General features: G+C 43.3%; 235 protein-coding genes, 5 tRNA genes, 1 other RNA gene, 2 riboswitches and 2 other annotated features (1 of these 245 cut by a window edge). Of the genes, 33 read left to right on the top strand and 208 right to left on the bottom strand.

What is annotated here, in order from left to right:
* The 28 genes from qcrB to prsW form a co-directional block, all read right to left on the bottom strand.
* A protein-coding gene (qcrB, locus tag BW944_RS01230; RefSeq protein WP_076556516.1) for a menaquinol-cytochrome c reductase cytochrome b subunit crosses the window boundary here: on the bottom strand, window positions 1-258 show its 5' end (the start). 417 nt of this gene lie to the left of the window's left edge; only the first 258 of its 675 coding nucleotides appear in the window; it begins with the start codon at window positions 256-258; the stop codon falls past the left edge of the window.
* A 14-nt stretch (window positions 259-272) separates the two neighbouring features.
* Window positions 273-770 carry a QcrA and Rieske domain-containing protein gene (locus tag BW944_RS01225; protein ID WP_076556515.1) on the bottom strand — a complete coding sequence of 166 codons (498 nt, stop codon included), beginning with the start codon at window positions 768-770 and terminating at the stop codon, window positions 273-275.
* Window positions 771-894: 124 nt separating this feature from the next.
* Window positions 895-1,353, bottom strand: a complete 459-nt coding sequence (locus BW944_RS01220; RefSeq protein ID WP_076556514.1) for a DUF2487 family protein — start codon at window positions 1,351-1,353, stop codon at window positions 895-897.
* A gap of 70 nt (window positions 1,354-1,423) precedes the next feature.
* Window positions 1,424-1,990 (bottom strand): ReoY family proteolytic degradation factor, encoded by a 567-nt coding sequence (locus BW944_RS01215; protein ID WP_076556513.1) that lies wholly within the window; start codon window positions 1,988-1,990, stop codon window positions 1,424-1,426.
* Between the two features lie 26 nt (window positions 1,991-2,016).
* On the bottom strand, window positions 2,017-3,267 hold the full coding sequence (locus BW944_RS01210) for a tetratricopeptide repeat protein (protein WP_076556512.1): 1,251 nt from the start codon (window positions 3,265-3,267) through the stop codon (window positions 2,017-2,019).
* A 155-nt stretch (window positions 3,268-3,422) separates the two neighbouring features.
* Window positions 3,423-4,706 (bottom strand): 3-phosphoshikimate 1-carboxyvinyltransferase, encoded by a 1,284-nt coding sequence (aroA, locus tag BW944_RS01205; RefSeq protein ID WP_076556511.1) that lies wholly within the window; start codon window positions 4,704-4,706, stop codon window positions 3,423-3,425.
* 28 nt (window positions 4,707-4,734) lie between these two features.
* Entirely contained in the window at window positions 4,735-5,838 is a 1,104-nt protein-coding gene (locus BW944_RS01200; protein WP_076556510.1) for a prephenate dehydrogenase, read from the bottom strand.
* A gap of 2 nt (window positions 5,839-5,840) precedes the next feature.
* On the bottom strand, window positions 5,841-6,935 hold the full coding sequence (gene hisC / locus BW944_RS01195; RefSeq protein WP_076556509.1) for a histidinol-phosphate transaminase: 1,095 nt from the start codon (window positions 6,933-6,935) through the stop codon (window positions 5,841-5,843).
* Window positions 6,925-7,308: a chorismate mutase gene (gene aroH, locus BW944_RS01190; RefSeq protein ID WP_076556508.1), complete on the bottom strand. Its 384-nt coding sequence runs from the start codon at window positions 7,306-7,308 to the stop codon at window positions 6,925-6,927. Before aroH ends, hisC begins: the two co-directional genes overlap by 11 nt.
* Window positions 7,305-8,369: a 3-dehydroquinate synthase gene (aroB, locus tag BW944_RS01185; protein ID WP_076556507.1), complete on the bottom strand. Its 1,065-nt coding sequence runs from the start codon at window positions 8,367-8,369 to the stop codon at window positions 7,305-7,307. The genes aroH and aroB overlap by 4 nt, the downstream gene beginning before the upstream one ends.
* Before the next feature lies 1 nt (window position 8,370).
* A complete protein-coding gene (aroC, locus tag BW944_RS01180; RefSeq protein WP_076556506.1) occupies window positions 8,371-9,537 on the bottom strand; it encodes a chorismate synthase in 1,167 nt (388 codons plus the stop codon).
* A gap of 94 nt (window positions 9,538-9,631) precedes the next feature.
* Entirely contained in the window at window positions 9,632-10,411 is a 780-nt protein-coding gene (locus BW944_RS01175; RefSeq protein ID WP_076556505.1) for a CheR family methyltransferase, read from the bottom strand.
* 128 nt (window positions 10,412-10,539) lie between these two features.
* Window positions 10,540-10,986 carry a nucleoside-diphosphate kinase gene (gene ndk / locus BW944_RS01170; RefSeq protein ID WP_076556504.1) on the bottom strand — a complete coding sequence of 149 codons (447 nt, stop codon included), beginning with the start codon at window positions 10,984-10,986 and terminating at the stop codon, window positions 10,540-10,542.
* Window positions 10,987-11,145: 159 nt separating this feature from the next.
* Entirely contained in the window at window positions 11,146-12,120 is a 975-nt protein-coding gene (gene hepT, locus BW944_RS01165; protein ID WP_076556503.1) for a heptaprenyl diphosphate synthase component II, read from the bottom strand.
* A 24-nt stretch (window positions 12,121-12,144) separates the two neighbouring features.
* Window positions 12,145-12,849 (bottom strand): demethylmenaquinone methyltransferase, encoded by a 705-nt coding sequence (locus tag BW944_RS01160; RefSeq protein ID WP_076556502.1) that lies wholly within the window; start codon window positions 12,847-12,849, stop codon window positions 12,145-12,147.
* Between the two features lie 14 nt (window positions 12,850-12,863).
* On the bottom strand, window positions 12,864-13,613 hold the full coding sequence (locus BW944_RS01155; RefSeq protein ID WP_076556501.1) for a heptaprenyl diphosphate synthase component 1: 750 nt from the start codon (window positions 13,611-13,613) through the stop codon (window positions 12,864-12,866).
* Window positions 13,614-13,671: 58 nt separating this feature from the next.
* On the bottom strand, window positions 13,672-13,902 hold the full coding sequence (gene mtrB, locus BW944_RS01150; protein WP_076556500.1) for a trp RNA-binding attenuation protein MtrB: 231 nt from the start codon (window positions 13,900-13,902) through the stop codon (window positions 13,672-13,674).
* A 118-nt stretch (window positions 13,903-14,020) separates the two neighbouring features.
* Complete coding sequence (locus BW944_RS01145; protein ID WP_076556499.1) at window positions 14,021-14,293, bottom strand: HU family DNA-binding protein; 273 nt, start codon at window positions 14,291-14,293, stop codon at window positions 14,021-14,023.
* 472 nt (window positions 14,294-14,765) lie between these two features.
* A complete protein-coding gene (locus BW944_RS01140; protein ID WP_076556498.1) occupies window positions 14,766-15,491 on the bottom strand; it encodes a hypothetical protein in 726 nt (241 codons plus the stop codon).
* A 13-nt stretch (window positions 15,492-15,504) separates the two neighbouring features.
* Window positions 15,505-15,702 (bottom strand): DUF2768 domain-containing protein, encoded by a 198-nt coding sequence (locus BW944_RS01135; RefSeq protein WP_076556497.1) that lies wholly within the window; start codon window positions 15,700-15,702, stop codon window positions 15,505-15,507.
* 168 nt (window positions 15,703-15,870) lie between these two features.
* Window positions 15,871-16,911: an NAD(P)H-dependent glycerol-3-phosphate dehydrogenase gene (locus BW944_RS01130; RefSeq protein WP_076556496.1), complete on the bottom strand. Its 1,041-nt coding sequence runs from the start codon at window positions 16,909-16,911 to the stop codon at window positions 15,871-15,873.
* A gap of 18 nt (window positions 16,912-16,929) precedes the next feature.
* Entirely contained in the window at window positions 16,930-18,240 is a 1,311-nt protein-coding gene (der, locus tag BW944_RS01125; protein ID WP_076556495.1) for a ribosome biogenesis GTPase Der, read from the bottom strand.
* A 297-nt stretch (window positions 18,241-18,537) separates the two neighbouring features.
* On the bottom strand, window positions 18,538-19,551 hold the full coding sequence (gene fni / locus BW944_RS01120; protein ID WP_076556494.1) for a type 2 isopentenyl-diphosphate Delta-isomerase: 1,014 nt from the start codon (window positions 19,549-19,551) through the stop codon (window positions 18,538-18,540).
* A gap of 95 nt (window positions 19,552-19,646) precedes the next feature.
* Window positions 19,647-20,789: a 30S ribosomal protein S1 gene (rpsA, locus tag BW944_RS01115; protein WP_076556493.1), complete on the bottom strand. Its 1,143-nt coding sequence runs from the start codon at window positions 20,787-20,789 to the stop codon at window positions 19,647-19,649.
* 109 nt (window positions 20,790-20,898) lie between these two features.
* On the bottom strand, window positions 20,899-21,480 hold the full coding sequence (locus BW944_RS01110) for a lysophospholipid acyltransferase family protein (protein ID WP_076556492.1): 582 nt from the start codon (window positions 21,478-21,480) through the stop codon (window positions 20,899-20,901).
* Window positions 21,480-22,157 (bottom strand): (d)CMP kinase, encoded by a 678-nt coding sequence (cmk, locus tag BW944_RS01105; RefSeq protein WP_076556491.1) that lies wholly within the window; start codon window positions 22,155-22,157, stop codon window positions 21,480-21,482. The genes BW944_RS01110 and cmk overlap by 1 nt, the downstream gene beginning before the upstream one ends.
* A 67-nt stretch (window positions 22,158-22,224) precedes the next feature.
* Window positions 22,225-22,866: a flagellar brake protein gene (locus BW944_RS01100; RefSeq protein ID WP_076556490.1), complete on the bottom strand. Its 642-nt coding sequence runs from the start codon at window positions 22,864-22,866 to the stop codon at window positions 22,225-22,227.
* Between the two features lie 108 nt (window positions 22,867-22,974).
* On the bottom strand, window positions 22,975-23,628 hold the full coding sequence (gene prsW, locus BW944_RS01095) for a glutamic-type intramembrane protease PrsW (RefSeq protein WP_268794072.1): 654 nt from the start codon (window positions 23,626-23,628) through the stop codon (window positions 22,975-22,977).
* Window positions 23,629-23,718: 90 nt separating this feature from the next.
* On the opposite strand from prsW, the gene BW944_RS01090 reads away from it, so the two are divergent.
* On the top strand, window positions 23,719-24,687 hold the full coding sequence (locus tag BW944_RS01090; protein ID WP_076556488.1) for an asparaginase: 969 nt from the start codon (window positions 23,719-23,721) through the stop codon (window positions 24,685-24,687).
* An 8-nt stretch (window positions 24,688-24,695) separates the two neighbouring features.
* Here the strand turns inward: BW944_RS01090 and BW944_RS01085 are convergent, their stop codons facing one another.
* The 7 genes from BW944_RS01085 to BW944_RS01055 all read right to left on the bottom strand — a co-directional run bounded on the left by BW944_RS01085 (window position 24,696) and on the right by BW944_RS01055 (window position 32,017).
* Window positions 24,696-25,688, bottom strand: coding sequence for a YpdA family putative bacillithiol disulfide reductase (locus BW944_RS01085; RefSeq protein ID WP_076556487.1), 993 nt, complete (start codon window positions 25,686-25,688; stop codon window positions 24,696-24,698).
* A gap of 136 nt (window positions 25,689-25,824) precedes the next feature.
* On the bottom strand, window positions 25,825-27,090 hold the full coding sequence (locus BW944_RS01080; protein ID WP_076556486.1) for a Glu/Leu/Phe/Val family dehydrogenase: 1,266 nt from the start codon (window positions 27,088-27,090) through the stop codon (window positions 25,825-25,827).
* A gap of 147 nt (window positions 27,091-27,237) precedes the next feature.
* Window positions 27,238-27,813 carry a genetic competence negative regulator gene (locus BW944_RS01075; protein WP_076556485.1) on the bottom strand — a complete coding sequence of 192 codons (576 nt, stop codon included), beginning with the start codon at window positions 27,811-27,813 and terminating at the stop codon, window positions 27,238-27,240.
* 212 nt (window positions 27,814-28,025) lie between these two features.
* Window positions 28,026-28,748 (bottom strand): metallophosphoesterase, encoded by a 723-nt coding sequence (locus tag BW944_RS01070; protein WP_076556484.1) that lies wholly within the window; start codon window positions 28,746-28,748, stop codon window positions 28,026-28,028.
* A gap of 178 nt (window positions 28,749-28,926) precedes the next feature.
* A complete protein-coding gene (locus BW944_RS01065) occupies window positions 28,927-29,496 on the bottom strand; it encodes a CPBP family intramembrane glutamic endopeptidase (protein ID WP_076556483.1) in 570 nt (189 codons plus the stop codon).
* Window positions 29,486-30,985 (bottom strand): RecQ family ATP-dependent DNA helicase, encoded by a 1,500-nt coding sequence (locus BW944_RS01060; RefSeq protein ID WP_076556482.1) that lies wholly within the window; start codon window positions 30,983-30,985, stop codon window positions 29,486-29,488. Before BW944_RS01060 ends, BW944_RS01065 begins: the two co-directional genes overlap by 11 nt.
* Before the next feature lie 3 nt (window positions 30,986-30,988).
* Window positions 30,989-32,017, bottom strand: a complete 1,029-nt coding sequence (locus BW944_RS01055) for a YpbB family protein (protein WP_076556481.1) — start codon at window positions 32,015-32,017, stop codon at window positions 30,989-30,991.
* A 93-nt stretch (window positions 32,018-32,110) separates the two neighbouring features.
* Between BW944_RS01055 and BW944_RS01050 the strand changes: the two genes are divergently transcribed.
* A complete protein-coding gene (locus BW944_RS01050; protein WP_076556480.1) occupies window positions 32,111-32,359 on the top strand; it encodes a ferredoxin in 249 nt (82 codons plus the stop codon).
* 50 nt (window positions 32,360-32,409) lie between these two features.
* Here BW944_RS01050 and BW944_RS01045 read toward each other — a convergent pair whose 3' ends face one another.
* The 19 genes from BW944_RS01045 to BW944_RS00950 form a co-directional block, all read right to left on the bottom strand.
* The gene (locus tag BW944_RS01045; RefSeq protein WP_076556479.1) at window positions 32,410-32,922 is read right to left on the bottom strand and encodes an ECF transporter S component; all 513 of its coding nucleotides are present in this window, start codon (window positions 32,920-32,922) and stop codon (window positions 32,410-32,412) included.
* Between the two features lie 6 nt (window positions 32,923-32,928).
* The gene (locus BW944_RS01040; RefSeq protein ID WP_076556478.1) at window positions 32,929-33,333 is read right to left on the bottom strand and encodes a DUF4430 domain-containing protein; all 405 of its coding nucleotides are present in this window, start codon (window positions 33,331-33,333) and stop codon (window positions 32,929-32,931) included.
* 134 nt (window positions 33,334-33,467) lie between these two features.
* A riboswitch (cobalamin riboswitch) is annotated at window positions 33,468-33,636 on the bottom strand.
* Between the two features lie 24 nt (window positions 33,637-33,660).
* The gene (locus BW944_RS01035) at window positions 33,661-35,424 is read right to left on the bottom strand and encodes an ATP-binding protein (RefSeq protein WP_076556477.1); all 1,764 of its coding nucleotides are present in this window, start codon (window positions 35,422-35,424) and stop codon (window positions 33,661-33,663) included.
* Entirely contained in the window at window positions 35,424-36,140 is a 717-nt protein-coding gene (locus tag BW944_RS01030; protein ID WP_076556476.1) for a response regulator transcription factor, read from the bottom strand. Before BW944_RS01030 ends, BW944_RS01035 begins: the two co-directional genes overlap by 1 nt.
* A gap of 51 nt (window positions 36,141-36,191) precedes the next feature.
* Window positions 36,192-37,376, bottom strand: a complete 1,185-nt coding sequence (gene ccsB / locus BW944_RS01025) for a c-type cytochrome biogenesis protein CcsB (protein ID WP_076556475.1) — start codon at window positions 37,374-37,376, stop codon at window positions 36,192-36,194.
* A complete protein-coding gene (resB, locus tag BW944_RS01020) occupies window positions 37,351-39,033 on the bottom strand; it encodes a cytochrome c biogenesis protein ResB (RefSeq protein WP_076556474.1) in 1,683 nt (560 codons plus the stop codon). Before resB ends, ccsB begins: the two co-directional genes overlap by 26 nt.
* A 27-nt stretch (window positions 39,034-39,060) precedes the next feature.
* Window positions 39,061-39,612, bottom strand: coding sequence for a thiol-disulfide oxidoreductase ResA (gene resA / locus BW944_RS01015; protein WP_076556473.1), 552 nt, complete (start codon window positions 39,610-39,612; stop codon window positions 39,061-39,063).
* Between the two features lie 53 nt (window positions 39,613-39,665).
* Window positions 39,666-40,394 (bottom strand): pseudouridine synthase, encoded by a 729-nt coding sequence (locus BW944_RS01010; RefSeq protein ID WP_076556472.1) that lies wholly within the window; start codon window positions 40,392-40,394, stop codon window positions 39,666-39,668.
* A gap of 660 nt (window positions 40,395-41,054) precedes the next feature.
* Entirely contained in the window at window positions 41,055-41,621 is a 567-nt protein-coding gene (gene scpB / locus BW944_RS01000; RefSeq protein WP_084193577.1) for an SMC-Scp complex subunit ScpB, read from the bottom strand.
* A complete protein-coding gene (locus BW944_RS00995; RefSeq protein ID WP_234983087.1) occupies window positions 41,614-42,351 on the bottom strand; it encodes a segregation and condensation protein A in 738 nt (245 codons plus the stop codon). The genes scpB and BW944_RS00995 overlap by 8 nt, the downstream gene beginning before the upstream one ends.
* Window positions 42,352-42,464: 113 nt before the next feature.
* The gene (locus tag BW944_RS00990) at window positions 42,465-42,818 is read right to left on the bottom strand and encodes a GNAT family N-acetyltransferase (RefSeq protein ID WP_076556469.1); all 354 of its coding nucleotides are present in this window, start codon (window positions 42,816-42,818) and stop codon (window positions 42,465-42,467) included.
* A 212-nt stretch (window positions 42,819-43,030) separates the two neighbouring features.
* The gene (locus BW944_RS00985) at window positions 43,031-43,462 is read right to left on the bottom strand and encodes a peptidylprolyl isomerase (RefSeq protein ID WP_076556468.1); all 432 of its coding nucleotides are present in this window, start codon (window positions 43,460-43,462) and stop codon (window positions 43,031-43,033) included.
* Window positions 43,463-43,474: 12 nt separating this feature from the next.
* Window positions 43,475-44,767 (bottom strand): diaminopimelate decarboxylase, encoded by a 1,293-nt coding sequence (gene lysA, locus BW944_RS00980; RefSeq protein ID WP_076556467.1) that lies wholly within the window; start codon window positions 44,765-44,767, stop codon window positions 43,475-43,477.
* An 896-nt stretch (window positions 44,768-45,663) separates the two neighbouring features.
* Window positions 45,664-46,965 (bottom strand): pyrimidine-nucleoside phosphorylase, encoded by a 1,302-nt coding sequence (locus BW944_RS00975; RefSeq protein ID WP_076556899.1) that lies wholly within the window; start codon window positions 46,963-46,965, stop codon window positions 45,664-45,666.
* A gap of 78 nt (window positions 46,966-47,043) precedes the next feature.
* Window positions 47,044-47,859, bottom strand: a complete 816-nt coding sequence (locus BW944_RS00970) for a purine-nucleoside phosphorylase (protein ID WP_076556466.1) — start codon at window positions 47,857-47,859, stop codon at window positions 47,044-47,046.
* Window positions 47,860-47,876: 17 nt separating this feature from the next.
* Window positions 47,877-49,055, bottom strand: coding sequence for a phosphopentomutase (gene deoB, locus BW944_RS00965; RefSeq protein ID WP_076556465.1), 1,179 nt, complete (start codon window positions 49,053-49,055; stop codon window positions 47,877-47,879).
* A 104-nt stretch (window positions 49,056-49,159) separates the two neighbouring features.
* Window positions 49,160-50,047, bottom strand: a complete 888-nt coding sequence (xerD, locus tag BW944_RS00960) for a site-specific tyrosine recombinase XerD (RefSeq protein WP_076556464.1) — start codon at window positions 50,045-50,047, stop codon at window positions 49,160-49,162.
* A gap of 75 nt (window positions 50,048-50,122) precedes the next feature.
* Window positions 50,123-50,587: a ferric iron uptake transcriptional regulator gene (gene fur / locus BW944_RS00955; protein WP_076556463.1), complete on the bottom strand. Its 465-nt coding sequence runs from the start codon at window positions 50,585-50,587 to the stop codon at window positions 50,123-50,125.
* 228 nt (window positions 50,588-50,815) lie between these two features.
* Window positions 50,816-51,367: an NUDIX hydrolase gene (locus BW944_RS00950; RefSeq protein WP_076556462.1), complete on the bottom strand. Its 552-nt coding sequence runs from the start codon at window positions 51,365-51,367 to the stop codon at window positions 50,816-50,818.
* Window positions 51,368-51,450: 83 nt separating this feature from the next.
* Here BW944_RS00950 and BW944_RS00945 point away from each other — a divergent pair, with 83 nt between their 5' ends.
* Window positions 51,451-52,365, top strand: a complete 915-nt coding sequence (locus tag BW944_RS00945) for an aldo/keto reductase (RefSeq protein ID WP_076556461.1) — start codon at window positions 51,451-51,453, stop codon at window positions 52,363-52,365.
* A 210-nt stretch (window positions 52,366-52,575) separates the two neighbouring features.
* Here the strand turns inward: BW944_RS00945 and BW944_RS00940 are convergent, their stop codons facing one another.
* The 4 genes from BW944_RS00940 to BW944_RS00925 are packed head-to-tail and all read right to left on the bottom strand — an operon-like array spanning window position 52,576 to window position 54,920.
* Window positions 52,576-52,788, bottom strand: a complete 213-nt coding sequence (locus BW944_RS00940) for a DUF3886 domain-containing protein (protein WP_076556460.1) — start codon at window positions 52,786-52,788, stop codon at window positions 52,576-52,578.
* Window positions 52,785-53,123 (bottom strand): iron-sulfur cluster biosynthesis family protein, encoded by a 339-nt coding sequence (locus BW944_RS00935; RefSeq protein WP_076556459.1) that lies wholly within the window; start codon window positions 53,121-53,123, stop codon window positions 52,785-52,787. Before BW944_RS00935 ends, BW944_RS00940 begins: the two co-directional genes overlap by 4 nt.
* 59 nt (window positions 53,124-53,182) lie before the next feature.
* A complete protein-coding gene (locus tag BW944_RS00930) occupies window positions 53,183-53,971 on the bottom strand; it encodes an SDR family NAD(P)-dependent oxidoreductase (RefSeq protein ID WP_076556458.1) in 789 nt (262 codons plus the stop codon).
* Window positions 53,961-54,920 (bottom strand): MBL fold metallo-hydrolase, encoded by a 960-nt coding sequence (locus BW944_RS00925; RefSeq protein ID WP_084193575.1) that lies wholly within the window; start codon window positions 54,918-54,920, stop codon window positions 53,961-53,963. Before BW944_RS00925 ends, BW944_RS00930 begins: the two co-directional genes overlap by 11 nt.
* Window positions 54,921-55,113: 193 nt before the next feature.
* Between BW944_RS00925 and BW944_RS00920 the strand changes: the two genes are divergently transcribed.
* From BW944_RS00920 to BW944_RS00905, 4 genes are all read left to right on the top strand, one after another.
* On the top strand, window positions 55,114-56,631 hold the full coding sequence (locus BW944_RS00920) for an AbgT family transporter (RefSeq protein ID WP_076556457.1): 1,518 nt from the start codon (window positions 55,114-55,116) through the stop codon (window positions 56,629-56,631).
* 108 nt (window positions 56,632-56,739) lie between these two features.
* Window positions 56,740-57,480 (top strand): glycerophosphodiester phosphodiesterase, encoded by a 741-nt coding sequence (locus tag BW944_RS00915; RefSeq protein ID WP_076556456.1) that lies wholly within the window; start codon window positions 56,740-56,742, stop codon window positions 57,478-57,480.
* Between the two features lies 1 nt (window position 57,481).
* Entirely contained in the window at window positions 57,482-58,420 is a 939-nt protein-coding gene (rnz, locus tag BW944_RS00910) for a ribonuclease Z (RefSeq protein ID WP_076556455.1), read from the top strand.
* Between the two features lie 55 nt (window positions 58,421-58,475).
* On the top strand, window positions 58,476-59,831 hold the full coding sequence (locus BW944_RS00905; protein ID WP_076556454.1) for an aldehyde dehydrogenase: 1,356 nt from the start codon (window positions 58,476-58,478) through the stop codon (window positions 59,829-59,831).
* Here BW944_RS00905 and BW944_RS00900 read toward each other — a convergent pair.
* The 5 genes from BW944_RS00900 to BW944_RS00880 all read right to left on the bottom strand — a co-directional run bounded on the left by BW944_RS00900 (window position 59,828) and on the right by BW944_RS00880 (window position 66,414).
* Window positions 59,828-61,057 carry a DNA polymerase IV gene (locus BW944_RS00900; RefSeq protein WP_076556453.1) on the bottom strand — a complete coding sequence of 410 codons (1,230 nt, stop codon included), beginning with the start codon at window positions 61,055-61,057 and terminating at the stop codon, window positions 59,828-59,830. The two genes, BW944_RS00905 and BW944_RS00900, sit on opposite strands and share 4 nt — an antisense overlap.
* An 82-nt stretch (window positions 61,058-61,139) precedes the next feature.
* Entirely contained in the window at window positions 61,140-62,258 is a 1,119-nt protein-coding gene (locus tag BW944_RS00895) for a M20/M25/M40 family metallo-hydrolase (RefSeq protein ID WP_076556452.1), read from the bottom strand.
* Window positions 62,259-62,389: 131 nt separating this feature from the next.
* Window positions 62,390-63,931 carry an acyl-CoA carboxylase subunit beta gene (locus BW944_RS00890; protein ID WP_076556451.1) on the bottom strand — a complete coding sequence of 514 codons (1,542 nt, stop codon included), beginning with the start codon at window positions 63,929-63,931 and terminating at the stop codon, window positions 62,390-62,392.
* Window positions 63,932-63,936: 5 nt separating this feature from the next.
* A complete protein-coding gene (gene mce, locus BW944_RS00885) occupies window positions 63,937-64,749 on the bottom strand; it encodes a methylmalonyl-CoA epimerase (RefSeq protein ID WP_076556450.1) in 813 nt (270 codons plus the stop codon).
* A 15-nt stretch (window positions 64,750-64,764) separates the two neighbouring features.
* On the bottom strand, window positions 64,765-66,414 hold the full coding sequence (locus BW944_RS00880; protein ID WP_076556449.1) for an acyl-CoA mutase large subunit family protein: 1,650 nt from the start codon (window positions 66,412-66,414) through the stop codon (window positions 64,765-64,767).
* A gap of 194 nt (window positions 66,415-66,608) precedes the next feature.
* On the opposite strand from BW944_RS00880, the gene prli42 reads away from it, so the two are divergent.
* Entirely contained in the window at window positions 66,609-66,686 is a 78-nt protein-coding gene (gene prli42 / locus BW944_RS15430; protein ID WP_407690076.1) for a stressosome-associated protein Prli42, read from the top strand.
* 41 nt (window positions 66,687-66,727) lie between these two features.
* On the opposite strand, the gene BW944_RS00875 is transcribed toward prli42, so the two are convergent.
* The 10 genes from BW944_RS00875 to BW944_RS00830 all read right to left on the bottom strand — a co-directional run bounded on the left by BW944_RS00875 (window position 66,728) and on the right by BW944_RS00830 (window position 78,121).
* Window positions 66,728-67,681, bottom strand: a complete 954-nt coding sequence (locus BW944_RS00875; RefSeq protein ID WP_076556448.1) for an aromatic acid exporter family protein — start codon at window positions 67,679-67,681, stop codon at window positions 66,728-66,730.
* 63 nt (window positions 67,682-67,744) lie between these two features.
* Window positions 67,745-68,176: a BrxA/BrxB family bacilliredoxin gene (locus tag BW944_RS00870; protein ID WP_076556447.1), complete on the bottom strand. Its 432-nt coding sequence runs from the start codon at window positions 68,174-68,176 to the stop codon at window positions 67,745-67,747.
* 91 nt (window positions 68,177-68,267) lie between these two features.
* The gene (locus BW944_RS00865) at window positions 68,268-69,530 is read right to left on the bottom strand and encodes a dihydrolipoamide acetyltransferase family protein (protein WP_076556446.1); all 1,263 of its coding nucleotides are present in this window, start codon (window positions 69,528-69,530) and stop codon (window positions 68,268-68,270) included.
* 14 nt (window positions 69,531-69,544) lie between these two features.
* Window positions 69,545-70,528 (bottom strand): alpha-ketoacid dehydrogenase subunit beta, encoded by a 984-nt coding sequence (locus BW944_RS00860; RefSeq protein WP_076556445.1) that lies wholly within the window; start codon window positions 70,526-70,528, stop codon window positions 69,545-69,547.
* Between the two features lie 12 nt (window positions 70,529-70,540).
* The gene (locus tag BW944_RS00855) at window positions 70,541-71,557 is read right to left on the bottom strand and encodes a thiamine pyrophosphate-dependent dehydrogenase E1 component subunit alpha (RefSeq protein ID WP_327290567.1); all 1,017 of its coding nucleotides are present in this window, start codon (window positions 71,555-71,557) and stop codon (window positions 70,541-70,543) included.
* Window positions 71,550-72,971 carry a dihydrolipoyl dehydrogenase gene (lpdA, locus tag BW944_RS00850; RefSeq protein ID WP_076556443.1) on the bottom strand — a complete coding sequence of 474 codons (1,422 nt, stop codon included), beginning with the start codon at window positions 72,969-72,971 and terminating at the stop codon, window positions 71,550-71,552. Before lpdA ends, BW944_RS00855 begins: the two co-directional genes overlap by 8 nt.
* 17 nt (window positions 72,972-72,988) lie before the next feature.
* The gene (buk, locus tag BW944_RS00845; protein WP_076556442.1) at window positions 72,989-74,059 is read right to left on the bottom strand and encodes a butyrate kinase; all 1,071 of its coding nucleotides are present in this window, start codon (window positions 74,057-74,059) and stop codon (window positions 72,989-72,991) included.
* 13 nt (window positions 74,060-74,072) lie between these two features.
* Entirely contained in the window at window positions 74,073-75,170 is a 1,098-nt protein-coding gene (locus tag BW944_RS00840; RefSeq protein ID WP_076556441.1) for a Leu/Phe/Val dehydrogenase, read from the bottom strand.
* On the bottom strand, window positions 75,170-76,066 hold the full coding sequence (locus BW944_RS00835; protein WP_076556440.1) for a bifunctional enoyl-CoA hydratase/phosphate acetyltransferase: 897 nt from the start codon (window positions 76,064-76,066) through the stop codon (window positions 75,170-75,172). Before BW944_RS00835 ends, BW944_RS00840 begins: the two co-directional genes overlap by 1 nt.
* Window positions 76,067-76,078: 12 nt before the next feature.
* Window positions 76,079-78,121, bottom strand: a complete 2,043-nt coding sequence (locus tag BW944_RS00830) for a sigma 54-interacting transcriptional regulator (RefSeq protein WP_076556439.1) — start codon at window positions 78,119-78,121, stop codon at window positions 76,079-76,081.
* A 141-nt stretch (window positions 78,122-78,262) separates the two neighbouring features.
* On the opposite strand from BW944_RS00830, the gene BW944_RS00825 reads away from it, so the two are divergent.
* The 3 genes from BW944_RS00825 to BW944_RS00815 all read left to right on the top strand — a co-directional run bounded on the left by BW944_RS00825 (window position 78,263) and on the right by BW944_RS00815 (window position 81,209).
* Complete coding sequence (locus BW944_RS00825; RefSeq protein ID WP_076556438.1) at window positions 78,263-78,496, top strand: DUF2627 domain-containing protein; 234 nt, start codon at window positions 78,263-78,265, stop codon at window positions 78,494-78,496.
* An 83-nt stretch (window positions 78,497-78,579) separates the two neighbouring features.
* On the top strand, window positions 78,580-80,484 hold the full coding sequence (locus BW944_RS00820; RefSeq protein ID WP_076556437.1) for a DUF294 nucleotidyltransferase-like domain-containing protein: 1,905 nt from the start codon (window positions 78,580-78,582) through the stop codon (window positions 80,482-80,484).
* A complete protein-coding gene (locus BW944_RS00815) occupies window positions 80,484-81,209 on the top strand; it encodes a 3'-5' exonuclease (RefSeq protein WP_076556436.1) in 726 nt (241 codons plus the stop codon). Before BW944_RS00820 ends, BW944_RS00815 begins: the two co-directional genes overlap by 1 nt.
* Window positions 81,210-81,420: 211 nt before the next feature.
* Here the strand turns inward: BW944_RS00815 and BW944_RS00810 are convergent, their stop codons facing one another.
* The 16 genes from BW944_RS00810 to BW944_RS00730 all read right to left on the bottom strand — a co-directional run bounded on the left by BW944_RS00810 (window position 81,421) and on the right by BW944_RS00730 (window position 97,430).
* Entirely contained in the window at window positions 81,421-82,770 is a 1,350-nt protein-coding gene (locus BW944_RS00810; RefSeq protein WP_076556435.1) for an aspartate kinase, read from the bottom strand.
* 397 nt (window positions 82,771-83,167) lie between these two features.
* Window positions 83,168-84,895 carry a DNA repair protein RecN gene (gene recN / locus BW944_RS00805; protein ID WP_076556434.1) on the bottom strand — a complete coding sequence of 576 codons (1,728 nt, stop codon included), beginning with the start codon at window positions 84,893-84,895 and terminating at the stop codon, window positions 83,168-83,170.
* Window positions 84,896-84,912: 17 nt separating this feature from the next.
* Window positions 84,913-85,368 (bottom strand): transcriptional regulator AhrC/ArgR, encoded by a 456-nt coding sequence (ahrC, locus tag BW944_RS00800; protein WP_076556433.1) that lies wholly within the window; start codon window positions 85,366-85,368, stop codon window positions 84,913-84,915.
* A 28-nt stretch (window positions 85,369-85,396) separates the two neighbouring features.
* Window positions 85,397-86,215 carry a TlyA family RNA methyltransferase gene (locus BW944_RS00795; protein WP_076556432.1) on the bottom strand — a complete coding sequence of 273 codons (819 nt, stop codon included), beginning with the start codon at window positions 86,213-86,215 and terminating at the stop codon, window positions 85,397-85,399.
* 4 nt (window positions 86,216-86,219) lie between these two features.
* Window positions 86,220-88,112, bottom strand: coding sequence for a 1-deoxy-D-xylulose-5-phosphate synthase (gene dxs, locus BW944_RS00790; RefSeq protein ID WP_076556431.1), 1,893 nt, complete (start codon window positions 88,110-88,112; stop codon window positions 86,220-86,222).
* A gap of 37 nt (window positions 88,113-88,149) precedes the next feature.
* Entirely contained in the window at window positions 88,150-88,722 is a 573-nt protein-coding gene (locus tag BW944_RS00785) for a hypothetical protein (protein ID WP_076556430.1), read from the bottom strand.
* Between the two features lie 694 nt (window positions 88,723-89,416).
* Window positions 89,417-90,289: a polyprenyl synthetase family protein gene (locus tag BW944_RS00780; RefSeq protein ID WP_076556429.1), complete on the bottom strand. Its 873-nt coding sequence runs from the start codon at window positions 90,287-90,289 to the stop codon at window positions 89,417-89,419.
* Entirely contained in the window at window positions 90,289-90,522 is a 234-nt protein-coding gene (gene xseB / locus BW944_RS00775; RefSeq protein ID WP_076556428.1) for an exodeoxyribonuclease VII small subunit, read from the bottom strand. The genes BW944_RS00780 and xseB overlap by 1 nt, the downstream gene beginning before the upstream one ends.
* Entirely contained in the window at window positions 90,512-91,864 is a 1,353-nt protein-coding gene (xseA, locus tag BW944_RS00770) for an exodeoxyribonuclease VII large subunit (RefSeq protein WP_076556427.1), read from the bottom strand. The genes xseB and xseA overlap by 11 nt, the downstream gene beginning before the upstream one ends.
* A 17-nt stretch (window positions 91,865-91,881) precedes the next feature.
* Window positions 91,882-92,730: a bifunctional methylenetetrahydrofolate dehydrogenase/methenyltetrahydrofolate cyclohydrolase FolD gene (folD, locus tag BW944_RS00765; protein WP_076556426.1), complete on the bottom strand. Its 849-nt coding sequence runs from the start codon at window positions 92,728-92,730 to the stop codon at window positions 91,882-91,884.
* Window positions 92,731-92,757: 27 nt separating this feature from the next.
* On the bottom strand, window positions 92,758-93,135 hold the full coding sequence (gene nusB, locus BW944_RS00760) for a transcription antitermination factor NusB (protein WP_076556425.1): 378 nt from the start codon (window positions 93,133-93,135) through the stop codon (window positions 92,758-92,760).
* Between the two features lie 165 nt (window positions 93,136-93,300).
* Window positions 93,301-93,690, bottom strand: a complete 390-nt coding sequence (locus BW944_RS00755; protein WP_076556424.1) for an Asp23/Gls24 family envelope stress response protein — start codon at window positions 93,688-93,690, stop codon at window positions 93,301-93,303.
* The gene (gene accC / locus BW944_RS00750; protein WP_076556423.1) at window positions 93,690-95,057 is read right to left on the bottom strand and encodes an acetyl-CoA carboxylase biotin carboxylase subunit; all 1,368 of its coding nucleotides are present in this window, start codon (window positions 95,055-95,057) and stop codon (window positions 93,690-93,692) included. Before accC ends, BW944_RS00755 begins: the two co-directional genes overlap by 1 nt.
* Before the next feature lie 16 nt (window positions 95,058-95,073).
* Complete coding sequence (gene accB, locus BW944_RS00745; protein WP_076556422.1) at window positions 95,074-95,583, bottom strand: acetyl-CoA carboxylase biotin carboxyl carrier protein; 510 nt, start codon at window positions 95,581-95,583, stop codon at window positions 95,074-95,076.
* Between the two features lie 210 nt (window positions 95,584-95,793).
* The gene (gene efp / locus BW944_RS00735) at window positions 95,794-96,351 is read right to left on the bottom strand and encodes an elongation factor P (RefSeq protein WP_076556420.1); all 558 of its coding nucleotides are present in this window, start codon (window positions 96,349-96,351) and stop codon (window positions 95,794-95,796) included.
* 17 nt (window positions 96,352-96,368) lie between these two features.
* Window positions 96,369-97,430, bottom strand: a complete 1,062-nt coding sequence (locus BW944_RS00730) for a M24 family metallopeptidase (RefSeq protein WP_076556419.1) — start codon at window positions 97,428-97,430, stop codon at window positions 96,369-96,371.
* Between the two features lie 216 nt (window positions 97,431-97,646).
* On the opposite strand from BW944_RS00730, the gene BW944_RS00725 reads away from it, so the two are divergent.
* Window positions 97,647-98,042 carry an SA1362 family protein gene (locus BW944_RS00725; RefSeq protein WP_076556418.1) on the top strand — a complete coding sequence of 132 codons (396 nt, stop codon included), beginning with the start codon at window positions 97,647-97,649 and terminating at the stop codon, window positions 98,040-98,042.
* A 328-nt stretch (window positions 98,043-98,370) separates the two neighbouring features.
* Here BW944_RS00725 and mntR read toward each other — a convergent pair whose 3' ends face one another.
* Both mntR and BW944_RS00715 read right to left on the bottom strand, forming a co-directional pair.
* Window positions 98,371-98,796 (bottom strand): transcriptional regulator MntR, encoded by a 426-nt coding sequence (mntR, locus tag BW944_RS00720; RefSeq protein ID WP_076556417.1) that lies wholly within the window; start codon window positions 98,794-98,796, stop codon window positions 98,371-98,373.
* A gap of 385 nt (window positions 98,797-99,181) precedes the next feature.
* Window positions 99,182-101,746: a vitamin B12-dependent ribonucleotide reductase gene (locus BW944_RS00715; protein ID WP_076556416.1), complete on the bottom strand. Its 2,565-nt coding sequence runs from the start codon at window positions 101,744-101,746 to the stop codon at window positions 99,182-99,184.
* 369 nt (window positions 101,747-102,115) lie between these two features.
* Between BW944_RS00715 and BW944_RS00710 the strand changes: the two genes are divergently transcribed.
* Window positions 102,116-102,496: a rhodanese-like domain-containing protein gene (locus tag BW944_RS00710; RefSeq protein ID WP_076556415.1), complete on the top strand. Its 381-nt coding sequence runs from the start codon at window positions 102,116-102,118 to the stop codon at window positions 102,494-102,496.
* 83 nt (window positions 102,497-102,579) lie between these two features.
* Here BW944_RS00710 and gcvPB read toward each other — a convergent pair whose 3' ends face one another.
* Genes gcvPB through gcvT form a run of 3 tightly spaced genes read right to left on the bottom strand, consistent with a single transcriptional unit; the run spans window position 102,580 to window position 106,501 of the window.
* On the bottom strand, window positions 102,580-104,040 hold the full coding sequence (gcvPB, locus tag BW944_RS00705) for an aminomethyl-transferring glycine dehydrogenase subunit GcvPB (RefSeq protein WP_076556414.1): 1,461 nt from the start codon (window positions 104,038-104,040) through the stop codon (window positions 102,580-102,582).
* On the bottom strand, window positions 104,033-105,385 hold the full coding sequence (gcvPA, locus tag BW944_RS00700) for an aminomethyl-transferring glycine dehydrogenase subunit GcvPA (protein WP_076556413.1): 1,353 nt from the start codon (window positions 105,383-105,385) through the stop codon (window positions 104,033-104,035). Before gcvPA ends, gcvPB begins: the two co-directional genes overlap by 8 nt.
* Window positions 105,386-105,397: 12 nt before the next feature.
* Complete coding sequence (gene gcvT, locus BW944_RS00695; RefSeq protein WP_076556412.1) at window positions 105,398-106,501, bottom strand: glycine cleavage system aminomethyltransferase GcvT; 1,104 nt, start codon at window positions 106,499-106,501, stop codon at window positions 105,398-105,400.
* Between the two features lie 139 nt (window positions 106,502-106,640).
* A riboswitch (glycine riboswitch) is annotated at window positions 106,641-106,742 on the bottom strand.
* Between the two features lie 197 nt (window positions 106,743-106,939).
* Between gcvT and comGA the strand changes: the two genes are divergently transcribed.
* The 6 genes from comGA to BW944_RS00660 all read left to right on the top strand — a co-directional run bounded on the left by comGA (window position 106,940) and on the right by BW944_RS00660 (window position 111,057).
* The gene (comGA, locus tag BW944_RS00690) at window positions 106,940-107,911 is read left to right on the top strand and encodes a competence type IV pilus ATPase ComGA (RefSeq protein WP_076556411.1); all 972 of its coding nucleotides are present in this window, start codon (window positions 106,940-106,942) and stop codon (window positions 107,909-107,911) included.
* Window positions 107,892-108,920: a type II secretion system F family protein gene (locus BW944_RS00685; RefSeq protein ID WP_076556410.1), complete on the top strand. Its 1,029-nt coding sequence runs from the start codon at window positions 107,892-107,894 to the stop codon at window positions 108,918-108,920. The genes comGA and BW944_RS00685 overlap by 20 nt, the downstream gene beginning before the upstream one ends.
* Before the next feature lie 68 nt (window positions 108,921-108,988).
* Window positions 108,989-109,300, top strand: coding sequence for a competence type IV pilus major pilin ComGC (comGC, locus tag BW944_RS00680; RefSeq protein WP_076556409.1), 312 nt, complete (start codon window positions 108,989-108,991; stop codon window positions 109,298-109,300).
* 10 nt (window positions 109,301-109,310) lie between these two features.
* The gene (locus tag BW944_RS00675; protein WP_143525628.1) at window positions 109,311-109,724 is read left to right on the top strand and encodes a hypothetical protein; all 414 of its coding nucleotides are present in this window, start codon (window positions 109,311-109,313) and stop codon (window positions 109,722-109,724) included.
* Between the two features lie 248 nt (window positions 109,725-109,972).
* A complete protein-coding gene (gene comGF, locus BW944_RS00670) occupies window positions 109,973-110,401 on the top strand; it encodes a competence type IV pilus minor pilin ComGF (RefSeq protein WP_076556407.1) in 429 nt (142 codons plus the stop codon).
* Between the two features lie 413 nt (window positions 110,402-110,814).
* Window positions 110,815-111,057: a DUF2626 domain-containing protein gene (locus BW944_RS00660; RefSeq protein ID WP_076556405.1), complete on the top strand. Its 243-nt coding sequence runs from the start codon at window positions 110,815-110,817 to the stop codon at window positions 111,055-111,057.
* A 43-nt stretch (window positions 111,058-111,100) separates the two neighbouring features.
* Here BW944_RS00660 and BW944_RS00655 read toward each other — a convergent pair whose 3' ends face one another.
* A complete protein-coding gene (locus BW944_RS00655) occupies window positions 111,101-111,724 on the bottom strand; it encodes an MBL fold metallo-hydrolase (protein ID WP_084193574.1) in 624 nt (207 codons plus the stop codon).
* 149 nt (window positions 111,725-111,873) lie between these two features.
* Between BW944_RS00655 and BW944_RS00650 the strand changes: the two genes are divergently transcribed.
* Window positions 111,874-112,038, top strand: coding sequence for a DUF2759 domain-containing protein (locus tag BW944_RS00650; protein WP_076556404.1), 165 nt, complete (start codon window positions 111,874-111,876; stop codon window positions 112,036-112,038).
* A gap of 59 nt (window positions 112,039-112,097) precedes the next feature.
* Here the strand turns inward: BW944_RS00650 and BW944_RS00645 are convergent, their stop codons facing one another.
* The 9 genes from BW944_RS00645 to rpmG all read right to left on the bottom strand — a co-directional run bounded on the left by BW944_RS00645 (window position 112,098) and on the right by rpmG (window position 120,318).
* Entirely contained in the window at window positions 112,098-112,898 is an 801-nt protein-coding gene (locus tag BW944_RS00645; RefSeq protein WP_076556403.1) for an ABC transporter permease, read from the bottom strand.
* 12 nt (window positions 112,899-112,910) lie between these two features.
* Window positions 112,911-113,597 carry an ABC transporter ATP-binding protein gene (locus BW944_RS00640; RefSeq protein ID WP_076556402.1) on the bottom strand — a complete coding sequence of 229 codons (687 nt, stop codon included), beginning with the start codon at window positions 113,595-113,597 and terminating at the stop codon, window positions 112,911-112,913.
* A gap of 64 nt (window positions 113,598-113,661) precedes the next feature.
* Window positions 113,662-115,527 (bottom strand): LTA synthase family protein, encoded by a 1,866-nt coding sequence (locus BW944_RS00635; protein WP_076556401.1) that lies wholly within the window; start codon window positions 115,525-115,527, stop codon window positions 113,662-113,664.
* A 176-nt stretch (window positions 115,528-115,703) separates the two neighbouring features.
* Complete coding sequence (locus tag BW944_RS00630) at window positions 115,704-116,660, bottom strand: ROK family glucokinase (protein ID WP_076556400.1); 957 nt, start codon at window positions 116,658-116,660, stop codon at window positions 115,704-115,706.
* A 7-nt stretch (window positions 116,661-116,667) separates the two neighbouring features.
* Window positions 116,668-116,880, bottom strand: a complete 213-nt coding sequence (locus tag BW944_RS00625) for a YqgQ family protein (RefSeq protein ID WP_076556399.1) — start codon at window positions 116,878-116,880, stop codon at window positions 116,668-116,670.
* An 81-nt stretch (window positions 116,881-116,961) separates the two neighbouring features.
* On the bottom strand, window positions 116,962-118,491 hold the full coding sequence (locus BW944_RS00620) for a rhomboid family protein (RefSeq protein WP_159438112.1): 1,530 nt from the start codon (window positions 118,489-118,491) through the stop codon (window positions 116,962-116,964).
* Between the two features lie 53 nt (window positions 118,492-118,544).
* Window positions 118,545-119,495, bottom strand: a complete 951-nt coding sequence (locus tag BW944_RS00615; protein WP_076556397.1) for an L-lactate dehydrogenase — start codon at window positions 119,493-119,495, stop codon at window positions 118,545-118,547.
* A 4-nt stretch (window positions 119,496-119,499) separates the two neighbouring features.
* Entirely contained in the window at window positions 119,500-120,072 is a 573-nt protein-coding gene (locus tag BW944_RS00610; RefSeq protein ID WP_076556396.1) for a 5-formyltetrahydrofolate cyclo-ligase, read from the bottom strand.
* A gap of 96 nt (window positions 120,073-120,168) precedes the next feature.
* Window positions 120,169-120,318 (bottom strand): 50S ribosomal protein L33, encoded by a 150-nt coding sequence (gene rpmG, locus BW944_RS00605; protein WP_076556395.1) that lies wholly within the window; start codon window positions 120,316-120,318, stop codon window positions 120,169-120,171.
* 163 nt (window positions 120,319-120,481) lie between these two features.
* Between rpmG and BW944_RS00600 the strand changes: the two genes are divergently transcribed.
* Both BW944_RS00600 and BW944_RS15195 read left to right on the top strand, forming a co-directional pair.
* On the top strand, window positions 120,482-120,832 hold the full coding sequence (locus tag BW944_RS00600) for a hypothetical protein (RefSeq protein WP_076556394.1): 351 nt from the start codon (window positions 120,482-120,484) through the stop codon (window positions 120,830-120,832).
* A complete protein-coding gene (locus tag BW944_RS15195; RefSeq protein WP_076556393.1) occupies window positions 120,829-121,278 on the top strand; it encodes a hypothetical protein in 450 nt (149 codons plus the stop codon). The genes BW944_RS00600 and BW944_RS15195 overlap by 4 nt, the downstream gene beginning before the upstream one ends.
* Window positions 121,279-121,513: 235 nt before the next feature.
* On the opposite strand, the gene phoU is transcribed toward BW944_RS15195, so the two are convergent.
* From phoU to BW944_RS00530, 13 genes are all read right to left on the bottom strand, one after another.
* A complete protein-coding gene (gene phoU, locus BW944_RS00590) occupies window positions 121,514-122,167 on the bottom strand; it encodes a phosphate signaling complex protein PhoU (protein WP_076556392.1) in 654 nt (217 codons plus the stop codon).
* A gap of 18 nt (window positions 122,168-122,185) precedes the next feature.
* The gene (gene pstB / locus BW944_RS00585) at window positions 122,186-122,995 is read right to left on the bottom strand and encodes a phosphate ABC transporter ATP-binding protein PstB (RefSeq protein ID WP_076556391.1); all 810 of its coding nucleotides are present in this window, start codon (window positions 122,993-122,995) and stop codon (window positions 122,186-122,188) included.
* 12 nt (window positions 122,996-123,007) lie between these two features.
* Window positions 123,008-123,865 (bottom strand): phosphate ABC transporter permease PstA, encoded by an 858-nt coding sequence (gene pstA, locus BW944_RS00580; protein ID WP_076556390.1) that lies wholly within the window; start codon window positions 123,863-123,865, stop codon window positions 123,008-123,010.
* Window positions 123,865-124,812, bottom strand: a complete 948-nt coding sequence (pstC, locus tag BW944_RS00575; RefSeq protein WP_084193573.1) for a phosphate ABC transporter permease subunit PstC — start codon at window positions 124,810-124,812, stop codon at window positions 123,865-123,867. The genes pstA and pstC overlap by 1 nt, the downstream gene beginning before the upstream one ends.
* A 68-nt stretch (window positions 124,813-124,880) precedes the next feature.
* Window positions 124,881-125,846, bottom strand: a complete 966-nt coding sequence (locus BW944_RS00570; protein ID WP_076556388.1) for a PstS family phosphate ABC transporter substrate-binding protein — start codon at window positions 125,844-125,846, stop codon at window positions 124,881-124,883.
* A gap of 296 nt (window positions 125,847-126,142) precedes the next feature.
* Window positions 126,143-126,757, bottom strand: a complete 615-nt coding sequence (locus tag BW944_RS00565; RefSeq protein ID WP_076556387.1) for a superoxide dismutase — start codon at window positions 126,755-126,757, stop codon at window positions 126,143-126,145.
* Between the two features lie 195 nt (window positions 126,758-126,952).
* Window positions 126,953-127,025: transfer RNA gene (locus BW944_RS00560), tRNA-Phe, on the bottom strand.
* A 13-nt stretch (window positions 127,026-127,038) separates the two neighbouring features.
* A tRNA-Ser gene (locus BW944_RS00555) sits at window positions 127,039-127,133 on the bottom strand.
* A 10-nt stretch (window positions 127,134-127,143) separates the two neighbouring features.
* A tRNA-Ile gene (locus BW944_RS00550) sits at window positions 127,144-127,217 on the bottom strand.
* Window positions 127,218-127,220: 3 nt separating this feature from the next.
* Window positions 127,221-127,296, bottom strand: a tRNA-His gene (locus BW944_RS00545).
* A 16-nt stretch (window positions 127,297-127,312) separates the two neighbouring features.
* Window positions 127,313-127,386: transfer RNA gene (locus BW944_RS00540), tRNA-Met, on the bottom strand.
* A 124-nt stretch (window positions 127,387-127,510) separates the two neighbouring features.
* Window positions 127,511-129,148 (bottom strand): Na/Pi cotransporter family protein, encoded by a 1,638-nt coding sequence (locus BW944_RS00535; protein WP_076556896.1) that lies wholly within the window; start codon window positions 129,146-129,148, stop codon window positions 127,511-127,513.
* Between the two features lie 158 nt (window positions 129,149-129,306).
* Complete coding sequence (locus BW944_RS00530) at window positions 129,307-129,987, bottom strand: NfeD family protein (RefSeq protein WP_407690074.1); 681 nt, start codon at window positions 129,985-129,987, stop codon at window positions 129,307-129,309.
* Window positions 129,988-130,128: 141 nt separating this feature from the next.
* Here BW944_RS00530 and ispG point away from each other — a divergent pair, with 141 nt between their 5' ends.
* Window positions 130,129-131,232 carry a flavodoxin-dependent (E)-4-hydroxy-3-methylbut-2-enyl-diphosphate synthase gene (gene ispG, locus BW944_RS00525; RefSeq protein ID WP_076556386.1) on the top strand — a complete coding sequence of 368 codons (1,104 nt, stop codon included), beginning with the start codon at window positions 130,129-130,131 and terminating at the stop codon, window positions 131,230-131,232.
* Window positions 131,233-131,606: 374 nt separating this feature from the next.
* Here the strand turns inward: ispG and BW944_RS00520 are convergent, their stop codons facing one another.
* From BW944_RS00520 to BW944_RS00510, 3 genes are all read right to left on the bottom strand, one after another.
* The gene (locus tag BW944_RS00520; RefSeq protein WP_076556385.1) at window positions 131,607-132,320 is read right to left on the bottom strand and encodes a lytic transglycosylase domain-containing protein; all 714 of its coding nucleotides are present in this window, start codon (window positions 132,318-132,320) and stop codon (window positions 131,607-131,609) included.
* Window positions 132,321-132,566: 246 nt separating this feature from the next.
* Window positions 132,567-133,463 (bottom strand): deoxyribonuclease IV, encoded by an 897-nt coding sequence (locus BW944_RS00515; RefSeq protein WP_076556384.1) that lies wholly within the window; start codon window positions 133,461-133,463, stop codon window positions 132,567-132,569.
* Window positions 133,464-133,481: 18 nt separating this feature from the next.
* The gene (locus BW944_RS00510) at window positions 133,482-134,804 is read right to left on the bottom strand and encodes a DEAD/DEAH box helicase (protein WP_076556383.1); all 1,323 of its coding nucleotides are present in this window, start codon (window positions 134,802-134,804) and stop codon (window positions 133,482-133,484) included.
* A gap of 137 nt (window positions 134,805-134,941) precedes the next feature.
* Between BW944_RS00510 and BW944_RS00505 the strand changes: the two genes are divergently transcribed.
* Window positions 134,942-135,913: a 4-hydroxy-3-methylbut-2-enyl diphosphate reductase gene (locus BW944_RS00505; RefSeq protein WP_076556382.1), complete on the top strand. Its 972-nt coding sequence runs from the start codon at window positions 134,942-134,944 to the stop codon at window positions 135,911-135,913.
* Between the two features lie 350 nt (window positions 135,914-136,263).
* Here the strand turns inward: BW944_RS00505 and BW944_RS00500 are convergent, their stop codons facing one another.
* The 29 genes from BW944_RS00500 to lepA form a co-directional block, all read right to left on the bottom strand.
* Window positions 136,264-137,367: a Nif3-like dinuclear metal center hexameric protein gene (locus tag BW944_RS00500; RefSeq protein WP_076556381.1), complete on the bottom strand. Its 1,104-nt coding sequence runs from the start codon at window positions 137,365-137,367 to the stop codon at window positions 136,264-136,266.
* Window positions 137,354-138,061 carry a tRNA (adenine(22)-N(1))-methyltransferase gene (locus tag BW944_RS00495; RefSeq protein ID WP_084193572.1) on the bottom strand — a complete coding sequence of 236 codons (708 nt, stop codon included), beginning with the start codon at window positions 138,059-138,061 and terminating at the stop codon, window positions 137,354-137,356. Before BW944_RS00495 ends, BW944_RS00500 begins: the two co-directional genes overlap by 14 nt.
* A 64-nt stretch (window positions 138,062-138,125) precedes the next feature.
* Window positions 138,126-138,479, bottom strand: coding sequence for a cytochrome c550 (cccA, locus tag BW944_RS00490; RefSeq protein WP_076556379.1), 354 nt, complete (start codon window positions 138,477-138,479; stop codon window positions 138,126-138,128).
* A gap of 708 nt (window positions 138,480-139,187) precedes the next feature.
* Complete coding sequence (gene rpoD / locus BW944_RS00480; protein WP_076556377.1) at window positions 139,188-140,315, bottom strand: RNA polymerase sigma factor RpoD; 1,128 nt, start codon at window positions 140,313-140,315, stop codon at window positions 139,188-139,190.
* A 30-nt stretch (window positions 140,316-140,345) separates the two neighbouring features.
* Window positions 140,346-142,160 (bottom strand): DNA primase, encoded by a 1,815-nt coding sequence (dnaG, locus tag BW944_RS00475; RefSeq protein ID WP_076556376.1) that lies wholly within the window; start codon window positions 142,158-142,160, stop codon window positions 140,346-140,348.
* Between the two features lie 28 nt (window positions 142,161-142,188).
* Complete coding sequence (locus BW944_RS00470) at window positions 142,189-142,644, bottom strand: YaiI/YqxD family protein (protein WP_076556375.1); 456 nt, start codon at window positions 142,642-142,644, stop codon at window positions 142,189-142,191.
* Between the two features lie 167 nt (window positions 142,645-142,811).
* Window positions 142,812-143,624 carry a pyruvate, water dikinase regulatory protein gene (locus tag BW944_RS00465; protein ID WP_076556374.1) on the bottom strand — a complete coding sequence of 271 codons (813 nt, stop codon included), beginning with the start codon at window positions 143,622-143,624 and terminating at the stop codon, window positions 142,812-142,814.
* A 26-nt stretch (window positions 143,625-143,650) separates the two neighbouring features.
* Window positions 143,651-144,280, bottom strand: a complete 630-nt coding sequence (locus BW944_RS00460) for a transcriptional regulator CcpN (RefSeq protein WP_076556373.1) — start codon at window positions 144,278-144,280, stop codon at window positions 143,651-143,653.
* An 84-nt stretch (window positions 144,281-144,364) separates the two neighbouring features.
* On the bottom strand, window positions 144,365-146,446 hold the full coding sequence (glyS, locus tag BW944_RS00455; protein ID WP_076556372.1) for a glycine--tRNA ligase subunit beta: 2,082 nt from the start codon (window positions 146,444-146,446) through the stop codon (window positions 144,365-144,367).
* On the bottom strand, window positions 146,439-147,323 hold the full coding sequence (gene glyQ, locus BW944_RS00450; protein ID WP_076556371.1) for a glycine--tRNA ligase subunit alpha: 885 nt from the start codon (window positions 147,321-147,323) through the stop codon (window positions 146,439-146,441). Before glyQ ends, glyS begins: the two co-directional genes overlap by 8 nt.
* Window positions 147,324-147,675: 352 nt before the next feature.
* Window positions 147,676-148,419, bottom strand: a complete 744-nt coding sequence (gene recO, locus BW944_RS00445; RefSeq protein ID WP_076556370.1) for a DNA repair protein RecO — start codon at window positions 148,417-148,419, stop codon at window positions 147,676-147,678.
* Between the two features lie 189 nt (window positions 148,420-148,608).
* Window positions 148,609-149,511 (bottom strand): GTPase Era, encoded by a 903-nt coding sequence (gene era / locus BW944_RS00440; RefSeq protein ID WP_076556369.1) that lies wholly within the window; start codon window positions 149,509-149,511, stop codon window positions 148,609-148,611.
* A 16-nt stretch (window positions 149,512-149,527) separates the two neighbouring features.
* Window positions 149,528-149,896 carry a diacylglycerol kinase family protein gene (locus BW944_RS00435; RefSeq protein ID WP_076556368.1) on the bottom strand — a complete coding sequence of 123 codons (369 nt, stop codon included), beginning with the start codon at window positions 149,894-149,896 and terminating at the stop codon, window positions 149,528-149,530.
* Complete coding sequence (gene ybeY, locus BW944_RS00430; RefSeq protein WP_076556894.1) at window positions 149,871-150,338, bottom strand: rRNA maturation RNase YbeY; 468 nt, start codon at window positions 150,336-150,338, stop codon at window positions 149,871-149,873. Before ybeY ends, BW944_RS00435 begins: the two co-directional genes overlap by 26 nt.
* Window positions 150,339-150,356: 18 nt before the next feature.
* Entirely contained in the window at window positions 150,357-151,316 is a 960-nt protein-coding gene (locus BW944_RS00425) for a PhoH family protein (RefSeq protein ID WP_076556367.1), read from the bottom strand.
* Window positions 151,317-151,752: 436 nt separating this feature from the next.
* Window positions 151,753-152,190 (bottom strand): hypothetical protein, encoded by a 438-nt coding sequence (locus BW944_RS00415; RefSeq protein WP_076556365.1) that lies wholly within the window; start codon window positions 152,188-152,190, stop codon window positions 151,753-151,755.
* Window positions 152,191-152,235: 45 nt separating this feature from the next.
* Window positions 152,236-153,222 carry a flotillin-like protein FloA gene (gene floA / locus BW944_RS00410; RefSeq protein ID WP_076556364.1) on the bottom strand — a complete coding sequence of 329 codons (987 nt, stop codon included), beginning with the start codon at window positions 153,220-153,222 and terminating at the stop codon, window positions 152,236-152,238.
* Window positions 153,223-153,224: 2 nt separating this feature from the next.
* Window positions 153,225-154,547, bottom strand: a complete 1,323-nt coding sequence (locus tag BW944_RS00405; protein WP_076556893.1) for an NfeD family protein — start codon at window positions 154,545-154,547, stop codon at window positions 153,225-153,227.
* A 118-nt stretch (window positions 154,548-154,665) separates the two neighbouring features.
* Window positions 154,666-155,112 (bottom strand): GatB/YqeY domain-containing protein, encoded by a 447-nt coding sequence (locus BW944_RS00400; RefSeq protein WP_076556363.1) that lies wholly within the window; start codon window positions 155,110-155,112, stop codon window positions 154,666-154,668.
* A gap of 29 nt (window positions 155,113-155,141) precedes the next feature.
* Entirely contained in the window at window positions 155,142-155,315 is a 174-nt protein-coding gene (gene rpsU / locus BW944_RS00395) for a 30S ribosomal protein S21 (RefSeq protein WP_076556362.1), read from the bottom strand.
* 109 nt (window positions 155,316-155,424) lie between these two features.
* Window positions 155,425-156,096 (bottom strand): deoxyribose-phosphate aldolase, encoded by a 672-nt coding sequence (gene deoC / locus BW944_RS00390; protein WP_076556361.1) that lies wholly within the window; start codon window positions 156,094-156,096, stop codon window positions 155,425-155,427.
* Window positions 156,097-156,170: 74 nt separating this feature from the next.
* Window positions 156,171-156,914, bottom strand: coding sequence for a 16S rRNA (uracil(1498)-N(3))-methyltransferase (locus BW944_RS00385; RefSeq protein WP_076556360.1), 744 nt, complete (start codon window positions 156,912-156,914; stop codon window positions 156,171-156,173).
* Between the two features lie 6 nt (window positions 156,915-156,920).
* Complete coding sequence (gene prmA / locus BW944_RS00380; RefSeq protein ID WP_076556359.1) at window positions 156,921-157,865, bottom strand: 50S ribosomal protein L11 methyltransferase; 945 nt, start codon at window positions 157,863-157,865, stop codon at window positions 156,921-156,923.
* Window positions 157,866-158,038: 173 nt separating this feature from the next.
* A complete protein-coding gene (gene dnaJ, locus BW944_RS00375; protein WP_076556358.1) occupies window positions 158,039-159,160 on the bottom strand; it encodes a molecular chaperone DnaJ in 1,122 nt (373 codons plus the stop codon).
* A gap of 192 nt (window positions 159,161-159,352) precedes the next feature.
* Window positions 159,353-161,173 (bottom strand): molecular chaperone DnaK, encoded by a 1,821-nt coding sequence (gene dnaK, locus BW944_RS00370; RefSeq protein WP_076556357.1) that lies wholly within the window; start codon window positions 161,171-161,173, stop codon window positions 159,353-159,355.
* Between the two features lie 27 nt (window positions 161,174-161,200).
* Window positions 161,201-161,746: a nucleotide exchange factor GrpE gene (gene grpE / locus BW944_RS00365; RefSeq protein WP_076556356.1), complete on the bottom strand. Its 546-nt coding sequence runs from the start codon at window positions 161,744-161,746 to the stop codon at window positions 161,201-161,203.
* Window positions 161,747-161,843: 97 nt separating this feature from the next.
* Window positions 161,844-162,866: a heat-inducible transcriptional repressor HrcA gene (hrcA, locus tag BW944_RS00360; RefSeq protein WP_076556355.1), complete on the bottom strand. Its 1,023-nt coding sequence runs from the start codon at window positions 162,864-162,866 to the stop codon at window positions 161,844-161,846.
* Window positions 162,867-162,965: 99 nt separating this feature from the next.
* Window positions 162,966-164,105 carry a radical SAM family heme chaperone HemW gene (gene hemW / locus BW944_RS00355; RefSeq protein WP_076556354.1) on the bottom strand — a complete coding sequence of 380 codons (1,140 nt, stop codon included), beginning with the start codon at window positions 164,103-164,105 and terminating at the stop codon, window positions 162,966-162,968.
* A gap of 57 nt (window positions 164,106-164,162) precedes the next feature.
* The gene (gene lepA / locus BW944_RS00350; protein ID WP_076556353.1) at window positions 164,163-165,971 is read right to left on the bottom strand and encodes a translation elongation factor 4; all 1,809 of its coding nucleotides are present in this window, start codon (window positions 165,969-165,971) and stop codon (window positions 164,163-164,165) included.
* Between the two features lie 244 nt (window positions 165,972-166,215).
* On the opposite strand from lepA, the gene rpsT reads away from it, so the two are divergent.
* Window positions 166,216-166,473 carry a 30S ribosomal protein S20 gene (rpsT, locus tag BW944_RS00345; RefSeq protein ID WP_076556352.1) on the top strand — a complete coding sequence of 86 codons (258 nt, stop codon included), beginning with the start codon at window positions 166,216-166,218 and terminating at the stop codon, window positions 166,471-166,473.
* A 90-nt stretch (window positions 166,474-166,563) separates the two neighbouring features.
* On the opposite strand, the gene holA is transcribed toward rpsT, so the two are convergent.
* The gene (gene holA, locus BW944_RS00340; RefSeq protein WP_076556351.1) at window positions 166,564-167,565 is read right to left on the bottom strand and encodes a DNA polymerase III subunit delta; all 1,002 of its coding nucleotides are present in this window, start codon (window positions 167,563-167,565) and stop codon (window positions 166,564-166,566) included.
* A gap of 256 nt (window positions 167,566-167,821) precedes the next feature.
* Here holA and BW944_RS00335 point away from each other — a divergent pair, with 256 nt between their 5' ends.
* On the top strand, window positions 167,822-167,956 hold the full coding sequence (locus BW944_RS00335) for a YqzM family protein (RefSeq protein ID WP_076556350.1): 135 nt from the start codon (window positions 167,822-167,824) through the stop codon (window positions 167,954-167,956).
* A 122-nt stretch (window positions 167,957-168,078) separates the two neighbouring features.
* On the opposite strand, the gene BW944_RS00330 is transcribed toward BW944_RS00335, so the two are convergent.
* The 11 genes from BW944_RS00330 to BW944_RS00280 all read right to left on the bottom strand — a co-directional run bounded on the left by BW944_RS00330 (window position 168,079) and on the right by BW944_RS00280 (window position 177,122).
* A complete protein-coding gene (locus BW944_RS00330) occupies window positions 168,079-170,274 on the bottom strand; it encodes a DNA internalization-related competence protein ComEC/Rec2 (RefSeq protein WP_268794076.1) in 2,196 nt (731 codons plus the stop codon).
* Window positions 170,275-170,318: 44 nt separating this feature from the next.
* Complete coding sequence (locus tag BW944_RS00325) at window positions 170,319-170,888, bottom strand: ComE operon protein 2 (RefSeq protein WP_076556348.1); 570 nt, start codon at window positions 170,886-170,888, stop codon at window positions 170,319-170,321.
* A gap of 57 nt (window positions 170,889-170,945) precedes the next feature.
* Complete coding sequence (locus BW944_RS00320) at window positions 170,946-171,533, bottom strand: helix-hairpin-helix domain-containing protein (protein ID WP_076556347.1); 588 nt, start codon at window positions 171,531-171,533, stop codon at window positions 170,946-170,948.
* A 601-nt stretch (window positions 171,534-172,134) separates the two neighbouring features.
* Entirely contained in the window at window positions 172,135-172,857 is a 723-nt protein-coding gene (locus BW944_RS00315) for a class I SAM-dependent DNA methyltransferase (RefSeq protein ID WP_076556346.1), read from the bottom strand.
* Window positions 172,854-173,210: a ribosome silencing factor gene (rsfS, locus tag BW944_RS00310; RefSeq protein WP_076556345.1), complete on the bottom strand. Its 357-nt coding sequence runs from the start codon at window positions 173,208-173,210 to the stop codon at window positions 172,854-172,856. Before rsfS ends, BW944_RS00315 begins: the two co-directional genes overlap by 4 nt.
* Window positions 173,203-173,787 (bottom strand): bis(5'-nucleosyl)-tetraphosphatase (symmetrical) YqeK, encoded by a 585-nt coding sequence (yqeK, locus tag BW944_RS00305; protein ID WP_076556344.1) that lies wholly within the window; start codon window positions 173,785-173,787, stop codon window positions 173,203-173,205. Before yqeK ends, rsfS begins: the two co-directional genes overlap by 8 nt.
* Window positions 173,774-174,343, bottom strand: a complete 570-nt coding sequence (locus BW944_RS00300) for a nicotinate-nucleotide adenylyltransferase (RefSeq protein WP_076556343.1) — start codon at window positions 174,341-174,343, stop codon at window positions 173,774-173,776. The genes yqeK and BW944_RS00300 overlap by 14 nt, the downstream gene beginning before the upstream one ends.
* Before the next feature lie 14 nt (window positions 174,344-174,357).
* Window positions 174,358-174,648: a ribosome assembly RNA-binding protein YhbY gene (yhbY, locus tag BW944_RS00295; RefSeq protein ID WP_076556342.1), complete on the bottom strand. Its 291-nt coding sequence runs from the start codon at window positions 174,646-174,648 to the stop codon at window positions 174,358-174,360.
* 4 nt (window positions 174,649-174,652) lie between these two features.
* A complete protein-coding gene (gene aroE / locus BW944_RS00290; protein ID WP_076556341.1) occupies window positions 174,653-175,483 on the bottom strand; it encodes a shikimate dehydrogenase in 831 nt (276 codons plus the stop codon).
* Window positions 175,484-175,499: 16 nt separating this feature from the next.
* Complete coding sequence (yqeH, locus tag BW944_RS00285) at window positions 175,500-176,600, bottom strand: ribosome biogenesis GTPase YqeH (RefSeq protein WP_076556340.1); 1,101 nt, start codon at window positions 176,598-176,600, stop codon at window positions 175,500-175,502.
* 18 nt (window positions 176,601-176,618) lie between these two features.
* Window positions 176,619-177,122, bottom strand: a complete 504-nt coding sequence (locus BW944_RS00280; RefSeq protein WP_076556339.1) for a YqeG family HAD IIIA-type phosphatase — start codon at window positions 177,120-177,122, stop codon at window positions 176,619-176,621.
* 501 nt (window positions 177,123-177,623) lie between these two features.
* On the opposite strand from BW944_RS00280, the gene mbhE reads away from it, so the two are divergent.
* From mbhE to mnhG, 6 genes are read left to right on the top strand one after another with little or no spacing between them, the layout of a single operon-like run.
* Window positions 177,624-179,951 (top strand): hydrogen gas-evolving membrane-bound hydrogenase subunit E, encoded by a 2,328-nt coding sequence (gene mbhE / locus BW944_RS00275; protein WP_076556338.1) that lies wholly within the window; start codon window positions 177,624-177,626, stop codon window positions 179,949-179,951.
* A gap of 2 nt (window positions 179,952-179,953) precedes the next feature.
* Window positions 179,954-180,292 carry a Na(+)/H(+) antiporter subunit C gene (locus tag BW944_RS00270; RefSeq protein ID WP_076556337.1) on the top strand — a complete coding sequence of 113 codons (339 nt, stop codon included), beginning with the start codon at window positions 179,954-179,956 and terminating at the stop codon, window positions 180,290-180,292.
* Window positions 180,285-181,769 (top strand): Na+/H+ antiporter subunit D, encoded by a 1,485-nt coding sequence (locus BW944_RS00265; protein ID WP_076556336.1) that lies wholly within the window; start codon window positions 180,285-180,287, stop codon window positions 181,767-181,769. Before BW944_RS00270 ends, BW944_RS00265 begins: the two co-directional genes overlap by 8 nt.
* Before the next feature lie 6 nt (window positions 181,770-181,775).
* Entirely contained in the window at window positions 181,776-182,252 is a 477-nt protein-coding gene (locus tag BW944_RS00260) for a Na+/H+ antiporter subunit E (protein WP_076556335.1), read from the top strand.
* Window positions 182,252-182,563, top strand: a complete 312-nt coding sequence (locus BW944_RS00255) for a monovalent cation/H+ antiporter complex subunit F (RefSeq protein WP_076556334.1) — start codon at window positions 182,252-182,254, stop codon at window positions 182,561-182,563. The genes BW944_RS00260 and BW944_RS00255 overlap by 1 nt, the downstream gene beginning before the upstream one ends.
* Window positions 182,544-182,903 carry a monovalent cation/H(+) antiporter subunit G gene (gene mnhG / locus BW944_RS00250; RefSeq protein ID WP_076556333.1) on the top strand — a complete coding sequence of 120 codons (360 nt, stop codon included), beginning with the start codon at window positions 182,544-182,546 and terminating at the stop codon, window positions 182,901-182,903. The genes BW944_RS00255 and mnhG overlap by 20 nt, the downstream gene beginning before the upstream one ends.
* A 202-nt stretch (window positions 182,904-183,105) precedes the next feature.
* Here mnhG and BW944_RS15305 read toward each other — a convergent pair whose 3' ends face one another.
* The 17 genes from BW944_RS15305 to BW944_RS00170 all read right to left on the bottom strand — a co-directional run bounded on the left by BW944_RS15305 (window position 183,106) and on the right by BW944_RS00170 (window position 198,668).
* Entirely contained in the window at window positions 183,106-183,231 is a 126-nt protein-coding gene (locus BW944_RS15305; RefSeq protein WP_268794069.1) for a hypothetical protein, read from the bottom strand.
* Between the two features lie 234 nt (window positions 183,232-183,465).
* Entirely contained in the window at window positions 183,466-184,146 is a 681-nt protein-coding gene (locus BW944_RS00245) for a 5'-methylthioadenosine/adenosylhomocysteine nucleosidase (protein WP_076556332.1), read from the bottom strand.
* Window positions 184,147-184,167: 21 nt separating this feature from the next.
* The gene (locus tag BW944_RS00240; protein ID WP_076556331.1) at window positions 184,168-184,806 is read right to left on the bottom strand and encodes a YrrS family protein; all 639 of its coding nucleotides are present in this window, start codon (window positions 184,804-184,806) and stop codon (window positions 184,168-184,170) included.
* Window positions 184,807-184,889: 83 nt separating this feature from the next.
* Window positions 184,890-185,366, bottom strand: a complete 477-nt coding sequence (gene greA, locus BW944_RS00235) for a transcription elongation factor GreA (protein ID WP_076556330.1) — start codon at window positions 185,364-185,366, stop codon at window positions 184,890-184,892.
* 94 nt (window positions 185,367-185,460) lie between these two features.
* A complete protein-coding gene (gene udk / locus BW944_RS00230) occupies window positions 185,461-186,105 on the bottom strand; it encodes a uridine kinase (RefSeq protein WP_076556892.1) in 645 nt (214 codons plus the stop codon).
* A 25-nt stretch (window positions 186,106-186,130) separates the two neighbouring features.
* Window positions 186,131-186,766 carry an O-methyltransferase gene (locus BW944_RS00225; RefSeq protein ID WP_143525627.1) on the bottom strand — a complete coding sequence of 212 codons (636 nt, stop codon included), beginning with the start codon at window positions 186,764-186,766 and terminating at the stop codon, window positions 186,131-186,133.
* 91 nt (window positions 186,767-186,857) lie between these two features.
* Window positions 186,858-187,982, bottom strand: a complete 1,125-nt coding sequence (gene mltG, locus BW944_RS00220; RefSeq protein WP_076556328.1) for an endolytic transglycosylase MltG — start codon at window positions 187,980-187,982, stop codon at window positions 186,858-186,860.
* A gap of 181 nt (window positions 187,983-188,163) precedes the next feature.
* Window positions 188,164-188,448, bottom strand: coding sequence for a DUF1292 domain-containing protein (locus BW944_RS00215; protein ID WP_076556327.1), 285 nt, complete (start codon window positions 188,446-188,448; stop codon window positions 188,164-188,166).
* Window positions 188,449-188,462: 14 nt separating this feature from the next.
* The gene (gene ruvX / locus BW944_RS00210) at window positions 188,463-188,879 is read right to left on the bottom strand and encodes a Holliday junction resolvase RuvX (RefSeq protein WP_076556326.1); all 417 of its coding nucleotides are present in this window, start codon (window positions 188,877-188,879) and stop codon (window positions 188,463-188,465) included.
* Window positions 188,879-189,148 (bottom strand): IreB family regulatory phosphoprotein, encoded by a 270-nt coding sequence (locus tag BW944_RS00205; protein ID WP_076556325.1) that lies wholly within the window; start codon window positions 189,146-189,148, stop codon window positions 188,879-188,881. The genes ruvX and BW944_RS00205 overlap by 1 nt, the downstream gene beginning before the upstream one ends.
* Before the next feature lie 61 nt (window positions 189,149-189,209).
* The gene (alaS, locus tag BW944_RS00200; protein ID WP_076556324.1) at window positions 189,210-191,846 is read right to left on the bottom strand and encodes an alanine--tRNA ligase; all 2,637 of its coding nucleotides are present in this window, start codon (window positions 191,844-191,846) and stop codon (window positions 189,210-189,212) included.
* A gap of 435 nt (window positions 191,847-192,281) precedes the next feature.
* Entirely contained in the window at window positions 192,282-194,606 is a 2,325-nt protein-coding gene (gene recD2, locus BW944_RS00195) for an SF1B family DNA helicase RecD2 (RefSeq protein WP_076556323.1), read from the bottom strand.
* 15 nt (window positions 194,607-194,621) lie between these two features.
* Window positions 194,622-195,281: a tetratricopeptide repeat protein gene (locus tag BW944_RS00190; RefSeq protein ID WP_076556322.1), complete on the bottom strand. Its 660-nt coding sequence runs from the start codon at window positions 195,279-195,281 to the stop codon at window positions 194,622-194,624.
* Window positions 195,282-195,347: 66 nt separating this feature from the next.
* Window positions 195,348-196,460, bottom strand: coding sequence for a tRNA 2-thiouridine(34) synthase MnmA (gene mnmA, locus BW944_RS00185; protein ID WP_076556321.1), 1,113 nt, complete (start codon window positions 196,458-196,460; stop codon window positions 195,348-195,350).
* Window positions 196,461-196,471: 11 nt separating this feature from the next.
* A complete protein-coding gene (locus BW944_RS00180; protein WP_076556320.1) occupies window positions 196,472-197,602 on the bottom strand; it encodes a cysteine desulfurase family protein in 1,131 nt (376 codons plus the stop codon).
* A gap of 18 nt (window positions 197,603-197,620) precedes the next feature.
* Window positions 197,621-198,040 (bottom strand): cysteine metabolism transcriptional regulator CymR, encoded by a 420-nt coding sequence (gene cymR, locus BW944_RS00175; RefSeq protein WP_076556319.1) that lies wholly within the window; start codon window positions 198,038-198,040, stop codon window positions 197,621-197,623.
* Window positions 197,994-198,668, bottom strand: a complete 675-nt coding sequence (locus BW944_RS00170; RefSeq protein ID WP_076556318.1) for a YczE/YyaS/YitT family protein — start codon at window positions 198,666-198,668, stop codon at window positions 197,994-197,996. The genes cymR and BW944_RS00170 overlap by 47 nt, the downstream gene beginning before the upstream one ends.
* A gap of 117 nt (window positions 198,669-198,785) precedes the next feature.
* On the opposite strand from BW944_RS00170, the gene BW944_RS00165 reads away from it, so the two are divergent.
* Window positions 198,786-200,060, top strand: a complete 1,275-nt coding sequence (locus BW944_RS00165) for a replication-associated recombination protein A (RefSeq protein WP_076556317.1) — start codon at window positions 198,786-198,788, stop codon at window positions 200,058-200,060.
* Between the two features lie 133 nt (window positions 200,061-200,193).
* Here BW944_RS00165 and ssrS read toward each other — a convergent pair.
* From ssrS to ltrA, 30 genes are all read right to left on the bottom strand, one after another.
* A non-coding RNA gene (ssrS, locus tag BW944_RS00160) (6S RNA) lies at window positions 200,194-200,386 on the bottom strand.
* A 56-nt stretch (window positions 200,387-200,442) separates the two neighbouring features.
* A complete protein-coding gene (aspS, locus tag BW944_RS00155) occupies window positions 200,443-202,206 on the bottom strand; it encodes an aspartate--tRNA ligase (RefSeq protein WP_076556316.1) in 1,764 nt (587 codons plus the stop codon).
* Between the two features lie 2 nt (window positions 202,207-202,208).
* Window positions 202,209-203,483: a histidine--tRNA ligase gene (gene hisS / locus BW944_RS00150; protein ID WP_076556315.1), complete on the bottom strand. Its 1,275-nt coding sequence runs from the start codon at window positions 203,481-203,483 to the stop codon at window positions 202,209-202,211.
* A gap of 185 nt (window positions 203,484-203,668) precedes the next feature.
* Window positions 203,669-203,890, bottom strand: a binding site (T-box leader).
* Between the two features lie 51 nt (window positions 203,891-203,941).
* The gene (gene dtd / locus BW944_RS00140) at window positions 203,942-204,388 is read right to left on the bottom strand and encodes a D-aminoacyl-tRNA deacylase (RefSeq protein ID WP_076556313.1); all 447 of its coding nucleotides are present in this window, start codon (window positions 204,386-204,388) and stop codon (window positions 203,942-203,944) included.
* Window positions 204,389-204,401: 13 nt separating this feature from the next.
* Window positions 204,402-206,603: a RelA/SpoT family protein gene (locus BW944_RS00135; protein WP_076556312.1), complete on the bottom strand. Its 2,202-nt coding sequence runs from the start codon at window positions 206,601-206,603 to the stop codon at window positions 204,402-204,404.
* 112 nt (window positions 206,604-206,715) lie between these two features.
* Window positions 206,716-207,231 carry an adenine phosphoribosyltransferase gene (locus tag BW944_RS00130; protein ID WP_076556311.1) on the bottom strand — a complete coding sequence of 172 codons (516 nt, stop codon included), beginning with the start codon at window positions 207,229-207,231 and terminating at the stop codon, window positions 206,716-206,718.
* Entirely contained in the window at window positions 207,221-209,521 is a 2,301-nt protein-coding gene (gene recJ, locus BW944_RS00125; protein ID WP_076556310.1) for a single-stranded-DNA-specific exonuclease RecJ, read from the bottom strand. The genes BW944_RS00130 and recJ overlap by 11 nt, the downstream gene beginning before the upstream one ends.
* A gap of 53 nt (window positions 209,522-209,574) precedes the next feature.
* Entirely contained in the window at window positions 209,575-209,898 is a 324-nt protein-coding gene (locus BW944_RS00120; protein WP_076556309.1) for a LapA family protein, read from the bottom strand.
* 85 nt (window positions 209,899-209,983) lie between these two features.
* Complete coding sequence (gene secDF, locus BW944_RS00115) at window positions 209,984-212,269, bottom strand: protein translocase subunit SecDF (RefSeq protein WP_076556308.1); 2,286 nt, start codon at window positions 212,267-212,269, stop codon at window positions 209,984-209,986.
* 39 nt (window positions 212,270-212,308) lie between these two features.
* The gene (locus BW944_RS00110) at window positions 212,309-212,584 is read right to left on the bottom strand and encodes a post-transcriptional regulator (RefSeq protein ID WP_076556307.1); all 276 of its coding nucleotides are present in this window, start codon (window positions 212,582-212,584) and stop codon (window positions 212,309-212,311) included.
* A 424-nt stretch (window positions 212,585-213,008) separates the two neighbouring features.
* The gene (gene yajC / locus BW944_RS00105; RefSeq protein ID WP_076556306.1) at window positions 213,009-213,269 is read right to left on the bottom strand and encodes a preprotein translocase subunit YajC; all 261 of its coding nucleotides are present in this window, start codon (window positions 213,267-213,269) and stop codon (window positions 213,009-213,011) included.
* A gap of 15 nt (window positions 213,270-213,284) precedes the next feature.
* Entirely contained in the window at window positions 213,285-214,421 is a 1,137-nt protein-coding gene (gene tgt / locus BW944_RS00100; protein ID WP_076556305.1) for a tRNA guanosine(34) transglycosylase Tgt, read from the bottom strand.
* Window positions 214,422-214,436: 15 nt separating this feature from the next.
* Window positions 214,437-215,471, bottom strand: a complete 1,035-nt coding sequence (gene queA, locus BW944_RS00095) for a tRNA preQ1(34) S-adenosylmethionine ribosyltransferase-isomerase QueA (protein ID WP_076556304.1) — start codon at window positions 215,469-215,471, stop codon at window positions 214,437-214,439.
* Window positions 215,472-215,483: 12 nt separating this feature from the next.
* Complete coding sequence (locus tag BW944_RS00090; protein WP_076556303.1) at window positions 215,484-215,684, bottom strand: DUF2905 domain-containing protein; 201 nt, start codon at window positions 215,682-215,684, stop codon at window positions 215,484-215,486.
* Window positions 215,681-216,682, bottom strand: a complete 1,002-nt coding sequence (ruvB, locus tag BW944_RS00085) for a Holliday junction branch migration DNA helicase RuvB (RefSeq protein WP_076556302.1) — start codon at window positions 216,680-216,682, stop codon at window positions 215,681-215,683. Before ruvB ends, BW944_RS00090 begins: the two co-directional genes overlap by 4 nt.
* A gap of 15 nt (window positions 216,683-216,697) precedes the next feature.
* Complete coding sequence (gene ruvA / locus BW944_RS00080) at window positions 216,698-217,306, bottom strand: Holliday junction branch migration protein RuvA (protein ID WP_076556301.1); 609 nt, start codon at window positions 217,304-217,306, stop codon at window positions 216,698-216,700.
* Between the two features lie 383 nt (window positions 217,307-217,689).
* Window positions 217,690-218,436, bottom strand: coding sequence for a YebC/PmpR family DNA-binding transcriptional regulator (locus BW944_RS00075; protein WP_076556300.1), 747 nt, complete (start codon window positions 218,434-218,436; stop codon window positions 217,690-217,692).
* Between the two features lie 462 nt (window positions 218,437-218,898).
* Window positions 218,899-219,642, bottom strand: a complete 744-nt coding sequence (gene nadE, locus BW944_RS00065) for an NAD(+) synthase (protein ID WP_076556298.1) — start codon at window positions 219,640-219,642, stop codon at window positions 218,899-218,901.
* Between the two features lie 485 nt (window positions 219,643-220,127).
* Entirely contained in the window at window positions 220,128-221,000 is an 873-nt protein-coding gene (gene pheA, locus BW944_RS00060) for a prephenate dehydratase (RefSeq protein ID WP_076556297.1), read from the bottom strand.
* Window positions 221,001-221,016: 16 nt separating this feature from the next.
* Window positions 221,017-221,466 (bottom strand): ACT domain-containing protein, encoded by a 450-nt coding sequence (locus tag BW944_RS00055; protein WP_076556296.1) that lies wholly within the window; start codon window positions 221,464-221,466, stop codon window positions 221,017-221,019.
* Window positions 221,467-221,481: 15 nt separating this feature from the next.
* On the bottom strand, window positions 221,482-222,768 hold the full coding sequence (gene obgE, locus BW944_RS00050) for a GTPase ObgE (protein WP_076556295.1): 1,287 nt from the start codon (window positions 222,766-222,768) through the stop codon (window positions 221,482-221,484).
* Between the two features lie 643 nt (window positions 222,769-223,411).
* Window positions 223,412-223,702, bottom strand: a complete 291-nt coding sequence (gene rpmA, locus BW944_RS00045) for a 50S ribosomal protein L27 (RefSeq protein ID WP_076556294.1) — start codon at window positions 223,700-223,702, stop codon at window positions 223,412-223,414.
* A gap of 14 nt (window positions 223,703-223,716) precedes the next feature.
* Window positions 223,717-224,037 (bottom strand): ribosomal-processing cysteine protease Prp, encoded by a 321-nt coding sequence (locus BW944_RS00040; RefSeq protein ID WP_076556293.1) that lies wholly within the window; start codon window positions 224,035-224,037, stop codon window positions 223,717-223,719.
* Between the two features lie 11 nt (window positions 224,038-224,048).
* Entirely contained in the window at window positions 224,049-224,357 is a 309-nt protein-coding gene (gene rplU / locus BW944_RS00035; protein ID WP_076556292.1) for a 50S ribosomal protein L21, read from the bottom strand.
* A gap of 13 nt (window positions 224,358-224,370) precedes the next feature.
* Window positions 224,371-224,443, bottom strand: a sequence feature (ribosomal protein L21 leader region).
* A 209-nt stretch (window positions 224,444-224,652) separates the two neighbouring features.
* Window positions 224,653-225,453 (bottom strand): septum site-determining protein MinD, encoded by an 801-nt coding sequence (minD, locus tag BW944_RS00030; protein ID WP_076556291.1) that lies wholly within the window; start codon window positions 225,451-225,453, stop codon window positions 224,653-224,655.
* Window positions 225,446-226,132, bottom strand: a complete 687-nt coding sequence (gene minC, locus BW944_RS00025; protein ID WP_076556290.1) for a septum site-determining protein MinC — start codon at window positions 226,130-226,132, stop codon at window positions 225,446-225,448. Before minC ends, minD begins: the two co-directional genes overlap by 8 nt.
* Before the next feature lie 26 nt (window positions 226,133-226,158).
* The gene (gene mreD / locus BW944_RS00020; protein WP_076556289.1) at window positions 226,159-226,677 is read right to left on the bottom strand and encodes a rod shape-determining protein MreD; all 519 of its coding nucleotides are present in this window, start codon (window positions 226,675-226,677) and stop codon (window positions 226,159-226,161) included.
* Entirely contained in the window at window positions 226,674-227,549 is an 876-nt protein-coding gene (gene mreC, locus BW944_RS00015; RefSeq protein WP_076556288.1) for a rod shape-determining protein MreC, read from the bottom strand. The genes mreD and mreC overlap by 4 nt, the downstream gene beginning before the upstream one ends.
* A 9-nt stretch (window positions 227,550-227,558) precedes the next feature.
* Window positions 227,559-228,599, bottom strand: coding sequence for a rod shape-determining protein (locus BW944_RS00010; RefSeq protein ID WP_076556287.1), 1,041 nt, complete (start codon window positions 228,597-228,599; stop codon window positions 227,559-227,561).
* A gap of 244 nt (window positions 228,600-228,843) precedes the next feature.
* Entirely contained in the window at window positions 228,844-230,646 is a 1,803-nt protein-coding gene (gene ltrA, locus BW944_RS00005) for a group II intron reverse transcriptase/maturase (RefSeq protein ID WP_076556286.1), read from the bottom strand.
* Window positions 230,647-230,686: the final 40 nt, after the last annotated feature.

The following is a 230,686-nucleotide window of genomic DNA, read 5'->3' as shown; positions in this document are numbered from 1 at the left end:
GTGAGCTACTTCCATCTGTAAATAATAAACTGAATTCCATGCATTCTCAATATCAGGCACATAATACATCGTTAAGAACATACCTGATAAAATTTGAATTACCGTAACGAAGAATGTAAGTCCACCGAAACAGTAAACAAAAGCTGAAAAGTGATATGCAGGATTCACGTGTTCCGGTACTTCGTGATCAGCAATGTCACGCCATATCGGGTTGACGTCTACACGCTCATCGACCCAATCATATAATTTTTGCAGCATGAACTACGCCCCCCTTATCTCGCAATTTCTTGACCTAAGTACAACATGCCTTCTTCCACTTTTGATTCATAAACCGGAAGCGGTGCAGTCGGTGGTGTACCAGGTATGTTGACACCGTCTTTTGTGTAACGACCTGCGTGACATGGACAGAAGAATTGATTCGGATATTCTTCGTTAGATGCCCAGTCCACAGTGCAACCCAAGTGGGTACAAACCGGCGACAAAGCCACTATTTCATCATCTTCATTTCTGTACACCCAAGCTGATTTTTGGACTTTAGATTCATACCAGCCATCCACCTGTTCAATCTCCCACTCAAAACGCTGCGGTTCATTCGTAAGCTCCTCCACATCAGCTACGGATGTGAATTCACCTGCCGCGGAGGGTTTGAATACGGGGTCAATGGCAAATCTGACCATTGGAGCCATCATTCCTGCAGCCATAAAACCGCCAAGCCCGGTTAGTGTGTAGTTTAAAAATTGACGACGGGATACTTTTTTTGGTTCGCTCATTCTTTTCCCCCCTCTATACTGACCCGATGTTCATGGATAGTTTACAAATATTTTACTAGGACATTACCATGATAGCGCAAACAGCCTGTCCGGTCAATGAATTATCCATGAAAAGGAGTAATATTCACTCCCAGGTCTCTTTTATGATTTCGACTATTTCTCTAGCTTGTTCTTTAACGAACGACTGCGTTTCCGTAGATTGCAGATCACCCTTTCGAAGGCCCGGGAACCATAACAATTCTCCTTTGAGTTCTTTCTCTTCTTTTCTCCAATTTCTGTCAAAGCTGAAGAGGAAAATGTACTTAAAGGATTGCTCTGAAAACGAATCGATCCATTGATTCAGCCTTTCTTTTTCATTTTCCACGTTTTCACCTATATAGTTATAAGTCGGAGCAAGAACTATCCGTCCTTTGAATTGTTCCTCAATAATTTTTGAGAACAGGTTATTCAACTCATGTTGAAAAGCAGAACTTACCATTTTATCATCACCTGAAGTATGTATCGGTATCAAGGGGATGAATAGAGTGTCTATGTATTGTTTTTCATCAACGAATTGGTCAAGATCATTTTGTGACCATCTCATGTTACCGTCCTCCTCTAGAGTAAGTTTACAAAAGGAAGCCTTCGCAAGCAAGATAAAAAAGCAGAGGCAATTATTCCATCCCCTGCTTTTTCATTCTGTTTTTCAAATCTGTATATTGCTCAGATAACTGTTTGAAAAGCACTTCATCTTTCGTGTCCAGGGCCTTGTCGATGTTACTGAGCAGAGTTTCTTTCTGGTTCAGTATCAGCTGATGGTCGAGCCACTCACCGGCAAGGTTCTTTTCCCTTTCATTACTATGGAAATCTTCCGGTAAGAAAGGGTTTTCTTCTTCCACTAGCGCTAGCATACTGCATTGCTCATTACTTTCGTAATCCAATTCGACATACATGGTCTCAAAATTATTCATCCGGATATCATGGAAAGGTTTGCTACCGTCTATCGTAGATATTTTACCTTTATAAAACATCAGTGGGGAGCCGTTTTCGCTCTTGCTTGACAGGTAGAGACCGCGCGGACAAAATTCTGCATGCTGAATGAATTTAACATTCGTCAAGGCGTGTTCTTCATTAAGTAGATAATTTAATATCCATCGCCCTTCCCAATTCTTCAGAAAATGATTGTTTAAAAACCAGCGCAAAAACTGTTTTTTTTCCGCAAGTGATACTGACACTTTCACTTACTGTACCTCCCCAGGAAAGGATTTCATGCTTCTAACCTCTCTAAGAACTCTTCGATTTCTGTATTGGATGGTTCAAATGTAAGATATTCTTTGAATACGGAAGCTGCTTTTTCGTTTTGACCATCTTCCACTAAGAAATATCCATAATCTTCCAGGAATTCTGTATCTTCCTTGAAGGAAGTATAGGCGTTTTCATAGTAATCGGAAGCTTTCTCGAAGTTCTCTTCTTCCCTATGAGCCTGAGCCAGTTCCCAGTCATATAAGGGATCTACTTCTCCCATATTCTGAATATCCTCAAGCAATCCAATCACATTATCATAATTTTCTTCCTGCTTATAATTTTCGAGAAGAAACAGTACCGCTTCCTTGTAACCCGGATCCAAAGAAACCGCTTCTTTCATAGCCTGATATCCGGCTTCTTTATCTCCTTGCTTGTGGGCGAGGAACCCTGCCATATAATACAAATCCTTGTTGAATTCATCTTTTTTCAGGCCTTCTCTCGCCTTTTCCAGCGCTTCCTGAGCCATCCCTTCTTCCTCATATACCCTTGCCAATAATGGATAAACTGATTGATAATATGGATCTTTCTTCAGAAGGTCTTCCCATACCTGGATAGTTATATCATTCCTACCGGCTTTATTTGCAATAAAGCCATAGCGGAACTGAACGTCAGGATTTTCTTCTTCAACCTCCTGAAAGTATTCAAGAGCAGTTTCAAATCCACCTGTCGCGGCATGTGCTTCCCCGAGTCTGGTAGCAACTTCAATGTCTCCGATGACCCGGGAGTGTTCCAGTGCGTTTTCATAAAAAGGGATACTTTTGTTGTATTCACCATTGGAGAAAGCAAGCTCTCCGAGGGCAAAATCTATGACCGGTTCATTAGGATCGTAATATTTTGCGGTCAGCAACTTACTTTCAGCTACTTCGAAGAGACCTTGTGTCTGATATAAATCTGCCACTTGCATCAACGCTTGCAAATACATCTCATCTTCGGGCTCTATTTTATTGAGCAGATCGATCGCTTCCATATCCTCCTCAAGGTCAACGTGGAGTTCGGCAAGCATCACGATTATCTCTTGTTCTTTCGGATACTGTTGCAAAAATTCTTTTAAAATCATCTTCGCTTCTTCCAGCATCCCCCATTGCATATAGAGTTCTGCTATGGTAAATTTCTCTTCTTCATCAGCTTCAGGTAAATACTCCTGTAACGTCTGAAGCGCAGCTTCCGTTTGATTTTCTTCCATTTGATGGACGGCCTTTTGAATTTCCTCCATATATTACACCCTTCCTACAAACATGGGTCGTATTTGTTCATAACAGAACTATGATAAACGAATATGCTTCAGCATTCAAGGATACTGATTGTGCATCAAAGAAAAACGCCTTCATGATAATAATATCATAAGAAGACGTTAGCAACAGGATTCACTTATTTTTCCAGCAAGAAATCCAAATCGGAAAAGAATCCTGGGTAAGAAATGTTGATCGATTCCGGGCGATGGATGACTACTTCCCCATCAGTGATTAATGAAGCGATCGCTTCCATCATTCCGATTCGATGATCACCTACAGACGTCACCTCTCCTCCGCAAAGAGGTGTAGGTCCTTGAATGATCATACCGTCTTCTGTCGGGGTGATTTCAGCCCCCATCACTCTGAGGTTATCGCATACAGCTATAATTCTATCAGTTTCTTTCACTTTCAATTCTTTGGCATCTTTAATGACCGTCTCCCCTTCAGCCTGGGTCGCAGCTAAAGCGAGGATAGGTATTTCATCAATCAGATTAGCGATGATTTCACCTTCAAAGACACACCCCTTTAAGGAACTGCTTTGTACGTTTACGTCCCCGACAGGTTCTTTTCCAATATATTCAGTGATTGTTACTGATATTGATGCACCCATTCTTTCCAGAACCTGGATAACCCCGTTTCTCGTTTCATTGAGCCCCACTTGCTTTATTGTGACATTGCTACCTGGCACAATAGCAGCGGCTACTATAAAGAAAGCCGCTGAAGAAATATCTCCAGGTACATTAATATCCGAGGCTCTTAACCTCTGTCCCCCTTCGATGCTCACTTCGAGACCGGTTTTATTCACTTCAACTCCAAACTCAGGGAGCATCGTTTCCGTGTGATTACGAGTGGGCCCCTTTTCGATAACTGTAGTCTTCCCTTCTGCGAGCATCCCACCCAAAAGCACAGCGGATTTTACCTGGGCACTCTTCACAGGAAGTTCATAGGTTATTCCTTGTAATGCGGAATTATCGAACGCGAGTGGAAGCTTCTTCCCATCTTCTCTTCCATAAATGGACGCGCCCATCTGACGAAGAGGCTGAACTACTCGGTCCATCGGTCGATTACTGAGGGAATCATCTCCATAAGCAGTCGTGAAAAACGGTAGACCAGCCAATATTCCGCTCATGAGTCGTGCGGTAGTTCCAGAATTACCGAAATACAAAGGTACCACCGGTTCTTCGAGAGCATTCACACCTCTTCCATGAATCGTCAACTCCGTTCCTTCCCGGTCGATTCGCACTCCCATGTTTCTGAAGACCTCAACAGTTCTCAGGCAATCTTCGCCATCCAGAAACCCTCTGATCATTGATTTTCCTTCTGCCAGAGAGGCGAATATCACGGATCTGTGGGAAATCGATTTATCGCCCGGGACACGCAAATTCCCTGTAAGTCCATTTGATACCGGCTTTCTTCTCATATTTCTTCACTCCCCTCTGTTGATCCGTTCATTGTTCTATAACGACTTCGTAATTTTTGCTTCGTAGCAGATTAGCGCTTTCTTCCTGTTCTCTTCCGGAAGGGAAACTTATTCGAAGCACACCGGTGATCCCTTCACGTATTTCCAGGATCTCAATATTTTTAATATTAATATCAGCCGTAGCCAATATTTCTATCACTTTATGAATAGCTCCGGGTTGGTCATAGATATCTACAAAAATATCATAAAAAGCAGGTATCGCTCCTTTTTCTTTAACAGGCAATCCATCCCTATACACCTTCGCCTCTGTGACGTATTTGAGTGTCTCCTCCTTCGATCCCATCTCCAAATATCTTTTCAGTTGGGACATCTCCTCAATCCAGTCCTCTAACATCGGTAACAACTGATGTTTATTCTGAAAAAAAATATCCTGCCATAAGGGAGGATTACTTGAAGCAATTCTCGTAATATCACGAAAGCCTCCTGCAGCTAAATTTCTGAGTTCAGGATGGGTATCTTCCCACTTTCTTGCCTGATGTACTAAAGAAGTAGCGATCAAATGAGGGAAATGAGAAATGACTGCAGTCATTTCGTCATGTTCTTTTGGAGACAGCGTGATGAAACGCGCCTTCGACTCACTTAACAACTGTTTTATGCAAGCGACCCCCTCTCCCTCGTTATTATCAGAAGCAGGTGTAAGAACATAAATCGCATTTTCAAACAAATGGGGCTTAGCTGCCGTAAAGCCATTCTTGTGAGAACCCGACATAGGGTGCCCGCCTACAAATGTGATATATTCATTTGAAAGTTCGGCCGCCTCTGCCATTACGCCATTTTTCACTGAAGAAACATCAGTGACCAAAAGATTTTTATGTAGAGCGACATTCTGGAGCTCTTCAATCACTTTGATGGTGGGAGCTATCGGCAGTGCCAGAAACAACACATCGGCTCTCGGAAGCATATCAAAAAGATCGCTTGCGATTTCGTCGATTACTCCCTGTCTGTAGGCAAGCTCCAGGCTTTGCCGGTCTTCATCGTACCCGATAACTTTGAAACCATCATTTTTCTTTATATTCATAGCAATAGAGCCGCCGATCAACCCCAGACCGGCGACTATAACAGTCTTTTCCATGGTTACCCCTCCTGCATCAACTTCTCCTTCATGTAATACTGAACACTTTGCATATCTTCTTTGCTGCCGATTGTAAGACGAATGGAGTTCGGTAAACCAAGGGCTTCCCCGGAACGGACGATAAAACCTTTCGTCAGAAGATATTCAAACATCTCATCCCCGCTAATAGGCAGATGTATTAATAAGAAGTTCGCTTCTGATTGGTCATATCGAAGCCCGGCATCATCACAAAACTTCATGAAATCTTTCTTGTTCTGCTGTGTTTCCGCAACTGTTTGAGTGAGAAAATGCTGATCATCCAAAGCGATGACAGCTGCTTTTTGAGCAATCACAGATGTATTGAAAGGCTCGCGTGCAGGTTCCATAGCAGCTACTAGTCGGGCGTCTGCAATACCATAGCCGATCCTGAGACCCGCAAGCCCATAGGCTTTAGAAAACGTACGCAGCACCACGATATTATTATGCTGTTGCACCGCTTCTATTGAAGGGTAGCGTTTAGCCGTATCAGCATATTCGAAATATGCCTCATCCATAACGATGAGTACATGCTCCGGTGTTCTCTCAATGATGTCATCAACCGTTTCCTGGTCCAATAGAACGCCAGTAGGATTGTTAGGACTGCACAGCCACAACACTCGTGTTGATTCATCAATTTCTTGAAGCATCGCCTCTATGTCATGATGACCATCCTCTGTAAGGGGAATTTCTCTCGCTTCCGCTCCCTCGATCAGCGCGTTATGTTTATACTGAGGGAACGTCGGAGTAGCCATAATGGTATTCGTTCCTTTTTCCAGAAAAGCTCTGCAAAGGATTTGCACGATTTCATCGGAGCCATTTCCGAAAATCAGCTGATTCTCATCAACATTGTAAAATGATGCAACCGCTTCTCTGATTTCCCTTGCATAACCGTCGGGATAGAATTCCAGTTGATCCAGCAGTGCTGGAAGTTTTCTTTTCACCTCTTCAGAAAAGCCGAATGGATTCTCATTAGAAGCCAATTTCACTATTTTTTCAAGGTTATATTCCTTTTTCACATCTTCTATCTGTTTTCCAGGTTTATAAGGAGCCATTTCCGTTAATATGGACTTAGTTTTCATTGTCATCACCCTCTTTTTTCAAATCCGGACGAAGCTTCACTGCATCGTAATGATAGATATGGTTTATTTCTTTTTGAGAGATCGACGTATTGACAGTAACCATCACCCGAATACATCGCTCCAGCCCCTCAGGAACTTCAATTTCCTGCATGCACATGACAGGCACATACTTCCACCCTTCGAGATTTCTTAAAGCTTTAGCAGGGAAGGTGGAATTAAGATCTGTGGTGGCACTGAAAAGCACTTGGGTTACATCATCAGCCCGCAAATCATTCTTTTTCACAATATCTTCCATCATTTCAGAAGCACGTCCAATTATCTCAGACGTTTCATTTTTTCTGACAGTCGTAGCACCACGAATTCCCCGAATCATTCCCTCACCTCACTTTTAAAATGCTTCAATGACTGAACCAACCGCTTTTCATCTAGTCGAGTTACGTAAGGAAGCCCAACACCTTCCATAAGCACATAATTAATTTGACCTTTTTCCGCTTTCTTATCCATTTTCATTCGATCTACTAGGGCATGTACATCCATATCAGCCATGACATCAAGAGGATAATCATTGTCTTTCGCCCACTCCAGAAGCTTTTGATAACTATCGTTCAGACCACTCACATGTAATGCGAAAAGAGTACCGATAACCACCGCTTCTCCATGGGTCAGAGAATGATAATGAAGTTCCGCTTCTATAGCATGAGCAAGCGTATGGCCCAGATTCAGATGTTTACGCACATCGCTTTCTTTCTCGTCGCGTTCCACAATAGATGCTTTCAGCTCGATGCCACGAATCAGGTCCGCCCTCACTTCCTCTGAGGAAAGAGAATCCAATCTACGAGTAACTACTTCACTGAACCATCCCTCATCACTGAGGAGTGCATGTTTCACCACTTCTCCGTATCCGGATCGTTTCTCTTTCAGGGGCAAGGTTCTTATCGTCTCCGTATCATACAGCACTTTATCAGGGTGGTAAAAAGCCCCGATGAGATTCTTTCCTTCTTCGTGGTTGATGGCCACCTTACCCCCCACACTGCTGTCATGAGCAAGAATACTCGTAGGTAGCTGAATGAACGAAACCCCGCGCAAGTATGAAGCAGCAACAAAGCCGGCGAGATCCCCAATCATTCCTCCACCCAAGGCAATAATCAAAGATTTTCTGTCTAATCTGCATTCGACACAGTAGTCGAGAAGTTTCTTATACCATTCGAAACTTTTCGATGATTCCCCGGCAGGGATAACTTTCTGAAATACTTGTTCACGATCCTTCAAACTATTAGTGATATCATTCAAATACAAATCAGCCACCTGTTGATCTGCAATGATGAGCACACTACTATATGCCTTCTCGATATAGTCGTCCAACTGATGCCTCAAACCATCAGATAAGATGACTTCATACGTCTTCCCCGGTACATGCACCTGCAAGCGATCCATACTAAAAATTCCTCACTTCTTCCCTGTAGTTATCGACAGCTTCCTTAAGGCGTGGAAAGTAATCAGACGGAAATTCTTCTGTAATGGCTTGAGCTACTTCGAACGCCACCACATGTTCCATCACAACAGAAGCGGCAGGTACTGCACAGGAATCGGAGCGTTCAATACTGGCTGAAAAAGGTTCTTTCGACTCTATATCGATACTCTGTAAAGGTTTATACAGGGTTGGAATAGGTTTCATTACACCTTTGACCACAATCGGCATCCCGGTAGTCATGCCACCCTCGAATCCTCCGAGTCGATTCGTTTTTCTATAATATCCTCTATCTTCGTCCCAGGCAATTTCATCATGAACTTCGCTTCCGTTTCTTCTGGCAGCTTCAAAACCTATACCGAACTCCACACCTTTGAATGCATTTATACTCATCACGCTGAAACCGATTTTCGCATCGAGTTTTTTGTCATATTGCACATAAGAACCTATCCCCGGAGGCATACCTTCCACATAGACTTCTGCTATCCCGCCGATGGAATCTCCGTCTTTTTTTGCATCATCAATGGCTTTTTTCATCTCTTCCGTCGTTTCATCATCCAAAGTATTCACCGGGGAGTCCTCTGCCTTCTTGATTCTTTCCTCTATGGACATGGATTCGTCGAAAGGACTGACGATTCCTGCAATCTCGCGAACATACCCTGCGACTTTAATCCCCAGTTCTTCAAGGAGCACTTTCGCTACAGCTCCTGCCGCTACACGGGCGGCAGTTTCTCGGGCTGAAGACCGCTCCAGAACATTCCTCAAATCACGATGACCATACTTCATACCACCATTCAGATCCGCATGACCCGGGCGAGGTCTTGTGACGGTACGTCTAATGTTTTTACCTTCTGGAAAGGGGTCCTCTCCCATAATATCCGTCCAATGCTTAAAATCATCGTTATGTATTACGAGAGAGATAGGCGACCCGAGTGTATATCCATGACGTATCCCAGAAGTCATATCAACCGTATCTTTTTCAATCTGCATACGTTTCCCACGTCCGTGGCCTCCCTGACGTCTACGCAACGATCCATTGATCTGTTCCTGCGTTATCGGTAAATGAGAAGGAACTCCTTCGATAATAGTAGTCAGTTGTTTCCCGTGTGATTCTCCAGCAGTTAAGTAGCGCATATTCACCACACCTTTCTCGAATTTTACGTATTACTATATCATATACTTTCACGTTTGTATTCTTTAAAATTTCAAAACATTTCAAAAGCTGAAATTATTCAGCTTTTTTCTGATAGAAGAATGTGTCGAAAATGTCGAAATTGTACTGATGTGGAGAAAATATTTGTTCTGTACTTCCTACGAACAATATTCCTCTATTTTGCAATGAGCGATTAAAACCATTATAAACTACCTTTTTCGTTTCTTCCGTAAAGTAAATAAGCACATTACGACACACTATCAAATGGCACCCTGAAGGGTAAGGATCTACGAGCAGATTGTGATGAACAAATGAAACTTTCCTTTTGATTTCCGGAGTCACTTCAAACATGTCACCTTTGTTGACAAAATATTTTTTCTTCAGCTTCTCTGGCATTTCCCGTAGCGCACGCTCAGGGTAAACCCCGCGTTCAGCTTTCTCCAATGCCTTCTTATCAATATCACTGGCAATAACTTCAAAATCCCTAACTCCTGATTCTTCAAGAAGAATCGCCAATGTATATGGTTCCTCTCCGGTTGAACAAGCCGCGCTCCAAACCTTGGGCTTTTCCAAGGATGCTTTTTTCATCACTGGAAATACTTTTTGTTTCAAAATATCCCATCGTTTCGCATTACGATAAAATTCAGATACATTGATAGTCATGCGATCCAGCAATTCATTCAGAAGGGCCTCATCTTTGTCCAAAGCTCTGAAGTATTCTTTGAAGGTTTGATATCCACGCTTATCTCTCAAGGTGGTAAGTCTTCTTTTCATCTGAGCCTCTTTATATTTAGACAAATCTATGCCGGTTTTGCGGTCCAATGCTTCAATGAAAACGGCAAAGTCATTTTTCATTACCATAACTCCTTACTAAAAACCTCATATATTATATACAATAATCAAATATTTTTCCGCTGTAAAGTGTAGAAGTGAATGAACCATAAATTAAACCGCCTTCATTATAAATGAAAGCGGTTTACAAGTTAGTACACCCACTGATTCACTTCTTTTTCGTAGTCGTTAAAGGAGTCTGCGTTAACAAACAGACCGATTTCACGTTTTGCACTTTCTTCACTGTCTGAACCATGTATGATATTCTTTCCTACCGTGAGCCCGTAATCTCCTCTGATCGTTCCAGGCTGAGAATCCTCAGGGTTGGTAGCACCCATCATCTTTCTGCTGATTGCTATAGCATTTTCACCTTCCCATACCATTGCGAAAACAGGACCAGAAGTGATGAATGAAACGAGTTCATTGAAAAACGGCTTATCCTGGTGTTCTTCATAATGTTCTTCTGCAAGCTGTTTCGTCACCTGCTTCAATTCGGCGTGTACCAGCTTCAGTCCCTTGTTCTCAAAACGGGAGATGATATCTCCGATCAGATTTCTCTGCACTCCATCCGGTTTGATCATAATAAACGTCTTTTCCATTTTCGACCACCTCAATATGTATGATGTAAGCGTTTTAGCGCCATTAAAAAGTGTAACAAATTTAGTGGGGGCTGGCAATCTTTATGAGAGAAGAAGGCGTTGATGAACTCATCGAGAGAGGTAATAATAAGCACTCGCTTCTTTCACGGGCAAAACAGATTAAGAATTTCTCTTCCCTATATATTTCGCAATAGCTTTCAGAGCCTGTTTTGGTCTCCCTGTAGGCAAGTGCTGCAACGACTGAAAAGATTTTTGGAGATAGCGCTCACTTAGTTCCAGAGATTTTTCGATATAATCCCCTTCTTTTATCGCTTTTATGAATGGTTCCGCCTCTTCCTTTGTCAATGTGGAAGAGCGTGAAAAAGCGAGGCGAAGGTTCTCTCTGAACTCATCGTCCTCCTGAATCGCATAAAGAACAGGAAGAGTGATATTTCCCTGCATCAGATCACTCCCCGCAGGCTTACCGAGTTCTTCTTCCGAGGACGTGAAATCAAGAACATCGTCTATGATCTGGTAGCTCATCCCGACATTGTATCCATAACTGTACAGCGCCTGTTCTTTCTTCAGTGGAACATCCCCGGCAATAGCACCCAAGCGACAACTCTCCGCAATCAGAATAGCAGTTTTCCGTTTAATTCTGCGTAAATATACACGAAGATTCTGATCCACATTCCCCTTATCCTTTATCTGTTCTATTTCCCCTACACACAACTCCATCATCGTCTTAGATAATACCTGGTGGGCACGCATATTATCGATGCTACCCATAGATTCAAGAGCCAACGCGAACATATAATCCCCTGTATACATCGCTACGTGATTGTCAAATTGTTCTTTAACAGTAAGATCGCCACGGCGTAGCTTCGCATCATCTATCACGTCATCATGGACCAGAGAACCGGTATGGATCAGTTCCAATGATTTCGCACAATTTTTCATCTTTTCAAAATCATATTTCCCGAACTTCCCCGAAAGCAGAACAAATACAGGCCTTATCCGTTTACCTCCAGCTTCCAAAAGCTGGTTCGAAGCCATCTTCAGGACTTCTTCTTCGGTAGTTACGGAGGTGAGTACCTCATGTTCCACTGCATCCAGATCTTTATTTAAAAATGAATAAAGCTTGGTTAATTTCATATACCTTCATCCTTGATGTATAAATTACTTTCTACCCATATGCATAGCTGCTACCCCTGCCGAATAAGGTTTCATTTGCACTTCCCTGAAACCTGCCTTTTCAAAAAGAGTTTTCAACTCCATCTTCCCGGGGAATGTTTTGGCTGATTCGTGAAGCCACTGATATTCTTTCAAGCTTTTCGCGAACCATTTACCGAATAAAGGCATGACCCTTTCGAAATAAGCGTAATAAACCCTGCGGAAAAAAGTGTTTTCTGGCTGGCTCGTTTCCAGACAGACTAAGAGTCCTCCCGGTTTCAGCACTCGGTTCATCTCGATGAGAGCCTGGAAATAATCAGGGACGTTTCTTAGACCGAAGCCGATCGTCACGTAATCAAACGTGTTGTCATCGAAAGGTAAATCCATAGCATTACCGTGCTGATATTCTATATTTGCCAACGATTTGTGAGCCAGTTTTTTCTTGACCGCCTCAGAAAGCATATTGTAACTGAAATCTACACCGATTACATGTCCTTCAGGTCCTACAGCCTCTCCCATTGCCATCGTCCAGTCACCGGTACCACAGCAGACGTCAAGTGCCATCGTCCCTTTTTCCACATCCATATGCTTCATGACATCGCGCCGCCACAGCTTGTGCTGTTGGAAAGAAATAATAGAGTTCATTTTATCATAACGAGTTGAAATGTTTTCAAAAACACGATGTACCCGTTCTTCTTTTTTTTCATCCATTGCATCCTCATCCTTCAACTGAATTCTTGTGCTATCTCCCCTTCAAGCCGGGCGCATAACGCTTTTGAAATATTTCCCTTGTTACATTGCATGATAAAGGAATCATAAGCATTGTTCATCAGTTCATTCACCGCCGCTCCCATCTCTTCCTCGTATTCCTGGGATTGATGAGGTTTTGGAAATGACTGTTTATTATAAGTATTCCAATTGCTTAAGCTTTTAATATAAATGTTCTCTACGATAATCGAACATTCTTCCGGAGGCATAAAGTGACACCACACGTTAAATGCAAGAAGTGTCTCCACATCTTTGTAAGCTTTAATATACGAAGAAAGAGATCCATGCTTTCCATAGTAAAGTCTTACCTTCTGCTCGTTCACTTCTCTTATGGTCTTTGCCAGAACCTGGATGAAGGGCAGATCATCAATCAATGAAAGCAGGTGATAATACAGGCCGCTGTAAAAATCACCAGCGAGTACCGTGAGTTGCCTTCTTCTCACTTCATTGACTTCCTGCTCCCTGTTATCAACCGCCACATAATCATGAGTGTCTAGAGCCATCTGTACGAACATCACTGACAGCAAATAATTGTCATGGATATGTTTACGTTCTGATAGGTGGTCAAACAAATGTATGTAGGAAATAAGTTTATCCTCGTCTATCACCGGTTCTTTAATATACCTACTTAAATAAGGATGATAGGCATAAGCGGAAATTTGCTCTTTATAGTAGGTGATGCGACTTTTCAAGTCATTTACTTCCATCAGGTATCCCTTTCTTTCCGGTACATCATAACATGGATAGCTTACCCTGGTACCATAGTTATAAACCCAACTCACCTTCATTCGATATTTCACCGTGGCTCGTTTGGATTGTAGCTTTCCCACGAATCTTCACAGCTGAAGTGTGCTCAGTGAACTGGGCTATCATCACTTCTCCTTCATCCAATTTCTCGGAATGATGAAACCTGGTATCACTGCCTCTTGTAAGACCGATCACATTTACTCCATCTTCCATAGCCTTAATTACAAAAAAGTCATTGGCTCCAGTCATTGTGTTACCACCTTTCCTTCTTATAGATACTATCTCTTATATAATGTGGCTTGTCAAAAAATATTGTTCATAGAAAAAGGGTGCACATATGGCACCCTTTTTTCAAGCCCTATGTAGCTTATTTTACAGCATCTTTAAGGGCTTTTCCTGGTTTGAATGCAGGAACTTTACTTGCTGGAATTTCGATCTCTTCTCCAGTTTGCGGATTGCGTCCTTTACGTGCAGAACGTTCGCGTACTTCAAAGTTCCCGAATCCAATCAGTTGAACTTTTTCTTCATCTTTTAGTGAATCCATGATAGATTCGAATACAGAGTCTACTGCTTTTGTAGCGTCTTTCTTAGAAAGGTCCGCCTGCTCAGAAACTGCATTGATTAGATCTGTTTTGTTCATGATATTCACCTCCTCTCAAAGAAGGTTGTCTTCTTCTTTAAAATCCCTTCAAACAAGGGATGACATGCTTAATATTAAACGACTTCTATTAGTTTTTCAATAGATAACCACACGATAACCCTTGATATTACAGGGTTTTTTCTTAATTCATGACTTTTGAATCATATAAATTTACTTTTATTTACAATAATTCAATTAAATGCGCGGCTGTTTTTCAGGGTTTTCGCCTCCTCTACTCTTTACACCTTTCTGATTCAAGGATTGTGTAGAGTGAGGATATGCCAATTTATTAGAAATTCTCGCTACCTTTCAACCCGGGTATTTATAGCCAAAAAAATTCAAGAACATACTACCATTTATTAATTCACATCTTTCCTGCACAATAAATCAACCCGATAAAAAATCTCATAAGATTGCAGTAGTCGGTTGCATGGAGCCATCATGACTCATCGTAAAGAAAAAGCATCTGAATTCATTCAGATGCTTTTTGCATAAACACAGGATCTCCATCCTTTATAGTATACGGAGGACTGTAAGCCGGAGCAATAGGTGACTGGTCTGTAAGCAAATACCTTATGTCATCCCCGGGCTGATAAGAATGATCCGTTTCTTTCAGGAAATGGTTCAAGTCTTTCCGGTAATCGATTACTACATCTCCGCTACCGTTTGCATAGAGGGGCAGTAAATTACCGGTATAAGGACTTTCCAGGGTCGGAGGTTCATCAAGACCAAGTTTTTCATGATCGAGACTATAAACTCCTGGTACAATTTGTTCCTTATAAGGGGTGAACTCGTTCTCCTGTTCATAAAAATGTAAAGTCGTCTCCAGTTCTCTGACTTTGTCAGTGACCCTCAAATCAATCACTTTAACCTCAGCCTCGGTTTCCGGCCTGATAATAATATATTGATAATACCCGCCATTCTCAAAAGCGGTACCTGGAATAGTCGCCAACAGACCCGTCTCTTTCAATCGAGTGAAATCTATCTGATACTTTTGAAAGACCGGAGTCTCATTGGGTTTCGTTCTAATAGGCAACAACCCGTTCTGTTGTGATTTGTATTGGTTGACCGCACTTTGTACCTGCGCTAACTGAGCATCATTCGGCAAATTATTGGCAGCTCGCTCGGATTGAGGGAACATACAGCCACTCAGAAACACGAATATCAATAACACCGCCGGATACTTGATTGTTCTCATTTGTTATTCTCCTTTACGAAGTGGGCCCACTTAGTACTATATATATTATGATAATCCCACCGACTATCATACAGGCATAAGCTATAAAGGCTGTAATGAGTGATAAGGCACCTTTCAGTTTATGACGGCTCAACAATATGAGCCCTACAGCCATAAACATTAAAATAATTCCTGCAAAAGAGATCCACATTTTCAATAATGATAATGACATATCGTCCAACTCCTACGTAACTTGTCAAAAAAATCTTAGCATAAGCAACGGGTCTGGTCAAAACAAAAAAGCCGGGACATCAAAACAGTCCCGGACGAGTGATTCTATCTGTATGTGACACCCATCACCCCGGATACTCTTAACCGAGCACAAGAAAAAGGATGCCTATCAATCCTTCATCTTTTGATCAAGTACATCAACCAGATCTTCCATTTCATGGCGGCGCACCCTTGTCATGAGTTGCTCCACTACTTCTCTTGGATTAGCTTCCTCAAAAAGAATATGATAAATACCCGAAGTGATCGGCATATCTATCTCCTGTTCTTCAGCCATCTGAAAAGCAGCCTCCGTAGTTCGAACACCTTCGACGACCATTCCCATATCATCCAACACTTTTTGAAGATCCTCACCCTTACCCAGTTTATAACCGGCTCTCCAGTTTCTGCTGTGGGTACTCGTGCATGTGACGATCAAATCCCCGATTCCTGCAAGACCTGAAAAGGTTAAAGGATTGGCTCCCATAGATGTTCCAAGCCTTGCTACTTCCGCAAGCCCCCGGGTGATCAGAGCAGCTTTAGCATTATCTCCATAACCCAGACCATCCGAAATACCTGCACCGAGAGCAATTATATTTTTAAGCGAACCGCCTAGTTCAACCCCTACCAGATCAGGCGAAGTGTATACTCTAAATTGCTTGTTTATGAATAGCTCCTGAACCTCTTCAGCAGCTTCTAACTTTTCAGAAGAGACCGTTACGGTAGTAGGTTGCCTCATCGCTACTTCCTCAGCATGAGAAGGGCCGGATAGGACAACAATCGATTTATACTTCTCCTCCGGCAGTTCTTCCTTTATAATCTCTGAAACCCTTTTGTAAGTTCTTGGCTCAATGCCTTTTGCAGCATGGATGATTGTAACAGGTTGATCTAAATGGGCTTTCAATGATTGACATACATCACGAACCGCTTTAGTGGGTACTGCAAGAAGTAGATATTCTACACCGTCGATGCTTTCCTCGAGGTTGTCAGTAATGTGAATGTTATCAGGCAGACGTACATCTTGCAGATATTTTTCGTTTTCTCTCGTTTCTTTCATCTTTTCCGCGTGTTCCCGTCTATGAGCCCATAGCCTGACCTCATGAGAATTATCAGCCAATACCATAGCAAGTGCCGTGCCCCAGCTACCCGCTCCTAACACTGTAATTTTCGCCATCGTTATCCCTCCCGTTACTCAGGTTCTTTTTCTTGCGTTAATATGAATCGGTGTCCCTACAAAACCGAAGGACTCTCTGATACGATTCTCAAGAAAACGTTCGTATGTGAAGTGCATCAGGTCCGGATCATTAACAAATACCACAAACGTCGGTGGTTTCACTGCTACCTGGGTACTATAGAATATTTTCAACGTCTGCCCTTTAATCGAAGGGGACGGGTTCATAGCGAGAGCATCTACGATCACTTCATTCAGTAAATTCGTCGGTACACGCTTGGAATGATTCTCGCTTGCCTGGACTACGGCTGGCAAAAGTGTGTGTATTCTTTTATTCGTTTTTGCAGAAAGAAAAACGATAGGAGCGTAATCGAGATATCTGAAAGCAGATCGCACTTCATCTTCAAATTCTTTCATGGAAGTCTCATCATTATCGATCGTATCCCATTTGTTCACGACTATAATGACAGATTTACCAGCTTCATGCGCATACCCTGCAATTTTTTTATCCTGTTCTTGAATCCCTGCTTCAGCATCGATGAGAGTCAATACAACATCCGAGCGTTCGATAGCCTTAAGTGCACGCATTACGCTGTATTTTTCAGTAGATTCATAGATTTTCCCACGTTTCCTCATGCCGGCGGTATCAATTATGACAAAGTCACGTTCATCTCTCGTAAATTCAGTGTCCACTGCGTCTCTAGTCGTTCCGGCGAGTTCACTTACGATCACCCGCTCCTGTCCTAAGAGACTGTTGATCAAAGACGATTTCCCTACGTTCGGACGACCTATCACACTGAATCTGATCTTTTCATCATCTTCTTCCCGTTCAGGACGATCAGGAAAATGTTTCACTGTCTCATCCAGCATATCTCCAAGGCCCAATCCGTGCGTTCCGGAAATAGGATGAGGGTCGCCGAATCCGAGCGAATAGAATTCATAAATTGATTGCCTCATTTCCGGGTTATCCACTTTGTTTACCGCAAGGACGACCGGCTTATTGGATTTGAAGAGAAGTTTTGCTACCTCTTCATCCGCTGCAGTAATACCATCTCTGCCGTTCACCATGAAAATGATAACATCCGACTCTTCAATCGCGATCTCCGCCTGAGCTCTCATCTGTACAAGCAACGGTTCATCCCCGAGTTCGATACCTCCCGTATCTATGACATGAAACGTATGGTTCAACCATTCCGCCTCTGCATAAATTCGATCCCTGGTTACTCCCGGCGTATCTTCGACAATCGATATACGTTCCCCTACGAGCCGGTTAAATATTGTTGACTTTCCTACGTTCGGTCTTCCTACAATTGCTACACTTGATTTTCTCATGAAAGGTACATCCCTTCTCTATTTCTCAAAATTACTTTTTCATCGTCTTAACCTTATCATTTTAGCAGAAGGCTCGTTTCCTGACAATCAGAAGTGGCATCTAAAGAGGAAGTGCAAACGGCTTCATTGTTCCTCGTGTCAAGAACTCCTTAGTCAGTCACTATTGATATATTTCCTTTTTTATCCGGATATAAAACAATCAAAGGGGGAGGTACCCTCCATCGCTTCTATGCTGCTCGTTGATCTCAGTTCAATCGAGTGGATGTTCAAATTCTCAACACTTTAAAAGAGCCCTGTTCAGGCTCTTAGCTGGACGGCCCAGTTATTCGTTTCTCCGTGCAAAACATAGGGCTTTCCCTTAAGTTCTTCGATCTCCTTGCACCCCATTACCATCATCACAGACTTCAATTCATGATGGATGTGGTCAATTCTCCTGTTCAACACCGACTCTCCACCCTCGATTAACGTTTTCAGCATTGGACCTGCCATTCCGAAAGCTTCTGCACCAAGAATCAACGCTTTCGCACCATCCACCCCTGAGCGTATACCTCCAGAAGCGATTACGTAGTCCATGGATCGACTTTCCATGATAGAGATGGGCGTTGGTATTCCCCAGGAATTGAAACCTTCCATACGGTCTTCTCGCCTTTCATTTTCCACCTTAGAAAAATTGGTTCCACCTTTACCACCTACATCAACGTATCTACACCCAAGTGATTTAAGTTCTTTGATTGTTTCAGAGGACATACCGAACCCAACTTCTTTAACAATCACCGGTATATGTGCTTTCAAAATAATTTCTTTTATGTTTTCCAAACGATTCGAAAAATCCCTGTCTCCTTCAGGCATGACAAGTTCCTGTACGGTATTGAGATGGATTTGAAGAGCGTCCGCTTCGAGCATATCTATCGCAATCTCGGCTTCTTTCCAGCCGGCTTCACTTCCGACGTTAGCGAATACGACACCGTCCGGGTTTTCTTTTCTCACAATTTCATAAGTCTCGCGTTCTTCTTTGTTCCGAATTGCAGCCATCTGTGATCCGACAGCCATACTGATCCCTGCAGCCCTAGCGACTTTAGCCAATCTTCCATTGATTTCTTTCGTCTTTTCACCGCCGCCACCTGTCATCGCATTCACAAAAAGAGGAGAACTTGCTGAAAGTTCCCCTAGTTTTATAGAAATATCTATTTGATTCCAGTCCAACTTCCCAAGACTCTGATGGACGATATCTACTTCATCAAAGTAATGAATAGGACTCTCTGAATGACTTAGCGCATGACGGATGTGATCCAGTTTCCTTTCTGACCTCATCCCTTCACTCCTCATCTAATAACCAAGAGAAAACATAGGAAAAGAGCAGCACAGAATCGTCTGCGCATGCCCTTTTCCCGTTTTTCTTAAATTACTCATTTTTTGTATTTATCTAATTGATCACCAATCATATCACTTAAGGAAAAACCGTTCGAATCTTCTTCTTTTTGATAAGATTCAACTTCTTTTTTCTCTTTATCTTCATCCAGTTCTTTAATACTCAAGGATAAACGCTTCTGTTTCTCATCCACATCGAGCACTTTAACACTCACGGTCTGTCCTTCTTCGAGAACTTCCTGAGGGTTGGCAATGTGTCTTGTGGAGATTTGAGAAATATGAACAAGCCCTTCAACTCCAGGGAAGACTTCAACAAAAGCACCAAAGTTAACCAGACGTTGAACTGTTCCTTCAAGAACATCCCCCTGGCTGACTTTTCCACTAATCCCTTCCCAAGGACCTGGCTGCGTTTCTTTTAATGAAAGAGAGATTCGTTCATTATCACGATCAACCGAAAGAACTTTCACATTGATTTTTTGTCCTTCTTCCACAACATCCGAAGCTTTGTTCACGTGTTCGTGAGAAAGTTGTGAAATGTGCACAAGTCCGTCAATACCTCCGAGATTTACAAATGCCCCGAAGTCCGTCAAGCGTTGAACCGTTCCTTCGACTACTTCTCCTTCTTCAAGAGACTGAAGCACACTCTGTTTCTGTACCTTTTCTTCATCTTCAATAACAGCCCGATGAGATAAAATGACACGATTTTGTTCTCGGTCCAATTCCACTACTTTCAGACTGAGTTCTTTTCCTTTGTATTCTTCAAAATCTTCTACATAGTACGTTTCAACTAATGAGGCAGGAATAAATCCCCGGAGTCCGATATCAACGACCAGACCGCCTTTGACGACATCCTTGACCTCTGCGTTGAACACTTCCTCGTTGTCGTATTTGGTTTCCAGTTCATCCCACGCCTTGTCAGCATCTACTGCTCTTTTTGAAAGAACGATCTCATCATCTTCCACTTTCTTAACTTTCAAAGTGATGTCGTCTCCTTCTTTCGCAACATCTGATGCTGTTTCAATGTGAAGACTCGAAAGTTCACTGATAGGAACGATACCTTCCACTTTATATCCCACGTCAACAAGGACTTGTTTATCCTCTACTTTGACGACTTTACCAGTTACGATATCTCCTTCGTTGAATTCCTTCATACCTGAAACTTCCTGATTCATTTCATCCATACTACGACTACCTCCTTCAATTTCCGACACTACTTAATCTTTCTAATTATAAATATCCTTTCATCTAACTTCTAATATTTGCGAGCTTTTGTCAAGTAATACCCACCTATTATTCATGAAATTTATGCAATTGTCTGATTCTTTCCATGATATAATCGGTGACCTCTTTCGCAGATGCCTTGTTTTCCCGGAATTCTGTAAGATCGATTGGATCACCATAGGCGACTTTGAGTTTTTTTCCTGCTTTGTAAGGACCTATAATAGCACAGGGAACGACAACAGCTTCCGAACGGAGAGCAAAGAAACCGGCACCGGTCAACCCTTCCCCGATTTCTCCGGTTTTTTGCCTCGATCCTTCAGGGAAAAGACCAAGAACCTCGCCCTCTTTCAGTATATTCAGCCCGTTTCTTAAGGCATTCCTGTCTCTCATTCCTCTTTTGATAGGGAAAGCCTGGATATTCTTCAATAACGTTCCTACACCTTTTTTTTCGAACAATTCTTCTTTAGCCATGAAGTGGATGGTCCGAGGGGACGTTATCCCTACTACAGGAGGGTCGAAATTAGATATGTGGTTCGAACAGATAATGACCGGCCCTTCTTCCGGAATATTCTCTTTTCCCTTAACTTCGATTCTGTACAAGGGATACATAACGACAGAAACGAGTGACCTGGCCAATTTGTATAAATTCATTATTGTCCCCCCTTTTCCTTCGCAAGGTCCATAATAACTTTCACCACATCCTCTATGGACATATCTGTCGTATCGATTTCCACACCATCTTTGGCTTTGACCAGAGGAGAGGCTTGGCGATTGGAGTCGATATCGTCTCGTCTTTTAATATCTTCTTTCAACTCTTCTATATCGCTCGGATACCCGGAGCGCACATTCTCTTCGTGTCTGCGTCTGGCTCTTTCTTCTACGGATGCTACCATGAAAATCTTCAAATCCGCATCCGGAATCACCTTAGTTCCAATATCTCTTCCGTCCATGACTACGTTTCTTCCGTGAATCATTTTTTGTTGACGATTCACCATCTCTTTTCGGACGCTCGGGTAACTTGAAACTGCAGAAACGTGGTTGGTGACTTCCTGGGTTCGAATATCTTTCGTCACTTCCTCTTCATTTACATATACAAGTTGACCGTCCTTCGATTGCTCAAATTGTATATCACAGTTCATCAAAACCTTATGGACTTCTTCCTCAGAAGAAAGATCAACCTTATCCTTTATCGCTTTGAAAGTAAGGGCTCTGTACATCGCGCCTGTATCCACGTATATATAAGTCAGTTCGTGAGCTACTTTCTTTGCAACAGTGCTCTTCCCAGCCGCTGCGGGCCCGTCAATCGCTATTGATATCGTCTCAGGCATAAACTCTTCCTCCGTTCACTTTTGTTTATCCGTGCAAGAATAACACATTCAAGGACGGCTCTGCTATTCAACTGTACTCTCTTTTTTTCATGGATCTTTGTTGTTCAAAACCATATTTAATGATATGTTGTCTATTTTTCTCGGCTAAGCCTTCGAACTTCACTGAGACAGTTGCAGGCTTTTGCTTGTTTTTCTCAGTTGTTCTGACTATAGAAGCTTCTGATTCTATATAGTGATAGACCCCGGAATTCATTGGTAATACAATCGTCAACTGAACAAGCTGACCTTCGATCAATGTACAATGAGCAGGTTTCACGAGCAAGGCCCCTCCCCCGCTCACATCCAGACTCACCGTGTGATAGGCGGTTTTTTTCGTCTTTATGGCTACATCCACAGATGCTTCAACCCTTACGTATCTCCGCCGTTGGATCCTCGTCAAAAATTCTTCTCCCGGGTATGTCAGAACGAGTACCGGAATAGTCATTTTCTTTCTGGAAACGACTTCCGACTCAAATTGATAAACCGCTCCGTCTTTCCCTACGTAACTGATTTTGAATTCCGTACCATCAAGAAAAAAAGAGGTTTTTCTTGTTTCTTTATGTATAGGATAATCTATGTATACTGATTCATCATTAATATCGTGTACCTTACAATAAAAAGACTCGTTCGTATCTGTAGTTAATGTCAATTCCTTACCTATATCAATCATTTAATCATCCTTCCGTAAGACTATCTGACTATCATTATCGCAAATACGAAAATAAAAGAGAAGGAAAAATTTGAAAAAGAAATGATTTACAGTAACTGAAATAGAGAGTCACCCTCCACTTATTCTTGTGTGGTGACTATTCGCTACCCGGATTAATTGAATACTGAATACCCACAAAAGAATCATGAACGGGAGGAGGTTGTATAGCCAGGAAGGGAGGTTTACCATATATCCGTAGATACCGTGCAATAGTACGGGTAATACGAGAGCAAGAAAAATATTCCACCTTTTTCTCTTCGTCCTGAATTTCGCTTTGCCCATATAAAAGCCCATAATCAATCCGAACAGTGCATGAGAGGAGACGGGGAAGATCGCACGTAAAAAAGCGATCTCTATTCCATTGGAAAAAAGGTAGATGATATTTTCAACGGTAGCAAAACCGAGACTGAGGGAAACTCCATATATGATACCATCATAATGATGATCAAAATTTTCATGTTTATAAACGATGAATAAGAAAAAAAACCATTTGAAGAACTCCTCAAAAAAACCGGCCGATATAAAGGGCTTCCACTGGTTTCCTTCAAGAACCCCTTCTTGTTCGAGACCGTATTGCACGAACATTATCGGAAATACCAATAGACTGCCTACGATAAAAATACGAACAATAAGGTGAAGCGGTTCTAACTCAACTTTTTTGTTCAGATATATGTATGTCATCAACGCAACTATCGGCGCTATTGCCGTAATTAATATAGCCACTTTTAAAAGCCCCACTTTCCTTTCCATCTATTCCATATTATCATGAGAGAGCAGGAAAAGGTAGAGACCTCAGAAAATGGAGTGATACTAATGAAAAACATATTGATAATACATACAGGCGGCACTATTTCCATGCAGGAAGATACATCTACCGGAGAGGTGAATACGACCCCATCCCATCCTCTTTCAACTGCTGCTAAGCATATAGAACATATAGCAAATATTTCAGATGAGGCAGCCTTTCATATTCCTTCTCCGCACATGAAGCCTGAAGATATGTTGACACTTGGACAACTTATTCACGAACGGTTCAGCGAAAAGATCTATGATGGCATCGTGGTTACACACGGAACGGATACGTTAGAAGAAACGGCATATTTCCTGGACCTTTTTCTGCAGACGAGAAAACCGGTGATCGTAACTGGAGCCATGCGAAGTGCCAATGAAATCGGTGCAGATGGGTTGTATAATCTGATTACAGCCGTAAGGACCGCCAGCAGTGATGAAGCCCAGGAAAAAGGTGTGCTCGTAGTCATGAACGATGAAATCCATACTGCAAAAAATGTGACAAAAACATCTACGAGTAACGTAGCAACGTTCCAAAGCCCCCAGTATGGTCCTATTGGTATCACAACGAAACAACAGGTTTTCTTTCACCACAAAATGACTTACAGAGAGTCTTATCCAGTACAGCAACTGTCAAAAGATATCGTTCTCCTGAAAGTTTTCGCTGGCATGGATGGCAGCCTCATCGATTCTCTTCTTGCCAATAGTGTAGACGGAATCGTTATAGAAGCATTAGGACAAGGAAATGTCCCTCCTGCAATGATTCCTTCATTGAAGAACGCAGTAGACAAAGACGTACCAGTCCTCGTAGTATCAAGATGCTACCAGGGTTTTGTCCAGCCCACTTACGCCTATGAAGGTGGAGGAAAGCATCTGGAAGACATCGGCCTCATTTTCGCTAACGGTCTCAATGGACCCAAAGCACGACTGAAACTGATGATCGCTCTTGAAATGACCAGCAATCGGCCTGAAATCATATCCATGTTCCAATAAAAAGAGCCTTACTTGGAAGGCTCTTTTTCTTTGCATATATCCGCAGCTATTTTTTCTCCATGCCATCTCCCGTTTTCAATGAAAATTTCGTTATTGTTATAACCGGCAGCTATCACTCCGGCTACGTATACTCCCGGCACGTTGGTTTCCATCGTATCTTCACTGAAAACAGGTCTTCCTGTTTCCTCATCAATCTGTACTCCGATATTTTTTATGAAGGGATGATCAGGTTTATAACCGGTCATGGCAAAAGTGAAATCATTCGGAGCCCGTTTCTGGACACCGTTCACTTCATAGACTATTTCGTTACCCGTAATTTCTTTTACTTCCGCTTCAAATTCCATTTTCACTATTCCTTTATCAACCAGTGCAGAAAACTGAGGGAGAATCCACGGTTTTATACTTTTCGAATAGTCACTGCCCCGGTAAAGGACGGTTACATGAGCTCCAGCTTTCACCAGTTCCAGTGCAGCATCCGCAGCTGAATTCTTCCCACCTATAACGGCGACTTCCTTATCAAAGAATGGGTGGGCTTCCTTGAAGTAGTGACTCACCTTTTCTCTTTCTTCACCGGGAACGTCCATGAAATTCGGCTGATCATAATAACCGGTAGCCACGACCAGATAATCAGCTCTGTATTTTTCATTTTCATTATTCATCTCTTTGTGAGTATCCAGCAGAAATCCGTCCCCATCCTTCGTTACCTGAAGGACTTTTTCAAACGTATTCACTCGTAACTGCTTTCGTTTCGAAACGCCCCGGTAATACGTCAGAGCTTCGTTCCGTACTGGCTTCTGTCGCTCAGATATAAACGGAACATCCCCGATCTCCAGCTTTTCGCTGGAACTGAAAAATGTCTGATGAGTCGGGTAATGATAAATCGAATTGACAATATTACCTTTTTCAATGATCAGAGGATCGATTCCCTGTTTCTGCATTTCTATTGCAGCGCTCATGCCACAAGGCCCGCCTCCAATGATAATTACTTGCTCTCTTTGCACTTTTGTCACTCCCTATCTGTAAAAAACCGTCTCCTCGTTATGGAGCCGAAAATGCTTATAGTTTTTATCTCTGAATAATAAACACAAAAAATCTCCTATCAAAGTAATGATAGGAGATTTTACTGTCATTAGCAACTTATACCCATCCACGGAACCGAGCCGCTTCGGCCATTTTTCGCACGCCGACCATATAAGCTGCCAGACGCATATCCACTCTACGTGTTTCAGCGGTCGAATAGACATTGTTGAATCCTTTGATTATCACTTTATGCAATTTCTCTTCTACTTCTTCTTCCGACCAGTAATACCCCTGGTTATTCTGGACCCATTCAAAATAAGATACGGTCACGCCACCAGCAGATGCCAGCACATCAGGAACGAGGAGCACGCCACGTTCGGATAGGATTTTCGTCCCTTCAAGCGTCGTCGGCCCATTGGCCGCTTCCACTACTATGCTCGCCTTAATATTATGGGCATTCTCTTCTGTGATTTGATTTTCGATGGCAGCTGGCACCAAAATATCACAATCAAGTTCAAGCAACTCTTGATTTGTAATCGTTTCATCAAAAAGATTCGTAACCGTACCGAAACTGTCCCGGCGGTCAAGAAGATAATCGATGTCTAATCCATCCGGATCGTGGAGACCGCCCAGAGCATCAGAAATTCCGACAATTTTTGCGCCTTTATCATGCATGAATTTTGCCAGGAAGCTTCCTGCGTTACCGAAGCCCTGAACAACTACTCTGGCTCCTTCAATATCTATGTTCTTTTTCTTGGCAGCCTCATCTATACAGATCGTTACACCTTTTGCCGTCGCTGTTTCTCTACCGTGAGAACCACCAAGAACTATCGGTTTTCCTGTAATGAAACCGGGATTGTTGAATTCGTCAATTCTTGAGTACTCATCCATCATCCAGGCCATAATCTGGGAATTGGTGAATACGTCTGGAGCAGGAATATCTTTTGTTGGACCTACAATTTGACTGATAGCCCGGACATATCCTCTGCTTATCCCTTCCAATTCACGGAAGGACATCTCCCGCGGGTCGCAGATGATACCTCCTTTACCGCCACCGTATGGTAAATCCACGATTCCCGCTTTAAGACTCATCCAGATGGAAAGAGCTTTCACTTCTGTTTCTGAAACATTGGGATGAAATCGCACTCCACCTTTGGTCGGACCAATAGCATCGTTGTGCTGGGAACGAAAACCGGTGAAAATTTTTATCGAGCCGTCATCCATACGTACCGGCATACGCACAGTCATCATCCGCACAGGTTCCTTCAGTAATTCATATACTTCATCTGGATACCCCAGTTTATCGAGAGCGGTACGAATAACTGTTCTAGTAGACGTTAATACGTTCATTTTATCATTTTTTTCTGGTTGGTCGGCTACCATCTCATAAACCTCCTATAGGAAAATCGCGCCTTCTTCAGTGATTAGTATACACTTATTCAAGAGGATTGAAAAGCCATCTTTTCTCCCCTGGATATCTAATAATCGAGAATGAAGGTAAGCGTTTTCATTCATTTCCAGGAAACGTTCTCAAAAATGAGAATAGAACGTTTCCACTGCTTCTCTCAATGCTATTCTCGCTCCGTATTCCTGGAGCCATACAGAGGTCATTGTAGAAGCACCTCCGTACTCGGATAGAATAGCAATTATATTATCCTTATCAAGGGAAGCAAGCTCAAAATCCTCAAAAATGAGATAATAGGAATCTTCGAATGCGTATAATGTTCCTCCCGTGATTCCTAAATTTCTAAGAGGTGCTACCACATTGATTACATCTTCTACATCTTCGAAACGATACAATAATTCATTATGTTCATCAAGAGTAACTTTCATTTCAAGAAAGTCATCCTCCTCGTCGACCGCATCCTCAGTCTTAGTCACTACTACCAGCATACCTTGAGCCTGAAGCAGATAAATCTGCACGGTCAGAACTCCCGCCAGTTCCTCGTCGAGCTCTTCCTGTGCCTCAAAAAGCATATTACTGAATATCTGATGGACCCTGGGGAGGTCTTTCCATATCTCTTCACTTTCAAGACCTCTGTCAAAAAGATCATCGGAAGTTAAAAATATTTTAAATTTATCTGTCGTCAAACGCTCAATGCGCATATGTCTCCCCCCTCATCTTTGAATAACTCACGCCGTTCACAATTCTCTTTCATTCACATACTGGAACCTCGGATTTCACTGCGTGTACGCCTCTCTACCACTGTCGACGTTCCCTTCCATAAAGTCGGCTCCTCAATGGGTTGTGTCAATTACGCAGTCATACCCTTTTCCAGTTTTTATTCACAAGGTGTTGTCAAAATAACTTGAAACGCTTATTTTTCACATTGTAATACGAAAACATGATACTCCGATTGTGTTTCCAGTCTCAGAGGAAGTAAAGAAGTTCCATAGCCTTCACTTACAAACACACGTTTTCCTTCAAAGGTTTTCCATCCTCCCCGTTCATATGGACCGTAATCCATAAAACGGATTTGGCCTCCGTGTGTATGGCCTGAGAGTATCAAATCATAGTCTTCGGCGAACGCCGACATCTGTTTCATCAAAAAAGGGTCATGCATTATCAGAAAGGAAGGCCTTATCGAAGATTTTTCCGGTTTTATTACTTCATCTCCTGAATAAGGATCTATGCCAGTGATACTGTATCCCTCTTCTTCAATCGTCTCGTTTGAAAGCACACGCACACCGAACTGTTCCATCAGTTCTGGAGTGGATTGTTTTTCTCCATCGTTATTACCGGGGATAAAATAAATCGGTTTTTTCATCTTTTTCAGCAGTTCAAGATTATACCTCATCGTTTTATCAGAGACGCGTTTATCGACGAAATCACCACCGAGAACGATGAAATCCACATCCTCTTCTGCGATACGAGAAAGTATACGGTTGTTATGAACATCGGAGATGAACATCATACGAACGATACCTTGCATATCCTTTACTGAAAGCATGTGTTCTCTTCTTTTCGGTAAAGTAGCCAGTCTTCCCATGTACCGGATTACTCCGATAAACAATAGAAGTGTTGCCCATACTCTTCTCAACATTATCCACCTCATATTCTTGAATCCTAGTTCATCATATCAGAAACTACACGAAAGAAAAATTGTAGGAGCTTGGTCACTATCCTGTAAGAGCCAATGATTCGTGTACACTGATATTATTCCTTTTGATTCATTAAGTGAAAGTCCCTGAGGTGAACGGTACTTGCTCATTCCATTATCACGACTCTGATCTGGCAATGAATCCCATAGTTACATCCACGAGAAAGTGGGCAAGAATAACATACGTTAAAACTTGTGTCTGTTCGTAGATGAAACCCAGTAAAAAACTGATGTAGACAACAGATATGAAAAGCACAGGTTTTTTCACATAACGGATATGAACGAAAGCGAATAATAGACTCGCTCCGACATAGCCAAGAATGGGTTGCAGTACTCCTCGAAACAATACTTCTTCACTAATTGCGACCATCGCTGACATAAGTACGACCATAAAAACGGATTGATTTTCAAAAACCTTTTTGTTGATACCGCCATCATCGAAGTACTTTTCAGGTAGCGTCTTCATCAAAAGGAAATCTATACCTATTATAAATGCAGCTGGTGCTAAACCATACAATAATGCTTTCCTGTAATCAAATCCCCATTGATTCACCCAGTGACTGGAGAAATCCAGAAACACTCCGCTGATAAGTATAGCCAAACTGAACAGAAATAATTGAGAAATCACTAGTTGTTTCGTTATCTCTCGCTTAGACATCTGACTTATGATTTCTTCTCTACTGCTCATGAGAATCACCGATATGAAATAAAGTGTACAACCTTTCTTCCCAGGATAATGTGTCTATAGTTCTATAGTTCTCTCTATAGGAGACTTCAAAAACCTCAGGGTCACAATTATCACAACATTTGTGTTCAACTTGCTGAATGGTAGATTGGAAATGGCTGTATAACATTTCTCTCCTGCAGTCGGTCGTATTAAGGACACTCATCATGTGTGAGAGATGTGTAAGTTTTTGTTGCAATCTTTTACGCTGCTTTCCTTTCAGCATACGCTCTGCTTCTGCTTTGTCCAGTGAAGGGGACCTCAGCAAAGGTTCAGTTAGAATAGATAAAAAATTATATTGCGATTCTGATAATTCAAGGGAGGTTGAATCTTCATATGAAGGAAGTCTTCCATGAGAATCGATCAACTCCATGTATCCTTCAATCTGTTCATCTGAAGGAAGTTCGGACTCTATGAACATCCGGGGCAGCCGCTCGTCCCCCGTTGAATATAAAAGCAGGCTCGTGCACTCTCTCCCGTCTCTTCCGGCCCTTCCGATTTCCTGAATGAACGATTCTATCCTCGGAGGCAGATGAAAATGTATGACGAGGCGAATGTCGGGTTTATCGATTCCCATTCCAAAGGCACTGGTACAACAGACGATATCCAGTTCATTTCTCATGAACTGCTGCTGAACCAACTGCCGATCGACCGGTTCCATACCTCCATGATAAAACGCGATTCTTCCGAAGTTTTTCTTTTTCAATTCAAAACATATTTTTTCAGCCATCTGTCTGCTTGAAAAGTAAATCATAGTCGGAGCCTGCTGATTAGTCAAATAATTTTCAAGGTACTCGACTTTTTCCTGTTCATTTGTCATCTTGGCCATACTCAACTGTATATTCGGTTTATCCATGGGATAGATCAATTTTTCAGCTTCGGGTCTTTCCAGCTGACCCAGGATATCTTCCTGCACTTCCGGAGTAGCCGTTGCGCTTAGGGCAAGTACCGGAGGGTCTCCCAGCTGATGAAGCACCTGATTGAGTTTCAAATAGTCGGTACGGAATTCGTGTCCCCACTGTGAAATGCAGTGAGCTTCGTCCACGACGAACAAACCGACGTTTTCATTATTGAGTAGTTGCTGCATTCGGGTCATTTGAAGCATCTCGGGAGATATATACAGTAATTGAAGGGCACTGAGATTTCGTAATACCTGCTTGCGTTCATCAGGAGTCAAAAAACTATGAATAGCTGCGACACGTTTCATCCCCTTCGCCTTGACCTGCTTGACCTGATCTATCATCAAGGATATTAACGGAGACACTACGATTGTAAGACCCGGAATTATTTTCGAGGGAAGTTGATAACACAATGACTTCCCGCTCCCCGTAGGTAAAATAGCCAGTGTATCCACTTCATTCAAAACATTTTCAATAACATTTTTCTGCCCCGGTCGAAAACTTGTGAATCCGAACTCGTCTTCTAAAATTCCTTCCAGATCATATTGCTCCATATTTTATCCTTTCTGTATTTTCGCTAGCACAATTCTTATTTGAAAATACGAGTATTTATCATCCAAATATTCCCGGATCACTTTAAGGCGTTTAGTATTTGTACGGTGGACAACTTCTTCGATTTCTATTATCCCTGCGGGGCTGATAAAAGAATGGATACTGCGATCATTGTTTACAAGAACCGCCTCTACCAGATGGTCTTCAATAGTACTGGTTTTCAGATTCCTGATTCTCGCAACCTCTTCAATCGAGTTGACCTTATCATATAAATGGACGGATTTCCTTGAAGAGGAAGTAAGGGTCTCTTTTTTTCCCAGATTCCTGGTCAGTTCATATAAATAGGAGGAAGGGTTTTCGGAAGCAGCGAAAAACAAATAATAATAAATGTTTTTGAGGTAGAGAGGAATATTATATACGGAATCTTCGCCGGCTTCGGCTAATTGATTGTAGGTCCATCCAGTCTGGTCTCCACCAGTCAATCTTCGGACAAACATCATTTTTTCTTTCTCAGAGAAAACTGAAAGAAGCTTATGCAACTCCAGATACAGCCCTTCTGCTTCTTGAGTCAGAGAAGATTTACGAGTCATGTACAATGATTTGAGCCATTGCTGAATCGGAACCTTATCTACAACAGGTATGTAACTCTTCTGATTATATATTCCATTGCTGACAATCTGCACCCATAACATGAAACGGTTCTGAAATTCATCTATCGCTTCTGAATAATCCATACCAGAGAAATGAAAAGAAAAACGATCTTTTTCAATTCTCTCTTTTCCCGAAGAAGTCACTATTATTTTCGCTTCATCTATCCATTCTATCGCCCGTTCCTCCTCCAGGCGATAGAGTGCTTCCTCCAATATGTTTCGATTCAATTCACGATAGATGCCATAGTATCGATCGATGCCGTATACTTTAGCATCCTGAAAAGTCTGAGATGATTTCTTACCCCTTAATAAGTGGAAAACACCGGATACAGTCCTTTCCCCGTTCATTCGATCCAGACAGTCCAGAAGTATGTAAGTAAACATATGAATTGAGTCCTTTCAATTGGTAGAGTTGAATTCCATGTCCAGAGAACGTACACTGATGGTAGAGGTTTAAAAAGAAAGAAGGAATAAAATATGAAGCTTTATTCAATCGTGGATAAAGATACATGCATAGCCTGCGGAGCTTGCGGAATGGCAGCTCCCGAGTTATATAATTACGATGAGGAAGGACTTGCATACTTTGTTCCCGATGATAACAAAGGGAATACTCCAATTTCCGAAGACCTTGAATTGGATGCTCAAGACGCCCATGAGGGATGCCCCACCGGTTCTATCAAATTGGCAAAGGCTGGTTTCAACGGGGAGATACCCGCTGAAGATTAAATAAAAGAAGGTGCTTATAGCACCTTCTTTTATTATAGCATGTGTAGGGGTCAACAGACGAGTTGTACTCGTTGCTCATATTTCAAGAAAAGTTTTTCAAATACGGCGTAGAATACGAGTATAAACACAAAGTTAGAAGCTGCGTGCATAAGATCAAAAGGAAGACCGGCGAGATAATACCCCCAAAAAGTTTGACCGATGGCTCTCATCGTCAAGGCCATGACCAGTCCAAACAAAAGTCCGGAAAGAAACCCGTACGTGCTAAGTGCCCACACCGGCAGTTTCGGAAGCATTTTCCCTATCAGTCCAGCACCTATGCCTATTATCCCCCAAGCCACTATTTGCCATACCGACCAGATTCCCATACCGAGAACCATATTCGTCAGAAATGTTGTAAGAAAAGCCATGACTACAGCAGCTAAAGGACCCATCCAAAATCCTGTCAATATTATAATAGCCGTCACCGGCTGGGCATTCGGAATAGGAGCAAAGACGATTCTTCCCACCACAGCTATCGCTGCAAGCATTGTGATGAGGGTAAGTTTATACGTATTCCATTTCACTCTGCATCATTCCCAGGACTGAAAATCAAAACGTATGTCGTCCTCGTCTTCGATTTCATACTCACCCGCTCCTACTTGAGCTTCTTCACCATTAACAGAGTAAATCCATCCTTTTTGCTCTCCGTCTTCAGCGGAAATTCCTTCTATCCCCGTTATGAAACCATCTTCCACTTCCAATTCGAAATTATCTTCCATCGCTTCGAGAAGCACAGTTCCCTCTTCGACAGTTATTTCTTTCTCGTCTACTTGTTCTTCCCCTTCATTCTGAGTGAGTTCGACTGTCGCCTCAATTTCTTCCTGAGTCTGAGTCTCCTCGCCGTTATTCTCTGAAGATTCACTTTCAGCCTGACAACCTGCAAGCATCACAAACGTGAGAACGAAGGCACCTGCATAATTACGTACGTTCTTCATTTCAATCCACCCTTTCTACTTATAATAGAAAAGAGCATAGGTATAACTGACCACAAAAAACCCGTCCCGCTAAGGACGAGTTTGAGACATAGATACATAAAATGACCAGTCATCTCAAACGCTCAATCCCCGAAGCTTTGAAGACTTCACAGGTAGGTCTACTGGCTTGTGTCACCCTACTCCGATACCTTCCCGTGATAAATTACTCTCACAGTGGATTCCATCGTTTCGTTACACTAACAGTTGCGAGGACAGCTCCGGATTTCCCACCGGATTCCCTACACCTATGAAGCTTATTCAATTATCTACTAGATTACACGACCTGTTTTATTTTGACAAGCCTTTCTGCGGAAGAGATATATGAAAAGTCGTTCCCTCTCCCTCTTTGCTCTGAGCGGAAATCCCTCCACCATGAGCTTCCACGATATTTTTTGCGATCGCAAGACCAAGACCCGTCCCCTGTTTCTCTTTGGAAGGATCCCTTTTCCTAGATTTATCACCTTTATAGAAACGTTCAAAAATGAAAGGAAGATCCTCTTCAGGGATACCGGACCCTGTATCTTCTATAGTGATCACGAAATTATGGTCGTCTTTATACAGCCGGACGAAAACGGAACCATTATCTGAAGTATGACGTATAGCATTGTCAAGCAGATTCGTCACCACTTGTTCTATACGATCGGGATCTATAGCTGAACTTCCGATCGATTCACTAGGAAATTCAGATTGTAGACGAACGTTGTTCTCTTCAGCCACGCCATGGAATTTTTTCAGTATCCTGTCAATAAACAGCTCGATTTCCACGGATTCTTTGTGCAACTGAATATTCCCTGATTCCATTCTGGCTAAGTCAAGCAGTTCATTCACCAGACGACCCATTCTTTCCGACTCCTCAAGGATGATTTGAGCAAGTTCATTTTTCTCTTCTTTTGAATTTGCTACTTCATCCACAATGGCTTCACTATAGCCGCGCATCATCGAAATCGGAGTTCGGAGTTCATGAGAGACGTTTGCCAGGAAATCCTTCCTCAACTTGTCCAACCTGCGTTCTTCGGTCATATCACGTAAAACCGCCACTACCCCCCTGATAGTAGTATTGCTGTATAGAGGAGTCATAATGATGACCCAATTCCTCCCCTGCACCGTAACTTCAGTCATCGCTTCTGTTTCCTCTGAAATCACAGATTCAAAAAGATCATGCAAGGGAGTCGGAAGTTCCTCTTCCGCTAAATCTTCTTCGTACCGCCATGATTGAAGCAACTGTTCTGAAGGAGGGTTCGTAACCAGGATCTTTTTCTTATGGTTAAGAGTAATAACACCGTCCGCCATCGATTTAAGAACCCCGGATAATTGTTCCTTTTCCTGATTCAAAGCATCAATGTTCTGCTTCAGTTGGCGTCCCATCCGGTTAAATGCAATTGCCAGTTCGCCGATTTCATCATGGGTAAGTATCGGGATTTTCGTATGGAACTCACCTTCAGAAAGTTCAAAAGCTCCCTTCCTCATTTTCATCAACGGAGCTGTAATACGGGTGGAAAGGAAAAAAGCAAAAATAGTTGTCAGTACGATGGCTATTCCAGCTCCAAGAAATACCGTTTTAGTCGTTTGTTGAGTAGTTTCTTCGACGGAGTTCAACGGTTTGAATACAAATACTCCTCCCTCACTATCAGAGAGCGGAGTTCCTACCGCAAGGAACTTTCCATCCTCTGTTTCGGCGACTTTTTTTACGTCGGTTCTTTCTGACATCACCCTGGATAGATCAGGATCATTTTGCAACCATTGTTCGTCTAATTTTGCAAAGGTCTCTACATTGCTTTCCGCCGTCCATATCTGTTCAGCCCCATCAGTGATCAATACATGACTTGATGCGGATTTCACCGACTCCGCAGTCTCCATCACAATTTCCTGTTGCTGATGACTCTCCAAGAGCGTTGAAATGACTGATGCGGTTTGAAGCATTTCTTCCTCGGCTTTATTGATATGGAAATTCTCGAAAAACTGTAGCAGCAGTACCGTCAATATAATCAGTACAAAACAGACGAGAAGTAAAATCGTGAACCACAGTTTCACAACTACACTTCGCCAAAACATCAGTCGTTGCTTACCTCGAACTTATACCCTACTCCCCAAACCGTCGCTATCATTGCCGCTGCTTCAGGAGAGACCTTACTCAATTTTTCCCTTAGTCTTTTAACGTGGGTATCGACAGTTCTTAAGTCTCCGAAGAATTCGTATTTCCACACTTCTTTCAGTAATTGTTCGCGGTCGAAGACTTTATCAGGACGCTCCGACATATAAAGTAACAGTTCGTATTCCTTAGGGGTAAGGGGGACTTCTTTCCCGTCCGCGGTGACCCGGTGAGCATCATTATCGATAGTCAAGTGAGGGAATACGATCACGTCTTTCGCTTCAGTATTCGTATGCAGGAACTTTGTACTGGATGACCTACGGAGAAGAGCCTTGACTCTCAGCACTACTTCCCTTGGGCTGAAAGGCTTCACTATGTAATCATCCGCGCCGGTCTCAAAACCTTCTACCCGATTCGCCTCTTCCCCTTTTGCTGTCAGCATTATGACAGGGGTCGCTTTTTTTTCTCGCAGAGATTTACAGACTTCGATCCCGTCCATACCAGGAAGCATAAGATCGAGTAGTATTACATCGTAATCATTGTTAAGAGCTTTTTGGAGAGCTTCCTCCCCGTCTTCAGCTTCTTCGATTACATAATCTTCGCGTTCGAGATACATTTTCACGAGTCTTCTTATTCTTTCTTCATCATCCACCACTAAAATTTTAGCTTCTTGGTTCATCAATAATTCCTCCTTAAGAAAAAGGCAGGAGTGTTCTCTCCTACCTTGTCCTTACGCATAAGAATGAAGCCCCGATATAATCAAGTTGACCGCCAATAAATTGAACATGATAATGGCAAAACCTATTACGGCGAGCCAGGCAGAACGTTCGCCTTCCCACCCACGTGTGAGTCTCAGGTGCAAAAATGCGGCGTAGAAAAGCCAGGTGATAAGAGCCCATACTTCTTTAGGGTCCCATCCCCAGAAACGGTCCCACGCTTCCTGCGCCCAAATGGAAGCGAATATAATCGCTCCTAAAGTGAAAACCGGAAACCCGATCGCCACTGCGCGGTAGGAAACTTCGTCCACCAATCTTGGACTTGCACTCTTGAGTAAAGGCTGGATCGATTTGGCGATCCTTTTTCTTAATAATAACCTTAGCACACCATAAATCACAAGTCCTGCAAAGACAGACCACAGAATCGCGTTGAATTTAACAGGAGCATTCACGCCCTGCATCCATCCAGGCGTTTCAAATAAAGGACCAAAAGCACGCTCCGTTAACAATTCACCATCTGCGGGGCCTGCAATAGGAGGCATTTCATATGTGATTTGAGTCATTTGTTCGTTCACAGGAGCTTCGAACGTCGCTTCATAATTCACGGCCCCAAAAGTAGTACCTACCGCTATGTAGCCGACGGCGCACAGCAATCCGAAAAGGATGAATTCCAGCCATCTCGTCCTTTTTGTGGCTTTCTCCTGATTAACCTGACGGATGAGATAAATCAGACCCGCCGCGAAACTGATAGCAAGTATAGCCTGCCCCAATGCGGCAGTGGTTACGTGGATGTATAGCCAATGGGATTTTAAAGACGGTACAAGTGGACTGATTTCAGTCGGAAACATACTCGCATAAGCAATGACCAGTAGCGCTACCGGCAATGCGAATAATCCAAGTAATGTAATTCTGTATATGAAAAACAGAATAATAAATCCGAATACCAGCATCATACCGAAAAAAGTCATAAATTCGAATAAGTTACTTACAGGGGCATGTCCGGCCGCAAACCAACGGGTGACGAAGTAGCCTATCTGCGTAAGAAACCCTACAATCGTAACTCCAATCCCTATATTTCCGACTTTGTGATTGGTTTTTTCATTTGATACTTTAACGGTAGCTCCAAAGATAAATGTCGCTAGTAAGTAAATGAAAAAGGATGCATATAGCAAATTACTGCTTATCACTGATAATTCCATCGTCATTCCCCCTTTCTGCTTCATCCTTTTCTTCCTGCTGATCTACAGGAGGTTCTATTCCTGTATCAGCAACAATACGATCTATATCTTTTTTGAGGGCAAACCAGTTTTTATTCGTATGACCCGCGACCCAAACGCCTGTGTCTTTGGGTTGGATCCATATTCTTCTATGATTCCAATACATACCCTGGATCACACCTATCATGAATATCGCCGCACCAAAAGCTATGATCGGAAGCGTATAGTCTCTTTTCACGGTAAGACCGGTGACGTCCCTCGTCTGAAAATCAACTAATCCAACTTTATAGTCGTTCTCGCCGGAGGCATCGATGTTTACTCCAATGCCCGCAAAACTGACCTCGGTCTCTTCCCCAGGAACTTTCACTTCAAATATAAATGCCGGGTTTCTCGGGAATTTCGAGACTTGAGTCGGTTCCCCGTCCTGGAGTTCGAATTCCGGAAAATACCTTTCGAGTCTGATGGTAGTTCCGTTATCCAGCGTGTATTCATCTTTAGGTTCAATCAGGTTCACCGTGAATTGACCGTAATCGGTATCCTCATTCCCTTTATCATGCAGCTTGAAAGTCATCGAGGAAAATTCATTCTGTTGATAACTGGCCTGATAAAGAGAAATTCCGTTATCGAGTTCTATCGGGTGGTTCACCCTGGCTTCCGCTTCTCTCACCTTTTCAAGCTCCGGTTCTTTTCCGGGGACGACGGGGAGGTCAGTCCGCTCGTAAATGACTGCGTTCGTCTGATAGTTCTCAGGGACCGGTCCTGACTGATTCTGAAGAGATTCCTGGAACTGGGAATTCGCTTCATCTTCCATGTCGTAAGTCTCTAATATAAAATCTTCGTTCTTAATGTAGTATAGTCCATCCGTGCCTGCGATTTCTTTTGTTTCTCCCTCGCGTACCCAGAGGAATTCATCCATATACATAGCAGGAACAAAACGAAGCATCGCTCCGAGCAATACAAGAATCAATCCGATATGGTTCACGTAGGGACCCCATCTCGAGAAACGATTCTTCTCAGCAAGAAGATGGCCCTCTTCTTCATGTATTTTATACCTTTTCGATTTAAGGTTTTTCTTAAGTCTCTTGTAATCGATATCGGTTGACGTCGTTTCACCGAAAATACGCTGTTTTTTCATAAAATTGACATGACGTTTCGGTTTCTGTTTCCTTAATGTTTTAAAAAGAGGAACGAATCGGTCGATACTTGCAATTACAATAGAGACACCAAGCATAGCAAGGAGAAGCAGGTACCACCAGGAACTGTACAGGTTATGGAAGCCGAGCTGGTAATAAATCTGTCCCAGAATTCCGTACTGTTCCTTATAATGAGTAGTGGGGTCAGAACCCGGAGGCAAGTACATTTCCTGAGGAAATACTGTACCTAACGCTGAAGCGATCACAAGAATAATAATGATGGAAACCCCGATTTTAACAGAGGAGAAGAAATTCCATATCTTATCCACTATTGTACGTTGATAAGTCTGAGATCTTCTCGCACTTCCATCATATCTCATGTTCAAAAGTTGTTCAGGCTTATTATCATTAAGGTGCTGGTTCTCCTCAAAAGGCTTTCCACAGGCTTCACAAAGCACTGTTCCTTCCGGGTTCACATGCCCGCATTCGCATGTTATTTCACTCATAAAAATACCTCACAATGTCATTCATATTTAAGATGAAGGAGTGATATCCTTAAGATGACCTTCAAGTTTACTCAATGTCAACGGACCTATCACCGTTTCTTCTATCCTTCCATCCGGGCCGATAAATAACGTAGAGGGTATCGGACCGATATTATACAGGTTCATTACCTGCCCGCCTTCATCCTGAAGGATGGGAAAAGATAGTTGATACTCCCGGAGAAACTGGTTGACGACGATATCAGTCGTATCAAGGTTGATGGCCAAGATCTCCACACCTTTTTCTTTATATTCAGGATACAATTCTTCCATGTAAGGCATTTCCTCTTTGCAAGGCTCACAATATGTAGCCCAGAAGTTGATCATGACACCTTTCCCCCGAAGGTCCTTCAGTTCCACCGTCTCGTCACTGCCAAATTTCTTCAAAGCGAAATTTGGTGCCATCTCTCCTTCAGCTACGGTTACATCATCATCCTGAAGAGCAGATACTACAGCAAAAACGATTAGGCTTAACATAATAAGAAGAAGACTCGTCCGGAATATGAGTCTTTTTTTCTTTTTCTTTGATGATTTTTCGCTCATTTTATTCACTCCCCACATATTATAACATGAGCGGTCCCTTTATTTATTGAACATTATTTAACATTTTCATCAGCCAATTGGCGAAGTTGTTTCACCTCATGAGGCTTCAAAGGTCGATAGTCTCCTGCATTGAGACCATGCAAGTCGAGAAAACCGTAGCGTTCCCTCTTCAATTTATCAACCGGCACACCCAACGTGTCAAACATTTTCCTCAGTTGTCTATTTTTCCCCTGGTGCAGCGTCAATTCGATGATCGCTGTATTCCTTTTCCCGTCCGTGGAAGTGATGCGGGCATCTTCTGCTTTCAGAAACTCGCCTTCGATTTCCATACCTTTCTTAAGTTGCTTGATCTGCTCCCGGGTTGGTATACCTCGTGATTTGACGATATATACTTTATCGATTTTATGTTTCGGGTGCATAAGTTTATTAGCGAACTCTCCGTCGTTCGTGAGGAGAATCAAACCGGACGTATCATAGTCCAGACGGCCAATCGGAAACAGACGTTCTTCGATTTCCGGCATATAATCCGTGACCACCTTTCGCCCCCGATCATCTTTGACACTTGAAATGACTCCGCGTGGTTTATAAAGTAAATAATAAACAGGTGCTTCTCTCTGCAGAGGAACACCGTCCACTTCAATATCATCTTGAGGAGAAACTTTCGTTCCGAGTTCCATGACCGTTTCCTTGTTAACTTTCACTCGGCCCTGGGTTATCATCTCCTCAGATTTTCTTCGTGATGCGACCCCTGCCTGAGCCATTACTTTCTGTAATCTTTCCATCAGATCCACTCCCTTATTTTTTCGCATAATAGGAGACCACGCTGTAAGACAACGTGGCCCAGTATCGTTAATATTCATTTTAATAATAGTAACACCACTTCTATCATGGTCATTATACCAACAACACTGACCAATAGTCCAACTTTTAACATGAATCAGCGAGAAGTCTTCTTACATCAAATTTTCGCAAAAAATTAAGTAGTTGGTAATTCACTTAATAACATCCATTTTAGCAGGGGGGGCGCTCGACTCTCTCAAGAATTATAGGCTACCCTGAAAATAAATATTCAGGCGGACGCTTATCCAGAGGCAATGCTTCAGCCTCCTCGTTTCTCTGCGGGGTCTTCAGCTATTGCTATTCCCGTCGGAGTCGCCGCCTTTCTCTACATTTATCCTAACAACACGAATCATTAACAGAGCCCGAAATTTTCATAGAACATGGTGCAAAGGACTTTACATGAACGTCTCTGTTATCGTTTATTGTTGACTTTCATATTTATGGGTGGAAGCTTGCCGCAGGCATGACGATAGGCTTCCGGAATTTCTCTACGTTCATTTCCGGTGATTTTCCATTCATGCTTATCCCTCAGTCGCCTCCCCTTCGTTCTGAAATCAACAACCGGCTTTAACAGACCCAAATAAGAAAGTGTTAGCGCTAAACTAATCATTGTCCAATTCATCAAAAAAAGACTCCGCCTGTGAAAAATCTTCTTCCCATGCCTCTTCCAATTCAGGTAATTCCTCGAGGGATTCCAGACCGAAATAAACGAGGAAATCTTCCGTAGTTCCATAAATGATAGGTCTGCCTACAGCTTCTTTTCTGCCAGCCTCTTCAATCAATCCCCTACCTGTCAGTGTTTGAACAGCTTGATCACTTTTCACTCCTCTTATATGATCAATTTCCACACGAGTGATCGGCTGCTTATAAGCTATTATAGCAAGTGTCTCCAAAGAGGCTTGGGATAAACGTGTATGCTTCTCTTTATGAAGCCATTCCTTATAAAAAGATGCGTATTCCGGCTTCGTCGTAAGTCGGTACATTCCTCTAGCCTCCATCAAACGGAGCCCTCTGTCCGGTTGATTCAATTCCTTCTTCAAAGAATCCAGGAGATCTCCGATTGAACTCTCATCCATTTCCAAGATTGTTGCTAGCTGTTTTTTATCCATACCATTTTCACCTGCAGCAAAAAGCAGGCCTTCAAGAATAGCCATTTGATTTTCACTCATCATTACCCTCCCGCTTGTACACGTATAATCCTTTGAAATGTTCGTCCTGGTAACAAGTGACCCGATTATCTTTCACTAGCTCCAACATTGCCAGAAATGTAGTAACCATTTCTGTTTTGGAATGAGTGGAAAAAAAATCTTCAAACAACATCCCACCAGGAGAGTTTTCAATTTCCTTCAAAATATAATCCATCGTTAACTGAATCGGCATTTCTTCTCTTTTAACACCGGTCTCAGATCTTGTATCCTTATGCGGGAAGGGTTTCTTGAACATACGACTCAGAGCATCGATCATCGTATACACAGTAGCTTCCTGTTTTGTCCTTTTCTCGTTCTCCATGTTCATGGAAGTGCGGGTATATACTTCATTATCCTCCGACTCTTTTTCCTTGAGTCGCTCAGCAGCCCTTTTATATTTTTGGTATTCTTTGAGCCGCTCTATAAGTTCTTCCCTCGGGTCCTCTTCAAATTCTTCTTCATCCAGATCAAGTGATTCATTAGGAAGTAACATATTACTTTTGATCGCCAGCAGTGTTGCAGCCATCACTAAATATTCGCTGGCGACATCCAGTTCCAGATCATTCATCGCATGTATATAATCCATATACTGATCAGTGATTTCTGCTACAGGGATATCATGGATATCAATTTCCAGACGCTGAATCAGGTGAAGGAGCAGATCCATAGGTCCTTCGAATCCATTTACTTTTATGTGATACTGTTTTTCCACTATTATCAGCCTTTTCTATAAAATACTATTTACGTGAATTGAATGCTCTGTACTGACAGTCGAAAAGGGCAATTGTCTTAACTGCAAAAAAAGAGCGCATAATAAGCGCTCTTTTAATCTGGACTTGTGCACTTTTCTACAAAAGTTCCTGTATCTCCTGTCGCACAGACCTCATACGTGCTCTCATACTTTTCAGTCACTCGGTGCACCATTTTTTTGCCGATGCCATTGTTCCGATGAGAAGGATTGACGGAGACATGCTGAATAATGGCTTTTTCATCAGAGACTCTTACTCCGACAGCGCCTATGATGTCTTCTCCTTCTTTCCACAAATACAAATGCCAGTTCTCATTATTTTCGTATTCTTTAATGATATCCTGCAATTTCTTCACATCTTTTGATTCCGGCATGAAAGAAAGTAGCCCCATAGCTATTTTCTCAAAAGATTTTTTGAACCTTATTAACATAGTGACCCCTCAATTATCGAAAATATTGATTCGGTTAGTTTATTGTACAGCTATTCCGAACCAGTAATACAATCCGAAAATCAGACTGAATACTAGAAATATAATTAAAAGTGTTACATTACGTTTACGCATATTGGACTCCTTCAAGTTGACCTAAGAAATAGCATACTTCATTTAAATGAATTATTCAAGCAGGATCAAAGGGATCCCATCTATCCGGAAACCCTGACTTTATTCATAACATCGCCCTTATTGACGCGATCCACCACTTCTATACCTTCGACGACTTTACCAAAAACGGTATGAGCTTCGTCAAGATGGGGCTGTGGACTAAAACAGATGAAAAATTGACTGCCTCCGGTATCTTTTCCGGCGTGAGCCATCGATAAAGTACCTCTTTCATGTTTATGAGGGTTATTATCCGTTTCACACTTGATGGTATAACCAGGACCACCCGTACCATCTCCTTTTGGACAACCGCCCTGAATAACGAAATTAGGAATTACCCGGTGAAAAGTCAAGCCATCATAAAACTCACTGTTGGCGAGCTTCTCAAAGTTCGACACTGTACCAGGTGCTGCTTCATCATAAAGTTCCAATTCTAATGTTTCACCATTCTCAAACTCAATGTACCCTTTTTTCATTTTAATCTCCCCTTATTCTAAACTTAAATCAAATCTAGTTATCTCATCGAACATTTCCCTCCGAACAGCCAGCTGGTGTGTCCCATCCTCGACAAAAACAACGGCGGCTTTTGGAAAGCGATTATAATTATTAGCCATAGAGTACCCGTAGGCGCCAGTACTGAAAACTGCTAAAAGCTCTCCGGGGCTAATCTCCGGAAGGTCGGCGTCCCATATCAGCATATCTCCGGACTCACAACACTTACCTGCGATTGCGTACTGTCTCTTTTGTGTTTCGTTCATACGCTCAGCTGCAACAATATCGTACTTTGCATCATAAAGAGCGGGGCGAATATTATCAGTCATCCCACCATCTACAGAAAGGTACGTACGGACGCCCTCAATCTCTTTTATAGAACCAGCCTCATAAAGTGTCAATCCTGCATCACCCACAATTGCACGACCCGGTTCTATCCAAATTTCAGGAATAGGATAGTCACGATTCCTGGACTGGTCTTTCACTTCCCTGACAAGAGCAGTTGCGTATTCATCCAGACTGAGTGGATCATCTTCCTCTGTATAACGGATTCCAAAGCCACCTCCGAGATTAAGCACCTCAGCGATATAACCATAATTAGTCTTCCATTTTTCCATTATATCAAATAACTTCCTTGTAGCCATTAAAAAACCACTCGTTTCAAATATCTGTGATCCAATATGACAATGTAACCCTTTGATACTTAGTCTCTCTGAATTGGAAAGGTACTGGAATGCTGTATCAGCCTGACCGCTTGTCAAATCGAAACCGAACTTGGAATCTTCCTGACCTGTCAGTATATAATCGTGCGTATGCGCCTCGATTCCCGGTGTTACTCGCAACAACACATCCATGTCTTCATTTTTTTCTTCCAGCACTTCTTCCAGCACGGCTATTTCATAGAAATTATCAACAACGATACACCCTATCCGAGCTTCCACTGCCATTTCAATTTCCTGCTTACTTTTATTATTGCCGTGCATATGAATTTTTTCAGGGGGGAAGCCCGCTTTGAGGGCCGTATGTAATTCACCCTCGGAAACCACGTCCAGACTGAGCTTTTCCTGCTTAGCGACCTGCACCATTGCAATAGATGTAAAAGCCTTACTCGCATAAGCAACTTGAGCAGTGATCCCTTCTCTTTTGAATGTTTCCACAAAAGCTCTGGCATTCTTTCTGATTACACCTACGTCATATACATATAACGGTGTACCGTACTTTTCTTTAAGAGTTGTAACGTCAACTCCGCCTACCTCGAGCACTCCCTGCTCATTTATCGAATGTTTCATTCAAATCCGCCTTTCCTCAAAGAAAAAATTATAAATCGCCCACTCTCCTGAAGCCCTTCATGATTTTCTTCAATATAGGCTACCCTGAAAATAAATATTCAGGCGGACGCTTTCCGCGGGCAATGCTTCAGCCTCCTCGTTTCTCTGCGGGGCTTCAGCTATTGCTATTCCCGTCGAAGTCGCCGCCTTTCTCTACATTTATCCTAACAACACGAATCATTAACAGAGCCCGAAATTTTCATAGAACATGGTGCAAAGGACTTTACATGAACGTCTCTGTTAAAGCCTGTCGTTGATTTTAGAACGAAGGGTGGAGACGCCTGCGGGAGAAGCATGAACTTAAAAATCACCGGAATCGAACGTAGAGAGATTCCGGAAGTTTACGTCATGCCCGTGGCAAGCTTCCACCCGTAGAGATAAAAATCAACTAGGAACGATAACAGAGCCTCAATATAAGTTTCTGTTCAGATCTTGTGTTGATCATTCAACACATAAGGCGGACACTCCCTGTAAGCAACGCTTCACTTCCCCATTTTCAAAGCAGGGGTTCTAGATTATTATGATAAATTTATCACAATCTTTCCACAGCTACAATGAATTAGCTAACAGTCTATCTCTATAAGAGCAATGGTTTGCATAGTTCCGTCAGTAATTCGCTTTCCTTCAGTTTCTAATACTGCGCTTATATAACATTTGAGAAGTATTCGTATGGAAACTCACTACCCGCTAAAATTCGAATTAGCGAAAAAAACATCCAACTGCAACTTCTTGAATTACTAAGAAAAGAACTTGCTACGGTAGAAAGTACGCTCTGAAAACACGACAGGGGACCGAATAGAATAAAGTGCTCTTCTATTATTAAAAACTGCCGTGCGAAGACGGCAGTTTTTCTGAAATCATTTTATAATGTTATGAATCAACGTAGGTGACTTCGTCTCCTTGGATGATATAGTGTAAGCTTCTTCGACTTTGGCAATCGAATCTTCCGGGTTGCCGGTATTGCTGTGAAGAACAACCAGTGCTTCACCTTCTTCGACTTTATCACCGATTTTCTTCTTGAGTGTAATACCTACACTATGATCGATTTTGTCTTCTTTAGTTTGTCGCCCCGCACCAAGGTACATAGCTGCAACTCCGATGGATTCTGCATCAATTTCAGATACATACCCACTTTTAGAAGCTTGCACTTCTACATGGTAAGAAGCTTGAGGAAGCTGGCTCAAGTCATCAATCATCGCGCCGTCTCCATGCTGCGCTTCAATGAATTCTTTAAGTTTTGCGTGGGCTTTACCATTGGAAATGTTCTCTTCGAGAGCCCTTCTGGCCTCAGCAGGGTCTGCAAAAGCCCCAGCGAGAACACACATATGAGAAGAAATTTCAAGCGAAAGCTCACGAAGGTCTTCTACGTTACTGCCGAGCAGAATTTCTGCAGCTTCCCTGATTTCATTCGCATTTCCGACCTCGAATCCTAGAGGCTGATTCATATCACTGATGACAGCTACCGTATTTTTCCCGAGTTCGTTTCCGATCGTTACCATTTCTCTTGCGAGAGCTTCGGAATCTTCCAGAGTTTTCATGAACGCTCCGGATCCGGTTTTCACATCAAGTACAATACTATCTGCACCGGACGCTAACTTTTTACTCATGATCGAACTTGCTATCAATGGCAGGGAGTTCACTGTACCAGTAACGTCTCTAAGGGCATATAACTTCTTGTCGGCTGGTGCGAGGTTCCCTGTTTGTCCAGCAACTGCCAGTTTATGCTTATTCACATTATCAATGAACTCTTCTTTCGTTATCTCTGTAGTGAACCCTGCAATCGCCTCAAGTTTATCGATCGTACCTCCAGTGTGACCAAGACCACGCCCGGACATTTTGGCGACAGGCACCCCAACGGAAGCTACAAGCGGCCCGACGATGAAGGTGACTTTGTCGCCAACGCCACCAGTAGAATGTTTGTCGACAATCTGTCCTTCAATCTCACTAAGGTCGATCGTTTCCCCGGAGTCTACCATCGCCTGCGTGAGTGTAGCAGTCTCTTTACCGTTCATCCCCTGAAAATACAAAGCCATAGCTAGTGCAGAAGCCTGGTAATCAGGTATTTCACCGCTCGTATACCCTTCAATGAAAAACTTGATTTCCTCTTCACTCAGAGCATTTCCTTCTCTTTTTTTAACGATAATATCGTACATTCTCATAATTGGATCACCTTTTCCCATTATTATTTTCCTGTTCTTTTGAAGAGAAAATGTCAGCAACCCTTCAGTTCAGGAATTTCAGGCGGATTTAACGACAGATTTCACAAAGTTCAGAAAGTCCTCTCTTACTCTGGAAGTCGTCTCAATAACCTCGTCATGAGTCAAAGGCTGATCAAGAATACCGGCCGCCATGTTAGAAATACAAGAAATTCCAAGAACTCTCAGTCCGGCATGATTAGCAGCAATCACTTCAGGGACCGTGGACATTCCGACCGCATCTCCCCCAAGAGTTCGCAGCATACGTATTTCGGCTGCGGTTTCGTAGACTGGACCAGTGTTCCCTACATAAACACCCTGCTCCACTTTCAGGCCAAGTTCGTCAGCTTTCTCCTGAGCCATTTTGATCAGATTACGATCATAAGCTTCGGACATATCCGGGAATCTTACGCCTATTTCTTCATCATTCACCCCTATAAGAGGGTTATCTCCCATCTGATTGATGTGATCTTTGATAATCATGAGCTGACCGGGTTCAAAATCCTTATTGATACCACCTGCGGCGTTTGTTACATAAAGGTCATCAATGCCGAGAGCTTTCATTACTCTCACCGGAAAAGTCACTTCTTTCATCGTATATCCTTCGTAATAGTGAAAGCGCCCCTGCATAGCAATCACTTGCTTTCCCTCAAGAGTACCTATTACCAACTGTCCTTTATGGCCCGATACCGTGGATTCCGGGAAATGAGGAACATCTTTGTAAGAAATCGTTACAGGATTTTCGATTTCATCCGCGAGCACCCCGAGACCCGAACCGAGAATCAACCCGATAGAAGGTTTTTCGTTTAATTTATTTTCGATAAATGATGCTGCTTCATTAACTGTTTCTATGTTCATCTTAACTCCTCCTTGATTTACTGGATGTCTTTCAAGAAACTTTTGCCGTGTTCTGGCATTTTAACAGAGAAATTATCAGCTACTGTTGCACCGATATCAGCAAAAGTCTGACGTTGCTCAAGTTTTTCACCAACTTTGATACCATTGTGGTATACAAGAAGCGGTACGAGTTCTCTCGTATGATCAGTACCGTGGTGGACGGGATCGTTACCGTGATCAGCGGTAATGATCAGTAAATCATCATCGTTCATTTTTTCCAATACTTGCGGCAGACGCTCATCAAACGCTTCAAGAGCTTTCCCATAACCTTCCGGGTCTCTGCGATGTCCGAATTTAGCATCAAAGTCGACGAGATTCAGAAAGTTGAGCCCATTGAAATCTTCGTCCATAGATTTAATGAACTTATCCATTCCATCATCATTATCATCGGTACGTATAGCCTCCGTTACTCCTTCTCCATCATAAATATCAGAAATTTTGCCAAGAGCTACTACATCGTAATCCTCATCTTCCAGATCATTCATTACCGTTTTCCCAAAAGGCTTCAAGGCATAGTCATGCCTATTGGAAGTACGTTCGAATTCACCTGGCTTGCCTATAAACGGACGAGCGATCACCCTACCGACCATATACTTTTCATCTCTTGTAAGTTCTCTTGTGAATTCACAGATCTCAAACAGTTCTTCAGGTGGAATCACTTCTTCATGCGCAGCGATTTGTATCACTGAATCTGCAGAAGTATAGACGATCAGATCTCCTGTTTCTAAATGATGTTCTCCAAGTTCTTTGATGATTTCTGTCCCGGATGCAGGTTTGTTCCCTACGATACCGCGACCTGTTTTTTCTTTGATCTGATCCAGTAACTCGTCCGGAAAACCATCCGGAAACGTACGGAATGGCTTGTCGATGTAAAGGCCCATGATCTCCCAATGACCTGTCATGGTATCCTTCCCGTTCGATGCCTCCACCATCGTGGTATAGTGGGCTTGTGGATGATCCGCTTTGTCGATGCCCTGGATCTCTCTGATATTACTAAGTCCAAGCTTCCCGATATTCGGCATATGAAGACCGTTCATCCGTTCAGCGATATGACCGAGAGTATCCGCACCTTTATCATTGAATTGCTCAGCGTCAGGGGCCTCCCCTATCCCTACTGAATCCATCACTACCAAGAATACCCGTTTGAAATTATTCATTAAAAATCCCTCCTGTTTTTTTCTTTCCCCTACTAGATGGCTTATAAGCTGAAAATCATGTTGTAGGATGTCAGACATCTTAATTTATACATTTATTATACTATCTATGCTCTTGGATGGAAAGAACGATATACATCTTGCAACCTGGTTTTCGAAACATGGGTATAAATTTGTGTAGTGGAAATATCCGCATGGCCTAACATTTCCTGGACTGCCCGCAAATCCGCGCCATTCTCTAATAGATGAGTCGCAAAAGAGTGTCTGAGCGTATGAGGTGTAATGTCCTCAGTGACTCCTACATCTTTAGCAACCGCTTTCAACACTTTCCAAAAACCTTGTCTGGATAATGCATTGCCATGGTGATTCACAAATAACTCTTTTGTTTCTTTTTTATTTACAAGCGATTCGCGCGGACCGCTCAAGTAGGCTTTTACAGATTCCCTCGCCATTTCACCAAGAGGGACGATTCTTTCTTTTTCTCCCTTACCTAAGCATCTCACAAATCCCATAGTCAAATGCAAATCGGAAACTTTCAAGGAGACCAATTCAGAAACCCTCAGTCCGGTTGCATATAGCATTTCCAACATCGCCTTGTTTCTTGCACTCAAGGGATCGGTCACAGGAAGTTCCAACAATTTTTCCACATCAGCTGAAGATAGGATTTTAGGAAGTTTCCGTTCTTTTTTCGGCGTTTCGATATGTAAACTAGGATCTTTGTCCGTTTTTTTCTCCCGAATAAGAAACTGATGGAACAATCGAATAGAAGATAAGAGCCTAGCTATAGTAGAAGCGCTTTTTCCTCTGTCATTAAGCGTATACAAGTATTGCATAATGTGATGTCTCGTAACCTCATCGAAATTCCGGATTGATTCCTTTTGTTCCAAATAGATAAGGTATTGTTTGAGGTCTCTTTTATAAGACTGAACCGTATTATCAGCCAAGCCTCTTTCAACTATTAAATAATGGAGAAAATCGTCGAAATCATCCCACATAACTATAAACTCCCATCTCCATTTAGTTTGCTCACTTAAAAATTACAATATAACACCCTTATTGTAAACCATTTTCTATTTGGACGTGCCTGTTTTCACCGTTATTTCCTGGCAAACTTTACAAATACCATGAAAAGTGAGGCGGTGGTCTTTCACTTGAAATTTCCAGTCTTTTTCAACAATTTTTTCCACTTCACCGAGCAGATCTTCTTCAATCTCCTCTACCGCTCCACATTCCGTACAAACGAGATGATGATGAAAATGTTCGGCTCCTTCTTTTCTTAAATCATACCGGGATACTCCGTCTCCGAAATTGATTTTATCGACTACTTTAAGTTCAGATAATAATTCCAAGGTACGATATACAGTAGCCAATCCAATCTCTGGAGCCTTTTCTTTCACAAGGAGATAAACGTCTTCTGCACTTAAATGATCCGCTTCATTCTCAAGGAGAACACGGACTGTAGCTTCTCGTTGAGGAGTCAATTTATAACTTTGAGAGTGTAATTGTTTTTTGATTCGTTCTAAACGATGTTCCATGAAATCGCCCCTCTCTCTTATTCCAATTTAATTATAGCAAAGTCGTTCTCACTGTCAAATTAAAATAATTATTATCTGTAATTGATAATCATTACAAAATAATATTTAAAATCATCAATTTGTCATTTGTTGCTTGCATCACTCTCAGGGAAAGGGGCTATCCTGGCTCATCAATAACTATGCAAGGCCTGCTCCACTCCACAGTACTCACAAGCTCCATGAAAAGTATTAATCTTTGAACAAGAAATGTTTTGCATACAAAAGAGCGTAGGAGGTCTTAGCATCGTGGATATATCCGGAATGCTCCATCTCCAGAGCCTCTTCGATCGTGATCTCTTTCAAACTCACGAACTCATCCTCGTCCCCTTCCAGACTGTTTTCCAATTTTTTCAATGATCCCGCTTTGTAAAGATAAACTATTTCATCCGCGAAGCCTGGAGAAGTATAGAAGGAATTGATCAGTTCCATACTGTCCGTTGAATATCCTGTTTCCTCCTCCAATTCCCGGATGGCAGTCGTTTCCGGGTTCTCGCCCTTTTCCAATTTTCCGGCCGGTATTTCAATAAGCGTCTTTTCCAGGGGTTTTCGGTACTGCTCGACCATCACGAGTTTATCATCCTCAGTGACTGCCAGGATGGCCACAGCACCGGGGTGGGAAACAAGCTCACGTTTTGATTGATTCCCATCGGGTAAACGTACCGTATCGATTCGAAGATCGATGATTTTTCCTTTATAAATTTCTTCGGTGGAAACGGTTTTTTCTTCAAACTCATTATTCATTTTGTCACACCTCTATTTGAAATAATTAATACTTATCATCATAATAATAATGGAAAATATTCCATTCGGAAAGGATGAAATACATGAAAAAAAGACAAATAGGCTCTTCTGATCTCCATATCTCTGAACTGGGCTTGGGTTGCATGTCTATAGGCACAGACGAAAACAAGGCGAAAGACATTATTCACACCTCCATTGATAACGGCGTGAACTATCTTGATACTGCGGATTTATATTCATTCGGAGAAAATGAAAGACTTGTAGGTAAGGCGGTAAAAGGAATTCGGGATCAAGTCGTCATCGGTTCAAAAGTAGGAAATAATTTCGATAAAGAAAATGGAACATGGGAGTGGGACCCTTCCTCCGGCCATATTAAAGCAGGGGTCAAAGACAGCCTCCATCGCATGGGGCTGGACTACATCGATTTATACCAGCTACATGGAGGGACGATTGATGACCCGATAGATGAAGTCATTAATGCTTTTGAAGATTTGAAACAGGAAGGACTAATCAGGGAATACGGAATATCCTCCATACGTCCGAACGTGATCCGAGAATATCTTAAGAGGTCAAGCATAGTTTCTATCATGATGCAATATAACCTTCTAGATAGACGGCCTGAAGAACTGTTCTCCCTGATCGATGAACAGAACGTCTCCGTATTGGCCCGTGGACCTTTGGCGAAGGGGATGCTGTCTTCAAATTCTGAATCCATAATAGAAGCAAAAGGCGAAAAAGGTTTCCTCGATTATACTTATGAGGAATTGAAAGAATTCTCGCATCAATGGAAACAGCTTTCAAACGGCCAGGAAAATGCAAGAAGCTTTCAATATATACTGAACCACCAAACCGTGGCGAGCTGTATATTCGGGGCTAGCAGTAAAGAACAGGCAGAAGAAAATATCCAGGCCTACCAAAAAGCCGAAGCACTTCAAGAAGATTTATATAAGCAGATGCAGTCGATAACGAAACCTCTGACATATGAAAACCACAGATAATGATAAAGCTGCCGCAATCGCGGCAGCTTTATTTATGGCTCTGCTATGATTATTGTTGATTTTCATCTTTACAGGTGGAAGCTTGCCGCGGGCGTGACGTAAACTTCTAGAATCTCTCTACGTTCGATCCCGGTGATTTTTAAGTTCATGCTTCTCCCGCAGGTGTCTCCACCCTTCGTTCTAAAATCAACAACCAGCTTTAACAGAGCCTTATTTATATTTCTTCCAATCCATTTCACTTTCTTCGAGTAATTCCTCAAAGCTCTTATTTTCTTCGCGCTTCTTTTTTTCTTCTAACCTTTGTTTTCGCTTCTTTTCCTCTGCTTCAGCTTCCTGCTGTTTCCACTGTTTCTTCTTATCTCTTAATTTACTCAGCATACTTTCATCCATCTGATCTTTCAGTGAAGGCTTTTCGTCTTTCATGAAATCCCCTCTTTCTCACATACCTGTCTCGGTGAAATCATCGGATTCAAAATTCCCTGGTCACTTTTAAGTCTGAAAGCTCCTTTAAAAAGCTCAACCTTCATATTTTCTTTAAAGAACAGGGATTGTTCTCTATTTATTACCACGAAAAAATCATCGTTTGCGACTTTCATATCCTTATCGGACATTCCACTTTCAAGGCGAATGACCGGGACCCCGTTCACACCACAACCACAGTCATCTGTATCGTAAGCGAGCCTCAGCATGGTTTCGTTATTCCGTTTCAACAAGTCGTGGATTTTGGTTTTAGCATCTTCGGAAAAATCAATTCGCATAGGATCACCTCTTACTATTAAGCATAGTCCCAAGCTATCGTTCAGGCAACAATACTGCTTCATTTCTTGCTGAATTGGGAACGGAACATTTTTTCCATAACAACCGGATTCAACTGATACATTTTACTCGCAACTTCCATCCATTGAGGTGCATTGATCTCTCTTCGATTCACTGAAAAGGACTGAACGATTTTATGAGCGATTTCATTAGGGTCAAGCATGAATTTTTCCACCGACAACTGGTAGTTACCCGAGGGATCTGCCTGTTTGAAAAATTCAGTAGCTACCGGTCCAAGGTTTACACCGGTTACGGTCGCTTGATCGACTTCCATCCTTAAAGAGTTAGTAAAACCGACTACTGCGTGTTTCGTGGCTGTATAAACAGCAGCTTTAGGAGTTGATATTTTTCCGGACTGAGAGGCCACATTTACAATATGCCCCTTATTGGTTTCGAGTGTCGACAGCAATTCCTTCGTTAAATGGATAAGTGCAGTCACGTTCAACTGAATCATTCTGTCCGTCATAGTCCAGGAAGCGTCCGTAAGATATTCAAAACTTCCGAAACCTGCATTGTTCACTAATCCGGAGAGGTCGTTATGGTTTTCGAGCACGTATGAAATAAGGTTCTCCCTTTCTTTCCCCGATGACAAATCAGCGGGATACACTATTACCTGGATACCGAAGGCCTCTTCAATGTATTGCTGTATGATACGAAGTCTTTCTTCATTCCGGGCTACAAGGATCGGCACTGCTCCTGCTCTCGCTAAATGCAGTGCTGTAAACATTCCTATCCCTTTTGAAGCACCGGTTACTAATATTTTTCGATTTTTAAGATCATTAGTTAACATAATATATTTCTTGTCCTCCTGATAATTCTTTATAAATTTTCGACTCGTCCAACAAGAAGTCTAACTGCCCTATAGTTTCAGACATAGTCAGAGCATATTGCTTTTTGTACTGACGGGGGAAAAGTTGTTTACTGATATCAAAGGCGTGGGCTGGATCAGTTTTTAAAATTTCATAGACCTTTTCTGAACGTTCTATCTGCTGGCGTAACCTTTTTTCTATAATCTCATCCGCATTAGAAAAAACTTCTCCATGTCCAGGAAATACTCTTCGGATCGAAAGAGGCTTCAGTTTTTGAAGAGATTCACGATATTGAATCATGGGTCTGGCTCTCTCGGTGCCCAAGAATACCGGTTCAACAATCGGATTGGGAGAAATATGGTATAAAAGATGGTCCCCTCCCAGAAACGCTCCATCTTCATTTCTATATAATGATATGTGACTTTGAGCATGACCAGGAGTCTCAATCACCCTCCATTCAGGATGGCCGGGCACAACATCTCCCTCTTTCACTGAATCTGCAATTTTAAATGAAGGGAAATCTTTTAATTTTCCAGGTGAATGTTTCAGTTTTTGAATAAGTTCATCAGGCACCCCGTTTATTGTATAAAATTGTTCAAAAAAGGACATATAAATGGATGCAAAATCTTCTTTTCGATCTATCCATGGAATAGCTGCAGAATGCGCAAAAACTTTTTCTACATTCGGCAGGTATTCAACAAGACCAATGTGATCCGGGTGATGGTGTGTAAGTATGACTTGTGTTATATCCTCAGGTTGGATCCCGTGTTCCTTAAGTTGTCGTGTGAACTCGAACCATGCCTCTTCAGTTCTGACACCGGCATCTACAAGTGTGGTCATCTTTCCATTCAGTACATATAAATGTACATCCCCTACTGCATAGGGTGTAGGAACCGTAATGGAGTATATGGTATCTTGGATGGTCCTCATATATCTTCCTCCGAACATTAATGAATAATCATTCATTATTATAGCATGTTTTTACTACTGATTCCTAATATTCTTTCTTATAGCAATAATCTTTCTAGTTGAACTTTTTGCAAAAGACTTTCTTTTAATTCATTCGTTTACTATACTTTCTCATTAATGCAGTCATCTCAGTTATGAAAGGAAGTAGTAGACTATGGAAAAACAATCGAAAAAAGGGTTCTTGATGAAAACCCTTGACTGGGTCGAGAAAGTCGGAAACAAACTTCCCCATCCCATCACATTATTTGCGCTATTCGCTTTACTTGTCGTAATCTTATCAGCTATTCTTGCTGCCATTAATGTACAGGTGGAGGACCCGGCTACCGGTGAACAGCTGGAGGTAATCAACCTTCTTTCTTCTTCCGGTATCCAATATATGTTCGAGTCAATGGTTGATAATTTCGTAGGTTTCGCTCCGCTTGGTACCGTTCTGGTCACGATGCTAGGGATCGGTGTCGCTGAACGTTCCGGTCTGATCAGTGCTATGCTACGCGGACTGGTAACCTCCGTACCTCAATCATTGCTGACAGCCGCTCTGGTGTTCGCAGGTATAATGTCCAGTATGGCTTCAGATGCAGGTTACGTTGTCCTCACCCCTCTTGGAGCTGTATTGTTTGCAGGATTGGGCAGACATCCTTTAGCAGGGTTGGCTGCTGCATTCGCCGGAGTTTCAGCAGGCTACAGTGCCAATCTTTTTCTCACTTCACTGGACCCGCTGCTTGCTGATTTGACTATCCAGGCCGCAGCTACAATCGATTCCGCCTATGCAGAATCGATTCTTTACACAATGAACTATTATTTCATGATTGCTTCTGTCTTCATTTTGACAATCGTAGGTACGCTGATAACCGATAAACTAGTCGAACCGCGTCTCGGGACCTTCAATGGAACTTCTGATGATGAAGTATCGTATCTAACCGGGAAAGAGAAGAAAGGGTTATGGGGAGCACTCTTCGCCCTGATTGTAACCTTGGGTGCGCTATCACTGCTTGTTCTACCAAGCTGGGGACCGCTTCGAAACCCGGAAGATTTCCTTGAATCACCTTTTTTCCAGAGTCTGGTCCCCGTCATTCTCATCGTTTTTTTCGTTCCCGGATTCGTTTATGGAAAAATCACGGATGTCATTAAAAATGATAAAGATGTAGCGAATCAGATGTCCGATACGATGGCTACGATGGGTATGTATATAGTTCTCGCTTTCACAGCAGGACAATTCGTGGCTTATTTCAATCATACCAACATGGGGAAAGTACTGGCTGTAACCGGCGCGGACTTCCTTGATTCCATAGGTTTCACCGGTATCGGACTAGTCATAGCTTTTATTATAGTAGCTGCTGTTATAAATCTCTTTATCGGAAGTTCTTCAGCAAAATGGGCGATCATGGCTCCTGTATTTGTTCCTTTGATGATGCAACTCGGTTACTCTCCGGAGCTCACCACTCTCGCTTACCGGATCGCCGATTCAACGACGAATATCATCTCTCCATTGATGCCTTACTTTGCCATTGTTATCGCTTTTGCTCAGAAATATGATAAAAATGTGGGCATCGGTACACTCATAGCTACCATGCTCCCATACTCCATCGGTTTTTTCATCATCTGGATTCTCATGTTGTTTATCTGGATGGCTTTCGGCTGGCCGATTGGCCCTGGAGCAGGATTTTTCTACTAAGCTCTTAATAAAGCTGCCTTCTTTTACTGGAGGCAGCTTTTTCTTTTCTGACGAGAGGGAACATGGTAAGATTTGAGTATCGAAGCAACTGTGACGGGGGATATCTTTATGCCTACTTTTATCCTGGCTCATCGAGGAGCCAGCAAATACACTCCTGAAAATACCATGCCTGCCTTCCATCTTGCTTACCGTATGCAAGCCGATGGTATTGAAACGGACGTTCAGCTAACTAAAGATGAAATCCCGGTGCTTATCCACGATGAAAACGTACGACGCACTACGGATGGGACCGGGTTTGTACAGGATTATACTTTTGAACAATTGCGGATGCTGGATGCCGGGGGATGGTTTTCAAAAGAATTCGAAGGTCTGCGAATCCCTTCTCTCGAAGAACTACTTGAATGGATCAGAGACTACCCGTTATTCCTTCATCTCGAATTGAAAACGGATGTAATTTCATATAATAATATTGAGCAAATCGTTTACGATCTCCTCAGCAAATACGAAGTTCTGGATAGAACTTGCATTTCGAGTTTCAACGAGGGTTCCATAATCAATATGAAAGCAATCAACCCTTCTGTAGAGACTGCATACTTAACATCAACCAAAATGCGCAAACTTTTCACTTACCTGAACTCCCTTCCTGCAGATGATGTCCACGTGAAACACACGATTCTAGGCAGAAGGCTTGTTTATCAGTGCAGAAAAAACAAGGTGCCACTTAGGGTGTATACTGTGAACAAACCCTCGTTACTTAGAAAATGTTTCAGATTTGAAATTGCAGGTGTATTTACAGACGTACCTGATATCGCCTGGAGTGTCAGAGCAGCAGAAGAAAGGGGTACATAAGATGGAACTATATTTTCTGGGTACAGGAAGCGGGGTGCCTTCCAAAGAACGGAACGTTTCTTCTTTTGTATTACGGTTATTGGAGGAAACTGGTGAAAGTTGGATGTTTGACTGTGGCGAAGGAACCCAGCATCAGATTCTTCGCTCTCCGATCAAATCGAGAAGAGTGAATAAAATATTTATTACACATTTGCATGGAGACCATATCTATGGTTTACCAGGCTTCCTAAGCAGCAGATCCTTTCAGGGAGGGACCGGCCCTCTCACTATTTATGGTCCTGAAGGGCTGCAGGAGTTCATCGAACAAGCACTGGAAATCAGCGGAACTCACTTAAAATACCCTCTTCATTTTCGTACGATCGAGCATGGTTTTTACGAAAAAACCGAACAATACGAAATCCATGTCCATCTTCTGGACCACGGTCTCCCTTCCTATGGTTTTCTTATTAAAGAAAAAGAAAACCTGGGCGCTTTACAAAAGGATAAACTCGAGGCTATGGGGGTGCCCCCAGGCCCAATTTATCAGACGATCAAAGACCAGGAATATACTACACTGGAAGATGGTAGGACGATAAAAAGATCGGAAGTTCTCAGTGCTCCTAAAGCAGGTCGAACCATTGCCATTCTGGGAGACACCCGCTTCCATCAAGAATATGTGGACTGGGTCCTGGAAGCCGACGTGTTGATTCATGAAGGAACATTCGAGGGAGATGAATGGGACATGGCTTATGATTATTATCATTCCACAGTAGTGCAGGCTGCCACTCTTGCGCAAAAGGCCAGGGTAGGCGAACTGATCATCAATCACCTCTCCTCCCGCTACCAAAAGGAAGACATCATTCAACTACTCCAAGAAGCGAGAGAAGTATTCGCTAATACTCACATAGCTAATGATCATTCCTTATTTCCAATTCATCGACGGGAAAATAATCAGTGTTAGTATACCCATTTAAGGGAAAAGACACTTAGCTAGCAGAAAGAGGAGGAGAATACCCATGGACGTAATTGAACAGCAAAAAAAATGGTTCAGTCAAGGTCACACTATGAGTTATGCATTCAGAAAGCGTCAGTTATTGAAAATGAAAAAAATGCTCGAAACGTTTGAGGACCCTTTACTGAAAGCCCTCAAATATGACCTGAACAAATCTGCATTTGAAGCATACACCACTGAGATTGCTTTCCTTAAAGCTGAAATCAAAGAACAGGTGAAGTCTTTGAAAAAACGCATGGAACCTGAAAAGGTAAAGGCTCCCCTCTCCCATACGGGAACGGATAATTACATCAAGAAAGACCCTTATGGCACTGTGCTAATCATCGCACCATGGAATTATCCACTTCAACTGGCGATTGCACCAGCAATAGGCGCCCTGGCCGCAGGAAACACCGCAGTAATAAAACCTTCAGAAATGACTCCCATGGTGTCCTGGGTTATTAGTCGTATGGTAGAGGAATTTTTCCCGCCTCACATTCTTAAAGTGATGGAAGGAGGAAAAGAAATTACGCAACAATTATTAGCTGAGCCTTTCGACTACATTTTCTTTACGGGAAGTGAACGGGTAGGTAAAATCGTGATGCAGAAAGCTTCTGAACAACTCATACCCGTAACCCTCGAGCTCGGTGGAAAAAGTCCGGCCCTTGTTCATAAAGATGCTGATGTAACTGTGGCAGCCAGAAGAATCGCCTGGGGCAAACTGATCAATGCCGGGCAGACGTGCATTGCTCCAGACCACGTATATGTGCATGAAGAAGTGAAAGAGGACTTTTTGAAAGCGTATGATAAAGCAGTTAAGCAATTATACGGGGAAGAGCCCCTGAATAATAAAGACTACGTTAAAATTGTGAATTTTGATCACTTCACCCGGATAAGCAATTATCTTGATAACGGGAGACTTGCTCTCGGCGGTGAAACAGACGAGAACAGAAACAAAATAGCTCCGACGGTTTTGACCGACATCTCAGAAAACGATCCGGTCATGCAGGAAGAGATTTTCGGTCCCATCCTCCCGGTTCTTGAATACAGAGAACTGCAGGATGTGGTGCAGACGATCAGTCAGAAACCGAAACCTCTTGCCCTCTACTACTTCGGAGAAAATGAGGAAGAACAGGAATACGTCACTTCTTCCCTTTCCTTTGGAGGCGGGTGTATCAATGACACATTATATCATATCATCAATCCCCATCTTCCTTTCGGAGGAGTCGGGAGCAGTGGCATGGGGAGTTATCACGGCAAATACAGTTTCGATACCTTCACTCATTTCAAATCGATTACGAAACAAACCACAAAATGGGATCCTGACTTCCGATATAAGAGAGACGAGAAAAGCCTTAAAATAATTAAAAATCTTCTTTAGTCCTCATCCAGAAAATCCTTCTGGAAGCTGGTATGAATAGGCGGGAGCGCAGTTTTTGCATCTTTGAAAACTCCGCTCCCGTATTTTTCTTTCAGTTCCTCCATCGTTTTGTACAAAGGTTCTTTTTCTGCTACTTTCTCATAATCAAATAGACTCAACTGTTCCACTGCTTCATTCTTCTCTACAAGCTCCGAGATGGTTACTCCGAGAAGCCTGACCGGTCTCTGGTCCCAGTGTTCTTCAAATAAATCCACCGCTTCTGACGAAATTTCTTCCTTACTGTTCGTGTAACTTTGAAGGAGCCTGCTTCTCGTCACTGTTTTTCGATTGCTGTACCGAATCATGATTTGCAATTGCTGCCCCACAACATTTTTCCTTTTCAACCTCACCTCCACCTTCTCGGCCAATTTCCGGAAAGTCCGATATACATACGTCTCGTCCGTCGTATCTTCCGGTAACGTCGTGGAGGTTCCCACGCTCTTAAAAGAGTGGATAGCTTCCGGGTCCACTTCCCTGTCATCATGCCCGTTTGCCCGCTGGTGCAGTTTTTGTCCATTTATCCCTAGAAGTGCCTTAAGTTCATACTCCTCTTTATTCGCCAGGTCGCCTATAGTATTCACTTTAATTTTTTTCAGTTTCTCTGCCGTCTTCTCTCCTACACCGTGCATCTCCCTGATCGGCAAAGGCCATAATTTCGAAGGAATCTCCCTTTTCCTCAAGATCGTACAGCCCATCGGTTTCTTCATATCAGACGCCATTTTCGCCAAAAATTTGTTCGGAGCTATTCCGATACTACACGGGACTTCAAGCTCACGTAAGATCTTCTCCTGAAGCTGTTCTGCGATAAGCGGGGGATGTTCGTCAGTAATATCAGTAATATCCATGTACCCTTCGTCGATGGAAACAGGCTGAACGAGGTCGGTCACCTCCCTTAAAATCGAGAAAAGATGTTTGGATACGTCCCTGTACCGTTCAAAATTCGGCCTCCGGATCAGAAGGGAAGGACACAGTTTTCTCGCTTCACCTACCAGCATCGTCGTTTTCACGCCGTACTTCCTCGCTTCATAACTACTCGTGACAATGACCCCTTTCCGTTCCTCAGGGTTCCCCGCTATAGCTAACGGTTTCCCCTTAAGTTCCGGGTGATCAGCCATCTCTACAGAAGCATAGAAACTATTCATGTCGATGTGCAGAATGATTTTTGTTTTTTGTCCCTTTTTATCCATCGGGGACCACCTTTCGAACGTTTGTTTCCTTCAATTATACCAACGTTTAAGCAAAAAAAGAAGAGCCGCGCTTTTACGCGGCTCACACTTCTTCCATGATTGCTAATACGAATTCCGAGATTTTAACAAGATCCTCTACAGGCATCCGTTCGTTCGTCGTATGAATGTTCTCATAACCGACTGCTAAATTTACCGTCGGGATACCATAACTGGAAATAAGATTCGCATCACTTCCTCCACCGCTTTTCAATAGACGACTTTCGTGATCGATGCTTTTAGCGGCGTTCATCGCAGTTTTTACCACCTTGTCCTCTTCACTTTGTTTATATCCTGGGTACATCACCTTAATATCAAATTCAACTTCTCCACCCATTTCTTCTGCTGCCTGTTCAAATGCTTTCTTCATCTTCTCTACCTGCTTGTTCATCTTTTCCGGTTCCAGAGAACGGGCTTCTGCCAGCACTTCTACATGATCACAGACTACGTTCGTCTGTTGTCCCCCTTCAAAACTTCCGATGTTAGCTGTCGTTTCCTCATCGATTCTACCAAGCGGCATATTCGCTATAGCTTTTGAAGCAATTGTAATCGCAGATACTCCGTTTTCAGGCGCTACTCCGGCATGTGCTTTTCTTCCCTTCACTATCGCTTTGATTTTCGACTGTGTGGGTGCAGCAACTATTATATCCCCGACGGTGCCATCACTATCAACAGCATAGCCATATTCTGCTTTCAACTTGGAGTGATCGAGATATCTCGCTCCGACAAGTCCACTTTCTTCTCCGGCTGTAATAACAAACTGAATAGTTCCGTGGTCTTCCCTTTCATTCTTAAGTACTCGGGCAGCTTCAAGAATGGCAGCGACTCCAGCTTTGTCATCTGCACCGAGAATCGTATCTTCCCCGGAGACAATATACCCCTCTTCCAACCGTGGTTTGATATTTTTACCGGGAAGCACAGTGTCCATATGGGTGGTAAAGTAAATGACATCCTTCGAAGACTCCGTTCCTTCCAGCGTAGCAATCAGATTCCCTGAGCCGTGCCCAGTCTTTTCTTTCGAATCATCCTCTTCCACTTCAAATCCCAGATCCTCAAGCTTTGCTCTTAAAATTTTCGATATTTCTTCCTCTTCCTTTGTTTCTGAATCAATCTGTACCAGTTCCATAAATTCATTTATAAGTCGATCTCTATCTATTTTACTCATACTGTTTTCTCCTCCCCCGGATTTCGATGAATTCCTCACTTTCTTAATTAGCTCTGTTAAAGCCTATGGTTGATGATAGGAACGGAAGGTGGAGACATACATCAACAACAAACGATAACAGAGCCTCTTAATTAAAGCGGAATATTCCCGTGCTTTTTATTTGGACGATCTTCTTCTTTATTCTTAAGCATGTGCAAGGATTGCTTCAGTTTCATTCTCGTTTCTCTCGGGTCTATGACATCGTCGACCATACCAAGACCTGCGGCGACGTAAGGATTAGCGAAGCGATCACGGTACTCATCTATTTTTTCCTGACGAGTCTCTTCAGGATTATCACTCTGAGAGATTTCTTTCGCGTATATAATGTTTGCCGCACCTTCTGGACCCATTACTGCTATCTCCGCATTCGGCCAGGCGAATACCAGATCAGCTCCAATGGATTTACTGTTCAATGCGACATAAGCCCCACCGTATGCTTTCCTTGTTATTACAGTGATTTTAGGTACCGTTGCTTCAGAGTAGGCGTACAGTATTTTAGCTCCGTGACGGATAATTCCCCCGTGTTCCTGCTTGATACCGGGGAAAAATCCGGTAACATCCTCAAACGTTATGATCGGAATATTGAATGAATCACACATTCGTATAAACCTGGCAGCTTTATCACTGGAATCAATATCAAGTCCTCCGGCCATATACTTAGGCTGGTTCGCTATAATACCAGCAGGCTGACCGCCGATTCTTGAGAAGCCTACCACAACATTTTTTGCAAACTTAGCATGAACTTCGAAAAAGGTATCTTCATCAACTACATAATCAATCAATTTTCTTACGTCATAAGTACGTGACGCATGAAATGGAACATAATCCGTTATATCCGGAAGAAAATCCTCTGTTTCCTCCATTTCATGAACAGGAGGTTTCTTCTTATAACTGTCAGGAAGATAAGAAAGCAGGCTCTTCACAGCATCAAGTGCTTCCTCTTCGTTTGAAGCCTGCACATGCGCGTTACCACTCGTTGAATTATGTACTCCGGCTCCACCCAGGTCTTCAGCAGAAATCTGTTCGCCCGTGACCGTCTCAATCACTTTCGGTCCGGTGATGAACATCTGCGATGTTTTCTCAACCATCACAACAAAATCTGTGATAGCAGGGGAATAAACCGCTCCACCGGCACAAGGTCCAAGGATCACTGATATTTGAGGAATCACACCGGAATAGATGGAGTTACGGTAAAATACATGTCCATATCCATCTAAAGATGAGACTCCTTCCTGGATCCTCGCTCCCCCTGAATCATTAAGACCGATGAACGGCACTTCATTTTTCGCAGCAAGATCCATTACGGCAGCTATTTTTTTCCCGTGCATCTCCCCAAGTGCCCCTCCGTAGACAGTGAAATCCTGGGCAAAGAGATATATACCTCTACCGTTGATGGTTGCATAACCGGTAACGACTCCTTCTCCCGGAGCATCTTTGACACCGGAATCATGGTGACGGTGTTGGATAAAAGGGTTCAATTCCATGAACGAACCTTCATCTACAAGATAGTCGATCCTTTCTCTGGCCGTCAATTTTCCTTTATCATGCTGCTTGGCTATTTTTTCGTCTCCACCACCGATCTGTGTTTCACGGCGTTTGTCATATAGCTCGTTGATCTTATCAAACATATCCATAGTGACTATTCCTCCTGTTTCTCTTCACAAAGTTCATACAATACCCCATGGCCGGATTTAGGGTGAAGAAAAGCGATACGGCTGTGATGGGCCCCGTATTTAGGTGTGTCGTTCAACATTTTGATACCCTGGTCCTTAAAATTGCTTATTCTTCTTTCGATATCATCTACATCGAGGGCTATGTGATGAATCCCTTCCCCTTTTTTATTTATGAACGTTTGAACGGGTGAATCCTCGGTCAAAGGTTCAAGCAATTCGATTCTGGTATCACCAATCGGCAAAAAAGCGACTTTCACTTTTTCATCCTCTACTGTCTCCACCGCTTCCAGCGTTAATCCTAGTGTGTGTTGATAAAAAGGGAGCGCCTGTTCCAAGTGCTGGACAGCAATACCGATATGTGAAATTCTCCGTGGAGGGGACAACTCTTCTCCCCGTACCAACTGTTCGATGAACTTCGCTGTGTCAGCCATGGCTGTTCCACTGGTGAAAATCTTTTTGATCCCTTTTTCCTCGAGGAAAGGGATATCTTCAGTAGGTATGACTCCTCCACCTATGACAGGGATATCTTCAGCATCGTTCTTTCGCAATGCTTCAACGACTTTCGGAAAAACTGTTTTATGTGCACCGGAAAGAGAAGAAAGACCGATGACATCGACATCTTCCTGGATGGCTGCCTGGGCTATCTGTTCAGGAGACTGACGAAGCCCCGTATAGATGACTTCCATCCCAGCATCCCTAAGTCCCTGCGCAATAATAAGCGCACCACGGTCATGACCGTCAAGGCCCGGTTTTGCAATTAATACTCGTATTGGTTCCATGGCTTTTCATCCTCCCTACATAGCTGTATATTCACCGAATTCATCCCTCAACACGTTCGCTATCTCTCCTACAGTAGCATACACTTTAACCGCTTCTACGATGAACGGCATAATATTTCCATTTGTCTGGACAGCTTTTTTCAATTTAGAGAGAGTTTCATTGACTTCAGTGTTGTTCCGCTCTTCTCTTACATTTTGAGTGGACTTAATTTGATTTTTCTCCAACTCTTCATTCATACGTAGCAATTCAGGTTCTACTTCTTCATCGATCGTGAATTCGTTCACTCCGACAATGATCTCTTCCCCTTTTTCGATATCTTTCTGGGTTTCGTAAGCTGTCTGATGTATTTCCTTTTGCATATAACCGGCCTCGACAGCTTTTACAGCCCCTCCGAATTCATCGATCTTACTTATATAGTCATTAGCCTTCTCTTCTATCTCGTCGGTCAATGCTTCTACATAATATGAACCGGCTAACGGGTCGACCGTATCTGAAACGCCACTCTCATGCGCAAGAATCTGCTGGGTGCGGAGCGCTATTCGGGCGGAATCTTCTGTAGGCAGAGCGAGCGCTTCATCTCTTGAATTCGTATGAAGACTTTGTGTTCCACCCAAGATCGCCGAAAGTGCCTGCACAGTTACTCTTACCACATTGTTGTCCGGTTGTTGGGCTGTAAGAGTGCTCCCACCTGTCTGAGTATGAAAGCGCATCTTCCAACTCTTCGGATCTTCGGCCTCGTATTTCTCCCTCATTATTTTTGCCCACATCCTCCGGGCAGCTCTATATTTCGCAGCTTCCTCAAAAAACTGGTTATGCGCATTAAAGAAGAAAGCGAGCCTAGGAGCGAACTGATCGATCTGAAGACCAGCGCGGAGTGCGGCATCCACGTAAGCCATCCCGTTTGCAAGTGTAAAAGCAACTTCCTGTACAGCCGTCGCACCCGCTTCTCTTATATGATAACCGGAAATACTGATGGTGTTGAATTTGGGGAGGTTCTCCTGACAGTACGAGAAAATATCGGTTATGATTTTCATAGAAGCTTCCGGGGGATAAATGTAAGTCCCTCTCGCTATGTATTCTTTCAGGATATCATTTTGAATAGTCCCCGTAAGCTTCTCTTTCTCTACTCCCTGTTTTTCACCAACAGCGATATACATGGCCAGAAGTATCGATGCAGGAGCATTAATCGTCATTGAAGTACTCACTTTATCGAGAGGGATCCTGTCAAACAGTTGTTCCATGTCCTTCAAGGAGTCTATCGCTACTCCGACTTTGCCCACTTCCCCATCGGCCATCGGATCGTCCGAATCATACCCGATCTGAGTAGGCAAATCAAAAGCCACGGACAATCCAGTCTGCCCCTGGTCCAGCAGGTATCTGAAACGTTCATTCGTTTCTTTTGCAGAGCCGAAACCGGCATACTGGCGCATCGTCCAGTGTCTGCTTCGATACATGGTCGGCTGGATGCCTCGTGTATAAGGATAGTGGCCCGGAAAACCTATGTTTTCCACATACTTTTCATCCGGATTAGCAGGTTCGTACAACCCATGAATAGGTATCCCTGAACTGGTTTCAAACGATTCTTTCCTCTCCGGAAACTTCTCCAGCGTTTTATCTACGTTTTGTTCCCAGTTCTTTTTTTGGTTTTTATAGGCATCACTCATTATATTCCTCCTTCGAAACGTATTCTATACATATAATAACAATAAAGCGCTTACTTTTATACTGATTTTATTACTGCGGCTTTTAAGTACCTTGTTTTCTTAAGAAATATTGTGTAAAATACGGGTAGCATGTGATTTTGAAGGAGGTCTCACCCTTGGCGGAGCAAAGAAAACCATCAAAGCGTGACAGACGAATGAAAATAATCATCTATATCATGATATTTTCTATGTTGTTGTCGTCCCTGTTAATGGGAGCCGGCTATTTCTTATAATTAGTTATGGATTCAGCAGTCGTGAAGCTCACGACTGCTTTTTATATATCACTTTTTTTGAATGAACGCTTAATGATCAGATAATCCTCTATTTCATTCAGTAATTGGAAGAGGCTTGCCCTACTTTCAAATTCTTCTCGTGATTCTGGCAATGGTTCCTCTCTGAAATAATCACGTATTTCCTTCAATTCTTTTAAATACAAAACAGCCGTATTTCCCGGATGAACCGCTTCTGATAATTTTTCATAGAAGTCGCCGATTTTATCGGCATATTTATCGTGCTGAGATATTCGTATTACTAGCGGCAACATTCTTTCGAGTAATTCGAACTGCTTCGTCCTCATATGGAAATAATGATAGTAAGGATGATGGGCTCTAAGTACGTGATTTTCAACTTCTCTAAAAGCGAGTGCTTTCGCTTTTTCCAATAATTCTGCTGTTTTTGTCAATTCTTCGCCTGCCCATGTATATTTTTCTTCTTTCAGGTAAGCAGCCAGTTCTTTCAAGATGATAGAAAAATAGGATTCCACTTCAATCTGATATTCTTCGAGGCTGTTTTCAAGACTCGGCATATAAATGTTGAGTAACAGCGCAATACCTATCCCTATTACAATCAATAGAAATTCATTCCATATAATAGAGAGGTTGATTTCACTGAACGTGTATAAATGGAGAATGATTACGGAACTGGTTATAATACCCGGCGTGATTTTCAACCGCACAGTGGTCGGAATGAATACTAAAAGCATCACTCCAATAGCCCATGGGGTGAATCCGATCAGACCTTCAAAGAAAATATACGAATATAGAATCGCCAGCATACAGGCAGCAAACCGATGCCAGGCGGAAAGAAGAGATTTCTTCCTCGTAGCCTGGATACACAGGATCGTCACGATACCTGCTGAGGCGAAGTTGTCGAGCCCCATCCACTGAGCAATTAAAATCGCAATAGGTGTACCTAAAGCCGTCTTAATCGTGCGTGAACCTATTTTCATTTATCGTAAATCCTTTCATACAAAAAGGGGCCTTTGAAAACAAAGACCCATTTTCTTTCACAACTATATTTCTTCACAATAGGAATCAAAATCTTTCTGAAGTTTACCGATAACTTCCATCGGCTCGAAGCCTTCAATATCATGACGCTCCACCATGCTTTGAATCTTACCATCTTTCAAAAGCGCAAATGAAGGAGAGGAAGGTGGATACCCTTCAAAGTATTCTCTCGCTCTTTCTGTCGCTTCTCTATCCTGACCGGCAAAAACGGTAACAAGGCGGTCCGGTCTTTTATCATAGTGAATAGCATTCAAAGCCGCAGGTCTTGCTATCCCACCGGCACAACCGCATACAGAATTAATCATGACCAATGTCGTTCCATCCTGCTGAAGAGTTTGATCCACCTCTTCCGGTGTAGTAAGTTCCTGATAGCCGGCATCTACGATTTCATTTCTCGCTTTTGTCACGACGTCTTCCATATATAAATTGAAATCCATTTAACTCGCTCCTTTATTATGTGTTATACACATTCTACCAACCAGCAGGAAATGTTTCAATTAAGTAGCGGTTTACATAATTTAATTACTGTTAATAAATAGAGTCGTCCAACCGGAGAGATTCCAGATTCTCTTTGACTTTTTGTAGAAAGTTGCCTGCGATAAGACCATCCAACACGCGATGGTCCAGAGATAGACAAAGGTTCACCATATCTCTGGCTCCGAACATGCCATCCATATAAACCGGTCTTTTTACGATAGATTCCACTTGCAGGATAGCAGATTGAGGATGGTTGATAACGCCCATAGATTGCACAGAACCGAAAGAGCCGGTGTTGTTGACGGTGAAAGTACCGCCTTGCATATCTTCGGAGGTAAGTTTACCCTGACGTGCTTTTGAAGCTAAATCGGATATACTTCTGGCAATACCTTTGACGCTTTTTTCGTCCGCCTGCTTGATGACAGGTACGAATAGTTCATTTTCTTTCGCTACTGCAATATTCAGATTGATGTCTTTCTTTTGAATGATTTTGTCCCCTGCCCATTGACTATTCAGTTCCGGGTATTCTCTAAGAGCCTGGGCTACAGCTTTAACGAAGAATGCAAAGTAGGTTAGGCTATATCCTTCTTCTTTTTTGAAACTTTCTTTGTGCTTTTCTCTTAGTTTGACAAGATTCGTAACGTCCACTTCCACCATCATCCAGGCATGCGGTATTTCTGTAGTGGAAGTCACCATATTTGAAGCGATCGCTTTTCTAACTCCTGATAGAGGAATTTCTTTGTCGCCTGTATTCGCAGACGGAGAAGGTGCAGATTCCTTTTGCGGTGAAGGTTCGGCAGTGACTTTTGATGGTTTGCTTTCTTCTTTGACGTCTGCTCCTTTTCCTTCGGAGTGAAATTTCTCTACATCCTTACGAGTGATACGACCGCCGCTCCCGGTACCGGTCACATCTTTCAGATCTATATCGTATTTGGAAGCCAGTGATACTACAGCTGGAGAAAATCTCGGCTTCGTTCCGGACGCCTCTTCCTTTTGTTTGTTCTCAGGAGGAGTCTCAGTTTTTTCTTTATCCTCCGGTATATCATCCTCTGCTTCGGATTGATCCGATCCCTGAGTGGTTTCTATATAACAAATCAATTCCCCTACAGAAATCGTATCTCCTTCTTCCGCTTGTAATTCCGTAATGGTCCCGGTAAAAGATGAAGGGACCTCAGCATTCACTTTATCAGTCATTACTTCCGCAATAGGGTCATACTTCTCCACTTTATCGCCGGGCTTCACAAGCCAGGTACTGATCGTTCCTTCCGTTACACTTTCACCGAGTTGAGGCATGTTGATCTTTTCAATTGCCATATGAGCTCTCCTCTCTAAAACTCTGCAAGATTCCGCATAGCTTTTTCAACTTTGTCCGGGTTCATCATAAAATGTTTCTCCATAGAAGGGGCGTAAGGCATTGCCGGAACGTCTGGCCCAGCCAATCGCTCAATCGGACTGTCGAGGTCGAACAGACAGTTTTCACTAATGATGGCTGACACCTCTGAAATGATGCCTCCTTCTTTGTTATCTTCACTGATCAACAGTACTTTTCCAGTCTTTTTAGCCGCTTGAATCACGCTTTCTTTATCCAAGGGATATATAGTCCTCAGGTCAAGGATATGAACGTCGATTCCGTCTTTTTCAAGTTTTTCTGCTGCTTGGAGGGCAAAATGTACACATAACCCGTAAGTGATGACGGTAATATCCGATCCTTCTCTTTTAACATCCGCTTCTCCGATCGGCAGGGTGTAGTCTTCTTCCGGCACTTCGCCTTTGATGAGACGGTAGGCCCGTTTATGTTCAAAGAAAAGGACAGGATCATTGCTTCTGATAGAAGCCTTCAGTAAGCCTTTTACATCGTATGGAGTGGAAGGCATAACTATTTTCAGACCAGGGGTTCCGGCAAATAATGCTTCTACAGATTGTGAATGATACAAAGCTCCGTGGACGCCTCCCCCGTAAGGAGCTCGAATCGTCATAGGAACACTCCAGTCATTATTCGAACGATAACGGACTTTGGCAGCTTCAGAGATGATCTGGTTGACAGCCGGCATAATGAAATCTGCAAACTGCATTTCAGCGACCGGCCTCATACCATACATGGCAGCTCCAATTCCTACTCCGGCAATCGCCGATTCGGCAAGTGGGGTATCGAGGACTCTGTTTTCACCGAACTCTTCATAAAGTCCATCCGTCGCGCGGAAGACACCTCCACGCACACCGACATCCTCTCCTAATACGAAAACCTTATTATCTCTTCTCATTTCCTCTTTCAGACCTTGAGTAACAGCTTGAATATACGATATTACCGGCATTTCACATCCTCCTCACTCTTCATATACATAATCCCACAGCGTTTCAGGAGAAGCGTAGGGAGCTTCCTCAGCATAATCAGTAGCATCATTGACGATATCTTTCAACTCTTGTTCCAATTGCTTTTCTTTCTCTTCAGTCAATATATCCGCCTCACGTAAATAATTACCGAATGTGATCAGTGAGTCTCTTTTCTTCGCTTCATCCACTTCGTCTTTTCCTCTGTAGGATCTATCATCATCATCACTCGAGTGTGGAGTAAGGCGATAGGAGACCGCTTCGATAAGAGACGGGCCTTCTCCGTTTCTGCCACGGTCGGCTGCTTTCTTCACAGCTTCATAGACAGCCAGAGGATCATTCCCGTCCACTGTCTCCCCGGGCATACCGTACCCGACTGCACGATCGGAAACCTTCTCACATGCGATCTGCTTCTCTACCGGAATAGAAATAGCGTACTTATTGTTTTCTACCATGAAAATGACCGGAAGTTTATGCACGCCCGCGAAGTTAGCCCCTTCATGAAAATCGCCCTGGTTGGAAGACCCTTCTCCGAAAGTGACAAGACTTACAAAGTCCTTCTTTTCCATTTTTCCAGCAAGAGCAATACCTACAGCATGAGGGACCTGAGTGGTGACAGGGGAAGACCCGGTAACAATTCTATTTTTCTTCTGGCCGAAGTGACCAGGCATCTGTCTTCCTCCACTATTAGGATCTTCCGCTTTGGCAAAAGCTGAAAGCATAAGCTCCCTCGCCGTCATTCCGAATGACAGGACGATCCCCATGTCACGGTAGTAGGGAAGGGCATAATCCTCTTCCAAATTGAGTGCGTAAGAAGCTCCTACCTGGGCAGCTTCCTGCCCCTGGCAGGAAATTACAAAAGGGATTTTTCCGGAGCGGTTCAGCAGCCACATTCTTTCGTCAATTTTTCTGGCTAAAAGCATTGTCCGATACATATCGAAAACCTGATCATCACTCAACCCTAATTCTTCGTGTCTATTCTTGGTCATTTCAATACCTCCCTTATCAACCATGAATTTGTTTTCCGTCCACTGCCATCGCAGCTTCTCCGAGCGCTTCGGAGAGTGTCGGATGCGGATGTATACTTGAGGCTATTTCCCACGGAGTGGCATCAAGTACTTTAGCAAGGCCAGCCTCTGAAATCAGATTCGTAACATCCGGACCGATCATATGAACACCAAGAAGGTCATCTGTTTGCTGATCTGCAATTATTTTCACAAACCCATCCGATTCCCCTTCCACGAGAGCCTTACCAATAGCCTGGAAAGGAAATTTACCTATTTTCACCTGAAAGCCTGCATTGGTAGCCTCTTCTTCAGTCCAGCCTACTCGGGCTGCTTCCGGGTTGGAATAAATACAGGAAGGGACAAGTTTATGATCCACAGATGCCGGAGAAAGATCATTCATGTGTTCTACAGCGGTCATGCCTTCATGAGATGCCACATGGGCGAGTTGTAATCCTCCGATTACATCACCGATAGCATAAATGTGACTTTCTTTCGTCTGGCCCATCTCATTGGTCTTAATTACTTCGTTCTCCACTTCTATATCCGTATTCTCTAAGCCGATGTCTTTTATGTTTGCTGATCTGCCTATCGATACGAGTAATTTCTCTGCCTGCAGTTCCAGTTCTTTATCGCCGGTAGAGGCGCTGACTGTCACATTTTCACCTGTCTTCAACGTCTCAGGAAGAAGTTTAGCTCCCTTATGGATAGTGATACCTTTTCGCTTCATCAGACGTTCCATCTCTTTAGAGATATCTCCGTCTTCCTGGGGCAGTATTCTGTCAGCGAATTCGACAACAGTCACTTCGACATCGAAATCCGCAAGCATAGACGCCCATTCCATCCCTATAACTCCTCCGCCGACAATGATGATCGATGCAGGTAATGCCTCCATCTCCAGAGCCTCATCGGACGTCATAACCTTTTCCCCGTCAATATGTAGCCCTGGCAGGGTCTTAGGTTTTGAGCCTGTGGCCAGAAGTACATTCTTCGGTATAAGCATTACATTCTCTTCGCCGTTATTCATCTCCACAGAAATGGTACCGGCAGACGGGGAGAAGATCGATGGGCCAAGAATTCTTCCGTGGCCTTCATAAACATCAATTTTTCCTTTCTTCATCAGACCCTGGACACCACTATAAAGTTTCTCAACTACAGAACGCTTCCGCTCCTGGACTTTGTTGAAGTCAAGACTTATTCCTTCAGCGGAAACGCCGAACTCTTCGGCATTTTTCATCTGCTGAAAAACCTCGGCGCTTTTCAGAAGGGATTTCGATGGAATACACCCTCTGTGAAGACATGTACCCCCAAGATCCCCTTTTTCAACGATAGCAACTTTCTTTCCAAGTTGAGACGCCCTGATCGCTGCAACGTAGCCGCCAGTACCTCCCCCAAGAACAACTAAATCATACTCATTCGCCACATTTATTCCTCCCTATGCTAAGAATAAACTTTCGCTTCCTCTTCACCTTTCAATACACGAAGGGCGCCTTCATTCAGTGCCGCCATTTCGTCCTCTCCCGGATAAACAAGGACTTCAGAAATCCAGTCGACTCTATTCTTTATCCAGTTCACATATTCCTTGCCATAAGCCAGTCCTCCAGTGAGTACTATGGCATCGATTTCTTTTCCTAATATGACACTGAGACTCCCTATTTCCTTGGCTACCTGATAAGCCATACCTTCGTAGATCAGTTCAGCCTTTTCGTCTCCTTTTTCAATCCGGGATTCGATTTCTACCGCATCACTTGTACCGAGATATGCAGTAAGTCCACCCTTGCCGATAAGTTTCTTCATTATTTCATCTATATAGTATTCTCCTGATAGACTCAATTGGACCAGATCTCCTGCCGGGACCGTCCCTGCCCTTTCAGGCGAGTAGGGACCTTCTCCATGAAGGCCGTTGTTGACATCTATTACCCTGCCTTTATGATGAGCGCCTACTGTAATACCTCCTCCCATATGAGCAACTATGAGATCGGCTTCTTCATATGGAATGCCAAGGTCTTCACAGGCACGCCTGGCTACAGCTTTCTGATTCAGGGCATGGAAAATACTTTTTCTCGGTAGTTCCGGAACCCCTGAAAGACGGGAAATATCATCCAATTCGTCTACTACAACCGGGTCGACGATGAATGCTTTCGCCCCCGTCTTTCCGGCCAACTCATACGCTATTAGTCCTCCGAGATTCGACGCGTGCTCTCCGTTATATCCTGTTTTCAGGTCGTGCAGCATTTTTTCATTCACTTCATATGTTCCACCCGGGATGGGCTTGAGTAACCCCCCTCTTCCACAAACTGCATCCAGTTCTTCAGGCGTGTATCCTTTTTGATGGAGGAGTTCTAAAATTACGTTCTTTCTGAAATCATATTGGTCTTTCAGCCTTTTGAATTGTTTCAACTCTTCCTGTTCATGACGAATGTTTTGAATCCACTCAGCTGAATTATTCTTGAAAAGTGCTACTTTCGTTGAAGTAGACCCCGGGTTGATGACAAGTGTTTGAAAATCCATGGATAGTCTCCTCTTATATGCGATCTTTCAATATATGTTTTTCATTTTGCAGAAACTGACTTCTAGAATGCCTCATCCGTTCGATCCGTTCTTCCGCAAGTCGATCTGCAGCTTTATTTGTAGGTATGTTATCTCTTCTTGATATTTCGAATACCTGGCGGACATTATCATAAATCGTCTCCACCTTTTTCATGGCCCGTTCCTTATTATAGCCATTCAGCTCATCAGCGACGTTAATGACCCCACCTGCATTAATAACGTAGTCGGGAGTGTAGACGATCCCTTTTTCAAAAAGGATATCCCCGTGAGAGGCATCTTTCAGCTGGTTGTTGGCAGCACCTGCAATCACCTTAGCTTTGATTCTTGGAATCGTATCGTCGTTCAACGTAGCTCCAAGAGCACAGGGGGCGTAAATATCACAATCCACGTCATAAATATCATCCGGGTCCACTGCACGCGCTCCGAATTCTTCACAAGCTCTGTCTACTGCTTCCTGATTGATATCCGTCACGATAAGGTGGGCCCCTTCTTCATGTAGATAACGGCATAAATTGAAGGCTACATTACCTATCCCCTGCACAGCAATTGTTCTGCCCTTCAAGTCATCGGTCCCGAACCCTTCCTTCGCAGCTGCCTTCATCCCTTTATACACACCGTACGCAGTAATCGGGGAAGGGTTACCGGACGAGCCGAAAGCAGGAGAAATCCCGGTGACGAAATTCGTTTCTTCGTAGATCAGATCCATATCCTGGACGGTGGTACCTACATCTTCCGCAGTAATATAACGACCATTCAATCCCTGGATATACCTGCCGAATGCACGAAACATCTCTTCATTTTTATCCTGTTTCGGATCTCCGATAATCACTGTTTTCCCTCCGCCAAGGTTCAATCCAGAGGCCGCATTTTTATAAGTCATCCCTTTTGCGAGTCGGAGAGCATCTTCCACCGCATCCTCCTCGGATTTATACGTCCACATCCTCGTACCTCCAAGAGCTGGGCCCAGGGTTGTGTCGTGAATCGCTATCACCGCTTTCAATCCGGATGTTTTATCCTGACAAAATATCAACTGTTCATAATCGTATGTTTCCATGTAGCTAAAAATCTCCATTATTTTTCCTCCTCTTGTAAAGCAAGCGCCAGAGACAGAAGTTTGTTCTCGGGACTGTCGGACCTGGAAGTTAATACTATCGGTGCTGTAGCTCCGGCAATAATTCCTGCAACTCTCGCTTTTGCGAAATAAACAAATGATTTATACAACACGTTCGCCACCTCAATATCAGGTGCTACTAATATATCCGCCTGTCCGGCTACCTCAGAATCTATTGCCTTTTTACTTGCGGCTTCTTCATTAATGGCATTATCAAAAGCGAGCGGTCCATCAACAATACAGTCTTTTATTTGGTTTCTTCTATTCATTTGCGTCAATAAAGCCGCATCCGTAGTAGCTTCCATTGTCTGGTTCACCGTTTCGATTGCGGCTAATGGAGCTACAAGTGGATTATCGGTATTTGTACGATGAGCCACCCGAACAGCGTTTTCGATAATTTGCGCTTTCTGCTGAAGATCAGGCTTGATATTAAGCGCCGAATCCGTAAGAAACAAAACTTTTTTGTAATCTGAAAAGTCAAAAAGGGCAACGTGGGACAAAACCTTTTCCTGTTTCAACCCATATTCTTTAGAAAGCACCTGCTTCATAAGCGTGCCCGTATCCACTGCTCCTTTCATGAGAACATCAGCTTTCCTGGAACGCACTGCCTTGACCGCTTCCTCTGAAGCCTTTCCCGGCCCGGTATCGATGATCGTCACCTTGTCACCGAGTGAAATGTCGTTTTGCTGTGCAATATCTCTTATTTTTCTTTCCTCACCGAAGAGATTGAAGGAGCATAATTCTCTAGAAACGGCCTGGCTGACCGTTTCTAAAACCCCGGAATCCTCCGCCTGAGCCACGGCGACTGTATGTGTCTCTGCCGGTCTATTTTCCAGTAACTGATCCAGACGTTTCATCATTCCCACCTCTTAATTCTGATTGTCATTCTTGCTTAAACCATATTTATCAAGCTTATAGTACAAGTTCCGTATCGAAACACCCAAAGCCTTTGCTGTTCTTGTTTTATTGAAGTTGTGGGCCCGGAATGCCTGCACCAGAATCTGTTTTTCATATTGATCCAGAGCCTCCTGCAGTTGAAACCCGGACCATTCTATATCTCCATTCAGCTCAGGGGTCACGCTACTGCTTAAGGCCGGCAAATGATGGTCTTTAATCACAGTTTCTGTATGATCCATATTTATGAAAGCCCTTCCGAGAATATTTTCAAGTTCTCTCACATTCCCGGGCCAATCATATTCTTTCAGTCGTTCGAAAGCCGTTCTTTCTATGTCTGCTACTCTGCGACCGTATGCTTCATTCAACTTTTCAAGCAGAAAAAAGACAAGTTCTGTCAAATCTTCCTTACGTTCACGAAGAGGAGGGATTTGAATGGGAAGTTTATTCAGTCTGTAATATAGATCTTCCCTGAAGAATTTATTTGCTATCGCTTTTTCCAAGTTCATATTCGTGGCAGCTATGACTCTCACATCTATTTTTTTCGGTTCACTACTGCGGGTCCGCTTCACTTCTTTTTCCTGAAGTACCCTTAGAAGTTTAGCCTGGACATCAAGAGGCAGTTCCCCGATTTCGTCCAGAAAAAGAGTTCCATTATGACTGTCTTCAAAGTATCCTTTTTTACCTTCCTCACCGTTGAGACCGAACAACTCTTCTTCAATAAGAGAGTGGGACATAGTCGCACAGTTCAGACGTATGAATTTCTCCGACCGACGCTCACTCTCCTGATGAATTGCATGAGCCAAGAGTTCTTTTCCCGTTCCCGATTCGCCTCTTAATAGCACTGTAACGGAAGTATTGGCAGCAATCTTAGCTTGATCGATAACCAGTTGAAGTGCTTCAGATTCCCCGACGAGATCTGCGAACGTATACGAGGCTTTCAAGTTTCTTATGAGCTGCTTTGCTTTTGAAAGCTCTTCATTCAACTGATATATCTCCGAAACATCATGTAAAACGCCTACACTACCTTTAATCACGCCATCTACGATGATAGGAGCGACGTTAACAAGTACATCTCTTTCTTTTGGTCCTACTTTCATCTGTACCCCGCGCACTGGCTCCCCGGTACGAAGCACTTGCATGTGCATACTTTCCCCTTCGGAGATGTCAGCTGTAGCCGGTTTTCCTATGATCTGCGGCTCGGTTAGTCCTGTGATTTTCGTATAAGCAGGATTGATCATTAATCCTGTGCCGTTCTCATCAACGACGGAAATCGCCTCTTCTGAGGATTGTATGATAGCTTCAAGTAGCGTAGTAACTTCCTTGATATCCGTAAGTTCTTCAGCAAGAGCTACCGCTTCAGTTATATCTTTGAAAATTGCGTAAGCACCAATCGTGTTTCCTTCTGCATCCACCATCGGAATTCTCGTTGTCAATATCTTCTTGCCGCTGGCTAGCGTTAATTCCTTGTTCACTTCTTTCTCTTTTGTTACGAGCAGTTCAGGTAATCTCGAAAGTGGAATCACTTCCTTCACCGGGCGGTGAATAACCTGTTCTTTGGTTGTATGTAGAATTTTTTCCCCGCTTTGGTTGATAAATGTTACAAGGTTATCAGAACCGATGACAATCATCCCGTCATGGATACTATTCAATATCAAATCCTGATTATGGGCCTGCTCGATTTTCTCAGATAAGAGAGCATTTTTTTCTTCGAGTAAGGTAGAGAAAACATATGCTATTGTTCCCGGGACTACCACAACATTTTGTGAAGTTCCGTTTTGCAATTCCCGGAAGACCTGTTCATCCCCTGTTGCTTCAAAAATGATATCAATGGAATCATCCAGCCAATCCTTCCAGTCAGTACCTGTAGGCACACTGAATTCTGCAGCCTTTCGCAAACCGTCAGCCTGACTGTCAACATCAGTGATAGCAACGATTTCCAGCTGATCCGTTTCGTTCAACAGCTCCAACAGAGCACTTCCACCTGTCCCAGCTCCTACAATTATTACTCGTTTCATTCGCATCACACCCTGCAACTTTTTGCACACTTAAATCATAAATGATTCTGCATGATTTGGCAATAGTAGAACCTTTCCCTACCAGTGATTTTTTTGCTATACTATTAGTAATTATTACTGAATGGCAAAGGAGTTTGGCCTATGCGTTTGATCGCCCTTCTCGTGCTGGTGGTCCCGGGAATTTTGGCAGTTTACGGGATAAAGCTGATACGGGATGCATTATTTGGAGAATTACAACCGGTGTTCTTGCATTTATTCCTTCAGGGTGTTATCGGAGTGATTCTTGTAGTTGGAGGGCTTCTTTTCATAGGAGGTTTTATCCTGCACCGCGATAGAAAAAGGAACAAGACGAAAGGACGTTTTGAAAGCAGGTAGGGCTTAAAAAGCTCTACTTTTTTAGTGGATATTCGTTTTTTCATACTATGATAGAATAGCATCTTATCAGAAAGGAAGATTGTATGAACCTTGACCTGGAAGTTCTAGAGAACCAATACCCTTTTGAATTACTCAATGAAAAGGAGATACAGGATCTTTTCAGGAACTCTACTTATGAAGAATATGCAACGAATGAATTCATCATTCACGAGGACCAGAAAGAATCAGATATTCACATGCTCATCAGTGGTGTGGCGGATAGTATTATGTACCGATCAAACGGAAAACAGCATTCCATCCGTTACTTTTACCCCGGTGATCTCATAGGATTAATGGTACTCCTAACGAGTGAAAACATGAGATTTTCAGTCCGGTGTCTGGAGCCGGTTCACACTCTGAAAATTGAGCGATCGGCTTTTATAAAAATCATGGAGGACAACCCCCGTTTTTCCCAGGTAGTCCTCGACATGCTCAGCGACCTCACCAAAAGCCTATATGATGAAGTCAAATACAAAGATTCCAATGATGAAGGAGAAAATGAAACCAGTCTTTTCAAAGAAAGAACCAAACATTACATGGAAAAGCCTACATTCATCCACTCTAAGCGAACCATAGCAGAAGCAGCTGAAACATTAAAGATCGAAGAAGTGGAAGGCCTGATCGTATCAGATAACAACAAAAATTTTGAAGGTATGATCAGTTATCATGAAGTAGTAGAAGCTTTTATGAAGGGTGATTCTTACGCTTATGTAAGCAAATACATGATAGACGAAAATTTCAGTGTCAACGAAGAGGAATTCATCTTTGATGCCCTCAGTTACTTGAAACACCATCCTGCTACGATTATACCTGTGATGCACAAGGACCAGGTCGCAGGCATTTTGAGACAATCCTCTTTTATCCAGATTGATCAGTCTGTCTACTTTGATCTTACCTATAGAATCTCCAATGCAAGAACTGTAGAAGAACTACAGGAGCTTTCCCCTGCATATAATGAAAAATTCCAGAAATTCATACGGAGCTTGATTGAGGATAATATGCTCGCCTATCACATCGCAGAGTTGATCACGAATTACAATGACCGTATTCATAAACAGATTATTCAAATCGCAGAAGATGAAATGGTAGATCTCGGACACGGAGCTCCTCCCATCAACTATTGTTTTCTGATTATGGGAAGCGGCGGCAGGAAGGAACAGATGATCTCTACAGACCAGGACAATGGCCTCATTCTTTCAAATTATGAAACCTCTGCCCATAAAGAAGAAATCTCTATGTATTTCAAGAGATTTTCTAAAAGAATCAATGATATGCTTGATGAATGTGGATTCCCTTATTGCTCAGGAGGTATTATGGCAAAAGAGAAAAAATGGAGAAAACAGGAACAGGAATGGAAATCAAGCGTGGACGAATGGATTAAGAAGTTAGACGCTGAAGAAATCAGAGACTTCACTATTTTCATGGATTTCCGTCCTGTATTCGGAGATTACTCCTTAGCCTATGAATTGAAAAAATATGTAACTGAAAAAGTTCAGCATTCCCTCGGTCTTCATCAATTGCTTATGAAGGATACACTGCGCTTCAAGGTTCCTATCCAGCCATTCGGACGAATCAATGGAGCCGGTAAAAAACGGATGATAGATTTGAAGCGATCTGCCACCATGCAGATTGTAAATGCGGTTCGTATATATAGTATGAAGTATGGGGTGGAAGCTAATAACACTGTTCAAAGGCTGACATTATTAGCACAAGGAAACCATTTTCACCCGAGAGATGCCGAAAATGCTAAACTCTCCCTGCATCGATTAATGTTATTGCGATTGCATTCCAATCTACAGCAGCTCGAAGAAGGACGTCCGTTGAATAATTTCGTATCATTATCGAAAATCCAAAAACAGGAACGACGCTCTTTGAAAGAAGCTTTGAACGTAGCCAAACGTCTCCAGCAAGTTCTTGAGCTTAGCTATAACAGGAATCGGGTGATGTGATGATACCCATAGATCTGCAAATCCTGAAATACATTTTCATGGAAAAACCTATTTACTATTTCAAAATGAAACCATACTTTCAGACGAGTGAGTACCATGACCTTTGTATGTATATTACAAATCGGTCCGACACCCAGAATTCCGATCGATTGGACAAGAGGGATTATACGGTCTTCGATCTGGAAACTACAGGATTTCTACCTGAAATAGGTCATGAAATACTTTCCATCGGAGCAGTTCGAATGAACGGCAACTCCGAAAAGCTAGATGAAATGCATCAGTTGATCAAACCGATCAGACCTGTACCAAACCATATTCTATCACTTACGAATCTCTCAAGAGACGCTCTGAATCAGGCACCTTCTTTTCTCGAAGGGTTCCAACGCTTCCTCACTTTTTCAGAAAACAGCACGCTTGTAGCACACCCTGCCCATTTTGATGTAAGATTTCTGAGGGCTATGGTGAAACGCTGGAAACTTCCTGAATATTCGCCTCCCTGCATCGATTCGCAGCAAATGGCAAAATATGCATTACCCGATGTGAGTCATCGGCTCGACCCATTGCTCCACTATTTCAACATTCACAGTCTGGAGCGACACCACGCATTGAATGACGCTAACATGACAGCCGATTTATTTTCAGAGCTTCTACTGATTATGAAAAAAGAGCATAATATAACTACTTATTCCGTACTGCAACAACTACTAAACAGGCAGAAGAGCTGAGCTCTTCTGCCTGTTTTCAAGGGACAATCATTATCGGTTCTGTGAAAGCCGGTTGCTGATTTCAAAACGAAGGCCTGAGATACCTGCGTTTTGAGCATGAACGGAGAAATCACCGGGATCGAACGTAGGGAGATTCAGGAAGCTTACGTCATGCCCGCGACAAGCTTCCCCCGTAGAAAAACAACAACGAACGATGACAAGGCCTGTTTTTTTAAGTAAAGTACACTTTATAAAGCTCCCTCACCGCTTTTTCTATTCCATCGGCGTGAATTCCGAACATCATGGATACTTCAGAAGAACCCTGGTTGATCATTTCAAGATTGACATTTGCATTTTTGAAAGCCTGGGTAGCTTTACTTGCAACTCCTACACGTTGATTCATGCCTTCGCCTACAATCATGATCATTGCCATATCACGTTCAACTTCGACAGTATCCACTTCCAACTCATCTTTGATCCTTTTCAGCACGATATCTTCTTTTTCTTTGGATAAAGCTGTTTCTCTTAGGATTACTGACATATCATCTATACCTGACGGCGCATGTTCAAACGAAACACCTTCATCTTCGAGGATTTGTAAAAGACGTCGTCCAAACCCGATTTCACGGTTCATGAGGTATTTACTGACGTAGATTGTAATGAACCCGTCATCACTTGCTATTCCCACTACATCTCCATCGGTATCCTTTCTGTCAGCTACAATCATCGTGCCGGGTGCTTCCGGATTATTAGTATTTTTTATACAAACAGGTATGCGTTTCTTAAAGGCAGGTATTAATGCTTCGTCGTGGAAGACGGAGAAGCCCGCGTAAGAAAGCTCCCGCATTTCTCTGTAGGTCAAATATTTCATTTCCTTAGGGTTTTCGACGATGGACGGATTCACACAGTATACAGAATCTACGTCGGTGAAGTTTTCATACAGGTCCGCTTTTACTCCCGCTGCCACAATCGAACCGGTGATATCGGACCCGCCACGGGAAAATGTAATAAGTTTGCCTTCTTTGGTATACCCAAAGAATCCAGGAATAACAAGAACCCCATCTCTTTTTCTCAGTTCATAAAGGTGATCGAAACTTTCATCAAGCACCAGAGCTCCTCCCGGTTCATCCTTCAGAAAGATTCCCGCTTCCTGAGGATGGACATAAGAAGCTGTGTGTTGTCGACTGGTGAGAAAAGCACTGAGTATGATAGCAGTACCATCCTCTCCGCACGCCTTCAACGCATCGAGCCCGTTCGGTTCTTTATGTTCTATCATTGTTATTCCATCGTCAATACGTTCCTTTATGGTAGTGAATGTTTCCTCTGGAAGAGCAAGCTCTTCAATGATTTCTCTGAAACGATTCAGTACTTTCTCATATGCTTTCTCATCTTTTTTTCCGTTTTCGACAGATTCACCGATTTGAATCAGGAGATCAGTCACTTTCTCATCGTCATCACTGCGTTTGCCAGGTGCAGAGACCACGACGATCCTCCTATCAGTATCTGACTCCAAGATGTCAGTGACTTGTTTCAATTGTGATGCGCTTGCTACAGAACTTCCTCCGAATTTTACAACCTTCATATGTACATCTCCTCGTTAATTGTAATAAAAGAATTAGACAATTTAAAATTTTAACACATAACAATATAAAAATTGAACCGGAAATATAGGCATAAATAAGAAATAAGCGTCGTCTGTTACCTTATGAATAAGCGAAACTCCAATTCCTTCATTTATAATAGCTATTCCTTTAATGATTTCCTTGTGCACCTCAAGAAATCAATTACTTTCAGCACATCTATCTCAAGCTCTCTGTTTTTTGAATAGCTATCCTGAAAATAAATATTCAGGCAGCCACTTATCCATGGAGCAACGTTTCAGCCGCCCGATTTCCCGCTGGTGTCCCCACTTTCCGTATCTGTAATCAACAAACGACTTATTCAATGCTAAAAAGAAAAGCACTTGTGAGTGCTTTTCTTTAGACGCTGGTTTTGAATGACTCTGCAAGATTAAGTAATTCCTGTCCATTCTGCAACGTGGTCTTCGTTAATTCAGACCCGCTGATCATTCGTGCCACTTCTTCAATTTTTTCATTTTTGTCCAATTCTTTTGCGTTCGTTTCTGTTTTATTATCAGAAACATTTTTCTGTATTTGCACATGAGTATCTGCCATTGCTGCTACCTGAGGTAGATGGGAAATACAAAGGACCTGAGAATTCACGGAGATCTTGAATATCTTCTCTGCGATAGCCTGAGCGACTCTTCCGCTCACGCCTGTATCCACTTCATCAAAAATCACACTCGTAATACCCTGGTGCCTTGAGAATATTTGCTTTAACGCAAGCATGATCCTGGACATTTCGCCTCCCGAAGCGATTTTGTGCAGAGGTTTCATCGGTTCTCCTGGATTAGTAGTGATCATAAACCTTACTTCATCAAAACCACTGGAAGTTAAACTTACCTGTCGACCGTTCAGTGCAGGAGAGTCTTTACTACCTTTTCTTTTTTCCACACTAACATCAAAAACAGCCTTCTCCAGGTAAAGATCCTTCAACTCTCCATGCACAGCATTCACAAGTTGCTCGGCGGCGTCTGCACGGATGTCATGTATATGCTGAGCTTCTAGCAACAAATCTTCAGTCACATCTTCAATCTCCGCTTCAAGTTTGGAAAGGAACGAGTCCTTGTTGTTGATTTCATTTATCTCTGCTTCAACTTTATCTTTATGTTCCAAAATTTCTTCGACCGATTGGCCGTACTTTCGTTTCAGTCGGTTAATTTCATCGAGCCGCTCCTCGATTTCATTCAACCGTTCCGGGTCGAATTCGAGCCCTTCCATTTCCGTGCTTAAACGAAAGGTGAGTTCTTCTACCATATAATAAGCATTGGAGAGTTCTTCAGACATACGTTTATAATTTTCATCGTAATCCGCAGTGGAATCAAGACTCATCATGGCATGAGAAAGCCAGTCCATACCTTTTTGCTCTCCGTATAATGCTTCATACGTATCGTTTAATCCCGAATAAATCTTTTCGAAGTTCGACAACTTATCTCTTTCTTCTGTAAGTTCTTCATCTTCTTTCGGTTGCAGCTCTGCCTCATCGAGTTCACTCCACTGAAACTGAAGCAAATCCAATCGTTGGGCCATTTCCTGTTCATTATCACTTAATTCCTTATATCTCTTTTTAAGCGATTTATACTTTTCGTATTGTTTCGTGTACTCCTGTTTCGGTTGTTTCAATTCCTGTTCCGCATACGTGTCCAACAATTCGATGTGTCGATCCGGGTCCATAAGAGACTGGGTTTCATGTTGACTGTGGATGTCGATCAGTGATTTTCCGAATTCTTTCAAAATACCCAAAGTAACCAATTTGCCGTTCACACGGCAGATACTTTTTCCTTGATGAGTAATCGACCTTTGTAATACGACCATCCCGTCATCCTCGATATCGACACCGAACTCTTTCCCCTTTTCAAATACTGAATGGTTTCCTTCTACATTAAACAGACCCTCAATCTCTGCCCGTTTAGCTCCATGTTTCACAAACTCCACAGAACCCCTGGCTCCGGTCAACAATTGTATAGAATCTATGATTATAGATTTACCAGCTCCTGTTTCTCCGGTAAGTACAGTCAGTCCATCCTTCAAAGTTAAGGAGACGTAATCAATAATAGCAAAATCTCTGATAGTCAATTCAGTTAACATGGCGAAAACCCCTTCACTTACAACATATTGAGCAGTTGATCACTGACTTGTTCAGTCTGATTCTCTGCTCTGCAAATGATAAGACACGTATCATCTCCGCAAATGGTGCCCATGATTTCCTCCCAGTCCAAATTGTCGATAAGAGCTCCTACAGCATGAGCATTACCGGGTAACGTTTTCAAAACGATGAAATGTCCGGAGCGATCGATGCTTACGAAAGAATCCATCATCATTCTCTTCAGCTTCTCTAAAGGATTGAAACGCTGATCAGCCGGAAGACTATATTTATATCTTCCATCGACGACAGGCACCTTGACCAGGTGCAACTCTTTTATATCCCGCGACACTGTAGCCTGAGTCACATTATAGCCAAGTTCTTTTAACCTGAACACAAGATCATCCTGGGTTTCAATATTTTCACTGGTGATCATTTCCCGGATTTTTATATGTCTCTGACCTTTGCTTAACGTCATACTTCAAAAGACCTCCCTTCCTCCTGTCTTACTTTTTCTGCAGTTGGGTATGGGCTTCAGTTACTACATCCTTGATTTTCGATTCACTCATTTTCTCGGCACCAAGACCGGAAAAACGCCAGTGGGCAAGAAACTCGATGTTCCCGTCCCCTCCCGTTATAGGTGAATAAGTGAGACCCTTCGTCTCGAAACCGAGGTCTTCAGCGAAAGATAGTATATTACACAGTACCTCTTCATGAATGCCAGAATCTCTGATGATACCTTTTTTCCCTACCTGGTCTCTACCGGCTTCGAACTGAGGCTTGATCAATGCAGCTACATCGCCTCCGGGTATCAGTAAGTCAGCGAGTACAGGAAGAATCAATTTTAAAGAAATGAAAGAAACATCAATGGTAGCTATCTCAGGCAAGCCTTCAGAAAGATCTTCCCTTGTAACATAACGGAAATTCGTCCTTTCCATAACGACTACCTGGTCATGATTCCTAAGACGCCAATCCAGCTGGTTGTAACCTACATCAATGCAGTAGCTTAATTTGATTCCATGCTGAAGTCCACAATCGGTGAACCCCCCTGTAGATGAACCGATATCAACCATGATTTTATCTTTCAACTCAAGAGAAAAGCAGGAGATGGCTTTCTCGAGTTTTAATCCACCCCTGCTTACATAAGGAACAGCTTTCCCTTTCACTGTTAATTCGATATTTTCATCAACTTTTTGTCCAGGTTTATCCAACCGTTGCTGCTCGGAAAAAACAAGCCCTGCCATAATCGTTCTCTTTGCTTTTTCGCGCGTTTCCAACAGCCCTCTTTCTACCAATAACGTATCGAGACGTAGTTTTTTAGACATATATTCAAGCCCTTTTTTCACTTTTCGGTATCAGATTCTGAACAGTTTTTACAACATTTTCGTTTGTAAAGTCAACTTCTTTCCACAAGTCTTTAACACTGCCATGTTCCACGAATCGATCCGGAAGGCCGATTCTTTTAACTTCTCTGTCGTAATATCCGTGATCACTTTGAAACTCAAGGACTGCCGATCCGAAGCTTCCCTGTACTACAGCTTCCTCCAATGTAACTACAGGAATCTGACGTTCAAATATACTGTGAAGCATTTTTTCATCCATCGGTTTCATGAATCTCGCGTTGACGACTTCTGCATCAACCCCTTGAGAATTCAGAGTCTCAGCAGCTTCCAAAGCAAGAGGAATCGTGGTTCCGAATGTCAATATCACTGCATCTTTTCCGGGTTTCAACACTTCCCAGGATCCTATCTCCAGTTCTTTTGCCTGGTCGTCCACTTCAACTCCAAGAGCGTTCCCTCGCGGATAACGAATGGCTATTGGTCCACCTTCATACTGACAGGCCGTATGAACCATATGCCTGGCTTCATTTTCATCTTTCGGCATCATGATCGTCATGTTAGGCACAGCACGTAAAAATGCAATATCAAAAACTCCCTGGTGGGTCTCCCCATCTGCGCCAACCAGACCGGCACGATCGATACCGAATATGACATTCAGTTTCTGCCGGGCCACATCATGAATCACCTGATCATAGCCTCGTTGCAGGAACGTGGAGTATATAGCAAGAAACGGTTTCATCCCCTGGGTTGCAAGCCCGGCGGACATAGTAGTAGCATGCTGTTCAGCTATACCTACATCATACAGACGATCAGGGAACTCTGCTCCGAACTTCTCCAGTTTCGACCCGAGAACCATAGCCGGCGTAACGGCGACGATTCTATCATCTTTCCGAGCCTCTTCACGCAATGCCTCGCTTATTACCGAACTCCATGCGGGAGGAGCGGATGCAGGTTTGATCTTTTCTCCCGAGTCGATTTTGTAAGGGCCCACGCCATGCCATTTGTCTGTCACGTCGGATTCAGCCGGATGGTAGCCTTTCCCTTTTTGCGTCATAACGTGAACAATAACAGGTCCCTCAGTTTTTTTGGCGTATTCCAGATTTTCCTGCAGATCTTCAAAATCATGACCGTCTACAGGGCCATAATAAGTGAACCCGAGTTCTTCAAAGAACATACCTGGAACGACGAAATATTTCATTGAATCTTTAAGACGTTCAGCCGTAGATGCGACTCTACCACCAATAGCCGGAATCTTTTTAAGAATCCATTCCAGATCATCTTTGACACGGTTATATTTGCCCGCACTTCTCATTCGTCCCAGCGCTCCGTGAAGAGCACCGACGTTCTTAGCTATGGACATTTCATTATCGTTGAGGATAACGGTTACATTTTTCTTCTCATGCCCGATGTGGTTGAGAGCCTCAAGAGCCATGCCGCCTGTAAGGGCCCCATCTCCTATAATGGGAACAACGGAATGATCCTCTTTTTTTAGATCTCTTGCAATCGCCATCCCCATCGCTGCAGAAAGGGAAGTGGAACTGTGACCCGTTTCCCAGACATCGTGTTCACTTTCATTTCGCTTAGGGAAACCGCATAAGCCCTGATACTGACGAAGAGTATCAAAAGCTGGGCCACGGCCGGTAAGGATTTTATGGATGTAAGACTGATGACCTACATCAAAAAGCAATCGATCCTTCGGGCTATCGAACGTACGATGCAGAGCTAAAGTCAGCTCTACAACCCCCAAATTCGCTCCTAAGTGGCCTCCAGTCGTAGATAAATTATTGATAAGAAAATCACGCACATCCTGCGCTAAGTCCAACATTTCCTCCGCCGATAAATTCTTGACGACAGAAGGGTCATTAATATTATTCAGATCCATCAGTGGACCTCCTTCGTTAAAACAATGGTTGCTTCACTTATTTTGACAATAGTTTCCATTTAGAATACTTTTCGACATTCGCAATGATTTTTGCAGCGAAAAAAATGATATTCGTAGAATGATTGATAGCCAAGTATTTGCCGATAGCCTTTCCTCCTACTGTCAAGGCCGCTATCGTACTTGTCATTATAACAGAAAGGACCAGTTGGAAGGTAGAGCCATCTCCATTTCCAAAAGCGACTGCCAGTTGTAAAACCACTACCGCAGAAGCTGTACCGCTTACAATCCCTGCAATATCACCGATTACATCATTACAGAAAGTTGCGAAACGATCAGCATTTCTTACAATTATAACCGCATGCTTCGCTCCGAAAACCTTCTCAGAAGCCATAGAATGAAAAGGGGGCTCCTGACCGGCAGTAGCTGCAATTCCAAGCATATCGAAAAAAACCCCTATTAATGCAATAAAAAACACAATAATGAGACCAATCATCCACGGCACTCCATTCAGAAGGGCTGAAGAAATGACGGAAAAAATAGCCGCTAACACAAAAGTGATAACGGCAATAGTGAAACTAAATGATAAAGATCGTTTCAGTTTTGAGTTCATAATTTACTCCAATTATCGGTGTCGTAGTTATGTAGCCAGGAATGGTCAAAAAACAGTTAAAAATTGCAGCTTAGGTCCAGTAGGTTTTCCCACCCGGGTACCGCGTGTCACCACTTAGGCGGTTCCCCTTTAAACCCGGGTCGAGCACGTCTCCGTCACTCGGACTGGATTGCCACTCAGTCCACACTATAATCGCTGTTTTTTGTCCTTTTGAACAGTCTAGGGAATTTCTCCAGCAGCCTTTAACCGTTCCTTAGCCTCTTTTGCAGTTTCGATTTCATACAGTGCAAACTAAATCATATATCAATGGCCATTCTATATATGATTTCTGAAATACTGTAATCCCCTCGCAACCACTCAAGGCAGGCTACGCTGTACATACAGATATTACTCCATATGATACAGGTTTATACCCCATTTCATAAGGGAAGCTGGCTCAGCTTCCCTTACAAAGATGGGCCTCCACGGAAGCGGGGTCAACGCCCACATGCCTTTGCGGATCGCCCCTCAACCTTAACTCCCAGCACCGACCCAAGGCTGGGCGCCTCAAGCCGGCACAAGGAACTTCATCGATATGCCCTTTGGCGGATTTTTAGGCCCGCCTTCAGGAGCGGAGGACTGACTAGAATACTGCACCATTCCTTGCTTAGCTTTAATATACCATAATCCCGAAGAGGGCTCAAAGAAAAAGAAATCAGTACTCTCTCTGACTCATGTAAGAAATCAATTCAGCAACAGGTGTGCCTTCGGCCTCAAGTTCCCGTAGAATACTCTCCACTGTCTTTTCATATTTTTGTTTTTCCTGTTTCGCACCTTCAAGTCCCAACAGTTTAGGGTACGTACTTTTTTTGTTGGATTCATCGCTTCCTACAGGTTTTCCCAGTTTCTCTTTGTCTCCAGTCACATCAAGGATGTCGTCCTGAATTTGAAAAATCAACCCAACTGCTGCTCCTGCTTCCCGCAATTTTTTCAGCGAATTTTCCTGCAAGCCAGCCAGGTATCCTCCTGTCACAATAGAAAAAGCGATCAATCTTCCGGTTTTGTTCAAGTGGATTGTTTTAAGGGTCTCTACATCTGTTTCCAGGTCTTCATGCTGCATGTCCCACATTTGTCCGGAAACCATTCCCTTAGGTCCAGCCGCGGCAGATAACTGTTGTACGATGAACACCTTTTGATCGGAAGTAAGGTGAGCGTCAGCAGTGATCATTTCAAAACTCATTGTCAGTAAGGAGTCACCAGCAAGTATGGCTGTAGCTTCATCAAATTCTTTATGATTGGTTTTTTGACCCCTTCGCAGATCATCATCATCCATGGCAGGCAAATCATCATGGATGAGTGAATACGTGTGGACCATTTCCAGTGCAACAGCTGCAGATATATATACAGGTTTTTCAGAAGAAAAAGAATCAAAAGTCGCTTTCATCAGAAGGGGTCTCAATCTCTTGCCCCCTGCTTCCATGGAGTACATGATGGCATCACGTAATCTTCCTTCCTCAGTCAACTCTTCTATCCTTTTGTATACTTCCTTGTCAATCCAATCCTTCTGCTCCTGGATATATTTCTTCACTATTCATCCTCCTGTACATCAAACGATTCAAATTCACCATGTTCATTCAAAATTTGTTTCATCTGACCTTCGACACTGGTCAGTTTATCATTACAAACCTTAGATAGTTTCATTCCTTCGTGGTAGTACTGGATCGCTTTTTCAAGCGGAACATCTCCGGATTCCAACTTCTCCACTATTTCTTCCAACTGCTTCATATTTTCTTCGAAAGACGGCTCCTTCTTATCGGTCATGTTCATCATCCTCCCATCCGGTAACTTCACTGTAAATAACACCGCTGTTTATCTGAAGTTTTATAGTTTCACCTTCATCCACATCATCGACGGATTTTATGAGTTCCTTATTTTTGTTATACGGCAAGGCATAGCCCCGATTCATGATTTCCAGCGGATTGACAAGAGAAAGTTGTTGCACGAGTGACTGCCAGCGGTTTTTCTTCTCGTCAATCACCCGAGCCATTTGTTTTTCGAGGCGCCTGTGTAACTGATTGACTTCCGTCTGTTCTCTCTCTACTCGTCTGTCAGGTCTTACTTGGGAGAGACGATTATCCAGTCGATCCAGTGCTTCTTTTTTCTCTTTGAACAGCCTGTTGCCTGAGGCGTGGAACCGATCCATGACTCTGTCAAGGTCCTGTTCCTTCTGCCCAATCAACTGCTTTGGGTATTTAAAAGCATAAGACTTCTCCATTGTCCGCAATCTGTGTTTCGCGTTTTCCACTCTTAAGTCCATCGATTGTTGCAATCTTCTCACCTGGTCCATGAGTCGCTGGTTCAACTCACGCCAATCGGGAACTACGATTTCTGCAGCCCCTGTTGGGGTGGGAGCACGATAATCGGAAACGAAATCAATGATGGTTGTATCCGTTTCATGTCCTACCGCTGAGATAATCGGGATTAGCGAACGGAACGTGGCTCTTGCCACGTCTTCTTCATTAAAGCCCCACAAATCCTCTATAGAGCCTCCGCCTCTTCCGACAATCAGCACATCACAATCCAACTGGCGATTCGCATAATCAATGGCGCGCGATATTGAAGTCGCAGCCTGTTTCCCCTGCACTGTCACCGGCAACACCGATATTTTCACCATTGGAAACCTTCGTTCAACAGTAGTCAGAATATCCCTGATCGCCGCGCCGGTTGGAGAAGTGATTACGCCGATGTGCGAAGGCATCGATGGTAACTTTTGTTTGTATTCCGGAGAAAAAAGACCTTCTTTCATCAATTTTTCCTTCAATTGTTCGAAGGCAATATGTAGATCGCCTACGCCATCCGGCACCATTTCTTTAGCATACAGCTGGTATTGCCCCATCGGTTCATAAACATTGACCTCTCCGCGGATAAGCACGTTCATACCGTTCTCAGGAGTGAAATTGAGATTCCGGTTGTTCCCGGCGAACATTACTGTTTGAATACGGGCACTATCATCTTTCATTGAAAAGTACATGTGGCCACGACTATGATGTTTAAAATTCGAAATCTCACCTCTCAGCCATACTTCTTTCAAGTGTGAGTCTCTACTGATTTTCTGCTTAATGTATCTAGTCAGGGCCGTGACCGTCAAGTAACGATCTTCCACGGTATTCCCTCCCCATGCTACTGATTGATTTTCTTAGCAGCTTCAATCGTGTTGTGCAGAAGCATTGTTATCGTCATAGGTCCTACCCCTTTAGGTACCGGCGTCAGATAAGACGCAACTTGATCCACTGACTCAAAATCGACATCTCCTGTCAATTTGCCGTCTACACGGTTCACTCCGACGTCTATCACTACAGCGCCTTCTTTAATATCATCAGACGTGATAATCGAAGGTTTTCCGATCGCAACTATGAGGATATCTGCCTGTTTGGTGATTTCTTTCAGGTTCTTAGTTTTCGAATGACAATATGTCACCGTAGCATTCCGGTTGAGAAGCAGTTGCCCTACCGGTTTCCCGACCAGGTTGCTTCTCCCTAGGACTACAGCGTGCTTTCCTTCGATCTTAATACCTCTTCTCTCAAGCATGACAATGATTCCATGAGGGGTGCACGGCAGGAAAGTGTCCTGACCTGTCATCATTTTGCCTATACTTACAGGGTGGAATCCGTCCACATCTTTCTCAGGTACGATCGCTTCAATGACCTTTTGTTCCTCTATATGATCAGGGAGGGGTAATTGGACCAGAATTCCATGCACACTTCGATCATTATTCAATTCACTGATTTTCTCCAGAAGTTCCTGTTCAGAAATTGAACTCTCATATTCCCAGAGATCCGCATCCATCCCTATTTTGTTAGAAGCTTTCTGTTTTCCTTTTACATAGGATTTTGAAGCGGGGTCATCACCGATTATAATAACAGAAAGCTTCGGACTGATACTCTTCTCTCTGAGAGAGTCCACTTCTTCTTTCAATTCCTGCCTAATTTCCTGAGCCAGTTCACTACCGTAAATAATTTCCGCTGTCATCTGATAACTCCCCCGTTTCCATATAAATTAACCCATTTTTGAAAGTACGCCGTTCACGAATTTCCCTGAAGCCTCATCACCGAAAGTTTTTGCAAGTTCCACTGCTTCATTGATCGCTACTTGTGTAGGTGTTTCTTCTTCAAATTTCAGCTCGTAAACTGCGATACGAAGAACCGTTTTTTCCACCTTAGGTAAACGATCCAATGACCAATTTTCCAGATTATCCACGATCAGCTCATCCAATTCCTGCTGATGGGAGGTAACGCCCTCCACAAGGGATATAAGAAAATCGTCATTCTCTTCTTCTTCGAGTACGTAGTCCATGGCATGTTGTTTATCCAGGTTTGTTGTAATCATTTGGAAAAGCGCCTGGAACGCTTTTTCTCTAGCAGTCCTTCTTTTCATTATCTTTCCCCTTTCGAACTCATTCCGATTTAAATCATATCATTTACAAATCCGAATTGCGAACAAGATCCGCTTAAGAATATTCAATCATTCCGCCCCTCTCAGCTTCCCTATCATCCATTTTCGTCGATAAAAAAGAATCGGAGCTTAAAGCCCCGATCCTTCTCATTCGAATGTATCCTGTTCTTTTCCTTCCATTTGCACTCCTACAACGTGAACATTCACTTCTTTCACTGAAAGAGAGGTCATGTTCTCTAAAGCCTGCCTTGTGTTTTCCTGTATTTTCTCTGCAGCATCAGGTATGGAAATGCCATAATCCATAACTACAAAAGCTTCAATGACAACGCCTTCCTCGATCAGATCTACCTTGACCCCTTTGCCGTGAGATTTTTTCCCGAGTTTTTCAGCAACCCCGGAAGCGAAATTCCCTCTCATTTCGGCGACACCTTTCACTTCGGACACAGCGATACCTGCAATGACTTCAATGACTTCCGGAGCGATTTCTACGGAACCGAGTGCCGAGCTTTCCGTTACATTCAAATGCTGTTCATCCATTAAGATTTCTCCTCTCCTGTACCCATCACTGAGTAGGTATCGAGAAACTTCGTGTTGAAGTCCCCGCCCTTGAATACTTCATGGTTCATCATTCGCTGATGGAAAGGGATTGTTGTATGGACGCCCTCAACGATAAATTCACTTAGAGCGCGTTTCATTTTAGCGATCGCTTCATCTCTATCTTTGCCATAAGTAATCAGTTTCGCTACCATTGAATCGTAATAAGGGGGAATCATATAACCAGGATATGCTGCAGAATCTACCCTGACACCAAAACCGCCCGGCGGCAGATACATATCGATATAACCTGCCGAAGGCATGAAGTTTTTGAAAGGATCTTCCGCGTTGATCCGGCATTCCATCGCCCAGCCTTCGAATGTGATATCTTCCTGTTTATAAGATAACTGCTCGTCATTTGCAACTTTAATCTGTTCCTTGATCAGGTCTACGCCGGTAACCATTTCCGTAACCGGATGTTCTACCTGAATCCGGGTGTTCATTTCCATGAAGTAGAATTTCTTGTCATTGTGATCGAAGATAAATTCGATCGTACCTGCTCCGGAGTAATTGACCGCTAGTGCGGCCTGAACAGAAGCTTCACCCATTTCTTTACGGATGTCTTCAGTTACAGCCGGGGAAGGTGTTTCTTCAATCAGTTTTTGGAGACGCCGTTGGACCGAGCAGTCTCTCTCTCCCAAATGAATCGCATTGCCATGATTATCAGCCAGCACCTGTATTTCTACGTGACGGAAATCTTCGATGAACTTCTCGAGATATACTCCAGGATTACCAAAAGCAGTCTCCGCCTCCTGTTGAGTCATTCTGATACCCTCGATCAGTTCTTTTTCATCACGAGCTACGCGTATCCCTTTTCCGCCGCCGCCGGCAGTGGCCTTGATAATTACAGGGTAGCCTATTTCTTCGGCCACCTCTTTGCCTTCTTCTACATTCTGAATGATGCCTTCAGAGCCAGGTACTACCGGAACTCCTGCTGCCTCCATCGTTTGCCGCGCTACATCTTTCGTACCCATTTTCTGAATAGCATACGCAGAGGGACCAATGAAAGTGACATTACATTCCTCACACATCTCGGCGAATTCAGCATTCTCAGCGAGGAATCCGTAGCCTGGATGGATAGCATCAGCACCAGTCATCGTTGCAGCACTTAATATATTCGTATAGTTCAAATAGCTGTCCTTACTTAACTTAGGCCCTACACAGTAGGCCTCATCAGCAATTTGTACGTGAAGAGCTTCTCTATCAGGTTCTGAATAAACGGCAACAGTTTCAATATCCATTTCTTTGCAGGCACGGATAATCCGAACTGCAATTTCTCCTCTGTTTGCGATCAATATTTTTTTAATCAAAAGCTCCCACCTCTCCTTAACGTTTCACACGGAAGAGCGGCTGGTTATATTCGACCAATTCTCCATCGCTTACCAGGATTTCAACGACTTCCCCTGAAACTTCCGCTTCAATTTCATTGAATAATTTCATCGCCTCGACAATGCAAACTACCGAGTCTTCAGCCACTTTGTCCCCTACCTGGATATAAGGATCATCTTCCGGAGCGGGTGCATGATAAACGGTACCCACCATCGGCGATTTGATTTCATAATCATAGTCAGTCGAGTTTTGTTCCGCTTGGTCTGACTCTTCCTTATTATCGCTTTTTTCTTCCTTGACCGTATTCTGTTCCTCCCGGGGCACAGGTGGCTGCGTCGGCTGTTTCTGTACTTCAGGCTTTACTTCTGGCGCAGGGGCTGGAGCAGGAACCGCTCCCCCCTGTTTTTTCAAGGTCACTTTACTTTCTCCTTCTTTGTATTCAAACTCCTGGATACTTGATTCATCAATCAATTTAATTAGTTCTCTTATCTCCTGTACCTTTAGCATGAACTGGCACTCCTTTATGTAAAATATCTTCAAAATGAGTTCTTGTTTATTTTACGACAGATATTTCTACCCTGCAACTTCATAGAAAGCGATTTCATATTTTTGGAGTATGCAAAAGTTTGAAATTGTTTCTCATCTTCTGTTAATAGTTTCTTTTGACTTATGAAAAACACCTCCGAGATATCGAGAATCCCGGAGGAGTAAATCATATTAGGCACGCGACACATATTTTCCTTCATCAGTGCTTATAAGCAGGATGTCTCCCTGGTTCACAAAGAAAGGAACCTGTACAATCAAACCTGTTTCAAGTGTCGCGGGTTTCGTTCCGCCACTGGCAGTATCACCTTTGACTCCGGGTTCCGTTTCCGTCACTTCAAGTTTTACGTTCTTCGGAAGATCTACGTCAATCGTCTCCCCCTCGTACGTTTGAATGGAGACTTCCATGTTCTCTATAAGAAAATTAAGTTTGTCCCCGATTTGCTTTTCGGGCAATTCCACCTGATCGAAGGTTTGAGTATCCATGAAGGTATGCATCTCGCCTGAAGAAAAGAGGTACTGCATCTTTCTCGTTTCAATATGAGCGCGGTTTACTTTTTCACCGCCACGGAAAGTTTTTTCTTGAATATTCCCGTTGCGCAGATTTCTCAATTTGGTACGGACAAAAGCCGCCCCTTTTCCGGGTTTGACGTGCTGGAAGTCCATTACGCTCCATATGCCACCATCGACTTCAATTGTAAGTCCTGTTTTAAGATCATTAACTGATATCATTTTTATTTCCTCCAAATTTATAAGATTATCAATTCTTTCGGGGAGTGATTCAGCGGTTCATTACCTTCTTCGGTGATCACCGTATCATCTTCGATTCTGCAGCCGCCTGTACCCTGGACGTATATCCCGGGTTCTACAGTCACTACCATTCCAGGTTTCAATTCTACATCAGATCGGTGTGATAAACCAGGACCTTCATGAACGTCAAGTCCGATGCCATGACCGGTCGAATGACCAAAATAACTTCCGTACCCTTTTTCATTAATCACATCTCTTGTAAGTGCATCTGCTTCTTTACCGGTCAGACCTGCTTTCAGTCCATCCATTCCTTTTTTCTGAGCTTCCAGTACGGTCGCATAAATCTCTTTCTGTTTGTCGGAGATCTCGCCTACGGACACAGTTCTCGTTATGTCTGAACAATACCCTTTGTAAAGAGCACCGAAATCAAGAGTGACTAATTCTCCGGTTTCGATTTTCTTCTCTGATGCTACTCCATGAGGAAGAGCAGAGCGATAGCCGCTAGCCACGATGATATCGAAACTTGATGAAGTGGCGCCTTTCTTTCTCATGAAGAACTCGAGTTCATTCGAGACATCTATCTCTTTTACACCAGGCTTGATGTAAGTAAGTATATGGTCGAATGCTTCATCTGCGATTTTCGCTGCCTCCCGGAGAATAGAAATTTCTTCCGATGATTTAACCATACGAAGCGTTTCTACTATCCCTGCTACCGGAACAAGCTCCCCTGAGATTTTTTCATTGAAGATCTCGTATACGCTATAGGTGAGGTGTTCTTTTTCAAACCCTATCTTCTCTGTGTTAGTGCTACGAAATTGAGCAGCTATCTCTTCAGACATAGGTCCTTTATGTTCCACTATTTCAAACTCCGTCACTTGATCTTCCGCCTGTTCGACATATCTGAAATCAGTGACTAATTTAGCAGAGTCTTCAGTTATCAATACAGCACCGGATGTTCCGGTGAATCCCGTTATGTACCTTCTGTTTTTATCACTTAAAATAAGTAGTCCGTCAATCCCTTTCTCTTTCATAGACTCACGGATTAGCTTGAGCTGAGTCATGTATACAGATCCTCCTCTTTAAATACTTTTAAACTCTCCTTACTAAGTGTACCATAAGGCTCTACACCTTCACTACTCCCGGCTTCTTGAGTTGGGTTCAGAACGATTCTTCAGTGGTATTCTACAAGTTTTTTTAAATAAATTTCCGAAATCATGATAAAAACATCTTAATTAGTGGTATAACATAAATATAAGAGCTTTGAAAGGAGGACTCCCATGGCACGCAGATGGTTTACGTGGATGATATATGTTCTTATCGGTCTAGCCGCCTTCTACGTCGTTTCACAATTATTGACAAATACGACAGGCTTTCTTTCTTCTATAATTGTGATGGTCGGAATAGCAGCTGTCATCTATGGGCTCATTTACTTTTTGTTTATCCGCAAGCGGCTCGGGAGCGGTGCCGGAAGTGGAAATACAGATGATATGAAAAAATATAAGCAAGCCGTCAAGCAATCGAAACAGAAGTACGGCAAACCTGCGGGTGAAACTACCAAACAATCGAAACCACCGAAGAAACAGACAAAAAAAAGAAAAGCCTCTCCTTCTCACCTAAGGGTGATCGAGGGTACAAAAGGTAAAAACAAAGACGATAATCATGTTTCATTCTGAAAATAAAAATGAAACAACATCACCCTAATTTCGAACCTTCGTCTATCCCACTTTCGGCCACTTTTTATGGTTTCACCCGTAATATGTATAAGTCCTTGCCTCAATCTTCTATTCAACCAATTCTGAGCGATGTCGCTTTTCAGCCTTTCAATTCTCAAAAAAATATATAAACATCACCAGAAGCATTCAATTCATACACACCAAACCCTTTACGGAGGAATATCTTTAAAACCACTATAAACTCCCGCTTCCCATTCAAGTAAAAAGGTCGGTCCCCGGCCTTTTTTTCTTGTCGCGACCCTGGATGAGGTATAAAAAAAGACGCTTCTCAGGCGTCTTCTTCACTTTTTTTATGAATATGCATAAGTGTTTCCCTGCGGGAGGAATCTTCTTCAAAATATTGGACCAAATCACCAATCCTATCGATGGAATCCCAGCTTAAATGGTGCTCGATACCTTCGACTTCTTCATATATTTTATCCTTCTCCACTCCGATGATCTCCAGGAAATTCTCAAGAAGTTCGTGGCGATAAACGAGGCGTTTCCCTATCTTTTTTCCCTTTGTCGTAAGAATAAGGCCTCTGTATTTCTCATAAGTCAAATATTCATCCTTGTCCAGTTTTTGAACCATTTTCGTTACTGAAGAAGGATGAACACTGAGGTTTTCAGCTATATCCGACACTCTGGCATATCCTTTATTCTCAATTAATAAATAAATTTGCTCAATATAATCTTCCATACTAGGTGTGGGCATAATATACCTCCGTTATCAATCAGATCATCCTTTAAAAATCATACACTAATTACAAATTGTAAACAACTCGGATTCTTCCTCTTTTGAATGTGTAATTCTTCTCCATTTCCTTTTTGCCTTAGGGTATGTTATCGATTGTTGTTGATCTACATCTATAGGCGCGGAGGCTTTGCACAGGTATGACATAGAAATTCGATGAATTCCCTGTAGTCGCTTCCGTTATTTTCTGAGTTCATGCCGTGATCCAGATAGCTGTCTCCCCCTTCGCACTAAAACCCACAACCGTCTTTATTTCATCTTTGACCATGGATAAACCCACGGCTTTATCCATGTGGCACCTGAAAAAGAGCACCCGTGTCCATTACGGATGCTCTTTCTTTAAAATTTAAAGGCCACATTTTAATTGGGCATTACAGTTTGTGCATGTGTTGCAGCCACCGATATCCTCGATTGTTCCCTGTCTACAAACAGGGCATGTATCCCCAACTTCAGAACCGATTGATACATTAGTAGACTGTAATTCCTGAACTGTATCCATCAGCACTACCTGTCTTTGTTCATCTTCGAATTCAAATGATTCCTGTTCCCCATCAAACTCACTTTGTTCTGCTTTCAATGTAAGCACCTGTGAATCTCTGCTTCCATCCACATACACGGTTCCTCCTTTGGCACCACCGCGGTACAATCTTTCATAAACAGACTGTACTTGCTCCACAGAGTAACCCTTAGGCGCATTCACCGTTTTAGAGATGGAGCTATCCACCCACCTTTGGATTATACATTGTGTATCTGCGTGGGCTTCCGGAGTCATAGACATGGCAGTCACAAACCAATGAGGTAAGTCGTTCTCATCGGCTTCCGGGTTGTTGTCGAGATACTCCTGAACGATTTCAGCTTTCACTTCAATGAATTTACCCAGACGTCCGCTTCGATAATAGGAAAAGGAGAAGTACGGCTCTAATCCGGTACTTACTCCAGCCATAGTACCAGTAGAGCCTGTAGGGGCTACCGTCAGTAAATGGGAGTTCCTGATCCCATTTTCAAGGATAGCTTCCTTGACATGTTCAGGCATCCCCTTCATGTATCCGGTATTGATGAACCTATGGCGTTTTTCCATCGTCTCTTCATCCGTATCCCCTACAAGGAAAGGAAAGCTTCCTTTTTCTTTCGCAAGTTCTACAGACGTTTCATAAGCTGTTACTGCAATTGTTTCAAAAATCTTTTCGACCAATTCATCCCCTTGCTTTGATCCATATTCCGTTTCACAGTATATCAGCAAATCGTGAAGTCCCATTACACCAAGACCGACACGACGCTCTCCTAAAGCCTGTTTTTTGTTTTCTTCAAGGAAGTAAGGGGTGGAGTCAATTACATTATCCTGCATCCTTACACCTGTTCTTACGGTGTTTTTCAGTTTTTCATAATTTACAGTTTTGGAGGTTTTATCAGCCATTTCAGCCAGGTTTACTGCCGCAAGGTTGCAAACACTCCACGGGGCGAGTGGTTGCTCCCCACAAGGATTTGTAGCAACGACTTTTTGACCGTATGCCGTTGCATTTGTTTTATCATTTGCATTATCAATGAAGAAAATACCCGGCTCTGCTGAGTAGGTCGCGCAAATATTGATAAGGTTCCATAGTTCCTGTGCTGCAATCTTTTTGTAAGTCCGCACAGCCATACCCTTGTCTTTCCATTCCCTCACATCACCAATATGTTGCCACTGATCATTATAGTATTTCATTTCTTCCGTTGTATAAGACTCCACATCCGGAAAACGGAGAGAATACATCTCCTCTTTTTCCACTGCTTCCATGAATTCATCTGTTATACAGACGGAAATATTTGCGCCGCTCAGAAAATCGGAATGATGTACAGAATACGTCCCTCCATCACGCAACTTTTCTTCAGCTTCCCGGATGGATTGGTTCGTAAAACCTCCTTGGCCGTCGATACCTTTGAAATTCAGAACACTTTGATAGAGATCTCGTTCCTTTTCTGAGAGAGGTTGGAATTTCAACTTATCCTGGGCAAGTTGTTTAATCTGATTGTCCGTCGTATTTTCAATCAAATAACGAAGAATTCTAGGATTCTGCATCTTAGAAATGATGAATTCCACAATATCAGGGTGCCAATCGGACAGCATGATCATCTGAGCGCCCCTGCGTGATCCTCCCTGTTCCACCAGGTGCGTAAGTTTCGCAATGTCATCCAGCCAGGACACAGAGCCAGAGGACTTGCCGTTCACTCCTCTTGCCAACGTGTTTCTTGGCCTGAGTGTGGAACCGTTCGTTCCTACTCCACCACCACGAGACATGATTTCCATGACCTGTTTACGGTGATCGGAGATACCTTCTCTCGAGTCCTGGATAAAAGGCATCACATAACAATTAAAATAAGTAACCTCTTTTTCAGAACCCGCTCCGTAAAGCACTCTTCCAGCGGGGACGAAATTCATGGAAGATAATTCTTCATAAAATTCGTTGAAACTGTGTTTTTTCTCTTCTTCAGTAGTTTCTACGAGAGACAATCCTGTAGCATTTCTTTTAGCGATCTGTTCATAATAAACCTCAAGGGGTTTGTCGATCGTATCCAATCCACGGCTGACGACCCCATCTGCTTCCTCTTCGTCCAGAACATGAGCGAACTCGTCTTCGACTTTCACTCTGGCCTCCCTTTTTTCCCAGTCTATGGAAGTTATAAAACCGAATCCTCTTGCAGGAAATTTAGGGTCGGCCCTGACTGTAAGAACGACGAAATCCCCTTCTTTCAATGTAATGCGTTCCGTATCTTTGAATGCGTATCTGTCGAGCATAACGAGTCGTGACACTCCATGATGGGTAATCGTCATGTCTTCGGTCACCTCAAAAACCTGAGGAAATAATTTGATATCCTCATTCAATTGACGCACATCTATCTTCGTCTGTACTTTCGTAGAGGTACTTGTTGTCATACTACCCTCTCCTTTTCCGAAATCATTACTTCTACTTAATAACATACCACACTCACAAAAATTTAATCAATATATTGTGTTCCTTTTATAAAAAAACACAATATATTGTGTTTTTGAACAATGAAGAATAATTTTGTCAACTATGAAATTGTATAAAAACAGTCTTCTGAGAGAGTTTAACAAAGAAACTTCTTTCAATCATTCTCTTTTTAAAAAAATTTGTTCCTTGCAAAGATCACTTACAACTGAATCCATCCATAGCATACAATTGATTTTATAACCCGGTAAAGGAAAAGAAATCTTTGAAATTGAGGGGGGAACTGCTTATAATAGATTAGGAACAATATTTAGTAAGGGGGGAACGACATTATGAATTGGTGGATACTCTTAGGTATCGTCGTCGTTTTAATTGCCTTTTCTGTTTACCGATATATAAAATCGAAAAGAATTCTGACTACCTTGACAGAAGACGAGTTTAAACAGGGATATCGCAAAGCACAGCTGATTGATGTAAGAGAACCGAAAGAATTTGATGGCGGGCACATACTGGGTGCACGTAACATCCCACTATCTCAGATGCGAAATCGTACAGCTGAAATCCGGAAAGACAAACCTGTCTATCTTTATTGCCAGAGCGGGGCACGCTCTACGAGAGCTGCAATGCTTCTCAACAAAAAAGGATATAAAGATCTGAATCATCTTCAAGGAGGCTTCAAGAAGTGGTCAGGAAAGATCAAAGCTAAGAAATAACTCTCTATTCTGAAAGAGTTCATAAGTAAGGCCCGAACAGTTTGTCTGTCCGGGCCTTTTATATTTCCTGCGAGCGATTCCTCTTATTTGTGAGCGTATTTCAATACCGGTTTTCTTGCAGCTGTCGTTTCATCAAGTCTTCCTACTACCGTGGAATAAGGAGCTTCCTGAACTATCTCAGGATCCTTCTTCACTTCTTCCGCTATCTTTTCCATCGTTTCAATAAATCCATCTAGCGTTTCTTTCGCCTCTGTTTCCGTAGGTTCGATCATCATCGCTTCTTCTACATTCGTCGGAAAATATATGGTCGGCGGATGATAACCGAAATCAAGCAGTCGTTTAGCCATATCTAAGGTCCGCACTCCCAGTTTCTTCTGTATTTTTCCTGAAAGGACGAATTCATGCTTACAGTGCTGGGTGAAAGGGAGTTCAAAGGAGTCTGAGAGCCTCCTCATCATATAGTTTGCGTTAAGTACTGCATACTCACTCACACGTTTCAATCCCTCCGCTCCCATCGTCCTTATATAGGTATACGCCCTTAAATTGATGCCGACATTCCCGTAGTAAGGCTTCACCCGACCGATCGAACGTGGACGATCATAGTCGAACGTATAAGATTCCCCGCTTTTTGTCAGCAGAGGTTTCGGGAGATAAGGTTCAAGTTCTGCAGTAACCCCGACAGGACCGGACCCGGGACCACCGCCACCGTGAGGCCCTGTGAACGTCTTATGAAGGTTAAGATGCACCACATCGAAACCCATATCCCCGGGTCTGGTGTACCCTAAAATCGCATTCAGGTTAGCGCCATCATAATAGAGTTTTCCTCCAGCTTCATGAACAATCGCAGCCATTTCTACAATATCTTCTTCAAACAGACCGAGTGTATTGGGATTCGTAAGCATTAATGCAGCAGTACGATCATCCACGAGCCGCTTCAGATCTTCAATGTCTACAAGCCCCCGCTCATTCGTTTTCACTGTAACCGCTTCGAAGCCGGCTACTGTCGCGGATGCCGGGTTTGTGCCATGAGCTGAATCCGGCACGATCACTTTTGTACGATCCATATCTCCATTATTTTCATGAAAGGAACGGATCATCATCAGTCCTGTCCATTCTCCTTGAGCCCCTGCAGCCGGCTGAAGAGTGACTGTGTTCATGCCGGTGATTTCGGCCAGAGATTCCTGTAAGTCGTACATCCAGTATAGAGTTCCCTGAACTGTACTCTCCTCCTGATAAGGGTGGATGTGACTGAACCCTGGAAGCCTGGCTACGTCTTCGTTAAGTTTAGGGTTATATTTCATAGTACAGGAGCCAAGCGGGTAAAAACCGGTATCCACACCGTGATTTCTGGTAGAAAGGCCGGTATAATGCCTGATGAGTTGCAATTCACTGACCTCCGGAAGCTCCGCTTTCTCTTTACGTATATACGAATCCTCGAACATATTTGCAACGTCCATATCCGCTACATCATTTTCTGGGAGACTGAAACCGGTTCTGCCGGTTTTGCTCCTTTCAAAAATTAACGGGTACGCTTCTTTACTCATGAAATCCCCCCAATAATTCTGCGAACTTTTCTATCTCCTCTTTCGATCGAAGTTCTGTGACAGCGACCAGCATACTTTTTCCGTATTTACTATCTACCCTGCTTAAGTCGAACCCACCGATAATTCCATGCTGATACAATTTTTTGTTGGCTTCTTTCACCGTAATAGGTATTTGAATGACCAGTTCATTGAAAAAAGGTCCCTTCCCAAGCAGAGATAACCCTTTCGATTCCACACATTTTTTCAAATACATAGCTTTTTGAATATTCATTTCAGCCATCTTGAATAATCCATCTTTTCCGAGTGAAGTGAGAGCTACGCTGGAAGCAAGAGCGTTCAATGCCTGATTTGAGCAAATATTCGAAGTTGCCTTCTCTCTTCTTATATGTTGTTCTCTTGCCTGCAGAGTGAGGACGAATCCTCTCTCTCCGTCTTCATCTACCGTCTCTCCCACCAAGCGCCCCGGAATTTTTCTCATCAGCTTTTTAGTGACAGCGAAATATCCACAATGCGGTCCTCCAAACTGAGCGGGAATACCAAAAACTTGTGTATCTCCGACTACAATGTCCGCCCCGAAATCTCCAGGAGGAGTGAGATACCCGAGAGCCAGTGGATTTGCAGATACGATGAACATGGCCTTCCTCGCTTTTTCATTCATCAGCTCCCTGATTTCCCTAAGAGGTTCCACCTGCCCGAGAAAATTCGGGTATTGCACAACTACAGCAGCCACATCATCTGATAAGTGTTCATCAAGTTCTTCGAAGGAAACTGTCCCGTTCTCTTCCCCTATGAACGTAAGCTCAAGACCATGGGCCCGGGCATAAGTTTTAATCACATCCAATGAATCAGGATGAGTCGCTTCACTAAGGAGGACCTTTTTCTTTTTCGTTTGAGCGGCAGCTAGCGTTATAGCTTCAGCCAGAGCTGTACCTCCGTCGTACATGGAGGAGTTTGCGACATCCATCCCCGTGAGGTCTGCTATCATCGTTTGAAACTCGAATATAGCCTGCAGTTCCCCCTGAGAAATTTCCGGTTGATAAGGGGTATAGGCTGTGTAAAATTCTGACCTTGAAATAACGTGATCGACCACTGATGGAATATAGTGATCATAGACACCTGCCCCTAAAAAAGAAGTGTACTGGCGCAAATTCGAATTTCTTTCAGAAAGATTCCTCATTTCCTGCATAAGAGAATACTCATTTTCAGGAGGTTTCAATTCCATCTCCCTATCCAGTCTGACTGTTCGAGGGATATCGGAAAATAATTCATCGGTCGACTCTACTCCAATCGATTGAAGCATGTCTGATTTATCTTCTTTTGTCATGGGTAAATACCTGAATTCCATTACACTTTCCTCCTACCGCTTATAAAATGGGAGTGCTGTCACTTTCGCTTTCAATATCTTTTTTCGCACCTGAACGTATATAATTTCATCAATAGATGTATGCCTAATATCCAGCAGAGCAAGACCCAGGTTTTTTTGAAGAGTCGGGGATTGTGTGCCGCTTGTAACAAAACCTATCTCTTCATCCTTTTCAGAGAAAATTTTGTAATTAGTCCGCGGTATGCCTTTATCAAGCATTTCAATTCCAACCATTTTCCTTTCCGTACCATTCGATTTTTGATCCTTCAAAACAGATTTACCGATAAAATCCATCGATCTGTCTGCCTTCACTGCAAAGCCGAGCCCGGCTTCAATCGGGGTTATAGTTTCTGTAAGCTCCTGCGAATATAGAGGGAGACCTGCCTCGAACCTCAATGTGTCTCTGGCACCGAGACCAACCGGCTTTATCCCGGATGCTTCCCCTGCCTCCAGACAAGCTCTCCACAAATCAACTGCAGATGTTGAAGGGAGATAAATTTCAAAACCATCTTCTCCTGTGTAACCTGTCCTGGAGACAATCGCCTTCCCTTCCACCTGATCAAACTTCACGCCCGATTCAAAACGGAAAAACTTGATATTTTTCAACTCTGTCGAAGTGATGGATTGAAGAATATCTTGTGCCCTTGGACCCTGGATCGCCAGCTGAGCGTATGCAGCAGACTCATCAGTAATGTCTACCCCTTCAGTACGGTGATCGAGGAGCCACTGCAAATCTTTTTCCTTATTAGCGGCGTTCACTACGAGTAAGTATTCTCTATCACTGAGATGATAAACGATAAGGTCATCCACAGTACCTCCATGTTCATAACACATCAATGTATACTGGGCCTTCCCGGGGGTCAGTTTTTCTATATCGTTCGTCAGCATGCGATTCAGAAATTCCACAGCGTCGTCCCCTATTACCAGGATTTCTCCCATGTGGGAAACATCGAACAACCCCGCTTGTTCACGCACTGCATAGTGTTCTTCCTTTATTCCTGAGAACTGGACCGGCATTTGCCAGCCTCCAAAATCAATCGTTTTGGCATTTAATTTTATAAATTCCTCGAACAGGGGAGTTTTTCTACCTTGACTCATCCGTCTTCCTCCTTTTGGATCCGAATAAAAAAAGAGACTTTTCCCTTGTAGAAAAAGTCTCTGTCCTGTAACCGGAAAGTTTAACGTCTAGGCGCTTGCTTCGTAGGTGGCCTGCATAAGCAGACACTCTCCAGAGGTGCGTCCCGTGAAAGTCTTTGCTGCCTGAGAGATTCGCTGTATGCTTGCTCCTTCGGCGCTGCATTTGTTTTTAATGAGATGCAGTCTCTCCCTCCACGGTCATCCGCGTCGAATATGTAATTGAACTCAAAGCCTTTATAATTGTAAGCAGTACAATTATATCACACCCTTTTGTAATATTTCATTCAATTTCAAATTTTCCAACATGATTTATTCCAACCCATTTAAAATGAAAAGAAGGAATTCGGAGAGAGATGTCGAATATATAATTTATAACAAAAAGATGAGGTGATATATGCTTTGAATGCCAAAGAACTAAGTGAGAAGATAATCAAAGACGCTCTAAAGCGTGAGGCGTCAGATATCCACTTTATCCCTGGCCCTAACGAAATTCTCATTTATTATCGGGTCAACGGAGAAAGAACTTTTCATCACTCGATCGCTCCCCCTATTTACCGTAAGTTACTGACTTACTTGAAGTTTTCTTCTGAAATGGACATAGGAGAAATAAAATTCCCCCAAAATGGGAAAATGGCCTTTTCATTCAGCGGAAATAGTGTCGATCTCAGACTCTCCACCCTTCCCCTTACCTCAACAGAAAGTCTGGCAATACGCTTGTTACCCACCACCCAAGGTCTTCCCATTCAGCGACTTTTCCTATTTCCTGAGCAATTGAATAAAGTTACCAGCTGGTGTAATTTTAATTCAGGCTTGATTCTTTTCACAGGTCCTACCGGGTGCGGAAAATCGACTACTCTTTATGCATTGATGGAATTACTCATAGCAGATGGTACATTTCAGATAGTCACACTCGAAGATCCAATCGAAAAATACATCCCGGGCATTATTCAGGTTCAAATCAATGAAAAAACGGGGTTCACTTATGACGAAGGGTTGAAAGCTGCATTAAGACACGACCCAGACGTTATCATCGTTGGAGAACTCAGAGACGAAGCAACCGCCCATTTCGCTATGCGTGCCGCCCTTAGTGGTCACCTGGTTTTCAGTACGCTCCATGCTAAAAATGCGAGTGGCACCATTCAAAGACTAAGGGAAATGAAAATTTCAGAAGTTGATATGCAACAAACGATTCGTGCAATCGCAAGCCAAAGGTTACTGCTTTCCCCCCCTTTAAGAAGAAGAGCAGCCATCTTAGAAATATTAGACAATGAATCGCTTGCCTGTGCTCTGAACGATCGTCCCTTCATTTCCTCTCAAACTTTCCCCCACATGAAAAAGAAAGCCTGGGCTTATGGTTTCATTCAAGCCTAAACTTCTCCCCATTCCTGTACAAATCCATTTTTTCAAAAGAATGTTCCCGCTATTGGAAAAAGGCTATCCTCTTCATCAAGCCCTGAATATCACCGGCTGGGATGAGGAGTTAAAACCTTTGACCTCTGAACTTCTTTTCCATTTCAAAAAAGGAGAGCAGATGGAAGACGCTTTCGCCAAAGCAGGGTTTTCTCAAATAGTTATTTCATTTCTTTATTTCGGAAAGATACGCAAGGATTTCCCTTCTCTATTTCGGCAATGTTATCAACTACTCTCCATTTCTTACGAGACGAAAAAGAAATTTCTCCATACTCTCAGATATCCAGTGATTCTGCTTTTTTTTCTCACCATCACATTTTTCTTTATGAAGAAATCTGTGATACCCAGCTTTGAAAATTTATATGCTCATGAAGAGGACAAACCATGGTCGCTTTATATCTTTCATGTTATGGACTACACCATTACCATTATGACTTTTCTTTTCATCATACTCTTAATAGTTCTAAGTATTTATAAACTATGTTCCCCCTCTCTTTCGATTGAAAAGAAACTCAAAATTTACAGGTTTCTCCCCTATGTCCAAACTATCAAATCTTACACCGTCAGTTATCAATTCGCGATTCATGCAAGTTCTATGCTGAAAGCAGGGTTCTCACTGAATGAAGTGCTGAACATCCTAATCACACAGCCGAAACAACAAGAACTATCCTTCAGCGCAAATACAATGCTGCGCTCTCTTTCCGAAGGGAACACACTTGGTATGGCAGCGAATGAATCCATACTGATGCGCAGAGAGATGATATCTGTTTTTCACGAAGCCAACGACAATCAGGCTCTGGCAGACGAACTATCTTTACTCGCTTTTATGTTTCTGGAACAACTTAAAACGAAAACCGAAAAGACGATTCAATTGATCCATCCTGTCTTTTTGACAATCGCTGCGGTGATCATAATTTCTATTTATCTTTCGATTATGCTTCCGTTATATAACTGGATTCAGGTGTACTAAAGATTAGCTGTAAGCGTCTCTTTCTTCATGATGATAATGAAAAAACAAAACTCACGAGGTGGATAAAAATGAAAAATGATTCCGGCTTTACCCTGATCGAAATGCTGGTAGTTCTTTTGATTATAACTGTTCTATTGATTATCGCTCTCCCGAACATTACTGAAAACAATAACACTATCCGAACTAAAGGTTGTGAAGCCTTCACTCTTACTGCTGAAGCACAAGTAGAAGCATACTATATGAAAAACGGAACCTTCCCAGCAACATTGGATATTCTGGAAGAGGAAGGGTATTTGAAGCAGGCTACCTGTCCGAACGGTGATACACCGGCTTATGACAGTTCCACTGGAGCAATCACAGCTGATGTTACACAACCATAAGGGCTTCACCATGCCCGAAATACTGATCGTTCTGTGTTTTCTGACTATGTCATTAGCCATTGTACTTCCCAATCAGCATTTGACTTACTCCGGTTTATCAGAAAAAAGAGTCATCGATCAATTCACCGACAATATGCATTATATTCAACAGTTAAGTGTCCAAAAAGGTATAGTACACACGGTTTACATCGATACTTCCAATAACTTTTATCAAATGTACAAAGACTGGAACTCTTCAATTCTGATGACCGAAGAGTTCCCTCCCGACTGGGAAATCGAACTAACTTCCCTGAAACCCTATACAAGTTTTAATAGAAACGGAACTGTCAACAACCCCGGCACGATGTGGATCCATACGAACCAAAAAACATATAAAATCATTTTCCCCTTCGGAAGGAATGGAGTGGTAGTCCATCAACAATAAAGGATTTGTCCTTCTGGAAGCTATAGGTGCTTTAGTTCTATTGACCATCTTTTGCGCTGTTGTCTTCCCTTCTTTCATGACAACGAAAAGTTCAATAGAACAACTAAAAGCAGAAAGAGAAGTTATGGTAAAGTTACACGACTATATATTGCTGGATTCAGAAAGCGGAGAAATCGAATATAAACATCCAGTATCTGTGAGCTATAATCAGGGAAAGTATTGCGCCACATGGGAGGCACGACATCCTTATGAAGTCTGTTTTTATGATTGAGCATGGAAAAGGTTTTACGTTAGCTGAAGTGCTGTTATCACTCACTGTACTTATGACCACACTTATTATTCTAGTACCGCTCATGTATCACTTAAGACCTGAAGATTGGAACGAAGATTGGTCCCATCATCAGTTTGTATACCTGATTCAGGAGGAGTTGAACACTGCCTCTTCCATTGAAGCCGGTGGTAATGTATTAAGCCTTATAAACAGTGAAAATGAAACTATAACAATAGAGAAGTATCAGAATATGGTAAGGCGTAGGGTCAGTGGTAGAGGACATGAAGTATGGCTTTATAATGTAAATAGTATCGACTTTTCTTATACGTTTGGAGAAGTACAGACGGAAATCGTTTTCAAAGGTGGGGGAAGATTTGATAAAATATTTTTCATTCCTGAAAAATGAACAGGGTATATATTACCCTTTCGTCCTTGCTTTCTGTTCACTTTTCCTCCTTGTTTCTTTCTATTTAATTCACTCTTATCATCTGAATCTTGATTTGAATAATTCTATGAAGGACAGCTATCAGATCCAACAATATTATCAGTCTGCTTACAACAACTGGTCTCCTTTCATAAAAGCCTCACAAAGCTTTCCGTTGACAATCGAACGCTCTTTCGAAGACGGAAGTGCCTCGGTTTCATGTACAAGAATTTCTGATGCGGCTACCTGTGAATACAATATCACTTACAAAGAATTATTCAAAAGTTACAGACACATGTATGAATTCCCATAATTACAACGTAACCTTTATTTACATCCTTCTTATTCTCGTATATAATATGAATGATAGTTTAATACGAAGGAGGGGAAGAAGTATGGATCGTATGTTTCGTACGCTGGCCTTTTGGACAGGGATATTCGCTGTCATGTTCTATGCTGGTGACATGATGGAAGCATCATTAATATCTTTGGCTCAAACTGCCTTTTTCCTTGCAATAGGCTTTCTCAAGCTGTCTGAACGTATGTATGTTTACATATTTTTCTCTTATTTGACAGTCTTTATGATTGGTTTCACTTATTATACTTCATTCATTTTGCAACCAGGATTCGGTCACTAAAAAAACTGTTCCATAAGTGCAGCACACTTATGGAACAGTTTTTTTATGTCAAAAATGGGTTTGCCTTTCTTTCCTCGCCTACTGTCGTAGGATCCCCGTGGCCGGGATATATTTTCATATCATCTCTCAATGTAAGCAATTCTTCCAAAATGGCATCAAGCAACTGCTCATGATCCCCACCGGGAAGGTCCGTACGCCCAATCCCGCCACGAAACAGTGTATCCCCAGCGATCGTAAATCGTTCATTTCTGAAAACCAGAGCTACACTGCCGGGGGAATGACCAGGGACATGGCGGGCTTCAAAAGAAAAGGAACCGATTTTCTGTTCCCCCATCTCCAGTATGAAATCGGGACCTGAAGCAGAAATCGGGTCCATTCCGAACCATTCCGACCCATTTTTCCCTGGGTCCTCCAGCCAGTCCGATTCATCCAGGTGGAGATAAACCGGAGCCTTGTAATGATTTCTGGTGGCTTCAAGTGCACCGATATGATCGAAATGAGCATGAGTCAATATAATTGCCTCTACCTCCAGCTCTTTATCCTTCAAAAAAGTGTGGAGCTTTTCAAAATCTCCCCCAGGATCGACGACTAACGCTTTTTTGTCTTGATAAATGACGTACCCATTCGTACCTAAAGGTCCGAGTGGGATTCTTAAAATCCTCAACATAAACCTTCCTCCTCAGTAGCATATTTTTCTTTCAGAATAACTCGACAAACGAACAATAATCCTATAAAATAAATGAAGAATGAAATTCATTACATAAGTATAACATCTCGTACGACGGTACAGATATAATCGACTTTGGAGGTGCGGATATGGTAACAGCTATTCTATTATTACTAGTAACTATTCTTTGCGTAATGGCAATATTCAGGGAGATTAAAACGAAGAACTTTTTTGCTGTAGCTTTTTCTCTGGTTTCTGCATTAGTATTTGGGTGGTTCTCTGTAATGACTATCTATGCCAATATATTCGGATAAGAAAAACCGCTGATTTTCCCATCAGCGGTTTTTAATTTCCAAAAAAAATTTGATGGAACTCAAGCGTTATCACGGGATGAATATTCCTTGAAAGCTTCTTTAGACTCAAGGACTTGTTTATCTTTTGTAAAGAAATGTTTATACATCACAAGCGTGACGAACATTGCACTTAAAGAAACCGATGAAAATATGCTCAGGGAAATGACCAGTTGATACTTGATAGCCATAATCGGAGCAACACCTCCCAAGATCAAACCTGTCATCATACCAGGCAGCTGCACAAGACCAATAGTTTTAATCCGGTCGACATTCGGGATGAGAGCTGCGTTCAGCGTTCTCTGAACGATCAGGTGAGAGGCTTGTTTCGGCTCAGCGCCTAGGGACAGTGCAGCAAGAATCCGCCCGTTATTCTCCGCAAACTCCGTCTTCATCCTTTCAAGCGCAAGCCCCATAGCTACCATACTGTTACCGATGACCATCCCACTCATCGGAATCACTTCAGAAGGAACAAACTCCACCATATCAAAAAGAAGCCAAAGAGAGAGCACGCTCACCTCGATCATAATCAACCCCGCTAATAGGGTTGGAAGTACATATGGGAGGTCTCTCCCCTTTTTACGTGCATGAAAGCTTGCTATAATGATCATAACTGTAATCATAAGAGGTATACCTATGTAAGCATTCAAGTCGAAAAGAAATGTCAGGATATAACCGATAGCAAACAGCTGTATAGTACCCCTGATTGAAGAAGTCAGTATGCTTCTACTCATTCCTAATTGATAAAAATATGACAATGATAAAGGAACTACGACAAAAACAATCAGAAACAATAAAGATTGATTTGAAATTTCCGGAGACATCCCTTCCCCTCCCTATCCTTCTAAATACTCTTTCAATTCCAGCGTTTCTGGATTATCCAACATTCCAGGAAGTCCCCCGGTTTCCTGAATCGTTCCTTCATTCATGAACATACCTTTCGTGCCCATTCTTCTGACCTGGTCCAACTGGTGAGTAACCATTACCATTGTTAATCCCTTTTCCTCAATAAGTTCCTTTAAAACAATCTCAATTTCTTCTGCCGTGTTATTATCAAGTGCACTAGTCGGTTCGTCCAGAAGCAGCACCTCGGGTTCGTTGGCCAGCGTCCGGGCCAGTGAAACCCTCTGCTGCTGACCTCCGGATAAATGGTCCACGTCACGATCTCTTAGATCCTGAGGAAGTTGAACATATTCCAGCAGTCTCTTTTCATCCCCTTCCTTCCAGGAGCCAGTCAAAGAAGGTCCATACTTCAAATTGTCCAGAACGCTCCCCGGGAAAAGATTAGGAGATTGAAGTAATAAACCCACATTCTGACGAAGCCCGGTAATAGAAAAATCATCGATAGGTTTCCCTTTATAAAAAATCTCTCCCTGTTCAGGGTCTATCAACCGATTGAAAAGATAGAGAAGAGTACTTTTTCCCGAACCCGAAGGACCGAATAAAATAGCGATCTCCTGTTTATCAACCGATAATGAAATGTTCTTCAAAGGCCCATAACTTACATTTTTGAATTCAATCATACTATCCCTCCCTACTCTTCGAAAAGAAAGCCGCCCTATAAATAAGGACGACTTTTCACTATTATTATTGAAAATCATAGAACCTGAACAAATCTCCATATATAATATTGTCCGAATAACCGAGTTCTTTTGATACTTTCTCTTTCCAAGGCTCACAAGGAGAAGGTTCGCCCGGAGGAACTTCTACCGGCTGACCACTTTCCTTGCTATAACAGACGGATTTCGTGTAAATATATTCTTCTGTTACAAAACTTCCGTCTCGAAGCGCTATGAAATCTTGTCTGTGTTGATTGAACAAATTCTCTCCGAAATTGAGTTCATTCTTCTCCTCAATCCCCAGCAAATGCAACAAGGTGGGCTTCATATCAATCTGACCCGATATTTTATCGTAAGTCTGCCCCTCCCCGGACCCGGGGATATGAATCATCATAGGTACCTGCTGCAACTGGATATGTTCATAACCATTGATTTCTTTCCCGAGAAATTCGCTCATTGCATCATTATGAAATTCACTTATACCATAATGGTCTCCCATGAAAACGAACATCGTATCTTCGTAAAGACCTTCTTCCCGCATTTGATCCATGAAATCTTCGAGCGATTCATCCGTGTAGCGAGCAGTTTGAACATATTGATTCAACGTATTTGAATTCGTCTCGAGCTTCTCAATGGAAGCTTTCGATTCAGGAAGTTCAAATGGAAAATGATGAGTCAGCGTAATGAACTTACTATAAAAGGGCTGCTCCTGGTCTTTCAAGTAAGGGATAGACTGTTCATAAAAAGCTTTGTCTTCGAGTCCCCATCCGAATGAATTTTCTTCAGTCACTTCGTAATCCTCCTGGGAATAAAAGTGATCGTACCCAAGGTTCTCGTACATGACATCCCGGTTCCAGAAACTTTTGTTATTAGCGTGAAAGACAGAAGTCGTATAATCTTTTTCATTCAATACTTCCGGAAGAGCGTAATATTCATTTTGGGCATGGGTGAAATAAACAGCCCCCCGGTCCAACGGATACAACGAAGTCTCTACAAGAAACTCGGAATCCGAAGTCTTTCCTTGAGCAGTCTGATGATAGAAGTTATTAAACCATATCGTATCTTCGTCCTGTTTGAAATCGTTCAGAAAAGGAGTTATTTCATTTCCGTTCACCTTTTCATCCAGCACAAAGTTTTGCATCGATTCAACACTTACAAACACCACATTCTTCCCTTTTGCCGCCCCGAACAGACCCGCTTCATTATCTCCCTCTTTTTCTTCAGAAATATAATCTTTGATCTCCTGTATTTCACTTCCATCTGCCAGGACCCGCTGAGCATTGGTCTTTGTCTGCATAGTCAGATCATACACATGATAGTTGAATAGCCCGATATTTTTCACCAGGTATTCCCGATCAAACGTACGAGTGAACAGCATCGGACGTTCCACTTCCGCTAAAGTGACATTGGTGGCAAGTAATAAAAACATTACAGCTGTAGCGGCAATTTTCTGAGGGGTTTCAAACTGGAATATGCTGTCCTTGTTTTTGCTTATCACCCAAATCAGTATTACATCCATGAATAATAATACATCCGTGAAGTGAATAAGCGTAAAAATACTTGAGGTCAGATCAGCTGCATTGTTCCCTTGAAACAAAACCGGAAGTGTAATGAAATCGGTAAAATTCCGATAAAATACGAGATTCACATAAAGAACCAGCGTTGCTAACAAAGACATAAATCTCAAATACTTACCCTGATTCTTTTCTTTTAGCCAAATACTTATTACAAAAATCACATAACCACTTACAAGCGGGTTCAGAATCAAAATCAGTTCCTGCAACACACTTTCAATGGATATGCCGAATATGAATCGGTAAACTATATACGTTTTGAAACCGAACAAAATGGCTGCAAGAATAAATAAGGGGATTTTCCTTATCAATTCTTTCATTAATTTTCCTCCTCGTTACGAACAGCAACAAAGACACTGTAGTTTTATTTCCCCTCTTCACCAGGAAACAAAACAATTCTATATATATAGACGAATAGAGTATAAAAAAGTTTTATTAAGCAGTAATTATACACTTTTTAAAGCGAAATAGAAAAGATTAAGCATTTATAAAAGGCTCATTTTTCAGTCTTCGATTTGACGAGATAGGCTCCTCCTATAACACCGGCATCATTACCCAGCTCAGCAATAGAGAATTCACACACTTCGTTTACTCTCGGTAAAGCATATCTTTCAAAAGAGGCCTTAAGGGGAGACAACAGCAATTCCCCGGCTTTCGACACGCCTCCGCCTATAATGATTTTTTCGGGATTGATGGAAACTGCCAGGTTTGCTAGAGCGAGGCCCAACTGGTCTGAAACATCATGGACTATCTTACGGCAAACATCATCGTTTTGAGCGTAGCCCTCAAACACATCTTTTGCACTTGGATTTTCTATGTAATGTAAACAGGTGTCATTACTGTCTGCCTTCGCTTCGTCCGCTTTACGAGAAATAGCTGTAGCCGATGCTTCCGTCTCAAGACAGCCATACCTTCCACAATTACAATAATAAGGGGAGTCAGGCTTTACAGTAATATGACCAATTTCCCCGCCGGTGCCGTTCGCACCATTAATCACTTTTTCATTCACTATGATACCGCCGCCTACCCCGGTACCAAGAGTGACTGCGAGCATGCTTTCGCAACCGTTCCCTGCCCCCAGCCATTTTTCTCCAAGTGCTGCAATGTTCGCATCATTATCTGCCCAGACAGGAAGACCGGTAGCATCATACAGAGCTTCCCCCATACTGAAATTCTTCCACCCGATATTAATCGCTTCATAGACGTAGCCCGTATTCTGGTCTATGAATCCGGGCGCTCCTACCCCTATCCCTTTTATCGTACTTTTATCTATATCGAGAGCCTTAAGCGTCTCCTCTAAAGTTGCAGCAACGTCCGAGATAATACCACTTCCCGCTTCATCAGTAACAGTAGGGATTTCCCACTTATAAACCATTTTTCCCTCTGTTGTCAGAATAGCAAGTTTGACGGTCGTGCCTCCAATATCCACCCCAATGTATCGTTGTTTCTCCATAGCCGGTTTACCCCTTCCTTGACTTACGGTCCTTCATATGAGCTATTTCAGATCGTAGCAGCAGAATCGCCATTTGATAATCCTCCTGGGTCATGCACTGCGACTTATACAATTCCTGCACTTCATCTTCCATCAGTTGCATATCCGCTTCACGTTCACCTACATAAATAAAGGTTCCGAATTTCTTCAGGAACTGTTGAATATCATAAATTGTTTGCATTTTTCATCACCATATTCATTATATCAATCCTCTCTCATAAAAGAAATGAAAGATCCTCTGGAAACGGACCTTTCATATTCGCTATTCATTCAACTGAGAGGAAGCAGGCTCTTCAGGTGCCTCTGATTGTAATTCAGGGTTAAGTTCTTCGGCTCTTTCCTTGTGGAAACGAGCATTGCTCTCGTCCCCGCGCCGTTCATAAAGAAGACTCAAATTGTAATGAGCTTCGGCGAACCCGGGGTCGATTTCGACAGCTCTCACCAAGTCTTCAAAAGCCTGTTCTTCTTCTCCCGTACGAAGGTATGCAAAAGAACGTTGAAACAGCCATTCCTCCTCCCATTCCCCTTCTATGTCCTCTTTCTCTTCAGTCATGCTCACCACTTGTTCATATCTTTCTTCTTCATTCAATTCCTGCAAATACTGTATCTCGCCGGCTGTAACTTGCTGTTCACTTCTTATACCGGAGAATAATAAAGAAAATAGAAGGGTCGCATATAGAAGGAGGGCAGATCCTTGATATACACGATGACTCATCTTAGGCAGATCCACCAACTGAGCAGCGATGAACCCTCCTATCAATCCTCCCATATGTCCACTGTTATCAACTTGTGGAACCATGATGCCAAACGCAATATTGATCCCTACCAATATGATCAGATTCCATCCCATCGTCCGGAAGAAAAGAGAAGGGTACCTCCATGCGAAATACAACAAAGCTCCAAATAATCCAAAAATTGCTCCGGAAGCACCAGCAGCTACGGCGTCATTAAAATAGAAACTGGCGCCACTGCCCAGTATCCCAGCAAGAAAGTAGGTGATGAAGAATCGCCAGGACCCGTAAATCTGCTCAACAGCACTTCCCAGGTAAAAAAGCGCGAGCATATTCATAGCAATATGCAAAACCCCGATATGAAGAAACATGGAGGACACGAGTCTCCACCATTCTCCTTTCACGATACCGGGGTTATATTTAGCGCCATACTCGATCAATGTACTGATCGACGTCGTACTTCCGACACTCTCCAAAAAGTAAAACACAATAATATTTAACATTAACAATATATACGTTAACTGTGGTTTGCCGTACTCAAATACATCTTTCATCCGCTGTTTCTGCTTTTCTTTATATGTAATCAGCTGTTGTTTCATGTATTCGATTGTAGATTCATACTCCATAGGTGCATCCGGAAGTTTATAATTGATCGTAAGAGGTTCATCAAGACCAAGACGCCGGGTTAAATCGTCCAATCCATTTTCTTTGTTGTCATCGGAAAGAAAAACAATATTGAAATTAAAATCCAATTTAGTTGAAGGAGAAGTGAAATCATCTACCGGAGGATATTGCGCAATATAGATGACGTGCATTTCTTTTTTACGTCCAGAAAAATACCTTCTGTTCTTTTCCATTTGACGGTTTATATGATCGATATCAGCCTTTACTTGATTGCTCCAATTAAATTCTTTCTGCAGAAGACGTATGATATGTGTTTTCCCTTGTGAAGACTTTTCAAGCCAAACCTCTCCGTGCTGAAGATGTAAGTGTACAATTTCAAAGTTGTGTCGGGAGACGAGATCATATGCCAACTTCCAGAAAAAATATTGCTGTTCCATATGCATACATCTCCTCCTCCCTTCCACATTATCCGTTCAATGTCACTCTCAGATCAGCGACGGACGCTCTCAACAGCTTCCCTTATAACACCGACGGACTTCTCGAACAACCGTTGTTCTTCGTCCGATAAGTTCAACTCGACAATTTCCTTGATACCACTTCTATTCACTACAGCAGGTACTCCTGTGTAAATATCCTCCTGATTGTACTGACCTTCCAGTAGACCGGAGACTGTTACCAGAGCGTTCTCATTATGAAGAATAGCTTTCGTGAGACGCACAAGCCCCATAGCTATGCCGTAATGGGTAGCTCCTTTTCTTTCGATGATATGGTATGCAGCGTCCCTGACTTTATGAAAAATGGGCTCCAAGTCCTCTTGAGAGTATTGGTTTTCATGTTTTTGAATATATTGATTTACATTAATGCCTCCGACATTTGCATGACTCCATACAGGCAACTCTGAATCTCCATGCTCTCCGATTATATAAGCATGAACATTGCGGGCATCGATATCGAAATACTCTCCAAGCTGATACCTGAGTCGTGCAGTATCGAGTATCGTACCTGAGCCGATCACCCGCTCAGACGGTAAGCCTGAAAATTGCCAGGTCATATAACTCAAAACATCAACAGGGTTGGTAGCTACGATGAATATACCGTCGAACGAATGAGCCATTACACCATCCACAATCGACTTAAATACCTTTGTATTTTTCTCCGCAAGGTCTAATCTGGTCTCCCCCGGCATCTGATTCGCTCCTGCCGTTATCACTACAATATCCGCATCCTTACAGTCACTATAAGTACCACGCCATATTTTTTTGGAAGAAGGAGCAAAAGCGAGACCATGATTCAAATCCATGACATCCCCTTCAGCTTTTTCTTCGTTAAGATCAATAAGTACTACTTCATCCGATATTCCCTGGTTCAAAAGCCCAAAAGCATAGCTTGAACCTACTGCACCTGTTCCGATGATAACTACTCTGTTCCTAACTTCCCTCATTGAGTTACTCCTCCTCATGAACACGTATTATACGGTTCTCAGTGATTATTACTTGTACAGGAATATCATGTTCTTCCAATGGGAGCTTCCGCTTTAATTGAGCTTCAGAAGTGATCGAAACCGTCGTCCCGTGAAAACCGGCTAAATATCGATCATAAAAACCCCCGCCAAACCCGATCCGGTATCCCTGATAGTTAAATAATAAACCAGGTACGAACAGTAAATCAATGTCTATTTTGTGAATTATTGAACATGTAGATGTATCCGGTTCCATAATACCACTATACCCCGGTATCAACTGATCATAACTTCTCACCAGATAAAAATCCATATCCTTAAGCGAAGGAGAGACCTTGGGAATGGCGACTTTTTTTCCTTCTTTCCATGCTTTTTCAACATAATATTTCGTCGACCATTCAGGAAACTTCGAAACAGTGATAGCGATAGTTTCAGCTTCTGCCCACTCCTTGGAGGAAAGGACTTTTTCTAATTGAACAAACTCTACGTTTTGTCTTTCTTCTTCTTGCAAATCCTCTAAGTATCTCTTCGTTTTGTCTCGCAGAATCTTTTTATCCACCTATCCACCTTCTTCCTGCAAGAGTTATGTTCGAGACGAAAGCAATTCTAAAAAAACAGATCGCAACAAAGTATGTCGCGATCTGCTTGTAGTACATTATTTAGTTTCACGGTGCAACGTGTGCTTCCCTTGACGTGGACTGTACTTCATCAGTTCCAGACGCTCTGGGTTTTTACGTTTGTTCTTAGTAGTGATATAGTTACGATCGCCTGTTTCTGTGCAAGCCATTGTAATGTTTACGCGCATATCTTATCCCTCCAATAATTCTTTTAGCATTATGATTTTAGTGTAATAATCAGACTTAATAATAATATCAGATAGTTGCTGAGCTTTCAAGTAGTTTTGCTATACAACTATAGTCATTTTCTTTGACGTATGTTATAACTAAGGAAAAAGAGGTGTCCATTTAATGATTGAAACGGTTTTAATGTGCCTCATCGGCATATCAGTCGTCCTTTTCCTACTTTCTTTTCTCACTTCGAATTCCTTCAAAAAATTAGAAGAAGAGATAGAACAGAATCAACTCCAGTCTATGCAGGAAATGTACACGTTAAAAAAGAAAGTACAGGTGCTTGAAGAAGAACTATTACATAAACCTGAACTTGAACCGTCCACATTTTCCCCTTCCCTTCCACAAAAAGTGACCCAATTGAAACAGAATGGTTACTCCGTCCGTGAAATTTCACAAATGACGCAGGTGAATGAACATGACGTTTATAGACTGATGCACCAGCAGAATGAAAAAGGGGGATTTTTATGAGACCAGTTCTTCAAGCGTTCGCTTCCGGGCTATTAGCAGCGACTCTCCTATTAGGAGTGGTTTATTACACAGGGAACGCCGACGCAAAAGTCGAAAAGGAGACTAATGAACCGGCGACCGAAGAAATGATCGCAAAGTTAAAAGACGATGATTATGTAATCCACACAGAAAAAGAATGGAAGCAGCTTCAGACACAGGAGGAGAAGGAACAATCGAATTCAACTCCCGACTCCTACATCCGTACATATGAAATCACCGTTTCTCAAGGGATGAGTTCCAGAGACATTAGCAAAAAACTTGAAAAAGCCTCAATTATCGAGGACGCTCTAACTTTCAATGACTATCTTATTGAAAATGGATTCAGTAAAAAAATCCAAACAGGTAACTTTCTTGTGGATGATCGTATGGACAGGTCCGAACTAGCTGAGACTTTAACTTCCGAATAAAAAACCCCGGAACAAAAAGACTGGAATAGTGTTAAGCCCGCACCGAAACATTTGGTGCTATAAGTGATGGAAAAAACACGAAAAAAACCTGTGGTAACCGCGCGAACTGAATCTCCGCCTGATATAACTGATTTTTTATCAAGTCAGCCTCGCCTTACCACAGAAATCGACGTGTATTACTCCTATCACCATTTGATTACCGAATACATATAAAATTGACTTTAATCCCGGAATCTCAATCATTCAATGAAATGATTTTTCCTTTATTCAGGTATAAAACACTCTCTCCTATATTTGTTATATGATCGCCGAAGCGCTCAATATAACGAGCAACAAAAGACATCTGCATAACATGTTGGATCTGTTCTGTGTTGACAGCGGTCCGTTTCATAAGGTCCTGAACAACATGAGCGAATTTGTCATCAAGCTCATTGTCGATTTCAGCCAATTGAGAAGCTATGGAAATATCTTCATACTCGAAGGCCGACATAGAAGTATCCACCATTTTCAAAGCGATTACTTTCATCTGCTCAATTTCATCAGGTAAAGGAATTCCATGATTTTCCCCGAGTTGTATCGTCGCTTTCGCTACATTTCTTGCATGGTCTCCCATTCGCTCAAGATCAGTGGCAATGCGGAGCGCCACGATCAATCGTCGCAAGTCCTTCGCAAACGGTTGCTGCTTGGCAATCAACAGTATAGCTTTTTCATTGATTTCAAGCTCCCGTTCATCCAATTTTTCATCAGCGGCAATTATTCCTTCCGCTCCCTCCACGTCTCCGTGATAAAGGCAATCAACTGAGGAAGTTAGCGCCTCTTTCACTTCCTCAGCGAACGTTATAATGTTGGATTTGATATCTGTCAAATCGTCTTCGAATTTTTGTCTCATCCTTTAGCCCCCTTTGTATCAGCCGAAACGCCCGGTGATATAGTCTTCTGTCCTTTTATCTGTAGGAGTTTGGAACAACTGATTTGTATTCGCGTATTCTACAAGTTCTCCGTTGAGGAAAAAACCGGTCCGATCAGAGATACGTGCCGCTTGTTGCATATTGTGCGTAACGATTACGATACTATACTCCTTTTTCAGCTCCTGAATGAGTTCTTCCACTTTTGAAGTGGAAATCGGATCGAGGGCTGAAGTCGGCTCATCCATCAAGATGACATCAGGCTCGACCGCCAGCGCCCTAGCTATGCAAACACGCTGTTGCTGACCTCCGGAAAGACCGAAAGCATTCTCGTTCAGGCGATCCTTCACCTCATCCCAGATAGCTGCCCCACGAAGACTTCTTTCCACTATCTGATCCAAGGTCTTTTTGTCTTTGATACCATGGATCTTAGGCCCATAAGCGACATTCTCATACACAGATTTCGGGAAAGGATTGGGTTTTTGAAAAACCATCCCCACTTTCATCCGAAGATCCTCCACTCTGTATTTTTCTTCATAAATGTTCTGATCCCCATAATTGATTGCTCCTGTAGTCTTCACACTTGGAACCATTTCCACCATACGGTTCAACGTTTTGATGAAAGTGGATTTCCCGCACCCTGATGGTCCGATTATGGCTGTTACCTGGTATTTAGGAATATCCATATTGATCTCATAGAGGGCCTGATCATCCCCATACCACAAATTCAAATCTTGCACTTCAAATATATTTGAGGAAGCCGTTTCCTCTTTTACAGGATTTACGCTCTGTTTCTCCATTTCAATCATCATTGCTCCTCCTTATCAATAACGCGTTTGGTATTTATTCCTTATCCATACGGCAATAGCATTCATTAATAGTAAAATAACCAACAACACTATGATACCTGCCGCCGCTACGAACTGCCATTCTTCCTGCGGTCTTGCCGTCCACTTATAAATCTGGATAGGCATCACTGTATATTTCGATAAGAGTGACTCGGGGAGTGTATAAATCGCTGTAGCCGCTCCTACAATAATCAGAGGCGCCGTCTCCCCTATCCCTCTTGAAAGGGAAAGTATAATCCCGGTAAGGATCCCGGGCACAGCAGCCGGAAGTATAACTCTTACAATCGTCTGCCATTTCGATGCCCCCATCCCGTAAGAGGCTTCCTTCACTTCAGCGGGCACAGAGCGCAGAGCTTCCTGGGAGCTGACTACGACGATAGGAAGGATCAATAACGCCATCGTCAACCCTCCCGCGAGCAGTCTGTATCCTATACCGAATAAATAGACAAAGAACGTCAGACCAAGCAAACCGAAAACGATCGAAGGAACTCCTGCAAGGTTCTGAATATTGACCCGGATGAACTCGGACAGTTTATTTTGAGGTGAATATTCTTCCAGGTAAATTGCTGTAGATATTCCTATGAATACAGCAACTACCGCTACAATCCCCATAAGCATTAATGAGCCGACGATTCCCGGCCAAATTCCTGCTTCCTCCGGATAAGGAGCAGGGAAGCTTGTAATGAAATTCAAGTTCAGGTAACCCCATCCTTGTGAAAAAACACGATAGAACAACATTACAAGAAATAAAAGTGCAATGACCGTAGCACTGAAAAACAGCGATTTCATCACCCTATTTTTCAACACTCGGCTTTTTAAATTTTTGGTTTCCATCAATATTCCTCCCTGAATTTACGAGAAATATATTGAGACAATAGGTTCATGATCATAGTTAGTACGAATAAGGTGATACCAACCGCATACAGACTGTAATAAATGATCGATCCGAACGTCGTATCTCCTGTTGCAGCCTGCACAATGAATGCTGTCATCGTCTGCACAGAGTCTGTAGGGTTCATAGTAAGACTCGGAGTTGCACCAGCAGCTATTGTCACAATCATCGTTTCTCCGATAGCTCTTGAAATAGCCAGCACTACCGCTGCGATAATCCCGGATAAGGCAGCGGGAACGACGACTTTTATCGCTACTTCCAGCCTCGTACCTCCTAAAGCATACGCCCCTTCTCTTAATGAATTGGGGACAGCATTCATCGCATCTTCAGATAAGGATGCCACCATAGGTACAATCATGATTCCTACAACAACACCACCACTGAGTGCGTTGAAAATACTTAGTTCCGGAATGATCGACTGCAAAATCGGTGTTACAAAGGTAAGTGCAAAAAACCCATAAACCACCGTAGGAATCCCCGCAAGGATTTCGAGAATTGGTTTTATCGTTTTCCTGACGCTTTCGCTGGCATATTCACTCAAAAATATCGCCGACATTAATCCCAAAGGTACGGCAACTACTGTCGCTATCACAGTTATCAAAAGAGTACCGCTTATAAGCGGTAACACCCCAAAGTCACCTGACCACGGGGACCAGTTTGTTCCCGTGTAAAATTCAATGATAGAAACTTCAGAAAAGAAGCCGACCGTTTCTCTCAGCAACGTAAAGAGAATTCCTGCTGTAGTCAAAATACTGACAAGAGCACATAACAACAACAAATAAGGAATGATATTTTCAAGCTTTCTGACTTTCAACTTTTTCGATCTTTTTTCATCTAATAAAGAGCGCACATTCACTGTTTGAGAAGATGTTGCCGATATCCTGGACATTACATACACCCCTTTCATCCATCTCACCTTTCAAGCCGGGAAGACATGCTCCCCGGCCTGAATTTATATTATTCCATCATCTCTTTGATTTCATCCAGTTGCTTCTGGTATTCTTCATCGTTCAGAGACACATATCCGACTTCTTCTGCTGCTTGACCTGCATTATTCAGTGTGAATTCCACAAATTCAGACACCGCTTCTTTTTCGTTCATCTTCTCTACGTTCACGTAGGTGAACAAAGGTCTTGAAAGAGGAGCGTAAGAACCATCCTGAATTGTTTCACCACTCGGTTCTACCATCTCACCATCAGGGTTCTCAACAGCCAGAGCTCTAAGTGTATCTTTGTTCTCTGCGTAGTAGGCGTAACCGAAATATCCGATTGCGTACGGGTCATTTTGAATCCCTGTTACGAGTGTATTGTCATCTTCCGAAAGAGCAGTGTTATCTCCTTCTTTCATAGGATTCTCTTCCAAAATCACTTCATTCCAGTAATCGAATGTGCCTGAATCATGCCCCGGGGAAAATATTTTAATATCTTCCTCTGGCCAATCTTCATTCAGATCAGACCACTTTGTAACGTCAGAAGACTCCAGAAAAATCTGTTTCAATTGATCCGTAGTAAGTTCTTCGACAAAGTCATTCTGCTCACTCACTACTACACTTAATCCATCGTAAGCTATTTCTATCTCATGAAGGTTGATGTTGTTATCTTCAGCTTGTTGTTTTTCTTCTTCTTTTATCGGACGGGAGGCATTACTCAAATCAATCTCTCCGACTGTCGATTTCTTGAACCCGCCGCCGGAACCGGAACTATTAAGTGATATGTCAACCTCCGGATATTCCTGATTGAACCGATACGTCAGTCCCTCCATAACGGGGTAAACAGTAGATGATCCATCTATAGTGACTGAACCTTCGAGAGCACCTTCTCCTTCACTTTCATTCGCGTTAGCTCCTTCTTCTTCTGAAGACCCGCATGCTGCGAGTAATAGAACCATTGTCAGAATAAGACTAAAACCGAAAACTTTTTTCATCAGTAATCCCCCTTGAATAATTTATCGTCAGCAATTCCTTGCTACACTTCTCATAATAGAGGCTAAGTATGAATTACAAATGAAGTGTGTGTAAACATTACGTAAACTTATCAGAACCCAGGTAACCCGATCTCTCTTCAATTTCTGTCTCGCCGTGGAAACGTCTTCGTTCAACTAACGGCTGCAACGGCTTTCGCCGATCGAGGCTTGAACCATATAAGTGCATGCCCATAGTAGGAACACAAAAAAACACTCTCACCTTCAAAGGTGAGAGTGTTTCAATGTTCAACTCTTTATTATTTAGCTGCGTCGTAACGTTTTTCAACTTCATCCCAGTTCACTACGTTCCAGAAAGCTGCAACGTAATCAGGACGACGGTTTTGATAATTAAGGTAATAAGCGTGTTCCCACACATCTAAACCGAAGATAGGTGTTTTTCCTTCCATAATAGGGGAGTCCTGGTTAAGCGTATCCATGACTTCTAGGTTTCCGTTGTTTACTACAAGCCATGCCCAACCGGAACCGAAACGTCCCTTAGCTGTTGCTTCGAATTTCTGTTTGAAGTCTTCGAAACTGCCGAATGTCTTCTTAATGTCTTCAGCGAGAGCACCGCTCGGTTCGCCACCGCCATTAGGAGACATGATAGTCCAAAATAGACTGTGGTTGGCATGTCCGCCACCATTTCTGCGTACTGGAGTTTTGATATCTTCTGGTACAGCTTCAAGATTGTTCTGAAGAAGCTCTTCTAATGATTTATCCTGCAGATCACTGTGACCCTCAAGAGCATCATTCAAAGTCGATACATACTTGTTGTGGTGTTTCGTATGGTGAATGTTCATCGTTTCCTTATCGATTGTCGGTTCCAACGCATCATATGCATATGGAAGTTCTGGAAGTTCAAATTTAGCCATAAATAAAATCCTCCTTAATTTTTAATATGTAAGGATGTTCACACCCTTACTATTAACTTACCAAACGGTCAGTATCGATGCAAATGATTTGAACGACTACCTCCCGCGCACATTTATATCTATTCCACGAGTTTTAAATGATTAAACAAAAAAGCCATCAAATTCTATAGAATTTGATGGCTTTTACTAATTGTATGGCTCGGGACGGAATCGAACCGCCGACACACGGATTTTCAGTCCGTTGCTCTACCGACTGAGCTACCGAGCCGAAATAAAGTAAGTGGCGGAGGAGGAGGGATTCGAACCCCCGCGCGCCCGAAAGGACGCCTGGCGGCTTTCGAGGCCGCTCCCTTCAGCCGTACTTGGGTACTCCCCCTTGAAAAAAATGGACCCTGCAGGACTCGAACCTGCGACCGATCGGTTATGAGCCGATAGCTCTAACCAGCTGAGCTAAGGGTCCGTATGGGGCGGTTGATGGGGATCGAACCCACGTATGCCGGAACCACAATCCGGTGCGTTAACCACTTCGCCACAACCGCCATAAAAAATATGTAATGGCGGTGGAGGGAATCGAACCCACGACCTCACGGGTATGAACCGTACGCTCTAGCCAGCTGAGCTACACCGCCATATGAAGTATTTTAACGACGCTATTTAATATAGCACGCTATCTCTTTCATTGTCAATGACCATTGAAGTTTTTTTGAATTTTTAACGGAAGAAGGGGGAGTCCCCTTCTTCCGTTAAAGTAAATTATAAACTTTCTTTTTCTCCCAGAACTTCCTCTGCAATATTCACTGCATGGTCCCCGATACGTTCAAGGTTGCTTAACATATCTACAAACACGATACCTGCCTGTCCTGAACATATACCTTCATTGAGACGAATAATGTGTTTTTTGCGATACGTGCGTTCCATGCGATCCAATTCATTTTCTTTTCTCACTACAGCCCGAGCCTCTTCTTCGTCCATTCCTTCAAGGGCTCTCGTAGCCTGGCTCACTGTTTGAAGAGTGAGATCGAACATTTCATCCAAATCGTCATGAGCCTGTTCTGTAAGGTTCACTTTGTGTGTGTTTTTGTAATCGATCAATTCGATGAGGTTTTCAAAGTGATCACCGATTCTTTCAAAGTCACGTACGGAATCCATAAGCGCTCCGTGTTTATGACTATCATCATCAGACAATGAAGCCTGCGATAAGTCGACCAGATAATCCGTGATTTTTCTATCCAGATTATTAAGAGCTTCCTCTATTTGCATAGCCAATTCCGAATGTTTCTTTTGATTATTTTTCAAATAAAGATTCGTTTCATTCAAACCTTTGTACGCATAGTCACCCATACGAATGACTTCCGCCTTCGCCTGGTCGAGTGCGAGTGAAGGAGACTGTTCAATGAATATAGGATCGAGGTGCTGAGGTTTATATTCTATGACCGAATCCTCCCCTGGCACGAGTTTCATAACAATCCATGCCAACAATGCTATGAAAGGAAATTGCACTACAGTGTTCGCAATATTGAAAGAGCCGTGAGCAAAAGCTATTGTCATTTCAGGTCCGAGATCCAGAGAACTACTTATCCATCTTACATAAGCTTCAAACGGAACGAGTAATAATAGAAACACGACAGCCCCCAGCACATTGAATATCACGTGGGCAAAAGCGGCGCGTTTCGCGCCGATGCTGGCCCCGATAGCTGCCAGCACAGCTGTTACGGTCGTACCGATGTTGTCACCGAACAATACAGGCAGAGCCGCATCCAGAGATACAAGCCCTTCCCCCATCAAACTTTGAAGAATGCCTATTGTAGCACTGGAACTTTGAACGATTACTGTAAATAACACCCCGACAACTACTCCGAGAACAGGGTTGTTACTCATGCTGACCGTCAATTCTGTAAAAGCTTGAACGTTCTCAAGGGGTTCTACACCTTTCCCCATCGTTTCAAGTCCAAAGAAAAGCGCACCAAACCCGAAAATCGTTTGCCCCCAGTTTGTTACTTTATAGTTCTTAAAGAAGAAAATAAGGAAAGCACCGACCGCCAATATTGGTAGACCATAGGCTTTTATATCAATACCAATGATAAAAGCTGTTAAGGTCGTTCCGATATTCGCTCCCATAATAACTCCTATGGCCTGCCTGAAGGTCATAAAACCGGCATTAACAAGACCTACAGTCAATACAGTAGTAGTCGAACTACTTTGAAGGAACCCGGTCACGATCGCACCGGCTACCACACCCATAAATGGGTTCTTTGTAAATTTATCCAGAATGTCTCTGAGTCGATCCCCGGCGGTACGCTGCAACCCGTCGGCCATGTACTTCAAACCGAACAAGAATATTCCGAGCCCACCAAAAAATTGAAATATAATGTCCTGATAGCTGATATCCAATTTCTCCACCCTTTCATCATCCAAGTGTAGTGCAAATAAATTATAATTTTATTTATCTCTCTATTGCCGTATTCATTATTAATGATTGGCAGAGTACTTGTAAAGGATATTCGCAAATCTTAACATTAACTTTACAAAAGAAAGTGGAAGCCCTCTGTTCAGGCTTCCACTTTCTTAACAAGTATTCTTGTGCCATCCGCATTTTCCACTGTGATCTTGTCCCCTTTTTCCATCCATTTTCCGTTCGTAGAAGCGCTATATTCTTCCCCCTTCACTTTGATTGTTCCTGTCGGGCGCATATCCGTTACTGCAACTCCTTCTTCCCCAATCAAAGCTCTATATGTTTCATTCATACTGTTATAACCACGCTCCGACGATAACTGATCGTTCAATGCAAGCTTGCTCCACATTTTCCGCCTCGGAAACACTTTAAGAAATACCAATGAAGATAAACCGCCAAGAACGACTCCACTTGCGCTGTATAGACCCGCTCCCCATGTCGGAGCACTGAGGCTGACAGATAGGATCATTATAACTGCGCCAATGGTGCCGAGTGTCCCATCATTGATGAATTTACCGTCCACGATAAGTAACGCAAGACCCAGGATATACATAGCCCCCATCAGGAAAAACATATCCGGCTCAAGATAAGAGGAAAAATAGACGGTGATGAACCCAATACCGAGTAAAGCGAAAACCCCCTTCATCCTTACGAGCAATTCCCCAAGGAGAAACATTGTACTTAAAAATGTTATAAAGAAAGCTACCCAGTCATATGTCAACATTTCATTCACCTCACCTTTAGTATATGTACGAATCTGAAACAAATTCGGTTTCAATAAATTCTCCTGCTTTGTAGAAAATCAGAAACATGATATGATATTACTGTTTAGTATAAAGGAAAAAGGAAAACTTCTCATTTAGAATAATAGCCGTTATAATAAAATGAGAAACCTTTTAATGTAAAAGGAGCGATTCAAATGGCGATTACACACAGAAAAGACACCCGACCGGTAAAAGTCGGAAACCTAACAATCGGAGGATCCGATCAGGTCGTCGTACAGTCCATGACAACGACGAAAACGCATGACGTAGAGGCAACGGTTGCTGAAATCCTTCGTTTGGAAGAAGCAGGATGTCAAATTGTCCGTGTAGCCTGTCCGGAAGACCGGGATGCTGACGCTATACCTGAAATCAAAAAACGTATCAATATACCGCTCGTCGTCGATATACACTTCGATTATCGGAAAGCCTTGAAAGCCATTGAAGGTGGCGCAGACAAAATCAGAATCAACCCAGGGAATATCGGTAAACGCGAGAAAGTCGAACAGGTAGTAAAAGCCGCCAAAGAGAATGGTGTGCCAATCCGTATCGGAGTAAATGCCGGTTCTCTTGAAAGACACATTCTCGAGAAATACGGATATCCTACAGCACAGGGAATGGTGGAAAGTGCCCTTCACCATATTCAGATTCTCGAAGAACTCGATTTTCATGATATCATCGTATCGTTGAAAGCTTCCGATGTGAAACTTGCCATCGACGCTTATGAAAAAGCGGCTGAACAAATTTCCTACCCTCTTCACCTGGGTATTACAGAATCGGGTACGCTTTTCGCAGGAACTGTAAAAAGTGCTGCAGGCCTCGGGGCTATTCTTAGTAAAGGGATCGGTAGTACGGTACGTGTCAGCTTGAGTGCCGATCCGGTGGAAGAAGTGAAAGTTGCGAGAGAACTTCTGAAAACATATGGTCTGGCTGACAATGCCGCAACATTGATTTCCTGCCCTACTTGCGGAAGGATAGAGATAGACTTGATCAGTATTGCCAACGAAGTCGAAGAATATATCCAGTCAATCAAGGCTCCTATCAAAGTGGCCGTCCTCGGCTGTGCCGTGAACGGTCCTGGTGAAGCTCGTGAAGCTGATATCGGGATTGCAGGGGCTCGCGGTGAAGGATTGCTATTCAGGCACGGAGAGATCATCCGTAAAGTTCCTGAAGACATCATGGTTGATGAATTGAAGAAAGAAGTCGACAAACTGGCTGAAGAGCATTATGAAAAACAAAGAGAAGCAGGAATCATTAACTGATTTTCTTTTTCACAATTTAGTAACTCTTACAATTCAAATTCTTTATAATAATTCAGAGAATTTCAAAGCTATTTAAAAAGACTGTCATGATTTTAAAATCATGACAGTCTTTTTTTACATTGGTTCCCTAGTTCTTCTTTTTTACTTATAATCCTTTTTCGTCTTCATCATTTTATAATAAAAGGTACGGGCCACACCCGCACCTTTTATTGATATTTTCTTTTTATCTTCTTTCTGACATTCAGTTCTCAGGCTCGATGATCTTCGTGGGCAAGACTTTAAGATCCAGAGATTCCCTTCTCTGATTTCGGATAACACATCTTTATTTTGTACTCCTCGAGCTTCTTGCCTTCCATAGACTATTACTTAGTCATTTAGTTGGCCACAGCTACTGTCGCGTGGTTTTCTGATTTAGACTGGATCTCTAAAGCATACCAGCTTTTGGCATCTCCATTTTCAGACATATATTGTTCCAGTCCACCCATGCCTCTGTGATAAGCCGTCAATGCTTTATCCCAGTCTCCATCGTATTCTTGTTTCAGAAAATCGAGATAGGTGACTGACAGCTTCATAGAATAATATGGGTCAAACAATTTCCCTTTTTCATAAGATAAATCAGCCATATCAGCAATCCAGGGAGCAGTGTTCGTCATGAATTGGCTCATACCATATGCCTGACCGTACTCCGTTTCCGGTCCTACGAGTTCAGGATCGAAAGTATTGCCCGTTTCCACCTTCAAAAGTTCGTAAACAATAAATGGATCAATATCATGCGCTTTTGATTCTTTCACTAAAAACAATGCCCACGTCTTTTTGAATTTCCCTTCGCTTTCCGAAACGAGATTTTCAGCTTTTTTATTCATAGTTTTCCACGATTCAACATTATTTTTGGTTGATTTTGGTGAGTCACTCAGTTTTGAAGTGACGTATTCATTTTCTGATTGCAGTTGTTCTAATTCTGCTTGTAATTCCCGTTTATCAGTTGATAATTTGTCATGAGTATGTGATTTCAACTGATCAACAGTCACTGCGGTAACTGCAATTATCAAAACAACTATGACACTTTGCCATAAATGTTTTTTCTGCATCAAATGACTCATCTCCTTTCTTACCTTTACAACTATAGGCCTGTGCTTTATGACCTATTGATACATAGTAACGAATAGTGTTTGAAATTGCAATTCATCAACTCACATCCTTTCATTACTGAGGAGACAATCGATATAAAAAAAGGAGCAGTCATTTAACGATAGCCCTAATACCTGTTCACTAAACATTTCAGAAGTTTCACACCCTTCAATAAGAAAAGCTGACGGGCTTTCCGTCAGCTTTTCTTATTGATTATTCATGATTTTATTTTTCAGGTCTTCATTAAAAGTTCCACTTTTCAGCATATCGATTTCAAACTTGTACGGAGGTTTTTTATTTTTTTTATCTTCGCCTACATAAGGAGTTTCCAAAATTTTAGGAAGTGCCTCCAATTTGGGGTGATGCACTACATAATGCAAAGCATCAAAACCTATATGCCCAAATCCTATATTTTCATGACGGTCTTTCGCTGCACCGCGCTCATTTTTGCTATCATTGACGTGAATGACTTTCAGACGATCCAAACCTATGATCCGGTCGAATTCTTCGAGCACCCCATCAAAATCGTTAACTATATCATAACCGGCGTCATGGATGTGACATGTATCGAGACATACAGATAAGTGTTCGTCATGCTCGACTCCTTCCATGATCGCAGCTATCTCTTCGAACTTTCTACCGATTTCAGAGCCCTTACCTGCCATAGTCTCAAGGGCTATTTGTACGTGTTGATCCTTATATAGTACTTCATTGAGACCTTCTATTATCTTCGCAATCCCTATATCCGCTCCTTGAGCGACGTGGGAGCCGGGGTGAAGGACAATCTGTTTGGCTCCAAGAGACTCGGTTCTGGAGATTTCATTTCTCAGAAAATCGACTCCCAGCTGAAACGTTTCCGGCTTAGTCGTATTTCCCACGTTGATAATATAAGGGGCATGGACTACAAATTCTTCAATGCCATGTTCTTTCATATGAGTCTGTCCATTTTCAATATTCAGTTCTTCCACTGGTTTCCTCTTTGTGTTCTGAGGCGCGCCCGTATAAATCATGAACGTATTCGAACCATAAGAGACCGCTTCTTCGCTGGCCCCTTCTAACATCTTTTTCCCTTTCATTGATACATGTGAACCGATTTTAACCATAGCTACTCTGACCCTCCATTACTTTTTCCCTTTTCGGTAACTATCACGTTTCATCTGCTTATAATTTTTATCCGCTTTATACTTCATTTTTCTCTTATACCCAGGCTTCACCTTTTTCGGCTTCCGAACCATTTGTTTCGCTTTCTTCTCCATATCGCCTTCTTGTCTTTCTCTTTTCTGCCGGTGACTGTAATCTTTCACTTCTTTCCATTCACCTTTTTTCACTTCATAGAAAGTGAACGTCAACCCTTTGCTTTTCAGCTTCTCGATCAGTGGGAGATCTTCTTCTTTATAAAGATTAATCGCAGTACCTTCGAGCCCTGCCCTGGCCGTACGACCTACCCGGTGCAGATAAAACTCCGTCTCTTTCGGCATCTGGGCGTTGATAACGTGACTGACACCCTTAATATCAATTCCACGTGCAGCTAAATCAGTGGCCACAATATACTGAAAACGCAGATCCTTCAGATCTTTCAGGACCCTTTTACGTTCTCTTGGAGTAAGCCCTCCGTGAATAAGACCCGGCTCCATTCCTCGCGCTGTCAGCTCGGCAGCAAGATTATCCGCTTCCGCCTTGCCATTTGTGAAAATAATCGCAAGATAAGGCTGGATGGCTTTAGAAATATCGATGATGATATCAGCAGGGTTTTTGTGCTTCAATTCCACTAGTCTATGCTCCATCGACTCAGGGGTTAGCTGTCCCATATCCGCTTCGATAAAAGCAGGCGACTGCAAATATTTTTTAAGAAATGGCTGTAACCGTTCCGGAATTGTCGCTGAGAAAACTCCGATTTGAATATCTTCTTTCATTCTGGTCAAAATCTGATCGACTTCATCTATGAACCCTAAATCCACCATGAGATCTGCCTCATCCAGAATGAAGGTATTCGCTTCAAAGAGATCGAGCGCGCCTTCTTCAGTCATATCAAGTATTCTCCCAGGTGTACCTACGACTATCTGAGGAGGGTTCTTTTTCAGCTGTTCCATCATTCTGTATTTATCGCTTCCTCCGGTTACGAGCTTCGTTCTCACTTCTTCATCAAATTTAGTCCCCTGCAATGACTTTTTGACTTCCTCCTGGATCTGCATCGCCAGTTCCCTTGTAGGGGCTGTAATAACCGCCTGTACCTTTTTATCGGTTGTAAGACGGTTGAATATCGGTAACAAATAGGCGTGTGTTTTTCCTGACCCGGTATGGGACTTGGCAATTACACTTTCTCCTCTCAAAAAAGGAGGCAACACCTTATGTTGTACTTCTGTCGGTTCTTTGAATTTGAGAGCCGTTACTATATCAGAAACGGTTTCATTTATATCATATTGATTGAACGAATGGTTAGTCATAATCAAACTCCTTTAGTATTAATCCTTTCCCCATTATAATAGAGGCTGATAAATAATGCACACTAATAATTTTTACATCAGCTTCAATTACCTTTATAATGGAACTAGAGTTTGAAGACGGAGGAGGACATACGTACATGGAAGTTATTAAAATTGCCCCTCGTGGCTATTGCTACGGTGTCGTGGATGCGATGGTTATTGCTCAGAACGCAGCAAAGGACCCGAATCTCCCACGCCCAATTTATATACTGGGAATGATTGTTCATAACTCTCACGTAACAGATGCTTTTGAAAAAGAAGGAATTATAACTCTCGACGGAGAAAATCGTCTGGAAATATTGGAAAGCATAAATGACGGCACCGTCGTCTTTACTGCCCACGGGGTATCACCCGAGGTGAAAGAACGGGCCAAAGAAAAAGGACTCATGACACTTGATGCCACTTGCCCCGATGTAACGAATACGCATAATCTTATCCGGGATAAAGTGGCCGAAGGATATGAAATCGTCTACGTAGGTAAGCGAGGCCATCCTGAACCTGAGGGTGCTCTTGGAGTCGCTCCAGGAAAGGTACACCTTATCCAGACAGAAGAAGAAGTAGAAGACCTGGAAGTACAAAGCGACAAATTGTTGATCACGAACCAGACTACTATGAGCCAGTGGGATGTTTATGACGTGATGGAAAAAGTGAAAGAAAAGTATCCTCATACAGAGAAGCATCAGGAAATTTGCATGGCTACCCAAGTACGTCAGGAAGCCGTCTCCGAACAGGCAGGGGAAGCCGATCTTACACTGGTTGTAGGTGACCCTAAGAGTAACAACTCTAATCGACTTGCCCAGGTTTCTATAGAAAAAGCCGGCACCCAGGCGTATCGGATCAAAGACGTTACTGACATCGATCTCGACTGGCTCGAGGGAGTACAAACGGTTGCAGTAACTGCAGGGGCTTCTACACCTACGCCAATCACTAAAGAGGTTATCCGCTTCATTGAAAACTTCGATACCGAAGATGAAGATACGTGGATCCGTGAATCCAAAGTGGAACAGAAAAAGATCTTGCCTCCTGTGAAAAGAAAACAAAGCAAGCCGAAAACTTCTAAACAGAATTAAAAGAAAGCCTAGAAGTAAAATCATAAAAAGCCGAACAAAATTTTTGTTCGGTTTTTTATATGCATTCAAGTATCACTAACACATTCAAAGAAAAATACGGAGCCTTCTGTAGGCATGTTCTCATTACTCATGGTAACCATTTGATTGTCCCGTCTTTAACTGATATTTAATTTTGGCTCTGTTATCATTTATTGTTGATTTTCGTCTCTTCGGGTGGAAGCTTGCCGCGGGCATGACGCGGGCTTCCGGAATCTACCCATTGTCGATTCCGGTGATTTTCCGTTCATGCCATTTCCGCAGGCGTCTCTACCCTTCGTTCTTAAAATCAACAACGGGCTTTAATAGAGCCTTTACATAAAGCGAAAAGGTTCAGTGTCGGACTCAGATAATATAACTTCAACCTCCTGCTCGTTTTCGATCCTTTCTTTTATTTCAGAGCAGATGAGTTTTTCCACGTGATGACCAGGATCAATTATCGCCAGCCCCTCGGCCCATGCTTCCTGTGCTTTGTGGAAAGTGACATCTCCGGTAATAAGTACGTCCGCGCCTTTAGCCTTGGCAGCTTTGAAGAAGTCTTCACCGCTGCCTCCGACTACTGCCACCGTTTTTATCTTTTTAGTATCGGCACCGGTAACTCGTAGTGCGGGGACATCATAGGCTTTTTTCACTTCTTTGGTAAACGACTTAAGATCGATACTCTCCGGTAACTTACCGATTCGCCCCAATCCCCTTTTTTCTCCGTTTATCTCTACCCGGTAGACATCATAAGCAGGTTCTTCATAAGGATGAGCTTTTTTGATGGATTGCAGCACGGAATCAAGATTCTTCTCTTTGACGATTGTCTCTATTTTCACTTCTTGCACCTTTTCGAGCTCTCCGGCCTCTCCTATGAATGGATCAGCTCCTTCAAGAGGTTTGAACGTCCCTTCCCCCTCAATTTGAAAAGTACAGTGACTGTAGTCTCCCAAATGTCCTCCCCCGGCTTCAGACATTGCATCCCGAATAGCTTCTCTGTGATCGACTGGAGTGTGGATGGCTACTTTATAAACATTCTCCTGGAAATTGGCGACGAACGGTCTTGTTTCCTTAAGACCGATTCTTTCACTCAGTACGTCATTCACTCCGCCTTCAGCGATATCAAGGTTTGTGTGAGAAGCATAAACAGTAATGTCATGTGAGAGCAACTTCTGCAATATACGTCCCCTTGACTGATCTGTGTTAATGGAATCAGGTTTCACGAACAAAACCGGGTGGTGAGCAATAATAAGATCAGCACCTTCCTGAATCGCTTCGTCCACTACATTTTCAAGAACATCTAGAGTTACCATCACTTTCGAGATCTGTTTGTTCTTCGACCCTACTTGAAGTCCTACATTATCCCAGTCGAAAGCCCATGCTTCAGGAGCCCATCGTTCCATTATCTGAATGATCTCACCTGCTTTAACTGTTTTCACTGTAGAGAACCTCCTTTAATATATCAATCTCTTTTTCTATTTCCTGTTTTTTTCGCATCTGAGGAGTAGAAGATTGTTCAAGCTGCCGTTGTATCCTTCTATTATTATCCAATTGGCGTTCCCATTTTTTAATAAATGAGCTATTTTTCCTCTTCATCAAGAGCGGCCCAAGCCACAGTTCGGTTTCTTTATTCTCATCGGAATAGAGCGTCTCCTCGGCATATCGATCTGCTATAAGCACTTCGTATATATGTCCATTTTCTTCGATGATCTCTTCCTCCACCAAAAAAAATCCATTCTCCTCGAGCCATCCTCGTACAACTACAGAATGAACATTCGGTTGCAGGAGTAATCGATGGACACCGGAAAGTTTCTCTTTCCCATTCTCTAATATAGAAGCGATCAAGGGTCCTCCCATACCGGCGATGACCACTTCCGATACTTCATCTTTTTGAAGGACCTCCAGCCCGTCTCCGAGCCTTACTGTAACCCTTTCTTCCATACCATATTGTTCAATGACTTTCTGCGCGCTATTAAATGGCCCTTGATTAACCTCGCCGGCTATTGCACGGGTCTTCGGGTGCTCCAGACAAAAACTGACCGGTAAATAGGCGTGGTCTGATCCGATATCTGCAAAAACGGTTTCTTCCGGCAGATACCTGCTGATCAGAGACAGACGTTCAGATAACTCCACTGACAGCTCCTCCTTTCAAAAAGAAAAGCTCCCTGGAATCCAGAAAGCTTTCACTTCTTACTATTTATTGTTCCACCAGCCATTCAGCGACCTGTTGTGCTTCTTCACCTGTGTACAATCCGGCCGGCATTTGACCTTTACCATTTTCAATTACACTGACGATTTCATCTACAGATAGTCGATCTCCAATACCTTGAAGGTTCGGTCCGACACCTCCGCTCAAATCGCCACCATGGCAACTGGCACAGGAGTTCTGGAACATCTCTTCAGGATTGGCGCTTGCCGTCTGTTCTTCACCGCCGCCTTCTTCTTCACTTTCAATCGCCTGTTCCTGGTTCATCCCCACACTACTGATTACAATCATGGTTAAAATACCGATAATTGCAATCATTGCAAAAGGTATTAACGCTCTTTTCATATAAGACTTCCTCCTTATGTAACATTCCCGTCTTGCATATGATAGTACAAGCTACGTTTATTTTACTCGAAAACATCCATTTAGAAAAGACCATAAGTTCAAAATTTAAAAAAGCATGTATAGAATAAGGCCGAGCGCAAGGATAAGGCTGATTATTTTTAAATAGAAAATATTTGAACGATAGCCAATAAAATACCACCCGGCAATATTCAGAAGGGAAACCAGAAATACATATACATTTTCAAAATAAGTAGATGCCACAGTCGTAGTCAATAGAAAAACGAGTAATAACGTAACGTTCAATGGTATATGTATCATTCCATTTTGCTTATATATCCACCAAAGCTGAAGAAGCGACAAAAGAACAAACACCGTCAAGAGAACAGTTTGCAAAATGACATCGTTTTCAGTAAAATAAATAACGACAAAAGAAAAAGGAAGCATCAGGAAATTCAGAAAATAATAAGTGATATTCCATATCTTTCCCTGAAATAAGGAATTTCGTGAATCAGTCGAATCCTCGCCCTCTGTATATAAGGCAAGAAGAAAGTTACAATACTTTTCAGGCAATAGCTTGCTTTGTTTCCAATAATGGATTTCGTTAACAATTATTTTCTTCCTATCCTCTGCCATTATCTATTGACCTCCAAGAGATTAATGGGGTGCTCAGCGGCTTTGAAAAACCGCCAAACACCTGGTATTTTCTCTTTATTCCATAAAATCTTTCAGACGCTTACTGCGGCTTGGATGTCTTAATTTACGAAGTGCTTTAGCTTCGATTTGGCGAATTCTCTCTCTCGTTACTCCGAACACTTTCCCTACTTCTTCTAGTGTACGGGTTCTTCCATCATCGAGTCCGAATCTAAGACGTAACACGTTCTCTTCACGGTCTGTAAGTGTATCAAGAACATCTTCAAGTTGTTCTTTAAGAAGCTCATACGCTGCGTGATCGGAAGGAGAGGTAGCTTCCTGGTCTTCGATGAAATCCCCAAGGTGAGAGTCATCCTCTTCCCCGATAGGCGTTTCCAATGAAACAGGTTCCTGAGCTATTTTCAGAATTTCGCGAACTTTATCCGGTGTAAGCTCCATCTCTTCAGCAATTTCTTCCGGCGTCGGTTCCCTTCCGAAGTCCTGAAGAAGTTGACGCTGGACACGGATCAGTTTATTGATCGTCTCCACCATATGGACAGGGATACGGATCGTCCTTGCCTGGTCGGCAATAGCTCTCGTAATCGCCTGACGAATCCACCAGGTCGCGTAAGTACTGAATTTAAAACCTTTCCGATAATCGAACTTCTCGACCGCTTTGATCAGACCCATATTACCTTCTTGAATCAAATCAAGGAAAAGCATCCCTCTCCCTACGTAACGTTTGGCAATGCTTACTACCAGTCGAAGGTTCGCTTCTGCAAGTTCTCTTTTCGCAAACTCGTCCCCTTCTTCGATACGATGAGCGAGACTGATTTCATCTTTTGCAGCGAGGAGATTCACTCTTCCGATTTCTTTAAGGTACATCCGTACCGGATCGTTTATTTTTACACCTGGAGGTACACTTAAGTCGTTAAGATCGAACTCTTCTTCTTTGTTCAATTGTTGCATGTTAGGGTCGCGCTCGGAATCACCGATCACTTCCACACCCTGTTCATTCAACTTTTCGTAAAACTCATCCATCTGATCGGAATCGAGTTCAAAACTAGACAATTTCTCAGCTACTTCTTCATATGCGAGAACTCCACGTTTTTTCCCCATCTCCATTACTTGTTCTTTAGCCTGGTCAAGGGTCATTTCATTTTCATTATCTTTCGTACGTGCTGGCTTCTGATTATTTTCAGCCATAAGTTCCCCTCCTTCCAACTTATCAACGAGCTAATTCCTGGTTTTCCATTCCCTGTTTTCCTTGAGTAACTGCATGGCAATTTCAGCAGCGCGGATCGGGTCCTGTTTTTCTACTTCTTTCATTTCTTTTTTCAAATGATTCGTATTCTCTTTTTTCCAATGTTCCATTTTAACCTGATACAAATAGTCTTCAATTTCTTTCTCAGGTACTTCAGGTGAGAGAGAGAGCGAGGCTATATCTGTTACAAGATGCTTAAAGCGGTCTTCTTCGAATGTTTCCAGAAATTCACTTACATTCACTGAATCATTTTCTTCGTAATAGGCATACAGATGAGTAGCTATGATCTGATGATCTTCGATATTGAATGATGCAGATATATTTTCCTTCACAATCTCAGCTATATAGGAATCTCTTATCATATAAGCGAGTAGTTTCCGCTCTGCATTATGGAAAGCGGGCCTCGGTTTATTACCAGCAGAAGACGTTGGATCATTTTTCTTAACAGTGCTCTGTGGGGATTGTTTCACCCCCGGGCTCTTCTGCTTAGGTCGCCACTTTTCCATTTCTTCATTGAGGCTCTCGAGCGATATGGAAAATTCTTTCGAGAGTTCCTGTAAATAGTATTCCCGCTCTACAGCTCTTTCTAACTTAGCTACCTCCCGCAGTATCATTTCTATATAATCGAAACGATCTCCTTCGGATTGCAGGTTGAATTGATTTCTGTAATACCTCATAAGGTATCCTACAAACGGTTCGCTTGTCTCGAGGACTTCACGTCTGAACCTATCCGGACCCTCTGCCTTAATAAAATCATCTGGGTCCTGCTGATTCGGCACTCTCGCTATATAAACGTGTATGCCTGCCTTTTGCAGTTCTTTTGCCGTTTTGACAGAAGCTTCAATACCTGGCTGGTCTCCGTCGTAGCAAATGATGACTTTCTCAGCGTATCGGTTCATCAGCTCTGCCTGAGCCGGAGTCACAGAGGTCCCCATTGTAGCTATCGAATTTTTAATGTCCGACTGATACGCAGAAATGACATCAGCATAACCTTCAAATAAAACAATCGTACTCTGTTTACGGATGAATCCACGAGCCAAATCAAAATTATACAACAATTTTCCTTTGTGGAAAATAGAAGTTTCCGGGCTGTTCAAATACTTCGGTTGACCTTCCCCGAGGGTTCTTCCGGCAAAGGCTACCGTTTTTCCGAGATGGTTCCGTAAGGGGAAAATAATCCTTCCACGGAATCGATCCAGATAATCTCCGCCTTCAGTAGCTGTCAGGAGTCCCGCTTTCACCATCTCCTGAGGATGAAAGCCTTTCTTTTCAAGGAAAGTAGCCACAACCCCCGGTTTATCAGGAGCATATCCCATCTGGAAGGTATCGATGGTTTCTCTCGTAAATCCGCGTTCTGTCAAATAATCGAGCGCGTCCTTACCTTCCGTCGTATTCACCAATAAATGATGATATAACTTCGCGAGCCATTGATGGGCTTCAAGCACTCTTTGAGAACCGTCATCCTCATTTACAGATGCGGATCTTTTTTCTTCCGGCAGTGAAATGCTGTTTTTTTCTGCCAGTTCTTCAACAGCCTGAATAAATGTCCAACCTTCTTTATCCATAAGAAACGTAAATACATTTCCGCCTTTTCCGCAACCGAAACAGTGAAAAATCTGTTTTTCAGGAGAAACTGAAAATGACGGAGTGCTCTCCCCATGAAAAGGACAAAGGCCGAAATAATTCCGCCCCTGTTTTTTCAATTGGACGTGTTCCCCGATAACGTCCACGATATCTGAGGTCTTACGGACTTCTTCAACGGTTTCTTCCGGAATGTGTCCAGCCATTTCTATCACCAGCATTCTTCAGATTAGTTTAAGATAAAAGCTCGTCCAATAAATCCGAAAATTTTTCTTTGAATAACAGACGATCCTGCTTTGTTAATGCAGAAGGACCTTTTCCATACCTGCCCTGTCTTTTTTCTTTCATTCTTATATACTTCGAATGCATAATCGATTCTATTTCGTAACTTTTAATCTGTTTACCTCTAGGTGTTATTACGTAAACCCCTCTCTCTAAAAGCAGAGAAGCAAGCGATAGATCCTGAGTAATTACCGCATCACCTTTTGTGACATTATTAAGAATATAGAAATCCACCGCATCCTGACCCTTTTCTACAAATGTCCAGTCCCGGTCATGATCCAGTGTATAATGATCGTAACTGGCAATGTATCGTACTACTGCGGATTTTTGAGTTTTCACCGATTCAATCTCTTCTTTGACTGGGCAACTATCTGCATCCACCCATATTACTATCGTATTTTTCGTCATAATTCTAGTTTCTACAGAACTGATCAAATTCCTTCTTTCTTATGAATGTTTTATTTTTCAGAAAAGACTACATTCAGTCTCAACGTTATAGTATAGAACATTTATAAGTGAATTGCCATTGATTTGTTTTCATCCTTGAAAAAGTCGCGCTTATTCAGCGCGACTTTTCATTTTTCATTGTTCGTGCGTAAGGTATGAATAATCATATTCGCCGTCTCTTCAACAGCTTTATGAGAAACATCGATGACTTCACAACCTATATCATCTACGATATTTTCAAAATATGAGATTTCCTGTTCTATACGTTGAAGGTTGGCGTAACTTGCTTCATCGCCAAGCCCTAAAGCCTTCAGCCGCTCTTTTCGGATGTCATTGAGCTTTTCAGGAGTTATTTTCAGACCGATGCACCTTCTTGGGTCCACTTCGAACAATTCCTGGGGAGGTTTCACCTCAGGGACGATCGGAACGTTCGCCACTTTGAGTCGTTTATGAGCAAGGTATTGGGAAAGCGGTGTTTTGGAAGTTCTGGAAACACCTATCAATACTATATCGGCTTTTTTGATACCTCTCGGGTCCCGTCCATCATCATAACGCACGGCGAACTCAATAGCCTCTACTCGCTTGAAATAGTCTTCATCGAGTTTATGGACGAGTCCCGCTTCAAGCCTCGGGGTCGTTCCGAAATGTCTCTCCATGGAGTCCATCATCGGTCCCATAATATCTACACATTCGACTCCTTCTTCCACTGCTCTGTAAGACAGATACTTTCTTAATTCCGGAGAAACAAGTGTGAAACCTATCAAGGCATCATGCTCCCTCGCCTGTGCAATCGTATCATCTATAATAGATTTATCCTCGATATACGGGATTCTCTGAACGTCGAAAGGTCCGTCGTTGAACTGACTTAATGCCGCTTTCACAACCAGTTCTGCTGTTTCACCGACGGAGTCGGACATAATATATACGAACGGTTTTATCATACTATCTCCTCCCCGTTTTCCAATAATTACAGATGTTCATCTCTTCCCAGTTCAACCAGGGCCTTCGCGATATTAGTCTTCGTCAGCCTGCCGATCACTTCCAAGCCATCCTCTTTTTCTTCAACTACAGGAAGACCGTCAATCTGACGCTCGATCAAAATCTGAGCCGCATCCAGCAACAGGTCTTCTGCAGAACAATAAGCGATATTCGGCATACGCGTCATGATTATATGCACAGGTACTGCAGAGAGATCCTGGTTACCGATGCTCGCCCGTAACAGATCCTTTCTGGAGAGGATACCTGTTAGTTTGGCGTTTTCATCCGTCACAAAAATAGTCCCTACATCTTCTAAGAACATATTGATCACTGCATCATAAGCAGATACATTTTCGTCCACTACAATAGGAACAGACTGAAATTCCCCAACTTTGAATTTTTTCAATTTCTCCGTAAGTAATTCCGTGCCGGTCTTTCCGGTAAAGAAATACCCCACTCTAGGTCTGGCATCAAGATAACCTGCCATCGTCAAAATTGCCAAATCAGGACGAAGAGTCGCTCTCGTAAGGCCGAGTTGATCAGCGATATTTTCACCGGTAATCGGTCCCTGTTCCTTCACGATTTCAATTATACGTTCTTGTCGTTCGGACAGTTCCATACTTTTACCACCCTTACCTAACTATGACATACCATTCTTCACTATTATATATGAATTAAAAGAGAAAGGGAAAGAATGGGGACCTCAATTTTGCTGCTTCCATTGGACAGCGTTGAAATCAGCGAATGTATAAATCGTGTCCGCAATATCTTTAAGCAGCGCGAGACGGTTCAACCGTATATCCCGGTCCTCTGTCATAACCATGATATTCTCGAAGAAATTGTGGATAGGCTCTGCCAAATCACTCAGCGTCCGAAGAGACTCGACTACCTCTCCCTGGTCCAGTTGTTTGAAGAATTCCTTCTTAATTTCTAAATGCATCGTGAAAAGCTTCGTCTCTTCTTCCTTCATGAATAAGGAGGAATCTACCGAGGAACCCTCGGCTTTTCCTGACATGTTCAGCACTCGCCCGAATGCTTCATGAACGTAGCGGAAGGATTCTTCATTTCTTTTCTCCGAAAGAAGGTGGGCTTTTTCTTTGGTGATCGAATAGTAACCTATCCCTTCAGTGAGCACAGCCTCCACTACATCGTTCTCCACATTATCCCTTTTTAACAAGTAAGCCGCTCTGGCGTTGAAAAATTCATGAACATCGGACCGGATTTTTTGACGATCTTCGGTACCGAGCCCTTTTTGTTCATAATAAACGAGCACCTCATCAAGCAGTTCAGTAAGACTGAGAACGAAATGGCGATCTTCGATGATCTGCAGTACGCCGAGCGCCTGCCTGCGGAGACCATAAGGATCCTGCGAGCCGGTCGGAAGATTTCCGATGGAGATAGTACCGACAATCGTATCAAGCTTTTCTGCCAGACTAAGCAATGAACCTACCGTTGTTTCAGGAGATGGGCTTCCCGCCTGTTTCGGCATGTACTGTTCACGCATAGCAGTGGCCACCTCATCGTTCTCACCGAAAAGTTTGGCATACTTTTCTCCCATGAGACCTTGCAGATTTGTGAATTCATCCACCATTTGAGTGACGAGATCAAACTTCGAAATATGGGCCGCTCTTTGAACATTGGCTTTTTCATCGCTCGAAATGGCCAGTTTGTCACTCAAAAAGACAGCTAGATCTTCCACTCGATCCACTTTTTCAGCCAATGTACCAAGGTCTTCCTGATAGACGATTTTTTTCAGTTTTTCCAATCTGGATTCGATACTTACCTTCTGATCCTCCTCGAAGAAGAACTGGGCATCGGAGAGTCTGGCTCTTAACACTTTTTCATTTCCTTTGGCCACATTGCGTATGAATTGATCGTCTCCGTTTCTTACTCCTACAAAGTAAGGAAGCAGTTTGTTTTCAGAGTGCACTGGAAAATACCTCTGGTGCTCTTTCATCGAGGTAATAAGCGCCTCTTCAGGTACAGTAAGGAAGGATTCATCAAAAGCTCCACTGAAGACAGTCGGATACTCCACCAGGTCCGTGACTTCCATGAGAAGTTCCTCGTCCTCATGGATCTCCCATCCTTTTTCTTTCTGTAGCCGCTGCAATTGTTCCCTGATTTCTTCCTTGCGCCTCGAACGATCAGCAATCACGTACTGCTTCAAAAGCTCCGATTCATACCGGGACGGCTGACTAATAAGCACTTCTTCTCCGAGAAAACGATGGCCGTTCGTTCTGTTTCCGGTCGCCACCCCTTCTATTTCAAAAGGAACGATTTCTTCTTCAAATAGAGCTATGAGCCACCGGATAGGTCGTACGTATTTTAGAGAACGATTCCCCCACCGCATATTTTTAGGGAAGGTAAGAGAAAGGATGACTTCTTTAAAACCTTTCAGAATATCCTTTGTCGCTTCTCCTTCGATATATTTATCCACGTGGGCGTATGCTACCCCTTTTATTTCTTCAAAATAAATATCCTCCACGCTTTTTCCCTGCCCCCGGGAAAAACCGACTGCAGCCTTGGACCATTCACCCTCTTCATCAAGTGCTATATGTTTCGCTGGCCCTTTTGCTTTTTCTTCTATATCTTGTTGTTTGTCCGGCAATCCTTCTATCAGCACCGCCAGTCTCCTCGGTGTCGAATAGATACTCACCCTCTCAACCGGGAGTCTGTTTTGTTCAAGCCACTCCTTGGTCCTTTTCTCCAGCTGGGTTTCGGCATCGCCGATAAATCTGGCCGGAAGCTCTTCCAACCCTATTTCGAATAGTGCCTGATTACTCATGAGCTGATTCCTCCTTCAACATAGGAAAGCCTAGTTCTTCCCGCTTTTCGACGTATGTTTTTGCAATTTTTCTTGCAAGGTTTCTCACCCTTCCAATATAACCGGTACGTTCAGTCACAGAGATGACCCCTTTGGCATCGAGCAGGTTGAAGGTGTGGGAACATTTCAATACATAGTCATATGCCGGAAATACAAGGTCTTTCTCCATAAGTTTTTCCGCTTCTTTTTCGTAAGTCGTGAATAGGTCGAACAGCATTTTTTCATCGGATTCCTCGAACGTGTAGACAGAATGTTCGTATTCCGGCTGAGAAAAAATATCTCCCACCGTGACCCCGTTCGTCCATTCAAGGTCGAACACATTCTCTTTGTCCTGTATATAGGAGGCTAAACGCTCGATGCCATACGTGATCTCAGCCGAGACCGGTTTCGCTTCCAGTCCTCCGATCTGCTGAAAATATGTGAATTGAGTGATTTCCATACCATCAAGCCATACTTCCCATCCGAGTCCTGCGGCTCCGAGTGTAGGATTTTCCCAGTTGTCTTCCACGAACCGTATATCATGCTGTTTCGGATCGATACCGAGAGCCTCTAATGATTGGAGATAGATTTCCTGAATATCATCAGGAGATGGTTTCATTATCACTTGAAACTGATGGTGCTGATAAAGACGGTTCGGGTTCTCACCGTACCTTCCATCTGCAGGACGACGCGATGGTTCTACGTAAGCCACATTCCAAGGTTCCGGACCGAGACTTCTCAGCAGAGTCATAGGTGACATTGTACCTGCACCCTTCTCAGTATCATACGCTTGCATTAAAATACAACCCTGATCAGACCAATGTTTCTGTAAGGTTAATATCATTGTTTGAATATCCATATAATTACCTCCCGTTATTCATAAAGAAAACCCGTTTTTCCTCTCCTGAAGAGATGCCGAGCTCCAGCGACCATTTGCAATACATTGTTTTCTTATCATTGCAACGGCAAAAAAATCCCGTCCCTATGTCTCCTGAAGACATAGGGACGGGATTTCCGCGGTTCCACCCTACTTGCCGATACAGATAATGTATCGACCACTTTCAAAAATTGCTCCGGACTGCCTTCCCCATAAGAAATGGTCTGTCTCACACCTTCACAGACTCGCTGTTCATTTCTTCTCCCGGGTACTACTTCCCTTCCACGCAACGTGTATTTATATATGAAAGCATACCTAACTTACACTTCTGTTGTCAATAATACTTATCCATTTGCTTTAGAAATTTGCGCGATTTCAAAAAATATCCGCCATACTGCTCGTAATAGTTATCCAGAAGAGAACGGAGTTTCTTTTTGTTTTCTTCCTTCATAGATACATTCCCGAGTCTTTTGACATCCATTTCAGCAAGGAGCGGCAGAAGCCTGCTGAATTTTTCAGACAGCAGATAACAATCAGGATCGATGTACTTACAACGCTGACAGAGGTAACCACCTTCCGCAACAGAAAATGCATACGGCCCCTCCTTGTTTCCACAATTGATGCACCTGGAAAGAATAGGAGCAAATCCTGCTTTTTGATATATTTTCAACTCGAATATCATGGTTACGATATCAGGATCCCGGCCTTCATCTATATAAGTGATTGTGGTCAATAATTGCTGAAACAGGAACGGATCCGGTTCCTTTTCATCCACTAATTTATCAGCAAGCTCACACGCAAAAGAACTATACCCAGCTTTCATTATGTCTTCCCTTACCGAACGAAAAGAATCGATGACTTCTCCTTGAGACATCGACCCCATACCTTTGCCCATATAAATCAGGAAATTCCCATAAATGAACGGTTGCGTTACAGAACTCATTCTACTTTTAGGCTTCTTCGCTCCACGTGCAACTACACTTATCTTTCCTTTTTCCCTTGTCCATAGAGTAACGATTTTATGAGTTTCCCCATAATCTCTGGTCCGTATGATCAGGCCTTCTACTTTCTCTAACAAAACCACCACCTGCCACTGCTTCTCTTATTCATAGTGTTTCGATTTCCGGAGCTTTTCCATGAAAGAGAAAATCTCTTCGTTCCCTGTCTTCAACACAGAAAATCGCCTCCTTTTCCAGTGGAGATCTGAACGAACCGGTAATTCTAGAAACGGGAAGAAAGACTTTATCATTTTTCAGTAAATAACCACTTAATATTCATCTTCCCTATAGCCAAATTCACTGAGGTCCATCGACCGGTTCCGCCAGTCTTTCTGGACTTTGACCCACAGTTCTAGATAGACTTTACTTCCGAGAAGCGATTCGATATCCTTTCTCGCTCGTGTTCCCACTTCCTTGAGCATGCTCCCCTGTTTGCCGATGATGATCCCCTTCTGAGACTTTCGCTCCACTACTATAACCGCTTGTATATGGACCTTCCCGTCGTCTTCCGTCTTGATCTGTTCAATCATTACAGCTACGGAATGTGGAATTTCTTCACGTGTCAGCTGAAGTACCTTTTCACGGATAAATTCACTGATCACGAAGCGTTCAGGGTGATCGGTTATATGATCGTCCGGGTAGTATTGGGGGCCTTCCTCAAGCTGATCCTTGACTACCGTTAGAAGGTGATCCACGTTATTCCCTTCAAGAGCGGAAATAGGAATGATTTCAGTGAAATCCATAAGATCCTTATACTGTTCGATAAGAGAGAATAAAGCGTCTGGATGCACGCGATCGATTTTATTAATGATCAGGTAGACTGGTCGTTCAATTCCTTTCAGCCTTTCGACTATAAATTGATCCCCTCGTCCATATCCTTCTTCAGCGTTTATCATAAACAGAACAATATCCACTTCGTTCAGAGATTGCTCTGCAGCATGAACCATATAAGTTCCAAGTTTATGTTTAGGTTTGTGGATTCCAGGAGTATCGATAAAGACGATCTGACTATCATCATCTGTATATACTCCCTGGATTTTGTTTCTCGTAGTCTGTGCCTTATCACTCATTATTGCGATTTTTTCACCGATCACACGGTTCATGAATGTAGATTTCCCGACATTCGGCCGTCCTACGATAGCTGCAAACCCGGATTTGAATATATCTGCCATGTATGTTCCTCCGCACTTATAATTTTGGTATAAATATAACTATTGCAATCAAAACGGCAAACACCGCCGTTACTAAAACTGCACCGGCAGCCGCGTCTTTAATAACCTTCACTTCTGGATGAAAGGAAGGATGAATGAAATCCATGACCCTTTCTATCACCGAGTTCATTACTTCAAATGAAATGACAAGAGCCATCGTCAAGAACAAGATGGCCCACTCCACTAAGGACACAGAAAGATACAGACCCGTAAGGAGCACGACAATAGAAGCTGCACAATGAATCTTCAGGTTCTTCTCGGCTTTTACAATGGTCCCTAACCCGGATATGGCGAAGCGGAACCCAATCCACTTTCTTCCCTTAGGATCTTTCAAGTCCGAATTCATTCAATATATCCTCTTGACGGGCAAACATATTTTTTTCATCCTGTTCATCCATGTGGTCATATCCGAGAAGGTGTAAAAGACTATGCAAGGCAAGGAAAGAAAATTCACGTTCTAGAGAGTGTCGATACTCTTCGGCCTGTTCTTCAGCTTTATCGACAGAAATGACGACGTCCCCAAGCATTCTCGGCAACTCCTCATCCTGAAACTCCATCGCCTCTTCTCCAAACTCAAGCATCGGAAAAGATAGCACATCAGTAGGTGTATCTTTCTGTCTGTAGTTTCTATTCAATTCCTGTATTTTTGAATTGTTGACAAAGGTAACAGAAATTTCATTCTCCCCGACGATTCCTTCTTTCTCAGCGGCGAAAGTCAACACACGATCAATAAGATCGATAAAAGCTTCATCGATTGAATTCGTTTCATCATGAAAATCAATTTTCAACATGTCCATCTACCTCCTCTATTCGTTTTTTTCATACGCCTCAATTATCCGTTGAACAAGAGGGTGTCTTACTACATCCGTCTCGTCCAGATGAATAAACGAACTTCCCTTTACATTCGAAAGCTTGTGTGTCGCTTCAATCAGCCCGGATCTCATACCTTTAGGCAAATCCACCTGGGTGATATCTCCGGTGATGATCATTTTGGAACCGAAGCCAAGCCTGGTCAGAAACATCTTCATCTGTTCGGGGGTCGTGTTCTGAGCTTCGTCCAGGAGGGCAAAGGCATCATCGAGTGTACGACCTCTCATATAAGCGAGCGGTGCAATTTCGATCGTCCCTCTCTCTATAAGACGTGCGGTATGCTCCACCCCGAATACGTCATGGAGAGAATCGTAAAGCGGACGCAAGTATGGATCCACTTTCTCTTTCAAGTCTCCGGGTAGAAAGCCGAGACTCTCACCGGCCTCAACAGCAGGACGGGTAAGTACTATTCTTTTCACATCGCCATTTTTCAATGCATTGACCGCCATTACAACTGCGAGATAAGTCTTTCCTGTACCTGCCGGACCGATACCGAACGTCAGGTCATTTCTTTTGATCGCATTGATATAATCCCTTTGTCCAAGAGTTTTCACCCGGATCGGTTTCCCTTTGGCATTCCTTGTTATTTCGTCTTCATATAATGCTTCAAACTGGTTTATTTTCCCTTTTTTAGCCAGTTCCACAGCATATACGATATCTCTTTCTGTAATTACGAGGCCTTTCCTTATAAGAGATAGAAGCGAACCTATTACACTTTCCACAATGGAAACATGTTCCGGAAGCCCGGAAACATTCACTTTCTCCCCTCTCGAAACGATCGTAACACTTAATTGCTCTTCAATCTGTCTAAGATTTCTATCTTCTGTACCGAATAAAGTCAAGGCTTCCTCTGAATTGTCCAAATGTACATCTATCGTCTGTAAACCTTCCTGCATACTCAATCTCCTTGATTAATATATTCTTTTTCTCGATATTTTCATTACTTAGATATAGTAGAAGTAATTTCACTTTACCACTGTCTGTATACTGGTGCAAAACTTTTTCGCCCCACTTATGGGGGACTCACTTGAAGAGGCTGAGGAAAAAAGTTTTTCCTGTTCTTCTAAGCATCTCTCTTTTTAGCTTCACTGGAACACTAGAGCATCAAGTAACTTTTATAATTGCTATTCATAAGGGTAGATATACCAAAATTCTTATATATATCTTCCTTTTCCCTATTCACGTTGAAATCCTGAAAAAAACTTTTTGACGGGAATTTTTCATTTCTCAGATTGGTTTCACTGCCTCGTAAACAATTACATAGGGGTAATGATGAAAAAGCTTTCATCAAGCGAAAAACCCCGATTTGTATAAATACAAATCGGGGTTCCTTTATCGCCATCTTTTAGATGTGTAGTGCGGGCTTTTCGATCTTGGGGGTCCAAGTATTTCTCGCATGATAACTCCGTCACCCAGCCGCTTCTTCGTCCATTTTTCCCTTAGAAAAGGGTGGACCTCTTTCTTTTCTGATTCTTTCCTATCAACGACTAGATCTCCATGGGAAAGTATTCCATCGTGGGAGGAAGTGTGAGGGTCCTCTACCCCGATCGAGTCACCACTGGTGGAGTTCTCCGTAGCCTCCTTAGCCTGCTCATACTGTTCCTGCAGCGTAGAGGACGGTTCTCTGCTCTTGGAAGAAGAGGGGAGAGCATCTCCACCCTCCTCCCTATCCTGACTGCCGGAAGCGAAGCGTATAAGAGAGAAGACCCCGTAGAGAATCGCACCCAGGATAAAAATATTTGAAAAAATCGCTGAAATGAATTCCTGCATTAATGATCGCCCCTTTCTTTAAAGGAGTACGATACCGACGGATGTTTATTTATCCTCATCATCCGTATCTCCCGTAGTGCCAAGAGTTTTTCTCATGTCAGTGTCTGCATCTATATTCTGATAGTTCATATAGTCCATGACACCCATTTTACCGGAACGCAAAGCTTCTGCAAGAGCCTGAGGCACTTCGGCTTCAGCTTCGACCACTTTGGCCTGCATTTCCTGTACGCGTGCGCGCATTTCCTGCTCTTGAGCGATTGCCATAGCTCTACGTTCTTCAGCCTTAGCTTGGGCAATGTTCTTATCTGCTTCAGCCTGGTCTGTCTGTAGAATCGCACCGATGTTTTTACCGATGTCTATGTCAGCTATATCAATCGAAAGTATTTCGAATGCAGTTCCTGAGTCCAACCCTTTTCCGAGCACATTTTTGGAGATAAGGTCAGGGTTTTCCAGAACTTTGCTATGACTTTCACTGGAACCGATAGTCGATACGATACCTTCGCCTACACGGGCGATGATGGTATCTTCTCCGGCACCACCGACAAGACGATCGATATTCGCACGAACTGTAATACGTGCTTTGGCTTTCACTTCAATACCGTCCATTGCCACACCGGCGATGAATGGTGTTTCGATAACTTTAGGATTGACGCTCATCTGCACAGCTTCCAGCACATCTCTACCAGCCAGGTCGATGGCCGCACAACGTTCAAAACTTAATTCAATATTAGCCCGGTGCGCAGCAATCAGCGCATTCACTACTCTGTCCACGTTACCTCCGGCCAGATAGTGACTCTCCAACTGGTTGGTATCAATATCAAGACCCGCTTTGTGCGCTTTGATCAAAGGGTTGATTACACGTGCCGGTGTTACTCGTCTCAACCTCATTCCGACAAGGCTGAAAATACTTATCTTCACACCTGCGGCCAGAGCGCTGATCCACAGCATCACTGGAATGAAAGTGAATAAAACGGCCAATGCGATGATGATGATACCTACAATAATTAACGGCATCAGTTCCTGTAACGTCATACTTATTCCTCCTCATGTTCTTGAACTTTTCGTACTACTATTCTGGACCCTTCCACTTTCACAATTTTGATCGATTCATCTCTTTGGATGAAATCCCCTTCGCTTACTACGTCCAATCTTTCTTCTTCAAATTCACCACTGCCCGAGGGACGAAGAGGAGTGATGGATTTCCCTTCTTTTCCAATCAAATCCAATCTTGTTTTCGTCGAAACATAGCCCTCGGACGTATTGGTCGCATCGCTCAGAATGATTTTTTTGAAGAAATTATTCTGAAAACCGACGAATTTAAAAAGAATAACCGAAGCGACGATAGTAACCAAAAGTGCTATCCCTATGCTGAAAGCCATATAACCGACATCTTGTCCGGACATAAGGAGGGAGGCTACGATCGCTACGGCCCCACCGATACCGGCGATTCCCCCAGGCAAAAAGAATTCTGCAATAACAAGACCTACTCCGACGACAAGTAAAATAATAGCTTCCAGTCCTGCCAAGCCCGCAATGACATGGCCATAAAAGAATAACAGCAGGGAAAGGAGCCCGGTGATACCGGGAACCCCGAAACCAGGGGTGTATATTTCAGCTATGAGGCCAAGACTTGCAAGCGATAAGAGAATCGGTACGACAGCAGGATTCGTCAGGAATCTCGCCAGATTCTCCGAAAAGGTGGGTTCCACCCTTTGGATTTGAGAGGCTTCAAACCCTAATTCTTCAACTACTGTCTCCGTATCAGGAAAAGTACCGTCTGAATACCCCACCTCTTCAGCCTCTTGAGGGGTAAGCGTAAGGAATTCGCCCTCCGGAGCCCCGAACTCAGGTAAATCCACACTGCTGTCAGCCATCGCTCTGGCATATAAGGGATCTCTTCCATTTGTTTCAGCAGCAGCGGTCATGGCCGAAATCCATGCTGACTGGGCTTTCTTATCCGCGGCGGTACCGTCTGAATTGATGACACCGGAAGCCCCCATCGTCGCCTGGGATTTCATGAATATGGAATCCATATTCAAAGCAATGTATGACCCGGCAGAATATGCACGACTGGTCACATAAGCAGCGGTAGGTATCTCTGTATTCGTCAGATATTCCCCGATTTCATTCGCTGCATCTACTCGCCCTCCAGGGGTGTCGATTTCAAAGACGATTTGAGAAGCCTCCGCTTCTTCAGCTTCTGTAATGGCTCTATCTATAAATGAAGCCATCCCTTTCTCGACAGTCTCTTCGACGGGTACTACGTACACGTCCCCCGCTGCTTCAATAGAAGTAGGCAATATGAATAAGAACAGAAACGGAAAAAGCATAAGAAGATTTTTCCATTTCTTCTGCATCTCCACGTAATCTCTCCCTCCTTTCCGCTCACCTAATAAGATTACGTATGTAGAAAGGAAAACGTTTCAAAGAATTTATGAAAAAAGACCTCCCGTTCCTGAGAGGCCTTTTCTCCGTTTATGATAATTGCTTCATAACTTCTTTATTGACCTGGGAGCCGTCTGTTTTGCCTTTGACTTTCGGCATCACAGCTGACATCACTTTCCCCATGTCACTTTTACCATCTGCACCGACTTCGTTGATTGTCTCAGAGACGATAGTCTCTAATTCTTCATTCGTCAATTGCTTCGGTAAATAATCATTTAAAATGTCAATTTCTTGTTGAAGATCACTTACAAGGTCATCCCGACCAGCTTGTTTAAATTCTTGGAGGGAATCTTTCCTTTGTTTTACCTCACGCGATAAAACTGTCAGTTCTTCTTCTTCCGTCAATTCATTCTTACCGAGTTTTATCGCTTCATTTTGCATGGAAGAACGTACCATGCGTATTACGCCAAGTCTTTTTTTATCCCTGGCTTTCATAGCGACCTTCATGTCCTCTGTAAGACGTTCAGAAATAGTCATTTAATCTCTTCACCCTCTTCACAGAACACTTACTTGCGTTTTCTTGCTTCCTCGGATTTTTTCTTACGACGAACGCTCGGTTTATCGTAATATTCACGCTTACGATATTCTGCTAGAGTACCGCTTTTAGATACGTCTTTCTTAAAACGACGCAATGCATCCTCTAAAGATTCGTTTTTACGTACGCGAGTGGTCTTAGACATACTACTTCCCTCCCTCCGAAACAAACAAAACTAGTTCAAGACATGGACAAGTCCATATCCTTGACAATTATATTACACCAAATCAGAGAGGTCAACAAGTACCTTGCTTTTAATAATCAGAAGTTCCTTGTTTTCCTTGAATTATCGCAATCCCTGAGCTTGCTCCGATTCTGGTTGCGCCTGCGTCGATCAATGCCTTCGCTCCTTCATAATCCTTGACTCCTCCGGATGCTTTCACTCCCATATTCTCTCCGACAGTTTCACGCATCAGGCTGATATCTTCAACGTTGGCGCCGCCACCTGAGAAACCGGTCGAAGTTTTCACGAAGTCAGCACCTGCCTGTTTCGCAAGTTCACAAGCTTTCACTTTTTCCTCTTCCTCAAGAAGGGATGTTTCGATGATCACTTTTACAGCAGCCTTTCCTTCAGCTGCTTTGACGACTGCTTCAATGTCTTTTTGCACAACATCATGATTACCACTTTTCAATTCTCCGATGTTTATAACCATATCGACTTCTTCTGCTCCGTGATCGATCGTGTGATTCGTTTCAAAGACTTTCACTTCCGTAGTGGTAGCTCCTAAAGGAAAACCGATTACAGTACAGACCATAACATCCGTATCTTTCAACATTTCGTTGCAGTAGGCTACCCAGTGAGGATTAACGCATACCGAAGCAAACCCATGCTCTTTAGCTTCTTCACAAATGGTCGTGATTTTCTCTTTCGTCGTCTCTGGTTTCAGTTGTGTATGGTCGATCATTTTTGCCAATGTAGTCATCATTCATCTCCCTTTCAAACTTGTTCGAACATCTAATTCCATCATAACGGTTTTACAGCGAAAAGAAAAGCGTTTTCTTATTCTTCCCACTCATAGGACAACGCAGATAAAAAATAGAGTGGAGCCGTTTCCATTCTAAGTATGCGTCTTCCGAGTCGCACCGATTGAAAACCTTCCTGGTAAAGCTTTTCAGATTCTTCAACAGAGAAGCCGCCTTCTGGGCCGATCACGAGACATACACTTTTTCCGGTGGAAATCTGCTTCACATATTGAGACAGAGAAGTATTCGTTCCATAACGAACATCATTTTCATAGGCGAACAATCGGAAATCATAATTTTCGGTCGCCTTGAGCACTTGTTCTAACGAAGATACATCCGAGATTTCCGGTATTTTCAGTCTTTCAGATTGTTCAGCTGCTTCCTTCGCTATCTTTTTCATTCTTTCTAACTTTTTGTGCTGTTTCTTATCTTCCCATTTTACAACTGAATGCCTGGCCTGAAAGGGGATCAGTTTATCCATACCAAGCTCCGTGGCCTTTTGTACGACCCACTCCACTTTGTCTGCCTTCCCGAGAGCCTGGACTATGGTTACGTGCTGAGGAAGCTCACTTTCGGCAGTGAGCTGCTCCGTTACGTTACACACGACTTCCTCCCCAGCACTTTCAATCCGGGCTTTATAGGCTTTCTCTTCCGGATGGATGACTATCAAATGGTCCCCTTCGACCATCCTCATCACTCTTTTTATATGATGGACATCCTGGCCGATTATCGTAACCTGATCTTCCTTCCAGTTATCTTCTGGCACAAAGTATCTTTGCATGAGGATCTACTCCTGTTCCGGCCGTCTCGCGATGAACAAAATCCAGTCTTCCATCTTATTCACCTCTACGATTTCAAATCCCGTTTTCTCCAGGCTGTTCCGCACGAGTTCTTTTTTCCCTTCAATAATTCCTGAGGTAATAAAATACCCTCCCGGTTTCAAAAGAGAAAAAGCGTCTTCCGGAAATTTAACGATGATTTCTGCGAGAATATTAGCCACGATGACATCAGCTTTCTGGGTTACCCCTTCAAGCAAGTTGTTCTGTTCCACTTTCACTTTATGCTCCGCACCATTCAGTGCAGCGTTATTCTTTGTACTTTGTACTGCTACATCATCGAGGTCATACGCATACACTGTGCTGGCCCCGAGAAGCACTGAAGCGACACTCAATATTCCGGAACCTGCCCCGACATCAAGGATCACATCATCCTTCTGAACGAACCGCTCCAAAGCCTGTATACTCAAGACCGTCGTAGGATGGGTGCCGGTCCCGAAAGCCATACCAGGGTCCATTTCAATGATCAATTCGTCTGTAGACACCGCCTTATAGTCTTCCCACGTAGGGGCAATCGTCACTTTTTCAGAAATCTTCACAGGCTTATAGTATTTTTTCCAGGCAGTCGCCCAGTCCTCTTCCTGAATTTCAGTAATAGTCACTGCATTTGCACCGATGTCGATTCCATAATTCACAAGGGAAGAAATAGAACCTTTTATCTCTTCCACCGTTTCATTCAAAAAACTGTTTTGAGGTAAATAGGCTTTAACTATCACTCCCTCTTCAGGATAATTTGCGGGATCCAGGTCATAAAGCTCCCCGAATCTGGAAGTGTACTTCTCCAAATCTGCCGGATCTTCAATAACGACTCCGCTGGCTCCTGATTCATGCAGAATGTTTGAAACGGGTTCAATCGCTTCATTCGTTGTGTGCACACTGATTTCAGACCACTTCATAAACTTCACTCACTTTTTCGTTTAGTTCATTCTTCACTTCAGAATGATCAAATAAAACACCAGCCTCGGCCGGACTATACGTGAAAATAAATCCGGTCAAAAGAAAATGCTCCGTGTCGATGAAAGGAGCATATACTCCCCTCATTCTACACCGAGCATTGGATTATGAAAACCTATTCTCCCTTAAAAGCGCGTTTCATACGTTCGAAAAAATTTCCATGCTGTTCTTCTGCGGATTCATTACCACTTATTTCATTGAATTCCCGCAATATTTCCTTTTGGCGATCTGTGAGGTTTTGCGGAGTCACAACACGTATTTTTACGTGCTGATCGCCGTGTCCACGTCCGTGAACGTTAGGAGATCCTTTTCCTTTAAGACGGAAGGTCTTACCGGTTTGAGTGCCAGCCGGAATCTTCAGCTTCACTTTTCCATGAAGGGTCGGAACTTCGATTTCATCTCCAAGCGTCGCCTGAGCGAACGTCAATGGAACTTCACAGAAAATATGATCACCTTCACGTTCATAAAATTCGTGACGTTTCACCTGGATGACAACATACAAATCACCAGCGGGGCCGCCATTCACTCCTGCTTCCCCTTTACCTGGTACACGAACCTGCTGTCCTTCTTCGACACCTGCAGGAATATCGATGTGAATCGAATCCGTTTTCGTTACTCGACCATTTCCGCCACAAGTGTCACATTTGTCTTTGACAATCTTACCAGAGCCTTGACAATGATGACATACGCGGCGATTAACGACTCTACCGAAAGGCGTATTCTGTTCCTGATTAATTTGACCGGCCCCCTGACAATGAGGACATGTTTCCGGAGAGGTTCCCGGTTTCGCTCCTGAACCATCACATGTATCACATTCCTCTTCTCTAGGAATTTCTACATCTGTGCTCTTTCCGAAGATCGCTTCTTCGAATTCCAGGATAATAGAATACTGCAAGTCATTGCCTCGTCTAGGTGCATTCGGGTCACGACGACGTCCGCCACCCCCGAAGAACATGTCGAAAATATCACTGAAACCGCCAAAGTCTTCAGCTCCACCGAAACCGCCCTGTCCCATACCAGGTCCATCATGACCGAACTGGTCGTATTGAGCACGTTTCTGGTCATCACTCAACGTTTCATAAGCTTCTTTCACTTCTTTGAACTTTTCCTGCGCATTCTCTTCATCGCTAACATCAGGGTGATACTGTCTGGCGAGTTTACGATACGCCTTCTTGATATCTTGTTGAGAAGCGTCCTGGCCTACGCCCAGCACTTCATAATAATCTCGTTTACTCAAATTGAATCACTCTCCCGGACACTAATACTTGCACTATTATGGCACGGTCTTTCTCACCCTTCAACATAAAAGTCAAAAGAAAACCCGCCCGATCGGCGAGCTTTTCCTCCGACATAGTGCATAAAACGCTAAGTCAATCTTGCTGAAAAAGTCAAAGCCAAGAAAATCCTGACTTTGACTTTTGGATGTTACTTATTTTTTATCTTCATCTTCATTGACTTCTTCATAATCAGCATCAACAACATCTTCCTGAGCTTCTTCGCCTTCGCCCTCTTGTTGCTGTGCAGCCTGTTCATACATTTTCACGGAAAGTGCCTGTACCTGCTCCTGCAGGGCATCACGTTTCGCTTTGATGTCTTCCAGGTCTTCACCTTCAAGTGCTGTCTGAAGCTCGGATTTAGCGTCTTCAGCTTTTTGTTTCTCTTCTTCGGATACCTGTTCACCAAGGTCTTTGATGGTTTTATCCGTTGTGAAGATAAGCTGGTCCGCTTCGTTACGAAGTTCGATTTCTTCGCGTTTCTGTTTATCCGCTTCTGCGTTCTCTTCGGCTTCGCTTACCATGCGTTCTACTTCGTCGTCGGAAAGACCGGAAGAAGATTTGATCGTAATGGACTGCTCTTTATTCGTTCCAAGATCTTTCGCACGCACATTGACGATTCCGTTCGCATCAATATCGAAGGATACTTCGATTTGTGGTACGCCTCTTGGAGCAGGTGGAATATCTGTCAGCTGGAAACGACCTAGAGTTTTGTTATCCTGAGCCATCTCGCGTTCCCCTTGCAGTACATGGATATCTACAGCTGTCTGGTTATCCGCTGCTGTGGAGAAGGTCTGAGAATGACTTGTCGGGATTGTCGTATTTCTATCGATAAGTTTAGTGGTTACTCCACCCATCGTTTCGATACCTAGAGATAGCGGTGTCACGTCAAGAAGAACAACGTCTTTCACATCTCCTTGAAGAACCCCTGCCTGGATAGCAGCTCCTAGTGCTACTACTTCGTCAGGGTTCACGCCTTTGGAAGGCTCTTTACCGACTACCTTCTGGATAGCATCCTGTACAGCAGGAATACGCGTGGAACCACCGACTAGAAGTACACGATCGATACTGGAAGCATTCATATCAGCATCTTTAAGTGCTTGACGTGTAGGCTTCATCGTACGTTCGATCAGGTCGGATGCAAGCTCTTCGAATTTAGCACGTGTGATCGTCATCTCCAGATGGAGTGGTCCGGCTTCTCCGGCTGTGATGAACGGTAGAGAAACTTGACTCTGAGCTACACCGGAAAGATCTTTTTTCGCTTTCTCCGCAGCATCTTTCAGGCGCTGTTTCGCCATCTTATCCTGGGACAAATCGATGCCATGTTCTTTTCTGAATTCCTGAACCATATGATTCATAAGAAGTTCGTCAAAGTCATCCCCGCCGAGACGGTTGTCCCCTGCAGTGGAAACAACTTCGAACGTACCGTCACCGATGTCTAGGATAGATACGTCAAACGTACCTCCACCAAGGTCGTATACAAGAATCGTCTGATCCTGATCTTCTTTATCGATACCGTAAGCAAGTGCTGCTGCTGTCGGCTCGTTGATGATACGTTCTACCTCGAGACCGGCAATCGTACCGGCATCTTTGGTAGCCTGACGCTCAGAATCATTGAAATAAGCAGGTACAGTGATAACTGCTTTTTCTACTTTTTCACCAAGATAGTCTTCTGCATATTCTTTCAGATATTGAAGAATAATAGCGGAAATTTCCTGTGGAGTATATTCCTTGCCGTCAATTTCCACTTTATAATCGGTGCCCATGTGACGCTTGATGGACTGTACTGTGTTAGGGTTTGTGATTGCCTGACGTTTCGCAACCTCGCCCACCTGACGTTCGCCGTTCTTGAACGCAACTACAGAAGGTGCGGTCCGGTTTCCTTCCGGGTTAGGAATGACTTTGGATTCCCCACCTTCCATTACTGCTACACAAGAGTTCGTTGTTCCTAGATCAATACCAATGATTTTACTCATCGTGACATCCTCCTTCAATCCATTAACTTATTGATTAACTTTTACCATAGCGGGGCGAACGACACGGTCATTCAATTTATATCCGGTCTGGAGTACTTCGATAACCGTATTCGATTCATACCCTTCTTCTTCAACCTGCATCATAGCTTGATGCACGTGAGGGTCGAAAGGTTCCCCTTTTGCACTTATTTCTTCCACGCCTTCTTTTTCAAGAGCGCTCCACAATTGGTTATATACCATTTTTATTCCCTCGACAAACCCTTGATTGGCTTCTTCTTTCACTTCTGTCTGAAGAGCACGTTCAAAGTTGTCCAAGACGGGGATCAGTTCTTCAGTAAGAGACTGGGATCTGTATTTACGATCCGTCTCCTTTTCTTTTTGGGTACGACGACGGAAGTTCTCGAAATCCGCCTGAAGCCGGAGCAGTCTTTCCTGGATTTCGTCTCTCTCCTGAGTGACTTTTTCCAGCTCGCTCGGCTCTTCATTCGTTTCAAAACCGTTCTCATTCTCAGAGGTCTGATCTACCTCTTCTTTTTCATTGAGACCGATGTTTGTATCATTTTCTTCTGCCATGAAGGCCACCTCCTGAGGCTCGTAATCACCGTTACTGAATATAACATACATGAGGAAAAGCACAAAAGAAAGCGATGGCAGGAAACCCGCCTTCGCGTCAGTACCATTCTTTGAATGTTTTTGTCATGTTCTTCGACAACTCTTCAATAAGAGCGACGACACGATTGTACTCCATACGTGTCGGCCCGAGCAGAGCAATGGTACCTACCTGCTGATTCCCCAAATAGTAATTCGCGGTGATGATACTGCAATGTTGCAGGGCATCAAATGGATTTTCGTGACCGATCATCATTTGAATCCCCTGGTCATTCGTTTTTAAGAGTTTAGCAATATCTCTTTCCTCTTCAATCATGGACATAATGGATCTTATTTTATCCACGTCTCTGAACTCGGGTTGCATGAGCATGTTCGTTTTCCCACCTACGTACAGCTTCGCCGGTTTATCATCGACAAGAGCCGAACGCAAGTAATGAAAAGCATCATTGTAATGCTCTGCGTGTTCCCGCAGTAATGAAAACACCTCTTCGTTCAATCTGTTCGGGAGTTCTATCAAAGCGACTCCTTTCAGACGATCATTCAGGATATTCACCATCTTCTCTAAGTCGGACGGTTCAATCTCTACCGGTATCGTAAACACGCGATGTTCCACGTGACCCGTGTTTGTAACGAGTACAGCCACGGCCGTCTCCTTGTTCAAAGGAGTGATCTGAAGTTGTTTCAATTTATTCTCAAACACTTCAGGGCCGAGAATGATGGAGGTGTAATTCGTCAGATTGGAAAGAATTCCTGCGGATCTCTCTACGACCTGCTCAAATTCAAGCATTCTCTGACCAAAGGTCCCTTCAATTTCTGTCTTTTCATTTTTACTCAATTGCGAAGGGGATAACAAGTGATCGACATAAAACCGATACCCTTTTTCTGACGGTACTCTTCCGGAAGAAGAATGTGTCTTCTCAAGAAAACCCATCTCCTCGAGGTCAGCCATTTCATTCCTGATTGTAGCCGGGCTTGATTCCACCGACTCTTTCTTGGAGATATAGCGTGACCCTACAGGTTGAGCCGTCAGGATGAAATCATCAATAATCACTTTCAATATTTGCAGTTGACGACTTGTCAGCATCGATGATCACCTCTGTTAGCACTCACCTCTTCCGAGTGCTAAATCTATAATAAAATTATCAAAAGGGTGGAGGGATGTCAACGAATAAATGCAGAAAAATTATTCGTCGATCAAAAATGAAGCGAACACATCATTTCCGAAAAGTTTTCCTTTTTCTGTGAGTCTCACATACTCTCCCACTTCTTCGAGAAGCTCTTTTTCCTTAAGCTGTTCTACGGCTCCATCAAAAACTTCATTCATATTCTCTCCGTATTTTTCCCGGAAGCGGGTAATCGAGACTCCCTCCATCTTCCGTAATCCGAGGAACATCTCTTCTTCCATCATTTCTTTTTTTTCTACGGGGTCTTCATGAAGTACAGGTCTTCCATCTTTTCCCACTTTTTCCAGATAAGCAGGTAGTGGCCTTATATTGATTGTTCTCTTGCCCGGTAAATACCCATGAGCTCCTGCTCCGATGCCATAATAATAAGCATTGTCCCAGTAGGTCAGGTTGTGCTTGCTTTCGTATCCCGGAGTAGAGAAGTTACTGATTTCATAATGGTAGATCCCTTGATCTTTCAATTTGCGCTGCAAAAGATGATACATCTCCACCTCTTCTTCTTCCGGAGGCTTGGAGAGCTCCCCTTTCTTATACCTTTGATGGAATACAGTTTTCGGTTCTATTTGCAGAGAATAAGAAGAATAGTGGGGAAGGTTAAGTTCCAAAGCTTTGTCCACCGATTCTTCGAATAGTTCCACCGACTGATTAGGCAACCCGTACATAAGATCGATACTGATATTAGTGATGCCGGCGCGTCGTAACCGCTCGATATTGATATAGACGTCTTCTTCTTTGTGAACTCTCCCCAGTTCTTCCAATAGCTGATTATCAAAGGTCTGGACACCGAGTGAGATCCTGTTCACCCCGTAATAAGAAAGCAGGTCCGCTTTCTTCTGGTCGAGATCTCCCGGGTTCGCCTCGAATGTATACTCTTCACAAGCTTCGATATCAAAATGGTCATCGATCATTTTAAGCAGACGCTCCAGCTGTTCGGCAGTCAGAACGGTCGGAGTACCCCCTCCTACGTAGATCGTTTTCATCACTTGTTTTTCATCCGGTACATAGCCGGCCATTTCCTTCTGAAGAGCTTCCAGGTATTGATCGGCTGCACGCTCATCATAAAAGAACTTCACAAAATCACAATAATGGCATATTTGCTGACAAAACGGAATATGAATATAAGCTGAGGATATTTGCATTATTCTTTGAACCTCCATGAAGAAAACCGCAAGTCGACTACCTGCGGTTTTCCATTATTAATCATCATTAATTTCAAGAACGGACATGAACGCTTCTTGAGGGACTTCTACAGACCCTACCATCTTCATGCGTTTTTTACCTTCTTTTTGTTTATCCAACAACTTACGCTTACGGGATACGTCCCCGCCGTAACATTTGGAAAGCACATTCTTCTTCATAGCTTTGATTGTCGATCTTGCTACTATATTCGTTCCGATTGCAGCCTGGACAGGAACTTCGAACTGTTGACGTGGGATAAGATCCTTCAGTTTATCAGTGATCTGCTTCCCGCGTTCAAAAGCGAAATCCCGGTGCACGATGAACGACAGGGCATCAATCGTCTCCCCGTTAAGAAGAATATCCATTTTAACAAGATTGGAAGTACGGTTCCCGATGAACTCATAGTCGAAGGAAGCGTACCCTTTCGTTTTGGATTTCATAGTATCGAAAAAGTCATATACGATTTCTGACAAAGGAATATCATAGACGATGTTTACACGATTGTCGTCCAGATACTTCATATCAATGAAGTTGCCTCGTTTTTTCTGGCAAAGCTCCATAATCGGTCCTACGTATTCATTAGGCACCATCACGGTAGCTTTAACATAAGGTTCCTGGACTTCTTCCAGTCTCTGGTTGTCAAGCATCATAGATGGATTATCCACCTGTTTCTCCGTGCCATCAGTCAACTTCACGTTATAAATTACACTTGGCGCGGTAGTAATCAAGTCGATTCCAAATTCTCTCTCGATACGTTCCTGGATGATTTCCATGTGAAGCATACCGAGGAAGCCACTACGAAACCCGAATCCTAGGGCTTGAGAGGTTTCCGCTTCGAATTGCAAGGAAGAATCATTCAGTTGCAGACGCTCGAGCGCATCCCTCAAGTCATTGTAATTATTGGAGTCGACCGGGAACATTCCGCAGAATACCATAGGATTCATTCGTTTGTAACCAGGCAACGGTTCGGCAGCTGGATTTTTGGCCAATGTGATGGTATCCCCGACCTGTGAATCCCCTATATTCTTGATGGAAGCCGTCAAATAGCCGACATCTCCTACGACGAGTTCTTTGAGGGGGGTCGGTTCCGGCCTGAACACTCCGACCTCGGACACCTCGAATTCTTTCCCTTTTGCCATCATACGGATTTTATCGCCTACGCGAATCGATCCTTCACGTACACAAGTATATGCGATGACACCTTTGTAGGAATCATAGAGAGAATCGAAGATGAGACCCTTCGTCGGATTCTCTTTATTACCGGCAGGTGCAGGTATATCAGTAACAATACGTTCAAGGATTTCGTCAATACCTACCCCATCCTTCGCAGAAGCAAGAATCGCTTCGGAGGCATCTATTCCGATAACATCTTCAATCTCTTGCTTGATTCTGTCAGGATCGGCTCCCGGCAAATCGATTTTGTTGATGACCGGTATGATTTCCAGCTCGTTCTCGAGAGCCAGATAAACGTTTGCGAGCGTCTGGGCTTCGATTCCCTGTACGGCGTCGACCACTAAAATAGCCCCTTCGCAGGCGGCCAGGCTTCGGGAAACTTCGTAGGTGAAATCGACATGTCCCGGTGTATCTATCAAGTGGAATAAATAATCTTCTTTTGATGGGGAAGTATAATTGAGCTGAACCGCGTTCAGTTTTATAGTGATACCCCGTTCTCTTTCAAGATCCATCGCATCAAGAAACTGTTCCTTCATTTCTCTTTGCGTCAATGCCTTCGTCTTTTCAAGAATACGATCGGCAAGTGTTGATTTTCCATGATCAATGTGAGCAATGATTGAAAAATTGCGCACATTTTCCTTCTTTATTTGCATTGTCAAATATATCACTCCTAGTAAAATCGCACATACAGCTAGATTGATTATAGCAACTGACAGAGAATTATTCAATCACCTCTCCCTGCTGTATATAAATCCCCTCCTCTTGGAGCTTGAAGAAAGATACACTTGACTCAAAGGAGAACGAACAAATATCATTGAAATAAGCGTACTGCTTTGGTACAATGACTCTTGTTCGAATGCAATTATGCTACTTGTTTTTTACCTAGGAGGTGAAAGAATGGCTAACCTTAAACAATCCAAAAAACGCGTACGCGTTAACGAAGAAGCTCGTGAATTGAACATGGCTTTCAAATCAGATATGCGTACAGCGATTAAACGTGTAGAGAAACTGGCTCAAAGCAACGACCAAAACGCCGGAGAAGCACTTACATCAGCAGTCAAGAAGATTGATAAGGCCGTTAAGCGTGGAGCAATTCATGAAAATAACGGAAACCGTAAAAAATCTCGTCTGACTAAGCTTGTCCAAAACGCGTAAACGGTTTTCTTTTATGACCAACAAACGATCCGTAATCGGGTCGTTTTTATTTTGAATCATAGTTGCAAAAACATGGCGCACCTCCCTTTTTCAAAAGGAAGGTGCGCTTTGTTTATCAGCTGCGATTATTTCATATAGCATCATCTCGAATGCAAGTTCTTTATCCATCGTCCCGGTTTTCATATGAGTGTCGGTAGTGGCTAAGGTCAGCATGATGTGATCCAGAGCCTCCTGCGTGAATTTCCTTTCTCTTTGACCCGCCAGTTTCAACACGTAAGGATGTCCTTTAATATAAGTTTTCATATGGTTCTCCGTGTATCCTTTGCGCTTCAGTACTTTCACCTGGGAAATCATGCGGAACTGAGAGGCGAGCAATGCGATGAGCGCAATGGGTTCTTCGTTCATGCGCAACAGTTCCTTGTAAATAGCGATAGCTTTACCGAGGTCTTTTTCGATTACTGCATCCACCAGTTTCAAACCCGAGGTATCGAGAGATGTGGAAAGCAATTCTTCCGCAGTTTCTTTCGATATAAAATCATTTCCGGTATAGAGTTTGAGTTTTTCAAGCTCACTCCTCAACATCATCAGATTCGTTCCGACGGACTGGATAATTAACTCTTTGACGCCGGAAGCGAGTTCGACCCCCTCTTCAACCGCAATTTTCTGAACCCACTCTTCCATATTCCATTCTTTCACAGAAGCGAAGGATTGGACGTTCCCTTTTTTCTTCAACTCTTTCATGACTTTCTTCCGTTCGTCCACTTTTTCATAAGGAACGATTAATACCAAAGTCGTATAGGGAGCGGGATCGTTTATGTAACTCAAAAAGCGGTCCACGTCATGTTCTATTTCTGTTTTGGGAGGTTTAGAAAGAAGAAAGACCGGGTTTTCAGCAACAATCAATTTGTTGTCGCCCAAAAAAGGTAGCGTTTCCGCATCTGCTATCACATCCTCAATCGGTGTGTCTTCAAGGTTAAAAGTGCTGTAATTGAATTCCCTTTCTTCTTTTGTAGTCACTTTTCGGACGATCTTTTCTTTTTCCTGCTGTATCAGATATTGTTCTTCCCCGTATAATACGTATATTTCCCCCATAGTAAAACCTCACTCTTATTAAAAGTCATCGTCCCGGATCATAACTTGATTCAAAAACACATTAATTATTCTTTCATTTTAAAAAGGAATCCTGACTCTGTCAAAACACTATATCCATCTCTTTCCCTTCTTAAAATTCTTCATGTAGTAGTGTTATCATTATAGCAAATGAATCTGTTCCCCGCCTTTTAAATATTGCTTCTGGATTTTTAAGTATATTTCTTTTATACTTGGTAATGATATAGGAGGGTGAGTCATGAACCAATTTGAAAAAGAAATTCAAACAAAGACAAATGACGTCATCGATTCTGGACTTGGCTTTGTTTTCTCATTCGTTTTCTTCTTCATCATTTTCTTTATCGGAACGGTTTTTTCCGTTTTGGGTCAATAATCGATGACAAAGGCTGCTTCGGCAGTCTTTTTTTTATGGCTGCGGAACAGCCTGTGATGGATTTCAGAATAAAGAGGGAAGATACCTGCCAGTAACTGGACACAACAAATAAAACGGCCCCTTTATTCAGCGATTACCTCATTCTTAAAACCTGAGATCTCGCCAACTTCCTTTTTTGAAAAAGGAATAGTCACTGCGCCGTGTTCATCCGTCCTCCATACCTCTACATTTTCTGAAATAAGACGTTCGAGCACCTCCGGGTGGGGGTGACCATACCTATTGTTCCTTCCGGCGGATATCACCCCTGTTTCCGGAGAAAACAGCTGTACGAATTCCTCTGAAGTAGAGGTTTTACTCCCATGGTGAGCTACTTTTAAATGATGGACCGGTAATGTCCCATACGCAGAAACTAATTCTTTTTCCACTTCCACTGATATATCCCCGGTAAATAACCAGTACTCCCCGCCAAGCTCCGTATATAAAACAAGAGAGTCATCATTCTTCTCCGTCGCTTTTTTCTCAGGTGCTAGTACAGCGAACGAATAGCCACCTAACTCATACCTGTCTCCTCTCCTCAATACTCTCCGACCTTTACCAAAAGTCCCCTCCTCAAATTCGGATATGAATAACTCCCCTGTCATTTCCTCCTCTATCAGACGCTGGACACTTCCATTATGATCGGCATCATCATGAGTGATGAAAGTTGCGTCTACAGATTGTAACCCTTTTGATTTGAGAAAGGGGATAATCACTCTGTCTGCTGTTTTATCAGGATTACTCTGAAACGCAGGTACCCCTGCTGCATCTATTAAGACCACACCTTTTCGGTAAGGCAGTTCAATCACTACGCTGTCTCCCTGACCAACGTCCAGAAAGGTCACCCTCCCTTCTTCATCTATATACGGAAGAGTTCCATAAAGGATGAGGACAAATGTAAGGGCCGAACCACACAGAAAAGTCGTTGTTAGCTTTTCTTTCTGCCAATAGACCATCATAAGAAGAAAACAAATATAATATGGAAGAAACCATGAATACGGAAAAGAACCTGTAACCCATACATAGTTCCATTCCTGTCCTATGAAAATTGCCATATCTATAACTTCTTCATGGACCATACCTCCCGCGATTGCTATCCCTTCGTAGAGGAACTGCGGTAGCATATACATAGACAAGAGCAACAAAAAAATAAATGGTATGAATAAAATAGTGAAGTACGGTACGAGAATCAAATTGAATAGAACAGATAGAGGAGAAAACTGATAAAAGTAATGGAGTTGCAGGGGGAGGATCGCCAGTTGGGCAATGAAACTCACTCGCATAGATAGAACCCATGGGCGTGTATCTTTTTTCAAAATCGAAGCGGAAAGAAGAAGACTGAATGTAACCGCAAACGAAAATTGGAACCCTATGTTATAGACGATGTTCGGGTTTGTGATAAGAAGCAGAAAAGCAATCATAGCCAAAAGATCCGTCATCGAGGGTTTAATCTTCAACGTCCAACATCCAAGGAGAAAGAAAACCATCATGGAAGCTCTTAATACAGAAGGTTGGCCACCGGCGATGAACGCAAAAACAGGAAGAAACAGGAACAAAAGCAGTTTCACTTGAGACAATGTCGCCACGCCGCTTCTATAAAGTAGCGAGTAAATGATTCCGCACATCAAGCCTACGTGTAAACCTGAAATGGCCAAAACATGGGAAAGTCCCCATTCACGGAATGACTTCAGAACTTCCTCATCCATTGCATCTTGATCTCCAAATACAAGAGCCATCCCCCATGGTTTCAAGGAACCTGGGGTCTCTTGGAGAAATCGTTCGATGATAGCTTTTCGCTGTGCATAAAACTCCGCTCTGAAGGAACTGCCTTCACAATTTAAATCGTCCTTCGAATCGATGAGAACTTGCCCTGCGATGCCCTGGTTCCTCATGAACTCCGAATAATCGAACTCCCCGGGATTCGAAGCACTTGAATAATCCTCCACTTCTCCTCGGACAGCACAAACTGCCCCCGCTCTGAATTCGTGGAAGAAGAAATCTTTTTCAGAGTCACTGAAGTGAGTGACCTGTATTTTATGATTTTCCGTTGTCTTAAGTGAAAATGATTCGGAACGCTCACTTCGGGTAGCTGGAGAGAGTATCTCGCCGTGATAGGGGCCTTCTTCTATAATAGGGGGTTGAAGGGAAAGGGTATATAGGAGTACTCCAAGAAAAAAAGCACTCAACATAAGAGGAAAAAGAATCTGTAGCCTGCTGAAACTGAGCATCCATACAAGACATAGCAGAAACCAGGGCCACTGCTCAGGAATATGAGCATACACAGCCCCTGTCAGAAAGGCGAAAAGGGGAAAATGCCATTTCCCCTTCACAGATTGGAACTGATACGCCCATCTATCAGATGATCGACCTTTTGTTTTAAATTTTCATAATCAGAATCATTGTGCATTTTCAGACGATCCAGCATTTCTTCCATAAGCTGGTGCTCTTCATATGAATCTCCAATCGTTACAGTCGAAGGGACCTTTTCAGTGTGGACTCCTGTATGAGCCAGTAATTCCTCAGCATAAGGATGATTCTTATAATCTGCACTGTAATAAACCGCTTTTATTCCTGCTTGAATAATAGCTTTCGTACAATGTACACAAGGAAAATGGGTCACGTACATCTCTGCCCCTTCTGTAGCGACACCGAACTTGGAACACTGCAACAGGGCATTCATTTCTGCATGTATCGTACGGATGCAGTGTCCATCTACAACATAGCACCCTTCATCTATACAGTGGACCTCTCCTGTCACACTTCCATTGTAGCCTCCGGCGATCATTCTTTTCTCTCTTACAATCACCGCTCCTACGGCCAAACGTTCACATGTGCTTCTCGATTTAAGTAAATGGGACTGCGCCATAAAGTACTGGTCCCACTCGACTCTCGCCATAGTTATCACATCCTTTTCAGAAAGTTTAGCTATTTCCCTGTTCAGCGTCAACCCGCATCAGGGAATCTGAATCTCGTCTTTCATATTTTCCAAAGTCTTTGCCCCGATGCCACTCACTTCTAAAAGTTCCTCCACTTCTTTGAACATCCCGTTTTCTTCTCGATAAGCGATGATAGCCTCCGCTTTAGAAGGACCGATACCGTTAAGAGCTGTGATTTCATCCAAACTGGCCTGGTTGATACGTACTCTCTCCCCTTTCTGTCCCCCAGAAACTTTCGACGTTCCTTCATGATCATCGGATTGTAACGAATAAACGAGAATAACCATTTCATCTTGGATCTTCGCAGCCAGATTGACACTTGTTTCGTCAGCATTTTCTGTGAGACCCCCGGCAAGAGTTACTATATCATGCACTCTCATACCGGCACTCCCCTCATAAATTCCAGGACGGTGGACCGCTCCTTTTATATCTACAACTATATTATCTATTATTGGTTCTTCCTCTGATGCTTCAATACCAGTACTCAGCTCATGTTCTTCGTTTGTTATGACTTTTCCGCTATCAGGGGTCCTGGAATTAATAAGGAATACAGTGATCAGAACTACCATTACGGCCACAAGCCAATACTTCTTTATTAGAGACATACGCATTCCTCCGAATTCAATCGTGTGGGGAATCGCAGAAGAACACTGTATATATAAGAGGGGGGGATATAGAAGGTTTATAGGGAGGGGGGCTCTATTAATCAGGCTCTGTCCTTTTTGTTGTTGACCTTTTCACTGCTAAAGAGGGACGCTTTCCTCGGGAAACGCGTCGGTTCTCCCGTTTCCCTAAGGGGCTTCACTTGCCGGATTTCCCATGGGAATCGTCACTATTCTTCTGCAAATCAATGAATATCAACAACAGCTTTTTACATAGCCATTATTTATCTATTCGACACCTCTCTCTTTTCTCCTGCTTATTCAGGGAGTGTTTCCATCACAGATTCTTGCCTTCCCTTTGGAGCCCACTCCTTCTTTTACGTCTGTTTTCAATAAACCCTCGGGGCTGTTCTCATTTATTGTTGATTTTCTTTCATCCAAGTGGAAGTTCACTGTGATCATGATTTCAGACTTTTTGAGGAAAAATCCAATAGTCGCTTAAGGCTATTATGGGGTTTACGCTACTCCAGGATGGCATCTCCAGTTCCTATCCATAAGCAAGAACCGGATTTGAAGAAACCTTTAAAAAAGAAGGTGTGAATATTCACACCTTCTGACAAACAAAAAATATTCTATCCCCTTCACTACCATGGTCCATCGAAAAGTCACTGTGAACGGACAGAATGTGAAATCCCGATTTTCCAAGTAGAGAATGGATCGTCTGTAGTTCATAAATACGCTGATGGTGTTCTTCATCAAAACGCTGATAACTCCCATTCTCTTCAATGAAAAATGTTAGGTCGTGAGTCATCATAGTACCTTCAGCATCACAGAACCATATATAAGAGAGATCGTCATAAACTTCCGCGAAAGTCTCTCCGGAAAGGGCTTCAAGCGCATAGGTCGGAGAATGGATATCAAAAACAAAAAGGCCTTTCTCCTCCAAAGCGAGATTCGTACGATGAAACATGTCTTCAAGATCATTTTCTACTGTAATATAGTTGACTACATCACAAAAGCTTATGACTGCATCAAACCCGGAAAAGCCTTCAAGCTTGGTGATGTCCTGCTTCATCCATTGAATCGCTGAATCATACTTCCTTGAAGCTACTGCTAGCATCTCTTCTGAGAGGTCCACCCCCGTCATTTGGAAACCTTCTTTCGCTAAACGGCGAGTGATCTCTCCCGTGCCACAGCCCAGTTCGAGTACATTGACTGCCTGGAAGTTTTCCCGGTCCAACACATTCATGAAAAACTGTTTCCACTCCTCATAAGGAGCATCTTCCATCAGCCGATCGTAGACTCCGGCCAATTGTACATAGCTCATGAACTTGCGATTCCTTCAAGGGAAAGAGTATCAGCATCGCCCCACAATTTCTCAAGATTATAGTGCTCCCGCTCATCCTTATGGAAGATATGGCATACTACATCTTCAAGATCGACAAGAATCCATCTGGCAGATTTATCTCCCTCGACACGTTTCACTTCTACACCGTGCTTTTCCGCTTGTTCTTTCACTTCTTTCGCAATAGCCTCGACTTGTCTTTCATTCGAGCCATCACATATCAGAAAATAATCAGTGATAAGCGAAACATCTTCCATATCAAGGGCAATGATATTATTTGCCCGTTTATCTTCACACGCCTGTGCTGCTATCTTCACTAGTTCTTTACTATTCATTCTGTTCCTCCTGTAATCGTTGTAGTGCATTATACGCATGGAAAGTATCAGGATAAATCGTCTGTTTTTTCTTCATAAGAAATCTGATCGTATTATCAAGAGCAAACAAACACGCTTCATCCAAGTTCCGATCCGCAAGTTCCCTTGTCTCTTCCACCCCCGGGAATGAACGTCCCGGTTCAATATAATCCGCTAGAAAAATGATTTTATCATAAAGGGACATATGGGCGTTCCCAGTTGTATGGGAGGCGATGGCAGTTTTCACGTCCTTAGAAAGTGCTCCCCACTCTTTTTCAATCATTTTGACCCCTACAGGTCCGTGCCATAGAACAGGGGAGTAACTCAGCAGATCTTTGGAAAGATCCACACTTTCCTCTATCCATCGGGCCATCTCTTGTTCAGGTCTGTATTTGGCATAATCGTGAAGCATTCCGGCCACTTCGATTTTCTCTGAGTCGCCTCCGTATATTTCTGCCAGTTCATGTGCTGTTTGCGTTACACGCACTGTATGCTCGAATCTCTCTTCAGTAAGATGTGGACGCACGAAGCTTTGTAGTCCTTCTCTACTTGTATCCATAAAGACCCTTCCTTTTTATATAGGAATAGACCGGTTCGGGCACCATATAACGTACTGTCTTGTTTCTTTTCAGTCTTTTTCTTACTTCACTGGAGGATATCTCCAGCAAAGGGACCTCCACTTTCGACAATTCGTACGGGGCATCGAAAGAGTACCCGGGTCTGCTTACTCCTATAAATGATACTTCCTTGATCAATTCTTCTATTTTATACCATGTATGAAGCGACTCTACCATGTCTCCTCCGATAATGAACGAGAATTGGGTTTCAGGATATTGTTTTTTCAGTTCTCTGACCGTAGTAAGGGTGAAAGAACGTTCTTCTCCTTCTAATTCTACATCAGTGACTTTGAAATTGTCATTCGTTTCAATACTGTCCTTCACCATGTGATAACGATCAGAACTGCCCGTCGATGCTTTCTCCTTATGAGGAGGGATATGAGATGGAATGAACCAGACCTCATCCAATCCTTCTGCTTCTCTAACGGATTCAGCTACTATCATATGACCTATATGCAGTGGATCGAATGTTCCACCGAATAACCCTACCCTTTTCATACACATATGCTCCTTTATGGAAGCTTAATCTCTTTATTGTCCTCTGATTCACGATATAGAATGATTGTTCCACCGATGACCTGCACAATTTCAGCACCTGTATCATAGGCAATTTCTTCAGCGGCCTCGTTCGGGTTCTCCATGGAGTTTTGCAATATGCTTACTTTAATGAGTTCCCTTTTCTCAAGAGCTTCATCTATCTGAACCACCATATTACTATTCACGCCGCCCTTACCGATTTGAAAAATCGGTTGTATATCATGAGACAGCTTCCTTAAATGTTTCTTTTGCTTGCTTGTGAGCATTTTATCATCCTTCCAATTTCATTTCCATTTCATTGATCAGCCCTAACGGCTCCACTTTCTTATCGGACCACAATTCAAAAGCATATGCAGCTTGATATAAAAGCATTAAATGCCCATAGTGGATGTGAGCCCCTTTTCCCTCTGCTTCTTTGAGGAACTGTGTCTTCAAAGGTTTATAAACAATATCGCTGAACACAGCCCCCTCTTTGATCTTTCTTATCTCAAGAGGTATGATTCCTTCGTTCGGCGACATACCTACAGAAGTCGTCTGGATCACCCAATCATAATCATCAAGGCTTTCAGCGGCCTCATTCAGACTGAGTGATCCCCCTCTCGATTTCGCCGGAAGATCATCGATCAGTTCCAAGGCTTTCCCTGAGGTACGATTCGCAATATCTATAGTCAGATTGAGTTCACTCAGCGCAAAAGCAATCCCCCGGGCTGCTCCGCCGCTTCCGATGATGAGTACCCGACTGGATTCCGATATGACTTCAGGATAGATCGATCGAACAGACTCGAGATACCCGGCCCCATCAGTGTTGAAGCCTTTCCATCGACCGTTCTGAACCACTACAGTATTGACAGCACCTAAATAACTGGCTCTTTCATCTATATCATCCAAGTAAGGAATGATCTCCCGCTTGAACGGTACAGTAATGTTAAAACCATCAAGATCTTTCTGTTTCATAAGCTCGATTTCTCTCTCGAAGTTTTCAGGGTCAAGTTCCATCAGTTCATACTGTCCACTGACACCGCTCTGTTCCATGAATTTTTCATGTAACCAGGGCGATAATGAATGGCCGAGGGGAGATCCGATTAATCCTAGTCGCAACATATGCATCCTCCTTTTCCTATATCAATGATTCTCTAATAGATACTTTCACTTTTTTCGGTGCATGGATATGAAGGGTCACATCACCCTCAGGGATCATTATCCATCCTAGTCCCGAAATGACGACATCGTGTTTGCCTTCAGGAATCCTGAATGTCTGACGCTCCCACTCCGGCATTTTTTTCAATGAGTCCTCGTCGGGAGGCACCAGCATATCACCGATCTTCGTCTCCGTCAGATGATCCGCATTGTCCATTTTCGTTCTATGGATAGGGATCCGATTGGATAAATAGCAGACGAAGGAAGAATGATCCCCTTTTTCGAAGTCCATGCGAGCAAGTCCTCCAAAGAAAAGTGTCTGTTCTTCATTCAACTGATAGGTTTTCGGCTTTATTTCTTTTTGCGGAGTGATCAGCTTCAGATCCTTATCGGAGACGTAGTGAGCCAGCTGATGACGCTGAATGACCCCTGGTGTATCATAAAGGGAACTCGTGTCATCCAGAGGGATATCGATGAACCCTAACGTCGTACCAGGAAAATAAGATGTGGTTATAGCATCATCGACCCCGGCGGAACGGGATATCAGTCCGTTGATGAGAGTAGACTTCCCTACATTCGTCGTACCGACGACGAAAACATCTTTTCCCTGTCTGTGATGATCGATCGCTTCCGCAAGGGCATCGATTCCCTCATTTTTCGAAGCTGAAATCAGATAGACGTCTGCTACCTCGATCCCTGCCTGATTCGCTTCCCGCCTCAACCATTTTTCCATCTTGTTGCGACTGACGGATTTAGGCAGGATATCCGTTTTGTTCCCCACCAAAATTACAGGATTATTTCCAGTCAGTCTATTCAACCCGGGTATAAGACTGCCATTGAAATCGAATATATCCACCAACTGCACGACAAGACTATCTGTATCACTTATCTGATGAAGCATCTCCAGAAAATCGTCATCTTCGTAGTCGACTTCCTGCACTTCATTATAGTGCTTCAATCGGAAACACCTTTTACATATCACTGTTTCTCTTTCCAGAGCTGACTTCGGAGCATAACCCGCCGCTGCAGGATTCTCTGTCTGTATTTCTGCTCCACAGCCCATACAAATCAATCTTTCCATCCTTCATGTCCCCTTTAATTAGATTCTTCCTTTGTGTTCGAGTCGTTTCATGATTCTTTTTTCGATTTTTCTGTTGATCTTCGTCCAAAAACCGTCCGTTTCGACAATAGGGGTGACCAACACAGTGTAATATCCGGCCAGATTACCACCAAGAACATCAGTCAATAGCTGATCTCCTACTACGATGATCTCTTCTTTTTTAAGCCCCATGTCCTTCCTGGCTTTTTGAAAGGCTCTGGCGAGTGGTTTTCTCGCACTGTGAACAAAAGATTTATCAAGAGGTTCCGAAAACAACTTAACGCGATTTTCATTATTATTGGAAGTAATCACTATTTCAATATCCGCCTCTCCCATGAGTCGGAACCATTCGATAATCTGTTCTGGAGCCTCAGGTTCGTCCCAGGCTACTAGAGTATTATCTAAATCGGTAATTATACCTTTGATATTTCTTTCTTCTAAATCTGCAGGAGTTATTTCTAAAATATTATTCGCATGTCTATTCGGGATAAAAACATTAAGCACTTATTTCTCACTCCTTAATCCGGAAATATACCTACTCAATCATATACAAAAATCCTTCAAGGTTCAAAGTTCTTACCGGGTCAGATATCCTCCCCTGTGCAAACAATGAAAGATTGTGTGAAATTCTTCGTAAGTTCCTTGTATTTTCAGCAGTAATCCTGCTATTCATATAGCGTTGAGTGACTCCACTTCTTGTAGTTAACTACCCCATTCTACACTACATGTAACTGCTGTGCACGACGAATCGTATCTTGATATCGTTCACAGTTGAACGTTTTCCCTCTTTTTAAGCTCAGTTACACATAAAAACAAAACACGAACAGATAATTCACATTAAAAATTTTCAGTTCTGAACATCTTTTTCTTCCTATTTAATAAAATTATTCGAACATCCTTTAAAAAGGAAGATATGAAGGAAGATTAGTTGAATAATGGAGATGTTTTTGATTACAATTGAGGAGGCGTATAAAAAGGACGATTGATTGAGGGAGGCACCTTTAGATGTTACTAGCCGTATTATTACCATTCATCATTGCTATTTTCATCCCTTTCCTGAGTAAATGGAAAGAAAAGTTCCACACAGGTATAGTGGCAACGATTGTACCACTTCTTATATTCATCTATTTCGGAAGTTTCCTCGGCAGGGGTTTCGAACCTGTAATGAGAACCTATAATTGGATTCCTTCCCTTGATATGAATATGGTTTTTCACCTCGATGGCTTAAGCCTACTGTTCGTATTACTGATATCAGGTATCGGGACTCTAGTTGCCCTTTATTCTGTCTATTACCTACATACAACAGAAAAACTGGGGCACTTCTACGTGTATTTCCTGATTTTCATGGGCTCCATGCTCGGGGTTGTTTTATCGGATAATATTTATGTATTGTACAGTTTCTGGGAGTTCACTTCATTGTCTTCTTTCCTCCTTATCGGTTACTGGAACCATAAACATGCCTCGCGGTACGGGGCGTTGAAATCTATGCTGATAACCGTTTTCGGAGGTCTCAGCCTCCTCGGTTCTCTCGTGTTCATGCACATGATCACCGGAACCAGCAGTATCCAGCAGATGATATCCGATAAAGAAGCGATTTTAAACAATGAATTTTTTCCGCTGATTTTAGCACTACTTTTGTTAGGAGCTTTCACGAAATCGGCACAGTTCCCGTTTCATATCTGGCTTCCGGATGCGATGGAAGCACCGACCCCTGTCAGTGCTTACTTACACTCCGCTACAATGGTTAAAGCGGGACTGTTCTTAGTCGCTCGCTTTTCACCGATGATGTCTGCTTCCGAGTGGTATTTCATCATCGTCTCCAGTTTCGGGATCATCACTTTGTGCTGGGGGTCCTATATGGCTGTCAGACAGACAGATTTAAAGGGCATTCTGGCTTTTTCAACCATCAGTCAGCTCGGAATGATTATGGCTATGCTTGGATTCGGAACGAAGATCGCAATCTTCGCAGCCATGTTCCATATTCTCAACCACGCTACTTTCAAAGGCAGCCTTTTCATGGTGGCGGGTATCGTCGATCACGAAACAGGAACGAGAGATATAAGAAAACTCGGTGGTTTGATGAATTATCTTCCTATGACAGCCACTTTGGCAATGATTGGTATCTTTTCGATGGCAGGGTTCCCATTACCTTTTCTGAACGGGTTCTACAGTAAAGAAATGTTCTTTAAAGCTACCCTCGACCTCAGTGCGCAGGAAGGTATAGCTGCTTTTCTGACGAACGCCATACCCTACCTGGCTGTATTCGGTAGTATTTTCACTTTTGTATATTCCATGTACTTTTTCTTCGGAACGTTCCGTGGGAAATCGAACATCGATGAACTCCCGAAAAAACCGCATGAAGCACCTGTAGGGATGCTTATATCCCCGGCAGTTCTTATCCTTCTTGTCGTAATCATCGGGCTGTTCCCGTCTCTCATCAACGAGACGTTTATCGAACATGCGGCAAGTGCGGTCTATGGGGGAGATGCAGCCAAAGAAATCTACTTCTGGCATGGATTCAATCTTCCACTGATCATGTCCCTGACAGTTATAGCTTTCGGTACGATTCTTGCTCTCACGATTTCCAGATGGAGAACTGTTTACAATTTCGTGCCTGGGATTCTCAGTATGAACAAGGTTTACGACTTCACAGTGGATAAATCCGTCGTCTATTCTTCAAAAGTTACGAAAGGATACATGAACGGCTCACTGGCTCTTTACATGAAACTTATACTCGTTGCGATCGTTGGAGTAAGCTTCACGTTTTTCTTCCTGACAGGAGGATTCGCTTTAGATTTATCACAACTTGCAACTGTTACCACAATAGAATTGATCGTAGCTGTAACGATGACTGTTGCTGCATTCGGTACGATATTCACACACAATCGTATAACCGCTATCCTCATACTCGGGGTTGTCGGATACGGCCTTTCGATGCTGTTCATCATTTACAGAGCCCCTGATCTGGCGCTCACCCAGTTGATTGTAGAAACAGTGACAGTGGCCTTGTTCCTTCTGGTATTTTATCATCTCCCCGACCTTGGCAAACGCGGAGAAGCAAGGAGCACGAAAATCATGAACTGGATCATTTCAGCAGGTTTCGGCCTGTTAATTACAACGGTAGCGATCTCTGCGCATAGCAGCAAATGGTTCGACGTGATTTCCAGTTACTTCGTAGATAACTCTTACAAACTCGGAGGCGGAGATAATATCGTCAACGTCATCCTTGTTGATATGCGTGGGCTTGATACACTCTTTGAGATTGCTGTCCTCGGACTCGCTGCCATGGCCATTTACAGCCTGATTAAAATCAAGAACAAGAAGGAGGAATAAAAATGGAAATCATCATGTCCGTACTCGCCGGTATCCTTTTTATGACCGGCGTATACAACCTCCTTCAAAAACAGTTGCTGCGGATTGTAATCGGTACAGCTTTGGTATCTCATGGAGCACACCTTACAATTCTTACAATGGGGAGGCTGAAGGACGGAGCTCCTCCAATTTTGACCGAAGGGGTTGAGAATTATACGGACCCTTTGCCTCAGGCATTGATTCTCACTTCCATCGTCATCAGTTTCGGAGTCACCAGTTTATTACTCGTTCTTGCCTATCGTGCAGCTCAAATCAATCATACAGATAATATGGAACAACTGAGGGGTAACGACTATGAGTAACTTAGCAGTATTGCCTATAGCCCTCCCGTTTCTGGCGGGGATAATAGTAGCTTTCTTTCATAAAAAACTAATAGCTGCAAGGATTTTCTCGATTGTGGCAAGTGTTATCCATCTGGGAGTGACTATTCTGATTTTCCTGCAGGTAAATGCAGGAGGGTCTATAGTACTTGAATTAGGAAACTGGGAGGCCCCTTACGGCATCGTACTTGTGGCTGATCCATTGTCCGCCCTGCTGGCCCTGACTACAGCCATCATCGGGTTGGCAGCAGTAATATACGCGCCAAAATCACTTTCTGAACTACAGGAAGAATTCTACTTTTACAGTTTCTTCTTTCTGCTCATTTCAGGGGTGAGTGGGGCGTTTTTAACCGGTGACCTGTTCAACCTTTTCGTATTCTTCGAAGTCCTTCTCATGGCTTCCTACGGACTGATTATACTAGGTAACGGAAAGGCACAGCTAAGAGAATCCTTGAAGTATATACTGATCAATCTCTTTTCTTCTATGCTTTTCGTTACCACCATTTCTTTTCTCTATTCTGTCGTAGGAACTGTAAACATGGCACAAGCAGCCGAAAGAGTAGGAGAAGTCGAACAGCAGGGGATCCTGACTACCATTGCTATTTTGTTCTTTTTCGTTTTTGCAACAAAAGCAGCAGTCTTCCCCCTTTACTACTGGCTTCCGAATTCTTACACAGTACCTAATGCCGTAGTATCTGCCCTGTTTGGCGCATTGCTGACAAAAGTCGGTATCTATTCCATTTTGCGGACATTCACGCTTATCTTTAACCACGAATTGACCTTAACGAATACATTGTTCATTTATCTGGCCATCTTCACAATGATATTCGGTGTCATCGGAGCATTGTCTACAAACAACGTGAAATTGATCATAGCTTACAACATCATTCCTGCAGTAGGATTTATGCTGATGGGAATCGGCATTTTCACAGAGACTGCTATAGCAGGATCCATTTACTACCTCGTACATGATATGATAATCAAAGCGGTGCTCTTTATGCTGATCGGTGCGATTATATATGTGGCAGGAACATCAGATCTGAACAAAATGGGTGGCTTGATCCACCATTACCCTGTCCTTGGCTGGATGTTCTTCCTTGCGACCCTGGTACTCGCAGGAATCCCACCGTTCAGCGGTTTCATAGGGAAACTGCTCCTTCTCCAGGGAGGATTGGCCCAGGAAGAAATCCTTGTGGTCCTGGCTGCTCTTATCTCCAGTCTCGGGATACTTTTCTCGATGATGAGAATATTTATTAAAGGTTTCTGGGGCGAACCTGATATAATGGAGCTGCCTTCACAGAAACCTTCCCTGTCGCTGATGACCTGGCCGATCGGTCTTCTTTTGACAATATCTATCATCCTTGGTGTTGGTGCAGAATGGTTTTATCCAAATATCGAAGCTATCGCAGAATACGTGATGAACCCTGACTTATACATCGAATCTGTACTGAAGGAGTAAACGTTTATGCCATTTCAAATTGTATTAAACATCATTATAGCGATTATGTGGATGTTCCTCAGTGAAACGTACACATTTACTGCCTTTGTCGTCGGGTATATTTTAGGTATATTCCTTTTATTCATTATGCGACGGTTTATCAATAGACCATTCTATATTACTAAAGTATGGAAAGTGTTATTGCTCCTGTTACTATTCATACGGGAACTGATCGTATCTTCTATAGATATAATCAAATTCGTCTATAAAAAAGACCTTGATAATCGTCCGGGGATTTTCGCCCTTCCACTGGAAGTCAAAAGCGACTGGGAAATCACTATTCTTGCAAATCTCATTTCCCTTACTCCCGGTACACTCTCTCTTGCGGTGAGTGATGATCATGAGACGCTTTACATTCATGCTATGGATATACCTGATATTGAATCATCGATTACAGATATCAAAGAATCATTCGAAAAAGCGATTATGGAGGTGACCCGGTGATGGAGAACGCGCTCGCTCTGACCAGAACGTTAATAGACATTTCTACGCAAATAGCTATCATCGGTGTCGGCATTTCCATATTCCTCTTGCTCTACCGGGTGCTCAAAGGACCTACGAACCCTGATAGAGCTGTGGCTCTTGATGTCATGGGCATCACTCTTATGGCTCTTGCAGGCCTGGTGACGATCATCGTTGTTACGACGAGATTGAATGATGTCGTACTGTTGATCGGCATCCTGTTGTTTATCGGAACGATCGCCCTGGCGAAATTCATAGAAAAGGGTGTTATTATTGAGCGGAACGTGGATTAATTTATTTCTCGACATACTCATCATTTTCTTCCTGTTATCCGGCACATTCTTTGTTTTATCAGGTTCAATAGGAGTCGTACGTTTCAAAAACGTGTATTTGAGACTTCACGCCGCTACGAAAAGCTCGACTCTCGGCGTGGCAGGACTTATGCTTGGAGCTTTCCTGTTTATGATCAATGAACACGGTATTGTCAGCGGGAAACTATTACTAGGTATCATTTTCGTATTGATCACCGCTCCTGTTTCCGCTCATATGATAGGTCGCGCAGCTTATAAAAGCGGTGTGCCCCTGTCTCCGGAAGCTGTCAGGGACGACTACAGCAAAACTTTCAAAGATTAGAGAGTCTCAAGAATACAGGGGCGCTTTTTTTCGGGATTAATGACACCTTCCGAGAAAGCATAACGAAACTTCCTTTTATCAAGCGGAGAAAGTTGAAAAGTGAATAAGACTCAAAATTAAATTAGGCTACCCTGAAAATAATCAGGGTAGCCTTAAATTAAACAAAATAATCTGGGACAAAAAATTTTTACGTTTGGCTCTGTTATCGTTTGTTGATATTCGTCTCTTCAGGTGGAAGCTTGCCGCGGGCATGGCGGAAACTTTTCGAAGCTCCCTCTGGTCGATCCGGGCTATTTTCCTTCCATGCCAGTCCCGCAGGCGTCCCCACCTTCCGTTCCTATGATCAACAATAGGCTTTAACAGAGCTTTACGTTTAAAAATCCGAACAACATTGTTCGGATTTTTATATGCCTTCTTTTATGGAATGACGCGTAAGAAAAAACACGTCGCTTTCCATGGGCCCGGTTTCAGCTCGTGCTGTTCCCATTGAAGTCTCCGTGTTTTTCTTCGAATATTCGTTTTTGTACATCTACTATACGTTCTGTCCCAAACTCATTAATATTCAAACCAGCTTTTTGATGATTTCCGTTGCATTCTTCGCCGCTTGTTCAAGAAACTGTTCAAAAGAAATGGAGGATTCCTTACCCGCTATATCTGAGAGAGCCCGAATAACCACAAAAGGAGTACCATATTTGTAACAGACTTGAGCAACCGCTGCAGCCTCCATCTCTACTGCTATGAGTTCAGGAAAACGTCTCCGCACTTCAGAGACCTTCTCCTTCTCCTGCATAAATGTATCTCCGGAAGCTATAATTCCTCTTTTTCCCCCTATACCTGAAGACTCGAGGTAATCAAGCGCAGCTTTAGAGAGACTTTCATCAGACGGGTATTGCTCCGGCATTCCGGGGATCTGACCATGTACGTAACCGAAAGCAGTCACATTAACGTCATGGTGAAGAACAGCATCCGAAACAACTACATTCCCCACTTCGAGTGTTTGATCGAATCCTCCTGCAGAACCGGTGTTGATCACATATTCCACATCGAATTCTTCATGAAGAATAGTCGTGGACATCGCTGCATTCACTTTCCCTATGCCTGATAGCAAAAGCACCACATCTCTATCATTGAGCCGACCCTTGGTAAATGTTTGACCGGCGACTGAACGTTCTTCTTCTATGACCATAGCATTCTTCAAATAAGCGATTTCCTGATCCATGGCTCCAATAATTCCGACTGTCATCCAAAAAGCTCCTTTTGCTCCTCAGTTATAAGGGTTATCTTTCAAAATTTCGAGTTGAACCGGCTTGTATCCTTCTTTTTTCTGCCATTCAACACGTACCCGGTAAACGTTGTCCTGTGAACTGTCTGAAACGACAGCGGAGACTAATTGAGGTCCACCGCCATTCTCGACACGCCAGGTAATCATATCTTCCATTTTCAATTCCGTAGCCACCGAAACGGCCTGCAAGATTTCATTCCAGTCGGTCGATTCCCTATCAAAAGAAGCGACGTGGCGACCTGAGGTATCCTGCTTTGTATCAATTGTCTCCCATTCCTTCTTGACGACACGACTTACATTATCATTCGAACTGTTTTCTATGACGTACTCCTCTGAATCCCCCTCTTCTTCCGAGGCTTCTTCCGGGAGTTGTTCAGCTGACACTTGATTACCCGTGGACTCTTCCGATGCAGTCTCTTGGTTCTCAGTATTTTCAGTTTCCGACTCAGCGGAATTGGTCGATTCTGAGGACTCGGGCTCTTCATCACTGCCCATTAAGCTTCCAGCTGCCCACAAAACTAATACTGCGGCCAGAATACCTGTCAAGAAGGAGAGTAGTTTCTTGTTATTCCGTTTGTGTTTCATTCTTTCCCGTCTTGATTTCCCAGCTTGTTCATCCATATGAACACCCTCCTTATATATGTATTATACAATTGAAAGCAGAAGGATGGAAATAGCAAAAAAGCAGGAAACTTAATTCCTGCTTAAGATACAGATATTATCTTCACTTCAAGATCTCCTCCAGGAGTGTGTACGGTAACTTTATCCCCGATTTCTTTTCCAAGCAGACTTTTCGCTATAGGAGATTCATTGGATATTTTACCCTCGAATGGATCGGCTTCTGCACTTCCTACTATCGTGTAAGCCTCTTCATCTCCTTGAGGAATTTCCTGGAATTTTACCGTTTTCCCAAGAGTAACTACATCAGGGTTATCCGAATCATTTTCAATGATTACAGCATTTCTGATCATGTGCTCTATTTGCTGGATACGGCTTTCCACGAAAGCCTGTTCATCTTTTGCTGCGTCGTACTCCGAGTTCTCCGAAAGATCTCCGAAGTCTCTCGCAGTCTTTATACGTTCGACAACTTCTTTTCTTTTCTCTGTTTTCAATTCATGGAGTTCACTTTCCAAATTCGCTTTACCTTCTTCGGTCATATAAAAGCTATTTTCTTCTGGCATGTCTAAACACTCCTTGTAACTGATCAACTTACTAATGAATCTCTCTATACTTTACCAAATTATGCTTAACAGTCAACTATTTTCACTGCATCCTTCAAAATTCTGTAAGCAATCCTCGTTCTCTTAGAATAGTTTGGATTTTTGTAGCCATGATATCAATAGCGACGTGATTTTGGCCACCCTCCGGAATGATGATATCCGCATATCTCTTCGTAGGTTCAACGAATTGCAGGTGCATAGGCCTTACTACATTCGTATATTGTTCAATGACTGAATCCAGGGTTCTTCCCCGTTCGTTTATATCTCTCATCATTCTTCTTATGATTCTTACATCAGCATCCGTATCCACAAAAACCTTGATATCCATCAGATCACGAAGCTTTTCATCTTCAAGGATGAGAATGCCTTCAAGTATAATGACATCTTTCGCTTCCACATGCATCGTCTGATCCGAACGGGTATGCATTTTATAGTCATAAATCGGCTTTTTAATCGATTCCCTGTTTATGAGTTGATTAATATGTTCAATCAGAAGATCAGTATCAAACGCCAAGGGATGATCGTAATTAGTATTCAATCTTTCCTCATAAGGCAAATGAGATTGGTCTTTGTAATAATAGTCCTGCTCGATCATTAATATCGAATGTTCTGTGAACTGTTGAATTATAGATTTCGTTACACTCGTCTTTCCGGAGCCGGATCCCCCCGCTACCCCGATTACAATAGGTTTATCCATCATCGAAAAACCGATCTCCTCTCTCATCTTACATGCGTTTAGTCGTAAGTGCCACTCCATCTCCTATAGGGAGAATGGAGGTATCATAATCTTCTAATTGTGTAAGCCATTCGTTGAAGGTCCGAATTTTATCAGCTATTTTCACCATTCTTTTATCCTCCGTGTCGGGGTTTGCTACAAGTCCCTTGAACAACACATTGTCTGATATGATGATACCATCATCAGTTAGCAAAGGCGCGTATAATTCAAAAAAACGACGGTACTGACCCTTCGCTGCATCAATGAACAATACATCAAACGGTCCGAACTCCCCTAACTCCTCCTCCATTTCAAGGGCATCCCCATAATGGAAAGTGAGCCTTTCGCTTACGTCTGAGTTCATTTTATTATTCATCGCTTCCTCATACCTTTGTCTGTCTCTTTCTATCGAAACGATGTGAATCTCCGGATGTGCATGGGCCATCTCAATGGCGGAATAACCGATTGCCGTACCTATTTCCAGAACAGTCGCGCATTTTTTTATGTGCAGTAGCTGTTTCAGAAAATGCATAGACTCTTTTTCCATGATTGGAATACGATTTTCTTCCGCGTATTCTTCCATATTTCGGATGAATTCTTCCGACTCCGGCACAAGGCCCCGGAGATAATCCGATTCTCTATTCATAGTCATCTTCCTTTACCTTTTCCATTTACAACTTAATTATTTTAACATAGAAAAAAGAAGGAAAGCGAGAATTTTCCCGCTTTCCTTCTTCCTATTCTTCAGACAGATATTCGTCGCGTTTTTTGTTATGCTCTTCCAGAGTCTCGGAGTAATGGATATTACCTTCATTGTCTGCAAGGAAATATAAGTAGTCCGAGTTGATAGGACTAGCTGCAGCTTCAATGGAATTTTCATTGAAATTGGAGATTGGACCAATCGGTAGCCCGGTCACGTGGTACGTATTATACGGTGATTCAATTTCCAGATCATCATACATGGTACGTTCCAGATGTTCTCCATGTGCATACGCTACGGTTGGGTCCGTCTGAAGAGGCATCTCTTCTTCAAGACGGTTGTAAAACACCCCGGCAATCTCTCTACGGCTTTGAGCAGTTCTGGCTTCATTCTCAAGTAGAGAGGCCATAGTGACCGCTTCATGTACATTAAGCCCTTGTTCTTCCAGGGATTCCATACGCGGCATTACAACAGATTCTGTTTTCGAAACCATCTTTTCGACTATTTCTTCAACACTCACTTCCTCTTTATAGAAAGGGTACGTAGCAGCGAACAAATAACCTTCTAAAGGGTAGCGGATCTCTTCCTGAAGGATCTCTTCCGTCAGTAACGCAGGATGACTCTCCATCAATTGAGAAATATATTCAGAGTCGTTCACCTTATTCATGAAATCTTCCTTTGAAAAAGAAAATTCTTCAGCATATACCTCGGCTATTTGTTCCAGCGTATATCCTTCAGGTATGGTCACACGTTTCACAGGATCTTTGACAATCTGACCAGTCTGCAAAGATTCAATGATATTGTCCAATTTCATGGCAGGCGTGAATTGATAATTACCGGCCTGAAATCCTGTTTCATTGTTGAATTTCGTGTAAAACCTGAATACTGTTGAATTAGAAATGATCCCTTGTTCTTCAAGGATCGCTGCTATTTCTGAATTCGTAGAACCAGTAGGTATTTCCACATTCACGGGTTCTTCATTATTTTCGTTTACCGGCTCAAGCGCATTGGAAATATAAAAATAGCCACCTACAATGCCTACAATCAGAACGATTGTTATAGTTATCAATACGGTTGCAACAATTTTACGCACCGTCCCCGCTTCTTCAGAACGGGACTTTTTCTTCGTTTCATACTCTTTTTTGAATTTTGAATCTGACACGTTACATCCCCCTTCACCGGATATATTATACTATAATTTATTGATTCCTGTCGAAGAACATTCAATTCATGGGAGGGGTCCCTCACAAATAAATCAGGGAAGAGTAACTTTTTTCACTCCAACTAAGAACATGCCTCATTCAACAGTAATAAAAACCCCGGTATGCGCCGGGGTTTTTGTTTTAAGTCAAATCTTCATCTGTCAATGTATTGAGCATTTCTTCTACCATTTCCCATTCCTGATCGGATTCGATTTGGTAGAGGGAAAGATTCTCTTCATCATCTTCTTTTTCCTCATAACGGAAAGCGAATACTTCGACTTCTTCATTTTCCTTTTGTTCTGCTGGAACTACCGCAATGTAGGAATGACCAGTCTTTTCTACATCGAAAGTGAATAATACTTCAAAAAGATGTTCTTCACCGTTTTCATCAGGTATTACAATTCTCTCTTCTTTTTCTAATGCCATGCTTTATATCCTCCTTATTGTGAAGCATCCAGAAATCCCTGTAGGATTATAACTGCTGCCATTTTATCCACTACTTTTTTGCGTTTCTTTCTACTCATGTCCGCTTCTAATAAAACTCGTTCTGCAGCCATAGTAGTCAATCGTTCATCCCAGAGATGAACGGTCAGGTTGAAATTCTTCTCAAGCCATTTTGCGAACCGTTCACTCTGCTCAGCCCGAGGGCCAATAGACCCGTTCATATTCTTTGGATATCCTACGACCGCTTCTGTTACAGACTCCTCCTCGATAAGAGGAGTGAGTTCTCTACGAGCGATAGAATAATCATCTTCTGTCCACTCAATGGTCTTGATACCCTGAGCTGTCATACCTAAGGAGTCGGAGATAGCAAGTCCTATTGTCTTCTCACCGACATCCAGACCGATTTTTTTCATTACTTACCCTCTTTTTGCTTGTTCAGATACGACTTCACTAATTCTTCGATCAGTTCATCCCGTTCAATTTTTCTTATCAGATTACGTGCATCCTTGTGGCGAGGGATATAAGCCGGGTCTCCTGAAAGAAGATAGCCGACGATCTGATTGATCGGATTATACCCTTTTTCGTGAAGTGCTTCATACACGTTCATTAAAATTGACTCTACGTCCTGATCATCAGGTTCTTCAGAGAAATTGAATCTCATCGTTCTATCCATCGAACTCATTAACATCACCTCGCACTAATAGTCACCCTCCATTATATACTTCTTTTCCGCAGAATAAAAATCAGACGTTCTCCGAAACATATTCATACGCATAATCGAGAGCTTCCGGGATTTTTTCCGGATCTTTACCTCCGGCCTGAGCCATGTCTGGACGTCCTCCGCCGCCTCCACCACAGCGAGAAGCCGCTCCTTTCACAAGATTGCCGGCATGCAGACCCTTTTCCACGAGATCTTTTGATACGCCGGCAATAAGCTGGACTTTTTCGCCTGATGGGGCGGTCAACAGAATCACGCCTGAAGAAATCTGCTGCTTCAGATCATCCATCATCGACCTGAGTGCATTCATGTCTTTTGCATCCACCTGTTTAGCGAGAACTTTAACACCTTCTACCTCTTTTACATCATCCAGTATCGATGCAGCTTCCAAATTGGAGAGCTTCGACGTCAGGGATTCGTTTTCCTTTTTAAGTTGCCTGATCTCTTCGTGAAGCCCCTGAATCCTTTCAGGCACCTGTTCCACATGTGCTTTCACTAACTCTCCTGATGCACGAAGAATGGCTTCCCTTTCATTCATAAGTTCGTAAGCCGCTTTGGAGGTCACTGCTTCAATACGACGTGTTCCTGCACCAATTCCCGTTTCGGACTGTACTTTAAACAACCCGATTTCGGAAGTGTTCACTACATGACAGCCTCCGCAAAGTTCAAGGCTGTAATCACTGATTCCGACGACACGTACATTCTCTCCGTACTTCTCTCCAAAGAGAGCCATCGCCCCTTCTTCTTTAGCTTCTTCGAGTGTCTTATAGCTGATTGATACCGGTAGAGAACTCCAAATCTTTTCATTGACGATTCTTTCTATTTCTTTCAATTGATCCTCTGTCACACTACCGAAGTGGGAGAAATCGAAACGGAGACGTTCACTGGCAACAAGTGAGCCAGCCTGGTTCACATGCTCCCCAAGCACATCCTTAAGAGCCTGATGCAGAAGATGAGTGGCTGTGTGGTTTTTCACTATATATGAACGGGAGTGATGATCGACCGTCGCCTTCACCTGATCTCCTTTATGAAGCACCCCTTCCTTCACCTTGGCTTCATGTAAATTCTGACCGTTCGGCGCTTTCTGTACATTGGTGATTTCCACCGTTACAGCCTCCGTAGATAAGAATCCTTTATCCGCAATCTGACCTCCGCTTTCAGCATAGAAAGGGGTGCGGTCCATGAGTAGATGGATGGTATCTCCTTCACCCGCTTCTTCGACCAGCGATTTTTCCTTGATAAGCGTTGTAATTACGCTATCTGTTTCAAGAAGATCGTATCCGACAAACTCACTGTTTGTGTGGATATCGCTTAGAACACTGTCCTGGATCTGCATGGAGTCCGTTTTTTGTCGCGCGCTTCGGGCACGGGCTCTTTGCTTTTCCATCTCATCACGAAAACCTTCTTCGTCAACACTGAAACCTTCGTGTTCCACATATTCTACGGTCAGTTCTTTCGGGAACCCGTACGTGTCATATAATCTGAATACATCTTCTCCGGGGAAGACTCGGCTCCCCTTTTCCCTCTCCCGTTCCATAATCGAGGAGAGAATTGCAAGACCGTCGTTCAGAGTTTCGTGGAAGCGTTCTTCCTCCGCCTGAATCACTGTCTGAATAAAACTTTCGTTCTTCTTCACTTCCGGATAGAAATCTTCCATGATCTCCGCTACTGTCGGCACAAGTTTATACATGAACGGTTCATCAATCCCCAGCTGCTTCGCAAAACGTACAGCTCTGCGGAGAAGGCGTCTCAGCACATATCCTCTTCCTTCATTAGAGGGTAGAGCTCCGTCACCGATGGAGAATGCTACCGTTCTGATATGGTCGGCAATCACTTTGAAAGCGGCATCCGTTTCTTCATTTTCATCATAGGAGCGTCCGGAAATCTCTTCACTCTGACGGATAATAGGAAGTAACAGATCCGTTTCAAAGTTGGTTCTCGTATCCTGGATGACGGATACAATACGTTCGAGCCCCATGCCGGTATCAATGTTCTTTTTCGGAAGAGGTGTATACGTATCATCAGGATTATGGTTGAACTGGGAGAACACAAGGTTCCATATTTCAAGGTACCGTTCGTTCTCACCTCCCGGGTAAAGTTCCGGGTCGTCGGGATCCTTGCCATAATCTTCTCCGCGATCATAAAAGATCTCCGTATTCGGGCCACTCGGACCTTCTCCGATATCCCAGAAATTTTCTTCAATCCGGATGATTCTCTCTACAGGAAGACCGATTTTATCCTTCCAGATAGCATACGCTTCATCATCTTCCGGATGAACTGTCACAGACAACCTGTTTTCATCAAAGTCAATCCATTTATCCCCCGTAAGGAATTCCCATGCGAACTCAATCGCCTCTTCTTTGAAATAATCACCGATGGAAAAATTTCCGAGCATTTCGAAAAAAGTATGGTGTCGCGCTGTGAAGCCGACATTTTCAATATCATTCGTACGGATCGATTTTTGAACATTTGCAATGCGTGGATTCTCCGGAACAACCCGCCCGTCAAAATATTTCTTCAGGGTAGCCACACCACTGTTGATCCACAGCAATGTCGGATCTTCATGCGGGATGAGTGAGGCACTCGGCTCCACTCCGTGTTCTTTCTCTTTGAAAAAATCGAGAAACATCTGTCTGACGTCTGCTGATGTCAATGATTTCATTGGAAATCTCCTCCTTCATTTTCGTAATATGTAGTCCGACCATTCGTACGGACTGTTGAACTTTCTCCTGAGTAATCAAGTGTATCTCAGCTACAGGAGACATGTTGTCAGTCCATTTGCTGATAATAAAAAAAGCCCCTCAGTTTGTAATCTGAGGGACGGACGTGACCGCGGTACCACCCTGGTTATGGTTAAACCATCGCTTTCGGGACAGATAACGGTGTCCTGGCAGCCGTAGGGGATTAACCCGCATTCCGGGAGAGCTTTCCGCAAAACAGAACATAGCACCTCTTACAGCCGAAGGAGGCGCCTCTCTTCAAGTCTCGATTCACGTACTTATTCCCATCATCATGTTCGTCCTATGAACTAAGCGTTATTATAAGCAACATACAGGCTTATGTCAACGGTTTCTCAAAAACACACCGCATGAGCTTCTTACATAAAATCATATGGAGACATTGCTTCATCTTCGTCTTCTTCATCATAGACAACCGTCGTTTCTTTTTTCAGCTTTTCCTGCAGGTACGTGAACCGCTGATTCGTGTCTTTCGTCCGGATCCCCTTGAGGAAAGCCTGCTGATCGCCACAAAGTATGAGGGACTGTTTGGCCCTCGTAACGGCCGTATAAAGGAGATTCTTCTTCAGCATCCGCTTGTACTGATACGTCACTGGCAGAATGACTATAGAAAATTCACTCCCCTGTGATTTGTGGATAGAGGTGCAATAGGCAAGCATAATATTAGATAGTTCTTTTCTCGGGTAAGTCACTTCTTTTCCATCGAATTCAATGACAAGCTGCTCTATGTGATCCACATTCTCTTCGGCGCGAAAAATCGCTGCAACTTCTCCGATATCTCCATTGAACACGCCTTCTTCGGGCTGATTAACAAGCTGAATGACTTTGTCCCCTTTTCGGAAAATGTTTCCTTTCCATTCCATTTCACGTTTATTCTTGTTTTTGGGATTTACCCTCTCCTGCAAAGCCCGGTTGATTTCATGAATCCCTGTTTCTGTACGATACATCGGAGCAAGCACCTGGATGTCTTTAAGGTCTATCGATTTCTCGTGGGCTTTGGCGACAATATCTGTCACGACATCCTTCAACCGCGTTTCAGGAGCCTTAATGAAGTTGAAGTCCTTCTCCTTGCTGAGCATATCCGGTGTACAAGCATCATTCTTTATAGCATGGGCAAGATGAATGATTTTCGAACCTTCTTTCTGTCGATACACTTCATTCAACTGGATGGAAGGAATTTCTCCTGATGCCAATATATCAGCAAGTACCTGCCCCGGTCCGACCGAGGGCAACTGGTCTTCATCCCCTACTACGACCACCTGCATATCCGAAGGGATAGCACGAAAAAGTTGATTGGATAGCCACATATCGACCATAGAGAATTCGTCGATGATCAACAATTTCCCTTCGATCCGATTGGTATGGTCCTTTTCGAACGTCTGATGACCGTCCCAGCCGAGGAGACGGTGAATGGTACTCGCAGGTAACCCGGTGGATTCAGTCATCCGCTTTGCAGCACGTCCTGTCGGAGCAGTGAGTACGAAGGGGAAAGGCACATCTTTCGTGTAATCTTTCGGGTCAAGAGAACAATCTTCGAGTTTTGAGTAAGCGTGTAACAGCCCTTTGATGACCGTCGTCTTCCCTGTCCCGGGGCCTCCGGTGATAATCATCATTTTTTCTTTGAGTGCCGTTTCAATCGCTTCGAACTGTTCTTTACCATAACTCATCGTTTCCTCTTCCTCGATCGAACCGATCACTTTCAGGAGATCAGCCTGTGTAAAATCGGTATTCACTTCATCAGCCAGTATCCGGTCGACCTGGGTAACGAAACCATTCTCGGCAAAATAAAGGGAGGGAAGATATATCCGGTCTTCCTCAATGAATACATACCTGTTTTCTCCGAGATAGGTCACTTCGGATGAAAGCTCTTCATAAGATAACGGGCCTTCCTCCGGAGAATGCAGCAATTGTTCCATCTCTAGAAGGCAAGTTTCAAGTGGAAGATACGTATGACCAGCCTGAAGGTTCTGATGTAGAGTGTAGAGACAGCCGGCGCGTATTCTTGTCGGGTGATTGTGTGTGAGGTTCCTGTTCTTCGCAAGTTCATCCGCCCGGTAAAACCCGAACCCTTCGACAGCGAACACAAATTGATAAGGGTCCTCTTCCAGAATGTCCAGAGTCTGGTTACCAAAAGCTCCATAAATCTTCTGGATCGTCTTAAGCCCAAGTCCGTGTTTCGTGAGTTCAACCATCACCTGTTCGAACCCCTGATGTTCAACAAGAGCTTTGTAAAGATTATCCTTGATTTTATCAGACATCTTCGGTACACGGTCGAGTGAATTCCTGTCCGAGAGTATGATTGTAACTGCATCTTCTCCAAGTGTATCAATGACTCTTGCTGCAGTTTTCCTTCCGATTCCATCAAAAAGCTCACTGGACAAATACGCGATGAGTCCGTCTCTCGTTTCCGGCATCACCCGGCGATATTCTTCGACGACGTACTGTTCCCCGAATTTTTTATGGGTCTCGAAGGATCCGTACAATATATAGGTCTCCCCTTCTTCCAGTGGAGCGAAATACCCTTTGATAACAAGTTCTTTCCCTTCGAAACTCTCCGAGGTCTCCAAAACTTTCACTGAAGCGATAGAAAACGTTTCTTCTTCCCTATGGAAGATCATCCGCTTCAGTTCTGCTTTTACATACGGTCTTTCTTCCTGCTCGACCATAGATTGCTGATTGTCCATTGGTCCGACTCCTTATCATTCATTGAGCGCTTTTTCCACTTCGGCTTTCGCATGAGCAGCGAGCATATGATCCTCCTGGATTTCCAGAGCTTTTTCGAATCGATCCAAAGCCTCTTGCGGCTGCTCTTCGAAAATGGAGATGACCCCCAGGTTGTAATAAGCATCCCCGTGCTCCGGCGTGAGCTCAAGGACTTGATGAAGAACGCGTTTCGCCTGGTCCAACTGCTGATTCTGTGCAAGGCACAGCCCGTACTGAAACTGGATATCCACATCTGATTGATCAAGCTCCGAGGCTCTGGATAAATAAGGGAGCGCCAGTTTCTGATAATCCTGCTGTACGAAGGTCATTCCGAGCAGAAAGTATACATCCGCTTCATCAAGCCCTTTTTCGACCGCCTGGAGGAACTGATTCTGAGCTTGTGTGAACTTTTCCTGATCATAATAAACGTTCCCTAGACCATAATAAGCGGTTGCTGCTTCCTCATCCAGAGAAATAGCCCTTTCAAAGAAGCGTTCTGCCCGTTCATACTGTTGCATATGAAGCAGTAAATTACCGAAATTGATGTAACCGAGCGGTTCCTCGGGATTTTCTTCGATCGCCTCCGTGAAAAGCTTAGCCGCTTCTTCAAAATCCTGATCCTGCATCCGGTCGATGCCCTGTTGCAATTTATCCATATTCATACCCCTTTCTTATGTAGGAAACAAGCCATGACTTATAGAGGTCATGGCTTGATCTCTCCGTTATCCCACGTGGGACATCGGTTGATTGTTCTTTTCCACTTCGTCGATCGTCGCACCGCCGAGACAGACGTCCCCGTCATAAAAAACGACTGCCTGTCCCGGTGTAATCGCGCGTTCCCTCGCGTCGAAGACCACTTTCACCTGATCTTCGGATAACGGATATACGGTAACGCTCGAATCTTTCTGACGATAGCGGAACTTAGCCGTGCACGTAAAAGGTTCCTCAGGTGCTTTTCCTGTAGTCCAATTCACTTCTGTAGCGACTAAAGCCTCCGAATACAGTGCTTCATGATCAAAACCCTGACCGACATAAAGAATGTTATCCTGTATATTCTTCCCCACGACAAACCACGGATCACCTGCTCCGCCTATGCCAAGGCCCTGACGCTGTCCGAGCGTGTAATACATGAGCCCATCATGCTCTCCCTTTACTTCTCCTGATAGCGTCTGCATTTTTCCTGGTTGTGCAGGTAAATATTCACTGAGAAATTCTTTGAAATTGCGTTCTCCGATAAAGCAGATTCCTGTAGAATCCTTCTTTTTCGCTGTCGCTAGTCCATTACGAAGGGCGATTTCTCTTACTTCCGGCTTAGGAATATCTCCCAGCGGGAACATGGTTTTCGACAACGCATTCTGATCCAGCTGGTTGAGGAAGTAGGTCTGATCTTTATTATCATCCACGCCGCGCAGCATTTCGTAGACGCCTTCGTTTTCCCTGACCCGGGCGTAATGGCCGGTAGCCAGATAATCGGCCCCTAGAGACATCGCATGCTCCATAAAAGCTTTGAATTTTATTTCCTTGTTACACATGACATCAGGGTTCGGAGTTCGTCCCGCTTTGTATTCATCAAGAAAATACGTGAAAACTTTATCCCAATATTGCTTTTCGAAATTGACGGCGTAGTAAGGAATATCCAGCTGATTGCATACACGTATCACGTCTTCATAATCTTCTGTAGCTGTACAAACCCCGTTTTCATCAGTGTCATCCCAGTTCTTCATAAAGATACCGACTACGTCGTAGCCCTGTTCTTTCAAAAGAAGAGCTGCCACAGATGAATCGACGCCCCCACTCATACCGACCACCACACGGGTATCCTTCGGTTCTTTCATGATTTTTCCTCCTACTTGTTCAGTCGTGTATATATAGCAGCAACACGCATTGCGGCTTCTTTTACATTGGCTTCATCGTTGGCCGCCCCGAAACTGAAGCGTATAGAGTTCGTCATCCGCTCCGGCTCTTCCGGAAACATAGCACTTAAGACATGAGAAGGTTCGACTGACCCGGCAGTACATGCACTCCCACTCGAGGCGGAAACCTTCTCCAGGTCGAAGTTCGTAAGCATCGTTTCCACGTTCATATCGCTGAAGCTGAGGTTAACGATAGAAGCCACGGCGTTCATCCCATTCACCTGATATGGCACCTCTTGATCATTCAACGTTTCAAGAAAGAGAGTTTTGTATTTACTATACTCCTCCACTCTTTCCTGCTTATTGTCCTTGAGGAGTTGTACCGCCTTCTCTAGCCCTTTCACCGCCTGGACATTTTCAGTGCCGGCCCGGCGTTTGCGTTCCTGTTCCCCTCCGAACGTACGGGATTTTAGTGGTATCCCTTCTGTCGCATAAAGAAAACCGATTCCTTTTGGACCACTGATCTTATGGCCTGAAAAAGCCATCAGATCCACATTCATAGTCTTCACATCAATATCTTCGATTCCAAGGGCCTGGACAGCATCGGAGTGAAAATAAGCAGTGTGATCTTCGAGAATATCCGCTATCCGTTCCACCGGTTGTTTCACGCCCGTTTCATTGTTTACCATCATAACGGAAACAAGAACCGTGTCCTCCCGGAGAGCAGCTTCGATTTTTTCCGGATCGACCGCTCCATCAGGTTCAGGATCGACATACGTTACCTCCCAGCCTTGCTTTTCCAGTTCCTGCATCGTATGAAGAACAGCGTGATGTTCAATGGAAGTTGTAATGATATGGCTTTTCCCAGTGTTCTCCGTTACACCGAAAATAGCAAGGTTATCCGCTTCCGTCCCTCCACTGGTGAAGATGATCTCTTTTTCGTTCGCTCCTAAAACCGACGCTATATTTCTTCTCGCCTCATCTAATATCTGTCTTGCTTTTCTGCCATGCTGGTGTATGCTCGAAGGATTTCCGAATACTTCCCGGTACACCGGGATCATCGCTTCGATCACCTCTTCATGTACAGGGGTGGTTGCAGCATGATCCAAGTAAATGGCTTCCATGGTTATTTCCTCCTGCATTCAAATGTAGAACATAAATTCGTCTTGCGTCTGATCTCCTGTATGGTTTTTCAAATCTTCCAATGTCGTGGTATCAAGCACATCCTTGACCGCATCTCTGATTCGAAGCCATAACGCCTGCTTTGCAGGTTCTTCGTCTTCAATACCTTCTACAGGAGTGATCGGACCCTCGAGGACTCTGATAACATCGCCAGCTGTAATCTCATTCGGTTTCATTTTCAGCATGTAACCGCCGTAAGCTCCCCGTACACTTTTTACGAGACTTGCGTTTCTCAGAGGAGCAATCAGCTGTTCAAGATAATGTTCCGACAAATCATTGTCTCTTGCTATCTGCTTAAGAGACACGGGGCCTTCCCCATATTTACGCGCTAGCTCAATCATTATTGTTAGACCATAACGGCCCTTTGTTGATATTTTCATTCTGTTCACCCTTTTTCATGAAAAAGTTCATTGTGCTTTTAGCGAACGGCAGACTGTAACCGACCATCGTTCCGAGCATAAGTGCTATAAACACGGTACCTACACCTACTGGTCCCTGCAACAGCCAACCGAGAAGAGCTACCGTGACTTCCATCACGTTCCTCGATGTGGAAACCTTCCAGCCGAGAACATCTGAAAGCATCAGCATAAAGCTATCCCGCGGTCCTGCACCGAGATCAGGGGCGACATAAACTCCTATCCCGAGAGCCATGATGACTGTACCTGTAATAAACACGAAGATCTGCATGCTTAGCGTTTCCGGTTCTACGAGAATCCAGTTGAATATATCAATGAAAACGCCTATGAGCACCATGTTGAGGATCGTCCCGATACGTGGCCACTGACGATAAAAAAGAGAGGTCAATACCACGATGGATATCCCTGCGATAATGGACCATGTCCCTATTGTAAGGCCGAACTGTTTGAAAAGTCCGTAGTGGAAAACATCCCATGGACCTATACCGAGAGCCCTCCCCTGAATAGTAAGGGAGATTCCGAAAGCAAGAATGACCAGACCGATTGTAAAATACGTCCACCTGATTTTTGTTGTTCGAATATTTTTATTCATAATTATTCCTTCTTCCTATTTTACCACACGACATTATATCACGAAGATGGGGGTGCTTGCATTTTTTCCGGGAACACCCTAGGATTACCGTATGACATTCCCTACAAGGAGGAAACAATGAGTCAACAACCTTTGGCATTCCGAATGAGACCGACACATATAAATGACATTATAGGACAATCCCATCTCGTACGCGAGGGAAAAACCTTGCACCGTATGATAGATTCCAATCGGCTTCTATCCATGATTCTTTTCGGCCCTCCAGGAACCGGAAAAACCTCGCTTGCTATAGCTCTTGCCAAAAGTTTATCCATGCCCTATAAGATATTGAACGCAGTGACAGATAAGAAAAAAGACATGGAAGTCGCAGTGGAGGAAGCAAAAATGCATGGAGGGATGGTACTCATCCTTGATGAAGTGCATAGACTTGATAAAGCGAAACAGGATTTTTTACTTCCTCACGTCGAGAAAAACACCCTCACCCTGATCGGATGTACAACGAGTAATCCCTATCACTCCATCAATCCCGCTATAAGAAGTCGTGTGCATCTCTTCGAACTGGAGAAACTCTCCCGAAGTGACGTAAGAGAAGCTATTGAAAAAGCCAGAAATGACGAGGAAGGTCTCGCCCATCTTGATCTGGACATCACGGAAGAAGCACTCGAACATTTCGCATTCGCTTCGAATGGGGATTTGCGCGCAGCTCTCAATGGACTTGAGCTCGCCGCCTTTTCTACGAAGAAGGACGAGAACGGGTTTATTGCCATCGACCTTTCCGTAGCTGAAGAATGCATGCAAAAGAAAAGCTTCTCCCATGATAAGGACGGGGATGCTCACTACGACGTTCTTTCCGCTTTTCAGAAATCGATCAGAGGTAGTGATGTAAACGCTGCGCTTCATTATCTTGCTCGCCTCATAGAAGCAGGAGACTTGGAAAGTATCGCAAGAAGACTTGTGGTCATAGCTTACGAGGATATAGGACTCGCCAATCCTCAGGCAGGACCAAGAGCATTACATGCAGTCGAGGCTGCAGAGAGGCTCGGCTTTCCAGAAGCCAGAATACCTCTTTCCGTGGCCGTTACAGATCTTTCCCTGTCACCTAAATCGAACAGTGCCTATAAAGCGCTTGACGCAGCTATCAGTGATGTAAAAAAAGGTAACAGCGGAGAAATACCAGCCCATCTGAAGGATTCCCATTACAAGGGGGCAGAAGCTCTTGGACATGGCACAGAATACCAGTATCCACACAACTCCTCTTCCGGTTGGGTCGACCAGCAATACCTGCCGGAGACGATCAAGCATCGTTCCTACTATGAACCGAAATCGAATGGTAAATATGAACAGGCACTCCAAAAGGTATATGAAAAAATAAATGGGCAAAAGAAAAAATGACCTACCTCCCCTTTTTCAGGGGAAGGGTTGCTCAGATCAGAAGTTATCTCGCTTTCTGAATTAAAGAAAGTCCAAAGCATTTATAGCACGTAAAAAACCCGACTTTGAAAGTCGGGTTTTTGTTCATAAAAGAAACAATCCCAATCGTGCCGTTGTGTCATGAGTTTTGAACCCGCTACTGGCAGGTGGGTGTCCTGTTCTGCACTTCCTGAGTCCTCTAAGTATAAAATACAACGAGGCATTCATTCCATGCAGAAACTTCGGACTCCCTTCTCATAAATGTTCGGTCAAAACGTACAGTTTTACAACGAACACATCAGGATTGTCTTCCTTTACTTTGTAATCAAATCATAGCACACAAACTGAAGGTTATCAAGGGATATCATTTCTTTTTGTTAAGCTCCAGGTTCAATTCATCCAATTGTTTTTCATCCACTTTCGAAGGTGCATTGGTCAGTAAATCTGAAGCGGATGCTGTTTTAGGAAACAGAATCGTATCACGTAAATTCGTACGATTGGCCAATATCATGACGAGGCGATCCAGACCAAAAGCGATGCCTCCATGGGGTGGCGCACCGGAATCAAGAGCTTCCATCAGGAAGCCGAACTGTTCATTCGCCTCCTCTTTTGAAAATCCGAGTGCTTCAAACATTTTCTCCTGCAGATCCCGTTCATGGATACGTAAAGAGCCTCCCCCGAGTTCATAACCGTTCAGAACGATGTCATATGCTTCTGCCTGCACACTTTCCGGACGGTCCAGTATATGTTGCTCATCTTCGGCAGCAGGTAGGGTGAACGGATGGTGCGCAGCATAATATCTTCCATCATCTTCATTATACTCGAATAGCGGCCAGTCAATGACCCATAAAAAGTTGAAGATCGAATGATCGATGAGACCGAGCCGGGATCCAAGCTTCTGTCTCAGAGCACCAAGACTGTCGTGGACGACACTCGTCTTATCAGCAACGAATAGCAGCAGATCCCCTTCCTTCGCATTCAACGCTTCCCTGATCGAAGAGGCTTCTTCCTTCCCGAAAAACTTGGCGATAGGCCCGGTCAGTTCCCCGTCTTTCATCTTCATCCAAGCCAACCCTTTCGCGCCATAAACCTTCACATCTTCTGTGAGCTGGTCAATGTCTTTACGGGAAAATTGATCTGCCTGCTGTTCAACGTTGATGGCGCTGACCTGCCCTCCAGAAGCCACTGCTTTTTCAAAAACCTGAAAGCCGCTGTTTTTTACAAGCGAGGAGATGTTGACCAGTTCAAGACCGAACCGGGTATCCGGTTTATCGGAACCGTAGCGTTCCATCGCTTCTTCATAAGAAAGACGAGGGAAAGGTACATTGACATCTATTCCTTTCACCTCTTTCATTACAGCCTTCATCATACCTTCCGTCATATTCATGATGTCTTCTTTCGTTACGAACGATGCTTCGACATCTACCTGGGTGAATTCGGGCTGCCGATCAGCACGTAGGTCCTCGTCCCGGAAGCAGCGGGCAATCTGATAGTACTTTTCAAAACCGCTCATCATCAGCAGCTGCTTAAATAACTGCGGGGATTGAGGCAAAGCATAAAAGCCTTCGTCATGAACGCGGCTAGGCACGAGGTAGTCTCTCGCTCCTTCCGGTGTGCTTTTAGTAAGGATTGGCGTTTCCATCTCCAGGTACCCATCCTGATTCAAAAAGTCGCGGATAACCTGGGTGGTTTTGTGACGAATAAGGAAGGTCTCCTGCATTTCTTTTCTTCTCAGATCTATATAACGATATTTCAGACGGGCGTCTTCAGCCACATCCGTTTCATCTTCGATCATGAAAGGAGGAGTTTTCGCTTTGTTCAAAATCTGTACGTCCGTAGCGACAACTTCGATATTACCGGTATCGAGCTGTTCATTCACCGTACCTTCTGCACGTTCTACGACTTCTCCTTCTATTTCAAGGACAAACTCGCTTCGCACTGATTCGGCTATCGTGAGGGCTTCTTTAGATACCTCGGGGTTGAAAACCACCTGAACAATACCGGAACGGTCACGAAAATCGATGAAAATCAATCCACCGAGATCCCTGCGTTTTTGGACCCATCCTTTCAACAATACTTTTTCCCCTTTATTCGAATCTCTTAATATTCCACAAGAAGTTCGTTCCATTGCTATTCCCCCTTCGTATCCTTCAATTCTGCAGAAATGTCCTCGAGTGATATTTCTTTCTGTTCACCGGAGGCCATATCTTTTACGTTTCCAATACCTTCTTCTATTTCTCTATCGCCAAGAACAATCACTTTTTTAGCTTTCAGACGGTCTGCAGCTTTGAACTGTGCCTTCACTTTTTTATGCAAATAATCTTTGTCGACCTGGAGCCCCTCGGAACGGAGTTTATCTACGAGTTTAACTGCTTCGACTTCCGCTTTTTCTCCCATAACCACTACGTAACAATCGAGTTGATTCTCCACAGGGAGTTCTACACCTTCCGCTTCAAGGGCCATCAGCAGTCTTTCGATACTCAAAGCGAAACCGATCCCTGGAGTGGCCGGGCCTCCGATATCTTCAACGAGTCCGTTGTAACGGCCACCTCCACTCAATGTAGTGATTGCACCAAACCCTTCCGCCTCACTCATAATTTCAAAGGCGGTATGGTTATAATAGTCGAGACCACGTACGAGATTCGGATCTATCACATAATCGATGTCCATAGCATCAAGGTAGTGCTTCACCTTATCAAAGTACGTTTTCGAATATTCATTAAGGTACTCCAGAATAGAGGGAGCTGTTCCCATTGCAGGGTGATCCTTATCTTTTTTACAATCCAGTATGCGGAGAGGATTCTGTTCCAAACGTAACTGGCAATCCTCACAGAGCTCCTCCTTATGAGGGGAGAAATGATCGACCAGCGCCTGACGATGCGCTTCACGACTTTCCTGGTCGCCGAGACTATTCAGTACGAGCTTAAGGGATTTGAGACCCAGATCCTGGTAGGATTTCAACGCAAAGGAAAGGACCTCAGCATCTACGGCAGGGTCTTCACTTCCGAGAGCTTCTATACCGAATTGGACAAATTGACGGTATCTTCCCTGTTGAGGACGTTCGTAACGGAACATCGGTCCGAAATAGAACAGCTTCGTCGGCTGATTCGCCAGTCCGTGTAACTTATTCTGAACAAAAGAACGTACTACGGAAGCTGTCCCTTCAGGTCTTAGAGTTATGCTTCGTCCGCCCCGGTCTTCAAACGTATACATTTCTTTCTGTACGATATCCGTAGAATCCCCCACACCCCTTTGGAAAAGCTCAGTATGCTCAAAGATAGGTGTGCGTATTTCTTTATAGTGAAACCGACGGGATAGATCCCTTAAAACCTCTTCTATATATTGCCATTTTTCTGAAGTCCCAGGTAATATATCCTGCGTGCCTCTCGGTGCATTCATAGCCATATGAATTCCTCCTTCAAATAATCAACTATTATCGAGTTTCGTTCCATAAGTAATCGGATATCTTGTCTTGATCCAAAAAGCGCAACTCCATTCATCATGAGGCACTCCCCCCACGGTGTTATGAATATATACGCTCCTGGCAGCAACATAAAAAAGTCCCGTCCCTTTTTCTGCATTTCTGCAGAAAAAGGGACGGGACTTCCCGCGGTGCCACCCTCATTGAAGTTTAACTACTTCCACTTTAGGATCCTTAACGCAGATCTTTCGTCCATGCCTACTTCTGAGGGTTCGACATGGCACCTAGGAAATGTCTTTCATCAATGCATCAATAGAAAAGTGCTTTCAGCCACTGGCACTTTCTCTCTGGCTATATGGTTATCGACTACTTTTTTCCTTATCGGTTTTCATTTTATTGAATTGATTACTATCATATAGACGTCCGGTTGTTATGTCAAGATTCAACCTTCTTTACTATCAAGAATCAGCGTTACGGGACCATCATTGATCAGATCCACCTGCATCATCTCTCCGAATGCCCCCGTCTCTACTTCCATTCCTTCCTGACGTATAAATTCATTGAATTTCTCGTACAATTCATTCGCTGCATCAGGTTTGGCCGCCTGCATGAAATTAGGTCTGCGCCCCTTCCGACAATCGCCGAAAAGCGTAAACTGTGATATTGAGAGGATTTTCCCGTTAAGATCCACTGTCGACAAATTCATTTTCCCGGTATCATCCTCAAAAATTCTGAGATGCGGGATCTTTTTAGCCAGATAAGCTGCATCTTTCTCCGTATCTTCCTGACCGACACCCAGAAGAACGACGAGCCCTAAGTCCACTGTACCTTTTTCCTGTTGTTCCACAGTAACTTTAGCACCCGTGGTACGTTGTACTACTGCCTTCATACTTTTCACACCCTTACTGCATCACTCTGCGAACAGTGTATACTTCCTGTATCTGCTTAATTCTTTCAACGATTTTTCTAAGATGCTCTGTATTCTGAATCAGAATCGTAATATGGATAGTCGCCATTTTATTACGATCTGATTTCCCTGAAACAGCCGTTATATTAGTTTTTGTTTCATTGACAGCCTGCAATACTTCATTCAACAGACCTCTTCGGTCATATCCCCAGATCTCCAGATCGACATGGTATTGCTTACTATTATCTTCCTCGGTCTCCCATTTCACAGAAAGCAAACGTTCCTTAGCTTCTTCTGTGTTCACGTTCGGGCAATCAGTGCGGTGAACGGAAACTCCCCTACCCTTAGTGATGTAACCGATGATATCGTCTCCAGGAACAGGGCTGCAGCACTTAGCCAGTCTGACTAGAAGATTATCGATACCTTCTACAACTACACCCGATTCCTTTTTCATGTTCGGCTGTTTTTTCATATCTTTCTTATTTACATTAGCTACCGTATCCTCAAGAGCTTCCTGTTTCTCTTTTTCCCGGCGTATTCTTTCAGTAAGACGGTTCGCGACCTGAATAGCTGTGAGCCCCTGATAACCGACAGCAGCATACAAATCTTCCTCAGCAGAGAAACTGAATTTATCCAGCACTCTTTCGATATTATCATTTGTAAGCACTTCTTTTGGAGCCAGTCCAAGTTTTTTAATTTCACGCTCCACAGATTCCCGGCCTTTGATAATGTTTTCGTCTTTTCGTTGTTTTTTGAAAAACTGCTTGATCTTATTCTTCGCCTGGGACGTCTGAGCTATCTTCACCCAGTCTTCGGATGGACCGTAGGAATGCTTTGATGTCATAACTTCGACGATGTCTCCGGTCTTCAGCACGTAGTCGAGTGGCTCCATCTTACTGTTGACCTTAGCTCCTATCGTCTGATTACCGATTTCCGTGTGAATACGATAAGCGAAATCGAGCGGGTTAGACCCTGAAGGAAGTTCAATAACGTCCCCTTTAGGTGTGAAAACGTACACCATGTCTGAAAACAGATCCATTTTCAGTGACTCCATGAACTCCTCCGCATCATGGGTTTCACTTTGCCATTCCATAATTTCACGGAACCATGACAGTTTCTCTTCGAAGGACTGTACACCATTGGCCTGTCTCCCCTCTTTATAAGCCCAGTGAGCAGCAATCCCGTACTCTGCGATTTCGTGCATTTCATGGGTTCTGATTTGGACTTCAAGCGGATCCCCTTTCGGACCAATAACGGTCGTATGGAGAGATTGATAAAGGTTCGGTTTAGGCATAGCGATATAATCCTTGAAACGTCCCGGCATGGGCTTCCAGAACGTATGGATGATTCCGAGCACCGCATAGCAATCTTTTATGCTATTCACAAGGATACGTACCGCCAACAGATCATAGATTTCATTGAACTGTTTACTTTGCAGCACCATTTTCTTATATATGCTGTACAGATGCTTCGGTCGCCCATGCAAGTCGGCATCGATATTAACATCATCGAGCTCCGAACGTATTTGATCGATCACTTCGTCCACGTAGTGCTCGCGTTCGTTCCTCTTTTGTTTCATCAGATGGACGATGCGGTAATATTGCTGAGGATTCAAATAACGCAGAGCAGTATCCTCGAGTTCCCATTTGATCGTAGAAATTCCGAGACGATGGGCAAGCGGCGCAAAAATCTCCAGTGTTTCATTGGAAATCCTGCGCTGTTTTTCTGCAGGCAGGTGCTTTAGTGTCCGCATATTATGAAGACGATCCGCCAGTTTAATGAGGATGACCCGAAGATCCTTCGCCATGGCGACGAACATTTTTCGATGGTTTTCAGCCTGTTGTTCTTCTTTGGATTTATATTTGATTTTTCCGAGTTTTGTCACTCCGTCCACGAGCAGTGCTACTTCTTCATTGAAAGCTTCTTTCAAATCTTCCACAGTAACATCCGTGTCTTCCACAGTATCATGAAGAAAACCACTAGCAATCGTTTCCGGATCCAGCTCAAGATTCACCAGAATATTGGCCACCTGCACCGGGTGGATGATATATGGTTCACCCGATTTTCTATATTGGTCACGGTGAGCCCAAGCCGCATACTCATAAGCTCTGCGGATAAACTGCAAATCCTCATCATTCAAGTAATGACCTGCTGCCTCGATTACTTCATCCGCAGTCATCACATTATCTTTAGCCATAACAATCACCCTGATTTCTTTATGCTGTATTCCCTTTCTCTGACCTGTAAGTGTCTATCCTGGATTTCTTAAGGTGAGCAATAGCAAAAGAGCGCCCTTTTCGGGCACTCTTTTACTGGTACTGCATCAAGGTCAATACGTCATATCCATCCAATTTTTCCCTGCCATTCAAGTATTCCAACTCAATAAGGAAAGCACAACCTGCTACTTCTCCACCCAATTGTTCAACGAGATTGATAGTAGCTTCAATCGTACCGCCAGTGGCCAACAAATCATCAATGATCAAGACGCGTTGTCCCGGTTTGATGGCATCTTTATGAATCGTCAATACATCCTGGCCATACTCCAGACCGTAATCCACATTTATCGTTTCCCTGGGAAGCTTCCCTTCCTTACGGACAGGAGCGAAACCGACTTCCAGAGCATAGGAAACAGGGCACCCTACAATAAATCCTCTTGCCTCAGGTCCCACAACGATATCGATATCACGTTTTTTTGCATACTCTACTATATCGTCAACGGCTGACTTGAAAGCCGGACCGTTATCCATCAACGGAGTGATATCCTTAAATTGCACCCCTTCTTTCGGCCAGTCCTGCACAATAGCTATATGTTCTTTATAATCCATGTCCTATTTCCTCCTTGACTTCAGACCCGGGGCGTTGAAGTTGTTTATCTATCCAAGCTCTCAGTTCTTTGTATGTAGAGTAATATAACTTCTTCTCCACTTCAATCTGAGACTGGCGTTTTTGAAATGTTTCGGATTCAATTAAATCTTTTTGTTCCGGCTTACTGTTCACTCGTAATTGACCATCTTCAATTGTAACAAAACCGAGGTCAAAAAACACGTTACAAATAAATTTTATAGAATCAACCTGCCATCCCTTGTGTCGAGCAAGTAAATTCGCATCTTTTTCCAGATCAAAACTTCCCTTTTTCCTTAGCATACCATAAAAATACTTAAAATGATCTCTCGTAGGAAGCGTCTGCATAAAAGCATCGCTCGTCAATGAAAAAACTGTATAAAGACGTTCTACTGATACCTTTGACAACAGACCCGCTAAATCTTCCATGGTTTCAGGTAAGTCGAGCAGAAGAAGTGTACGATAGTCCGTCAATCTATAATCGTCAAACTTGTATAAGGGCAATCCCCCCGGGCTGTCTGTAATCTGGCCAAAAGATACACACGCCGCTTCATTCTCATGGAAATGAGGAAGATGTTTCTGAATATGCTTCGTTCCTCTCCAGTCAAACAACTGCCAATCTTTCACCGCTAAATCCTCTACCATCAGTTGGGGTTTTCTATTACCATTCCATTCATTGATGCTCAGCTGTCCTACAAATTCAATCTCGGATTGAGGAGCTATCGAATGATAGGCTTCCCCCTGACCAAACGCTATAGCATCCAGCCGTGCGCCGTCATCTTCAAGCGTCGCCTTCAGGTGATTCTTGTTGCTGCCGATGAGGCGAAGTTCCTTCGCTTTATTCTTCAAATGGAAATAAGGCTTCGGATTAGCCATGCCGAATGGTCGCAGTTGATTAATGAACTCAATCTGTTTCAGAGTCACTTCCTTCAGTGAAAGACTCATCGTTATAGGTAAAGATTGCTGATAGTCTTCCGGAGTCAACTTTTCACTTGCTAATCGGCACAGCGCCTCTCTTAGTTCAGAGATCTTCTCATCTTCAAGAGTCATGCCTGCAGCTTGAGAATGACCTCCAAAATGAATGAACAGGTCTCTGACTTCCATACAATTCTCGAACATGTCAAACGCGTCAATACTTCTCGCAGACCCTTTGGCTTGCCCTTTATCCTTGTCAACGGCAAGAACGATGGCCGGTCTGTCGAATTTACGCACCAGCTTCGATGCTACTATCCCAAGGACTCCCGGATTCCATCCTTCTTTCGCCACGATGATCACTTCGTCATCCGTGGAAGCTCCAAGCATCGTTTCCGCTTCATCAGCGATTTCCTGGACGATTTTCTGGCGATCTTTATTCAGTTCCTGGACGAATTCAGCCAGCTCTTCCGCCTCCTCCTCATCTCTGGTAAGGAGAAGATCAACTGCTGGTGATGCATCCTGCAGACGACCTACCGCATTCATCCTGGGCCCTATCATGAAGCCAACAGCCTCTTCATCCACATCTCCATCAATATTATTCAACTTTTTCATAGACTTAAGACCAGGACGGTTCGTTTTCGTTACAGCTACAAGTCCGTATGAAACGAGCACCCTGTTTTCATCCTCCAGAGGAACCAGATCCGCCACCGTTCCTATTGCTACCAAATCGAGGAATTGTCTCGGCCACTCTCCGAGTAAAGCATGAGCGAACTTGAATGCTACACCTACTCCGGCGAGTTCCTGAAATGGATACTTCACCGAAGTTTTAGGATGGAGAATAGTCATTGCATCCGGTAACTCATTCTGGACTTCGTGGTGATCCGTAATGATCAAATCGATTCCAAGCTCTCTGGCTACATTCGCTTCATGGACAGCAGCAATACCCGTGTCCACCGTTATGATCAGTGTATATCCATCATTATGAGCCTTGCGAAACGCATCCTCATTCGGTCCATATCCCTCGATGAAACGATCGGGAATATAAAAATCACATTCTGCTCCAAGTGACTGCAGACATTCCATCATCAGCGCCGTAGAACTGACTCCGTCCGCATCATAATCTCCGAAGACGAGGATGGATTCGCCGTGATGAATGCCTTCTTTTACGCGATTCACAGCTTTTCTCATCCCGTTGATAAGGAACGGGTCGTGAAGATCGGACAAAGAGGGTTTCAGGAATTTCTCCTTCTGTTCTTCTGTATGAATACCGCGCTGACTCAATAATTCATCAATTAAACCATTGTTGCTTCCTTTATCAGAACTATATGTAAAGTCCCATTTCATTTTACTTTTCAACATAACGACACCCCTGACCTATTTATTATACTAAAGGCCGAGGGGTGCTAACAACCTTATTCAACTGTTTGTCGTTCGGTCCCTTCCTCATCAGGTTTATTATCATGATCCGTCACAGGTTCTACAGATGTTCCTTTCTCTGTCTCTAGCTTTTTCTCTAATTTTTTGTAGTCGCGTTTCAGACGGAAGTAGCGTAGCGCACCCACAGAAGCTGTTATAACCCCGCCCATCAGAACAGAAATAAGGATGACGAGAATGAGCGGTGCCTCGCCGGAGCCGAATAAATAGTTCACCTGCACAGCATCCACGTTAATGACTGCAAATACAGCTACTAATAAAGCAAATATGATTGCCAGAATGATATAAGATTGACCTTTCATGATAAAAACCTCCTTTTATCTTAACTATACCCCCATCCAGCCAAATTCAATCAAAAAACCGACCCTGGCAGGGACGGTTTTTGAATTATACTTGCGGGCCATTCGTCTTTTTCTTCGTGGAGTACTCGATAGGTTTCTCGCTGATGTTACGACCTCTCATCACTAGCCAAAGCTGCGAAGCGATGAACAGAGAAGAATATGTTCCTGCTACAAGGCCGACTACAAGCGCGAAACCGAAGTTCGTAATCGAGGAGGCACCGAATAAAAAGATCATCAGAGCTGCGAATACTACAGTAATTACCGTATTGAAACTACGAGCGAGAGTCTGCATCAGACTCTCATTAACGACTGAGGCCAATTCGGCGAAATTTTTCACCTTGCGTCTCAGTCGTAAATTCTCACGTATCCTGTCGAAGGTTACGATCGTATCATTGACTGAGTACCCGACAATCGCGAGTATAGCCGCTATTATCGTAATATCGAATTCGAGCCGTGTAATACTGAATAGAGCAATGATGAAGAAGGCATCATGCAAGAGAGCGATAATAGCCGTCAAAGCAAAGAAGAATTCGAACCGGATTGTGACGTAAATGATGATTCCGATCGATGCATAAAGAACAGCTAATGCAGCGTTCTTGGCAAGTTCCTGCCCTACAATCGGAGATACAGTACTTACGTTAGGTACGTTTCCGTATTCCTCTTCGTAATACGTCTGAATTTCAGAAATCTTATCTTTGGAGAGAACGGATTCAAAGCGAGCTACCGCAATTTCATCATCATCTCCGGAGATGACTATCTGTTTCGGTGTCACGCCGAAATCCTCTTCCAATGTTTCTTCCACCTGGGAAGCCTGAACATTCCCATTGGATAAGATCGACACTCTGGAACCACTCGTGAAGTCTATACCAAGATTGAGTTTGAAAATCATCAGCACAATTGCACCGGCACCTATAAGAATAATGGAAATTGCGAAGAATCTTTTTCGCATACCGGCAAAATCGAATGTTTTCCCTTTCCACGTCGTGTTCACTGGTGTCGTGTCATCGATATCCTGGATATCTTCGGGTTTCACCCCGAACCATTTCGGACGCTTGTTCAACATACGCCCCTTTATCCATAGTCCCATGAAAAGACGGGTTCCGAACACAGCTGTAATGAAGCTTACCAGAATACTTACAATAAGCATTGTGGCAAAACCTTTCACAGAGCTGGTACCGAAAATGAAAAGAACAGCGGCAGCAATGAGGGTAGTGATGTTCGCGTCAAGAATCGTTGCCAGTGAACGCTTATTCCCTGCTTTAAAAGCTGACATTACTGTTTTTCCGGATTTCAACTCCTCTTTCATCCGCTCATACGTTATAATGTTCGCATCCACTGCCATACCTACACCGAGAATCAATGCGGCGATCCCTGGCAGCGTAAGCACCCCGTTCATCAATTCAAATACAACAAGAATCAAATAGATATATACGGATAGCGTAATCGCTGCGATGACTCCTGGAAAACGATAATACGCAATCATATATAGAAAGATGAGTGCAATACCGATCGCTCCGGCAATGACTGTTTTATTCATCGCCTGCTCTCCGAACTGAGCGCCTACAGAGGTGGAATACATTTCTTCGAGATCCACTGGCAGAGAACCGGAGTTGAGCATGTCTGCCAATTGTTTCGCGGATTCCACCGTAAAGTTACCGTCGATTTGGACATCCGTACTGCGAATAGGTTCGTCATTTTTAAAACCGAGGGCAGAAATATAGGCAGGATCCTCTGTTCCGTACTCTTCCGGGAACGTCGTCTCCTGTTCCTGATAGTCGAGCCAGATCACCATCATTCTTTCTGAAAATGGTGTGCTCGGGTCTTCCTCCATACTGGTTATCGTGTCTGAAACTTCATAAAACTCCTGTGCGCTCTCCATTTGTACGGTTACGACAGGGTTGTTCGTATTGGCGTCGAACGTCTGCTGGGCACTACCTTCGACGATGTCACTCCCGTCAAGATATTTCGTGCCTTCTACGTCCCGGAAAGACAGTTCGGCTGTTGTCGAGAGCAGTTCTCTCGCTTCTTGCTGGTTTTCAACCCCTGCAAGCTGGACTCTGATCCGGTCCGGTTCTTCAATATTGATATTCGCTTCACTGATTCCCAGAGAGTCTACCCTCTCTGTCAAAGATTGGACCGTGGCTTCAAGTACTTGCCGGTTCACTTCCTGTCCTTCTTCAATCGGGTCTACTTCATACAGGATTTCAAATCCGCCCTGCAGATCCAATCCCAAATTTATATCTTTTGCTACACCTGTAACGGTCGTACCAATTGTAGTAGCCAAAAGAGCTACTATAAGAAAAAAGGCGACGATCCGACCTCGTTTTTTCATTTCTTTTCGTTCCCCCTTGTTATCCTCCGCTCAGAACCCTTACGTAACGGCTTCCAAGCTAGCTTCCAAATCATCATTCTGATAAATCTGATTCGCTACATAACCCAAGTATGTGTGCGGCTGTAAATGAAATATATCCTGGACGACAGCATGGAGATGGTTCTCTTTATTCTTCTTCCATACTTTCTTGTTCAGACAATTCCATATGTCATCTTTTGTGACGTTAGAGTAGCCAAGCAACCATAATTCATTTCGTTTACTTATCACTACCGGTTCCACTAGACTTCTCCATTCTTCTACGTGCTTTTCTTCCATAAAAACCGAACTCCTTTATTCTTGAAGGCTCATTGATTTATTATGTACAAGCATATAACCCATTGTAGCGGAAATTTATTTCTTTGAGAAGGTGAATGGGCTATAATATCGAAACAATCTTTTTTCGCGGAGGTCAGCCCACCTTTGAATGATACCCTGTACGTCTTTCTTGACCAGGCCGATCCCTAATTGTGACAACCACTTTCTATCCGGATTCTAAAGATGACAATAAAACCCACTAGTCGATTTTGCGGGCCCACAATTTCATGTCTCTCTTATGTCAAAATCTTAAACAATTGGCTCTGTTATCGTTTATTGTGCGAAACCAAAAAAAGTGACTCCGGTTTGAACCGGAATCACTTCCCCTTTTCAGGTGAGCTACAGACATTATGTAGCTTACTTACTGGTTAAATCACCTTTTCGATTAGTCGTTCTTCTTTTCTCTGATCGATGAGCGATCCAATTTCAAAGTGGAACCATCGTTCACCGTGACGATGATTGTACCTTCATCCAACGCATGGATGGTTCCGTGAATTCCGCCGATTGTAATGACTTCATCACCTTTTTGCAGTTCTGATTGCATCTGTTGCACTTTCTTCTGCTTCTTCTGTTGTGGACGAATCAGCAAGAAGTAAAAGATAACAAACATTAAAATAATAGGCAGTAGTCCTACTAATGTTTCCATCTCCCTATTCCCCCTCTAAAAGTTTTTCGCATCCGGCTTGTTGAAACCATATTGTTCAAAGAATTCTTCACGGAAATCACCGAGTCTGTCCTCTTTAATGGCTTCTCGCACTTGCCTCATCAATTTTAACAGAAAATAGAGATTATGATAAGTAGTAAGTCTGAACCCGAATGTTTCATTCGCTTTGACGAGATGACGGATATACGCTTTAGAATAATTCCGACACGTATAGCAGTCGCAATTTTCGTCTATAGGACCGAAGTCTCGGGCGAATTTTGCATTTCTGACGACAAGACGGCCATTCGAAGTCATGCATGTGCCATTTCTTGCAATTCTCGTCGGCAACACACAATCAAACATATCAATACCCCGGATCGCTCCGTCCACCAGTGAGTCAGGAGATCCAACGCCCATCAGATAGCGTGGTTTCTCGGTCGGCAATAAAGGGGTGGTCGATTCAAGTACACGGTTCATTACGTCTTTCGGTTCCCCTACTGACAATCCGCCGATGGCATACCCTGGAAAATCAAGGGAAGTCAAATCACGGGCGCTCTGTTTCCGTAGGTCTTCGTATTCTCCCCCCTGAACGATACCAAAAAGTCCCTGGTCGTGTGGACGTTGATGTGCAGAAAGACATCTCTCCGCCCATCGGCTTGTCCGTTCGACGGAATCCTTCATGTACTTATGTTCTGCAGGGTAAGGTGGACATTCATCAAAAGCCATCATAATATCGGCTCCGAGCTGATTTTGGATATGCATCGCTTTCTCAGGGGAAAGGAATAGCTTCTCTCCACTTATATGGTTTCTGAAATGCACGCCTTCTTCTTTGATTTTTCGTAAGTCACTGAGACTGAATACCTGGAACCCACCGGAATCGGTCAATATGGACCCTTTCCAGTTCATGAATTTATGGAGGCCTCCAGCTTCTTCAACGATATCAGAGCCTGGTCGGAGCCACAGATGGTACGTATTTGAAAGGATCATCCCCGCTCCCATGGATTCAAGTTCTTCCGGACTCATCGTTTTTACAGTAGCCAGTGTTCCCACCGGCATAAAGGCCGGGGTATCAAAAGTGCCATGTGGTGTATGCACCTTCCCCAGTCTCGCTCCTGTCTGTTTACACGTCTTTATATGTTCATACGTAATCGCCATTTCCCACTACCACTCCTACTTTAAAATTAACATTGCATCGCCGAAACTGAAGAAACGATATTTTTCTGTAACAGCTCTCCGGTAAGCTTCGAGGATGAAATCCCGACCGGCTATAGCACTGACAAGCATTATCAACGTCGATTTAGGAAGATGAAAGTTAGTTACAAGTCCATCGATGGATTTCACCTGCTGCGGAGGATAAATAAAAATATCCGTCCAGCCGCTATCAGCCGTAAATCGACCATGCTCCCGGTAAATAGTCTCCAGCGTACGCGTCGAGGTCGTCCCTATAGAAATGATTCTTCCCTGTTCTTCCTTTGCTTTGTTCAGTCGCTCGGCCGCTTCCTCATCAAGAGTGTAGAATTCTGCGTGCATATCATGCTCCTCTACGTTTTCGACACTGACCGGTCTGAACGTTCCAAGGCCGACGTGAAGAGTTAAATATACCAGATTCACTCCCGAGTCTTCCAGCTCCTGCAACAGATTTTCAGTGAAATGGAGACCGGCCGTCGGCGCGGCTGCGGAACCTTCTTCCTTGGCATACACTGTCTGGTACCGATCACGATCCTCCAGCTGTTCTGTAATGTAAGGGGGCAGCGGCATTTCTCCGAGTGCATCGAGGACTTCGAGAAAAATTCCTTCATAAGAGAATTCGACCAGACGACCGCCATGCTCCATTTCTTTTGTGCATACAGCTTTCAGACTTCCATCTCCGAATGAAAGAACGGTGCCTTCTTTCACTTTTTTGGCCGGCTTCATTAATACTTCCCACACATCACCCTCATGCTGATGAAGAAGGAGGACTTCCACTTTTCCACCCGTATCTTCTTTCATACCGTACAAGCGTGCAGGAAGAACCTTCGTGTCGTTCAATACAAGGCAATCGCCGGCCTGGATATACTCTTTGATATCTGTAAAAGTGCGGTGTTCTATCTTCTCCTCACCCGTTTTCAGAACCATCATCCGGGAGGAAGCCCGGTCTTTCAAAGGAGTCTGCGCGATCAATTCTTCGGGTAAGTCAAAATCATACTGATTAATATCCGTTGTCATTGTTCTTCAACCTCACTTCAATCTGCTTACTATATAAAATATAAGAGACAATACTATACTTACGACAATCGATGTCATAATCGGAAAATGAAAACTTACATTCCCTTTTTTGAAACTGATATCACCAGGCAGTTTCCCGATGAATGTTCCGATCAGCCCGATTAAAATAAAAACGATGCCGATGATTATAAATAACTTACTGTATTCCGTCATGCCCCGGGTACCTCCCGGTCGAAATGACTATAAGTTTTCGGTGTGGCCACTCTGCCTCTTGGTGTGCGCTGGATATAACCCTTCTGAAGGAGGAAGGGTTCGTACACATCCTCAATCGTCTGGGATTCTTCTCCGATAGTCGCTGCCATCGTGTCGACTCCGACGGGACCACCGCGGAAAGAATCGATCAGCGCAAGTAGCAACTTATGATCAATATGATCGAGACCATCCTCATCGACTTGAAGCATTCCGAGGGCCTCTCTGGCCGTAGTCAGGGTGATTTCCCTTTCCCCCTTCACCTGCGCAATATCTCTCACACGCTTCAAAAGGCGATTGGCGATACGCGGAGTCCCTCGGGAGCGGCTGGCCACTTCGTCCGAAGCATCCTTTTCGATGAACACTTCGAAAATTTCAGCAGTCCTCCGGATTATATCAGAAAGGGCCTCCGTTGAATAAAATTCGAGACGACCGTGTACGCCGAACCTATCCCGAAGCGGCGCAGATAGCAACCCTGCTCTTGTAGTAGCACCGACGAGAGTGAAAGGAGGAAGCTCCAGACGTACGGATCTTGCACTTGGACCGGTACCTACAACGATATCAAGACAGAAGTCCTCCATTGCGGGATAGAGCACTTCCTCAACGGATCGTGGCAGTCGATGAATTTCATCAATAAACAACACATCTCCCGCTTCAAGAGAAGAAAGAATCGCGGCTAAGTCTCCGGCTCTTTCGATGGCAGGGCCTGAAGTCGTACGGAACTGCACACCCATTTCATTTGCGATGATAGAAGCGAGTGTCGTCTTACCGAGACCAGGCGGTCCATATAACAGAGTATGGTCCAGAGGTTCTTCCCGCATTTTTGCAGCTTCGATAAAAATACTCAAGTTCTGTTTCGTTTTTTCCTGGCCGATGTACTGAGAGAGGAGTTCAGGCCTCAGGCTCTGCTCCATATCCTCTTCTCGTCCCTGCTGTTCCCCGGAAATAATTCTTTCCTCCATGCTTCTCCCTCCTTTCTATACTTTTAACAACAACTGCAGTCCGTGACGCACGTACTCGTCTACTTTCTCCGCTTCTATTTTATGAAGTTCAGGTTTGATCGCCTGTAGTTCCTTATCCGAATAACCGAGCGCTTCCAAGGCTTCAAGTGCTTCCGCTACGAGGGACTCATCCACTCTTGCATCTGCATAGAAAATCGTCGCCTCATTTTCCTCATAAGGCACCCATTCGACCAGTTTCCCTTTAAGATCAAGAATCATCTGTCGAGCCGTCTTCTTCCCGACTCCCGGGAATTTCGTCAGATACTTGTCGTCTTCCCGCTCCACTGCACCTACAAAATCAGTTACACTTGCTCCCCCTAAAATGGCGAGAGCTCCTTTTGGACCTATACCTGAAACATTCAAAAGCTTCGAGAACAGGTACTTATCCTCTTTTTTAGGGAATCCGAAAAGAATCTGGGCGTCTTCCCTTACATGGTGGTATGTATGAACTTTGAGTTCTTTATTCATTTGCGGTTCAAAATAAAAAGGGTTGGCACAGAAAACTTCATAGCCAATACCTTGGACCTCTACAATAATGGAATCTTCTTCAATCGATGTCAATATTCCGTTAATATATGCAATCATTCATTTCTCTCCATTTCTGCTTACTCTTTGGTATTATAACATACATACACACGTTCGTATTAAGGAAAAGTGGTACCGAGTGTTCAGCCCTTCTCGCATAAGTAAAAATCATCCTGGAGAAGTGTTCTTCTTCTCTATGGTGGTTTTTGCTTATGTCGCTAAGGGCTACGAGGTAAAACTGGACAATGAAATGTGAAGTCATCCCGCTTAGAAGCCCTGGCCTAAGCTGATTGATCAGACGAAAGGCGCCCTTCCCTTTCTCTGATTGAGCTGCTTAGGACATGTGCTTCTGGATGACGCAACTGGACAAGGAAAAGTGGTACCGAGTGTTCAGCCCTTCTCGCATACGTAAAAGAAACCCGCATCTCTGCGGGCCTTTAATCTCATGATAGTTTTTCCAAAACTTCTTTATCAGCGTCGAGATTGTGCCAGATCTCCTGTACATCATCGTTATCTTCAAGCATATCGATAAGCTTCAGCATCTTTTCTACTCCCTCTTCTTCAAGCGGAGTATAGGTTTGAGGAATCATCGTCACTTCTGCCGTCTGAACCGGATATTCCTCCAGAGCCTTCTTCACATCCTGGAAGCTCTCCGGCTCTGTATAAATTTCAAAGAAGTCGTCTGTCGTTTCCAGCTCTTCCGCCCCTGCTTCTATCGCCTCGAGCAGGATATCATCTTCTTCCACATCCGTTTCAGTACGGTCAATAGTAATGAATCCTTTCCGGTCGAACATGAACGAAACGCAACCATTTTCGCCGAGATTTCCCCCGTGCTTGCTGAATGCATGACGTACTTCCGGAGCAGTTCTGTTTTTGTTATCTGTAAGAACACTCACCATTACCGCTACTCCACCAGGACCATACCCTTCGTACACGACTTCTTCATAGTCTTCACCGTCGAGGTCCCCTGTAGCTTTTTTCAAAGCCCGGTCGATATTATCTTTTGGCATGTTGTTAGCTCTGGCTTTCTCTATAGCTAGACGGAGGTCCGGGTTCATTTCAGGATCCGGGTCCCCCTGCCTTGCAGCAACAAAAATCTGACGTGCCAGTTTCTGAAACAATTTGCCGCGTTTCGCATCCTGAGCACCTTTACGATGTTTGATATTACTCCATTTTGAATGGCCTGCCATGGGACATTCTCCTCTCAAAAACATGTTTTCCTTTCATAACTATATCAAAGTTCATTTCTGTGTCCAAATCGTTTACCGCTTTCCTTTTCCTTTCGTTCTGTTAAAGCCTGTTGTTGATTTTAGGAACGAAGGGTGGGGACGCCTGCGGCAAGGCATGAACGGAAAATCACCGGAAATGACCGGAGGGAGATTCCGGAAGCCCGCGTTATTCCCGCGGCAAGCTTCCACCCGTAGAACGAAAATCAACAAGGAACGATAACAGAGCGTTTCCTTTAAATGTTTCCGTCAATTCCCCACTGAAGAGATGAATATCAACGATAACTAAGGAGAGAAGCCCTCATGATGAAACGAGAGTGCTAAAAGCGCGTAACTGAAGTACACCAGAAAGGGAATCGTGTTCGACCAATACCCTAAAAAAAAGACCTTCTTTTCCAATTATCCTGAAAAGAAGGCCTATCAGAACTATAAATCTTTTGGAGGGGCAGGAGGCATTTGCCGCTTATGATGAGAGCGTTTATGTAAGGAGTCGATGATTTCTTTATCCTTTTCAGGAATCGCTTCTCCCTTCAAATAACGATCGATTGTAGCATAAGAGGTCCCCATCTCATTTTCATCCGTCTGCCCTTCCCAAAGGCCTGCGCTCGGCTTCTTCTCAACGATAGAGGAAGGTACTCCCAAATCACGGGCCATCTCACGGACTTCTCCTTTTGTATAATTCGTCAGAGGTACAAGGTCGACGCCCCCATCCCCGTATTTGGTAAAGTATCCGGTATACCATTCTGCTGCATTATCCGTACCCGTCACTAAATAACCTGTATTTGCTCCCACAGTATAAAGAGTGCTCATCCGTAGCCGGGCGCGCAAATTCGCATCAGCCAGCTGTTGAGCTTCTTCCTTATACAAATCAGAATCTCTGAGTTGCTTCTGAATCGTCGGTAACAGAGTATCATGTGTTGTTGTCAGATCGATCGTGACCGTTTTTATACCACAGGCCTCAGCCACTTCTTTGGCATGCTGTTCGTCTTCTCCATCACTTTTACAGGGCATTATCACTCCGAGGGAAGCCTCCGGGCAGGCACGTTTAATCAAGTTGGCCACCACTGCAGAATCTATACCTCCACTCAAGCCTACCAACAGGCCCTCCGCGTTCGCTTCTTTTATTTTTTCTTGCAACCATTTCGTGAGTTTCTCTATTTCCTGCTCCATGCTTTAACACCCTCCATTCGTATAGTTATATATCTTAACATATCTTGCTCCTGCTGGGAAAGCAGAGGAAGCCCTTTCACCTTTTTCTTCCAGAACGTCCCTAAAAAAGAGCCTGAAACAGAAGGTATCGTAGAAATACTAAAAACGAATATTCATAAACGAATGTATATAAAAGAGTTTGGGACAAAACGAATAACAGCAATCAATAACCGAACATTCGAGACGATGCCTATCCTTTTATGAAGAACAACACAGAGACTCCTGCGGGAACAGCACGTGCTGAAGATCCCCATGATCAAGCGATTTTCTTGATTATGGGGCGGCTTGAAGCCGTGCCCGCGGAAAGCGATGTGTTGTTCTTTTTTATCCTTTTATAAACAGCGTACAAAACAAAAAACCGAACACTATCGTTCGGTTTTTGTTTTGTACTATTTAGTTTTGGCCCAGGCTCTTTTAAACGTAAAAGCAGTTTTGTTACAGGCTCTTCACTTCGTTACGGGTGTCGGCACCTCTATTTCATAACTCGGGTACGTGCCGAGCACCTTCAGTTTGCAACCGAGCGCTTCAAGTTCCTGCTGAACCCCCGGGAACAACACCTTATCGTAAGGCTGGTCCACATCCACCAGGAAGAAATAATTACCGAGACCTGTTTTCATCGGACGTGACTCGATTTTGGAGAGGTTCATTTTCCTCCAGGCAAAAGCGGCCAACACCTGATGCAAAGCTCCGACATAGTCCTGTGGAAGAGTCACCATAACTGTCGTTTTCTGTTTCGCTACAGGATGTTCTTTTACCTTGAGAGTTTTAGGGTCTTTCTGAACGACAGCAAAACGTGTGTGGTTGTTATCGTAATCATGGATATTACTTTCCATGATTTTCAGCTCGTTCATTTCAGCTGCCAAATGATTACCGATCGCTACAGCATGAGGACCTTTCTCTCTCACTATCTCCGCCGCCCGGCCTGTGGAAGCTGTGTAATAGATTTCTGCATTCGGATAATGTTTATGCAGATACTGATGACACTGGGCTATCGCATGACTGTGGGAATGGATTTCTGTAATCTCTTCCCCCATATAGTCAGGGTGGGTCAGTAAGTGCTGACGAATCGGAACGGTAAGCTCCGCTATAATCGCCTGGTTCACCTGATGAATCAGATAGTCGATCGTCAAGTGTACTGACCCTTCGATTGCATTTTCGAGCGGGACGACACCTGTATCGATTTCTCCCTGTTCTACAGCATCCAGGCAAGCAGGAATCGTATCGTAGCTGACGAACTCTCCTCCTTCAAAAAGAGAGTCCACTGCCATTTTTGTAAACGTACCTTTTGGTCCAAGATACCCTATTTTTTGTACTGTCATTATCTATCCCTCCATCTCACGCGCCTGAACTTAATACTTCCACATTATCAACAAACGATAGATCCTGCAATTCCTGCATCAACTGATTCATTCCCATAGACATCCCCGCTGTGTTGAGTGAAAGCGTAACATTCGCTTTTCCCTGTATCGGTATCGTCTGATGAATCGTCAGTACATTACAGCCGGAATCGGCAGCCACAGAAAGAAGCCTCGACAAACTTCCTTTCTCATCTTCCAAATGGAAAAAAAGAGTGACTATCTGTTCTTTCACCATCGCCTGAAAAGGATATACAGCATCCTTGTATTTATAGAAAGCACTTCGTGATAGCCCCACACTCTGTACAGCTTCATATACAGAATCAGCCTTCCCACGGTCGATCATAGTCTTCACATCGAGCGTTTTTTTCATTGCTTCAGGAAGAATATCACTGCGTACAAGGTAAAACTTTTCACTATAGTCCGCCATGCTGCGCGCCTCCTGTTATCCGTCTACAAATTCGAACTCGAAGTCTAATAAACGGATGGTATCACCATTTTCCGCTCCTCTTTCTCTGAGAGCACTGTCTACGCCCATACTGCGCATCTGCTGGGCGAAACGATTCACAGCCTGGTCATGATCGAAGTTGGTACGACGGAAAAGTGATTCGATTTTTTCGCCTGACAGGACATACGCCCCGTCATCATCTCTCGTGATCAAGAAGGCAGGAGCTTCTTTCTCAAATTTATAAAGCACCCGGTCTTCTGTCGCTTCTTCTTCTTTCACCTGTTTCGGAATGCGATCAAGTTCATCCGCCACTGCATAAAGGATGTCGTCCAACCCGCTTCGTGTAATAGCGGAAAGAGGATATATCTTGAGATTCTCGTCTTTGGTCTTCTCACGAAAAGCCTCCAGGTTCTCGTGGGAGTCCGGCAGATCCATTTTGTTTGCAATGATAATCTGCGGTCTATCCTTCAGACGTTCATCATAGGAAGCCAGTTCATGATTGATCGCTACATAGTCGTCGTATGGATCACGGGCTTCCACCCCCGACATATCAATGACATGGAGCAGAACTCTCGTACGTTCCACATGACGAAGGAATTGATGCCCGAGCCCCACTCCTTCATGAGCTCCTTCAATGAGTCCCGGTAAGTCTGCCATAACGAAACTTCGACCATCCCGTGTCTCTACTACGCCAAGGTTAGGGTTAAGCGTAGTGAAATGGTAATCAGCCACTTTGGGTTTTGCTGCAGTGACCGTAGATAAAAATGTCGATTTTCCGACACTTGGAAACCCTACAAGCCCTACATCGGCAAGTAATTTCAGCTCCAGTTGAACGTTCAGTTCAACACCTAATGTTCCGTTCTCCGAAATTTCCGGAGCCCGGTTTCTCGCGGTAGCGAATCTCGCGTTTCCACGACCTCCGCGTCCACCGGCAGCAACGACAGCCCTTTGCTTATGCTCAAGCAAATCAGCGATCAACTCCCCGGTGTCAGCGTTTCGAACCGTTGTACCAGGCGGCACCGGTACGATAAGGTCTTCAGAGTTTTTCCCGTGTTTTTTCTGGTTCATTCCGTTTTCCCCGCGTTTTCCTTTGAAATGACGCTGGTAACGAAAATCCATAAGGGTGTTCAGGCCTTCATCCACTTCGAAAACGACATCTGCGCCGCTTCCTCCGTCTCCGCCTGCGGGACCTCCCCTCGGCACATATTTCTCTCTTCGATAGGCGACGAGACCATCGCCTCCGTCTCCTGCTTTCACGTATATTTTCACCTGATCTACAAACATATATCCACCTCATTGTCCTTACCTTATTAAAATGAAAGCTCTGTTATCATTTATTGTTGATATTCGTCTTTTCAGATGGAAGCTTGCCGCGGACATGGTGGAAACTTCCCGCCTCTCCCTCTGGTCGATACGGGTGATTTTCCTTCCATGCTCTTTCCGCAGGCGTCCCCACCTTCCGTTCCTGTCATCAATACTAGGCTTTAACAGAGCTAAAATGAAAGGGCTGTCCCTTTCCGAGCACCTTTTGTATCTTCAGATTCTCTATCTAAGAATTGCACTGCATACGAACGGGTTACACCGGTTAGATGAAAGTTTTTTCGGATAATCCATTATACCATTAGCTTGTAACACGAACCACTCATCCCTACTCGATAAACCAACTTCAGCTTCCAACAGGAGTTCCGAACCACAGAGAAACTAGACGAGCTACTCTGACATTTCTCCTATGTTTTCAGCACCCTTCAGAGGTTGAACTTGATTTATCCAGCAATGACTACTTCCCTATATTTTAACACTTCCAGAAAGTGAGAACAGAGAGAAGAAGCGGCTCCTTCCACACAAGCTGCCGCTTCCTTCTTAATCATGAAGAAAAGCCACGTCCATGCAAAAAGCACGGCGTGGCTTTATCCTTCTATGAAATGATTTACGCTTCCTGTGCTGCAGGGTATACACTGACTTTTTTACGATCACGACCGTAACGTTCGAACTTCACAACCCCGTCCGATTTAGCGAAAAGTGTGTCATCGCCACCGATACCAACGTTTGTACCTGGATAAATCTTAGTACCGCGTTGACGGTAAAGAATGGAACCGCTAGTTACTGATTGACCGTCAGCACGCTTAGCTCCCAAACGTTTCGACTCGGAGTCACGTCCGTTTTTCGAGCTTCCTTGACCTTTTTTCTGTGAGAAAAACTGTAGATCTAGACGTAGCATGGCATCCACCTCCTTCATTTTGTGATAGTAATATATTGAGAATAATCGTGTTCAATAGTTCGCAGGGAAATAAGCAAACCCTCAAGGAGCGTTTGAGCTTTTTCCTTTTCTCTATCTTCCCCGGTGAGGACGACTTTTAAATAGCCTCCTTCGCCACCCTGGGTCACTTCCGGCTCACAGTCGGCTACTTCCATCAAAGCATTCGCTGCACCGAAGGAAACGGCTGACACTGCTGCACACACAAGGTCATGACCATAAGGTCCACTCTCTGCATGCCCGGAAAGTTCAAAACCATGAATGCGTTCATCCGAGGAAAGAAAGTTAACTGTAATCATAAGCCGAACCCTTACGCGTCGATTTTGTCAATGACGACTTTTGTATAAGGTTGACGATGACCTTTTTTACGTTTGTAGTTCTTTTTGGCTTTATACTTGAATACAGTGATCTTCTTCTGACGACCGTGTTTATCAACTTTAGCCGTTACAGTAGCACCGTCAACAAATGGAGCTCCTACTTTCGTGTTGTCTCCACCTACGAACAATACTTTGTCGAAAGTCACTGACTCTCCGTCAGCCGCATCAAGCTTTTCAACGTAAACTTCCTGGCCTTCTTCAACTTTGACCTGTTTTCCACCAGTTTCGATAATTGCGTACATACGTGCACCTCCTCATTAAACTAAGACTCGCCATCCAGGTACCATTTCCATGGTTTATGACCTGTTCTGAGCGGTTGTAGCAGTGAAGTGCTACAAGAATAACAAACCAATGTTATCATAACCGGAAACATGTTGTCAATAAACTGCTGAACGACGGTAAAAACCGCTCGGGGGCTCTTTGGAAGCCCGGGATAAATTCTACTAAACAAAAATGGGAAAAGCAACAATAAAAAAACATCATCTTTGATTCTTCACAATCTTCCGATAAAAAACCGTCATTCCTATAGATGACGGTTCATTTCGCTATACGCAAAATTCTTTTCACTTTCGTCAAGAAAGTGATTTTTTCTTCTCTAAGATTCATAAGAGGGACCGATTCTCCCAAAATCCTTCTCGCTATATTACGATATCCGATTGCAGCTTTCGTGTCAGGTTTGAGAGCCACCGGCTCTCCTCTATTAGAGCCTGTGATCACTGCATCATCATCGACGACGATGCCGAGGAGGTCAATGGCAAGAATGGATATGATATCTTCTACATCCATCATATCCCCGCTTTCGATCATGTGAGTGCGGATCCTGTTTATAACAAGGGAAGGAGGTTCGATTTCTTCCTGTTCCAGCAGACCGATGATCCTGTCAGCGTCGCGGACACTCGACTTCTCAGGTGTCGTCACGACAATCGCCTTATCAGCGCCTGAGACAGCATTTTTGTAGCCCTGTTCGATTCCGGCAGGACAGTCTATCAGTATGTAATCGTAATCCTCTTTAAGCTCGGCCACGATCTCTTTCATCCCGTCTGGTGTCACTTGTGACTTGTCGGAAGTCTGCGCTGCAGGTAAGACATGCAGACAGTCGAATCTTTTATCCGTTATCAATGCCTGTTTTGTACGGCATCTGTGCTGAATGACATCAACAATGTCATAAATGATACGATTTTCCAGGCCCATGATCACATCCAGGTTCCTGAGGCCGATGTCGGTGTCTACGAGACAGACTTTTTTCCCTTGTATAGCAAGAGCTGTTCCAAGATTGGCTGTCGTCGTCGTCTTACCGACCCCTCCTTTGCCCGAAGTGATGACTATTGCTTCACCCATGATGCATTCTCCTTTCCAAGCTGACGAGTTCCGGACGCCACTTCACTACCTTTTGCAAACGATCTATGCGGATGGCACCTGCAGTTTCATCAATGAATCCACATTCCATGTAACCACCATCAACCTCTTCCTGGTCAGGGGAGCGACTGATTTTGTCAGCTATACGAAGCTGGCTCGGTTCAAGATAGGAAGCGGCGATGACAGCCCTCGTCCACCCTTCACTACCGGCATGAGCTACTCCGAAAAGCTTACCGAGCACAAAAACATTTCCGCTTGCCCTTACTGTGCCCCCGGGGTTTACATCACCGATGACAAGGAGGTCTCCCTTCACATCGATCACCTGCCCGGAGCGGAGGGTCTGACTGATAGCGGTTATATCCCTGTCTTTCTCCCATTCCAAAGCAACTTCCTTCGTCATGACCTTCGAATCGATCTCTTCCACCACCAGGTGCTGCTGCTCCCGGACTATCTCTTTCAGAATTTCTTCCTGGTAGGGATGGATATAACGATACCCTAGCTCAATAGAAACTCGTATAAGAGGTGCCTCATCCGTGGTGATATGTTCTGAAAGTTTCCCTTTCAATTCAGTAAGAATCTCTTCAAAATCACACTGATCATCAAGATGTAAAATCAGACCCTCTCTCGTCCCTTTTATCATCACTTTTTGTTTATGATTCATGATTGGAGTCTCTCCTTAAACGTATACTAGTCATCGTCCGCCCATTTCTGCATCACATTTTTGAGGAATAAAGAAATGAACAGGAATACAATCGCATTGGCAAGTAACGTGGGCCATAATCGGTTCCCTGCATATGTGCCCCACGGTAGATCCGTAAGATTCAGGAACGAATAAACCACGTACAAAAGTGTATCTGCCATCGCAACACCAGTAAGTACAAGGAGGGCGACGACAAGCAGATTGGATTGAAGCAATTTGTTCACGCCGTGGATAATGTATACGACTATAACGTAAACCATCATATGCACACCAAGGATATCTGTATAGATGATATCAATGAACAGACCGCTTACGAGTGCGTACCAAAGCGAAACGTATGTTTCACTCGAATCGAAATAAATGGACATGAGGAGCAGAAACACAAGGGTCCAATGCGGTATGATGAACCATTCCGCGAACAGAAGCGACGGTGGAAGTAAGTTGACTACCATACCTTCCATTACGATAAAAAGTAACGCAAGAAGACTAAGCCATATATGCCTCATGATTCTTCGCCCGATCTTTCATTCTCGACCGTCTGTTCATCTCTGCGGGCGATAATCACGTGATTGACTTCATAGAGGTTCGCCGCCGGTTCGATATAAGCGGTTTTCGTCAGCCCGTATTCATCGTTACGTACTTCGTCGACAGTCCCGATCTGCAGACGACTCGGAAACACACCACCGAGACCTGAAGAAATCACTTCGTCCCCTTCGTTCAATTCTGCATCAAGGTTGATACCCCCGAGCACAAGTCTTCCGGAGGCCTCATCATACCCTTCGACAAGACCGAACACATTCTGACCTTCTTCTTGAACGACCCATGATGATATTTTGTTCGAAAGGTCGAAACCGCTCAACAATTTCACCGTAGAGTGGAAAGCTGCCGTCGATTGCACTTTTCCTATAAGACCGTCTTTCGTAATGACTGCCATGTCTTTTTCCACTCCGTGCTCCGAACCGCGGTTCACTGTAAGCTGCTCAAACCAGCGCTCTGAACTACGGGCGATCACCGTTGCCTGGACGGGGGCGTATTCACTGAGACCTCCGGTTTTATCAATCGTTCCGCGCAATTCCTCATTTTCTTCCTCAAGTTCCTGATTCTCTACAATCAACCCTTCATATTCTGCGAGTCTCCCTTTCAGCACTTCATTTTGCTTGTACACACGAAAGACGTCCTGAAAAGTCTCGATAGAATTGTCCACCCACTGAATAGGTGTATTGAAAATCGATTGTACCCAGCCTGCCGTGTCCAATACGAATTTTTCAGGAAACGTAACTTCTTCCCTGTCCCGCATAGAAAAGCCGATAAGTGTCACGACAACAATGAATGCAACCAGAACCGTTATAAGTATTTTTTTTCTGAACAATGAAGGCATAGACTGGACCTACTCTTTCCAGCTTCGGCTTGCTACGTTCGGCTGGGATTTGAAATGATGGATATGCTCCAGGGATTTCCCCGTTCCGATTGCAACACAATCGAGAGGCTCGTCAGCTATAAAGACAGGCATGTTCGTTTCTTCACTTAGTACAGAGTCCAGATCTTTCAACAAGGCCCCGCCTCCGGCAATCACAATGCCACGCTCCATAATATCTGCAGCCAGTTCAGGAGGGGTAGACTCGAGCGTCACTCTCACGATTTCTACTATGGAGGCGACTGTATCAGAAAGAGCCTGGACGATTTCATCGGAATAAATAGTGATCGTCTTCGGAAGTCCTGTTAAAAGGTCTCTCCCCCGGATTTCCATTTCATCGACTTTTTCGTAGGATTTCGCCCCTCCGATCGTGAACTTGATCTCTTCCGCCGTCCGTTCTCCGATCATCAGGTTGTATTTCTTCCTGATATGGTTCGTAATCGACTCGTCCATTTCATCACCGGCCACCCGGATGGACTGACTAGTTACGATTCCTCCGAGAGAGATGATTGCCACTTCCGTCGTGCCTCCTCCTATATCAACGATCATACTGCCTGTCGGATCCCATACGGGGAGACCGGCTCCTACTGCCGCTGCGAAAGGTTCAGCGATGGTGAAAGCATCTTTGGCTCCTGCCTGTTTCGTTGCGTCAATGACCGCCCGTTCTTCCACCATCGTTATACCAGAAGGAACACAGACGATTACGTTCGGCTTCCCACGAAAGGAGGATCCCGTCTTCAACGCCTTCTGCATATAATATTTGATCATTTCAGCTGTCGTTTCATAATCCGCGATTACGCCGTCCTTCATCGGACGAACAACCTTTATGTTTCCGGGAGTCCTCCCGATCATACGATAGGCATCCTGCCCTACCGCTTCTATGTTACCCGTGTCCGCATCTTTTGCTACCACAGAAGGTTCACGTACAATTACTCCTTTGTTTCTCATGTATACTAGTGTATTCGCAGTCCCAAGATCTATCCCGAGATCCTGCGAGAGTCCAAACAAGCCCAATGCTATCTTCCTTTCTGTAACACAATGGATAAGAACAAGCGCCAACTATAAGGAAACCCTTATACCTTGGCGCTTGTCATTTCACGCTTATTCAATTATACGAGAAAATAAGTAAAATAGATAGTGGTTCACTATCATAGATATAGCAATAGGTAAAACTTTGATATTATCTCCATCTTTTCCCCTGCTCCACACCGTACGTGCGAGTTTCCTCGCATACGGCGTTCCATCTTTCTATAGCTTTTCAACTGATAGATTCTAAGTTACACATTTTACGATAGTTGTTAACCTTCTTGATTTCCGTTTGATTCAATTGCAGGATATCAAGATATTTTTCAATCGTTTGAGTTTCCGTTGCGTGGATTAAGATGTAAACGAATTTGCTCAGAATTCGTAAATTTTTAAATCCGTCTATTCCTCCTGAATTTACAGGTACATAATGATGACAATGTACGGTCTCGGCAGGTAGAAATTCTCCTGTAATTTCGCATTTACCATTCTTCATACTGTATCTGCTTATTCGATTATCAAAGTATTCCACACTTCGGTTTGGAATGTTAGATTTCATGAGTTTCCTAATTTCTGTTGACACATCACCTTTTAATTTTGTATAGATATGTTTTCTGCCCCTTAAAGTAAACGGTGTAAGCCATTGAGAAAAGCTCATAATGTTTTTATGACTTATATCCTCTAAAGGGTATAAATATACTCCACTAATTTTGTACGTCCTATATGTCAATTTATAGAACTTTTTATAAGATGGCGGTGCATTCTTAGGATGCTCATATTTACCAACTCTTTTTAAACGATTGTACAAGGTTCTACTGAGCTGGAATGCAATTTTTCTAAAATCTGAGTATACATGCGTGGCATATCGACTATAATTATGAATACCAAGTATCCAACTGTTGTAAAGAAGTGCATTTTTGGTGTTTGGACTTTTTTGTATCTGTTTAATTCTTTTTCGTCCTTCTTCCTTATATTGCTTTTTCTTTTTAGCAATAAGTCGAGTATACGCCACACGTTTGCCATCTTTGCCCTTTACTTCAGCCCTGATCATAAACCCAAGAAATTCAGATTCATTTTTACGTAAGTTTATCACCTTGGATTTTTCCGGTGATATGTCGAGTTTTAATCGGTCCTTTAGATATAGTTTCACGGCGTGATACCATTTTTGAGCGGTTTTCCAATCTCTACAAAGGATTTTGAAATCATCAGCGTAACGAACAATATATCCTTCTTTAAGTTTTGATGTTTCTTTAAGAAGTTTATATTTATCATTTTTGTTTTTGTAGCTGGTCGGTATATTTTCCCACTGACCCGCTACCCACTTATCTAAATCATCCAAAACAACATTGGATAGTAAAGGGGATAAAATACCACCTTGCGGTGTGCCTTTTATCGGTATACCTTCACTTTCAATTTCCGCTTTAAGCATCTTACTGATTAACCGCAAAACTTTTCTATCTTGTATCCCGATATTCCATAACTGTTTTATCAATAGAGTGTGATTAACATTATCGAAAAATCCCTTAATGTCTACATCCACAACATAATTCAGTTTACTTTGGTTGATTAGGAAATTAACTCTTGCTATAGCATGGTGTGTAGACCTTAGAGGTCTGAATCCATAAGAATGATTGTAGAATCGAGCTTCGCAAATTGGCTCTAAGACCTGTTTAAAAGCTTGTTGAATAATTCTATCGCTCATACTTGGAATACCAAGCGGTCGTTTATCTCCATTTAGTTTTGGAATAAAAACACTTCTTACTTTCATGGGCTGATAGTTGGAAAGACGTTTTTGTATGAAAGAAACCAATTCTTCTTCGGACATTTGTTTGAAGTCGTCTATCGTTCTTTTATCTGCACCAGCTGTTTGTGACCCCTTATTTGTTTTGATGATACGAAAGGCAAGTAGGAGGTTTTCTCTTGAAGTAATGATGTCATATAGACGGTCAAAAGATTCACCTTCCTTACTACCTTCATATAACCCCTCAAATATTTCGGTCATACCGTAGTATTCCCAGTATCGTAATTGTGTTTGCATAATGGATCACCCCTTTCCCGGAATGATTTCCCATCTTCTT

Source organism: Salimicrobium flavidum (assembly GCF_900156645.1).
Classification (GTDB): Bacteria; Bacillota; Bacilli; order Bacillales; family Halobacillaceae; genus Salimicrobium; species Salimicrobium flavidum.
This window is presented reverse-complemented; position numbering and strand designations above follow the sequence as displayed.

Bases quoted from the DNA above. Each gene is read 5' to 3' on its own strand.
- BW944_RS00645 (WP_076556403.1), bottom strand. From the start codon at position 112,898: ATGTCTCCGGAAATTTCAAATCAATCTTTATTGTTTCTGATTGTTTTT.
- BW944_RS00870 (WP_076556447.1), bottom strand. From the start codon at position 68,176: ATGGATTTCAATTTATATATGGAAGACGTCGTGACAAAAGCGAGAAAT.
- udk (WP_076556892.1), bottom strand. From the start codon at position 186,105: ATGATGGATAAACCTATTGTAATCGGGGTAGCGGGGGGATCCGGCTCC.
- fur (WP_076556463.1), bottom strand. From the start codon at position 50,587: ATGGAACATCGTTTAGAACGAATCAAAAAACAATTACACTCTCAAAGT.
- BW944_RS00415 (WP_076556365.1), bottom strand. From the start codon at position 152,190: ATGCAGGAATTCATTTCAGCGATTTTTTCAAATATTTTTATCCTGGGT.
- BW944_RS00245 (WP_076556332.1), bottom strand. From the start codon at position 184,146: ATGACAGTCGGAATTATTGGAGCCATGGATCAGGAAATCGCTTATTTG.
- BW944_RS00425 (WP_076556367.1), bottom strand. From the start codon at position 151,316: ATGCAGGAAGGTTTACAGACGATAGATGTACATTTGGACAATTCAGAG.
- glyS (WP_076556372.1), bottom strand. From the start codon at position 146,446: ATGAGTAATCAGGCACTATTCGAAATAGGGTTGGAAGAGCTTCCGGCC.
- BW944_RS01145 (WP_076556499.1), bottom strand. From the start codon at position 14,293: ATGAACAAAACAGATCTAATCAATGCAGTTTCTGAGCAGGCGGACCTT.
- mbhE (WP_076556338.1), top strand. From the start codon at position 177,624: ATGTTACTAGCCGTATTATTACCATTCATCATTGCTATTTTCATCCCT.
- cmk (WP_076556491.1), bottom strand. From the start codon at position 22,157: ATGCCTGAGACGATATCAATAGCGATTGACGGGCCCGCAGCGGCTGGG.
- fni (WP_076556494.1), bottom strand. From the start codon at position 19,551: ATGAGGTCAGAAAGGAAACTGGATCACATCCGTCATGCGCTAAGTCAT.
- phoU (WP_076556392.1), bottom strand. From the start codon at position 122,167: ATGAGACAAAAATTCGAAGACGATTTGACAGATATCAAATCCAACATT.
- BW944_RS00925 (WP_084193575.1), bottom strand. From the start codon at position 54,920: ATGAGGACCATCCAAGATACCATATACTCCATTACGGTTCCTACACCC.
- BW944_RS01035 (WP_076556477.1), bottom strand. From the start codon at position 35,424: ATGTTTTGGCGAAGTGTAGTTGTGAAACTGTGGTTCACGATTTTACTT.
- BW944_RS00120 (WP_076556309.1), bottom strand. From the start codon at position 209,898: ATGAAAGGTCAATCTTATATCATTCTGGCAATCATATTTGCTTTATTA.
- BW944_RS00255 (WP_076556334.1), top strand. From the start codon at position 182,252: ATGGAGAACGCGCTCGCTCTGACCAGAACGTTAATAGACATTTCTACG.
- ccsB (WP_076556475.1), bottom strand. From the start codon at position 37,376: ATGGAATTATCAGTGATAAGCAGTAATTTGCTATATGCATCCTTTTTC.
- aroE (WP_076556341.1), bottom strand. From the start codon at position 175,483: ATGTTGCGACTAGGATTAATCGGATCTCCCCTCGGCCATTCATTATCG.
- BW944_RS00460 (WP_076556373.1), bottom strand. From the start codon at position 144,280: ATGGAACTGTCCGAACGACAAGAACGTATAATTGAAATCGTGAAGGAA.
- der (WP_076556495.1), bottom strand. From the start codon at position 18,240: ATGAGAAAATCAAGTGTAGCAATTGTAGGAAGACCGAACGTAGGAAAG.
- BW944_RS00180 (WP_076556320.1), bottom strand. From the start codon at position 197,602: ATGGAAGCCATTTACTTGGATCATGCTGCAACCACCCCTGTACATGAA.
- BW944_RS01040 (WP_076556478.1), bottom strand. From the start codon at position 33,333: ATGAAGAACGTACGTAATTATGCAGGTGCCTTCGTTCTCACGTTTGTG.
- xerD (WP_076556464.1), bottom strand. From the start codon at position 50,047: ATGTGGGATGATTTCGACGATTTTCTCCATTATTTAATAGTTGAAAGA.
- BW944_RS00950 (WP_076556462.1), bottom strand. From the start codon at position 51,367: ATGAATAATGAGTTTGAAGAAAAAACCGTTTCCACCGAAGAAATTTAT.
- BW944_RS00935 (WP_076556459.1), bottom strand. From the start codon at position 53,123: ATGCGAATTGATTTTTCCGAAGATGCTAAAACCAAAATCCACGACTTG.
- BW944_RS00715 (WP_076556416.1), bottom strand. From the start codon at position 101,746: ATGACAACAAGTACCTCTACGAAAGTACAGACGAAGATAGATGTGCGT.
- rpmG (WP_076556395.1), bottom strand. From the start codon at position 120,318: ATGCGCGTAAACATTACAATGGCTTGCACAGAAACAGGCGATCGTAAC.
- pheA (WP_076556297.1), bottom strand. From the start codon at position 221,000: ATGACAGTACAAAAAATAGGGTATCTTGGACCAAAAGGTACGTTTACA.
- BW944_RS00240 (WP_076556331.1), bottom strand. From the start codon at position 184,806: ATGGATGAACAAGCTGGGAAATCAAGACGGGAAAGAATGAAACACAAA.
- BW944_RS00900 (WP_076556453.1), bottom strand. From the start codon at position 61,057: ATGGATAAAAAGGGACAAAAAACAAAAATCATTCTGCACATCGACATG.
- folD (WP_076556426.1), bottom strand. From the start codon at position 92,730: ATGACAGCGGAAATTATTTACGGTAGTGAACTGGCTCAGGAAATTAGG.
- hisC (WP_076556509.1), bottom strand. From the start codon at position 6,935: ATGAAAACTAAGTCCATATTAACGGAAATGGCTCCTTATAAACCTGGA.
- pstB (WP_076556391.1), bottom strand. From the start codon at position 122,995: ATGATGATTGAAATGGAGAAACAGAGCGTAAATCCTGTAAAAGAGGAA.
- ruvA (WP_076556301.1), bottom strand. From the start codon at position 217,306: ATGATTGCATATATTAACGGAATATTGACATCGATTGAAGAAGATTCC.
- BW944_RS00970 (WP_076556466.1), bottom strand. From the start codon at position 47,859: ATGAACATAGAAACAGTTAATGAAGCAGCATCATTTATCGAAAATAAA.
- BW944_RS00270 (WP_076556337.1), top strand. From the start codon at position 179,954: ATGGAAATCATCATGTCCGTACTCGCCGGTATCCTTTTTATGACCGGC.
- yqeK (WP_076556344.1), bottom strand. From the start codon at position 173,787: ATGGATACAAGTAGAGAAGGACTACAAAGCTTCGTGCGTCCACATCTT.
- glyQ (WP_076556371.1), bottom strand. From the start codon at position 147,323: ATGGATATTCAAACAATGATATTAACCTTACAGAAACATTGGTCTGAT.
- minD (WP_076556291.1), bottom strand. From the start codon at position 225,453: ATGGGTGAAGCAATAGTCATCACTTCGGGCAAAGGAGGGGTCGGTAAG.
- BW944_RS01200 (WP_076556510.1), bottom strand. From the start codon at position 5,838: ATGGAAAAGACTGTTATAGTCGCCGGTCTGGGGTTGATCGGCGGCTCT.
- BW944_RS00055 (WP_076556296.1), bottom strand. From the start codon at position 221,466: ATGGCGGACTATAGTGAAAAGTTTTACCTTGTACGCAGTGATATTCTT.
- dnaG (WP_076556376.1), bottom strand. From the start codon at position 142,160: ATGGCTGGACACATTCCGGAAGAAACCGTTGAAGAAGTCCGTAAGACC.
- BW944_RS00315 (WP_076556346.1), bottom strand. From the start codon at position 172,857: ATGAGCTATGTACAATTGGCCGGAGTCTACGATCGGCTGATGGAAGAT.
- BW944_RS00840 (WP_076556441.1), bottom strand. From the start codon at position 75,170: ATGGAGATTTTTAGCTACATGGAAACATACGATTATGAACAGTTGATA.
- BW944_RS00890 (WP_076556451.1), bottom strand. From the start codon at position 63,931: ATGGATATGTTTGATAAGATCAACGAGCTATATGACAAACGCCGTGAA.
- mreD (WP_076556289.1), bottom strand. From the start codon at position 226,677: ATGAGGCATATATGGCTTAGTCTTCTTGCGTTACTTTTTATCGTAATG.
- BW944_RS01090 (WP_076556488.1), top strand. From the start codon at position 23,719: ATGAAAAACATATTGATAATACATACAGGCGGCACTATTTCCATGCAG.
- BW944_RS00820 (WP_076556437.1), top strand. From the start codon at position 78,580: ATGAACCTTGACCTGGAAGTTCTAGAGAACCAATACCCTTTTGAATTA.
- recJ (WP_076556310.1), bottom strand. From the start codon at position 209,521: ATGTTGAAAAGTAAAATGAAATGGGACTTTACATATAGTTCTGATAAA.
- BW944_RS01055 (WP_076556481.1), bottom strand. From the start codon at position 32,017: ATGTTTACTTACATACTTCTGGACTGTCTGGATCGAATGAACGGGGAA.
- BW944_RS00880 (WP_076556449.1), bottom strand. From the start codon at position 66,414: ATGAGTGATGCCTATAAAAACCAAAAAAAGAACTGGGAACAAAACGTA.
- hepT (WP_076556503.1), bottom strand. From the start codon at position 12,120: ATGAAATTAACCAAGCTTTATTCATTTTTAAATAAAGATCTGGATGCA.
- aspS (WP_076556316.1), bottom strand. From the start codon at position 202,206: ATGGAACGAACTTCTTGTGGAATATTAAGAGATTCGAATAAAGGGGAA.
- ndk (WP_076556504.1), bottom strand. From the start codon at position 10,986: ATGGAAAAGACGTTTATTATGATCAAACCGGATGGAGTGCAGAGAAAT.
- BW944_RS00320 (WP_076556347.1), bottom strand. From the start codon at position 171,533: ATGTCTCTAATAAAGAAGTATTGGCTTGTGGCCGTAATGGTAGTTCTG.
- grpE (WP_076556356.1), bottom strand. From the start codon at position 161,746: ATGGCAGAAGAAAATGATACAAACATCGGTCTCAATGAAAAAGAAGAG.
- deoC (WP_076556361.1), bottom strand. From the start codon at position 156,096: ATGATGACTACATTGGCAAAAATGATCGACCATACACAACTGAAACCA.
- BW944_RS00630 (WP_076556400.1), bottom strand. From the start codon at position 116,660: ATGGAGAAACAACGATACATTGGGGTGGATATTGGAGGCACGACCGTC.
- BW944_RS00130 (WP_076556311.1), bottom strand. From the start codon at position 207,231: ATGGATTATAAAGAACATATAGCTATTGTGCAGGACTGGCCGAAAGAA.
- BW944_RS00190 (WP_076556322.1), bottom strand. From the start codon at position 195,281: ATGGATAAATTGCAACAGGGCATCGACCGGATGCAGGATCAGGATTTT.
- BW944_RS01140 (WP_076556498.1), bottom strand. From the start codon at position 15,491: ATGAGAACAATCAAGTATCCGGCGGTGTTATTGATATTCGTGTTTCTG.
- rpmA (WP_076556294.1), bottom strand. From the start codon at position 223,702: ATGCTACGTCTAGATCTACAGTTTTTCTCACAGAAAAAAGGTCAAGGA.
- BW944_RS00685 (WP_076556410.1), top strand. From the start codon at position 107,892: ATGGTTTCATTCAAGCCTAAACTTCTCCCCATTCCTGTACAAATCCAT.
- nusB (WP_076556425.1), bottom strand. From the start codon at position 93,135: ATGAAAAGAAGGACTGCTAGAGAAAAAGCGTTCCAGGCGCTTTTCCAA.
- BW944_RS00215 (WP_076556327.1), bottom strand. From the start codon at position 188,448: ATGGCATTAGAAAAAGAAGAGAGAATTGTAATACCTGATGAAAACGGT.
- tgt (WP_076556305.1), bottom strand. From the start codon at position 214,421: ATGGCGATTACGTATGAACATATAAAGACGTGTAAACAGACAGGAGCG.
- BW944_RS01135 (WP_076556497.1), bottom strand. From the start codon at position 15,702: ATGTCATTATCATTATTGAAAATGTGGATCTCTTTTGCAGGAATTATT.
- BW944_RS01130 (WP_076556496.1), bottom strand. From the start codon at position 16,911: ATGGCGAAAATTACAGTGTTAGGAGCGGGTAGCTGGGGCACGGCACTT.
- BW944_RS00515 (WP_076556384.1), bottom strand. From the start codon at position 133,463: ATGGTTAAAATCGGTTCACATGTATCAATGAAAGGGAAAAAGATGTTA.
- BW944_RS00625 (WP_076556399.1), bottom strand. From the start codon at position 116,880: ATGCAAACAATTTATGATATTCAACAGTTCCTGAAGAAATTCGGAACC.
- BW944_RS00565 (WP_076556387.1), bottom strand. From the start codon at position 126,757: ATGGCTAAATTTGAACTTCCAGAACTTCCATATGCATATGATGCGTTG.
- floA (WP_076556364.1), bottom strand. From the start codon at position 153,222: ATGACGTTACAGGAACTGATGCCGTTAATTATTGTAGGTATCATCATC.
- yajC (WP_076556306.1), bottom strand. From the start codon at position 213,269: ATGGAAACATTAGTAGGACTACTGCCTATTATTTTAATGTTTGTTATC.
- BW944_RS00090 (WP_076556303.1), bottom strand. From the start codon at position 215,684: ATGACGGAATACAGTAAGTTATTTATAATCATCGGCATCGTTTTTATT.
- rpoD (WP_076556377.1), bottom strand. From the start codon at position 140,315: ATGGCTGAAAATAATCAGAAGCCAGCACGTACGAAAGATAATGAAAAT.
- gcvT (WP_076556412.1), bottom strand. From the start codon at position 106,501: ATGAGTCAAGGTAGAAAAACTCCCCTGTTCGAGGAATTTATAAAATTA.
- BW944_RS00835 (WP_076556440.1), bottom strand. From the start codon at position 76,066: ATGAAACGTCTGGATCAGTTACTGGAAAATAGACCGGCAGAGACACAT.
- BW944_RS00300 (WP_076556343.1), bottom strand. From the start codon at position 174,343: ATGAAAAGGGTAGGGTTATTCGGTGGAACATTCGATCCACTGCATATA.
- prli42 (WP_407690076.1), top strand. From the start codon at position 66,609: ATGAAAATAATCATCTATATCATGATATTTTCTATGTTGTTGTCGTCC.
- rplU (WP_076556292.1), bottom strand. From the start codon at position 224,357: ATGTACGCAATTATCGAAACTGGTGGAAAACAGGTCAAAGTTGAAGAA.
- BW944_RS00435 (WP_076556368.1), bottom strand. From the start codon at position 149,896: ATGAATTCGGACTTGAAAGATCCTAAGGGAAGAAAGTGGATTGGGTTC.
- BW944_RS01075 (WP_076556485.1), bottom strand. From the start codon at position 27,813: ATGCGCATTGAGCGTTTGACGACAGATAAATTTAAAATATTTTTAACT.
- BW944_RS00505 (WP_076556382.1), top strand. From the start codon at position 134,942: ATGGAAGTTATTAAAATTGCCCCTCGTGGCTATTGCTACGGTGTCGTG.
- BW944_RS01050 (WP_076556480.1), top strand. From the start codon at position 32,111: ATGAAGCTTTATTCAATCGTGGATAAAGATACATGCATAGCCTGCGGA.
- rpsU (WP_076556362.1), bottom strand. From the start codon at position 155,315: ATGTCTAAGACCACTCGCGTACGTAAAAACGAATCTTTAGAGGATGCA.
- BW944_RS00040 (WP_076556293.1), bottom strand. From the start codon at position 224,037: ATGATTACAGTTAACTTTCTTTCCTCGGATGAACGCATTCATGGTTTT.
- BW944_RS00855 (WP_327290567.1), bottom strand. From the start codon at position 71,557: ATGGTTGATAAGGGAGGTATTGAAATGACCAAGAATAGACACGAAGAA.
- gcvPA (WP_076556413.1), bottom strand. From the start codon at position 105,385: ATGGAATTCAGGTATTTACCCATGACAAAAGAAGATAAATCAGACATG.
- BW944_RS00730 (WP_076556419.1), bottom strand. From the start codon at position 97,430: ATGACTCAGCTCAAGCTAATCCGTGAGTCTATGAAAGAGAAAGGGATT.
- ruvX (WP_076556326.1), bottom strand. From the start codon at position 188,879: ATGAAAAAAATCGGTCTGGATGTCGGTGAGAAGACAATAGGACTTGCT.
- xseB (WP_076556428.1), bottom strand. From the start codon at position 90,522: ATGACCGATAAGAAGGAGCCGTCTTTCGAAGAAAATATGAAGCAGTTG.
- alaS (WP_076556324.1), bottom strand. From the start codon at position 191,846: ATGAAATCATTGACATCAGCAGACGTCAGACAGATGTTTCTCGATTTT.
- aroA (WP_076556511.1), bottom strand. From the start codon at position 4,706: ATGAGAAGAAAGCCGGTATCAAATGGACTTACAGGGAATTTGCGTGTC.
- BW944_RS00795 (WP_076556432.1), bottom strand. From the start codon at position 86,215: ATGTCTAAAAAACTACGTCTCGATACGTTATTGGTAGAAAGAGGGCTG.
- BW944_RS01225 (WP_076556515.1), bottom strand. From the start codon at position 770: ATGAGCGAACCAAAAAAAGTATCCCGTCGTCAATTTTTAAACTACACA.
- era (WP_076556369.1), bottom strand. From the start codon at position 149,511: ATGGCAGATATATTCAAATCCGGGTTTGCAGCTATCGTAGGACGGCCG.
- BW944_RS00895 (WP_076556452.1), bottom strand. From the start codon at position 62,258: ATGAGTAAAATAGATAGAGATCGACTTATAAATGAATTTATGGAACTG.
- BW944_RS00830 (WP_076556439.1), bottom strand. From the start codon at position 78,121: ATGAAACGAGTAATAATTGTAGGAGCTGGGACAGGTGGAAGTGCTCTG.
- hemW (WP_076556354.1), bottom strand. From the start codon at position 164,105: ATGCAAATATCCTCAGCTTATATTCATATTCCGTTTTGTCAGCAAATA.
- BW944_RS00325 (WP_076556348.1), bottom strand. From the start codon at position 170,888: ATGGCGAGAGTCGAGTGGGACCAGTACTTTATGGCGCAGTCCCATTTA.
- greA (WP_076556330.1), bottom strand. From the start codon at position 185,366: ATGCCAGAAGAAAATAGCTTTTATATGACCGAAGAAGGTAAAGCGAAT.
- aroH (WP_076556508.1), bottom strand. From the start codon at position 7,308: ATGATTCGGGGAATTCGTGGTGCTACGACTGTCAGAAAAAATGAAACG.
- BW944_RS00265 (WP_076556336.1), top strand. From the start codon at position 180,285: ATGAGTAACTTAGCAGTATTGCCTATAGCCCTCCCGTTTCTGGCGGGG.
- BW944_RS00945 (WP_076556461.1), top strand. From the start codon at position 51,451: ATGAAAAAAAGACAAATAGGCTCTTCTGATCTCCATATCTCTGAACTG.
- rsfS (WP_076556345.1), bottom strand. From the start codon at position 173,210: ATGAATAGTAAAGAACTAGTGAAGATAGCAGCACAGGCGTGTGAAGAT.
- comGC (WP_076556409.1), top strand. From the start codon at position 108,989: ATGAAAAATGATTCCGGCTTTACCCTGATCGAAATGCTGGTAGTTCTT.
- resA (WP_076556473.1), bottom strand. From the start codon at position 39,612: ATGAGCGAAAAATCATCAAAGAAAAAGAAAAAAAGACTCATATTCCGG.
- BW944_RS00975 (WP_076556899.1), bottom strand. From the start codon at position 46,965: ATGAGAATGTACGATATTATCGTTAAAAAAAGAGAAGGAAATGCTCTG.
- BW944_RS00985 (WP_076556468.1), bottom strand. From the start codon at position 43,462: ATGAAAAAAGGGTACATTGAGTTTGAGAATGGTGAAACATTAGAATTG.
- hrcA (WP_076556355.1), bottom strand. From the start codon at position 162,866: ATGCTGACAAGTCGTCAACTGCAAATATTGAAAGTGATTATTGATGAT.
- BW944_RS01175 (WP_076556505.1), bottom strand. From the start codon at position 10,411: ATGAAAAATGACTTTGCCGTTTTCATTGAAGCATTGGACCGCAAAACC.
- BW944_RS01210 (WP_076556512.1), bottom strand. From the start codon at position 3,267: ATGGAGGAAATTCAAAAGGCCGTCCATCAAATGGAAGAAAATCAAACG.
- recD2 (WP_076556323.1), bottom strand. From the start codon at position 194,606: ATGGACAATCAGCAATCTATGGTCGAGCAGGAAGAAAGACCGTATGTA.
- queA (WP_076556304.1), bottom strand. From the start codon at position 215,471: ATGACAACGGATATTAATCAGTATGATTTTGACTTACCCGAAGAATTG.
- BW944_RS00600 (WP_076556394.1), top strand. From the start codon at position 120,482: ATGATTGAAACGGTTTTAATGTGCCTCATCGGCATATCAGTCGTCCTT.
- BW944_RS00675 (WP_143525628.1), top strand. From the start codon at position 109,311: ATGCCCGAAATACTGATCGTTCTGTGTTTTCTGACTATGTCATTAGCC.
- BW944_RS00570 (WP_076556388.1), bottom strand. From the start codon at position 125,846: ATGAAAAAAGTTTTCGGTTTTAGTCTTATTCTGACAATGGTTCTATTA.
- BW944_RS01220 (WP_076556514.1), bottom strand. From the start codon at position 1,353: ATGAGATGGTCACAAAATGATCTTGACCAATTCGTTGATGAAAAACAA.
- ispG (WP_076556386.1), top strand. From the start codon at position 130,129: ATGGCGATTACACACAGAAAAGACACCCGACCGGTAAAAGTCGGAAAC.
- BW944_RS00990 (WP_076556469.1), bottom strand. From the start codon at position 42,818: ATGTTAATAAGGTTCAAAAAATCTTTTGAGAAAATAGCTATGGGGCTA.
- rpsA (WP_076556493.1), bottom strand. From the start codon at position 20,789: ATGGATGAAATGAATCAGGAAGTTTCAGGTATGAAGGAATTCAACGAA.
- BW944_RS00075 (WP_076556300.1), bottom strand. From the start codon at position 218,436: ATGGCAGGCCATTCAAAATGGAGTAATATCAAACATCGTAAAGGTGCT.
- cymR (WP_076556319.1), bottom strand. From the start codon at position 198,040: ATGAAAATATCAACAAAGGGCCGTTATGGTCTAACAATAATGATTGAG.
- BW944_RS00400 (WP_076556363.1), bottom strand. From the start codon at position 155,112: ATGACTATTTCTGAACGTCTTACAGAGGACATGAAGGTCGCTATGAAA.
- ruvB (WP_076556302.1), bottom strand. From the start codon at position 216,682: ATGGAGGAAAGAATTATTTCCGGGGAACAGCAGGGACGAGAAGAGGAT.
- BW944_RS00815 (WP_076556436.1), top strand. From the start codon at position 80,484: ATGATACCCATAGATCTGCAAATCCTGAAATACATTTTCATGGAAAAA.
- resB (WP_076556474.1), bottom strand. From the start codon at position 39,033: ATGAGTGAAATAACATGCGAATGCGGGCATGTGAACCCGGAAGGAACA.
- BW944_RS00865 (WP_076556446.1), bottom strand. From the start codon at position 69,530: ATGGCAATTGAAAAGATCAACATGCCTCAACTCGGTGAAAGTGTAACG.
- BW944_RS01080 (WP_076556486.1), bottom strand. From the start codon at position 27,090: ATGGTAGCCGACCAACCAGAAAAAAATGATAAAATGAACGTATTAACG.
- aroC (WP_076556506.1), bottom strand. From the start codon at position 9,537: ATGCGCTACTTAACTGCTGGAGAATCACACGGGAAACAACTGACTACT.
- recN (WP_076556434.1), bottom strand. From the start codon at position 84,895: ATGTTAACTGAATTGACTATCAGAGATTTTGCTATTATTGATTACGTC.
- efp (WP_076556420.1), bottom strand. From the start codon at position 96,351: ATGATATCAGTTAATGATCTTAAAACAGGACTTACAATTGAAGTCGAT.
- BW944_RS01010 (WP_076556472.1), bottom strand. From the start codon at position 40,394: ATGGAAAGATTACAGAAAGTAATGGCTCAGGCAGGGGTCGCATCACGA.
- BW944_RS00825 (WP_076556438.1), top strand. From the start codon at position 78,263: ATGCGTTTGATCGCCCTTCTCGTGCTGGTGGTCCCGGGAATTTTGGCA.
- dxs (WP_076556431.1), bottom strand. From the start codon at position 88,112: ATGGATCTGAATAATATTAATGACCCTTCTGTCGTCAAGAATTTATCG.
- mntR (WP_076556417.1), bottom strand. From the start codon at position 98,796: ATGCCCACACCTAGTATGGAAGATTATATTGAGCAAATTTATTTATTA.
- BW944_RS01160 (WP_076556502.1), bottom strand. From the start codon at position 12,849: ATGGATGAAAAAAAAGAAGAACGGGTACATCGTGTTTTTGAAAACATT.
- BW944_RS00785 (WP_076556430.1), bottom strand. From the start codon at position 88,722: ATGAACTCAAAACTGAAACGATCTTTATCATTTAGTTTCACTATTGCC.
- BW944_RS00110 (WP_076556307.1), bottom strand. From the start codon at position 212,584: ATGGAAGAAAAGCACGTAGAAGAATGGAGAAGTCTAGTGGAACCGGTA.
- lepA (WP_076556353.1), bottom strand. From the start codon at position 165,971: ATGCAAATAAAGAAGGAAAATGTGCGCAATTTTTCAATCATTGCTCAC.
- BW944_RS00810 (WP_076556435.1), bottom strand. From the start codon at position 82,770: ATGAAGGTTGTAAAATTCGGAGGAAGTTCTGTAGCAAGCGCATCACAA.
- BW944_RS00260 (WP_076556335.1), top strand. From the start codon at position 181,776: ATGCCATTTCAAATTGTATTAAACATCATTATAGCGATTATGTGGATG.
- BW944_RS00725 (WP_076556418.1), top strand. From the start codon at position 97,647: ATGGCACGCAGATGGTTTACGTGGATGATATATGTTCTTATCGGTCTA.
- minC (WP_076556290.1), bottom strand. From the start codon at position 226,132: ATGAATCATAAACAAAAAGTGATGATAAAAGGGACGAGAGAGGGTCTG.
- scpB (WP_084193577.1), bottom strand. From the start codon at position 41,621: ATGAGTGAAAATCAAATGGCTATTCTTGAAGGCCTGCTTTTTGCTGCA.
- BW944_RS00470 (WP_076556375.1), bottom strand. From the start codon at position 142,644: ATGACGAAAAATACGATAGTAATATGGGTGGATGCAGATAGTTGCCCA.
- nadE (WP_076556298.1), bottom strand. From the start codon at position 219,642: ATGGAGCAGGAAATAGAGAAACTCACGAAATGGTTGCAAGAAAAAATA.
- deoB (WP_076556465.1), bottom strand. From the start codon at position 49,055: ATGAATAATTTCAAACGGGTATTCTTGGTAGTGATGGATTCAGTAGGG.
- BW944_RS01065 (WP_076556483.1), bottom strand. From the start codon at position 29,496: ATGAGCAGTAGAGAAGAAATCATAAGTCAGATGTCTAAGCGAGAGATA.
- BW944_RS00635 (WP_076556401.1), bottom strand. From the start codon at position 115,527: ATGAAAGAATTGATAAGGAAAATCCCCTTATTTATTCTTGCAGCCATT.
- gcvPB (WP_076556414.1), bottom strand. From the start codon at position 104,040: ATGAGTAAAGAAGCGTACCCGTTAATTTTTGAAAGGAGCAAAACCGGC.
- BW944_RS00170 (WP_076556318.1), bottom strand. From the start codon at position 198,668: ATGAATAAAAATATTCGAACAACAAAAATCAGGTGGACGTATTTTACA.
- rnz (WP_076556455.1), top strand. From the start codon at position 57,482: ATGGAACTATATTTTCTGGGTACAGGAAGCGGGGTGCCTTCCAAAGAA.
- BW944_RS00335 (WP_076556350.1), top strand. From the start codon at position 167,822: ATGAACCAATTTGAAAAAGAAATTCAAACAAAGACAAATGACGTCATC.
- BW944_RS00615 (WP_076556397.1), bottom strand. From the start codon at position 119,495: ATGAGGGAAGTTAGGAACAGAGTAGTTATCATCGGAACAGGTGCAGTA.
- BW944_RS01030 (WP_076556476.1), bottom strand. From the start codon at position 36,140: ATGAACCAAGAAGCTAAAATTTTAGTGGTGGATGATGAAGAAAGAATA.
- BW944_RS00405 (WP_076556893.1), bottom strand. From the start codon at position 154,547: ATGCAGAAGAAATGGAAAAATCTTCTTATGCTTTTTCCGTTTCTGTTC.
- aroB (WP_076556507.1), bottom strand. From the start codon at position 8,369: ATGGATCGCTTGCAGGTGCATGTACCGGGGAAGACGTATGAAGTCATC.
- BW944_RS00520 (WP_076556385.1), bottom strand. From the start codon at position 132,320: ATGCAGAAAAAACATTTATGGCAAAGTGTCATAGTTGTTTTGATAATT.
- buk (WP_076556442.1), bottom strand. From the start codon at position 74,059: ATGGATTTTCAAACACTTGTCATCAACCCGGGGTCTACTTCAACGAAA.
- dnaK (WP_076556357.1), bottom strand. From the start codon at position 161,173: ATGAGTAAAATCATTGGTATTGATCTAGGAACAACGAACTCTTGTGTA.
- BW944_RS00660 (WP_076556405.1), top strand. From the start codon at position 110,815: ATGGATCGTATGTTTCGTACGCTGGCCTTTTGGACAGGGATATTCGCT.
- dtd (WP_076556313.1), bottom strand. From the start codon at position 204,388: ATGAAGGCAGTAGTACAACGTACCACGGGTGCTAAAGTTACTGTGGAA.
- holA (WP_076556351.1), bottom strand. From the start codon at position 167,565: ATGGGGGAAATATACGTATTATACGGGGAAGAACAATATCTGATACAG.
- BW944_RS00940 (WP_076556460.1), bottom strand. From the start codon at position 52,788: ATGAAAGACGAAAAGCCTTCACTGAAAGATCAGATGGATGAAAGTATG.
- BW944_RS00510 (WP_076556383.1), bottom strand. From the start codon at position 134,804: ATGACTAACCATTCGTTCAATCAATATGATATAAATGAAACCGTTTCT.
- BW944_RS00905 (WP_076556454.1), top strand. From the start codon at position 58,476: ATGGACGTAATTGAACAGCAAAAAAAATGGTTCAGTCAAGGTCACACT.
- secDF (WP_076556308.1), bottom strand. From the start codon at position 212,269: ATGAAAAAACGAGGTCGGATCGTCGCCTTTTTTCTTATAGTAGCTCTT.
- BW944_RS00710 (WP_076556415.1), top strand. From the start codon at position 102,116: ATGAATTGGTGGATACTCTTAGGTATCGTCGTCGTTTTAATTGCCTTT.
- obgE (WP_076556295.1), bottom strand. From the start codon at position 222,768: ATGTTTGTAGATCAGGTGAAAATATACGTGAAAGCAGGAGACGGAGGC.
- ahrC (WP_076556433.1), bottom strand. From the start codon at position 85,368: ATGACGTTAAGCAAAGGTCAGAGACATATAAAAATCCGGGAAATGATC.
- hisS (WP_076556315.1), bottom strand. From the start codon at position 203,483: ATGGCTATGAATGCACCGAGAGGCACGCAGGATATATTACCTGGGACT.
- BW944_RS00205 (WP_076556325.1), bottom strand. From the start codon at position 189,148: ATGAGTTCGATGGATAGAACGATGAGATTCAATTTCTCTGAAGAACCT.
- lysA (WP_076556467.1), bottom strand. From the start codon at position 44,767: ATGAAACATTCGATAAATGAGCAGGGAGTGCTCGAGGTAGGCGGAGTT.
- BW944_RS00135 (WP_076556312.1), bottom strand. From the start codon at position 206,603: ATGGCTAAAGATAATGTGATGACTGCGGATGAAGTAATCGAGGCAGCA.
- ltrA (WP_076556286.1), bottom strand. From the start codon at position 230,646: ATGCAAACACAATTACGATACTGGGAATACTACGGTATGACCGAAATA.
- mce (WP_076556450.1), bottom strand. From the start codon at position 64,749: ATGGAACCAATACGAGTATTAATTGCAAAACCGGGCCTTGACGGTCAT.
- BW944_RS00875 (WP_076556448.1), bottom strand. From the start codon at position 67,681: ATGAAAATAGGTTCACGCACGATTAAGACGGCTTTAGGTACACCTATT.
- BW944_RS00915 (WP_076556456.1), top strand. From the start codon at position 56,740: ATGCCTACTTTTATCCTGGCTCATCGAGGAGCCAGCAAATACACTCCT.
- BW944_RS15195 (WP_076556393.1), top strand. From the start codon at position 120,829: ATGAGACCAGTTCTTCAAGCGTTCGCTTCCGGGCTATTAGCAGCGACT.
- comGF (WP_076556407.1), top strand. From the start codon at position 109,973: ATGAAGTCTGTTTTTATGATTGAGCATGGAAAAGGTTTTACGTTAGCT.
- accB (WP_076556422.1), bottom strand. From the start codon at position 95,583: ATGCTAAAGGTACAGGAGATAAGAGAACTAATTAAATTGATTGATGAA.
- BW944_RS00930 (WP_076556458.1), bottom strand. From the start codon at position 53,971: ATGTTAACTAATGATCTTAAAAATCGAAAAATATTAGTAACCGGTGCT.
- mnmA (WP_076556321.1), bottom strand. From the start codon at position 196,460: ATGAAAGAACCGAAGGATACCCGTGTGGTGGTCGGTATGAGTGGGGGC.
- rpsT (WP_076556352.1), top strand. From the start codon at position 166,216: ATGGCTAACCTTAAACAATCCAAAAAACGCGTACGCGTTAACGAAGAA.
- BW944_RS00650 (WP_076556404.1), top strand. From the start codon at position 111,874: ATGGTAACAGCTATTCTATTATTACTAGTAACTATTCTTTGCGTAATG.
- pstA (WP_076556390.1), bottom strand. From the start codon at position 123,865: ATGGAAACCAAAAATTTAAAAAGCCGAGTGTTGAAAAATAGGGTGATG.
- cccA (WP_076556379.1), bottom strand. From the start codon at position 138,479: ATGAAAAGAGCGTTAATACCTTTTGCAATGATTGCAATTATCGGTATT.
- yqeH (WP_076556340.1), bottom strand. From the start codon at position 176,600: ATGGAAAGATTGATTTGTATGGGCTGTGGAGCAGAAATACAGACAGAG.
- BW944_RS00385 (WP_076556360.1), bottom strand. From the start codon at position 156,914: ATGCAAAGATACTTTGTGCCAGAAGATAACTGGAAGGAAGATCAGGTT.
- BW944_RS00755 (WP_076556424.1), bottom strand. From the start codon at position 93,690: ATGGATGAACAGCATTTGAATGTAACGGAAAGCTCGGCACTCGGTTCC.
- BW944_RS00465 (WP_076556374.1), bottom strand. From the start codon at position 143,624: ATGATAAAACCGTTCGTATATATTATGTCCGACTCCGTCGGTGAAACA.
- BW944_RS00860 (WP_076556445.1), bottom strand. From the start codon at position 70,528: ATGCCGGTAATATCGTATATTCAAGCTGTTACTCAAGGTCTGAAAGAG.
- BW944_RS01110 (WP_076556492.1), bottom strand. From the start codon at position 21,480: ATGAATTTATACAAATTGGCCAGGTCACTCGTTTCTGTCGTTATGTAT.
- prmA (WP_076556359.1), bottom strand. From the start codon at position 157,865: ATGAAGTGGTCTGAAATCAGTGTGCACACAACGAATGAAGCGATTGAA.
- BW944_RS00655 (WP_084193574.1), bottom strand. From the start codon at position 111,724: ATGTTGAGGATTTTAAGAATCCCACTCGGACCTTTAGGTACGAATGGG.
- BW944_RS01060 (WP_076556482.1), bottom strand. From the start codon at position 30,985: ATGGAGCAATATGATCTGGAAGGAATTTTAGAAGACGAGTTCGGATTC.
- BW944_RS00620 (WP_159438112.1), bottom strand. From the start codon at position 118,491: ATGGAACAGCAATATTTTTTCTGGAAGTTGGCATATGATCTCGTCTCC.
- BW944_RS00225 (WP_143525627.1), bottom strand. From the start codon at position 186,766: ATGAATAGAGAATCGGATTATCTCCGGGGCCTTGTGCCGGAGTCGGAA.
- mreC (WP_076556288.1), bottom strand. From the start codon at position 227,549: ATGCCTTCATTGTTCAGAAAAAAAATACTTATAACGGTTCTGGTTGCA.
- BW944_RS00920 (WP_076556457.1), top strand. From the start codon at position 55,114: ATGGAAAAACAATCGAAAAAAGGGTTCTTGATGAAAACCCTTGACTGG.
- mtrB (WP_076556500.1), bottom strand. From the start codon at position 13,902: ATGACTGGAGCCAATGACTTTTTTGTAATTAAGGCTATGGAAGATGGA.
- BW944_RS00640 (WP_076556402.1), bottom strand. From the start codon at position 113,597: ATGATTGAATTCAAAAATGTAAGTTATGGGCCTTTGAAGAACATTTCA.
- BW944_RS01155 (WP_076556501.1), bottom strand. From the start codon at position 13,613: ATGGAAGTAAATGACTTGAAAAGTCGCATCACCTACTATAAAGAGCAA.
- BW944_RS00165 (WP_076556317.1), top strand. From the start codon at position 198,786: ATGAGTCAACAACCTTTGGCATTCCGAATGAGACCGACACATATAAAT.
- pstC (WP_084193573.1), bottom strand. From the start codon at position 124,812: ATGTCCAGGATATCGGCAACATCTTCTCAAACAGTGAATGTGCGCTCT.
- yhbY (WP_076556342.1), bottom strand. From the start codon at position 174,648: ATGCTCACAAGCAAGCAAAAGAAACATTTAAGGAAGCTGTCTCATGAT.
- BW944_RS01100 (WP_076556490.1), bottom strand. From the start codon at position 22,866: ATGATTGATATAGGTAAGGAATTGACATTAACTACAGATACGAACGAG.